The organism is Agrobacterium pusense, assembly GCF_900102105.1.
Taxonomy (GTDB): Bacteria; Pseudomonadota; Alphaproteobacteria; order Rhizobiales; family Rhizobiaceae; genus Agrobacterium; species Agrobacterium pusense.
Genome location: NZ_FNBB01000009.1, coordinates 1 through 220251, shown reverse-complemented (window position 1 = coordinate 220251; position 220251 = coordinate 1). Strand labels below are relative to the sequence as shown.

The 220251-nt window shown below is 59.7% G+C and carries 223 protein-coding genes, 1 tRNA gene and 1 pseudogene; 95 read left to right on the top strand and 130 right to left on the bottom strand.

Annotation, left to right across the window (positions count from 1 at the left end):
• Positions 1–444: 444 nt before the first annotated feature.
• From BLU28_RS19635 to BLU28_RS19625, 3 genes are all read right to left on the bottom strand, one after another.
• Positions 445–789, bottom strand: coding sequence for a hypothetical protein (locus BLU28_RS19635; RefSeq protein WP_077987330.1), 345 nt, complete (start codon positions 787–789; stop codon positions 445–447).
• On the bottom strand, positions 786–977 hold the full coding sequence (locus BLU28_RS26385) for a YajG family lipoprotein (protein ID WP_175477710.1): 192 nt from the start codon (positions 975–977) through the stop codon (positions 786–788). Before BLU28_RS26385 ends, BLU28_RS19635 begins: the two co-directional genes overlap by 4 nt.
• A 165-nt stretch (positions 978–1142) precedes the next feature.
• Positions 1143–2069 (bottom strand): glycoside hydrolase family protein, encoded by a 927-nt coding sequence (locus tag BLU28_RS19625; RefSeq protein WP_077987329.1) that lies wholly within the window; start codon positions 2067–2069, stop codon positions 1143–1145.
• Between the two features lie 245 nt (positions 2070–2314).
• Here BLU28_RS19625 and BLU28_RS19620 point away from each other — a divergent pair, with 245 nt between their 5' ends.
• The gene (locus BLU28_RS19620) at positions 2315–2623 is read left to right on the top strand and encodes a hypothetical protein (RefSeq protein ID WP_223215388.1); all 309 of its coding nucleotides are present in this window, start codon (positions 2315–2317) and stop codon (positions 2621–2623) included.
• A 25-nt stretch (positions 2624–2648) separates the two neighbouring features.
• Here BLU28_RS19620 and BLU28_RS19615 read toward each other — a convergent pair whose 3' ends face one another.
• The 8 genes from BLU28_RS19615 to BLU28_RS19580 are packed head-to-tail and all read right to left on the bottom strand — an operon-like array spanning position 2649 to position 11690.
• A complete protein-coding gene (locus BLU28_RS19615; protein ID WP_077987328.1) occupies positions 2649–3044 on the bottom strand; it encodes a hypothetical protein in 396 nt (131 codons plus the stop codon).
• A 1-nt stretch (position 3045) separates the two neighbouring features.
• A complete protein-coding gene (locus tag BLU28_RS19610) occupies positions 3046–4833 on the bottom strand; it encodes a hypothetical protein (RefSeq protein ID WP_077987327.1) in 1788 nt (595 codons plus the stop codon).
• Positions 4833–5060 carry a hypothetical protein gene (locus BLU28_RS19605; protein WP_077987326.1) on the bottom strand — a complete coding sequence of 76 codons (228 nt, stop codon included), beginning with the start codon at positions 5058–5060 and terminating at the stop codon, positions 4833–4835. The genes BLU28_RS19610 and BLU28_RS19605 overlap by 1 nt, the downstream gene beginning before the upstream one ends.
• 18 nt (positions 5061–5078) lie before the next feature.
• The gene (locus BLU28_RS19600) at positions 5079–7937 is read right to left on the bottom strand and encodes a phage tail protein (protein WP_077987325.1); all 2859 of its coding nucleotides are present in this window, start codon (positions 7935–7937) and stop codon (positions 5079–5081) included.
• Positions 7938–7995: 58 nt separating this feature from the next.
• Complete coding sequence (locus tag BLU28_RS19595) at positions 7996–8424, bottom strand: GNAT family N-acetyltransferase (protein WP_077987324.1); 429 nt, start codon at positions 8422–8424, stop codon at positions 7996–7998.
• Complete coding sequence (locus tag BLU28_RS19590; RefSeq protein WP_077987323.1) at positions 8424–9089, bottom strand: hypothetical protein; 666 nt, start codon at positions 9087–9089, stop codon at positions 8424–8426. Before BLU28_RS19590 ends, BLU28_RS19595 begins: the two co-directional genes overlap by 1 nt.
• A 9-nt stretch (positions 9090–9098) precedes the next feature.
• Positions 9099–9743 carry a hypothetical protein gene (locus tag BLU28_RS19585; RefSeq protein WP_077987322.1) on the bottom strand — a complete coding sequence of 215 codons (645 nt, stop codon included), beginning with the start codon at positions 9741–9743 and terminating at the stop codon, positions 9099–9101.
• 3 nt (positions 9744–9746) lie between these two features.
• Entirely contained in the window at positions 9747–11690 is a 1944-nt protein-coding gene (locus BLU28_RS19580; RefSeq protein WP_077987321.1) for a phage tail length tape measure family protein, read from the bottom strand.
• Between the two features lie 11 nt (positions 11691–11701).
• Here BLU28_RS19580 and BLU28_RS19575 point away from each other — a divergent pair, with 11 nt between their 5' ends.
• Positions 11702–11950, top strand: a complete 249-nt coding sequence (locus BLU28_RS19575) for a hypothetical protein (RefSeq protein WP_077987320.1) — start codon at positions 11702–11704, stop codon at positions 11948–11950.
• A gap of 187 nt (positions 11951–12137) precedes the next feature.
• Here the strand turns inward: BLU28_RS19575 and BLU28_RS19570 are convergent, their stop codons facing one another.
• From BLU28_RS19570 to BLU28_RS19510, 13 genes are all read right to left on the bottom strand, one after another.
• The gene (locus BLU28_RS19570; RefSeq protein ID WP_077987319.1) at positions 12138–12521 is read right to left on the bottom strand and encodes a gene transfer agent family protein; all 384 of its coding nucleotides are present in this window, start codon (positions 12519–12521) and stop codon (positions 12138–12140) included.
• Entirely contained in the window at positions 12521–12970 is a 450-nt protein-coding gene (locus BLU28_RS19565) for a phage tail tube protein (RefSeq protein WP_077987318.1), read from the bottom strand. Before BLU28_RS19565 ends, BLU28_RS19570 begins: the two co-directional genes overlap by 1 nt.
• Positions 12971–12991: 21 nt before the next feature.
• The gene (locus BLU28_RS19560; RefSeq protein WP_324615476.1) at positions 12992–13369 is read right to left on the bottom strand and encodes a DUF3168 domain-containing protein; all 378 of its coding nucleotides are present in this window, start codon (positions 13367–13369) and stop codon (positions 12992–12994) included.
• A 29-nt stretch (positions 13370–13398) separates the two neighbouring features.
• The gene (locus BLU28_RS19555) at positions 13399–13821 is read right to left on the bottom strand and encodes an HK97-gp10 family putative phage morphogenesis protein (RefSeq protein WP_077987316.1); all 423 of its coding nucleotides are present in this window, start codon (positions 13819–13821) and stop codon (positions 13399–13401) included.
• Positions 13818–14168 carry a phage head closure protein gene (locus BLU28_RS19550; protein WP_077987315.1) on the bottom strand — a complete coding sequence of 117 codons (351 nt, stop codon included), beginning with the start codon at positions 14166–14168 and terminating at the stop codon, positions 13818–13820. Before BLU28_RS19550 ends, BLU28_RS19555 begins: the two co-directional genes overlap by 4 nt.
• Positions 14143–14334: a hypothetical protein gene (locus BLU28_RS19545; protein WP_045534040.1), complete on the bottom strand. Its 192-nt coding sequence runs from the start codon at positions 14332–14334 to the stop codon at positions 14143–14145. The genes BLU28_RS19550 and BLU28_RS19545 overlap by 26 nt, the downstream gene beginning before the upstream one ends.
• A 9-nt stretch (positions 14335–14343) precedes the next feature.
• Positions 14344–14925 carry a head-tail connector protein gene (locus tag BLU28_RS19540; RefSeq protein ID WP_077987314.1) on the bottom strand — a complete coding sequence of 194 codons (582 nt, stop codon included), beginning with the start codon at positions 14923–14925 and terminating at the stop codon, positions 14344–14346.
• Between the two features lie 3 nt (positions 14926–14928).
• On the bottom strand, positions 14929–15120 hold the full coding sequence (locus BLU28_RS19535) for a hypothetical protein (RefSeq protein WP_077987313.1): 192 nt from the start codon (positions 15118–15120) through the stop codon (positions 14929–14931).
• A gap of 65 nt (positions 15121–15185) precedes the next feature.
• Positions 15186–16394 (bottom strand): phage major capsid protein, encoded by a 1209-nt coding sequence (locus BLU28_RS19530; protein ID WP_045534037.1) that lies wholly within the window; start codon positions 16392–16394, stop codon positions 15186–15188.
• 28 nt (positions 16395–16422) lie between these two features.
• On the bottom strand, positions 16423–17088 hold the full coding sequence (locus BLU28_RS19525) for an HK97 family phage prohead protease (protein WP_063950524.1): 666 nt from the start codon (positions 17086–17088) through the stop codon (positions 16423–16425).
• A 5-nt stretch (positions 17089–17093) separates the two neighbouring features.
• Entirely contained in the window at positions 17094–18323 is a 1230-nt protein-coding gene (locus tag BLU28_RS19520) for a phage portal protein (protein WP_077987312.1), read from the bottom strand.
• Positions 18320–20002, bottom strand: coding sequence for a terminase large subunit (locus BLU28_RS19515; protein ID WP_077987311.1), 1683 nt, complete (start codon positions 20000–20002; stop codon positions 18320–18322). The genes BLU28_RS19520 and BLU28_RS19515 overlap by 4 nt, the downstream gene beginning before the upstream one ends.
• Positions 20002–20406, bottom strand: coding sequence for a helix-turn-helix domain-containing protein (locus tag BLU28_RS19510; RefSeq protein ID WP_077987310.1), 405 nt, complete (start codon positions 20404–20406; stop codon positions 20002–20004). Before BLU28_RS19510 ends, BLU28_RS19515 begins: the two co-directional genes overlap by 1 nt.
• A gap of 540 nt (positions 20407–20946) precedes the next feature.
• Here BLU28_RS19510 and BLU28_RS19500 point away from each other — a divergent pair.
• Together BLU28_RS19500 and BLU28_RS19495 are read left to right on the top strand one after the other, a co-directional pair.
• A complete protein-coding gene (locus BLU28_RS19500; protein WP_077987308.1) occupies positions 20947–21807 on the top strand; it encodes a hypothetical protein in 861 nt (286 codons plus the stop codon).
• A gap of 35 nt (positions 21808–21842) precedes the next feature.
• Complete coding sequence (locus tag BLU28_RS19495; RefSeq protein WP_139190411.1) at positions 21843–22022, top strand: hypothetical protein; 180 nt, start codon at positions 21843–21845, stop codon at positions 22020–22022.
• A gap of 606 nt (positions 22023–22628) precedes the next feature.
• On the opposite strand, the gene BLU28_RS19490 is transcribed toward BLU28_RS19495, so the two are convergent.
• The 14 genes from BLU28_RS19490 to BLU28_RS19430 form a co-directional block, all read right to left on the bottom strand.
• A complete protein-coding gene (locus BLU28_RS19490) occupies positions 22629–23531 on the bottom strand; it encodes a hypothetical protein (RefSeq protein ID WP_077987306.1) in 903 nt (300 codons plus the stop codon).
• Between the two features lie 415 nt (positions 23532–23946).
• Entirely contained in the window at positions 23947–24564 is a 618-nt protein-coding gene (locus BLU28_RS19485) for a DUF6362 family protein (RefSeq protein ID WP_077987305.1), read from the bottom strand.
• Positions 24561–24989, bottom strand: a complete 429-nt coding sequence (locus BLU28_RS19480) for a hypothetical protein (RefSeq protein WP_077987304.1) — start codon at positions 24987–24989, stop codon at positions 24561–24563. The genes BLU28_RS19485 and BLU28_RS19480 overlap by 4 nt, the downstream gene beginning before the upstream one ends.
• A complete protein-coding gene (locus tag BLU28_RS19475; protein WP_175477714.1) occupies positions 24986–25864 on the bottom strand; it encodes a ribonuclease H family protein in 879 nt (292 codons plus the stop codon). Before BLU28_RS19475 ends, BLU28_RS19480 begins: the two co-directional genes overlap by 4 nt.
• A 61-nt stretch (positions 25865–25925) precedes the next feature.
• The gene (locus BLU28_RS19470) at positions 25926–26387 is read right to left on the bottom strand and encodes a hypothetical protein (protein ID WP_077987302.1); all 462 of its coding nucleotides are present in this window, start codon (positions 26385–26387) and stop codon (positions 25926–25928) included.
• On the bottom strand, positions 26384–26824 hold the full coding sequence (locus BLU28_RS19465) for a hypothetical protein (protein ID WP_077987301.1): 441 nt from the start codon (positions 26822–26824) through the stop codon (positions 26384–26386). Before BLU28_RS19465 ends, BLU28_RS19470 begins: the two co-directional genes overlap by 4 nt.
• The gene (locus BLU28_RS19460; protein ID WP_077987300.1) at positions 26821–27117 is read right to left on the bottom strand and encodes a hypothetical protein; all 297 of its coding nucleotides are present in this window, start codon (positions 27115–27117) and stop codon (positions 26821–26823) included. Before BLU28_RS19460 ends, BLU28_RS19465 begins: the two co-directional genes overlap by 4 nt.
• On the bottom strand, positions 27114–27389 hold the full coding sequence (locus BLU28_RS19455) for a DUF6074 family protein (protein ID WP_077987299.1): 276 nt from the start codon (positions 27387–27389) through the stop codon (positions 27114–27116). Before BLU28_RS19455 ends, BLU28_RS19460 begins: the two co-directional genes overlap by 4 nt.
• The gene (locus BLU28_RS19450) at positions 27389–28222 is read right to left on the bottom strand and encodes a hypothetical protein (RefSeq protein WP_077987298.1); all 834 of its coding nucleotides are present in this window, start codon (positions 28220–28222) and stop codon (positions 27389–27391) included. The genes BLU28_RS19455 and BLU28_RS19450 overlap by 1 nt, the downstream gene beginning before the upstream one ends.
• A complete protein-coding gene (locus tag BLU28_RS26380) occupies positions 28219–28386 on the bottom strand; it encodes a hypothetical protein (RefSeq protein WP_175477713.1) in 168 nt (55 codons plus the stop codon). The genes BLU28_RS19450 and BLU28_RS26380 overlap by 4 nt, the downstream gene beginning before the upstream one ends.
• Positions 28383–28661, bottom strand: a complete 279-nt coding sequence (locus BLU28_RS19445) for a hypothetical protein (RefSeq protein ID WP_139190410.1) — start codon at positions 28659–28661, stop codon at positions 28383–28385. Before BLU28_RS19445 ends, BLU28_RS26380 begins: the two co-directional genes overlap by 4 nt.
• Positions 28658–28870 (bottom strand): hypothetical protein, encoded by a 213-nt coding sequence (locus BLU28_RS19440; protein ID WP_077987297.1) that lies wholly within the window; start codon positions 28868–28870, stop codon positions 28658–28660. Before BLU28_RS19440 ends, BLU28_RS19445 begins: the two co-directional genes overlap by 4 nt.
• Positions 28867–29202, bottom strand: coding sequence for a hypothetical protein (locus BLU28_RS19435; RefSeq protein WP_077987296.1), 336 nt, complete (start codon positions 29200–29202; stop codon positions 28867–28869). Before BLU28_RS19435 ends, BLU28_RS19440 begins: the two co-directional genes overlap by 4 nt.
• Positions 29203–29294: 92 nt before the next feature.
• Positions 29295–29531, bottom strand: coding sequence for a hypothetical protein (locus BLU28_RS19430; protein ID WP_077987295.1), 237 nt, complete (start codon positions 29529–29531; stop codon positions 29295–29297).
• A gap of 119 nt (positions 29532–29650) precedes the next feature.
• Here BLU28_RS19430 and BLU28_RS19425 point away from each other — a divergent pair, with 119 nt between their 5' ends.
• Positions 29651–30112 (top strand): Arc family DNA-binding protein, encoded by a 462-nt coding sequence (locus tag BLU28_RS19425; protein ID WP_077987294.1) that lies wholly within the window; start codon positions 29651–29653, stop codon positions 30110–30112.
• On the opposite strand, the gene BLU28_RS19420 is transcribed toward BLU28_RS19425, so the two are convergent.
• The 3 genes from BLU28_RS19420 to uppW all read right to left on the bottom strand — a co-directional run bounded on the left by BLU28_RS19420 (position 30109) and on the right by uppW (position 35691).
• Positions 30109–31374: a tyrosine-type recombinase/integrase gene (locus tag BLU28_RS19420; protein WP_077987293.1), complete on the bottom strand. Its 1266-nt coding sequence runs from the start codon at positions 31372–31374 to the stop codon at positions 30109–30111. The two genes, BLU28_RS19425 and BLU28_RS19420, sit on opposite strands and share 4 nt — an antisense overlap.
• Positions 31375–31893: 519 nt before the next feature.
• A complete protein-coding gene (locus BLU28_RS19410; RefSeq protein ID WP_077987292.1) occupies positions 31894–33843 on the bottom strand; it encodes a methyl-accepting chemotaxis protein in 1950 nt (649 codons plus the stop codon).
• Positions 33844–34314: 471 nt separating this feature from the next.
• Entirely contained in the window at positions 34315–35691 is a 1377-nt protein-coding gene (gene uppW, locus BLU28_RS19405; RefSeq protein ID WP_004443210.1) for a Wzy-type polysaccharide biosynthesis protein UppW, read from the bottom strand.
• A gap of 534 nt (positions 35692–36225) precedes the next feature.
• Here uppW and BLU28_RS19400 point away from each other — a divergent pair.
• A complete protein-coding gene (locus tag BLU28_RS19400; protein ID WP_168247033.1) occupies positions 36226–37296 on the top strand; it encodes a GNAT family N-acetyltransferase in 1071 nt (356 codons plus the stop codon).
• A 36-nt stretch (positions 37297–37332) separates the two neighbouring features.
• On the opposite strand, the gene uppG is transcribed toward BLU28_RS19400, so the two are convergent.
• Both uppG and uppI read right to left on the bottom strand, forming a co-directional pair.
• Positions 37333–38412, bottom strand: coding sequence for a polysaccharide biosynthesis glycosyltransferase UppG (gene uppG / locus BLU28_RS19395; protein WP_168247058.1), 1080 nt, complete (start codon positions 38410–38412; stop codon positions 37333–37335).
• Positions 38413–38414: 2 nt separating this feature from the next.
• Positions 38415–39485: a polysaccharide biosynthesis UDP-hexose transferase UppI gene (gene uppI, locus BLU28_RS19390; protein ID WP_006699578.1), complete on the bottom strand. Its 1071-nt coding sequence runs from the start codon at positions 39483–39485 to the stop codon at positions 38415–38417.
• A gap of 275 nt (positions 39486–39760) precedes the next feature.
• On the opposite strand from uppI, the gene uppH reads away from it, so the two are divergent.
• Together uppH and uppJ are read left to right on the top strand one after the other, a co-directional pair.
• The gene (gene uppH, locus BLU28_RS19385) at positions 39761–40672 is read left to right on the top strand and encodes a polysaccharide biosynthesis endo-1,4-beta-xylanase UppH (protein WP_077987288.1); all 912 of its coding nucleotides are present in this window, start codon (positions 39761–39763) and stop codon (positions 40670–40672) included.
• An 8-nt stretch (positions 40673–40680) separates the two neighbouring features.
• A complete protein-coding gene (gene uppJ / locus BLU28_RS19380) occupies positions 40681–41625 on the top strand; it encodes a polysaccharide biosynthesis UDP-hexose transferase UppJ (protein WP_077987287.1) in 945 nt (314 codons plus the stop codon).
• 21 nt (positions 41626–41646) lie between these two features.
• On the opposite strand, the gene BLU28_RS26890 is transcribed toward uppJ, so the two are convergent.
• Both BLU28_RS26890 and uppL read right to left on the bottom strand, forming a co-directional pair.
• Positions 41647–41895, bottom strand: a complete 249-nt coding sequence (locus BLU28_RS26890) for a hypothetical protein (protein ID WP_004443233.1) — start codon at positions 41893–41895, stop codon at positions 41647–41649.
• A gap of 154 nt (positions 41896–42049) precedes the next feature.
• On the bottom strand, positions 42050–42850 hold the full coding sequence (uppL, locus tag BLU28_RS19370) for a polysaccharide biosynthesis UDP-hexose transferase UppL (protein ID WP_077987483.1): 801 nt from the start codon (positions 42848–42850) through the stop codon (positions 42050–42052).
• A 243-nt stretch (positions 42851–43093) separates the two neighbouring features.
• Here uppL and BLU28_RS19365 point away from each other — a divergent pair, with 243 nt between their 5' ends.
• On the top strand, positions 43094–43303 hold the full coding sequence (locus BLU28_RS19365) for a hypothetical protein (protein WP_003491679.1): 210 nt from the start codon (positions 43094–43096) through the stop codon (positions 43301–43303).
• Between the two features lie 20 nt (positions 43304–43323).
• Here the strand turns inward: BLU28_RS19365 and uppM are convergent, their stop codons facing one another.
• Positions 43324–44946 (bottom strand): polysaccharide biosynthesis protein UppM, encoded by a 1623-nt coding sequence (uppM, locus tag BLU28_RS19360; protein WP_045532332.1) that lies wholly within the window; start codon positions 44944–44946, stop codon positions 43324–43326.
• A 257-nt stretch (positions 44947–45203) separates the two neighbouring features.
• Between uppM and uppO the strand changes: the two genes are divergently transcribed.
• The 3 genes from uppO to BLU28_RS19345 all read left to right on the top strand — a co-directional run bounded on the left by uppO (position 45204) and on the right by BLU28_RS19345 (position 47545).
• The gene (uppO, locus tag BLU28_RS19355) at positions 45204–46619 is read left to right on the top strand and encodes a polysaccharide biosynthesis phosphomannomutase UppO (protein WP_077987285.1); all 1416 of its coding nucleotides are present in this window, start codon (positions 45204–45206) and stop codon (positions 46617–46619) included.
• 132 nt (positions 46620–46751) lie between these two features.
• On the top strand, positions 46752–47153 hold the full coding sequence (locus BLU28_RS19350; protein ID WP_072494755.1) for a group II truncated hemoglobin: 402 nt from the start codon (positions 46752–46754) through the stop codon (positions 47151–47153).
• Positions 47150–47545, top strand: a complete 396-nt coding sequence (locus tag BLU28_RS19345) for a DUF423 domain-containing protein (RefSeq protein WP_077987284.1) — start codon at positions 47150–47152, stop codon at positions 47543–47545. Before BLU28_RS19350 ends, BLU28_RS19345 begins: the two co-directional genes overlap by 4 nt.
• A gap of 91 nt (positions 47546–47636) precedes the next feature.
• Here the strand turns inward: BLU28_RS19345 and BLU28_RS19340 are convergent, their stop codons facing one another.
• From BLU28_RS19340 to rutR, 3 genes and pseudogenes are all read right to left on the bottom strand, one after another.
• The gene (locus tag BLU28_RS19340; RefSeq protein ID WP_077987283.1) at positions 47637–47924 is read right to left on the bottom strand and encodes a hypothetical protein; all 288 of its coding nucleotides are present in this window, start codon (positions 47922–47924) and stop codon (positions 47637–47639) included.
• Positions 47905–48228, bottom strand: a pseudogene (locus BLU28_RS19335) (DUF2325 domain-containing protein); the annotation flags it as partial. The gene BLU28_RS19340 and the pseudogene BLU28_RS19335, both read right to left, overlap by 20 nt.
• Before the next feature lie 265 nt (positions 48229–48493).
• Positions 48494–49135, bottom strand: a complete 642-nt coding sequence (gene rutR / locus BLU28_RS19330; RefSeq protein ID WP_004443251.1) for an HTH-type transcriptional regulator RutR — start codon at positions 49133–49135, stop codon at positions 48494–48496.
• Between the two features lie 259 nt (positions 49136–49394).
• On the opposite strand from rutR, the gene BLU28_RS19325 reads away from it, so the two are divergent.
• The 10 genes from BLU28_RS19325 to BLU28_RS19280 all read left to right on the top strand — a co-directional run bounded on the left by BLU28_RS19325 (position 49395) and on the right by BLU28_RS19280 (position 62515).
• Positions 49395–50642 (top strand): Zn-dependent hydrolase, encoded by a 1248-nt coding sequence (locus BLU28_RS19325; RefSeq protein ID WP_168247032.1) that lies wholly within the window; start codon positions 49395–49397, stop codon positions 50640–50642.
• Complete coding sequence (gene hydA / locus BLU28_RS19320; protein WP_077987282.1) at positions 50639–52096, top strand: dihydropyrimidinase; 1458 nt, start codon at positions 50639–50641, stop codon at positions 52094–52096. The genes BLU28_RS19325 and hydA overlap by 4 nt, the downstream gene beginning before the upstream one ends.
• Positions 52097–52098: 2 nt before the next feature.
• Positions 52099–52533, top strand: a complete 435-nt coding sequence (locus BLU28_RS19315; protein WP_022556793.1) for an NUDIX hydrolase — start codon at positions 52099–52101, stop codon at positions 52531–52533.
• Entirely contained in the window at positions 52530–53324 is a 795-nt protein-coding gene (locus tag BLU28_RS19310) for an ABC transporter ATP-binding protein (protein WP_037091764.1), read from the top strand. Before BLU28_RS19315 ends, BLU28_RS19310 begins: the two co-directional genes overlap by 4 nt.
• Before the next feature lie 246 nt (positions 53325–53570).
• Positions 53571–54446: an ABC transporter permease gene (locus tag BLU28_RS19305; protein WP_072494761.1), complete on the top strand. Its 876-nt coding sequence runs from the start codon at positions 53571–53573 to the stop codon at positions 54444–54446.
• On the top strand, positions 54443–55315 hold the full coding sequence (locus BLU28_RS19300; protein WP_077987281.1) for an ABC transporter permease: 873 nt from the start codon (positions 54443–54445) through the stop codon (positions 55313–55315). The genes BLU28_RS19305 and BLU28_RS19300 overlap by 4 nt, the downstream gene beginning before the upstream one ends.
• 20 nt (positions 55316–55335) lie before the next feature.
• On the top strand, positions 55336–56328 hold the full coding sequence (locus tag BLU28_RS19295) for an ABC transporter substrate-binding protein (protein WP_004443268.1): 993 nt from the start codon (positions 55336–55338) through the stop codon (positions 56326–56328).
• Between the two features lie 500 nt (positions 56329–56828).
• On the top strand, positions 56829–58025 hold the full coding sequence (locus tag BLU28_RS19290; RefSeq protein ID WP_006699561.1) for an efflux RND transporter periplasmic adaptor subunit: 1197 nt from the start codon (positions 56829–56831) through the stop codon (positions 58023–58025).
• 13 nt (positions 58026–58038) lie between these two features.
• Positions 58039–61359: an efflux RND transporter permease subunit gene (locus tag BLU28_RS19285; RefSeq protein ID WP_004443274.1), complete on the top strand. Its 3321-nt coding sequence runs from the start codon at positions 58039–58041 to the stop codon at positions 61357–61359.
• Between the two features lie 466 nt (positions 61360–61825).
• On the top strand, positions 61826–62515 hold the full coding sequence (locus tag BLU28_RS19280; RefSeq protein ID WP_077987280.1) for a Crp/Fnr family transcriptional regulator: 690 nt from the start codon (positions 61826–61828) through the stop codon (positions 62513–62515).
• 68 nt (positions 62516–62583) lie between these two features.
• Here the strand turns inward: BLU28_RS19280 and aidB are convergent, their stop codons facing one another.
• The 21 genes from aidB to BLU28_RS19170 form a co-directional block, all read right to left on the bottom strand.
• The gene (gene aidB / locus BLU28_RS19275; protein WP_077987279.1) at positions 62584–63408 is read right to left on the bottom strand and encodes an AidB family quorum-quenching N-acyl homoserine lactonase; all 825 of its coding nucleotides are present in this window, start codon (positions 63406–63408) and stop codon (positions 62584–62586) included.
• Positions 63409–63411: 3 nt separating this feature from the next.
• Entirely contained in the window at positions 63412–64023 is a 612-nt protein-coding gene (gene ureG / locus BLU28_RS19270) for an urease accessory protein UreG (RefSeq protein ID WP_004443279.1), read from the bottom strand.
• 245 nt (positions 64024–64268) lie between these two features.
• A complete protein-coding gene (locus BLU28_RS19265; protein WP_168247031.1) occupies positions 64269–64940 on the bottom strand; it encodes an urease accessory protein UreF in 672 nt (223 codons plus the stop codon).
• Positions 64941–64943: 3 nt separating this feature from the next.
• Positions 64944–65441: an urease accessory protein UreE gene (gene ureE, locus BLU28_RS19260; protein ID WP_004443285.1), complete on the bottom strand. Its 498-nt coding sequence runs from the start codon at positions 65439–65441 to the stop codon at positions 64944–64946.
• A 150-nt stretch (positions 65442–65591) separates the two neighbouring features.
• Positions 65592–66128 (bottom strand): peroxiredoxin, encoded by a 537-nt coding sequence (locus tag BLU28_RS19255; protein ID WP_006699556.1) that lies wholly within the window; start codon positions 66126–66128, stop codon positions 65592–65594.
• A 155-nt stretch (positions 66129–66283) separates the two neighbouring features.
• Positions 66284–66952: a TIGR02117 family protein gene (locus BLU28_RS19250; RefSeq protein WP_077987278.1), complete on the bottom strand. Its 669-nt coding sequence runs from the start codon at positions 66950–66952 to the stop codon at positions 66284–66286.
• 12 nt (positions 66953–66964) lie between these two features.
• A complete protein-coding gene (gene ureC / locus BLU28_RS19245) occupies positions 66965–68674 on the bottom strand; it encodes an urease subunit alpha (protein ID WP_022556803.1) in 1710 nt (569 codons plus the stop codon).
• Positions 68675–68678: 4 nt separating this feature from the next.
• Positions 68679–69323 carry a Urease operon accessory protein gene (locus BLU28_RS19240; protein ID WP_077987277.1) on the bottom strand — a complete coding sequence of 215 codons (645 nt, stop codon included), beginning with the start codon at positions 69321–69323 and terminating at the stop codon, positions 68679–68681.
• Between the two features lie 4 nt (positions 69324–69327).
• Positions 69328–69747, bottom strand: coding sequence for a lysozyme inhibitor LprI family protein (locus BLU28_RS19235; RefSeq protein ID WP_004443299.1), 420 nt, complete (start codon positions 69745–69747; stop codon positions 69328–69330).
• 3 nt (positions 69748–69750) lie between these two features.
• Entirely contained in the window at positions 69751–70107 is a 357-nt protein-coding gene (locus BLU28_RS19230; protein WP_045532183.1) for a GFA family protein, read from the bottom strand.
• Position 70108: 1 nt separating this feature from the next.
• Positions 70109–70414 carry an urease subunit beta gene (locus BLU28_RS19225; RefSeq protein ID WP_006699550.1) on the bottom strand — a complete coding sequence of 102 codons (306 nt, stop codon included), beginning with the start codon at positions 70412–70414 and terminating at the stop codon, positions 70109–70111.
• A 20-nt stretch (positions 70415–70434) separates the two neighbouring features.
• Positions 70435–70692: a DUF1272 domain-containing protein gene (locus tag BLU28_RS19220; RefSeq protein ID WP_042936546.1), complete on the bottom strand. Its 258-nt coding sequence runs from the start codon at positions 70690–70692 to the stop codon at positions 70435–70437.
• 8 nt (positions 70693–70700) lie between these two features.
• Entirely contained in the window at positions 70701–71003 is a 303-nt protein-coding gene (locus BLU28_RS19215; protein ID WP_004443305.1) for an urease subunit gamma, read from the bottom strand.
• A gap of 106 nt (positions 71004–71109) precedes the next feature.
• Positions 71110–71961 (bottom strand): urease accessory protein UreD, encoded by an 852-nt coding sequence (locus tag BLU28_RS19210; protein WP_162719334.1) that lies wholly within the window; start codon positions 71959–71961, stop codon positions 71110–71112.
• Positions 71868–73121, bottom strand: coding sequence for a CE1 family esterase (locus tag BLU28_RS19205; RefSeq protein WP_077987276.1), 1254 nt, complete (start codon positions 73119–73121; stop codon positions 71868–71870). The genes BLU28_RS19210 and BLU28_RS19205 overlap by 94 nt, the downstream gene beginning before the upstream one ends.
• A gap of 242 nt (positions 73122–73363) precedes the next feature.
• Positions 73364–74059, bottom strand: coding sequence for an urea ABC transporter ATP-binding subunit UrtE (gene urtE / locus BLU28_RS19200; RefSeq protein WP_077987275.1), 696 nt, complete (start codon positions 74057–74059; stop codon positions 73364–73366).
• A 217-nt stretch (positions 74060–74276) separates the two neighbouring features.
• On the bottom strand, positions 74277–75038 hold the full coding sequence (gene urtD, locus BLU28_RS19190) for an urea ABC transporter ATP-binding protein UrtD (protein ID WP_077987273.1): 762 nt from the start codon (positions 75036–75038) through the stop codon (positions 74277–74279).
• Between the two features lie 4 nt (positions 75039–75042).
• Positions 75043–76206 (bottom strand): urea ABC transporter permease subunit UrtC, encoded by a 1164-nt coding sequence (gene urtC, locus BLU28_RS19185; protein WP_006699546.1) that lies wholly within the window; start codon positions 76204–76206, stop codon positions 75043–75045.
• Entirely contained in the window at positions 76203–77816 is a 1614-nt protein-coding gene (urtB, locus tag BLU28_RS19180) for an urea ABC transporter permease subunit UrtB (protein WP_004443321.1), read from the bottom strand. Before urtB ends, urtC begins: the two co-directional genes overlap by 4 nt.
• A 275-nt stretch (positions 77817–78091) precedes the next feature.
• Positions 78092–79381 (bottom strand): urea ABC transporter substrate-binding protein, encoded by a 1290-nt coding sequence (urtA, locus tag BLU28_RS19175; RefSeq protein WP_004443324.1) that lies wholly within the window; start codon positions 79379–79381, stop codon positions 78092–78094.
• Between the two features lie 328 nt (positions 79382–79709).
• Positions 79710–79916, bottom strand: a complete 207-nt coding sequence (locus tag BLU28_RS19170) for a DUF2735 domain-containing protein (RefSeq protein ID WP_162719335.1) — start codon at positions 79914–79916, stop codon at positions 79710–79712.
• 481 nt (positions 79917–80397) lie between these two features.
• Here BLU28_RS19170 and BLU28_RS19165 point away from each other — a divergent pair, with 481 nt between their 5' ends.
• From BLU28_RS19165 to BLU28_RS19145, 5 genes are all read left to right on the top strand, one after another.
• Complete coding sequence (locus BLU28_RS19165; RefSeq protein WP_004443330.1) at positions 80398–81432, top strand: glutamine synthetase beta-grasp domain-containing protein; 1035 nt, start codon at positions 80398–80400, stop codon at positions 81430–81432.
• A gap of 223 nt (positions 81433–81655) precedes the next feature.
• On the top strand, positions 81656–82426 hold the full coding sequence (locus BLU28_RS19160) for an SDR family oxidoreductase (protein ID WP_004443332.1): 771 nt from the start codon (positions 81656–81658) through the stop codon (positions 82424–82426).
• Between the two features lie 31 nt (positions 82427–82457).
• Positions 82458–85853, top strand: a complete 3396-nt coding sequence (locus BLU28_RS19155) for a hybrid sensor histidine kinase/response regulator (RefSeq protein WP_077987272.1) — start codon at positions 82458–82460, stop codon at positions 85851–85853.
• Positions 85850–86776, top strand: a complete 927-nt coding sequence (locus tag BLU28_RS19150) for a response regulator transcription factor (protein ID WP_004443339.1) — start codon at positions 85850–85852, stop codon at positions 86774–86776. Before BLU28_RS19155 ends, BLU28_RS19150 begins: the two co-directional genes overlap by 4 nt.
• A 279-nt stretch (positions 86777–87055) precedes the next feature.
• Positions 87056–87643 carry an AAA family ATPase gene (locus tag BLU28_RS19145; protein WP_077987271.1) on the top strand — a complete coding sequence of 196 codons (588 nt, stop codon included), beginning with the start codon at positions 87056–87058 and terminating at the stop codon, positions 87641–87643.
• Here the strand turns inward: BLU28_RS19145 and BLU28_RS19140 are convergent.
• The 7 genes from BLU28_RS19140 to BLU28_RS19110 all read right to left on the bottom strand — a co-directional run bounded on the left by BLU28_RS19140 (position 87592) and on the right by BLU28_RS19110 (position 94116).
• Positions 87592–88308: a polysaccharide deacetylase family protein gene (locus BLU28_RS19140; protein WP_077987270.1), complete on the bottom strand. Its 717-nt coding sequence runs from the start codon at positions 88306–88308 to the stop codon at positions 87592–87594. The two genes, BLU28_RS19145 and BLU28_RS19140, sit on opposite strands and share 52 nt — an antisense overlap.
• Positions 88309–88433: 125 nt before the next feature.
• Entirely contained in the window at positions 88434–89552 is a 1119-nt protein-coding gene (locus BLU28_RS19135; protein WP_077987269.1) for a branched-chain amino acid ABC transporter substrate-binding protein, read from the bottom strand.
• Between the two features lie 119 nt (positions 89553–89671).
• Positions 89672–90025: a DUF6867 family protein gene (locus BLU28_RS19130; RefSeq protein WP_004443347.1), complete on the bottom strand. Its 354-nt coding sequence runs from the start codon at positions 90023–90025 to the stop codon at positions 89672–89674.
• A gap of 180 nt (positions 90026–90205) precedes the next feature.
• Positions 90206–90934 carry an ABC transporter ATP-binding protein gene (locus BLU28_RS19125; RefSeq protein WP_004443349.1) on the bottom strand — a complete coding sequence of 243 codons (729 nt, stop codon included), beginning with the start codon at positions 90932–90934 and terminating at the stop codon, positions 90206–90208.
• A complete protein-coding gene (locus tag BLU28_RS19120) occupies positions 90934–91812 on the bottom strand; it encodes an ABC transporter ATP-binding protein (RefSeq protein ID WP_034498713.1) in 879 nt (292 codons plus the stop codon). Before BLU28_RS19120 ends, BLU28_RS19125 begins: the two co-directional genes overlap by 1 nt.
• On the bottom strand, positions 91812–93164 hold the full coding sequence (gene livM / locus BLU28_RS19115) for a high-affinity branched-chain amino acid ABC transporter permease LivM (protein ID WP_373887383.1): 1353 nt from the start codon (positions 93162–93164) through the stop codon (positions 91812–91814). The genes BLU28_RS19120 and livM overlap by 1 nt, the downstream gene beginning before the upstream one ends.
• A gap of 49 nt (positions 93165–93213) precedes the next feature.
• Entirely contained in the window at positions 93214–94116 is a 903-nt protein-coding gene (locus BLU28_RS19110; RefSeq protein WP_004443357.1) for a branched-chain amino acid ABC transporter permease, read from the bottom strand.
• A 335-nt stretch (positions 94117–94451) separates the two neighbouring features.
• Between BLU28_RS19110 and cysQ the strand changes: the two genes are divergently transcribed.
• From cysQ to BLU28_RS19085, 4 genes are all read left to right on the top strand, one after another.
• Positions 94452–95240, top strand: coding sequence for a 3'(2'),5'-bisphosphate nucleotidase CysQ (gene cysQ, locus BLU28_RS19105; RefSeq protein ID WP_077987268.1), 789 nt, complete (start codon positions 94452–94454; stop codon positions 95238–95240).
• Between the two features lie 339 nt (positions 95241–95579).
• Complete coding sequence (locus BLU28_RS19095) at positions 95580–96620, top strand: DUF2793 domain-containing protein (protein ID WP_077987266.1); 1041 nt, start codon at positions 95580–95582, stop codon at positions 96618–96620.
• A 191-nt stretch (positions 96621–96811) separates the two neighbouring features.
• On the top strand, positions 96812–97087 hold the full coding sequence (sciP, locus tag BLU28_RS19090) for a CtrA inhibitor SciP (protein ID WP_003491799.1): 276 nt from the start codon (positions 96812–96814) through the stop codon (positions 97085–97087).
• A 228-nt stretch (positions 97088–97315) separates the two neighbouring features.
• Positions 97316–97597, top strand: coding sequence for a GNAT family N-acetyltransferase (locus tag BLU28_RS19085; RefSeq protein ID WP_077987265.1), 282 nt, complete (start codon positions 97316–97318; stop codon positions 97595–97597).
• Between the two features lie 237 nt (positions 97598–97834).
• Here the strand turns inward: BLU28_RS19085 and BLU28_RS19080 are convergent, their stop codons facing one another.
• Positions 97835–98038 (bottom strand): DUF1059 domain-containing protein, encoded by a 204-nt coding sequence (locus BLU28_RS19080; RefSeq protein WP_004443364.1) that lies wholly within the window; start codon positions 98036–98038, stop codon positions 97835–97837.
• A 283-nt stretch (positions 98039–98321) separates the two neighbouring features.
• Positions 98322–98672, bottom strand: a complete 351-nt coding sequence (locus tag BLU28_RS19075) for a flagellar export protein FliJ (RefSeq protein WP_003491821.1) — start codon at positions 98670–98672, stop codon at positions 98322–98324.
• A 482-nt stretch (positions 98673–99154) separates the two neighbouring features.
• Between BLU28_RS19075 and ctrA the strand changes: the two genes are divergently transcribed.
• Both ctrA and BLU28_RS19065 read left to right on the top strand, forming a co-directional pair.
• Positions 99155–99859, top strand: coding sequence for a response regulator transcription factor CtrA (gene ctrA, locus BLU28_RS19070; RefSeq protein ID WP_004443365.1), 705 nt, complete (start codon positions 99155–99157; stop codon positions 99857–99859).
• A gap of 121 nt (positions 99860–99980) precedes the next feature.
• Entirely contained in the window at positions 99981–100508 is a 528-nt protein-coding gene (locus BLU28_RS19065; protein ID WP_077987264.1) for a GNAT family N-acetyltransferase, read from the top strand.
• 30 nt (positions 100509–100538) lie between these two features.
• Here BLU28_RS19065 and BLU28_RS19060 read toward each other — a convergent pair whose 3' ends face one another.
• The 4 genes from BLU28_RS19060 to chpT all read right to left on the bottom strand — a co-directional run bounded on the left by BLU28_RS19060 (position 100539) and on the right by chpT (position 103130).
• The gene (locus BLU28_RS19060) at positions 100539–101585 is read right to left on the bottom strand and encodes an alpha/beta hydrolase family protein (RefSeq protein ID WP_077987263.1); all 1047 of its coding nucleotides are present in this window, start codon (positions 101583–101585) and stop codon (positions 100539–100541) included.
• A 132-nt stretch (positions 101586–101717) separates the two neighbouring features.
• Positions 101718–101780, bottom strand: a complete 63-nt coding sequence (locus tag BLU28_RS26835) for a hypothetical protein (RefSeq protein ID WP_312942747.1) — start codon at positions 101778–101780, stop codon at positions 101718–101720.
• Positions 101781–101870: 90 nt separating this feature from the next.
• Entirely contained in the window at positions 101871–102398 is a 528-nt protein-coding gene (locus BLU28_RS19055; protein ID WP_006700334.1) for a GNAT family N-acetyltransferase, read from the bottom strand.
• A gap of 84 nt (positions 102399–102482) precedes the next feature.
• Positions 102483–103130, bottom strand: coding sequence for a histidine phosphotransferase ChpT (gene chpT, locus BLU28_RS19050; RefSeq protein ID WP_004443377.1), 648 nt, complete (start codon positions 103128–103130; stop codon positions 102483–102485).
• Between the two features lie 252 nt (positions 103131–103382).
• On the opposite strand from chpT, the gene BLU28_RS19045 reads away from it, so the two are divergent.
• Together BLU28_RS19045 and BLU28_RS19040 are read left to right on the top strand one after the other, a co-directional pair.
• On the top strand, positions 103383–103979 hold the full coding sequence (locus BLU28_RS19045; protein WP_004443378.1) for a DUF1134 domain-containing protein: 597 nt from the start codon (positions 103383–103385) through the stop codon (positions 103977–103979).
• A gap of 287 nt (positions 103980–104266) precedes the next feature.
• Entirely contained in the window at positions 104267–105517 is a 1251-nt protein-coding gene (locus BLU28_RS19040) for a coiled-coil domain-containing protein (RefSeq protein ID WP_077987262.1), read from the top strand.
• 215 nt (positions 105518–105732) lie between these two features.
• On the opposite strand, the gene BLU28_RS19035 is transcribed toward BLU28_RS19040, so the two are convergent.
• Both BLU28_RS19035 and BLU28_RS19030 read right to left on the bottom strand, forming a co-directional pair.
• Positions 105733–106587 (bottom strand): TrmH family RNA methyltransferase, encoded by an 855-nt coding sequence (locus tag BLU28_RS19035; RefSeq protein WP_092651364.1) that lies wholly within the window; start codon positions 106585–106587, stop codon positions 105733–105735.
• The gene (locus BLU28_RS19030) at positions 106577–106969 is read right to left on the bottom strand and encodes a hypothetical protein (protein WP_004443384.1); all 393 of its coding nucleotides are present in this window, start codon (positions 106967–106969) and stop codon (positions 106577–106579) included. Before BLU28_RS19030 ends, BLU28_RS19035 begins: the two co-directional genes overlap by 11 nt.
• Positions 106970–107007: 38 nt before the next feature.
• On the opposite strand from BLU28_RS19030, the gene BLU28_RS19025 reads away from it, so the two are divergent.
• From BLU28_RS19025 to rpoH, 3 genes are all read left to right on the top strand, one after another.
• Complete coding sequence (locus BLU28_RS19025; RefSeq protein WP_077987261.1) at positions 107008–108030, top strand: RluA family pseudouridine synthase; 1023 nt, start codon at positions 107008–107010, stop codon at positions 108028–108030.
• Positions 108031–108252: 222 nt separating this feature from the next.
• Positions 108253–109077: a class I SAM-dependent methyltransferase gene (locus BLU28_RS19020; RefSeq protein WP_077987260.1), complete on the top strand. Its 825-nt coding sequence runs from the start codon at positions 108253–108255 to the stop codon at positions 109075–109077.
• A 166-nt stretch (positions 109078–109243) separates the two neighbouring features.
• Positions 109244–110146 (top strand): RNA polymerase sigma factor RpoH, encoded by a 903-nt coding sequence (gene rpoH / locus BLU28_RS19015; RefSeq protein ID WP_004443393.1) that lies wholly within the window; start codon positions 109244–109246, stop codon positions 110144–110146.
• A 428-nt stretch (positions 110147–110574) separates the two neighbouring features.
• Here the strand turns inward: rpoH and BLU28_RS19005 are convergent, their stop codons facing one another.
• Both BLU28_RS19005 and BLU28_RS19000 read right to left on the bottom strand, forming a co-directional pair.
• Complete coding sequence (locus BLU28_RS19005) at positions 110575–112881, bottom strand: hypothetical protein (RefSeq protein WP_175477712.1); 2307 nt, start codon at positions 112879–112881, stop codon at positions 110575–110577.
• Positions 112882–112951: 70 nt separating this feature from the next.
• Complete coding sequence (locus tag BLU28_RS19000) at positions 112952–114250, bottom strand: adenylosuccinate synthase (protein ID WP_004443399.1); 1299 nt, start codon at positions 114248–114250, stop codon at positions 112952–112954.
• Positions 114251–114492: 242 nt separating this feature from the next.
• On the opposite strand from BLU28_RS19000, the gene BLU28_RS18995 reads away from it, so the two are divergent.
• A complete protein-coding gene (locus tag BLU28_RS18995; protein WP_175477711.1) occupies positions 114493–115380 on the top strand; it encodes a DMT family transporter in 888 nt (295 codons plus the stop codon).
• A gap of 51 nt (positions 115381–115431) precedes the next feature.
• Here BLU28_RS18995 and BLU28_RS18990 read toward each other — a convergent pair whose 3' ends face one another.
• Complete coding sequence (locus BLU28_RS18990) at positions 115432–115965, bottom strand: transglutaminase-like cysteine peptidase (RefSeq protein WP_034498831.1); 534 nt, start codon at positions 115963–115965, stop codon at positions 115432–115434.
• 661 nt (positions 115966–116626) lie between these two features.
• Between BLU28_RS18990 and BLU28_RS18980 the strand changes: the two genes are divergently transcribed.
• Positions 116627–117211 (top strand): transglycosylase SLT domain-containing protein, encoded by a 585-nt coding sequence (locus BLU28_RS18980; RefSeq protein WP_004443407.1) that lies wholly within the window; start codon positions 116627–116629, stop codon positions 117209–117211.
• A gap of 245 nt (positions 117212–117456) precedes the next feature.
• Here the strand turns inward: BLU28_RS18980 and BLU28_RS18975 are convergent, their stop codons facing one another.
• The 5 genes from BLU28_RS18975 to BLU28_RS18955 all read right to left on the bottom strand — a co-directional run bounded on the left by BLU28_RS18975 (position 117457) and on the right by BLU28_RS18955 (position 121817).
• On the bottom strand, positions 117457–118071 hold the full coding sequence (locus BLU28_RS18975; protein WP_035211712.1) for an alpha/beta hydrolase: 615 nt from the start codon (positions 118069–118071) through the stop codon (positions 117457–117459).
• 250 nt (positions 118072–118321) lie between these two features.
• Positions 118322–119266 carry a VOC family protein gene (locus BLU28_RS18970; RefSeq protein WP_060942414.1) on the bottom strand — a complete coding sequence of 315 codons (945 nt, stop codon included), beginning with the start codon at positions 119264–119266 and terminating at the stop codon, positions 118322–118324.
• A gap of 160 nt (positions 119267–119426) precedes the next feature.
• Positions 119427–120503, bottom strand: a complete 1077-nt coding sequence (locus BLU28_RS18965) for a DUF2218 domain-containing protein (protein WP_035211714.1) — start codon at positions 120501–120503, stop codon at positions 119427–119429.
• Positions 120504–120710: 207 nt separating this feature from the next.
• A complete protein-coding gene (gene ung, locus BLU28_RS18960) occupies positions 120711–121403 on the bottom strand; it encodes a uracil-DNA glycosylase (RefSeq protein WP_035211722.1) in 693 nt (230 codons plus the stop codon).
• An 18-nt stretch (positions 121404–121421) separates the two neighbouring features.
• Positions 121422–121817 carry a VOC family protein gene (locus BLU28_RS18955; RefSeq protein ID WP_077987257.1) on the bottom strand — a complete coding sequence of 132 codons (396 nt, stop codon included), beginning with the start codon at positions 121815–121817 and terminating at the stop codon, positions 121422–121424.
• 247 nt (positions 121818–122064) lie between these two features.
• On the opposite strand from BLU28_RS18955, the gene BLU28_RS18950 reads away from it, so the two are divergent.
• Positions 122065–122421 (top strand): YbaN family protein, encoded by a 357-nt coding sequence (locus BLU28_RS18950; RefSeq protein WP_004443420.1) that lies wholly within the window; start codon positions 122065–122067, stop codon positions 122419–122421.
• A gap of 15 nt (positions 122422–122436) precedes the next feature.
• On the opposite strand, the gene BLU28_RS18945 is transcribed toward BLU28_RS18950, so the two are convergent.
• The 3 genes from BLU28_RS18945 to BLU28_RS18935 are packed head-to-tail and all read right to left on the bottom strand — an operon-like array spanning position 122437 to position 125194.
• Positions 122437–123219 (bottom strand): heme ABC transporter ATP-binding protein, encoded by a 783-nt coding sequence (locus BLU28_RS18945; RefSeq protein ID WP_077987256.1) that lies wholly within the window; start codon positions 123217–123219, stop codon positions 122437–122439.
• The gene (locus BLU28_RS18940; RefSeq protein ID WP_022556828.1) at positions 123216–124304 is read right to left on the bottom strand and encodes a FecCD family ABC transporter permease; all 1089 of its coding nucleotides are present in this window, start codon (positions 124302–124304) and stop codon (positions 123216–123218) included. The genes BLU28_RS18945 and BLU28_RS18940 overlap by 4 nt, the downstream gene beginning before the upstream one ends.
• Positions 124301–125194 (bottom strand): heme/hemin ABC transporter substrate-binding protein, encoded by an 894-nt coding sequence (locus tag BLU28_RS18935; protein ID WP_004443429.1) that lies wholly within the window; start codon positions 125192–125194, stop codon positions 124301–124303. The genes BLU28_RS18940 and BLU28_RS18935 overlap by 4 nt, the downstream gene beginning before the upstream one ends.
• 186 nt (positions 125195–125380) lie before the next feature.
• Here BLU28_RS18935 and BLU28_RS18930 point away from each other — a divergent pair, with 186 nt between their 5' ends.
• From BLU28_RS18930 to BLU28_RS18900, 5 genes are all read left to right on the top strand, one after another.
• The gene (locus BLU28_RS18930; protein ID WP_077987255.1) at positions 125381–125728 is read left to right on the top strand and encodes a heme-degrading protein HmuQ; all 348 of its coding nucleotides are present in this window, start codon (positions 125381–125383) and stop codon (positions 125726–125728) included.
• 9 nt (positions 125729–125737) lie between these two features.
• Complete coding sequence (gene hutX / locus BLU28_RS18925; protein ID WP_077987254.1) at positions 125738–126262, top strand: heme utilization cystosolic carrier protein HutX; 525 nt, start codon at positions 125738–125740, stop codon at positions 126260–126262.
• Positions 126263–126597: 335 nt separating this feature from the next.
• Complete coding sequence (locus BLU28_RS18915; RefSeq protein ID WP_077987252.1) at positions 126598–127374, top strand: YbaY family lipoprotein; 777 nt, start codon at positions 126598–126600, stop codon at positions 127372–127374.
• Positions 127375–127581: 207 nt separating this feature from the next.
• Complete coding sequence (gene purU, locus BLU28_RS18905) at positions 127582–128466, top strand: formyltetrahydrofolate deformylase (RefSeq protein WP_077987251.1); 885 nt, start codon at positions 127582–127584, stop codon at positions 128464–128466.
• 106 nt (positions 128467–128572) lie between these two features.
• Positions 128573–128905, top strand: coding sequence for a hypothetical protein (locus tag BLU28_RS18900; RefSeq protein ID WP_077987250.1), 333 nt, complete (start codon positions 128573–128575; stop codon positions 128903–128905).
• Between the two features lie 41 nt (positions 128906–128946).
• Here the strand turns inward: BLU28_RS18900 and BLU28_RS18895 are convergent, their stop codons facing one another.
• Both BLU28_RS18895 and BLU28_RS18890 read right to left on the bottom strand, forming a co-directional pair.
• Positions 128947–130323: a sensor histidine kinase gene (locus BLU28_RS18895; RefSeq protein WP_077987249.1), complete on the bottom strand. Its 1377-nt coding sequence runs from the start codon at positions 130321–130323 to the stop codon at positions 128947–128949.
• The gene (locus tag BLU28_RS18890; protein WP_004443444.1) at positions 130320–131000 is read right to left on the bottom strand and encodes a response regulator; all 681 of its coding nucleotides are present in this window, start codon (positions 130998–131000) and stop codon (positions 130320–130322) included. The genes BLU28_RS18895 and BLU28_RS18890 overlap by 4 nt, the downstream gene beginning before the upstream one ends.
• 81 nt (positions 131001–131081) lie before the next feature.
• On the opposite strand from BLU28_RS18890, the gene BLU28_RS18885 reads away from it, so the two are divergent.
• The 10 genes from BLU28_RS18885 (at position 131082) to dps (ending at position 140703) form a co-directional block, all read left to right on the top strand.
• Positions 131082–132149 carry an ABC transporter substrate-binding protein gene (locus tag BLU28_RS18885; RefSeq protein WP_006700422.1) on the top strand — a complete coding sequence of 356 codons (1068 nt, stop codon included), beginning with the start codon at positions 131082–131084 and terminating at the stop codon, positions 132147–132149.
• 385 nt (positions 132150–132534) lie between these two features.
• Positions 132535–133443, top strand: a complete 909-nt coding sequence (locus BLU28_RS18880) for a Bug family tripartite tricarboxylate transporter substrate binding protein (RefSeq protein ID WP_202048939.1) — start codon at positions 132535–132537, stop codon at positions 133441–133443.
• A complete protein-coding gene (locus BLU28_RS18875; protein ID WP_035210454.1) occupies positions 133440–133934 on the top strand; it encodes a tripartite tricarboxylate transporter TctB family protein in 495 nt (164 codons plus the stop codon). The genes BLU28_RS18880 and BLU28_RS18875 overlap by 4 nt, the downstream gene beginning before the upstream one ends.
• Before the next feature lie 94 nt (positions 133935–134028).
• Entirely contained in the window at positions 134029–135546 is a 1518-nt protein-coding gene (locus tag BLU28_RS18870) for a tripartite tricarboxylate transporter permease (RefSeq protein ID WP_004443452.1), read from the top strand.
• A gap of 129 nt (positions 135547–135675) precedes the next feature.
• A complete protein-coding gene (locus tag BLU28_RS18865; RefSeq protein WP_077987248.1) occupies positions 135676–135936 on the top strand; it encodes a hypothetical protein in 261 nt (86 codons plus the stop codon).
• Positions 135937–136278: 342 nt separating this feature from the next.
• On the top strand, positions 136279–137217 hold the full coding sequence (locus tag BLU28_RS18860; protein WP_022556835.1) for a siderophore ABC transporter substrate-binding protein: 939 nt from the start codon (positions 136279–136281) through the stop codon (positions 137215–137217).
• A 193-nt stretch (positions 137218–137410) separates the two neighbouring features.
• Positions 137411–138376: an ABC transporter permease gene (locus BLU28_RS18855; RefSeq protein ID WP_004443456.1), complete on the top strand. Its 966-nt coding sequence runs from the start codon at positions 137411–137413 to the stop codon at positions 138374–138376.
• Positions 138369–139337: an iron chelate uptake ABC transporter family permease subunit gene (locus tag BLU28_RS18850; RefSeq protein WP_077987247.1), complete on the top strand. Its 969-nt coding sequence runs from the start codon at positions 138369–138371 to the stop codon at positions 139335–139337. The genes BLU28_RS18855 and BLU28_RS18850 overlap by 8 nt, the downstream gene beginning before the upstream one ends.
• Positions 139334–140092 (top strand): iron ABC transporter ATP-binding protein, encoded by a 759-nt coding sequence (locus BLU28_RS18845; protein WP_006700416.1) that lies wholly within the window; start codon positions 139334–139336, stop codon positions 140090–140092. Before BLU28_RS18850 ends, BLU28_RS18845 begins: the two co-directional genes overlap by 4 nt.
• A 122-nt stretch (positions 140093–140214) precedes the next feature.
• Positions 140215–140703: a DNA starvation/stationary phase protection protein Dps gene (gene dps, locus BLU28_RS18840; RefSeq protein WP_077987246.1), complete on the top strand. Its 489-nt coding sequence runs from the start codon at positions 140215–140217 to the stop codon at positions 140701–140703.
• 66 nt (positions 140704–140769) lie between these two features.
• Here dps and BLU28_RS18835 read toward each other — a convergent pair whose 3' ends face one another.
• On the bottom strand, positions 140770–140991 hold the full coding sequence (locus BLU28_RS18835; RefSeq protein WP_004443464.1) for a hypothetical protein: 222 nt from the start codon (positions 140989–140991) through the stop codon (positions 140770–140772).
• 368 nt (positions 140992–141359) lie between these two features.
• Between BLU28_RS18835 and BLU28_RS18830 the strand changes: the two genes are divergently transcribed.
• Positions 141360–141434, top strand: a tRNA-Gly gene (locus BLU28_RS18830).
• 116 nt (positions 141435–141550) lie between these two features.
• On the opposite strand, the gene BLU28_RS18825 is transcribed toward BLU28_RS18830, so the two are convergent.
• Entirely contained in the window at positions 141551–142384 is an 834-nt protein-coding gene (locus BLU28_RS18825) for an aldo/keto reductase (RefSeq protein WP_037091866.1), read from the bottom strand.
• Between the two features lie 61 nt (positions 142385–142445).
• Positions 142446–143627 (bottom strand): MFS transporter, encoded by a 1182-nt coding sequence (locus tag BLU28_RS18820; RefSeq protein WP_004443466.1) that lies wholly within the window; start codon positions 143625–143627, stop codon positions 142446–142448.
• Positions 143628–143790: 163 nt separating this feature from the next.
• Here BLU28_RS18820 and BLU28_RS18815 point away from each other — a divergent pair, with 163 nt between their 5' ends.
• Positions 143791–144690 (top strand): LysR family transcriptional regulator, encoded by a 900-nt coding sequence (locus BLU28_RS18815; RefSeq protein ID WP_037091868.1) that lies wholly within the window; start codon positions 143791–143793, stop codon positions 144688–144690.
• Positions 144691–144693: 3 nt separating this feature from the next.
• On the opposite strand, the gene BLU28_RS18810 is transcribed toward BLU28_RS18815, so the two are convergent.
• Positions 144694–145593: a LysR family transcriptional regulator gene (locus BLU28_RS18810; protein WP_004443468.1), complete on the bottom strand. Its 900-nt coding sequence runs from the start codon at positions 145591–145593 to the stop codon at positions 144694–144696.
• Between the two features lie 135 nt (positions 145594–145728).
• Here BLU28_RS18810 and BLU28_RS18805 point away from each other — a divergent pair, with 135 nt between their 5' ends.
• The 4 genes from BLU28_RS18805 to BLU28_RS18790 all read left to right on the top strand — a co-directional run bounded on the left by BLU28_RS18805 (position 145729) and on the right by BLU28_RS18790 (position 151664).
• Entirely contained in the window at positions 145729–146538 is an 810-nt protein-coding gene (locus tag BLU28_RS18805; RefSeq protein ID WP_004443469.1) for an alpha/beta hydrolase fold domain-containing protein, read from the top strand.
• Positions 146539–146653: 115 nt separating this feature from the next.
• Positions 146654–147844 (top strand): efflux RND transporter periplasmic adaptor subunit, encoded by a 1191-nt coding sequence (locus tag BLU28_RS18800; RefSeq protein WP_004443470.1) that lies wholly within the window; start codon positions 146654–146656, stop codon positions 147842–147844.
• Between the two features lie 133 nt (positions 147845–147977).
• On the top strand, positions 147978–151172 hold the full coding sequence (locus BLU28_RS18795; RefSeq protein WP_022556841.1) for an efflux RND transporter permease subunit: 3195 nt from the start codon (positions 147978–147980) through the stop codon (positions 151170–151172).
• A gap of 288 nt (positions 151173–151460) precedes the next feature.
• Positions 151461–151664 (top strand): hypothetical protein, encoded by a 204-nt coding sequence (locus tag BLU28_RS18790; RefSeq protein WP_004443472.1) that lies wholly within the window; start codon positions 151461–151463, stop codon positions 151662–151664.
• A 52-nt stretch (positions 151665–151716) separates the two neighbouring features.
• On the opposite strand, the gene BLU28_RS18785 is transcribed toward BLU28_RS18790, so the two are convergent.
• Positions 151717–152562 carry an endonuclease/exonuclease/phosphatase family protein gene (locus BLU28_RS18785; RefSeq protein WP_004443473.1) on the bottom strand — a complete coding sequence of 282 codons (846 nt, stop codon included), beginning with the start codon at positions 152560–152562 and terminating at the stop codon, positions 151717–151719.
• A gap of 13 nt (positions 152563–152575) precedes the next feature.
• On the bottom strand, positions 152576–154036 hold the full coding sequence (locus BLU28_RS18780; protein ID WP_004443474.1) for a phospholipase D-like domain-containing protein: 1461 nt from the start codon (positions 154034–154036) through the stop codon (positions 152576–152578).
• Between the two features lie 264 nt (positions 154037–154300).
• Here BLU28_RS18780 and pdxY point away from each other — a divergent pair, with 264 nt between their 5' ends.
• Both pdxY and BLU28_RS18770 read left to right on the top strand, forming a co-directional pair.
• Positions 154301–155176 (top strand): pyridoxal kinase PdxY, encoded by an 876-nt coding sequence (gene pdxY / locus BLU28_RS18775; RefSeq protein ID WP_004443475.1) that lies wholly within the window; start codon positions 154301–154303, stop codon positions 155174–155176.
• Positions 155177–155350: 174 nt separating this feature from the next.
• Positions 155351–155992, top strand: a complete 642-nt coding sequence (locus BLU28_RS18770) for a carbonic anhydrase (RefSeq protein WP_004443476.1) — start codon at positions 155351–155353, stop codon at positions 155990–155992.
• Between the two features lie 177 nt (positions 155993–156169).
• On the opposite strand, the gene BLU28_RS18765 is transcribed toward BLU28_RS18770, so the two are convergent.
• Together BLU28_RS18765 and BLU28_RS18760 are read right to left on the bottom strand one after the other, a co-directional pair.
• Positions 156170–156985 (bottom strand): lytic murein transglycosylase, encoded by an 816-nt coding sequence (locus tag BLU28_RS18765; RefSeq protein WP_004443477.1) that lies wholly within the window; start codon positions 156983–156985, stop codon positions 156170–156172.
• Between the two features lie 221 nt (positions 156986–157206).
• A complete protein-coding gene (locus BLU28_RS18760; protein ID WP_003522626.1) occupies positions 157207–158241 on the bottom strand; it encodes an aspartate-semialdehyde dehydrogenase in 1035 nt (344 codons plus the stop codon).
• 511 nt (positions 158242–158752) lie between these two features.
• On the opposite strand from BLU28_RS18760, the gene BLU28_RS18750 reads away from it, so the two are divergent.
• The 3 genes from BLU28_RS18750 (at position 158753) to BLU28_RS18740 (ending at position 163870) form a co-directional block, all read left to right on the top strand.
• Positions 158753–160636 carry an MFS transporter gene (locus tag BLU28_RS18750; RefSeq protein WP_004443480.1) on the top strand — a complete coding sequence of 628 codons (1884 nt, stop codon included), beginning with the start codon at positions 158753–158755 and terminating at the stop codon, positions 160634–160636.
• Positions 160637–160828: 192 nt separating this feature from the next.
• Positions 160829–162403: a Re/Si-specific NAD(P)(+) transhydrogenase subunit alpha gene (locus BLU28_RS18745; protein WP_006697607.1), complete on the top strand. Its 1575-nt coding sequence runs from the start codon at positions 160829–160831 to the stop codon at positions 162401–162403.
• A gap of 21 nt (positions 162404–162424) precedes the next feature.
• Positions 162425–163870 (top strand): NAD(P)(+) transhydrogenase (Re/Si-specific) subunit beta, encoded by a 1446-nt coding sequence (locus BLU28_RS18740; protein ID WP_077987245.1) that lies wholly within the window; start codon positions 162425–162427, stop codon positions 163868–163870.
• Positions 163871–164117: 247 nt separating this feature from the next.
• On the opposite strand, the gene rutF is transcribed toward BLU28_RS18740, so the two are convergent.
• The 7 genes from rutF to BLU28_RS18705 form a co-directional block, all read right to left on the bottom strand.
• Positions 164118–164642 carry an NADH-dependent FMN reductase RutF gene (gene rutF / locus BLU28_RS18735; protein WP_077987244.1) on the bottom strand — a complete coding sequence of 175 codons (525 nt, stop codon included), beginning with the start codon at positions 164640–164642 and terminating at the stop codon, positions 164118–164120.
• A gap of 26 nt (positions 164643–164668) precedes the next feature.
• Positions 164669–165259: a malonic semialdehyde reductase gene (locus BLU28_RS18730; RefSeq protein WP_006697604.1), complete on the bottom strand. Its 591-nt coding sequence runs from the start codon at positions 165257–165259 to the stop codon at positions 164669–164671.
• 17 nt (positions 165260–165276) lie between these two features.
• A complete protein-coding gene (gene rutD, locus BLU28_RS18725; protein WP_168247028.1) occupies positions 165277–166068 on the bottom strand; it encodes a pyrimidine utilization protein D in 792 nt (263 codons plus the stop codon).
• 13 nt (positions 166069–166081) lie between these two features.
• Positions 166082–166468 (bottom strand): pyrimidine utilization protein C, encoded by a 387-nt coding sequence (gene rutC / locus BLU28_RS18720; protein WP_004443491.1) that lies wholly within the window; start codon positions 166466–166468, stop codon positions 166082–166084.
• Positions 166469–166494: 26 nt separating this feature from the next.
• Positions 166495–167235, bottom strand: coding sequence for a pyrimidine utilization protein B (rutB, locus tag BLU28_RS18715; RefSeq protein ID WP_022556852.1), 741 nt, complete (start codon positions 167233–167235; stop codon positions 166495–166497).
• Complete coding sequence (gene rutA / locus BLU28_RS18710; RefSeq protein ID WP_035210473.1) at positions 167232–168323, bottom strand: pyrimidine utilization protein A; 1092 nt, start codon at positions 168321–168323, stop codon at positions 167232–167234. Before rutA ends, rutB begins: the two co-directional genes overlap by 4 nt.
• 459 nt (positions 168324–168782) lie before the next feature.
• Positions 168783–169394, bottom strand: a complete 612-nt coding sequence (locus tag BLU28_RS18705; protein WP_077987243.1) for a biliverdin-producing heme oxygenase — start codon at positions 169392–169394, stop codon at positions 168783–168785.
• 294 nt (positions 169395–169688) lie between these two features.
• On the opposite strand from BLU28_RS18705, the gene BLU28_RS18700 reads away from it, so the two are divergent.
• The 9 genes from BLU28_RS18700 to BLU28_RS18660 all read left to right on the top strand — a co-directional run bounded on the left by BLU28_RS18700 (position 169689) and on the right by BLU28_RS18660 (position 178613).
• Positions 169689–170573: a dihydrodipicolinate synthase family protein gene (locus BLU28_RS18700; protein WP_035210475.1), complete on the top strand. Its 885-nt coding sequence runs from the start codon at positions 169689–169691 to the stop codon at positions 170571–170573.
• Between the two features lie 20 nt (positions 170574–170593).
• The gene (locus BLU28_RS18695; RefSeq protein ID WP_077987242.1) at positions 170594–171250 is read left to right on the top strand and encodes a GntR family transcriptional regulator; all 657 of its coding nucleotides are present in this window, start codon (positions 170594–170596) and stop codon (positions 171248–171250) included.
• A 100-nt stretch (positions 171251–171350) separates the two neighbouring features.
• Positions 171351–172679, top strand: a complete 1329-nt coding sequence (locus tag BLU28_RS18690; protein WP_004443500.1) for an ABC transporter substrate-binding protein — start codon at positions 171351–171353, stop codon at positions 172677–172679.
• A complete protein-coding gene (locus BLU28_RS18685; protein ID WP_035210476.1) occupies positions 172679–173617 on the top strand; it encodes a carbohydrate ABC transporter permease in 939 nt (312 codons plus the stop codon). Before BLU28_RS18690 ends, BLU28_RS18685 begins: the two co-directional genes overlap by 1 nt.
• Positions 173618–173631: 14 nt before the next feature.
• Positions 173632–174453, top strand: coding sequence for a carbohydrate ABC transporter permease (locus BLU28_RS18680; RefSeq protein WP_169538611.1), 822 nt, complete (start codon positions 173632–173634; stop codon positions 174451–174453).
• A 32-nt stretch (positions 174454–174485) separates the two neighbouring features.
• Complete coding sequence (locus BLU28_RS18675; RefSeq protein ID WP_077987241.1) at positions 174486–175544, top strand: ABC transporter ATP-binding protein; 1059 nt, start codon at positions 174486–174488, stop codon at positions 175542–175544.
• A gap of 20 nt (positions 175545–175564) precedes the next feature.
• The gene (locus BLU28_RS18670) at positions 175565–176524 is read left to right on the top strand and encodes a sugar kinase (protein ID WP_077987240.1); all 960 of its coding nucleotides are present in this window, start codon (positions 175565–175567) and stop codon (positions 176522–176524) included.
• A gap of 143 nt (positions 176525–176667) precedes the next feature.
• On the top strand, positions 176668–177726 hold the full coding sequence (locus BLU28_RS18665) for a DmpA family aminopeptidase (protein WP_077987239.1): 1059 nt from the start codon (positions 176668–176670) through the stop codon (positions 177724–177726).
• Positions 177727–177746: 20 nt separating this feature from the next.
• Positions 177747–178613: a D-amino-acid transaminase gene (locus BLU28_RS18660; protein ID WP_077987238.1), complete on the top strand. Its 867-nt coding sequence runs from the start codon at positions 177747–177749 to the stop codon at positions 178611–178613.
• 54 nt (positions 178614–178667) lie between these two features.
• Here the strand turns inward: BLU28_RS18660 and BLU28_RS18655 are convergent, their stop codons facing one another.
• From BLU28_RS18655 to BLU28_RS18625, 7 genes are all read right to left on the bottom strand, one after another.
• A complete protein-coding gene (locus tag BLU28_RS18655; protein ID WP_006697594.1) occupies positions 178668–179564 on the bottom strand; it encodes a LysR substrate-binding domain-containing protein in 897 nt (298 codons plus the stop codon).
• A gap of 204 nt (positions 179565–179768) precedes the next feature.
• Positions 179769–181280, bottom strand: coding sequence for a serine hydrolase domain-containing protein (locus BLU28_RS18650; RefSeq protein WP_077987236.1), 1512 nt, complete (start codon positions 181278–181280; stop codon positions 179769–179771).
• Positions 181281–181396: 116 nt separating this feature from the next.
• Positions 181397–182137 (bottom strand): ABC transporter ATP-binding protein, encoded by a 741-nt coding sequence (locus tag BLU28_RS18645; RefSeq protein ID WP_077987235.1) that lies wholly within the window; start codon positions 182135–182137, stop codon positions 181397–181399.
• A complete protein-coding gene (locus BLU28_RS18640) occupies positions 182134–182964 on the bottom strand; it encodes an ABC transporter ATP-binding protein (protein ID WP_004443518.1) in 831 nt (276 codons plus the stop codon). Before BLU28_RS18640 ends, BLU28_RS18645 begins: the two co-directional genes overlap by 4 nt.
• Before the next feature lie 3 nt (positions 182965–182967).
• Positions 182968–183870 carry a nickel transporter permease gene (gene nikC, locus BLU28_RS18635; protein WP_004443520.1) on the bottom strand — a complete coding sequence of 301 codons (903 nt, stop codon included), beginning with the start codon at positions 183868–183870 and terminating at the stop codon, positions 182968–182970.
• Positions 183867–184880 carry an ABC transporter permease gene (locus BLU28_RS18630; RefSeq protein WP_034498671.1) on the bottom strand — a complete coding sequence of 338 codons (1014 nt, stop codon included), beginning with the start codon at positions 184878–184880 and terminating at the stop codon, positions 183867–183869. The genes nikC and BLU28_RS18630 overlap by 4 nt, the downstream gene beginning before the upstream one ends.
• A gap of 2 nt (positions 184881–184882) precedes the next feature.
• A complete protein-coding gene (locus BLU28_RS18625) occupies positions 184883–186478 on the bottom strand; it encodes an ABC transporter substrate-binding protein (protein ID WP_004443523.1) in 1596 nt (531 codons plus the stop codon).
• Positions 186479–186709: 231 nt separating this feature from the next.
• Between BLU28_RS18625 and BLU28_RS18620 the strand changes: the two genes are divergently transcribed.
• Positions 186710–187750, top strand: coding sequence for a dipeptidase (locus tag BLU28_RS18620; RefSeq protein ID WP_077987234.1), 1041 nt, complete (start codon positions 186710–186712; stop codon positions 187748–187750).
• A gap of 58 nt (positions 187751–187808) precedes the next feature.
• Here the strand turns inward: BLU28_RS18620 and BLU28_RS18615 are convergent, their stop codons facing one another.
• Entirely contained in the window at positions 187809–188102 is a 294-nt protein-coding gene (locus BLU28_RS18615; protein WP_037091912.1) for a hypothetical protein, read from the bottom strand.
• A gap of 276 nt (positions 188103–188378) precedes the next feature.
• Between BLU28_RS18615 and mprF the strand changes: the two genes are divergently transcribed.
• The 5 genes from mprF (at position 188379) to BLU28_RS18590 (ending at position 197320) form a co-directional block, all read left to right on the top strand.
• The gene (mprF, locus tag BLU28_RS18610; RefSeq protein ID WP_077987233.1) at positions 188379–190979 is read left to right on the top strand and encodes a bifunctional lysylphosphatidylglycerol flippase/synthetase MprF; all 2601 of its coding nucleotides are present in this window, start codon (positions 188379–188381) and stop codon (positions 190977–190979) included.
• Positions 190976–192361, top strand: a complete 1386-nt coding sequence (locus BLU28_RS18605; RefSeq protein ID WP_168247027.1) for a virulence factor — start codon at positions 190976–190978, stop codon at positions 192359–192361. The genes mprF and BLU28_RS18605 overlap by 4 nt, the downstream gene beginning before the upstream one ends.
• 224 nt (positions 192362–192585) lie before the next feature.
• Positions 192586–193917, top strand: a complete 1332-nt coding sequence (telA, locus tag BLU28_RS18600) for a telomere resolvase TelA (protein WP_077987231.1) — start codon at positions 192586–192588, stop codon at positions 193915–193917.
• 331 nt (positions 193918–194248) lie between these two features.
• The gene (locus BLU28_RS18595; RefSeq protein ID WP_077987230.1) at positions 194249–196642 is read left to right on the top strand and encodes a DUF1217 domain-containing protein; all 2394 of its coding nucleotides are present in this window, start codon (positions 194249–194251) and stop codon (positions 196640–196642) included.
• A 288-nt stretch (positions 196643–196930) separates the two neighbouring features.
• Entirely contained in the window at positions 196931–197320 is a 390-nt protein-coding gene (locus tag BLU28_RS18590) for a hypothetical protein (protein ID WP_022556870.1), read from the top strand.
• 97 nt (positions 197321–197417) lie between these two features.
• On the opposite strand, the gene BLU28_RS18585 is transcribed toward BLU28_RS18590, so the two are convergent.
• From BLU28_RS18585 to BLU28_RS18570, 4 genes are all read right to left on the bottom strand, one after another.
• Entirely contained in the window at positions 197418–198038 is a 621-nt protein-coding gene (locus BLU28_RS18585; RefSeq protein ID WP_022556871.1) for an outer membrane protein, read from the bottom strand.
• A gap of 257 nt (positions 198039–198295) precedes the next feature.
• Positions 198296–199687 carry a sensor histidine kinase gene (locus BLU28_RS18580; protein ID WP_175477715.1) on the bottom strand — a complete coding sequence of 464 codons (1392 nt, stop codon included), beginning with the start codon at positions 199685–199687 and terminating at the stop codon, positions 198296–198298.
• 35 nt (positions 199688–199722) lie between these two features.
• Positions 199723–200397: a response regulator transcription factor gene (locus tag BLU28_RS18575; RefSeq protein WP_077987228.1), complete on the bottom strand. Its 675-nt coding sequence runs from the start codon at positions 200395–200397 to the stop codon at positions 199723–199725.
• Positions 200398–200591: 194 nt separating this feature from the next.
• Complete coding sequence (locus BLU28_RS18570) at positions 200592–201230, bottom strand: TetR/AcrR family transcriptional regulator (protein WP_006698730.1); 639 nt, start codon at positions 201228–201230, stop codon at positions 200592–200594.
• A 143-nt stretch (positions 201231–201373) separates the two neighbouring features.
• Between BLU28_RS18570 and BLU28_RS18565 the strand changes: the two genes are divergently transcribed.
• The 9 genes from BLU28_RS18565 to BLU28_RS18525 all read left to right on the top strand — a co-directional run bounded on the left by BLU28_RS18565 (position 201374) and on the right by BLU28_RS18525 (position 213016).
• Positions 201374–203410, top strand: a complete 2037-nt coding sequence (locus BLU28_RS18565) for an NADH:flavin oxidoreductase (RefSeq protein WP_077987227.1) — start codon at positions 201374–201376, stop codon at positions 203408–203410.
• A gap of 419 nt (positions 203411–203829) precedes the next feature.
• Positions 203830–205707, top strand: a complete 1878-nt coding sequence (locus BLU28_RS18560; protein WP_077987226.1) for a TRAP transporter large permease — start codon at positions 203830–203832, stop codon at positions 205705–205707.
• 65 nt (positions 205708–205772) lie between these two features.
• Positions 205773–206783, top strand: a complete 1011-nt coding sequence (locus BLU28_RS18555) for a TRAP transporter substrate-binding protein (protein ID WP_004443559.1) — start codon at positions 205773–205775, stop codon at positions 206781–206783.
• A gap of 75 nt (positions 206784–206858) precedes the next feature.
• Complete coding sequence (locus BLU28_RS18550) at positions 206859–207662, top strand: SDR family NAD(P)-dependent oxidoreductase (RefSeq protein WP_022556875.1); 804 nt, start codon at positions 206859–206861, stop codon at positions 207660–207662.
• Between the two features lies 1 nt (position 207663).
• Complete coding sequence (locus BLU28_RS18545; protein WP_004443561.1) at positions 207664–208521, top strand: IclR family transcriptional regulator; 858 nt, start codon at positions 207664–207666, stop codon at positions 208519–208521.
• Complete coding sequence (locus tag BLU28_RS18540) at positions 208518–209687, top strand: acetyl-CoA acetyltransferase (RefSeq protein ID WP_077987225.1); 1170 nt, start codon at positions 208518–208520, stop codon at positions 209685–209687. Before BLU28_RS18545 ends, BLU28_RS18540 begins: the two co-directional genes overlap by 4 nt.
• Complete coding sequence (locus tag BLU28_RS18535; RefSeq protein WP_077987224.1) at positions 209684–211324, top strand: acyl-CoA synthetase; 1641 nt, start codon at positions 209684–209686, stop codon at positions 211322–211324. Before BLU28_RS18540 ends, BLU28_RS18535 begins: the two co-directional genes overlap by 4 nt.
• A 31-nt stretch (positions 211325–211355) precedes the next feature.
• Positions 211356–212135: an SDR family NAD(P)-dependent oxidoreductase gene (locus BLU28_RS18530; RefSeq protein ID WP_037091939.1), complete on the top strand. Its 780-nt coding sequence runs from the start codon at positions 211356–211358 to the stop codon at positions 212133–212135.
• Positions 212132–213016, top strand: a complete 885-nt coding sequence (locus BLU28_RS18525; protein WP_077987223.1) for a PPC domain-containing DNA-binding protein — start codon at positions 212132–212134, stop codon at positions 213014–213016. Before BLU28_RS18530 ends, BLU28_RS18525 begins: the two co-directional genes overlap by 4 nt.
• A 50-nt stretch (positions 213017–213066) precedes the next feature.
• On the opposite strand, the gene BLU28_RS18520 is transcribed toward BLU28_RS18525, so the two are convergent.
• Positions 213067–213474 carry a PPC domain-containing DNA-binding protein gene (locus BLU28_RS18520; protein WP_004443574.1) on the bottom strand — a complete coding sequence of 136 codons (408 nt, stop codon included), beginning with the start codon at positions 213472–213474 and terminating at the stop codon, positions 213067–213069.
• Positions 213461–214027, bottom strand: a complete 567-nt coding sequence (locus BLU28_RS18515) for a PPC domain-containing DNA-binding protein (RefSeq protein ID WP_077987222.1) — start codon at positions 214025–214027, stop codon at positions 213461–213463. Before BLU28_RS18515 ends, BLU28_RS18520 begins: the two co-directional genes overlap by 14 nt.
• Before the next feature lie 161 nt (positions 214028–214188).
• Between BLU28_RS18515 and BLU28_RS18510 the strand changes: the two genes are divergently transcribed.
• Positions 214189–214680 carry an Lrp/AsnC family transcriptional regulator gene (locus BLU28_RS18510; protein WP_042936218.1) on the top strand — a complete coding sequence of 164 codons (492 nt, stop codon included), beginning with the start codon at positions 214189–214191 and terminating at the stop codon, positions 214678–214680.
• Positions 214681–214917: 237 nt separating this feature from the next.
• On the opposite strand, the gene BLU28_RS18505 is transcribed toward BLU28_RS18510, so the two are convergent.
• Positions 214918–215577, bottom strand: a complete 660-nt coding sequence (locus BLU28_RS18505) for a hydrolase (protein ID WP_004443583.1) — start codon at positions 215575–215577, stop codon at positions 214918–214920.
• Positions 215578–215728: 151 nt separating this feature from the next.
• Between BLU28_RS18505 and BLU28_RS18500 the strand changes: the two genes are divergently transcribed.
• Positions 215729–216613 (top strand): LysR family transcriptional regulator, encoded by an 885-nt coding sequence (locus BLU28_RS18500; RefSeq protein ID WP_077987221.1) that lies wholly within the window; start codon positions 215729–215731, stop codon positions 216611–216613.
• 24 nt (positions 216614–216637) lie between these two features.
• Here BLU28_RS18500 and BLU28_RS18495 read toward each other — a convergent pair whose 3' ends face one another.
• Together BLU28_RS18495 and BLU28_RS18490 are read right to left on the bottom strand one after the other, a co-directional pair.
• Entirely contained in the window at positions 216638–217594 is a 957-nt protein-coding gene (locus BLU28_RS18495; protein ID WP_077987220.1) for a quinone oxidoreductase family protein, read from the bottom strand.
• A gap of 163 nt (positions 217595–217757) precedes the next feature.
• The gene (locus tag BLU28_RS18490) at positions 217758–218498 is read right to left on the bottom strand and encodes an SDR family NAD(P)-dependent oxidoreductase (protein ID WP_077987219.1); all 741 of its coding nucleotides are present in this window, start codon (positions 218496–218498) and stop codon (positions 217758–217760) included.
• Positions 218499–218694: 196 nt separating this feature from the next.
• On the opposite strand from BLU28_RS18490, the gene BLU28_RS18485 reads away from it, so the two are divergent.
• Entirely contained in the window at positions 218695–219564 is an 870-nt protein-coding gene (locus BLU28_RS18485; protein ID WP_234794421.1) for an AraC family transcriptional regulator, read from the top strand.
• 228 nt (positions 219565–219792) lie between these two features.
• Positions 219793–220137 carry an ethanolamine utilization protein gene (locus tag BLU28_RS18480; RefSeq protein ID WP_004443592.1) on the top strand — a complete coding sequence of 115 codons (345 nt, stop codon included), beginning with the start codon at positions 219793–219795 and terminating at the stop codon, positions 220135–220137.
• Positions 220138–220251: the final 114 nt, after the last annotated feature.

Genomic DNA, 220251 nt, shown 5'->3' with positions numbered 1-220251 from the left:
GAAGGTTGCAGTTAACTACCTCGACGTCGACAACGTTGACGACGACGTAAACGGCTTCATCCGTCTGCAGCGTTCGTTCTAATCTGATCTGACATTGTCAGTGACGGAAGCCTCGGCAGAAATGCCGGGGCTTTTTTTTGCTTGAAGAATCTCCAAGACATACACATCAAAAGATTGTATTATCTTCCTCGATGTTCTGGCGAAGATCCACAGCCGAGAGGCTTTCGCTAGTGATCCCAGTCACCCTCCTCGGCCCGGCCCTGGGTCGAGGAGGACGGGCAACACCCTCCAACCAACGCAAGCTTAAAATAGCGTTCCGCCACCTTGATCTCGCGACAAGGTAGTGTTTGAATACATTCGCTCCTGTGGGAGGGGCTTAATCGGGCCTGCTTGCTACCTCCAGTGGTGGGCAGGCCTTTTACTTTGGCTCTTTGCGACGCTGTTTTATGGGTTTCGCGTCGTCCGCGGCTTCGACTGATTTTCAACGATCCTGTCGACGCGCATAGTCATTTTGTCGACCGCATCCTTCACGGCTCCAATCGCTCCCATGATCTGCTCCGTCTGCTCCCGAAGGCCGGACTTGGAAACATACGTTTCGGCCACGTGCAGCCTATGGGCAGCAAGCTCCTCTCGCGCCAGTGACGCCATCGCCGACGCAGCTGACGCCGCTGCAAATGCCTCCGTCTTTGCCGCGCCGATCTTCGCGTCAACGTACTTCCACAGGCCGAAGATAAAGCCGAACACCAGCACGAAGAAGCCAACGGCACCCATGATTTCGGCGCCGGTCATGGCTTCACCCCGCACAGCTTCTGCAGCTTCTCGTTTTCAGCGAGGATTTGCCGCTTCGTTTCCGGCGTCATCTGGTCATCGAGGGAGGGGCGCACCGGCCGGGCGATGTCGCAGTAGCTACCGCTTGTCGCGCATCCACTTGCCAAGAGCGTCATCAACGCCAGCGTCATCCAGATTCCTGATTTCATTTTCGACATCCCCGGCCTTCTTGATGGCCTTGGCGTTAGCTGCGGCCTGTTCGTCTTTTGCCGCGGAGCGCCCTGCCCTTTGGCCATACAAAAAGACGCCCGCGAGAATCGCGAGCGCCGTACCGATTGCGGCTAGGTAGCCTTTTAATTTCGCCCACAAGAGGATCAAACCACCACCTCCTTGCCGCGCCAACTGTTCCACCGGCGAGCGATGACATCGCGATTGCGATAAGCGACATAGGCAACAGCAGCGACAGCGACGCCGGCAACGATCCACCCCCAAGGAAGGCCGGCGACAAAGGCTAACAAGCCTGAGCTTGCAGCTGAGCCAACACCCTTCGTTACGGCTTCCCTTGCCGCAGATGCGTCACGGCGAAGTTGCGCGAGCGTGGCGGGGCCGATGATTCCATCGGCGATCAGGTGTGGATGCGCCTTCTGGTAAGCAATCACTGCGGCCTTGGTCTTCTCGCCCATCCAGCCGTCGATAGCGCCGGGATTGAGGCCAGCCGCCGTCAGCAGCTCCTGCGCTTCCTTCACAATTGGATCAGGCTGCTCAGGCGGCTCGGTGGTGGCTTCCTTCGTCGCGCTAGCTACGCCGGTGTAGATACCCTTCTCAAAAAGCAGGGCCTCTTCTTTGCGGCGGCGTACGAGCCCCGGCAGCTTCTTGCCTTTCGCCGTGTTGTAATTGGCCGCGAGATGAGCGGCGGCCTTTTTGATCTGGCCTTTGCGCCAGTATTCGGCCCATGTCCACTTCATGGCGCCGACGCCGAGATTGAAGGTGACAGAAGTAGCCGCGTCGAGCTCGTGCTGCTTGCGGTCGGCGGGAGAACCGGCAACAACAGCGGGCACGTATTCAACGGCAAGCACGGCATCGAGGATGGCATCGCTTTGCGCGGCCGTGATCTTGGTCTTGCCTGGCACGAGCTTGGTGATGCCGATTTTGGCAAGCTCGCGTCGCACGGAATCGCTGCGCATCGTAAAGCCGGTTCCGATCGTCGGCACCCCGACAGGATCGAGATAGGCGGTAAGCGGATTGCCCTCATGCAGGCGCACGAAAGCCCTCCCCTGCGTGGAGATTTTGGTGATTGGCATTTGGTTGTCCTAGTTTGGGTATTGTTGGGAACGTTCGGTCGGTCGGCGCGTTTAGACGGCGCCATGTCCCCAATTCATGGTTTAAAGACCCGCGCACACCCGTCCCCCTCGTTGCGCGGGTCTTTTTGATTCGTATCGCGGGCACCAGATCATTCACTGACGGTTCAGGTCTGACTAAGCATTCTCGTGTTCATGGAACCGAAGGCACCGACGCACGTTTGAGTGCCTCAATGGGAGATGACATCATGAAGCTTCTGACCGCAGCAGTTGCGCTCGTATCTGTCGGCATTCTCAGCGGATGCGTTGATGACAGCGGGTATCGCTCTGGCGGCTATTATTCGTCAGGCGTTTACTATCGCTCCTACGATAGGGATCGCTACTACAGGGACCGCTATTACCGTGACTATGATCGCAGGGATTGGCGGGATCGCCGTGAACACAGAGAGCGACGCGACGATCGTAGAGATTGGCGGGGCGAACAACCACGCCAGCCGGAATCCGGCGGCAATAATCGCGTGATACGTCCGCACATCTTGTATCGAAACGCTGATTGACCGCCGATGCTGGGACAGCGTCTGGTTAAGACAGCGGCCAAGCGATGGGAGCGATTTCCGTAAGGAACTGCTCGACGGTCGGCTGTGGCCGCTCGCCGGCTTGAACCTTGGCCAACTCGCCGTAAGCGTAGAACCAGACGTTATCCCGCCATGCGACGAAGGCCTGCGCCTCTGCCGCCCATTTCGGCTTTGTTGATCCGATGTAGGAGGCAAGTGTTACGCCGTCGCGGAACTGCTTCTCGCGGGCAGTTTCATCGACGAGGTTCTGGATGGCGTTTTCGTAGTCGGTGATGGTGACCGGGTTGAGGAAGGCGATGACTTCGGGGTCGCTATCATCCATTGGCTCTTCTGCAAAACCTTCCTGGAAGTTTGCATAAATACCGACGATAGCCCCTTCTGATATTTGGACGAAAATATTCATCTTATGTCCTTCCCCGAGTGTCTACCCATCCGACCGTTAAAACGTTGTTTTCAGTTACTGTTCCGGATACAGAAAGAGAATATCTGATTTGTCCGGATACGTTCGTGAATAGGCCTCTTATAAAGGGTATAGCGTTGCCGCCGGCATCAGATCTGCCAAGCACATTGTTTACGGTGGCATAGTCACCATCACCACCCTGCGCCAGCATGAACCCGCCAGAGCCCACCACGAATGAAATTCGCAACAAAGCTTGTACTGATATCCCCGTCGGAACAGATAGAGATAAAAGCACATTAGTAAGTGCTGTAACTCCAGTTTTATCGCCAACGGGCGTCACATACAGAAATTCATCTCCTCGCTGCTTTATTTGAGCCAGAGAACCGCCAACCCTAATCCATGACGCTACGCGTCTGTAATGTGTGAATCCCGCCGGATAGTTTGGCTGCGTGGTAGGATCGAGCGACTTGGAGAAACCGCGCGATACGGTTGTCCCGTTGCTGATAATAAAGCAGTGCCACGTGCCGTCCGAAATAGCAGTATCGAATCGGCCACCATTGCCCGAGCCGTAAGCCACGTCGAGCTGTGCAGTTCCAGCGGAGTGCGTCATCATGATTGGCGAAGCCGCAGAACTAGCGACTACGCAAGCCGGGAAGTCCAAGTCATTTGTGGCGTCAGCAACGTTATTGGCGAGGTTAGCCCCTGGCGAGATGTAACCGGCAATAGGGATGCCAGCCTCCGCAGGCGTGCTCGCCTTGATCAGTTTACCCGTGGTGTCTGCAAACGTGGCAATTGCGTTGTTAATTGCCCCAGCAGGCCCAACGACATCACCAGTCCCCGAGCCATCCGTCCCCTTACGAGCCAGCAGCCGCCAGTAGGCGTTGCTTTCGACCGGCAACACAGGCGGTGCGTTGCCGGTGGTCGGCTGGAGCGCAAGCCACGTCGAGCCATTATTGAGAACGACGTCGTTCGCCTCATATGCAGTTGCGCCGCTATATGTGCCGCGATCCACCACGCCAGCCGTGCCGGAGCGAGCGAACAGCAGCCATTGCGTGTTCTCAGTCGTCGGAAGCGTCGGCGGCGCGTTTCCAGTCGTGGCAATCTTGGCGATCCACGTTGACCCGCCATACTGCACGATATCGCGGATCGCATAGGCCGTGCCCGCGCTGTAGTTGCCGCGCTGATTGACGCCGGCAGGACCGACAGGACCAGTCACATAAGACGGCGCACTCCAGTCACCCGACGTTGCGGAGTTTTTGAAGTAGAGCGCCGACCGACCATCACCGATATCGATGACGAGAACGGAGAAGCCAGCGGCAGCGCCATTGTAAGCAGCCCTGCCCGCAAGGTTCGCCACCCAAGTGTCATACTGGACGCCTTGAACCAGCGCCGCCTTGTTGATCGTCCCGAAGACGCCCGGTCCAATACCAATCGGAATGTCATCCGTGCCGACCGAGATTTCAGACAGGCTGTCGAGATTGCCATTCGACAACGAAGCCAGCAGCCGACGCATAGCCTCGACTGCGGCAATCGTCGGCGAGGTCAGCTCGACCTTGTAAGGCCCATCAGTCTGCGCGGGCCCAGGCCAATCATCGGCAAGCAGCAGTTCCGTGTCGCTTATGATCTGCTCGATAACGATCGGGCGGCCAACGTGGATGCCGAACTTATCACCGACCTTGATCGGGGTCAGGCCAGCAACTTCCGTCAGCCAGCCGGTATCCGTTCCAGTCACAATGCGAGAGCCGACAGCGACGGTTGCCGTGCCGTCGCCATACCATGTGGTGTTAGCCATTATTCGGATGCTCCGTTACCGTTATCGACGGGATCGCCCTCACCTTTCGCGAGGCGAAGATCGGCTTCAAGGCCGTTGATCTTGTCGAGAAGGGTTTTGTTTTCCTGCTTCTGCATCACGAGATGCTGCCCGAGCAGCAAAGTCCGTTGCTTCAGGAACTCTTCGCGCACTTCTGCTTCCTGCAGCGCGACGAGAGCGTCGACCTGCATAGTGTTGCCGGTTGTCATCTTTCACCTGCTTTGATGTTAGCGCTTAAAGACCAGCGCCGTGATTTCGGAGATTCGGGTGCCGCTGGTCAGAGACCCCGACGGGCCGCCGATACTGTCCATGCTGAATGTCGTCTGCGTCCTTCCAGAGGGAGGACGGTAATTGACGCTCGAGTTAACATATGCCGTCGCGCCTCCCTGTACGGACGAACTGTGTGCAACATCGATGACGTTGCCGCTCTCTAGGAGCCGCATGGTAGCTGTTGCCAATCCGGGCGGGTCCACAGTTGTGCTCATTGTGCCTCTGGTTTTCCAGAGGAGTAGTATGTTAGGGGCGCCAGAACCGTGCGAGACAGTGAAGCTCTCGCCGGAGACTGTGAATGCTCCAGTTATCGCCCCTTCGGCAATATTCGACGTGCCGACTTGGAGATTGCCGATATAGGCTTCTTCAATGTTCACGTTACCCAAAACCGAGGTGAATGCCGAGAGCTTGTTGACCCTGATGTCATTCGCGTAGAGCACGCCATCCTGCACCGTGAAGGGCCGCTTGATAGTCGCCCCGTCGTCGCTCGCGACAACAAACTGGCCAGCCTGAACAATGACGCGCGTAGGCAAAGCCGGGTTGGCGGGGACATCCAACAGCAACGACGCGGCACGATATGCGCCATCATTCACTGCGGCCGTCACGCCATACCGCGCTGCGTATCCGGAAGGTGCAGCGATAGCAGCCCAAGCCACATTGACGAACGCCGAGCTGCCGCCCAGTGCTGCCGTTAGCGTTTCGACCTTGCCCGCGACGGCCATGGTTTCGTTGACAGCAAGCTGGATATCCTCACGATATTCAGCGCGGGCCGCGCCAAGCTCGACAGAAAGTTCTCTGGCAAGCTTCCGAGTGTCTTTGTACGCGACCGTCGCCAGTTCCATCTGGGCGGTGATGAGGCCGTCGATGGCATCCTGTGCTGTTCGGGTGCTGTTGCGCAGCCAGCCCAGCGCTTCCTCAACACCACTCAGATCGATGTCGACAAACACGTCCTTGTCAGAAAGCAGGATGTTCGGCGTGATGACGGGAATAAACCCCGACCACAACACCGGCCTGTCGCCTCCAGGGATGTATCGCCCGCGGACAACGTAGCTTTCGGCCGGAAGGAGGCTTTGCGAGATAAGCATCGAGCCAACCTGCGGCTGGTCTGTGCGGCCTTCGGAGACCTTATCCAGCGTGGCCTGTAGTCTCACCTCGTATTCGATGCCGATCACGTCATCGAGGCGCCCATCGCTGTTATCCCAGGTCAGCCGAATAGCCGGCCGTCGATCTTCGCCGGAGCTATCTTTGACCGTGGCCGGTTCCGCGAACCAATCCACAATAGGCTGTGGCGTTGGGCGGATGACGCCAAGCTGACCGTCAACGGGCGGCTTGAACTCGGTATCGCTGCTCCAGTCGTAATCGGACGGGTCAACCTCAGTGATGTCTATCATCACGTCGAGATTGGCGCGATCGGCAACGCCGTCGATCCGCATCAGTTTGGCAATGTAGCCGTTGCGCTCTGACGTCCACGAGAACACCGTTCCCGGTGTTGCGTAGGCCCAGAACTTTGGCGGCAGCACAATCGTATGCCTTCGGAAGCGTCGAGCCTCCTCCAGCGCCGACTTCATCAAGCGCTGAACCTGCTCCGGATAGGGAACGAAGTTCAGGTCGACGTCAGCCATCAGGCGGCGATTGCCGTCGATCGCTTCAAGGTCCGTCCGATAGAGTGGCGGTGCGGTCTTGGCGACCCAGCCATCGGCAGGCGACGGATAGTTAGCAGAAACGCCGTTGATCGTGTCAGCCAGCCCGAGGAACGGTGTAAATTCCTGCTCTTCCGTCGACAGGATATCATCGTCCGTGAAGGCGATAACGGGAGCGTCAGGTGCACCGGAGTGGAGATAGTAGACGCCACCGACTTCCGAAATCCTGCCTTGGCAAGCTGTAAGCAATGCCTCTACGGCGGAGGTCAGAGGCGCATCAACCTGAATTTCGCCGCCGCTGCGGTAGGTGTTTACCCATCCGGTTGATTCCAGCGTGCCGGCTCGATGCTTCTCGATCTGCGCAATCCACGCTGCGGCAGGCAGGCGTGAAGAGGAAAGGTTCTGCAGACCATAGAACCACTGACCGTTATAGGTGATGCCGCGCAGTAGATTGTAAATCTGCACTGCCGGCAGGAAATCACCGTCGCCGCCCCATGTCCCCGGATCTGCATAGCGCTGCGGACCAGCACCGCCTTGCGTGCTGTCGCGCGAGATATCGTAGAGGCGCAGGCCTTCCAGCACGAACTTGAAGGACGGCACGCCCGAAAACATGTTCTTCGAGACGCGAGCCGTGACGATCGCATAAGCAACGCCGCGCCCGATGCGATCCGGGTTCCACCACCTGTTGCCGTTCGAAACCGACGTAAACAGGAAGCTATCGGCCGTCGTCTGCGTGCCGTCGTAAAACTTGACCCAGAGGCTGTCCGGATACTGGTTGACCGCATAGCCGCGATCCGTCAGCCCTCCGAGCGTCACGAGCTCGCCATTAACCCAGACCTCAGCAAGGCCACGCACGGGCAAATCCGACAGAGCGATAACCTGCGTTAGATAGGCGTTCGGCGTATCGCCGTCCTGCCCCCAGGTATTGACGAACACGAGCGAACCAGCGGTAGCCGTGCGGCCCATGATGAACGAGCGAGCAACATCCCCGCCGCCCTGCAGTGTGCCGTTGATTGAGAACGTTGGGTCTTTGGGCTTGCCAGCGAGCGATTGCGCGAGAAGGCTGACGCCTAGGCCAACGGCAGTTTTCAAAAGGAACGCGCCGACTGCACCAAGGCCGCCAATAAAACTGCCCACAGCCGTAAAAACGGATGCAATAGCCGTGAAAATAGCCATCGATTTTCCTTGGGATGCGCGATGCGCGCGGGGCGCGGATGGCGCCGAAGGAATGCCGCTAGAGCGGCTTCATGAAATGTGTTTCGACAGCGCTGTAGCCGCGCCGCTCGTAGAGGCTGGAGACGTCATTGGTTGCCAGCGAAGCCATGCCGGCAGAGACACAGCCGACTGATCGCGCCCACGTCTCGTAAGCATCAAGCATCTTGATCGCTCCCCGACCGCGTGCCGATGGAGTGACGTACCAGACCGTTTCCTTGGCAATGTGCCCAGCGCCGAAGGGATGTTCAAACGCGCACGCCATCAGGACGCCTCGCGCGGGATCGCCTGCGACAAGAACGCAGGCCTTGTCCGACGCCAGATGCTGCTGAAACAGCCTGTCGGCATATGCCGCCTGGAATGGAAAGGTGAACCCTGCGGCCTCGTGGCTTTCCCGAAGAAGTGCCACAACGCGGTCACGGTCCTCGCGCTTTCCGAAGCGAACATCCATCAGAATATACCGAACAGCTTCTTGCGCTTCTTTTGAGTGGCAACCTTGCCCTTTTCGGATCCCCAGAAGAACTCCCACTCGGACGAGGTGTCCGCATCGGTGTAGAAAGCATCGCCAGCCTGTCGCAGCACTTGCGTGGCGTGACTGCGCGTCGAAGGATTGGATCGCGTCATCTCCTGCGTGTGGCTGGCGCAAACCATCGTCACACTGCCTTCCTCATTCTCGGAAGGAGTGTTGATCGTGATGGTGTCGACAAAGCCAACGAAGCGGCATTCAGCCGGCGCCACCATCTGGCGGCTATCCGGGTCGAACAGGCCTCGGTAGATCTCGACGCGGGCCTGACGGCAATCGTATTGCCGCACCAGCGTCTGAACGTGCTCACTGACCTGAGACAGGCGAATGTTGACGTTTTGGACAGAAAGGTTGGCAACGAGCGGAATGTCATCGATCTGCACCAGCGTGCCGGAGCCGTACCAGTCACGCGTGACAGGCAAGCCTGTGTCGGGGTGCACGATCGCCGCAGACACGTTGCCGACATCCGACCACATGCCGTCGGTAACCGGCGCACCGGTCGTTCGATCGCGCGCAACGAACCATAGGAAGTCACGCGCCACCAGTTGCCGCGCCTCAAGCGCAGCAAGGTTTTCTGCTGATATGTATCTCATTGATACCCCTTACCGGGCTTCAATCGCCTGAAACGTGACCGTGCCGCGACCGGTGGCCATGTCGGCTGTTGTCGAGATCGAGCCGGGCACGATCGCCATGATGCAGGAAGGCTTGACCAGCGTAGCGGCGACAGGCGCCGTAACGCCCGGCCATAGATGCGGGCGAACCTCGAACTGCGTTGTCACGCCACTGCCGTTAGCAGTCATGGGCTCCATGACCATGTGCAGGTCTTTGTCGCCAATCTGGATGTAATCGCCTACCGAGACCTTGTAGCCAGCAGGCAGGCCCGACATCGAAATTGCCTTGCGGTTACTCGCAATCGTCGCCACCTGCCCCACCCCGGCGAATGCGCCGCCGGTTGGCCAGCTGCCGTTCGGATGCGCCATAGGGAAACAGCGAGACTTCGGGAATGCGCGAAACGTCTTGAGGCCGTTTTCCAAGCTCGTCAGCCGCGCTCGCCAGTAATCCAGTTCGTTCGGCTTCATCGATCGCGATTGCGCCGTCATCTGCCAGAGCGGCGATCCCATGTCCTTAACGACGGTTCGGCCACCGGCCGTGCGCGATTGCTCCTGCCGCCAGAGCAGATTGAACTCCGTCGACCAGCCTGGGAACTCGTCGAAGAACGAAGTGGGGAGCGGGTATGTGATTGTCATGCCTTACCCCAACTTCACGTTTCGTTTCTGAGCCGATCGGACGGCGGCTTCGACGCGGCCTTGCATTTCTGCACCCTGCTTTGCGACAACCTTTTCAAGCCTGGCCACCGCGGCAGCATCGGCTCCACGCGCGTCGATGACGGGCGCATAAGTGACAGCGACTGGCGACGACTGAGAAGTCGTTCCGCTACGAGGAATGATGCGCTCGCCCTTTTGGAGGATTGCGGGCACCTCGTCGGGCTTGAGGCCAGCGATACCGCCATTGTGGTAGCGTGGCGCGCCAGCGAACACCGATGGCGACACGGATCTCCCATGGCCATAGCCATCCCGGCCCGCAATGCCGCCAGAATGGAGAATGCCGGGAATAAGCTTGCCCCCGAACAGACCACCTTTCCCGAGCCCGCCGCTGAATAGGCCATCGAAAGCAGAATCCAACAGGCGGGAAGCAACTCGATCGAGCGCATTGGCGAGTATATCGGCTCCATTTTTTCCGTCTCGAAGATCGGAGACGATACCCTGGAGGACATCGCGGCTGGCGTCCTGAAGTTCCAGCATCGCATCCTTGCTTGCGAGAATGGCTTCCCGTTCCGCATAGGTCTGCTCGACCAACTCCGCGATTTTCGCTCTCTGCTCCTCCGTTGCTACTGCTCCGGCTTGGCGGAGCGCATTTGCCTTCGCGCGCTCGACATCCGTCGCGCCGATCATATCCTGCTCGAATTGCAGCTGAGCTATCAGCTCTACGACGGCCTCTTTTTCGCGCTTGATCTTTTCGGCAGCTGCGTCGCGTGTCTTGCCACCCTTCCGGCCAGGCAGTCCCTCAAGTTCAATCAAGGGCCTGCGTTCTGGTGTCGGGCCATTGTCAGGGAGGGGGAACTGTGTCCCTTGGATAGTCCCGTCCGCCCCGAACTGGCCTTCCTGACCCGCACTTCTCCACGTCTTGGGGTCGTTCATCAAAGACTGGGCTTGCGCAATGGCCTTGTTGTTCGCATTGACGGCCTCTGAAGATCCGAGGGCCGACGCAGCCAATTCGTCAAACATCTTTCTGAACTCGGCAATAGCAGGGATGCCAACGCCCGATATCGCAGCGGCAAGAGAATCCTGGACCTCCTTAACATCACCCACTTTGACGGATCCATCATCAGCAGCGTCCGCGAATGTCTCGAAAGCCTCTTGGAGGCGGAGGATCGTGGAGCTCTCTTCGCCAGCCAACCGAAGTTGGTTAGCCAAATCATCAACCGCTATGCGCGCATCAACAATCTGCGTCTTGGTGTCGGCCAGTTCGCGCTCATTGACTATACTCCCGGCCTGCGCGAGTTCCGTCGCTTTTCTGGCCCTCTCAAGCTCGTCGGCATACTCCTTCAGGGCTGGGATGGCATCACCCCATTCTTTAGCAAGGCTTCTGATCAATTCTCCTTGCTTTTGCAAAGCCTCTTCAGATTTCTTGCCCTCAGAAAGAAGGCTTGAGAAATACTGGATTGCTTCGCCTCCGAGCCCGATGATCGCGATGGTCGCCAACGATACAGGGTTCAACAGAGAAGTGAATGCGCCGGCAAGAGCGGAAACAGCCCCTCTCGCACCGACGCCAGAGCCCAATGCCTGATTGATCTGTGTGCCCTGCTGAAGGGCGATGAGGAATGGAGACTGCCCCCCGGCAAGCTGAACACCGATATCATTTAACTGCGCTGCCAGGTTGGACGTCTGCACGGTCGAGGAACGCATGGCGTTCTGATAGCGGCGAGCACCTTGTTCCGCGGTCGTAAATGCCCGATTGGAATTCGCAGCCACATTATTGAATGCGCCGGATGCTGCTTTATCAATCCCACCAAAAGCGCTCTCGATCGCTTTGGTGTCGCGCTGGGTTTGGCCCACAAGACCTTTAAGCTGGCGCTGAATTTGTCGTACGTCCGCGCTGATGCTAAGAACAAGCTGTTCGTTATCAGTAGCCACCGGGAGACCTCATGAAGTACGCAATAGCAATAGCTGTCTTGATTGCCACCCAATCCCCATCGATGAGCCAGCAACGCACGCCTCCCCCAATCCCAGCCGCTGGCGACAGCGAGCAAAAGAAAGTGGAGGTATGCAAGGAATCGATCAGTGAAGAGATTGGCTGGCAGTTGGGCGAAGCGAAGAGGCTAAGAGACTGGTGCCGAGACAACGGTTACATCACTTATCAGCAACAGCTTGAGGCTGAGAAGATTGTGAAGTGACGTCAAGTCGACTGCAGCCACTCGAAAAGATCGTCTTTTTCAGCCTCAGAAAGTTTCTTGTCGCCTTCTGGGTCATTCATCTCAATGAACCCGTCCAAGGCTGCAAGATACTCAAAAATTGAGAGGGACATAACCTGTTGAGGTGACATGCCCATCGCTATGCCATTCGCGATGATGGCGGCAAACCTTATTTTCCCGTTTGGGAGCGGGGCTTCCGCTTTGCCCGATTTGCCGCCGCCGATTTTTTTCCGACATCCTCCTCCGGCGATCCTACCACGCCAGCGCCGAGTACCCTTTGGGCTATGACGAGGTTTTCCAGCGGGCGCCGTCCCTCGACCTCGGACGCGACGAGTTTAATGGCAGCCTGCTGGTCCATCCCTGCGCCAATTAGGCCCCACTTGATGACCTCGGAAATGTCCTGGAGGCGCCAGCGACCAGTTAGGAGCCGATCGAGGACTAGATAGGGGCCAGCGTCACAGGCTTCCTGGATTTTCATCAGTTCGCGCCATGAAAGCTTGAACGGCGTCATCTGGCCATTGAAGGCCAGTTCGCATGAACCGTCGCGGCTCATTATGGCGTAGCCGGCGTTACGGTGCGGACCATTTCACCATCGCTCTGCATCGAAACATTGAGAGTGGCGCGACCCGCATTCGCGGCTCCAGCTTCGAGGCTTTCGATCTGCATCGATCCGGTCCACGTCACAGTTTTGGCCGGGAACTCCCACTCGATCTTGACCGGGACGGATTCGAGATTTTCCCAGGCATCAAGCCATACTTCGACGCTTTCTTCGGCAAGCACCCCTTCGCCAGATACAGTCATCGAAAGTGACGTCGCATCACGGCCTACCCAATCGACCTTATCCGGATCGTCGCAGTCTGGGATGTTTACCTCTTCGAGGCCCTTGTTCAGCGTGATGGAACGCTGCGTGAAGCCGCAGGGCGCAGAATACACGATCGGGCTGGCATCATTGCCAATAAGGACGCGAAACTTGCCCCCTTTGATGGTGGTAGCTTTTGCCATGGTTGCTATCTCCTAAGGCGATTAGGGTTGTTCCGCGATGCCTTCGAAGGTCATCACGGCATGCGAGGTCAAGCCATCCTCGTCTCGGAAAGATCTGGTTTGACGGTGATTGAAGAGGACAAGAGCGTTTGTCGGCAACTCCAAGTCCGGAGACTTGAGTGCTTTGCGAACCGCGTCGCTTATAACCTTGCTCTGCATGAAGCCGGGATCACGAGACCAGACGTCGATGTCGATCGATAGTTCGAACGCATCGATGCAATCAGCATCATCACTGGTCTCGTCAGATGGGCCGATAGTTATGTAAGGGAACGCCGCACCATCTGGCACCTGATCGTAAATCCTGTTCCCGACCAACGCGGAAACAGCCGGTGTCGCCCTCAGGCGCGTGACAATAGCCACCTGAAGCTCATACGATGGGGAAGCCATGATTAGCCTTTTGCCTTGCGGACGGCTTTGCGGACAGCCGCTGCCATCTTGCGTTTTATCTTCGGTCGCTCTTGGCGATAGGTCGGGAAAATGTGCGGCCGCTTGGCCATTTTCACGGTGCCAAACTCAAGGAAACGCCAGATGAAGTCCGCAAACACGCCTGTCGCATTTGGGTCTTTTGTCTGGTTGTTCAGGCCATTTCCACCAATCGAGCGCTCTTTGGGCCTATTGGCCAAGAGATCAGCCTGGATGCTGGCCTGATATTTTCCAGTGCGAGGCCCCGGCGCGCGCGGCTTAATCTTCCCCGCGAGTGACTGCGCACTTTCGATCTGGGCCTTCGCCAGCTCCTTCTCCGCTTCCGGCACGATATCGTTGAGCAGCCGCATTGTCTTTTCGCGGCTGAGGAACTTCGCTTTGACCTTCATCCGCTTGCCACGCCACTCTGACAGAGGAAATCAAGCCACTGGCGGTCATTGGTGGGCGTCACGTCGCGGATGTTGAACTCGGTTCCCGTTCGAGCATCCCTCACCCGCCAGTCCGTATCCACTGCCCGTGTCTGCGAAGACGAGCGAACGAATATGACTTGTGTGTGCTGCCCTTGAAGGCGATCAGCCATGACGCTTTCGCCGCCGCGCAAATGCGCGAAGCCCGCCCGGACCTCAAACTGCTCGACCCACTGACCAACAAAGACGCCATCTCCCCGGTCTATTTCTTCGCGCTTGTCGAATGCGACACGGTGGAACAGATCACCGGCTGATCTCGGCTTCGCCATCCTGCTTTGCCTCCGCGTCTTTACCGGCCCACTCAGCCTTACCGGCGGCAACGGCTTCTTCCGCGCATTCGCGCCTTACAGTGCCCTCCCAGCCCGCCTTGTAGCCGATTGTGCTCTGGGGCGTGGGTTTGTAGTCGTAATCGTGCTTGAAGCGTACACGGGCCATCTGGGCCTCCTACAGCAACGGTCGGCGCCACTTGGCAATCAGGGCGCGTTCCATGTTGGCGATTGTCTGGCCGGCATCGGTCGCAGTCTGCTCATATCCGATCTGGACGCGGGCGATGATGGCGGTAAGGATGTCGGCCGGCACGGTTGGCTTGTCGCCTACGATAGGCCAACCAGCGCGATACTCGATCGAGATTGCGGAACGCGGCGCAAGATCACCTGGCATGGTGAAGCCATCCACGAACCGGACATGTGATCGGCCAGCGGCATCTGTCTCCACGGCATAGTCGGTCGACGGGATCTGCGTCTCGGTCCCGTCGTCGTCACGTGTCTTGACGCCGTCTACTGCGATCACGGGGCCGAGCGGAAGCCGCAGGCACTGGTCATAGCGATCATAGCTCTGCCGCCAGGTTTGCTCGACAAGGCAGATTCCCAGCATACCAGTCCAGCCCTCGTAGTGATCGACCGCCGACTGGATGAGGCTTGTCAACATTTCGTCATCATCCGCGCTGTCGACGCGCAGGGCCTTCTTCACCTCTTCGAGAGAGACTGGCAGCGCTTCTGGCGCAGTAACGCGGACGGGACGGTGCATGGATCAAGCGCTCTTGTTTTTCGGGGCGGCCTTCTCGGCCTTGTTCGACGGTGCGGGCTCAGCCTTGGCTTTCGTCTCACGCAGCACGCCGTTGTTGATCAGGTGCTGAACTTCGCCCTGCGCGGCTTCGCGGGTGTCTCCCGGCATATACATCTTGTCGCCGAAGTGCTGGCGAAGGACTTCATAGGTTTTCATGATGTTTCTCCTTCGGTTCATAGAGAGGGCAACCGAAGCTGCCCTCCTTGATGAGCCGAAGCCGTTCAGGTCACGCGACCGAAGTCGCCATAGATGAAGGCTTCAGGGCGGTAGACCGCCAGAGCGAGACGCTCTTCCGCAAGGATCGTGATCAGGTTGCGGATGAAGTCGTCATCGACGTAGGCCGCCTCGATCCGGGCATCCCAGCGGTCGAAGACCTGGGCACCGAGCTTGAACGCGCCGACGAGAACCTTGTCGACCGTCATCGCCTGGGTTGCCACGACGGGCAGGCCCCACAGCGTCGGGCTGATGGTGCCCTGTGGATTGCCGATGATGTAGCGGCCGGTGGTGTCCTTCAGTGTCTCGATCCACGCCCAATCGCTCGGGTGCATCACGATACCGGTGGAAGGATACTCGGCCAGCGCCGCCTGGAGCATCATCAGACGGATCATGTCGATGCTGGTCGGAGAAGCCAGAGTGATCGGCGCCGAGTAGGCGGTTGCCTGCGGGATGATACCGTTCAGGTTCTGGCCGGTGCCATCGCCGTTCAGCAGCTGGTTTTCTTCCACATAGGCGAGGCCGTAGAGGAGGCGTTGGTCGATCATCGAGCGAAGCTGCGAAATATCGTCCAGAACCTGCTTGGATGCCTTCATCCAGTGGGCGATCACCTTGGCCGACGTCGTCACCAGATCGAGCTTGAGATCGGACGAAGGCTTCAGAGCGCCTTCGGCGACACCAGCCGCGTTGTTGGTGAAGCCGGTTTCCTTCACGTATTCCAGGGTGTTGCCGTCCATCCGGCCCTGCGAAAGCAGGTCGCGAACGGTGAGACGGCGCTGGGGCAGCGGAAGGATGCCAGGCAAGCGAGTATTGGCGATTGCGTCACCAACGGAGCCGGCAGCATCAGTCGTCGCCGACGTCAGAGTTGCCTTCACCTTCAGGTCGGCGCCGCGCGCGCTCTTGGAGAACTTGCTGTCCTGGAAGGACTTGAAGCCTTCCGATTCAACGAACTGCTCACCGAGAGTTTTTGCGGGATCGTCACCGCCCTTGCCGCCGCGGGCCATCTTCTGCTCAAGCTCGGCCATCTGCTCGGTCAGGCCGTTCATCTTCAGAAGGGCTTCGTCGGCCTTTTCCTTGAGGGAAGCCGTCAGTTCTTCGCCGGACTTCGCTTTGCCAAGGGCTTCCTCGGCAATCGCCTTGACAGCGTCAACCGCCTGGCGCTGCTCGGCCTTGATCTCGGCGGCGAGATCGGCCACCGACTTGTTTTCGTTGCTCATGGTTTTCTCCTAAGAGCGATGTTGGGGATTAGCTGGCTCGCAGAGCTTTCAGGAACGCAGCCGTGTCATTCGCCTTATCGCCCTCGGAATCGCTCCGAATGGCCTTGGCATAGCCGTGCGAGGCGATCGCAACAGCCATGCTTTTCGGAACCCCTGCTTCACGCAGGATGTCCTCGAAATCCTTGATCGGCATGGGATCGCCGTCGCGCAGTCGACGGGCGAACTCATCCATGCGCTCTGATTTGACGCTCTCGATCCGGGCCCGGCGGTTGGCTGGGAATGTCACCGGAGAGATTTCGTACAGATTGAGCTTTTTCAGGAGCCGTACGGCGCCGTCTTGATCGGTATCTTCCTCACGATAGCCGATGGACAGACCGCCGATGGCCTTGTTTTTGGCAAGCGTGTGGACCTCGCGCGCCCGCTGGATATCAAGGAGGAACCGGCCCTTGCCCCACAGGCCCTTTGCGTCCTCGGCCAAATCCTCCCATACCCCGATCGGCTGGTGAGCATCATGGTTCCAGAGCATCAGGACGTTGGAGCCTTCACGCTTGTGCTTGGCCAGGCTCTCAACGAAAGCGCCGGGCATCACCTTTTCGCCGTAGCTGTCGATGTTCCCAAAGATGGAACCGTAGCCTTCAAAGGTGCCGTCTTCCGACAGGTCTTTGACCTGCAGGGCGAAATCCTTCGTTTTCATGTCGTTCATTCCTCGTTGGGAGGGGGCAGTTGGGTCTGCGTTCCGGCCTGAGTGATCGGAACGTTCTGCATCTGCATACGCGGCACATCGCCGCCATCGACGGCAGGCATGTTTTCAAGCGCTCTGACTTCGTTGATCGTCATCCAGCCATTGGTGAGGCCAGACTGATAAAAGCTCGCCCTTGCCGCGCTATCGCCTCGTAAGAGGCCTTCAAGGTTGAACTCGATTGTTATTCCGCTGGCTCGGTCTTCCGGCTTTAGCAGTTGCTTCTCCAGCGCCTGCTCGATGCGTTTCAGCCGGCGGCGAAGCGTGAACTTCTGGAACGCCAGGGTTTGCTGCTCAAGGCCCGTTCCCCAACTGGTGGACTTCTCAGTCCGGCCAACCATGTGAGGAGGCACGCCAAAGAACCGGCATATTTCCTCGACGGAGAAGCTGCGAGATTCCAGCATCTGCGCGTCTTCGGGGGATATTGTCAGCTGCTCCCATTTGGTGCCGCCTTCAAGGACCAGCGGCCTACCGGAATTAGCTGCCCCCAGGAACTTCTCTGTCAGCTTGCTTTCTGCCAGTTGCCTCTGCTCTGGAGAAAGCCACTCCGCAAACGTCAGCACGCCAGATGGACGTAGGCCATTCTTGAACATCCCGCCAGCGGAGCGATCAATGGCCCGCGCCAGACTGAAGGTGTTCCGGCCGAAGTGCAGCGTCGACATGCCCCCAAGCGGGTTGCCTCCGAAGCCGCGGATATGCATCATGGCACCGTCTGTCTCGACGTAGGACTTGCCGTCTTCCGTCCAGCGGTATTCGATCGACCCATTGCTCAGCCTGCGTACTGAAACAAGGTTCGGCGCGACGGGATGAAGGCCAGAGACTTGGCCGCCGCTGCGCTCGATGCGAGCATAGGCGTTGCCCCACAGTTCGAGCGAGGCACTGACGAACTCCCAGAAGTCGACCGCCGTCTGGTCATAGTTCGGGCTGTCGTGAAGCACACGATAGAGCCGATGGTCGCGCGCCACTGTGCGCTTTCCCTGCGCATCGGTGCGATAGACCATCAACGGCAGGCTGGCGATGGTGCCGGCAAGCAAGTTGACGCATGCCCAAACTGCCGAGAGCGACAGCGCGGTGCCGTCCGTCACCAGCTCGCCCGCATCGCCGCGCATCGCGTCTGGATACCAGCCATCCGGCTCGCGAACTGTCAGGCGCCTAACAATCGCGCTCTTGATCTTCTGGATTGCGTTCACGCTGCACCTGCCAGGCTCTTGAAATAATCGTCCATTCCTGCCCCCGGTGCTTCTGGGTTTCTGCTCATGACTGTGACGGCGTCAAAAAGCGACATGACAGGGTCAATCTTTGCATCGCCCGCATTCTGTTTCGTCGCCCGAATGGCCGTAGCCGTGGGCTCGATCTTCAGGTTGGACACGCACCAGTCCATCAGAGCGGACGGAGCATGCTTCAAGGTGCCGTTCGCAAGCTTGCGCTCAGCCGTCTTGATGCTGTTCATCATCGCATAGCCCTGTGGGGCGCCGACGAGATTGCCAGCCTCTTGCGTCACGTCGATTTCGGCCAGAGCTTCGATCATCTCACCAAGGCCAGCCGGGTCCACAGCGACCGAGGCCAGCAGCCCGCGGGCCTTGATGTCGGAGATAATCTCCACGATTTCGGAGATGTCCTTTAGCTCGTCATCAACGATTGTCAGCAGACCGTCCCGCTTGAAGTCGTTTAGCTTCGAGGCGATCGACTTTCGACGCTCCAGTACGCCCTTGTGGCACCACGCATGCGACCAGGACAGCCAATCACGGGGTCCGCGTTCGCGTCCAAGCACCGTCAGACCGAAAAGGTCATCGAGGCCGCCGCCGTCGATACCGACCACGACAACCTCCGACCTCTCCAGAATGCTCTCCAGATCGATCCCTGCGTCAGCTTTGTCTGCCCAGAAGTCAGCACCGGCCCAGCGGTTGGACCGGAGGTTCATTCCGATCTCTACGTTCAGGTGTTTGGCCAAGAACGTGTTGCGCGTCTCGCTGTCCTTGGCGACTTCCTTGACCAGCTCCTCCTCGATCCACTCGGCGCTAACGGAGCGGCCGAGGTTCGGGTTTGTGATGTAGAAGTTCTGCGGGTCGAGATACGATTCCGCCTCGATCATCGCCTTCGGAAACTCATAGATCACCCCAAGGCTCTTGCGATCGGCAATCTTGCCGTCCCGCACGTCTCGGAAGTAATCGAGCTTTGCCTTAAAGACGCCCGCTGGCGGCGCATCGCTCTGCGTCGACAGATAGATCACAAACCCCTCTGGACGCGACACAAGGCCGCCTGTGGCCTCCCTGAGCATGGCATCCGCATTGTTGCGCTTGCCGAAGATCCAGAGCTCGTCCACGAGTACAAAAGCAGCCTTCTTGCCGCCAACCGTATCGGTGTCAGCAGCGACCACCTTCAGCTTTGCGCCGGTCACGCGATGGGTGATCGTGCGAAAGTTATCCTGAATGTGCAGAAGGTCCGTCAGATCGGGATCAGCGCGCACCATGTCCGCGGCCGGTCCATATGAGTTGTTCGCAATCTCGATCGTCGGCGCCAGGATCAGGAGCTCTGCCGAGTGTCGCCAGTTGCGGATCAGAGCCGTCAGCATAATGCCGGCGGCGATGGTCGACTTCGAGTTCTTCTTCGAGATCAGCAGAAAGAACTCGCGGATATTCCGCTTGGCCGTCTCATGGTCATAAGCGCCGAAGATGGCCTTGACGAAATCGAACACCCACTCCTCGCAAGCCTTCCCGAACGTCGGGCTGCCAGGGGCATCCACGATCTTGAGAGACTTGAAGACGTCAAGCGCCGCGTCTGCTTCCTCAGGGAACAGGGGATCGAACGGGATGAGCGATTCACCGGCGACGATGCGCCGTTCCCAATCCTGACAGCTTGTGTCCCACATCAATCATTGCTCACGATCAGCTTTGGCGCAGACGGCGTTGCAAAGCGGCCGCCGACGCTATGGGCGGCCAGCTTTTGCTCTTGCTTCTTGCCAATCTTCTCCGGCTTTGGAGCGCGTTTCTCGTGCGCTTTAACGGCGCCAACCTGCTCCAGCATCTTGTTCTGAGCGGTCACATTGCCCTTCATGGCCTCGGAATAGCGCGCCATCAGGATATCAGCGGTCACCTTTGCGCTCGCAATTTCCATGTCAGCAGAAAAATGCACCACCAACGTCTTCACCGAAATGCCGATCGCCTCTGCAATTGCCTCCTGAGACATGCCGCTCGCCCGAAGAACTCGGACTTTGCTGCGATCATCATCAGAGGGCGCAAAAGGCAGCCGACCGCTGTTTTTGTTACCTGCCATGGCTCCAAATTCTCGCTTCGGTAAAAAAATTGTGCGCGTGAGTGGGTCGCGGGTCTAGAAAGACATGCCTTTTCAAGGTTTTGCCTACCCCCCCCGGTATTTGCTTTAGGGCTAGACCTATGCACGCCGCTCTTCGCGTTGCTTGTCGCTGTTATGACAGTGTGCGCACAGCGTCTGGAATGGACCAGACCAGAACCTGGCCTCATCTCCCCCATGTCTCTCCGTGTGATCGCAGTGCAGGCCGTTCTTGGAGACATCGACTCTGCCGCATCGCTGGCAGGTGAAATTATCCCTTACCAAGATCGACCATCTGAGCTTCTGCCATCTGCTGGTCTTGTACCATTGGCGCCATTGCTGCGAGGTATCGCGCTCACGGTGCCTTGCCTTCTCATCCCCTGTCGCTCTGCCTATCAGTGGTTTGATGGTGGCGATCTGTGGACGAAGGATTTTAACGACACTGTGGACGTTTAGCGCACTCTTGCGACCTCGCGTCAAATTTGATTTCCTCTAAGGAGATTCAACTTTAGGATTCTTAAGAGCATGGCAATTTCTCCGGAAGGAAAGCGTTTTTCCCACGTTTACCTTCAATACCCCGAGCTGCTTCAAGACAGCGTGCGGATGCGCCGTAGACTAGGTATTCTTATCAGCGGTCTAGGAAGCGGAGACTTTCTACAAAGGCTCGGACGCGACATCGAGCGCGAGCACGGCATTCAAATTGTGAATGCCTCCTTGAAGGAAAGCTGGCCCGGAATCATCACCAAATTTGAACTTCGCGATGTTCTTGATGTTGTGACTACGGCTCATAAAAACATTGTCGAACTTGATAGGCACAGGATGGAGCAGCGACGCAGCACATTTATTAGCGGATGCCGTCGCATTTTTGAGGAAGAACAGGTTCGGTACAAGATCGATGACAAGGGCGGAGTGCATTTCGCAGTTGATATAGCGTTCGAAGCCAACAGGGTCTCAACCATTCAAGCGGTCGCATCGGATCGCTATCAAAGCGTTCGTGGCCTCTACGAAGAGGCATTCGCATTTTTAGACAGAACACCACCGGACGGGAAAGCTGCGCTTCGTTCTGCATTCTTTGCTACAGAAGGTCTTTTCCGTTTAATGTTTGCGAACTCCCATCAATTGAGCTCGGCCGAGGTTTTGAAACATCTGGATCCATTGGTTGATCGTCTTTATGCTGGCCAAAAGCCCGCAATTAGCCTCGCCAAGAAACTCGTTGCTTCGTTACGCGACTGGATTGATGGCGCGCATTTCTACAGGCACGAACCGGGCAGTGAGGAGCCGGCTCAACCCCCTCTGGAGCTTGCCATTTATATGCTTAGTGAAGCCGGCGGTCATATCCGTTGGCTGGCTAAGCTTGATGAAATGAGCCGCCAGCAGCAGAACTGACGAATGTTGGCATGGTAACCTTGGGGGATTCGAGAATGTGGCTGAAGCTGACTTCTTTAACGGGCACCGAAGTAATGGTGAACTTCCATCATGTTGCGTCTATGTGGGCCAACATGCAGGGCACGAAAATATGTCCCATAGGGGACGCGGAAGGCTTTATGGTCACCCAGCAACTCACTTGGATTAAGGAAAAGCTGGGCTTTCCGGCCGCATAAGGGCATCCGTTCTACCCAAGGTATAGCATCCTGCGCCGCCTTCGTAGATCGCACTGTACGGGCCCCCTTTGGCCTGCCAGAGCCTTCTCGTTTGCCACCGCGCATGTTTGATTTCCGATTTGATTAATATTCAATCGATGTTTATCGTGACCTCACCTAGCGCCACTTCGGATCCGATCCTCATCGACAAGGGTGGTACCCTGACTTGGATAAACGCTAGGCCCGGCTGACGAGGTGTCAGGAGCTCTCTGGCGGCGATGCCGTTATAGCCAACCATAAGCTTCAGTCAGGTCGAACGGGAACCATCGAAAGCGTTCTGCAGGCGTGGACGTTGGGCCGGTGCACCTGTGAACAGCGGTAAATCTGTTCCGGCAGGCATGTCACACGAAACCTTTTGGTTCCGTGCGCACGGGATCGAGGGCTTGACCTATGTGGAAGAGAACCACGATCCGCGTCACAGTTAACATTAATCTTGCCTCTTGCCTGTTCGGGTTAGCGGCAATTTTGAGCGTTTTCTTCTGACGCAGGGCGTCGGCTTAGCGGCCGACGCCTTACTTCCTCTCCCGCTCTTGCTCGGTGGTGGTCATGGGGTCGCCTATAAGAGATCTAAGATTTGATGCGAACTAAGTGTATTTCCGAGGGCATAAAACTCAGTCCTGTCCTGCGAGACTTTAAAATGATATCCCCGACGACCTCGTCATTATCCCAAATCCTATCGGGCGTAACTCCGTCCAACAGTTTCATCGGAAGCCGTTTGTTGTGGAGGCCAATCGGAACTGCTGCCCATCCGCTTGTTTCTCTATCCAAGTCTTTTTGATGGATTTGCAGGAGAACGCCGTAATGTTTTTTTGATTTTTCGACCTTACTAGCTTCTTCATAAACATAGTCGGATTCGGTATCCTCCACGAACCGCGGCTCTATTCTGCGGTCGCCTATCAAAATCGGAGCATTGCCCTGATCTTTGCTAGGCTTGAAGAATTTTACAGACGCGTCAGCCAGTTGCTTGATCCGACCTTTTTTTCCATACCGCTCATCGAGAATCCGCCGTACCTCTGCCGGAGACTTTCCCGTCTGCGCGGCGATGTCAGCAATAAGATCACTTTTCCATTTATTGGTCAGAGAGTCATTACGGCCCTGAGCCACAACAGTCTTGATGAAATCAGCGCCGTAAACGATGGCGACGAGAACTAGAACCGTCAAAAGAGTGTGAGCACTCTCTGGAACCTCCACTCCCATGAACTCCTTGATAATCGCCGGAATATCTCTTTCAAGTTCTTCTTGGAAAGCGGCGAATATCCCTACGAGAAGTAGTTCCTTCAGGCTTCCGTGAGATATTTCCTGGACGCGAACATCCACCTTTTGGATCGCAAGACCAGGAATGAGGTTTCCAAGGTTTAGGGCGGCCTCTTCCAAAAGAAGCTGCAGGGATAAAAGGCTGTCAACGATTTCCGGTATAGGAACCGGGTGTTCGGTTCTGTACTCTGTCTTAAATGGTATTGATATTTGCATACTCGCCCCCTTAGGGCGAGGATGGAATCAATCAGAGCGAGAGTCGAGCAGCTTTTTTATACTAAGGTAAATCGCCGGCCTTTGCCTAAATAGCAACGATATGTCGCCGGAGCAGTGCCATCCGCTCCCGCAACCTATAGCAACGGGGCTTAGCGTTTACCCTGCCTGCTTGGTTCCTGCCGCTGTTTCCCCGGGCGTCCATGTGTCCCAGGCTGTGGCTTTAACCCGGCTTAGTCCCGTGAAGGGCGCCGGGCGCGGCTCTCCGTCTCCCCGAGAGGACAAGGCCCGAAGGCCACCTTGCGGCTACAACACTACTCTGGGCAGTGGCGTCTCCAGTCGGGGATTTTCGCGATATACGCCGCGCCCGGTGTCCCGGTGTTCGAATTCTCCGCAAGGGAGAAGGATCGATTGCGGCCTACCGCTCGGCACGCTCCAGAAGCTGCCGGCGGCGTTCGTTGCGCCATTGGGCGTAAGCGAGGTTATCCGCCCTCACCTTTTCCTTCTGGCCGGTAACTTCATTGTCTCGCCAGTCCGTGGCGCATTTCTTTGAATTTACCGTTGTTGATGCACGTTCTACGCCGGTTTCCGTCATGCCGTCCAGCGCCACTGTCAACCGGATTTGATGCTTTTGGTTGAGATTGTCCGCAATCTGTTGACAATACGATTGAATTCGGCGTTCAAAAGTACTTCTCGACATGTCGATTTCTCGCAAATAGGCTTCGATGTAGATGCCTTTTCGGGTTTTGATGAAGCTGTATTCGTAGACCATCTTGCGGGCGTCCTCATCGAGGTAGGCATTTATCCAGTCCCAGACCTGATACATTCGGCTTATCGCACCTGCTGATGGCGGCGCGCGACGAACGTTATGCTCGCTCTCACCAAAGGCACCCACCATCTCGTGCAACACCGATGCCATGGCGCCAGTCTTCAATCCCGGCCCAGCGTCGGACGGAGAGGCGCGCAGCGTGTGAGCCGCCTCAATGATCTGCGCCCGCACCTGATCATATGTCCACTCAGCAAATACCGTCATCATGCCGCTTCTCCTCGATATGGCCACAGGCCGAAATGCATTCTCAGTGCTCCAAGAATCTCGTCGTTTGCAGCCACTCCATATTTCCTTGCCGTCAATCGAGCGCCACGCCGAACGGCGCTCAAGTCAATTTGATTGAAGTCTGGCACCAGCGACGGCCGGCGCATTAGGTCTGGATTTGCGGCCAGCAGCCGGGACACCGCTTTGATGACATCGGCATAGAGCTCCCCAGAGTTCCGCGGGTTGCCGGTGATCAGCATCAGGACAAGGCGCAGATGATCCTCGCCATGGAGTTGGCCAATCTCGCGCACCGTCGGCTTGCAGAAGCATTCCCGCCCCTTCCGACTGGTCGGGCTGTGGTGCCGCCAGTCGCGAAGGATGACGCCGCATTCTCGGGCCACGTTGAAGATGTTGACGGTATGTCTCACACCGCCCCCATGATCTGACGAAACCGGGCGTCGAGCTCGTTCACGTCATCAAGCAAGCCAAGCTCAACCGATTGCCGTTCCAGAATCTGTTGCCTGCCTCGCTCTGCCAACTCGTCGGCGCGTTCATTGCCGGCTATGCCGTCGTGGCCCTTGACCCACTTTATATGCAGATCACAGCCATAACTCGGGACGTCCTTCAGTGCTTCGTCTATTGCCTTCCACAGATCGAGGTTGGCGATTCCCCCATCTTCACGCTTCGGGCTGTTCAATTTGCGCTTACTCCATCCGCGCGACTTCCATGTCTTCATCCAGACATTAACGCCTTCAACGCAATATTGGCTGTCGCACCAGATGGTCATCTCGACAGAGTCAGCCAGAATCTTCCAGGCTTCTTTGATGGCGTTCAGGAGGCCGGTTAACTCCATCTGGTTGTTTGTCGTGTCCGGATCTCCTCCGTAAACAGTCCAGAGTTCTTGGCCGTTCTCATAAACAACGACGCCCCAGCCGCCGACGCCCGGATTAGGAATGGAGGCTCCGTCACAGAAGATATGCACGCCTTCGGCAAAGACCTCCGGGCTGAAATTCGGCTTATCCCTCTTCAGGTTCGCGTATGGGGATTTGGCCTTCTTCTTTTTGCTCTTCATGGGTGAAGGTGTTGCCATGGTGGCAATACCTTTTTCCGTGACGGCCTTCTGGATCAGAAAGAGCGTCGATGTCATGTCGGCGCCCTTGTCGGGAAACTTTACGCGAGTTCCCAACAACTGTTGGGACATAAAGGCAGCCTGGCGAGCAGAGACGAAAGCGCGTGTATCTGCGCCTTGGCCTTTGAGATAGTCGCGCAGCGGGTACAGCGACGGTGGGAATGTGTATGTCATCGCGCGACCCTCCATTTACGGGCAATCAGTTGCAGCTTGATTTTGATGATTTCGAGCAGGATCATTTCAGGCGTCCTCGTTCGATGCGCCCTTCGAGAACGGCGCAAGATTCAATCGCGGCGTCCAAGGCGTTCATGGTTTTCAGGAGATTGGTTATCAGCGCCCGGCGCGTGCTCTCGAGGTGAGGAAGCGCAATCCAGTGGGCTTTACCGGAGACAAGCGCAGTGACCGCTGCCATCTCCGTCTTGATTTGCAGAGCCGCGACAGCGTGCCGGCCGTTGGGGAACTGCTGACCGCTGAAATGCATAGCCCAGGTCGTCTCAAGACCTGACTTGTGCCAGACGCCTAGCCATTTCGCATAGTACAAGACGATGCTGCCGAGGCTTTTCGCGCCTTGGACAAGGTGCTGCGTCGCTAACGCCTTGTTGCGGACAGACATCAGCATCGGCCGCAAGTCGGCGGCGGCGTTGCGGACGAGCGCTACATCAAATTGAGATGCGGGGTTGAGACTGGTCACGGTCATTGGCCGCCCCCGAAAAAGTAAGGAAGGCAGCGATGGACGCGCTTGATGCCTTTCGCCTCTTCTCTTGCTGAAAACTTCTCGATGCGGCGATACATTTCTTTTTCGATGCGGTCGCCAACGTCCTCGCCAATGCCGAACAGTTTATCGCGCAGGGCGATTCCAGCCTCTTTGGTTGAGAAGGCGGCGACGACGTTGAAACGATATAGGCGGTCGCCATCACTGACATAGCGACCATTTCCAGACACCGTGAAGGTGTTGGGCATTACCTTCTTCGCCTGCATAACGAGGAACATCTCCTCCGCGCTGGTGCCGTCCATCCAGTGCCGGAAGGCCATTTCTTCAAGGCGACTTTCCATCGTCTTGCCGTCGTACAGGCCATAGGGCTGGTGGAACGACAGAATCCACTGGCCGGGCTCGATAGGTACAAGGCTGCTCATCCGATGAGTTCTCCATAAACCCGGCATTTGAAGCCGGTGCGGTTTTCATCTGGTGCGAATTTGAAGAAGGACACGATGGCCCAGTCGTTAGCGGGCCAAAGGCAGATAAGAACGGCATTCTCGCCCATCAGATCGCCAAGCGTCTGGTCATAGGCGGCTCGTCTATGGCGCCAGCGTTTGGGGCGGGGATCGAGAGCCAATCCGTAAGCAAGGCCGTTAGATTCACCGAAGCCGGTAAACACGAAGCGACGGCCATCGGAATCCAAATAATCGCAGATCGGGCGCAGGATCATGCTGCACCTCTGGGATTGTGATGTTGGAGGGCATTCACACGGTCAATCTGCGCGAACACAGCTGCGGAAAAGCTTTTCACTTCCCTGTCGATGTCGGCATGCGCCATTCCCTGAACCTGAAGGCGAGCGTAAAGCCGCCGGCAGGTCATCTGCCAAAAGCGTTCAGCAGCAGCGCCCTGACGGATCATAAGAATGCGGGCCGTGTCCCTGATGAACAGAACTTCATGATCGACAGGGAAAGGTATGATTTGCGCGGTCTGAGTGACTTCCATCAGGCCGCCCTCCCATTCTGGAAACCGTCGCCGTTCCCATGGGGCACTGCCCCTTGGAGCCCCGCTGGGGGATGATCCCCCAGACCCGCAGACAACCCCGCTGCGCGAGCTTGTCCTGATCGAGATTGTTGTGCCGCCTGTTGATTTTCTGGCTTTGACGCAAGTGTGTCGCCAATCCATGTTTCTTCTATTCGCGATAGACTTGCGACACGCCTCCGTTCCCATGTTCGACGGGTAATGCCTTCTGCCAACCACGGTTGAAGCTTCGAGAGTGATGCCGCCTCGTAGGACTTGCGATCCGCTCGACCTTCAGCTCTGCGCTTCTGTTCCTGTCTGTTACGGTCGCGTTCTTGTTTGGTCGCCTTGGCAGTCCTGTTTCTCTCCTCGCGGTCCATATCGCAGGCGCCTATGGTCCGGAGCCCGAGCTTTGATCTTTCTTCCATGGTGACGAGAAGCATCTTTGCGACAGCATCGGCCTTGATCATCCACCGACGATTAAGACCGAGCGCCGACAGCGTTTGCAGCGTGACGGGATCGATCCAAGGCGCCCACTTTAAGCACCATGAAGCCACATCCTGCGAACGTGGCGTGAGAGCGACAGCCCGAAGATATGAGATGCACAGATCAAAATCGTCCGTCCCAACCGGATCTGGGATCATACCGCCGTGTCGGTGGCGGATAACCTTCTCAATTTCCCGCAAACGCTGAAATTCTTTCGAGTGTTGCCAATCCAGCCTGTGCGCCTTCTTGTGCGCCGGCTTCTCCTTCCAGATGACTTTACCGAGCATTACGCGCTCGGAGCCATCACGGTTCGACTTGTGGATTGCCTTCAACCGAACGCCCTCCGTTTCTGGCGGTACTGGTTCGCCAAGGTGAGTGCCTGGGCTGCTTGCGCCGCCGTCAGGCTGAAAATGTTCTGGAGCATGGCCAGCTTGTTCGGCAGGTCTTGCGGTTGCTCTGACAGCCACATGGCGGCTTTCTCGATGGGGGTGGTCATTGTTCCCAATCTCCCATACACCATCCGGCGGGCAGCGGGCTGTCACCGAAGCGGGGATTGGCCCACCCCATGCTGTGTTCGCTGTCGGCCGTGTCGTCTTCCAGGTCGTCTTCAACGCCGTCACGGCCAAGCCTGCCGCCAGTGCCGAGAGACGGTTCGGCGTCGTTGTTGTCTTCTAGGTCGCAGTCGCCATCGACCAGATCAAGAAGGGCAACCAGTTCCTCAATTTTCGCTTCGAGGCGGGCGCGGGTGATTTCTAGGGGCGACTGTCTCATGCCAGCACCTCCCGAACTGCATCGATCCGGTCGCCAAGGATTTCGATCCGATTGTTGATCTCATCGATGACGGAGTGAAGCGCGTTGATTTTCTCCATGTCCCCGACATCGGTGCATGCCATGAAAAGCGCGTTGTTGAGGTTCTTCACGACGGAGACCATGTTGGCGATGTCGAGAAGCTGACGCTGTGCGAGAGAAGGGGCGCTCATGCCATTTTCTCCCGTGCGCCAATAAGAACGAAGCGCTGCGCCAAGCTTTCATCTGGCGTGCGGAGCTCCCACCATTCTGTTGCGGACGGGTCCACGTCGCGAGCACACTTCTGATAGGATTCCGCAGCATATGCGAGACGAGCCTCGGGGCTTGCACCCACCTGGCGGAAGTAAACTCCCATTGCATGGCCGGACGGATGAACCATGCCCATGAATGTCCCGTTGTTCCATTCGGCCAGAGCTTCGGACAACTCGAATGCCAGTCGCTCCACGCGGTCACAGATCAATTCTTGTCCCACGGCCGGCGCCGTGCTATTCGTTGCCTCGTTCATTTCTTCTTTCCTCATGCAGGGGTGAGTGATTGAGCCACGGTCTGGGAGCGCGCCAACGCTCGCCGGGCCATTTTCGTTTGTACGGTTGACCATCACGCCGCCCTACCCGACGTCGATGAGACAGGGCCTGACAGGCGCTCTTCAGCCCACTTATCCAGATCGATGACATCGTAGAGCGGGATGCGGCCAGCGTATCTCATTGCAGGGCCGCCGCCGACTGTAGCCATCTTGTTGAGAGTATTGAGCGCGATCGGGATTCCGTGCTTCGCGAGCAGGTAGGCCGGGACTTCTGCGCGTCGAAGCCTCGGGCGTTCGGTCGTAACTGTCACTTAACCATCTCCTTAATTCGTCATAGCATTCTGTGCTATGATTGTATTAAGAGGTAAAACCGTGGTTAGGTCAAGCTCAACCTAGCACTATGTGATATGATTTCGGGAAGTGTTTGAAAATGAAGCGGGAAAAATCGAAGGTCAAAGACTATGACCAGTTCCAACTGCGCTTGCCGCCTGGAATGCGAGATCGAATCAAGGTGAAGGCGGAACAAGCTGGCATGTCTATGAACGAGGCTATAGTTTGGTGCCTCGAAAAACACTTCCCGGCTGAAGTGACGCTAGAAGAAAAGCTTCTTGAGCTAGCCAACATGGTCTCCATGCTGAAGGACTCAAAGGATACGCCTGCAGGCGTCGATTATCTTATTCAGGAAATTGAGGAGACCGTTCGCAACTTAGGTCACGGCGTTGACCCTAAGTTCAAATCCATGGTCGAGGAGCGTCTGCAGTATTGGCAAGAAATGGAGATGGACAATTGGCGTGAGCGCAACGAAAGTCCGTTTCTCGAAGAGCCGGCTTTCGAAGGCGACGGTGATCCGTTCGAATTGGATCAAGGGGTCACCGACAAAAACAAGGACTAAGCCCGTCTCGGCAATTCAATGACCTTGGCAGACTTGCCGGTCATCATCCGCTCGACCTCGCTTGAAACCTTGTTGGCCGCCGCGATCAGTACCGTGTCCAGATGATGCACATAGCGCTGTGTGACGTTGCCCGCAGCATGGCCGAGCAACGCCGATATCGTAATCTCTGTGAAACCTAGGTCGCCAGCCACAGAGGCGTAGCTGTGCCGCAAAGTGTGAGACGTGACGCCAGATATCCTCGCGGCTTCCGTAACGCGCACCATGGCCGTGTCCAGCGCCGTGTAATACCCTTCCTCCTTTCGAGGGGATGGCAAGACATGCGGATTTCCCGGAATGCGCTCAAGCGATTTCAGAACGTCGAAGACGGGTCTTCCCACTGGCCGAACGCTCTCGCCCGTCTTGCTGTCACCAAGCCTGAAGCAACTGCCAGCCTCGTCCACTTCTCTCCATTTTAGAGCCGCAATTTCCTGAAGACGGAAGCCGGTGAGTAAGAACAACTTGATACCGGCCACCGCTTGCCATGGCTCGCCCTGTGACGCGTCCAGCACCTTGCCGAGCGACAGATACTCGTCAGCGGTCAAACGTCGCGTGCGCCTTCCTACGGCGGGTTTCTGTATGCCGCGGGCAACATTGTGAGGAACGATGCCCTCGGACGCCGCATAGGTTAGGATTGCACTCATGAGCGTGACGGCTTGCGATGCGGTGCCGGCTCCACCTTGCACGATGGCCCTGCCCCGTAGCTTTTCGGTCTTCTCGTTCAGCGCCGTCTTCCCCACGGTGACATCTCGCATCATCTTGACGACATCAGCGGTGGTCAGATCCTGCACAAGTTTGTTGCCAAGAAGCGGGATTATGTGACGGTTCGCCCTTCCCCTATCCACATACAGCGTTGACGACTTCTTTGGCTTGCCGCGCTTCCCGAAGATCAGACCTTTGTCGGCCGCCGCGAAATAGGCGTCGCAGAGGTCTTTGACAGTAAGCGACTTCCGGCGTGTGGCTCGGTCCTGCTGCGGGTCTTCCCCGCGCGCCACATCGCCTAGGACAGTCTTGGCTTGCTTCCTGGCCTCCTCGACTGTGAGGGCGCCGTGGCTGCCGATCTTGAAGCGCCTCGTCTGCTTCCCTGCCCGGTACTGAGCGACATAGGTTTTCTTGCCTGTCGGCCATACGCGAACGCCGAAGCCAGCCAGTTCATCGTCCCATTCGAAATAGTCTTTGTCCCTCGGCTGGAGAGCGTCTATCATTCGTTTCGTGAGCTTTGACATACCGAAAACCTCACCGCAGCAGGAAGCGTATAGGAAGCAGCAGGAAGCAAATTGCGGTAAACTCGATCCCAACCGTTGTAATCGCAGAAAGCCATTACCTTCTGATATTGATAACAAAATCGCATTGAGGTAAACAAGAGGAAGCAACGGTAAATAGTTTACGGCTGCATTCCGATTCCAAAGGTCACAGGTTCGAATCCTGTCGGGTGCGCCATTTTACGCAGAACGTATCGCCCCGGATTGCCACGCACCGTTTTTTGACGGAAGCCTATGGAGGCGTTGCCGCATCCGCCAGGCAGCGTGCTTGACAATTGCGTGTCGCAACAGTCTTCCCCAAAACGCCGTTAGACTCCGTCCCGATCGATATTACTGAAGCATTGAAGGCGATGGCCGAAGGCTGGCGGCGGCGGATCAGTGGTGGTCTGAGATAAGCTATCGGGTCTTCGACAACCCCGACACAAAAAGCCGCCCGGTGGTCGAAGCACCGGGCGCTGGTTTCAGGCGAATGAAGTCGCAGGATCAAAACTCACGCCATTCATCTCTCGATCTGTCGAGGGCGGCATTGCCCGCGAAGGCGGCAGCGAGCTTGTGGCCGAGCGCACGCACGGGTGATGCTACCGGTCTTTCGCCGCCGGCGGCGGTGCGCACCGGCGCGGGCTGGCTCTGCGGCTGATAGGCGCTGTCGCCGAGGCGGAATTGCGACAGCAACTGGTTGAGAGAGGCCACCTCCTTGGCCAGGCTGTGGCTTGCGGCATTGGTTTCTTCGACCATCGCCGCGTTTTTCTGGGTGTCCTGATCCATCTGGTTGACCGCGGTGTTGATCTGCTGCAGTCCCGAGGACTGCTCCTGCGCCGCCTCCACGATGGAAACCACGTGGCGGTTGATTTCCTGCACTTCGGATACGATCGTCACCAGCGCCTTGCCGGTGTCACCCACCAGCTGCACGCCCTGCTGCACCTGATCGTTCGAGGTGGTGATCAGCGCCTTGATCTCCTTGGCAGCATGGGCGGAGCGTTGCGCAAGCTCGCGCACCTCCTGGGCCACGACGGCGAAGCCCTTGCCGGCCTCACCGGCGCGGGCGGCCTCCACGCCGGCATTCAGGGCAAGCAGGTTTGTCTGGAAGGCGATCTCATCGATCACCCCGATGATATTGCTGATTTCATTGGCAGAATTCGCGATCTGCTCCATGGCGACCACGGCGCGGCGCACCACTTCGCCAGATTGTTCCGCGCCCGCCTTGGCGCGACTGACGATCAGGCCCGCCTCCTGCGCGCGTTTGGTGGAATCCTGCACGGTCGTGGTTATCTCCTCCAGGGCCGCAGCGGTTTCCTCCACGGCCGCCGCTTGCTGTTCGGTACGTCTCGCCAGATCGTCAGCGGCCGATTTGATTTCGTTTGCCCCCGCGCCAATGCCGTTGGCGTTCTGCGCAACACGGGTCAGGGCTGCCTGCAGCTTTTCCGCCGATGTGTTGAAATCGTTGCGCACGGTATCGAGCGTTGTCGTGAACGGCTCGCGGATGCGGTAGGAGACATCGCCGTCGGAGAGTTTCGAGAGACCGGCAGCGAGGTTGTCGACGGCGAATTTGACGTCGGCCGCTTCCTTCGCCTTCTGCTGCTCACGGTCGATCCGGTCGTGTTCCGACAGGCTGCGGTTCGCTTCGGTTTCCCGCTCGAGACGAATGCGCTCGATGGCATTTTCACGGAAAACCTGAACCGCCTGCGCCATCTGGCCGACTTCGTCTTTGCGTGCCATTCCGTCGATTTCCGCCGTCGTTTCACCGGCGGCCAGCGAGACCATGCGCTCGCGCAGGCGGGCAATCGGCGTGGTGATGCCGCGCGAAGCCACGAAAAGCGCCAGAATAATGCCGGTCGCGAAAGCAACGCCGACAGCCATCAGCGAGGTGAGGATGGTCGAATTGGTCTGATCGGTCAGGTCGTCGCTTCCCTTGACGACACCCTTGGCAAGCTTGTCAAGAAGATTGGCGATGTCGGCGCCCGTAGCGCGCATGGCGACGTCAGCCTTCAGAAGCTCCGCAGCGGATTCCTGGTTGCGGTTGGCCGAACCGAATTCCACGGCCTTGTCCGTGATGGCGATAATGGCCTTGACGTCTTGCAACAGCCTGTCGAGTGCTGCTGTCTCTTCCGGAAAAATGGCTTTGACATCGTCCAGCCGCGTTACCACCTCTGCCCTGTCCCCCGCATATTCCTGCTTCACGATTTTAAAGTCGGGGCTATTGGCGTCATAAACCATGATCTGATACGCACCATAGGCCATGGACTGCAGGTTGCGGTTTGCCCGGGCAAGCTCCACCAGGGCGGCGTTGTCTTTGGCGATAAAATCGGAGTAGGCCGTGTCCGCGTGCTTGTAGCGGTCGGACATGAAGCCGGTGGCGCCAAGACCGACGATGCAGATCGGCAGAATGAGGGAAAGAATTTTGGTGCGGATGCTGGCGTTCTGGAGAAAGGACACGGAAACCTCACGTCATGAAAAAACCGCTCCTTCCCCGTGCCACAGGAGGTGTTCGGCAAGGCTGGCATGGCACGTCGAGGACCCCGGTCATCAGGGCTTCGATAGCCGCATCATCGGCTGGGATTGCCTCTGCATCATGCATACGCCGAAGAAAGTCCGGGCCTGTCCCCGCAATACGCACAGGTCGTCTCCCCCCGTGGCATGGCGCCCCTGAAAGGCCAGGCGCCAGGCCGCATCTTGAGGAAAAGCTGAGCAGAGCCGATCAATGGGCTGCTCGCGATTCCTTTTATCGCAAAATAATTATGATCAAAAACTTTATAATTTCTTCACGCCGAAAAATTGCAGGTGCCGACAGGGATTCGCGGTGCAGCTCCTGCCCGCGATATCAAATGATGGAACCGGTATGGAGCAGTGATCTTGCATCATTACCCGACCGCAGCGCGGCCGGCGGTGCCGGCGCATCTAGAACCATCACCGGGAATGCAGGACCTGCGGTTGTGCGGCAGGCGGGCCGCCCGGCTTCGCTACACTGCGCACGGGGCCGCCGGACTGGCCGGGTTCCCGCTCCGCCTCTTCCTCGACGAGGCTGGCATGGGCCTGCAGATGCAGGCCCATCATCGCGACGAGCAGGAAAAACCAGACGAAACCCGCGCTCAGAAGGAACAGGGTCTCCAGAAAGCCGTATAGCAGGACGTAAAGCCAGACGCCGACATAAAGCCGCGTCAAAGGACTGTTGCGCGTGGCGCTGTCCATTTTGCCGAGATTATGGAGCGGCAGCAGATAAATCCATATCAGCACCAGAACCAGCCCCGGCACGCCACCTTCCAGCAGCAGGTCGAAATAGCCGCTATGGGAGGCCGGCGCGGTGGTCGCCCAGCTATTGTCCTCGGTGAAGCTCGACATCAGCGTATCGCTGCGCCAGAAGGCCTGGTAACCATATCCGAGGATCGGGCTTTTGCGGATGTAATCGATGGCGACAGCCCAGATATCGGTTCGGCCCGTAAAGCTGGCGTCGATGCCCATTTTCGTCAGCATCTGTGAAAACACCGGGTCTACCGTGGTGCCCACGGTCACGGCCGCGCAGAACAAAAGAAGCAGGGTCACGACCATATAACGCCACCGGGGCCAGCGAACGATGAACCAGCCGGTTGCCACGATGATCGGCATCAGGCCAAGCACCGTCTTGCCACCTGTCTTGACCAGGAAGAAAACCGACAGCAGCAGCACCGAGAGGCCGCCGATGAAGGACCAGCGCCTGCAAAGATAAATCGACACGATGATCAGCACCGCCATGACCGATGCGGCCTCGTTCTTGTGCTGGAAGACCCCGCGCCAGTTGCCGGCCAGCAGCGGCTCCAGCGCATCGCTTGCCAGGTGAATGGACCGCGAAGGCAGGGCGACGACGCCGAAATAACACAGGAACAATATGATGAGGACGCAGGTGGCGAGCAGCGTGGTAAAATGCCGCTCGGTGCGCGGCAGCTGCAGGAACCCGCCGGCGAGCACGCAGATGATGGCGCACATGACAAGCCGACGTAGAGAAAACGATGGTGCTTCACCGAGAAGCGAGGTCAAGGCAAACCAGCCGAAAATTGCCGCTGTCAGCAGGCGCGGCGCAAGGATGATGGAGAACGAGCGCTCCCTGGCCATGAATGCCACAAAACTGCAGAGCAGGATGACTGCGGTGAGCTGGTTGAGCAGGTTGGACCCGGCCGCCATGGCGGACCCCAGATAGGTGGAGGAGAGCGAGATATAGGGCGAAAAACCGACTGTGAAGTACAGGAACGTCACATAAAACAATGCGTCCCGCCAGTAGCCACGCCCCTGTCCGTCATGCGGTGCATCCATAAGGGGTTTTTCTCTTCCTCTTTCCACCGCCTCGCCATCCCGTCCGATGCTTCATCCGGTTACCCGAATATCCTCCCAAAATCCTATTTTTTAGTTATATATAATGCACGGAAGAATAGTAATTCCGTCATTTCCGACCGCGCTTCCGGAACGAGGTCAAAGGGCTAGAAACGGAGAAGGACTGCCGGGAAAGAAGCTGCGCCCTGAAGAACGGCTCTCAGGCGTTAACTTCGCATCGAAAATTTAATGCGCTGATTTCCTTAATATTTACCACGAAATTCCTGGCCGGAAAGCCCGCCTCTACTTGCACGACAAGAGAACCGTCTTCGCATGCCGGAGGTATACTCACGCAGCCAGCAGATACTCTATTTAGCGTATATTAACAACTCAAGATATATCTTTGGGTTGATTTCGTAAATGCGCATAGGCTGGAGACCCAGGGTGGACGTTCCGAGGCAGACCAGGACGGACGATAGCGATAACGGTCAGTTGACGCGATGCCCGGCGCCGCAAAGCTCAACCGGCGTCCGCCCCATGCGCAGGGACGACGTGCCGGCTGTCGAGCGGGTGCTGAACAGCGCATTCAGGAAGACAGGGCCCACGACGAGCTTCGATTTTCGCTCCTATGTAGAGACGTTGTTCTTCAGCAGCCCCGTTTTTGATCCGGATTACGGCAGCGTGGTTTACGATGCGGGAGAGAATGGCGTGACAAGCGTCATTCTGGCCGTGCCCATGCGGTTTGTCGCCAATGGAAGAACCGTTACGGCACGCCTGCTCTGTGCTTTCGCGTCGGATGGAAAACTTGGCGCACTCGGGGCCGCGCGTCTGTCCCGCGGCATGCGGGCATCGAAACACGACATGCTGTTTTCGGATACAGCCTCGCCTGTCAGCGCCGACCATTGGGTTGCGACCGGCGGCAACATGCTGCCCATCGAAAGCCTGCAATGGCACAAGGCGCTGAAGCCCTTCTCAACCATCGCACTGCGCATGCCGCGCCGTTCGAAACTGGCCAAGACAACGCTTGCCCTGGCGGCGCTCGGCTTCGTGGACGGCGTCCTGCGCAAATGGAAAAAAGGCCTCCGGCCGCAGCAGGCTCCGGGCGCCAGGGTAAAAGAAGCGGATTTCGAAACCTTCCGCCGCGCAGCGCTGCCGATGATCGAGCGTTTTTCCGTCCGCCCGGAATGGTCCCATGACGAATTTCACTGGCTGATCGGCATGAGCAGGACGAATGAGAGCCTGGGCGAACTGAAAAGCCTGGCGATCGAGACGGCCGAAGGTCATGTCATGGGAGCCGCCCTGTTTTTCGGCCAGCCGGCGCGAACCGCCTATGTGCTCAATCTCGTCTGTGATGCCGGCCGCGAAAACGATGTCCTCAACACACTGTTCCACCATTTTGACGGTGAGAATTACGCCCATGTCACTGGCATGGCGCAGCCCTTTCTGATCAACGCGCTTTACCGCCAGAACCACATGAGCTTCCGCCATGACGGATATTTCTGCATGGCCACCCGGGACGATCTGCTGAGGGAAAGGGCGCTGGCCGGGGATATCTATATAGGCGGACTATGCTCGGAGAGCTGGAGCAAACTCATCACCGATTATTGAGGCCCCGCGCAGACCGGCACCAGCCGGGCCGCCGCCTCAAGCCTTGGTAAAACGCCCCACATTGGCCGATATCAGATGGCGCAGGGCCTTCGCGTAACGTTTGGAGCGTGTCTTGGCCGCCAGCGCGCTGGTCCAGTCCACCATCGATCCGTTGATATCGAAATCGCCGAGCTGACCTTCGGGTATATCGCCCTTTTCGATCCGCTCGACGATGGAAGCGAGCGCCGAATAGAATTCCGGCGAGCGATAAGGCGGGTGCAGTGAATACATGCCTTTACCCGTACCGAGAAAATCCAGCCTGTAGACGCCGCTGCGCATCATGTTGGTGCTCAACACCTCCTCAGCAGGCATCGAGACGGGCTGCTGATTATAGGCATAGGAGCGGATGCGCCGTTTGAAATCGGGCCTGAGCAGTTCCAGCGAACCGATCCGCTTGGCGAAGCGTTCCATGTCGATCATGAAAAGACGTGTGGAAACGGTGGCGAAGCGCCAGGTGGGAATACGCGACGGCAACTTGCGCGGCTCAGGAATGTTCTTCACGCCGGGCATGCCGACATGGCGGGAAATATCGAGATCGCCCCGCACTGTCGGCGGCCCGGAAAACGGCGTGATGCACAGCGCATCCGGATTGGCTTTCTGCAGCGCGATCGCCTCGGAAAACCAGCTCTGGCTGCCGCCGCCAAACATCATGTCGCTGTCCATGTGCAGCACGTAACGGGCGTTGGCCCGTTTAAGACCGTGGAAATAGACGTGGAAAGGACCGCCGTCGAAAGCCTTGGCGGGATAGGGAACCGCCGACCGGGAAAAGAAGGTCTCGGACACCGCCTTGCGCGCCTCATCACTGTAATCGACGATATCGACGACGAGATGCGGATAGTTGATCTGCATTTCCTCCAGCATGTCGAAAAGTCGTTTGCGCGACGCTTCGAAGCCTTTGCCCTTGTAGCGACCCGCCCCCACCTGGCCGGTATCGACCGTCAGTAGAATGCGGTCCACCTGTCCGCCCCAGACCCGTAGCTGATGCGGCAACGTCAATGCGGCATGCGGAGCGTCGAAGGGATGCAGATTGACCTGCAGCGCTTTCTGGACGGGAGGAAGCGGCATTTCAGCATTCATAGTCACGCACCACGGTTCCGGAATTCATTGATGATGGCCATCATGGGTTTTTCGTTGAAGCTCCAGTCGAGCGGCAACGGTCGGTTCGCCGTGCCGTCACGACGCGGATAGGCCCAGCGGATCCAGGTATACTGGTCCGAAATACCCCATGTGGTGATCGAGGAAAGCGGGCCGCCGGCCGAGGCCGCCTCAAGAAAATCCCGGACCTGACCGTTGATCAGTAAATCGCGTTCCGCTTCCGGACCGGGCAGCGTCTGGTCCATCACATCAAGCTCCGTCACCAGAACGGCAAGGCCGTAACCGCGCATTTCCGTCACGAAGGCGGCAAGCTCGTCCTTGGCGATCGGCCAGCCGCCGCGCAGGTGCCCCTGCAGACCGATGGCGTTGATAGGCGCCCCTTTTTCCAGAAGCTCGAGAATGAGATTGCGGAACGCCTCGCGCTTGGCCGGCGATTTTTCGACCGCGAATTCCACGTCATATTCATTGAGAACGAGCTGCGCTTTCGGATCGACCTGATGGGCGATATCGAAGGCCTTCTTGATGGCGTCCGGCCCGGCGCCGTAATACCAGGCGTCACGCCGGGCGCGCACATTGCCGGGAACATCCGGGATCGGTTCGTTCACCACGTCCCAGCTATGGACCACATCCCCGTAACGCTCCATCACCTTGACGATATGGGTTTCCATCAGCTTCTCGACCTTGCCGCTGCCACCGATGCCGGCAATCCAGGGGGCATTTGAGGCGTACCAGATCAGCGGATGGCCATGCATGGAAAGCTTGTGCTGGCGCGCGAAGTTGGCGAGTGCATCGGCGGGCGCAAAATCGAACACCGCTTCCGATGGCCGCATGACCTCCCATTTCATTTCAGTCACGGGGGTGATGCGCGAGCAATATTTCACGATCGCCTCGCCGATGCGGCTATCGGCGGTGAGGTCAGGCAGATAAATGGCCGCGCCGTAAGGGGCGGTTTTGGTCGAGGTTTTTTTCTGCGCGGCAGAGGCCGTGCCGGTCACGGCGTGCAAAAGGCCTGCGCTTGCCGCACCGCCCAGAAAATTCCGCCGCCCGATCCGCATTCATCCGCCTCCACAACCCCGGCGCATCGAGGGAAAACCGGGATCGATTTTCGCCAGCAACGATGCGCAGCCCAAAATGTCGGAGCGTTCCCGCACATCCGGATGGACCCGGCACGCTCCATTCTCAAAACATAACATTCTGATCATGCCAAAAGGATATTAAAGATTTGCAAGGTTAACCGCCGCTATACCACGTCATAATTGGCCAGCGCCGCTTAATCCGGTAGTAACTTCGCCGTGCGAATTCTTGGCCCATGCCTCACGGAGTTTAAAGCTTGATATCCGTTTCGATTGTCATCCCCGTTCGCAATGGCGAGCGTTACATCGTGGAAGCGATCGAAAGCGCATTGCTTCAGGGCAAAACCGTCTGCGAGGTGCTGGTGGTTGATGACGGTTCCACTGATAGCACGGCGCAAAAGGTGCAGGGTTTTTCCGATCCGCGCGTTAAACTGCTTGCCCGGCCGCAGGGACGACAGGGCGTTTCCGCGGTTCGCAATTTCGGTCTTTCGCAGGCACGTGGCGAGTGGACGATGTTTCTCGATGCCGATGACCGCCTGAAGCCTGGCGCCGTCGCGGCGCTTTGCGCCGGCGTCACCGGCCCGGATGTCGTTGCCGTTTATGGCGATTACGAGCGTATCGATGAAAACGGTGCAAAGATCGGCCGTCGCAACCTCATCCGTCGCCGCGAAAAGCCTGACGGGTTCATCCTTCGGCCGCTGCTCCGCGGAAACTTCATCGTCAATGGCGGCATCATGCTGGTCAAAACCCGAATCTTCCAGGATTTCGGCGGTTTCGACGAGACCCTGCGGTATGCGGAAGACTGGTACGGCTGGTGCAGGCTGGCCGCCGCGGGCCGCTTTGTTTATCTTCCCGGCCGCCACGTCCTCGATTATCGGGTTCACCGGACGAGCGTTATGATGAATCGGCTCTTGACCTTCCGCGATTGCGAACCGGCAATCGAAGCCGTGTTTTCCGATCCCGCCATCGTCGCAGCCATTCCCCCGCAGGAGCTCGGGCGGCTTCGCCGCAAATCCGAAAACCATATGAACGCCTATACCGTTGCCCAGGCGTTTCGTGCCCGCCGTTACCGGGAAGCCTTTTCGGCACTGGCCGACACCGTCATCCATCGCCCGCGCCAGAGCCTCCGGGCCGTCGTTTTTTCCGCCGCAGCACTTGCCGGAATTTAGGAGTTTCCATGTCCGAGATCATGCCGGAAGCGGTGGTGTGCATCCCCAGTTTCCGCCGGCCGGAAGGCCTGAAGAAGACACTTGCATCGCTTGCGGCCCAGAAGGCCGATTTTCCCTTCGCGGTCGTCGTGGTCGATAATGATGGTGCAGGCCAGCAGGGTCTCGCTGTTGCGCGCGCCTTTTTTGCCGAAAACGACATGGCCGGGCTGGCCCTGGTAGAACCGACACAGGGCAATTGTTACGCCATCAATACGGCGTTCCGCACCGCCCGGCAGAGCTATCCTTCGGCGCAATGGTTTCTGATGATCGATGACGACGAGGCCGCCTCCCCCGTCTGGCTTGGGCAAATGGTCTCGGCGGCGAAATCCTTCGACGCCGATATCGTCGGCGGACCCGTCAACCGCGAATTCGACGCCCCGGCTTCCAGGGCGGTTCTTTCGCATCCGCTGTTCGGTTCCATAGAAGCACCGACCGGCCCGGTCGACCAGATCCACGGCTCGGGCAATTGCCTGATTTCACGGCGAGTGTTCGAAACCTTGCCGAAGCCGGAATTCGACGTGCGGTTCAACTTCCTCGGCGGCGGCGACATGGATTTCTTCACACGCTGCCGCAAGGCCGGTTTCAAATTCGCCTGGAATGCGAACGCCCTCATCATCGAATACGTGCCGGAAAGCCGCATGGCGCCGCGCTGGATCATGGAGCGCTCGCTCCGGACCGGCATCATCAATTACAGCATCGATCGCGCCCGCCGCCCCGGCCTGAAGGGCGGACTGCTGCTCGCCGCCAAAAATGCCGTCAGCCTGTGCCTGTCGCTCTTCCGCGCCGTTTCCGCATTGCTGAAAACCGGTTCGCTGCTGCCCGCCACCCATCCGCCCCTCATGTCCGTGGGCCGGGTGATGGCGAGCCTCGGCATCACGCTCACCCCCTATAAGGCGCCGGCGAAGAAGAGCTGACGCCCGATCTTACCGTCACGTTTAACCCAGTGTCTTTTGCCTGCCGAACGACATCGGGTTCGCGGGCCGTTTCTGCAAACCGAAAGACGAAAAGGCCGTCGCAAGTACGAGAAGCGGTACGAGCACCGGCCAGAAAAAACAAAGGACAATGCCGGTTACCCGATAAAAATCCCAGCTCTTGTCGCGGCGGGCGCCTTCAATATAGGTCATGGCGAGAGAGGTAACGGTGCCAATTCCATATATGAAAAGAGAAATGGACGTAATCACCATTGGTGGCCTCGAAATATCTCTGATTCGAATAAATTTGTAATATTTGTGCAGTGTAGCGCACCCGTTCGCAGTTGCAACGGGTTTCGGCGCCGCAGCGCGCTGATTCAATAAGTTAGAAAAACCTTACATTTATCGGGCAAGACGGCGCAATGATCTAGCGGTTCTGCCCCGAAGCGCCAAAGCGATACTTCAGCAGCGAATATATGGCGATCGGATTGGTCAGCAGGTAACGTTTTCCAAGACGCTTCGGCTCAAGCATCGCCCGGTAGAGCCATTCCAGCCCCATATCCTGCATCCACTGCGGCGCCCGGCTGTTCTTGCCGGCAATGAAATCGAAAAGGCCGCCGCAGGTCTTGATCACGGCGACGCCGGAAAGCCTGTCCAGATTGCGCGAAACGAAGCGCTGCTCGAGCGGAATGCCGAAGCCGACCCAAAGAATATCGGTCTTCGAGGCGACAATATCGGCAATGATTTCGTCCCCGCGACCCGGGCTGAAATAACCATTATGGCGTCCCGAAAAGACGAGGCGCGGATAAAGCCTCTGCATTTCCTCGACCGCCGCACGGTTCACCTCTTCGGAACCGCCGAGGAAATAAAACCGGCTGCCCGTCTCTTCGGCGCGCTTGGCCACCGCATGGACGAGATCCGTCGTTGCAACCCGTTCTCTCAACGCCCGGGCACAGAACTTGCGGGAGAAGATCACCAGCGACATGCCATCGGCGTGAATCTGGTCCGCCTGCCGCAGCATGGCGTCGAATTCGCGGTCGTTGTGGCAGAGCGCGATGACCTGACCGTTTGCGGATGTCGAATAAAACGGCCTTGCACCCGGCGTACGCTCCGTCGTTGCACGCAGGATGAAATCCCGCGCGGTTTCATCGATGGTTGCGTCAGTAATGGGTAGGGACGCAAGAGAAATGACCGGCCAGGAATGACCAGTCTCCTCCGTCTGCGGCATCTCTCTCCCTGTCATAATCTGTCCGGCGTCCAAGATAGGCATCGTTTCATTGTTATGGGCACGCATATGCATAAAATAGAAGGCTTCAAACACTACGAAGAACTATCATTAATATTTTTATAAATCCTCCGCTTGAGGCAGGGAAATTGCACGCCCGCTGGTTGAATGACCTTCCCCTCGCCTATTCCCGTTTGGCGTCCGATGGTTTAATGGACGGAAACATCAATGACAAAGGTCTCGGCCATGGAAACCATTTCAATCGACAACCGCGGCGATTTCGGCCTCTGGGCAATAGAACGTGCGAAGGAAATCGTTGCCAACGAGGCGTCCGATCTCGCCGTTTCCGTCCGTGATGGCGACGAGGCAGGCATTCGCGATGCCGGCAATGCGCTGGGTGCGGCCATCGCCGCCGCTCTCCTTGAAGTTTATGATGGCCTGATCTCGGAAGAATAAGTCGGCGCGGGGTCCCAGATTTAACGCGCCGCGGCTTCCGCATGATCGTCCCGGCGCAGATAACCCCACAGCCCGAGTGCGATCGCAATGGCGAGGCCGAGAAACAGGCCGCCCGCGCCGCCAGCGACGAGGAAGACCAGCTTGCCCGGCGGCCAGCTTCTGGAGTTCGGCGCAACCGGCTGCGAAATAACGCGGACATTGGTGGAATCGATCGATTGCTGTTCGGCGAGCTGGCGTGACCGGGTAAGATAGGTCTCATAGATCGCCGCTGCCGAGCGGGCGTCGCGCTCAAGATCCCTCAGCCGCACCTGCGCTTCGTTATCGGTGAAGACATTGGCACGCTCCGCCACGGCTTTCAGTCGCAGCGCATCGAGCGAGGAGCGCGCTTCGGCGACATTTGTCTTTGCTGCCTGCAGAATGCGCCGCGCCTCGTCGGCCATGCCGCGTTCCAGCATGGCCCGTTCCGCACCTGCAGTCGCCAGCCGCGGATGACGCGCGCCGTAGGTCAGCGTCATGGCTCCGATCTGCTGCTGCAGGGTGCTGTATTGCGCCCGGATCGTGTTCATGGTCTGGCTATCGAAAATCGCATCGCTTTGCGTGCGGTTCTGCGCGATTGCCGCCTCCATCTGCTTCAGCCGGGATTCTTCCTGGATGACGCGCTGCTGGGCCGCGAGAACCTGTGCATTGAGCTCACCGGAGGCCAGGTTGCTGACAAGCTGGCCATTATTCTCCTGCAGGCCGTTTTCGCGACGGAAATCGGCCACCCGCTTTTCAGCCGCAGTAACATTCTCGCGCATTTCCTCAAGCCGCTTCCTGAGATCGTCGACGACACGCTGGCTGCTGTCGGAGGTCGTCTGGAACAGCTCGGTCTCAAACGCCTTCACGATGGCCTTTGAGACCGTCACGGATTTGTCGGCATCATTGGTCCAGACGGAAAGCGTCACCACGAAGGAGCGTGGGTCGCGTTCCGCTGCGACCCGGTCGCCGAGGGAGCGGAGTGCACCGAGCCGGTTGTCGCCATCTTCCGGCCTGGATGAAAACATCGCCTTCAGCCGGGCGAGCGGCGGCGGGCTGATGAATTCCGGATCCTGATCGAGCTTCAGTTCCTCCACCACCCGCGCCAGCACGTTGCGCGACGTGATCGTGCGCAGCTTGCTTTCGACTTCGAGAATCTGCGTGTCACGCTGCTGGTTCGGCGAGAACACGCCGTCGTTGACAACGTTGAGATTGGAGGGATTGACGACGATATCCGTATAAGCCGTGTAGCGTGGCGGCGTCATATACGCATAGCTGAGCGCAGCCGCGACGCAGAGAATGATAGCCAGAACGATCCAGACGATGCCCCTGCGAAGCCAGATGAGGACGTCGTCAACGCCGATCCTGTCGATATGGCTGAGGCCCGGCAATGCTGCGGCCAGACTTCCGCTGGGCGACGACGCCTTCACCGGTCTCGCGGCCGGAGCGGGCTCGACGGCAGCCGCGGCCGGTTTCGGCTCGAGATGCTCTTTCAGCACCGTGCGCTCGAAAACCTCGTCGTCATCCACCAGATCATCCAGCAGGGAACCATGAGTTTTCGCGGCCGGCGCCGTTTTTTCATCGAGCGGACGTACCTGCTTATGTCCCGCCTTTTGAAGCCTGTACATCAGCCAATCCAACTCGAACGAACCAAAAAAAGCCGGCAACCGATGATCCTCATCGTCGCCATAGCCGCTATCGACGGGCAAGTTTAAATATGACGGGTGAATTTTAGGTTACCCGCATCATTGCCGTCATCATCGCCTATTCGCGGCCTACAGGGAAGGGGAGGATTGACGTGAATGGATCGATACGGTTCTTTCAAGCGTTACATTTTTGAACTATCCATTTGGCCCTCAAGGATTTTACGGAAGCGGAGTTGAGAATGAGCCTGAAATTTGGAACGAGCGGCCTTCGTGGCCTCTCCGTCGATCTGAAAGGAAAAGCGTCGGCCGTTTATGCCACGGCATTTGCGAAGCACCTTCTCACATCGGGCCAGGCAAAGGCGGGCGACCCCATTCTCGTTGGCCGCGATTTCCGCGATTCGAGCCCCGATGTGTCCGCCACCTGCATCGCGGCATTGAAAAAGGCAGGCCTCACGCCGTTCGATTGCGGCACGGTGCCTACCCCGGCTCTGGCGCTTTATGCTCTGTCGCTGAAGGCGGGCGCGCTGATGATCACGGGCTCCCACATCCCGGCCGACCGCAACGGCATCAAGTTCTACCGCCCGGATGGCGAAATCGACAAGCAGGACGAGACGGCCATCGCAGCCCTCGCCGCCGAAATCGAAGCGGAAGGCATCAGCGACGAAACGGCGACTGCCGAAGACCATTCCGCCATCGCAGCAGAACTATTCTACGAGCGCAACATCGCGCTGCTGCCGGAAAAGGCTCTCTCCGGCCTCAAGATCGGTGTTTATCAGCATAGCACGGTGGCGCGCGATCTCTTTGTCGACGTTCTCGCCCATTACGGCGCCGATGTCGTTCCGCTCGGCCGCTCCGAAACCTTCATCCCCGTGGACACCGAGGCAGTCTCGCCGGAAACGCTGTCTCTTCTCAGGAAATGGTCGCCAGAGCACGGTCTCGATGCCATTGTTTCCGCCGACGGCGACGGCGACCGTCCGCTGCTGACCGATGAAAACGGCGTGCCGTTGCGCGGCGACCTCATCGGCCTCATCACCGCCAATTTCCTCGATGCCGGCGTGGTCGTCACCCCCGTCACCTCCAATTCCGGCATCGAGGCGAGCGGCTCCTTCGAAGTCATCCGCACCAAAGTCGGCTCGCCTTTCGTCATCGCCGGCATGGCAGAGGCGCTCGCCGCCGGCAAGAATGGCGTCATGGGCTTTGAAGCCAATGGCGGCCTGCTGACGGCATCGGCCTTCACGCTCAACGGCAGGCCGCTTTCACCGCTGCCGACGCGTGACAGCTTCCTCCCGATCCTCGCCGTACTGCTTCTCTCCGCAGAACAGAAAAAACCGCTGTCGCAGATCGCCGCCGCCTATAATCTGCCGGTGGCCGCGGCCGACCGCCTGGAAAATTTCGCCCAGGAAAAAAGCGCCGCCCTGATGACCCATCTGCGCGCCTCACGGACCAATCTCGAGGCCTTCCTCGCCCCGGTGGGCACCGTCAAAGCGCTGAGCGACATTGACGGCCTGCGCGTGGCACTGACCGATGGCAGCACCATCCACTTCCGCCCTTCCGGCAATGCTCCGGAAATGCGCTGCTACGTCGAGGCAGCCAACCAGGACGAGGCCGAAACGCTGCTGAACAAGGGGCTCGATCTCATCCGTAATTTCGGGTGATGTTCGCAGGATGCCGGGCTTGCCCGGCATCTTTCCTGTTTGACCTGTCCCAAATGTCGCACCCCGCCCGTGCCCTGTTGCTCTTCCGGCTCCACGGAGCGATAAGGACCGGAGGGCCACAAGAGGCGGATTATGAGCGGCGAGACCATTACCCTTTATGAAGCGATCGGTGGCGATGCGACCGTCAGGGCGCTCACCCGGCGCTTCTATCAACTGATGGATACCCTGCCGGAAGCAGCCCGCTGCCGCGCCATCCACCCGGCCGATCTTTCCGGCAGCGAAGCGAAGTTCTACGATTACCTGACCGGATATCTTGGCGGACCGCCGGTCTACGTCGAGAAGCACGGCCACCCGATGCTGCGCCGCCGCCATTTCGTCGCCCCAATCGGCCCTGCCGAGCGGGATGAATGGCTGCTCTGCTTCCGCCGCGCCATGGAGGAGACGATCGAAAATCCCAAGCTGCGCGACATCATATGGCCCCCGATCGAGAGGCTCGCCTTTCACATGCAGAACCGGGAGGCGGACAGCCAATGACCACGCAGAACGCGATCATAGCGACCGTGCCCGGGGCCAGATTACGGGCCTTCATTCTGTTGCTGGGCAGCCTGCTGGGTGCTGCCGGCGTCATGCTTGCCGCCGCGGCCACCCATACCGGCGAAACCTATATGCTCGGCAATGCCTCCGCCATGGCGCTGGCGCATGCGCCGGTTCTTATCGCGCTCAATATCGGTGCGGATCGCATCAGGACCGCCATTCCGGCGGGCTTGATCCTCGGTCTCGGCACGGCGATCTTCGCCGGCGATCTCGTTATCAGGCATTTTTCCGGCCATAGCCTGTTTCCATACGCTGCGCCGCTGGGCGGCATCGGCATGATCGCGGGTTGGCTGGTGTTGTGCGCGGGAGCGTTTCTGAAGCCGAAAGGCTGATTGTTTTAGGGCATCTGCATCGTGACCCGGAGTGCGAGCGGAGCTTCCCTCACACGTGGCGCCATCTTGCCCTCTCGGCAAGGATTTAACGCTAACCACGCGTCCAGCGAAACGGCAGAATGTTGCGGCCTTTTTCAGCCGCCACCCCTGTTTGAAAGGCCGTCGTTTCACCCGGCTGGCGGGCGCGCTGATGAGGAAAGGTCACCACATTGCCGCCGCTTCCGGCAGCGCGGCTGCGTCTTTCGCGTTCGCCGATGATGTCATAAAATTCCGTCGTGGCCGGATCGCTCGCCTGTTCGGCCATCTTGTGCAGTTCCACACCACACGGCCTGTCCGCCGTGCGGTGCTCGTCGGGAAAATTATTGCGCTCGTCGCTCATCGCTGGGGCTCCGTTCATTCATCGTCTGCAGCGCCCGCTCCAGACTGGATTTGCTGCCATTGCGCAGCGGAATGAACGTCTTGCCGAACTTCTTGCAACCCGACTTCACCCGCAGACACGCATCGTGGCTGATACAGTCGATCGGGCAGAAAACGCAGTCGACGGAAGGAAGCACGGTATCGATGCGCGACACCGCCTCACGCAGGCCGCCGTCGTGGTGGATCAGTTCGGCGCCGAAATTGCTGGCGATCTGGCGAAGATGGGCAACCTGACAGTCACGGCCGCCGACATAAAGAAAGCTTTTCGGACCGGAAAGCTGCTGTTCGGCCACGTCCCGCTCGGTCTGGGGAGCGCCTTTGCCCTGCTTGCCGCCACGTTCGGCCTTCTTCTTTTCCTTGCGTGCCATTCCCTCACCTGCCGGTTGGTTTTTGATACCCCGATATCGGGCCCCGACGTTCGGGATGCCGGCACCATAATAAAGATGAGTTTTGGAGTAAAGTATAAAGGTGATAAATTTCCTCATGTTTTTATGCGGAGGGCTTATCACATAATCGCGAGAAGCACGCCGATCAGCCGTTTATCCGCAACCCGCCCATGAAAAGCTGTTCCAGATGGCGGGCCGCGTCTTCGAAACGTCCCTCGCCGCCATTCTTGTCGCCCAGAACCGCCCGCACCTGTACATCGAAATCGGCATAGTGCTGCGTGGTCGACCAGATCGAGAAAATAAGGTGGTAAGGGTCACATTTGGCCATCCGCCCGGCCTTCACCCACGCGCGGATCACCTCGGCCTTCTCATCCACCAGCTGTTTCAACGGGCCCTTCAGTTCATCCTCGATATGCGGCGCGCCCTGCAGTATTTCGTTCGCAAACAGCCGGCTTTCGCGCGGGAAATCGCGCGACATTTCCAGCTTGCGACGAATATAGGAGCGGATCTCGCTTTCAGGATTACCCTCGGCATCGAAAGCGCGCAGCGGGTCGAGCCACGTGTCCAGCACCCGCTCGATCAGCGCACGATGCATCGCCTCCTTGGTGCGGAAGTAATAAAGCACATTCGGCTTGGACATGCCGGCCGCTTCCGCAATCTGGTCGATGGTGGAGCCGCGGAAACCATTCGTGGAAAAAACACTGAGCGCGGCTTCAAGAATCGCTTCCTGCTTTTCCTCCTGAATGCGGGTCCGCTTCTGTGTTTTCGCTGCGCGCGGTATGGCCATTCTCAGCTCTCTGTTTCTTTTCAATGCAATTGCCGCTACAGTATGCTTAAAAAATAATCGACGTTCATAGCTTAGGCAAAATTACTGCGTTTCGTCACAAATTCCCTTGCTGACGCCATCGCGAATTTGCAATGTTTACCAGCCGGTCAATTTATCCATCATCGCCGCCACAAGGCAATGGCTGTTATCTTAACCGGCAAAAAAGGGAACGGCACAAGCTTTGCTTTGATAAAAACAAAACGGGTGAGGACGACACTTCATGACGGCGGGTAAGAACTTGACGGTTAATGGCGACCGTCTGTGGGATAGTCTGATGGATATGGCGAAGATTGGCCCCGGCATTGCCGGCGGCAATAATCGCCGCACGTTGACGGATGAGGATGCGGAGGGCCGCAGCCTTTTTCAGCGCTGGTGCGAAGCGGCAGGCCTGACGATGGGCGTAGACCGCATGGGCACCATGTTCGCCACCCGCGCCGGCGAGGACCCGGACGCGCTCCCCGTTTATATCGGCAGCCATCTCGATACCCAGCCGACCGGCGGCAAATATGACGGCGTGCTTGGCGTGCTGGCTGGTCTGGAAGTCGTGCGCAGCCTGAACGACCTCAATATCCGCACGAAACACCCCATTGTCGTCACCAACTGGTCGAACGAGGAAGGCGCCCGCTTTGCGCCTGCCATGCTGGCGTCGGGGGTCTTCGCCGGCATTCACGATCTCGATTACGCCTATAGCCGCACGGATACCGACGGCAAAACCTATGGCGAGGAGCTGAAACGCATCGGCTGGCTGGGTGAGGAAGAGGTCGGCGCGCGCAAGATGCATGCCTATTTCGAATATCACATCGAACAGGGCCCGATCCTGGAGGCCGAAAACAAGCAGATCGGCGTCGTCACCCATTGCCAGGGCCTGTGGTGGCTGGAAGTGACGCTGACCGGCAGGGAAGCCCATACCGGCTCCACCCCGATGGCGATGCGCGTTAATGCCGGCCTTGCCGCGGCGCGAATCCTCGAAAAGGTGCAGGAAGTGGCGATGGCTCACCAGCCGGGAGCCGTCGCCGGCGTCGGCCAGATGATCTTCACGCCCAATTCCCGCAATGTGCTGCCCGGCAAGGTGGTCTTCACCATCGACCTCAGAACCCCCTCGCAGGCAAAGCTCGACAGCATGCGCGCCATCTTCGAACGCGAGGTGCCCGCCATCGCCGAAGAACTCGGCGTCGGCTGCTCGATCGAAGCCATCGGCCATTTCGACCCCGTCACCTTCGATCCTATCCTCGTCGGGCGCGTACGCTCCGCCGCCGAACGACTGGGCTACAGCCACATGGACATCATCTCCGGCGCCGGCCACGATGCCTGCTGGACGGCCAGAGTTGCCCCCTCCACCATGATCTTCTGCCCCTGCGTGGACGGGCTTTCCCACAATGAGGCCGAAGAAATTTCACCCGAATGGGCAAAGGCCGGCTGCGACGTGTTGCTGCATGCCGTGCTGGAGACTGCGGAGATCGTAGAATGACCGCTACCATCATCAAGAACGGCACCATCGTCACCGCCGACCTCACCTACAAGGCAGATGTGAAGATCGAGGATGGCAAAATCACCGAGATCGGCCCTGATCTCACCGGCGGCACCGTGCTGGATGCCACCGGATGTTACGTGATGCCCGGCGGCATCGATCCGCATGTGCATCTGGAAATGCCCTTCATGGGCACCTATTCCGCCGATGATTTCGAGAGCGGCACGCGGGCGGCGCTTTCCGGCGGCACGACCATGGTGGTGGATTTCTGCCTGCCGGAGCCGGGGCAGTCGCTTCTCGATGCCCTGCAACGCTGGGACAACAAGGCGACGCGCGCCAATTGCGATTACTCCTTCCACATGGCCGTCACCTGGTGGGGCGAACAGGTCTTCGATGAGATGAAGACGGTGGTTCAGGAAAAGGGCATCAACTCCTTCAAGCACTTCATGGCCTATAAAGGCGCGCTGATGGTGAATGACGACGAGATGTTCGCCTCCTTCTCGCGCTGCGCGGAGCTCGGCGCCATTCCCTTCGTGCATGCGGAAAACGGCGATATCGTCGCGCAGATGCAGGAAAAACTGATGGCGGAAGGCAATGTCGGGCCGGAGGCGCACGCCTATTCCCGCCCGCCCTCCGTGGAAGGCGAGGCCACCAACCGCGCCATCATCATCGCCGATATGGCCGGTGCGCCGCTTTACGTCGTCCACACCTCCTGCGAACAGGCCCATGAAGCCATCCGCCGCGCCCGGCAAAACGGCATGCGGGTTTATGGCGAGCCGCTGATCCAGCACCTGATCCTCGACGAAGGCGAATATGCCCATCCCGACTGGGACCATGCCGCCCGCCGGGTGATGTCACCGCCCTTCCGCAACCGTCAGCATCAGGACAGCCTCTGGGCGGGTCTCGCCTCCGGCTCGCTGCAATGTGTGGCGACCGACCATTGTGCCTTCACCACAGATCAGAAACGTTTCGGCCTCGGTGATTTCCGCAAGATACCGAACGGCACCGGCGGGCTCGAAGACCGCATGCCGCTGCTCTGGACCCACGGCGTGGCGACCGGCCGGCTGACGATGAACGAGTTCGTCGCCGTCACTTCCACCAACATCGCCAAGATCCTCAACATCTATCCGAGAAAAGGCGCGATCCTTGTCGGCAGCGACGCCGATATCGTTGTCTGGGACCCGGCGCTTACAAAGACCATCAGTGCCGCGAGCCAACAATCGGCCATCGATTACAACGTGTTCGAAGGACACAGGGTAAAAGGCCTGCCGCGCTACACGCTCTCGCGCGGGCTGGTGAGCGTCGAGGAAGGCACCATCGAGACACAGGCCGGCCACGGCCAGTTCATCGCCCGCGACCCCTATCCGGCCGTCAGCCAGGCGCTTTCCACCTGGAAGGAGCTCGTATCGCCACGCAAGGTGGAACGCACAGGCATTCCGGCATCGGGCGTGTGATCATGAGCGAGCCGAAACGCGAAATCCTCATCGCCGCCGCCATCCTGCTCAACGAGAAGCGGCAGATGCTCGTGGTGCGCAAGCGCGGCACCACGCAGTTCATGCAGCCGGGCGGCAAGATCGATCCGGGCGAAACGCCGGAACAGGCGCTTCACCGCGAGCTGGCCGAGGAAATCGGCCTGACGCTGCCCGAAAATGCCGCGCGTTATGAGGGCATCTTTCGCGAGGAAGCCGCCAACGAGCCGGGCGCCGATGTCGTCGCCCATGCCTTCACCGCCAGGCTTCGTACCGAGGTCACCCCGCAGGCGGAAATCGAGGAAGTCCGCTGGCTCGATCTAGACCGCACCCCCGGCGTCACCATCGCCAGACTGACGGAAACCCAGATGCTGCCGCTGGCGCGCGCCGCACTTACGGAAAGTGAAACCAAGTCGCGATGAACCAGGCCTCTTCCTATTCCGTCGTTTCCGCCAGAAAACTGGGCCTCACTTTCGAAACGGGGGACGGCCCGGTTCACGCTCTGTCCAATGTCGATCTCGACGTGAAAAAGGGCGACTTCGTCTCCTTCATCGGCCCTTCCGGCTGCGGCAAGACGACCTTTCTGCGGGTCATCGCCGATCTCGAAAAACACACGTCGGGTGAGATCACCGTCAACGGCACCACGCCGGAAAATGCCCGCAAGGACCGGTCCTACGGCTACGTCTTTCAGGCCGCCGCACTCTATCCATGGCGCAGCATCGAAAAGAATATCGCCCTGCCGCTCGAAATCATGGGTTACAGCAAGGCCGAACAGCGCGAGCGCATCGACCGCACCATGGACCTCGTCAACCTCAACGGCTTCGGCAAGAAATACCCCTGGCAGCTTTCCGGCGGCATGCAGCAGCGCGCCTCCATCGCCCGCGCGCTCGCCTTCGATGCCGACCTGCTTCTGATGGACGAACCCTTCGGCGCGCTGGACGAGATCGTACGCGATCATCTGAACGAACAGCTGCTGAAACTCTGGGATACGACCGGCAAGACCATCTGCTTCGTCACCCATTCCATTCCGGAAGCCGTTTATCTCTCGACCAAGATAGTCGTGATGTCGCCGCGGCCGGGCCGGGTGACCGATGTGATCGAATCCAGTTTGCCTCGGGAAAGGCCGCTGGAAATTCGCGAGACGCCGGAGTTTCTGGCGATTGCGCATCGGGTGCGTGAGGGGTTGAAGGCGGGGCATGGCTATGAGGGGTGAGGTCAGCGCCAGCGTTACCCCCCTCTGCCCTGCCGGGCATCTCCCCCTCAAGGGGGGAGATCGGCAAGAGGCGCGACCACCGCTTCATTCGCAAACGTTGAGACGGGCGAGACCCCACCACGAGTCGATCTCCCCCCTTGAGGGGGAGATGTCCGGCAGGACAGAGGGGGGTAAGCTCCACCCACAAGTTAGAGGTAAGCCCCACCCTCAACGCGCAAATAAACCTCACCCACTGAGGGCCAACCCATGACCCTCCTCCGCCACCGCGTCCTCCCCATCCTCGCCATCCTCCTCGCCATCCTCATTCTCTGGCACCTCGCCGTCATCTACCTCAACATGCCCTTCGCCCGCGACCAGGCCACCCGCGCTGGCCAGACGCCGGGCTTCCTCGAACTCCTGCCGCAAACCTTCGCGCAGGAGCGCCCGGTCCTCCCCGCGCCGCATCAGATCATCGCCGAACTCTGGGATACCACCGTCAACAAGGCCGTCACCTCCAAGCGCAGCCTCGTCTACCACGCCGGCGTCACGCTTTCGGCCACGCTGCTCGGTTTCGCCATCGGCGCGGTGCTGGGAATCCTGCTGGCGGTCGCGATCATCCATAACCGCGCCATGGACCGCTCCGTCATGCCGTGGATCATTGCCAGCCAGACGATCCCCATTCTCGCCATCGCGCCGATGATCATCGTTGTCCTGAACTCCATCGGCATTTCCGGACTGCTGCCGAAGGCGCTGATCTCGACCTATCTCTCTTTCTTCCCCATCGTCGTCGGCATGGTGAAGGGCTTAAGAAGCCCCGAAACCCTGCAGCTTGACCTGATGCACACCTATAATGCCTCACCAGCGCAGATCTTCTGGAAGCTGCGCTGGCCCGCCGCCCTGCCCTATCTCTTCACCTCGCTGAAGATCGCCATCGCCATCGCGCTCGTCGGCGCCATCGTCGGAGAACTACCGACAGGGGCCGTCGCCGGTCTCGGCGCGCGCCTGCTCTCCGGTTCCTATTATGGCCAGACGGTACAGATATGGGCGGCGCTGTTCATGGCAGCCGGTGTCGCCGCCATTCTGGTATCGATCATCGGCGTCGCCCATGCCGCCGTCCTCAAGCGAATGGGAGCACGGCCATGACCAACCCCGGCTGGTTTATCGGCGCTATCCTGTTCTGGCTTGCCGCCTGGGCGTTCAACGAATGGCTGGTGCGCCAGGCCTTTATTTCCGAGACAGCGAAACGCATAAGCCGCCTCGCCGTACCGCTCCTCTTTGGCCTCGCCATTATCGTGCTCTGGGAGGGGGTGGTGCGCGGATTTTCCGTGCCGCCCATCCTGCTGCCGGCGCCGAGCGCCATTCTCGCCCGTCTTCTCGGCTCTCTACCGATTCTCTGGGCGGATTTCCGCCAGACCTTCATCAAATCCGTACTGACGGGTTATGTCCTTGGCTGCGGCCTCGGGTTCCTCGTCGCCATCCTCATCGACCGCTCGCCTTTCCTGCAACGCGGGCTTCTGCCCATCGGCAACTTCGTCTCCGCCCTGCCGGTCGTCGGCGTCGCACCCATCATGGTGATGTGGTTCGGGTTCGACTGGCAGTCGAAAGTCGCCGTCGTCGTCATCATGACCTTCTTCCCGATGCTGGTGAACACGGTGCAGGGGCTTGCCGCCGCCAGCCACATGGAGCGCGACCTGATGCGCACCTATGCTGCCGGCTGGTGGCCGACACTGATAAAACTGCGCCTGCCCGCCGCCTGGCCCTTCATCTTCAACGCGCTGAAGATCAACTCCACGCTCGCCCTGATCGGCGCCATCGTCGCGGAATTCTTCGGCACGCCCATCGTCGGCATGGGGTTCCGCATCTCGGCGGAAATGGGCCGCAGCAATGTCGATATGGTCTGGGCCGAGATTGCCGTGGCGGCGCTCGCAGGTTCGGGCTTTTACGGTCTTGTGGCGCTCGCAGAACGGGCCGTCACCTTCTGGCATCCGTCCGTCCGTGGGGGACGAACGTAAATACGAAAAAGGGAACAGCGATGAAAATGAAACTTGCATCCATGCTTCTTGCCGGGGCGTCACTGCTGACCGCATTTAGCGCTCAGGCCGCCGACAAGATCACCCTGCAGCTGAAATGGGTCACCCAGGCGCAGTTCGCCGGATATTACGTCGCCAAGGACAAGGGCTTTTATGAAGCCGAAGGCCTGGATGTCGACATAAAGCCCGGCGGCCCGGATATTGCGCCCGCGCAGGTTCTGGCCGGCGGCGGGGCCGACGTCATCGTCGACTGGATGCCGTCTGCGCTTGCCACGCGTGAAAAGGGCGTGCCGCTGGTCAATATCGCCCAGCCATTCAAATCATCGGGCATGATGCTGACCTGCCTGAAAGAAACCGGCATCAAGAAGCCTGATGATTTCAAGGGCAAGACGCTGGGCGTCTGGTTCTTCGGCAATGAATATCCGTTCCTGTCGTGGATGGCGCACCTGAAAATTCCGACCACCGGCGGCGCCGATGGCGTTACCGTGCTGAAACAGGGCTTTAACGTCGATCCGCTTTTGCAGAAACAGGCCGCCTGCATTTCCACCATGACCTATAATGAATATGGACAGGTCCTCGATGCCGGCATCAAGCCTGATGACCTCGTCACCTTCAAATATGAAGACGAAGGCGTGGCGACGCTGGAAGACGGGCTCTACGTTCTCGAAGACAAGCTGAAGGACGCCAAGTTCAAGGAGGACATGGTCAAATTCGTCCGTGCCTCCATGAAGGGCTGGAAATGGGCCGAGGAAAACCCTGACGAGGCCGCCGATATCGTTCTCGAAAACGACGCCTCCGGCGCGCAGACCGAAAAGCACCAGAAGCGCATGATGGGCGAAGTGGCAAAGCTGACGGCCGGCTCGAAGGGCGCTCTCGACAAGGCGGATTACGAGCGAACAGTAAAGACCCTGCTCGGCGGCGGCTCCGACCCCGTCATCACCAAGGAGCCCTCGGGCGCATATACGACCGAAATTACCGACGCTGCGTTGAAGTAGGCGCAGGCGAAAAGATTGTATCGCGCGGCGATGACCGCGCGATTTTCTTGAATGACAACCTCTCTTCCGTCATCCTCAGGCTTGACCCGAGGATCTACCGACGTTTCGATTGCGGCGATGTGCCTGGATCCGGGTCAAGCCCGAGGATGACGGCGTATTAAGCGTTCTCAGAATTCCAGGCCGCGTCACGCAGTGGTAACCCATCAAATCAATTACAACACCTCGGCCTATACAAAAATGTATATCAACCCTCGTGGCTATGCGGATTGATTTGCACGACAACAAGAATTACAGTCCCGCCCACAAGACTGCCAAATTTGATCTTGTAGAAAAAGCACAGGGCAAAGGTGCTTGAGATTCGCGTTGAGGGGCGTTCGAATCGGGAGGATCGAAAAGGGAGTATTGTGATCCCTTGTTTCACATTCGCCATCGCATGACCTTTTAAGATACGGGCCGCAGCCTGCAGGACATGTGAGCGGATATTGCGCGAGCCAAGACATATGCAGCATAAAGTCACATTTAACCGCATTCTTTTCCTTCTTCTTCTGTCCGCAACGGCGCTTCCCCTTCCAGCAGCCGCGGAGGGAGAGGCGCAGGCGCCGGTGAAACAGCAGAACGTGCCCTCGATCATCGTCGCGCATGTCGCAAAGCGCGACCTCGTTGACCGTGTTATCGCGACAGGCACAATCCGCCCGGTGGACGAAATCTACGTCCAGCCCCTGGTCGACGGCCTGTCGATCGACACGTTGAACGCCGATATCGGCGACCGGGTGGCGGCGAATGCGGTTCTGGCCGTCCTGTCCTCCGATAGCCTCGTCCTGCAAAAGAGCCAGCTCGAAGCCAACAAGGCCAAGGCCGAAGCTTCCGTCACCCAGTCCAAGGCGCAGGTGCTGGAGGCGCAGGCCAATCTGGCCGACGCCCTTCGCCAGCGCGACCGCGCCGCCAAGCTCAGCCAGACCGGTTCAGGCTCCATTTCCGAAACGGAAAAGACCGAAGCCCTCGCGCAGGTGGCGCAGGCTCGCCTCGATGCGGCCAAGCAGGCCGTTTCCGCCGGCGAAGCCGACATCAAGGTGGTTGACGCCCAGATCGCCGATATCGATCTCAAGCTCACGCGCACCGGCGTGAAAACCCCGGTCGCCGGCATCGTTTCAGCCAAGAACGCCAAGGTGGGCGCGATTGCCAGCGGCGCCGGAAACCCGCTTTTCACCGTCATCAAGGACGGCGCCATCGAACTTGTTGCCGATCTTTCCGAAACCGACATTCAAAACGTGAAAGTCGGCCAGAAAGCCTATTTGACGGTTGCTGGCGGAAGAGCGAAAATAGAAGGCAAGGTGCGCCTCGTTTCGCCGACCGTCGATCCGACGACGCGCCTCGGTTCCGTGCATGTGGTGCTGCCGGAAAACAGCCCGGCGCGATCGGGCATGTATGCCAGCGCAGAGATCGTGATCGAGGAGACGAACGCGCTTGCCTTGCCGCTCTCGGCTGTCACTTCAGGACGTGAAGGCTCGACCACCCGCAAGGTGGAGGGCGACGTCGTCAAGCAGGTGAAGATCGAGACCGGCATAGAAGACGGTGGATTCATCGAGATCGTCAGCGGCCTTGCCGCTGGAGACAAGGTTGTCGAGAAAGCTGGAGCATTCGTGCGTGATGGTGACCGGATAAGACCGGTGGAAGCCCAGACGGCTGCGTCCAACTGACTGAGGGAATGAAATGAACTTCTCCGCATGGTCAATCCGTAACCCGATTGCGCCGCTTCTCGGCTTCGCGCTTTTGATGATGCTCGGCATGCAGGCGTTCAATACGCTGCCGATCACCCGTTTCCCGAATATCGACGTGCCCGTCGTCGCCGTCACCGTGACCCAGAGCGGGGCTTCGCCCTCCGAACTGGAGATGCAGGTAACGAAGGAGATCGAGGACGCCGTTGCCGCCATCAGTGGCGTCGACGAAATTCAGTCCACCGTTGTCGACGGCCAGTCGACGACAACGGTCGTGTTCCGCATCGAAAAACCGACGGAAGAAGCGGTTCAGGACACCAAGGACGCCATCGACAAGATCCGCAGCGATCTTCCCTCCGATATCGAAGTGCCCGTCGTCAGCAAGATCGACGTCGAGGGACAGGCGATCCAGACCTTCGCCGTCTCTTCGCCGAACATGACGCTGGAGGAACTGTCCTGGTTCGTGGATGACACGATCAAGCGCTCGCTGCAGGGCCAGTCCGGCATCGGCAAGGTCGACCGTTACGGCGGCGCGGACCGCGAGGTGCGCGTTTCGCTCAGCCCCGAAAAGCTCGATGCCTATGGCATCACCGCGACAGAAGTGAACAGCCAGCTGCGCGGCACCAATATCGACCTCGGCTCCGGCCGCGGCCAGGTGGGCGGCAACGAGCAGACCATCCGCACGCTGGGCGATACACGCGATGTAAGCCAGCTTGCCAACACCACGATTGCGCTTTCCAACGGCCGCTTCGTCAAGCTTTCCGAACTCGGCACGGTTACGGACACATATGAAGAGCAGAAGTCCTTCTCGCGCTTCAACGGCAATCCGGCCGTCACCTTTGCGGTGTTCCGCTCCAAGGGCGCGAGCGAGGTTTCGGTCGCCGAAACCGTCGCGCAAAGTCTCGATCAGGTCCGCAAGGACCACCCCGATGTCTCGATTGAGATGGTCGATGACGCCGTCTATTTCACCTATGGCAACTACAAGGCCGCACTGGACACGCTGATCGAAGGCGCGATCCTCGCCGTTATCGTGGTCCTTCTCTTCCTCCGGAACTGGCGCGCGACACTGATCGCCGCCGTGGCGCTGCCGCTTTCCGCGATCCCGACCTTCTGGATCATGGATATCATGGGCTTTTCGCTAAACCTCGTCAGCTTCCTCGCGCTTACGCTCGCCACGGGTATTCTCGTGGATGACGCCATCGTGGAAATCGAGAACATTGCCCGCCATATCAAGATGGGCAAGACGCCCTATCGCGCGGCCCTCGAAGCAGCCGATGAAATCGGGCTTGCCGTCATCGCGACCAGCTTCACCATCATCGCCGTCTTTGTGCCCGTCTCGTTCATGCCGGGTATTCCGGGCCAGTACTTCATCCAGTTCGGCCTCACTGTCGCCTTCTCGGTATTCTTCTCGCTGGCAGTGGCCCGTCTCATCACACCCCTGATGGCGGCCTATCTGATGCGCGCCGAAGACGCGATGGACGATCACCACGACAATGACGGCAGGCTGATGAAGGCCTATACGCGCATGGTGACCGCTACCACACGGAAATGGTGGGCGCGTTATCTCACACTATTGGGAGCGATTGCCTTCCTCATCGCCTCAGTGATGCTGTTGAGCCAGGTCCCCGGCAGCTTCCTGCCGCCTGATGACGCCTCGCGCGTCACCCTGTCCGTTGAACTGCCGCCCAATGCGACGCTGGATGAGACCGACCGCACGACAACGCAGATCTACCAGGCGATCCGTGACATCAACGGCGTGGAAAGCGTCTTCATCCTCGGTGGTGCTTCGCCCAAGGGGGACCTGGAGCTGCGCCGCGCCACCGTCAATGTCATCCTTGAGCATATCGATCACTCGCTGCTGAAAACCCTCGTCAACAAGGGGCTCGGCTCCATTCCGCTCATCGGCCAATATCTTCCCAAGCTGGAGGAGAAGGGCCGTACACGTCCGCAATGGGATGTCGAGCGGGATATTTTCGCGCAGGTGCGTGGCATTGCGGATGTCCGCATCATCAAGCTGAACGACCGCGCGGAACGCGAGCTTTCCTTCAACTTCCTCTCAACCAACGAGAAGGATCTGAACGACGCCGTGGGCATTCTCGAAAGCCGCCTGCGCGCTTCGCCCATCCTTGCCAATGTCAGCTCGGAAGGCGCTCTGCCCCGTCCCGAACTGCAGATCCGCCCGCGCAAGGACGAGATCGCCCGCCTGGGCATCACGCCGCAGCAGATTTCGCAGACCGTGCGCGTCGCCACCATCGGTGATATCGATGCGCAGCTGACGAAAATCTCGCTGGATGACCGGCAGATCCCGATCCGCGTGCAGGCTTCGCTCGATACCCGCCGCGATCTCGCCACCATCCGCGCCTTGAAGATCAAGACCGCCTCCGGTTCGCTGGTGCCGCTCTACAGCGTGGCCGATATCGATTATTCGGAAGGCCCGAGCTCGATCAAGCGCAACGACCGCAACCGCGTCGTCTCCATCGGCTCGGACGTGCCTTTCGGCACGGCGCTCGATACGTCGACGGCCGAGTTCAAGCGCATCGTTTCGGAAACCAACCTGCCGGCAAGCGTTCGGCTTGCCGAAAGCGGTGACGCCAAGGTGCAGGGCGAAATGCAGCAGGGCTTTGTCAACGCCATGCTGCTTGGCCTGATGCTGGTGCTGGTCGTGCTCATCCTGCTGTTCAAGGATGTCATCCAGCCCTTCACAATCCTGTTCTCGCTGCCGCTTGCCATCGGCGGCGTGGCAGTCGCGCTCATCATCACCCAGAATGCGCTCTCCATGCCGGTTCTCATCGGCATTCTGATGCTGATGGGCATCGTGACCAAGAACGCCATCCTGCTGGTGGATTTCGCTATCGAAATGCGCCGTCACGGCATGGAGCGGGTGCATGCCATGGTGGAGGCCGGCCGCAAGCGCGCCCGCCCGATCATCATGACCTCCATCGCCATGTCGGCAGGCATGTTGCCCTCCGCGCTCGGCGTCGGCGAAGGCGGTTCGTTCCGCGCACCGATGGCGATTGCGGTCATCGGCGGCATCATCGTTTCCACGGTGCTGTCGCTGATCGTGGTGCCGGCCTTCTTCCTGATCATGGACGACCTGTCGCGTCTGCTCGCCCACCTCTTCGGCCGTTTCGTCGGCAAGAAGGAAGAGGAGGAAGAGGCCCTTTCCAACGAGAAACTCTCGGAGATCGCCCGCGAAAACAGCCTGGCGCTTTCCTCGCTGGAGGCACGGGTGGCGAGTATGGAAAAGGGCAGCGGCGACAAGGCCGCGGACAAGGGCAGCAATATATTGCGACTGCCGCCGCTTGCCGCCGAGTGAGTGCTGCAGCTTGAAGATTGAGACGCCGGGTCATGTGCCCGGCGTTTCCATATACTTTGGGAGAGCACGACATCGCGGATCGTTTCTTCTCCCCGCCGGGGAGAAGGTGGTCCGAAGGGTCGGATGAGGGGGCAAGCTCTCCTGATATCTCGACCCTCGCCCCCTCATCCCGCTGCCGCGGACTTCTCCCCCTCGGGGAGAAGAAATATGCCGCACGCGCTCGCTCCATATTTCCCTTGTGATTGGAAGCATGAGCAGCCCCATCATTTCCTTCCTCACAACGGCCGCACCCCCGTTTGATCGAAATCAATTCGCTTTCCACCTGAACTGCTAGTCTCCCTCGCATCGGGAATTGCCGGTCGAGGAAAATGCGATGAGTTCAGTGCAGATGGGCGTGAGGGGCAAGGAACATCCCCGGTTTCGTATCGCTTCGGACAGCCCGGCAAAAGGTTTGAGCGGGAGCCGAATGGACGTGAACAAGACCGTGAAGCTGAGCAACAGGGACAGGAACATTCTGCTGCGTGCGCCCTTGATCGGGATCGCGGATGACGCGGTGGCGCTGAAGCTGATGGAGGCGGCGACCATCGCCAATGTGAATGCCCGCCATGTGCTTTTTAAGGAAGGCGAACTGGCCCAGCATTTCTATTGCGTGCTGTCGGGTTATGTCAGGCTCTACCGGCTGGACAGGCACGGCCGCGAGGCGGACGTGCGCGTCAGCGGCCCCGGCGATACCTTCAATGAATGCCTGATCTTCGGTAGCGACACCTATCGTTACAGCGCGCAGGCGGCGGAAAGCTGCACCGTGGCGCGTTTCGAACTCACCAGGCTGCGCAGCCTGATCGATCAGGAACCGGCCATCGCCAAGGCCGTCATGCGCTGCCTGTCAAACAGCCTGCTGGCCGCCATGGACTGCGTTGCCAATGACCGCCTGCAGACGGCAACGCAGCGTGTCGCCCATTACCTCATCAATCAGGGCCCGCGCGACGCGACATCCTTCTCGCTGCGGTTGCCGTTCCAGAAAAGCCTGCTCGCCGGTAAGCTCGGCCTTGCGCCGGAGGCCCTCTCCCGCGCTTTCTCCACCCTGAAAAAGTCCGGCGTCACGGTGCGCGGTCGCATCGTCCAGGTCAATGACGTGGCGGCGCTGAAACAGATCTGAAAATACGGGGAGAGGACGAAGGGCGGGAGGCCATCAGGCATTCCGCCCTTCGGGGTATTGCACGGAAGTCATCCAGGCTGCGGTATAAAACCGAAACTGTCGCCCCGCCGCTCGACCGTAAAAAAGCCGCCGAGATGGCCGCCGGACACCAGCCAACCATGGTCAGCCGCCGCCGACAACGCTTCGAGACGCGTCGCGTGGGCGAGTTCAGAATCGATATCATAGACAAAAGCAATTCCGGGATCGGCCGCCTGCATGTCCCCGACATGCAGCATATCGCCCCATAACATCAACCGCTTATCGTCTCTTCCTATGAGGTAAGCCATCTGTCCGGGCGTATGACCGGGCACCGCGATTGCCTCTATGTCCTCGGCAACCGTCCCCACCGAGATCGGCCGCAACATCGCGCCGCAAATATCGATCAGGCGGGCAGCCAGATCGAAACCGCCCTGCCGGGCGGGCGGCAATGTCTTTCGCGCCTCTGCATTGGTGAAAAAGGCAAGATCGGCCTCCGGCACCCATATCTCCGCCTTGGGAAAATAAGGCCGGTCGCCATCGATGAGGCCCAGCGCGTGATCACCGTGAATATGGGTGAGGATGACACGGCTGACATCATCAGGCTGAATACCGGCGGCAATCATAGCCGCGCGGGCATGGCCATAGGCCTCGCCCCAGGCCGTGCCGCAGCCGGCATCGATCAGCCAGATGCCCTCAGGTCCCGAAAGCGTGAAGCAGTTGACGTCCATATCCACTGTTTCGCCGTGATGGCCGGCAAGGGCCGCAGCCAGCGCTTCGGCACCCTGGCGGTGAATGAGATGGCTGACCGGTGCCTTGTAGACACCGTCGACAAAACGGGAAACTTCGTAAGCGCCGAAACGGCGGGGCATCGTCATTGTTCAGAGACCGCCCTGCTCTTTCAGGAAACCGACGATGCGGTCCACGCCATCGCCCCGTTTCATGTCGGTAAACACGAACGGCATGGCGTTGCGCATGCGGGTCGCATCGCTGTCCATGACGGTCAGATCGGCACCGACATAGGGCGCAAGGTCCTTCTTGTTGATGACGAGCAGGTCCGAACGGGTGATGCCCGGCCCGCCCTTGCGCGGAATTTCCTCGCCCTGGCAGACGGAAATCACATAGATGGTGATATCGGCAAGATCAGGCGAAAAGGTCGCCGCGAGGTTATCGCCACCGGATTCGATGAAGACCACGTCGAGATCGGGAAAGCGCTGGTTGAGCCCCGCAATCGCCTGCAGATTGATCGTGGCATCTTCGCGAATGGCCGTATGCGGGCAACCGCCCGTCTCCACCCCGACGATCCTTTCGGAAGGCAGAGCCTGCATGCGCACCAGTGCCTCGGCATCTTCCTTGGTGTAGATATCATTGGTGACGACGGCGACCGAATAATCGGCGCTCATCGCCTTGCAGAGCTTTTCCGTCAGCGCCGTCTTGCCGGAACCGACCGGCCCGCCAATCCCAACGCGCAGCGGACCATTACCCGATTTCATCACTCTGTTCCCTTCACTATGCTGTGGTCCAATCTTACGACAACCACTCAACAGCTCAAATATACGCAAGGATCGTGCCACTTGTTTCTTCTCCCCGCCGGGGAGAAGGTGGCCCGAAGGGTCGGATGAGGGGGCTAGCTCTCCGGATATCTCTACCGGAGCCCCCTCATCCCGCTGCCGCGACCTTCTCCCCGGCGGGGAGAAGAAACAAGTGGCACGCGCTCACCCATCGATTGCCGTCGCTTTCACGACCGGAAAAGCCGCGTCCCCTGAGTTTCATGACGCATTGCCGCCGTATCGGCGATGATCGTGGCGCTGCCGAGGTCATCAAGCGTGGACTGGACGGCCCGTGCCGCCACCTCGGCAATCCCCGCCTCGCTTGCGGCCAGAATGGCAACGCCATCTTTCTGGCCCGCGACGCCGAGACGGATAGCGGCAGAAACGATCTGTGAAACACCTGCATGCAGAAAGGCGGCAAGCGTCTCGTGCAGCGGCACGCCGTGGCCAGCGGCCACAGCGCCTATGGCGACGGGATAGGGAGCCTCTTTCGGCAACAGCTCCAGAACCGCATGCGGCCAGGCGCTGGCGGCGGAAACGAAGGCGTCCCCCAGAAGCACGGTCTCCCGATAACGCTCCGCCGAGCCGGCGAGCGCGCGGCCAAGATCAGCGGTTTCGCCGAGTGCTACGGCATCCTGCGAGCATCGCCAGGCATGCGCGAGAAACACCGCATCGTTCCACAGGCTGCCGTGGCGCAGCAGCGTTTCCACCCAGCCGCTCAACTCGGCGGCATTACGCACACGCCCGTCCTCCACCGTCTTTTCCAGCCCGCCCGAATAGGAAAAGCCACCGACAGGAAACGCCGGCGACATCCAGGCCATCAGGCGCAGCAGCGCGGCGACGCCGCGTTCCCCGCTCACGCCTCAGCCGTGATCATGATGGTGGTGGCCATGCCCGTGCCCGTGATCATGGCCATGCGAGTGGCCGCCATGGGCGTGATAAGCGCCGCGCGCCGGCTGAAACGGCTCTTCCACCTCGCGCACTGTGGCGCCCAGACCTTCCAGCATGGCGCGAATGACATGGTCACGCAGGATGAGAATACGCTCCTCCTCGATCTGCGCCGAAAGATGCCGGTTGCCCAGATGCCAGGCGAGCTCGATCAGGTGAAGGCGGTCCTTCGCCTTGATTTCGAACAGCTTTTCATCCGCCGCACGAACCTCGATCAGATCGCCGTTTTCGACCACCAAAAGGTCGCCATGGGCAAACAGCACGGCTTCCTTCAGGTCCAGCATCACCATCTCGTCATTCTGCAGGTGCAGAAGCTTGCGGCGCAGATGCCGCTGGTCATGCGCCAGCGTGACATAGCCGGAGGGCTCGTCGGCAGGGGTTCCGGCCGGGTGATAGGAGGTGACGCGCAGCATGGGATGATCCGTTTCAGAAACAGTCTTTGGGGGTCTGATTTTTGACGGATAGGCGGGGGGATTTCAAGGTGTGTTTTCAGGGCGGCAATGCCTCGGAAAACAAAAAGCCCGGCATCGCTGCCGGGCCTTTCTCAAACAACAAAACCAAAATCAGGCCGCAGCGCGGCTTTTCAGGTTTTCCAGAATGTTCTGCGGCGAGGAAACGCCGTAGGGGTCGCTATCGCAATTGTCCGAATAGCCTTCTTCCTCGAACCACTGCTCGACGACGCCATCGTTGATGACGGCGGCGTAACGCCAGGAGCGCATGCCGAAGCCGAGATTGTCCTTGGCGACCAGCATGCCCATCTTGCGGGTGAACTCGCCCGAACCGTCAGGGATGACCTTGACGTTTTCGAGGTTCTGACCCTTGGCCCAGGCGTTCATGACGAAAGCATCATTGACCGACAGGCAATAGATTTCATCGACGCCGAGCGCACGGAATTCCGGCGCCAGCTTTTCGAAATCAGGAAGCTGGTAGGTCGAGCATGTCGGCGTGAAAGCGCCGGGCAGCGAAAAGAGGACGACCTTCTTGCCCTTGAAATAATCGTCGGAGGTCATGTCCTGCCAACGGAAGGGGTTCGGGCCGCCAACGGCCTCATCGCGAACGCGCGTGCGGAAGGTTACGGCGGGCACTTTTTTGCCGAGCATGTCTTGTCTCCTGTTCTGGCGTTTTGCGAGGCATCGCTTGGGATCGATCCGCGCGGAATTCTTTTGCCGTTTCCATAGCGCAAGACGCGCTGCGGTGCAGCATAAAAATCGGATTCCAGCCACCAAATGCGCGAAATGCCGCACGGAATTGGGGATCAATTGTGCAGGTCTATCGACCAGCGCAACAGCGGCGGCGAGGGCGTCCACCAACCGGTTTGAACGCCCGCTTCCCGCAACATCGCGGCTGACCACGTGTTACAGCCGGCAAGTGCATTAAACTGGCCATTCGCCTCGAAAAAAGCGTCCGTCAGGCCGTAGCCAGCGCCGGATACCGGCCTGACACCGTCATCGTTTCCGGCAAAACTCGCCCGGATGCCCGCGACGAGACGCTGATAACCCGCTTCGGAAATTCGAAGCCGTTTCACTCCGGCGAGATCAGCGGGAAAATCACCTGTCACATCCACATGCATGACGGAGCTGTCCAGGGTGAAAGAGCGCAGAACCGGCATCGGTTTCAAATCGGCCCAGGTGGGCGTCTGAATGTAAAACGAGCGGCCGCCCCAGCCGAACACCAGATAGGCCGCAGCTGGATGATTGACCGCAATCCCACCCTCCTGCAACGCGGCAAAGACCCGCCGCAGATCGTCATCAACCGGCAGGGCGATATCGGTGTGGATCGGGTTGGATAAGAGCAGGATTTCCCTGCTCTTTTCGCCTTCGCCCACCTGCTCGGCAAAAAACGGGCGCGGCGCAACCGTGCCCAGCACAAGAAGCAGGAGGAGCAGCAGCAGGCCGCCGCCGATCCATCGTGTGAGGCGTCTCAAGAGCGCCTGCCGTCAGAACAGGAAATAACGCTGCGCCATCGGCAGCACGGTCGCCGGTTCACAGGTCAGAAGCTCGCCATCCGCACGTACTTCATAGGTCTCCGGATCAACCTCGATATGCGGCGTCAGCGAATTGTGGATCATCGAGGCCTTGGAAATGCCGCCGCGCACATTTTTCACCGGCAACAGCTTCTTGGCGACCCCGAGGCGCCCCGCAAGCCCCGCATCCAGCGACGCCTGCGACACGAAAGTGACCGACGAATTGGTGCGCAGCTTGCCATAGGCGGCAAACATCGGCCGATAATGCATCGGCTGCGGCGTGGGGATGGAGGCATTCGGATCGCCCATCGGCGCGGCAGCGATCGAGCCGCCGAGCAGCACCATTTCCGGCTTCACGCCGAAAAACGCCGGGTTCCAAAGAACCAGATCGGCACGCTTGCCGACTTCAATGGAGCCGATCTCGTGGCTGACACCCTGGGCGATGGCCGGGTTGATGGTATATTTGGCGATGTAACGACGAACACGGAAATTGTCGTTTTCGCCGGTCTCTTCCTTCAGGCGGCCACGCTGGCGCTTCATCTTGTCAGCGGTCTGCCAGGTGCGGATCGCCACCTCGCCGACACGGCCCATGGCCTGACTATCGGAGGAAATGATCGAAAACGCGCCGATATCGTGGAGAATATCTTCCGCCGCAATGGTTTCCTTGCGGATGCGGCTTTCGGCAAAGGCGATATCTTCGGGGATGGACGGCGACAGGTGGTGGCAAACCATCAGCATGTCGAGATGTTCCGCCAGCGTATTGACGGTGTAAGGCCGCGTCGGGTTGGTCGAGGACGGAATGACGTTGGGATTGCCGCAGACCTTGATGATGTCAGGCGCGTGGCCACCGCCCGCCCCTTCGGTGTGGAAAGCGTGGATGGTGCGGCCCCGGATAGCGGCGACCGTGTCTTCCACGAAACCGCTTTCATTCAGCGTGTCGGTATGGATCATCACCTGCACGTCATATTCGTCGGCCACCGTCAGGCAATTGTCGATGGCGGCGGGCGTCGTGCCCCAGTCCTCATGCAGCTTCAGCGAGGAGGCACCGGCGAGGATCATTTCTTCCAGCGGAGCCGGCAGAGAGGCATTGCCCTTGCCCGCAAGCGCGAGGTTCATCGGGAAAGCATCGAAGCTTTCGATCATCCGCTCGATATGCCATGCGCCGGTGCAGGTGGTGGCAAGCGTGCCGTGCGCCGGGCCGGAGCCGCCGCCAAGCATGCAGGTCACACCACTCATCAGTGCTTCCTCGATCTGCTGCGGGCAGATGTAGTGGATATGCGCATCCATGCCGCCGGCCGTCAGGATCTTGCCTTCGCCGGCAATCGCTTCCGTCGAGGGACCGACGATGATCGTGACACCCGGCTGCGTATCCGGGTTGCCCGCCTTGCCGATGGCGTGAATGCGGCCGTTCTTCAGGCCCACATCTGCCTTGTAGATGCCGCTATGGTCAACGATGACGGCATTGGTGATGACGGTATCGACAGCGCCCTCTGCCCGCGTCGCCTGGCTCTGGCCCATGCCGTCGCGAATGACCTTGCCACCGCCGAATTTCACTTCCTCGCCATAGGTCGTGTGGTCCTTCTCGATCTCGATGAAGAGTTCGGTATCGGCAAGACGCACCTTGTCGCCAACGGTCGGGCCGAACATGCCGGCATAGGCGGCGCGGGAAATCTTGTATGGCATGGGTTCAGGCTCCTTCGGACGCGGAGAAAATCGGTATGGGAGAAAATCGTGTCAGCCGGCCCGTTCCCGCAAGGGCATCGACCAGCTGTTGTTCGGCGGTAAAGGGATGGCCGCTCCAGCCCTGGTGGCTGAAACCGGCAATCGTCACCTCGTCATCATCGCCGCTGACATTTTCAAGAACATGGGCAATGGCAACGAGGCCGGTGCTGGGGCAGACGTATGGTGCGGGCTTATAGGCTTCGAGCGCCGTATCGAGCCTCTCATGCACACCGCGAGAAATAACGACATGGCTCTTGCCGCCAGCTCGTGCGATGGCCGCGAATTCGCCGGTATAATCGGCGCAGAAATCAGTGAGTTCCGGCCAGGCTGCGCGGATGCCGGGTTCCATTTCGGCAAATTTCGCAGGATCGCGCACCGACCAGATGGCGGCGACTTGGCGCACACCATGGCTCTCGCGCCATTCGCTTCCCTCGGTCATCTCACGGCCCGGCCGCCCGGTATTACACACGGCCACCACATCGGTGCGCGTACCGCCCAGCCCAAGAGACCGGCAATCATTAAAACGGACGACGATATCCGACCGGTCGATAAGCAGGGCCGCGCCTGGCGGCAGCTCCCCGTTTCCGACAATCGTGATCCGCCGCCCCATGGGTTCAGAAACCTTCCGAGAGTTGGCGCAGTTCTTCCGCCCGCTTGCCGCTCGTCTCGGCCAGGCAGGAAGAGATCAGCATCGGCTCCATTGAGCCGCCACGCGCCTGAAAACCGGCAAGTGCGCAATTGGCGTCACGGAACGCCACCCATGCGCGCTGAGCTGTCACCAGCGCGTCGGTTGCACCCTTTCCATCCGCATCCGCAGCCTTGTCACGTTCGATGAGCAGCTTGCGCAGCTTCTGATAAGCGACATTGAGCTCTTTGTCGGCCTTTTCGTAATCCTTGCCGGCGCAAATCGTCATGTCCGCCTGCGTCTGCGGTTCCTTGCAGTTTGGCTCAGTCTGCGCTGCGGCCGACGCCGAGAGACCTGCCGTCACGCAGAAGACGACGGCCGTGACGAGGTTGTTTTTGCTGATCGCCATCGCTCAGGCCGCCGCGCCGTCATAAGCCTGCGGCTTCAGCGCCCGCGGATCGACGCCATCGAGACAATTGGCATTGACCGCCACCATCGGCGTACCGTCAGGCCCATCGGCATAGGCAAAGCTTTCAATGCCGCAGGTGGAGCAGAAAAAATGATGGATCCTGTGTTTGTTGAAGAGATATTCACTCAGCGTGCCCTCGCCGGAAAGCAACGTGAACTTGTCACGCGGCGCGAAGGCGAGCGTGGAGCCCAGACGTTTGCACCGCGAACAATTGCAGACAACAGTGTGATCGAGATCGGCATCGACCTCGAAGCTGACGCTGCCGCACTGGCAGCTTCCATGATAATGCGCCGTCGCCATTTCATAACCTCCCCATGACCTGTTGACGGAAACCATAAACCTCCCGCTTGCCGGAAAGCGGCACCAGCGTCACTTCCCGCTTCTGGCCAGGCTCGAAACGCACCGCCGTGCCGGCCGGAATATCGAGACGCATGCCGCGCGCCTTTTCGCGATCGAAAATGAGACCCGCATTGGTCTCGAAGAAATGGTAGTGGCTGCCCACCTGCACCGGCCGGTCGCCCGAATTGGCCACTTCGATCGTCACGGTCGGCTGGCCGGCATTGAGTTCGATGGTGCCTTCGGCGGCAATGATTTCGCCTGGTTTCATCGGTGTTCCCCTTATCGTTCTTATGCGGCCGTGGCTGCCGCGCAGCCTTCCGCCTTCAGCACCCGTTTTGTCGATGCCGGGTTATTGATGAGCTTTCCCGCCGGGCGGACGGGCCTTCGCACCAGTTCGCCACCGCAATTCGGGCACGCGCCCTTGAGCACGCCGGTCACGCAATCGGCGCAGAAAGTGCATTCGAACGAGCAGATCATCGCGTCCCCGCTGTCGGGCGCTAGATCACGCTCACAGCATTCGCAATTGGGCCGAAGTTCCAGCGCCATACGTCACCTCACCGGATCGGTTCGTGAACGGTCACCAGCTTGGTGCCGTCAGGGAAGGTCGCTTCCACCTGCACATCGTGGATCATCTCGGCAATGCCGTCCATCACCTGATCACGGGAAATCACATGCGCGCCCGCCTCCATCAGGTCGGCCACGGCGCGGCCATCGCGTGCGCCCTCCACCACGAAATCGGTAATCAGCGCAATCGCTTCCGGATAGTTCAGCTTGACGCCGCGCTCCAGCCGGCGGCGCGCCACCATGGCGGCCATGGAAATCAGCAGCTTGTCTTTTTCTCTTGGGCTAAGGTTCATCGTCGTCCCACGGCTTGGCATCTGCTCCACAAACGAGGTTTGCTGGAGACCAGATCCGACATTTGACAGACCCCGAGAACGCCTGTCACGAGACGATCCGAGGGGTTTACAGATTCCAGACTTTCGGCACTGGCGCGCCGTTTCGCAAGAGCGAAATGATCGGAAAAAGCAATTTTCTCAAGGAGAAACCATCAGCGGCGGACACGCGCACGACGAGCTTGCCCTGCCACTCGCTGGCACCGCCGCTTTCCCCGGCAATCGCCCGGATTTTAGGCAGAAGCGCCTCGGCCAGAGGCCCGATGTAAAGCAGCGTGGCAAAGGCAACCTGCCCGGCCAGAACCGCAGGTTTCGCGGTCAGCGCCGCCACCTCGCCCGCAAGCAGAAGTTCTTCGGCATGCACCAGCTTGCCGCCGTGGCGAATGCGCCAGCGGTCGCGGAAAAGCCCGTGCGTCATCGCCTCGCCCATGGCCTGGCGGCCAAGCAGCACGGCTTCGACTGCGATGAATTCTGAGGACTGGTCAAGATCGGCTTCCAGCCTTCGCGTCAGCGACGCCCGGTCGAAGAGGATCGTTTCCTGCGGCAGCCAGTGCAGCTTCGCACCCGGCCCGGCGGAAACACGCGCGGTCACGGTGGCGGTGCCGGACGACGCCTTGTAGACCTTCTCACAGGCCTGCGTGGTGACCACAAGCGAGGTACCGGCGCCGGCGACTGCCTGCCATTCAAGTTCGTCTCCGCCGGTCAAACCGCCGGAGGAATTGATGAGAATGGCTTCTGCTTCGTTCGAGTAGGTTTCCGGCAGACGGATCTTGGCGCAACCCTCCTGAAACAGTTCCTCCAGCCGGCTGCGCCCTTCAACTGCCTTGGTTACAATGCGTCCTCTGCCACGGGCGCGCTGTTGCCGGACAGGTTGAGCGTCTTCGCAACCGGAAGGGCTGATGGCTTGCTGTTGCTGCTGCACGCGGTCTCCGAAGCGGTTGCGGAAGCGGGATTGGCCTTGGCGACGCAATCCTTCTTGACGACGGCGTCCACCACCATCTGCCCTTCCGTGTTACGGAAGAAATCCCACATTCTCTCGGCTGCATCAACCGTCCGCGTCACTTCGCCTGTCGGCATCTTGCGCTCCACGGCGGGCTCCGCTTTCGGCGTCTGCTCGCCGCCCGGCTTGCGGGTAACAACGGCGTTTGCGGCCAGAACCTCGGCCTTCATGGTGGCGCGCGGCCAGGCGTGGTCCCAGTCGTTGATGACATAGGACTGGATACGAGCGCCTGCCTTGCAGACATCGTAAGAATTGACCGTGAAGCTCTCGCCCACCTTGCTTTTGGCGGCGCCCTTGCAACCATCCATTTCGGCCCAGCGCTTCAGCGCCGTCTCGCCGCTATATTGCCAGTAGGATTTGCCGCCGCCCTGATAGGGGTTGGCTGGATCCTTCAGCCCGGCGAAGGCGATGATCGACATCGGCCGCGCCGGTGTGCAGCTTGCCACATCCGGTGCCCATTTGCCTTCGGTCTCCAGCGGATAACCCGCGCGCAACGACGCGACAAAACCGGCGGCATTAAAATCCTTGGCTCCGGTGCAGATGAATTGCGACAGCATGCGCCCGCCGCCGGAATAACCGGAACCGTAAAAACGTTCCTCATCGACGCAGAACTTGCCCTTCACCATGGCAATCGCTTCATGAATGAAGCTCACCTCATCCAGCCCGCCGGGGCGTGTTGTAACACCGGGAACATTCCAGGCATGGGTGCCCGGCAATTCGCCGTTTAAACTGCCCGCCAGCGCGACGACCACAAGACCATCACGCTCGGCAAGCTTGTCCCAGCCGCTGCGGTTCAGCTGGCCGTGCGGGTTGCTATTGGAGCCGTGGAAATCGAATACGACAGGCAGGGGCTTATTTCCATCATAGGCGGATGGAACAAAATAGACGCCGTCGCGTTTTTGCCCGTTAGAGAGAATGGAAAAATCATGCCGACCCGGTTCCATGCCGGGGCCAATACCCTGACCGCAGGTCGATGCCGACGCTGCGGCTCCTGCGCCTGCGCTGATCGCCAGCCCGAGAAGCAGGCTGCGTGCGGAACGAACCAACCGGGAGGCCCGGCCCACTGCAAAGTCTTGAATCATTGACACGCCTTTATTGGCACAGTTTCCCGACGATACGTCGGACGTGCGTGGAATGTAAGGGATCAACTGTCGCGGCGTGCGAATAGACTTTTCCTGTGTCTCGCATGCAGCATTTCATCCGCCCAATACCATAGGCTTTTACTTAATGAAACGCTAAAATTACGCATGAAAGCCATGCGCAGGCGCATAGACTTTCAAAATATTAATCGACCATTTTTATGCCGTGATCGGTGCGCGAAGCCTTACACCGTCAAATGCCGCCGCGCTTCCGGCGTATCCAGCGTTTCTGCCAGCCCCTCATGCACGATCTCGCCGCGGTCCATGATGTAGACGTAGTCGGCAAGTTCGCGGCAGAAATCCAGATATTGCTCAACCAGCAAAATCGCCATGCCGGTGGAATCGCGCAGATATTTGATCGCCCGGCCGATATCCTTGATGATCGACGGCTGGATGCCCTCGGTCGGCTCGTCGAGAACGAGGATTTTCGGCCGCGTCACCAGCGCCCGGCCGATGGCAAGCTGCTGCTGCTGACCGCCGGAGAGATCGCCGCCGCGGCGCGACAGCATGGTCTGCAGCACCGGAAACAGGCTGAAAATATCATCCGGGATGAACCGCTCCTTGCGCGGCAGCGGCGCATAACCGCTCTCCAGATTTTCCTGCACGCTGAGCAACGGAAAGATCTCGCGCCCCTGCGGCACGTAACCGACACCGCGCTTCGCCCGCTGGTAAGGCGCCAGCCCATCAAGCGCCGCATCACCGAAACGGATCGTGCCGGCGCTGGTGGCCTGCTGGCCGGTCACGGCCCGCAAAAGCGAGCTTTTGCCGACGCCGTTGCGGCCGAGAACGCAGGTGATCTTCCCCATCTCGGCCTTCAGCGACACGCCGCGGAGCGCCTGCGCTGCGCCGTAGTGGAGGTTGATGTTGTCGACTGTCAGCATGGTGAAACTCCAATGACGGTATGGTGGGCGGCGCTACCCCCCTCTGCCCTGCCGGGCATCTCCCCCTCAAGGGGGGAGATTGGCAAGTCGCGAACACTCTTCCCCATAGCATCGTGGCACAGGAACGAGCGAGGGCGGCATCTGATCTCCCCCCTTGAGGGGGAGATGCCCGGCAGGGCAGAGGGGGGTACGGTCACGGCAAACGCAAACACCACCATCACCGCCCCAGATAATTCTCGATCACCTTAGGATCGCTCGACACGAAGTCGATCGACCCCTCAGCCAGCACCGAACCTTCCGCAAGGCACGTCACCTTCACCCCCAGCTCGCGGATGAAGCCCATATCGTGCTCAACCACCACCACCGAACGCGTCTTGGCGATTTCCTTCAGGAGCACCGCGGTTTCAGCGGTCTCCGCATCCGTCATGCCCGCCACCGGCTCATCCACCAAGAGAAGCTTCGGCTCCTGCGCCAGCAGCATGCCAATCTCCAGCCACTGTTTCTGCCCATGCGAGAGATTGGCGGCAAGGTCACCCCGGCGGTGGCCAAGCCGCACGGTGGCGAGGATTTCCTCGATGCGCGCCTTGTCTTCCTCCGTCAGCCGGTAGAACAGGGTTGCGAACACGCCGCGCTTGCGGTTCAGCGCCAGTTCCAGATTGTCCCACACAGTATGGCTTTCAAACACCGTCGGTTTCTGGAATTTTCGGCCGATACCAAGCTGGGCGATGTCGGCCTCGTCCTTTTTGGTAAGGTCGATGCTGTCTTCAAAGAGTACCGTGCCGGTATCCGGCCGCGTCTTGCCGGTGATGATATCCATCATCGTCGTTTTGCCAGCACCATTCGGGCCGATGATGGCGCGAAGTTCGCCCGGCTCCACCACGAAGGAGAGGGAATTCAGCGCCCTGAACCCATCAAAGGAAACGGAAACGCCATCGAGATAAAGCAGGCTTTTCGTTCTGTTTTCGGAAACCGTGTTCATGGGCTTACTCCGCCGCCTGTTGCGCAACCGCGCTGTCGTTGCCAGCCTCACGCGCCGCGCTTGCAACCCGCTTTTCCCGCCGTCCGGCCAGATAATGCTGCACGGTACCAACGATGCCCTTGGGGAAGAACAGCGTGACAGCAATGAAGAGACCGCCGAGCGCGAACAGCCAGAACTCCGGGAACGCACCGGTGAAATAGCTCTTGCCACCATTGACCAGCACCGCCCCGATGATCGGCCCGATCAGCGTGCCGCGCCCGCCGACCGCCGTCCACACCACCACTTCGATGGAGTTGGCGGGCGAAAATTCGCCGGGATTGATGATGCCCACCTGCGGCACGAACAAGGCACCGGCAATGCCCGCCATCATCGCCGAAACGACGAAGGTAAAGAGCTTGATGTTTTCCACCCTAAAACCGAGGAACCGCACCCGGCTTTCAGCATCCCGCACACCCACCAGCACCTTGCCGAACTTGGAATTGACGATGCCCGATGCAATCAAAAGCGAGAGCGCCAGCATCACCGCCGTCATGGCAAACAGCACGGCGCGGGTGCCATCAGCCTGCACGGAATACCCAAGAATATCCTTGAAATCGGTGAGGCCATTATTGCCGCCGAAACCCATGTCGTTGCGGAAGAAGGCAAGCAGCAGCGCATAGGTCATCGCCTGGGTAATGATCGAGAGATAAACGCCATTGACGCGCGAGCGGAAGGCGAACCAGCCGAACACGAAGGCGAGCAGCCCCGGCACGACGAGCACCATCAGCGCCGCAAACCAGAACATGTCGAAGCCGTGCCAGAACCACGGCAGTTCCTTCCAGTTGAGGAACACCATGAAATCAGGCAGCACCGGATGCCCATAGACCCCGCGCGTGCCGATCTGCCGCATCAGATACATGCCCATGGCATAACCGCCGAGCGCAAAGAAGGCGGCGTGGCCAAGCGAGAGAATGCCGCAATAACCCCAGACCAGATCAAGCGCGAGCGCCAGCAGCGCATAGGCCAGATATTTGCCGAGCATCGACATGATATAGGTTGGGATGCGGAACGCGCTGTCGGCTGGCAGCAGCAGGTTGGAGGCGGGAACCAGCACGGCGATGGCAAGGATGATGCCGATGGCGATGGAAATGCGGCGATCGAGCGCGCGCAGGAGGAAGCCGGTAATCATGCTTCGATCGCCCTTCCCTTGAGTGCGAAGAGACCGCGCGGCCGCTTCTGGATGAACAGAATGATGAGAACGAGCACGAGGATCTTGCCGAGCACGGCGCCCACCGTCGGCTCAAGGAACTTGTTGAGCACACCGAGCGACAGGGCGCCGACCAGCGTTCCCCAGAGATTGCCGACCCCGCCGAACACCACCACCATGAAACTGTCGATAATGTAGCTCTGGCCGAGATTGGGAGAGACATTGTCGATCTGCGACAGCGCGACGCCCGCAAGCCCGGCGACACCGGAACCGAGCGCGAAGGTAAAGGCATCCACCCAAGGCGTGCGAATGCCCATGGAGGAAGCCATGCGGCGGTTCTGGGTGACGGCGCGCATCTGCAGGCCGAAGGCCGAGCGCTTCAGGAGAACCAGAAGCGCGAAGAAGACGGAGAGCGAGAAACAGACGATCCACACCCGGTTCCAGGTGAAATTGAGATAACCGACGCTGAAGGAGCCGGACATCCAGCTCGGGCTGCCGACCTCCCGATTGGTGGGGCCGAAGATGGAGCGCACGCCCTGTTGCAGGATCAGCGAGATGCCCCAAGTGGCGAGCAGCGTTTCCAGAGGTCGTCCATAGAGATAGCGGATGACACCGCGTTCCATGACGAGGCCGACGCAGGCCGTGACCAGAAAGGCGGCCGGCAGGGCAATCGCCAGTGACCAGTCGAACAGGCCGGGGAAATGGCTGCGGATCAACTCCTGCACCATGAAGGTGGAATAGGCGCCGATCATCACCATTTCACCATGCGCCATGTTGATAATGCCCATGACGCCGAAGGTGATGGCAAGGCCGATGGCGGCGAGCAGCAACACAGAGCCGAGCGACAGGCCGTACCAGACATTCTGCGCGTAATCCCAGAAGGCAAGGGAACTCTCGATGCTGGAAATCGCCTCGTCCACATCCGGTTTCAGGCTCGGATCGACCGATGGCGTCGCCGCCATCAGAATGCTGATCGCATCGCGCCCGCCAAGCGCCTTGATGGTGGCGATCGCTTCTTTCTTCACCTCAAGGGGGCGGTCGGAGGAGAGCAGCGAGACAGCCCGCGCCTCCTCCATCCGGGTCCGCACCTCATTATCGGTTTCCTTGGCGATGGCCGCTTCCAGCAATTCGAGATTTTCGGCGCTTGGCGCTTTCAGGACGGCGTCAGCCGCTGCAAGCCGCACGGATTTTTCCGGGCTGAGCAACGTCAGCCCGCCCATCGCGGCGCGGATGACGCGGCGAAGATTATTGTTGACCCTGATCTTAGTAACGGTCGCCTTCGGCGCCGAGCCGGCGCTTTCACCTGTCAGCGGGTCGATCAGCGTGAAATCGGAACCGGCAGGTTTGGTCATGAAGACGAGATTGTCTGACTTGCGCACGTAGAGATCACCCGCCGCAAATGCCTCCAGCGCCGGAACCACGCGCGCATCGCCAGTGGCGGCAATCTGCCCGATCAGCACTTCGGCCTGCTTGAAATCAGCCGTGCCGAGCTGGTCGATCAGCGCCTTTGGGTCGCTCTGCGCGAGGGACTGGGCGGCGATCCCCATGGTGAGCCAGAGGAGAATGGCTCCGAGAAAAGATCGGATCGTCATGTCGGGTTCCTTGGAGCGGCGGTGTATTTTTGGCGAGGAGTATGCGGCTTACCCCCCTCTGCCCTGCCGGGCATCTCCCCCACAAGGAGGGAGATCGGCAAGATGCGCTCGCATCGCCCCATCTCAACGGAGGAGAAATGCGGGGCCTCGCCGCTTGCCGATCTCCCCACCTGTGGGGGAGATGCCCGGCAGGGCAGAGGGGGGCATGCTTGTTCAGTTTCCAATGATAAAACCGCCCCCACTAAGGGAGCGGCCCATCACAGCGCCCCCACCAATCAGCTACCCTTGCCGCCGCACTTGCCCGTGGCCACGTTGAAGTTGCCGCAGGACATCGGCTTTCTCCAATCCGAGATCAGATCCTTCGAGTCCGGCAGGTAATCCGACCATTCGTCACCCACCACCTGCGGCGTCTGCTGCACGATTTCGAACTGGCCGTCAGCCTGGATTTCACCGATCAGCACCGGCTTGGTGATGTGGTGGTTCGGCATGACGGTGGAGTAACCGCCAGAGAGGTTCGGCACGGAAACGCCGATGATCGAGTCGAGAACCTTGTCCGTATCGGTCGTGCCGGCGGATTCCACGGCCTTAACCCAGGCGTTGAAACCGATATAGGCGGCTTCCATCGGGTCGTTGGTCACGCGCTTGTCGTTCTTGGTGAAGGCATGCCAGGTCTTGATGAACTCGGCATTGACTGGCGCATCGACGGACTGGAAGTAGTTCCAGGCGGCAAGGTGGCCGACCAGCGGCGCGGTATCGAGACCGGCAAGCTCTTCTTCGCCCACGGAGAAGGCGACGACCGGAATGTCTTCGGCCTTGATGCCCTGGTTGGCCAGTTCCTTGTAGAAGGGCACGTTGGCGTCACCATTGATCGTGGAAACAACGGCGGTCTTCTTGCCGGCCGAGCCGAATTTCTTGATATCGGACACGATCGTCTGCCAGTCGGAATGACCGAACGGCGTGTAGTTGATCATGATGTCCTCTTCCTTGACGCCCTTCGACATCAGGTAGGCCTTCAGGATCTTGTTGGTGGTCTGCGGATAGACATAGTCCGTGCCGGCCAGAACCCAGCGCTCGACGCCTTCGGTATTGGCGAGGTAATCGACGGCCGGAATGGCCTGCTGGTTGGGGGCGGCACCCGTGTAGAAGATGTTGCGCGAGGATTCTTCACCCTCATACTGAACCGGGTAGAACAGGATCGAGTTCAGCTCTTCGAAAACAGGCAGAACGGATTTACGCGAGGAGGACGTCCAGCAGCCGAAAACGGCGGCGACCTTGTCCTGCGAAATCAGCTGGCGGGCCTTTTCGGCGAAAAGCGGCCAGTCGGAGGCCGGATCGACCACGACGGCTTCGAGCTTCTTGCCGAGCACGCCGCCCTTCTTGTTCTGCTCATCGATGAGCATCAGCATGGCGTCTTTCAGCGTGGTTTCTGAAATGGCCATCGTACCGGAAAGAGAATGCAGCACACCGACCTTAATCGTGTCATCGGCAGCAAAGGCGCCGTGGAAGGCGGTGGTGGACAGGATTGCGCCAAGCAGCGCGGCACTGAGCGTCTTGCGGAACATCATCGGAAGGACCCCTCTCCTTGTTGGCCTCTCGTGGAGGCTCAGCGGCATCTTCGGCCGCTGCTGGAGGGACTATCGATCTCGTAAGCGCGAAACCGTATACGTCAATTGACGTAGGCGGGGTGGCGAAAGGTGCAGGAGACGGAACTACCGGACAGAGCGGCCTATGTAGACCGAGAGGTCTCGGCTTGTTTCTTCTCCCCGCCGGGAAGAAGTCCGCGCAGCGGATGAGCGGGTGAGGCCAGAGATATACGGAGAGCTAGCCCCCTCGTCCGACCCTTCGGCCACCTTCTCACCACCGGGGAGAAGAAAGGCGCGGCAACGTTTCACATCAAGAATGCGGCTTGCGGTCGCTCTCTTCGTCCCGGATCGCCTCGTCATGATACCAGGAGCCAAAATCCACATGCGGCTCTCTCGCCTCGCGTTCGAGGTCGCTCAAGCCATTGGTACGGAACTTGGACGCGCCAGCGCGCCCGCCAACAGGGAATTGGTAGATCGTTGCCGTCTCACGATGAAAGCCAGTCGCCATTTCGGTCATCCCACTCTGTTTGCATCGAAGCACTTGGTCATGGAATCAAACCCGTGAAAGCCGGATTCGCTCCCTTTGATTAAAAAAAAATCACGTTGCGGAAAATATAGGCATAGACAGTGCTTTCGACAAGAAAAACCATTCCGAAAGCGCTGGTTTTTAGGGCAAATGCCAATCCCTCGCGCGCAATTGAATTTCCTGCATCGCAGCATCGCATGGGACTGCCGGGCGCCAGCTATCTATCAGGATTCAATGATGAAACTTGAGGGGTGATTTACCCTGCTGCGTCGCAACAGAGGCCCCTTTGCAGGAAATCCAGAGGCCCTGCGCCAACGGACCCTGAAAGATTTTTCGAAAAAATCGCCGGATATCGCGAATCTGGCACGCGGCATGCATCTTAGGGGTCAGCCCTTGAACGCGAATGTGCTTCCGGTGGTGAAAGCCGCGGGAGGCCTCAAGGCTTCGCATTGTTACCTATGAGAGGTTCGTAATGACTAAGTTCAAACTCGAGTACATCTGGCTGGACGGATACAAGCCGGTCCCCAACCTGCGCGGCAAGACCCAGATCAAGGAATTCGATGAATTTCCGACACTCGAGCAGCTGCCGCTTTGGGGCTTTGATGGCTCCTCCACGCAGCAGGCCGAAGGCCACTCCTCCGATTGCGTGCTGAAGCCCGTCGCGATCTACCCGGATCCGGCCCGCTCCAACGGCGCGCTCGTCATGTGCGAAGTCATGATGCCCGATGGCGTCACCCCGCATCCGTCGAACAGCCGCGCAACCATCCTCGACGACGAAGATGCATGGTTCGGCTTCGAGCAGGAATATTTCTTCTACCAGGACGGCCGCCCGCTCGGCTTCCCGGAACAGGGCTACCCGGCTCCGCAGGGTCCTTACTACACGGGCGTCGGCTTCAAGAACGTCGGTTCGGTTGCCCGCGAAATCGTTGAAGAGCACCTTGATCTCTGCCTCGAAGCCGGCATCAACCACGAAGGCATCAACGCCGAAGTGGCCAAGGGCCAGTGGGAATTCCAGATTTTCGGCAAGGGCTCCAAGCGCGCCGCCGACCAGATCTGGATCGCTCGCTACCTGCTGCTGCGTCTTTGCGAACAGTACGGCATCGACGTCGAATTCCATTGCAAGCCGCTCGGCGACACCGACTGGAACGGTTCGGGCATGCACTGCAACTTCTCCACCAAGTACATGCGTGAAGTTGGCGGCAAGGACTATTTCGAAGCCCTCATGGCCGCTTTTGCCAAGAACTGGAAAGAGCACATCGACGTTTACGGTCCGGACAACCACCTTCGCCTGACCGGCAAGCACGAAACCGCTCCGTGGAACAAGTTCTCCTACGGCGTGGCAGACCGTGGCGCGTCGATCCGCGTTCCGCACTCTTTCGTCAACAACGGTTACAAGGGTTACCTTGAAGACCGTCGTCCGAACTCGCAGGGCTGCCCTTACCAGATCGCTTCCGTCGTTCTGAAGACGATCGCGGAAGTGCCGCTCGCAAAGTCGGCTGCTGCCTGATATCGAACTGATGGCGTCGCCCGAACCGGGCGACGCCATTTTTCTGTCCACCGAACGGCCAGGCGGACAGGTGACCTTTCGCCCGTCGCCACATGCGGCATAGTCATCCTGGCGCAGGCATCTGCGTGGTTTTGAGCGATGGCATCGCCGCTTCCTTGACCCGGACAGGGTTCGCCCCGGTGCCTCAAAGCAGGCCATGTGCTTTCGAGCAGAAAGGTGAACGATGGGCATTCTCGACAAATTTTCCCTCAAGAACCGCTCCGCCATCATCACCGGCAGCGGCCGCGGCCTCGGTTTTGAAATCGCCAAAGCCTTTGCCGAAGCTGGCGCCCACGTCTGGCTGACCGGCCGCAATGCCGAGACGTTGCAACAGGCGGTTGACACGCTGCGCGAAGCGGGCGGAAAGGCCGATTATGCCGCCTTCGATATTGCCGATACCAGAGCCGGGGCGGCGCTGGTCCACCGCATCATGAGCGAACTCGGCCACCTCGATATTCTCGTCAACAATGTCGGCGCGCGCGACCGCCGCCCGCTGTCCGAGTTCAGCGACGAGGACGTGCTGGAATTGATCCGCACAGACCTCACCTCCTCCATTTCCCTGTCGCGCGATGCGGCGGAAGCCATGGCGGCAAAGGCCCATGGCCGCATCATCACCATTACCTCCATTCTTGGCCACATCGTGCGGCCGGGCGATGCGATCTATCCCGTCGCCAAACAGGGGCTGACGGGCCTGATGCGGGCCATCGCCGTGGAATATGGCGCGCGCGGCATCACCAGCAACGCCATTGCGCCGGGCATGTTCGCCACCGAAACCAACGCCGCCCTTGCCGAAAATCCTGAGATGGTGGCCTTTGCCAAGCTTCGTGTACCGCTGGAGCGCTGGGGCAGACCGGACGAGATTGCCGGTGCGGCCCTGTTTCTGGCCAGCGACGCGGCCTCCTTCGTCAACGGCCATGTGCTGACGGTGGATGGCGGAATGTCGGTGCGCCTGTGAAAGGCCGCGGGCGGAAAGGCGCTCAGTAGGCATGGCGGCACGGCAACGCATCATCCCCGTCAGGCGCGAATATAACCGCTGGGTCGCCAACCAGACGCTGGAAGATTATGCGTTGCGTTTTACCGCCAAGAGCGCCCGGCAATTTTCCTCCAACCGCATTTCCCACACCGCCATCGGCGCGATTTCCTTTCTGGCGCTGGAAGCCATCGGCGGGGCAATCACGCTTTCCTACGGCACCACCAACGCTTTTTACGCCATCCTTGTCGCCGCCGTCGCCATGCTCGCCGTCGGCCTTCCGATCAGCCGTTATGCCATCCGCCACGGCGTCGATATCGATCTGCTGACACGCGGCGCAAGCTTCGGTTACATCGGCTCCACCATTACCTCGCTGATTTACGCCGCCTTCACCTTCATGCTCTTTGCCATCGAGGCGTCGATCATGTCCGGCGCGCTGGAACTGGCGCTCGGCATTCCGCTCTGGATCGGCTACATCATCTCCGCCGTCATGGTCATTCCGCTCGTCACCCATGGCGTGCGGCTTATCAGCCGTTTCCAGATCGTCACCCAGCCCTTCTGGATCGTCCTCAACATCCTGCCCTTCATCTTCATCGCCTTGATGGACTGGGAGAAATACGATCTCTGGCGCGCCTTTGCCGGCATTCACCATGCGTCCGGCCCGCCCGGCACCGTCGCGGATTTCAATCTCGTGGAATTCGGCGCAGCCTCGGCCGTCATTCTGGCTTTGATGTCGCAGATCGGCGAACAGGTGGACTTTCTCCGCTTCCTCCCCGCCGAAGGCCAAAGCCGCCTGCGCCACCGCCTCGCCGTCTTTCTGGCCGGTGCGGGCTGGGTTGTCGTCGGCGTACCGAAGCTCTTGGCCGGCTCGTTCCTTGTCGTGCTGACCTTCAGCTCCGGCGTTTCGGTCGACCGCGCCGCCGATCCTGCCCAAATGTATCTCACCGCCTTCGGTTATATGATCCCAAACCAGACGGCGGCAATGCTGCTGATGGTCGCCTTCGTGGTCGTCTCGCAGCTGAAGATCAACGTCATGAACGCCTATGCGGGGTCGCTCGCTTGGTCGAATTTTTTCTCCCGCCTCACCCACAGCCACCCCGGCCGCGTCGTCTGGCTGGTGTTCAATGTGGCGATTGCGCTGCTCTTGATGGAACTCGGCATCTACCGGCTGCTTGAGGAAACGCTCGGCATCTTCTCCATCATCGCCATGGCGTGGCTCTGCACCATCTCGGCCGATCTCTTCATCAACAAGCCGCTCGGCCTTGCCCCGCCGGGCATCGAGTTCAAGCGCGCCCATCTCTACGATATCAATCCCGTCGGCGTCGGCTCCATGGCGCTTTCCGCCACCATTGCGCTGATGGCGCATTTCGGCACCTTCGGCCCGCTCGCCGCCTCGCTCGCGCCCTATCTCACACTCATCGTCGCTTTCATCGCCTCGCCGCTGATTGCCTGGGGCACCAAGGGCAAATTCTACCTTGCCCGCAAGCCGCGCCAGCAATGGCGCGAAGAAAGCAGCATCACCTGCTCGATCTGCGAACACCCCTTCGAGCCTGAGGACATGGCCTGGTGCCCGGCCTATGCCGCGCCGATCTGTTCGCTCTGCTGCTCGCTGGACAGCCGCTGTCACGACATGTGCAAGCCGAAGGCGAAGCTGAACTATCAGGTCGCCACCGTCGCCAAGACCTTCCTGCCGAGACAGCTGGTAGCAAAACTCGCCACCCGCCTCGGGCGCTACGGCATGGCGGCGGCGATTGCCGTCACCACCATCGGCGGCATTCTCGCCATGATCGCGCATCAGGTCGGCACGGCCTCGCCGGAAACGGCAGATGTGGTGAACCGCACCATCCTCATCGTGTTTTTCGTCTTCGCCGTCATTGCCGGCATCGTCTGCTGGTTCCTCGTCCTTGCCCATGACAGCCGGGTGGTGGCGGAAGAGGAATCCTCCCGCCAGAACACGCTGCTCTTGAAGGAAATCGCCGCCCACAAGAAGACAGATGCGGCCCTCCAGGATGCCAAGGAAACGGCTGAGGCCGCCAACCGCGCCAAGAGCCGTTATGTCGTCGGCCTCAGCCACGAGCTGCGCACGCCGCTGAATGCCGTTCTCGGCTATGCCCAGATCCTCGAGCGCGACGAGACCATTCCCCCTCCCCGGCAATCGGCTATCAAGGTCATCCGCCGCTCGGCAGACCACCTCTCGGGCCTGATCGACGGACTGCTGGATATTTCCAAGATCGAGGCGGGCCGCCTGCAGGTCTATTCCAACGAGATCAACATTCAGGATTTCCTCGATCAGATCGTCGATATGTTCCGCCCGCAGGCGCAGGCCAAGGGGCTGGAATTCCGCCACGACCGCTCGCCCGCTCTGCCGCAATATGTGCGAACCGATGAAAAGCGGCTGCGCCAGATCCTCGTCAACCTGCTTTCAAACGCCATCAAGTTCACCGATCATGGCGCCGTCACCTTCGATGTCGGTTATCGCAGCCAGGTGGCGAGCTTCACCGTGTCCGATACCGGCCGCGGCATTGCCGAAAAAGACCTCGCCCGCATCTACGAACCCTTCCAGCGTGGCGAGGCCGAAAGCGTGCGGCCGATGCCAGGCCTCGGCCTCGGTCTGACGATTACAAGGCTTCTGACCAATACGCTCGGCGGCGAGATTTCTGTTTCCAGCGAAAAGGACAAAGGCTCCACCTTCCGCGTGCGCCTCATGCTATCCGCCGTCCACCGGCCAAACACGGCGCCGGCGCCGGAAAAGACCATCCGCTCCTATTCCGGTCCACGCCGCACCATCGTCGTGGTCGATGACAACGAGGATCATCGCGAGCTGATGCGGCAGGTGCTTTCGCCGCTCGATTTCGTCGTGCTGACGGCGCAATCCGGTCCCGAATGTCTCACACTCATCGAAGGCGTGAAGCCCGATCTTTTCCTCATCGATATTTCCATGCCCGGCATGACCGGCTGGCAGCTGGTGACGAAGCTGCGCGAGGCGGGTCAGACGGCCCCGCTCATCATGCTCTCAGCCAATATCGGCGACGGCACTGTCGCGGGTGCCGGCGATGACAATCACAACGACGCCATCGCCAAGCCGGTCGATATCCGCCACCTCTGCGACAGGCTCGCCGTGCATCTCGGGCTGAAATGGATTTACGATACCGACCTGCCGCCCGCGCCGGAGCCGCAGCCGCCTGCCGAGATCGTCCATCCGGGAGCCATCCACATCCAGGATTTGCAGCGGCTGGGCGAAATAGGCTACATACGCGGCATCGAAGCGAAACTCGCCGATCTTGCTCGCAACACGGAAAACCTGCCCTTCACGCAGGAGCTCGGCGCCTATGTGCAGGCTTTCGATCTGGCTGGCTACGCGCATTTTCTCAAGCGGTTCGAAGACAGTGACAGGGGAGACCTCAAGGCATGAGCGCTCAGGCGGCGGCCCCGAGAGACATTGTATTGCTGGTGGATGACAGCCCGGAAGCGCTCGGTTTCCTCACCGATGCGCTGGAACAGTCCGGCTTTTCCGCCCTCATCGCCACATCGGGACAGGCCGCGCTCAACATTGCCGAACGCATTACGCCCGATATCATCCTGCTCGACGCCGTCATGCCCACCATGGACGGTTTCGAAACCTGCCGCCGCCTGAAGGCCAATGCGGCGGTAGCGCAGGTGCCCGTCATTTTCATGACGGGACTGACCGAGACCGAACATGTGGTGCGGGCGCTGGACTCCGGCGGCGTCGATTATCTGACCAAGCCGATCAATATCGATGAGCTGCGCGCCCGCATCCGCGTGCATCTTTCCAATGCCCGTTCCGCGCAAAGCGCGCGCGTGGCGCTTGACGCCGCCGGCCGACACCTGCTTGCCGTGCGCGCCAATGGAGCTATCCACTGGTCTACGCCGCAGGCAACGCGGCTCGTCAATGCTGCGACCGGCCGGGATGACGGCATGGAAATCGTCGTCAGCCATATCGGCCGCTGGCTCGGCGAAAGGGCGGCCTCCGAAACCGGTCGCGATGCACCGCTGACGATCACCCAGGCCGGACGCCCGGCCTTGCAGCTCTCCTTCCTCGGCGCGATGGGCCCGGATGAGCATCTGTTTCGCCTGACCGCCGCCAACGAAAAGTCGGATGACCACCTTCTGAAAGAGCATTTCGCGCTGACCACGCGGGAATCGGAAGTGCTTTTGTGGATCGCCAAGGGCAAATCCAACCGCGATATCGGCGATATTCTCGGCCTGTCGGCCCGGACGGTGAACAAGCATCTCGAACAGATCTATGTGAAGCTCGGCGTGGAGAACCGCGCCTCTGCCGCGGTCAAGGCGGCGCATATTCTGCATCAGGGGTGACGGCTCGCCAAATTATGGTAGGCTCTTCCGACACATTCTCGCTCAAATACGCAAATTCTGCTTGTTGAACGAGCGGTAACCCCTTGTTTCTTCTCCCCGCCAGGGAGAAGTCCGCGGCAGCGGGATGAGGGGGCGAGGGTAGCGATAAGACCGAGAGCTTGCCCCCTCATCCGGCTCTTCGGGCCACCTTCTCCCCTGCGGGGAGAAGAGATACGCGGCACCCACCTCCCAAAAAATCACCACCCCCTGCCCTGAACCCCAATACAGGAACGCACCCCCATGAACCGTTTCATCATCCTCTCCGGTTGCTCCGGCGGCGGAAAATCCACACTTCTCGCCGAGCTCGCCCGGCGCGGTTTCGCCACCGTGGAGGAACCCGGCCGCCGCATCGTCATCGAAGAAACCCGCAACGGTGGCGCCGCCCTGCCATGGATAGACCTCGAAGCCTTTGCGCGCCGCGCCATTTCTGTGGCGCTTGAAGACCGTCAGCATGCGCCAGAGCACGGCACCGTCTTCTTCGATCGCGGCCTGATCGACGCCGCCTCGGCTCTACGCGAGGTCAGCGGTGACCCCGTCATCGAAACGCTGCAACGCGAACATCGCTATAACAGGCTGGTCTTCCTTACCCCGCCCTGGCCGGAAATCTATCGGGCAGACGCGGAGCGGCGGCATGATTTTGCCGCGGCCGTGGCAGAATACGACCGCCTCGTCAGGGATTATCAAGCTCTCGACTATGAAACCGTCGTCCTTCCGAAATCAGGCGTCGAAGAGCGTGCCGACTTCATTTTGGAGCGGCTGGACGGAGCGCAGCTGTCTCAGCGATTTTCCAGCAGCTGCGACACTGTCACGAACTCGAACCCGCGCTGACGCAGTCCATCGATGATCAGCGGCAAGGCCTGCCGTGAAGTCTCGCGGCTGCGATACATGACATGCATGATGATGATCGAGCCGTTTTCCGTGTGCTCGATAACGTGCTTCGCAAGAGCCGCTGCATCCTCGGCGATATCTAGATAGGATTCCGGTTCGACATCCCACATGATTGTTTTCCGCTCATGCCGGGAAAGATATAACGGCAAGGCGAACAGCTTCTTGCCATAGGGCGGGCGGAACATGATCTCACCTTTGTGACCCGCAGTCCGAATGGCCGCATCGGTGCGCTCGATCTCGTCCCCGACCCTGCCCAGTCCCATCAAGGCCATGTTGGAATGCGTATAGCTGTGGTTGCCGACCTGATGCCCCTCGCTGACGATCATGCGGGCCTGCGGCAGGTTTTCTTCAGTTTCCTTGCCCGTCAGGAAAAAGGTCGCTTTGATCCCGCGTTCCCTCAGGATCGCCAGGACCTCAGGCGTGAAACGCACCGAGGGCCCGTCGTCAAACGTCAGGGCCACCATCGGCTTCGGCGTCTCGACCCTCGGAATGATATCCCCGAACAATTGCGTCGTCCGGGATTTGCTGAAGAGATGAACGCCACCGAGCACAACCGCCAGCATGGCAAGACCAAGGATTGGAGACACCATCCGTTTCATCGCCATTGCCACCCCTCATTGCAGTTTTCGGGAGGTTTTGTCTCTCGCCTTATTGTCTCCAGTGTGGCGCCTGTCGCGCAAAAGAAAAGCCCGGCAGCGATGCCGGGCTTCGATAGGGTGTCGCAAAAGGCTTAGCTGCCCTGCTGGATGTAGGTGAACTTGCCGTCCGGACCCTTCTTCCACTCGTACATGACATAGCCAGGAAGCTTCGGGTCACCCTTCTCATCGAAGGAGATCTCGCCGAGCGCCGTCGGGAAGCTACCCTTCTTCAGCGCTTCGGCAACCCTTTCAGGCTCCACGGAACCGGCTGCCTTGGCAGCGCCGGCAATCGCCTGCAGGGCTGCATAGGAGTAGAGCGTATAGGCTTCCGGGTTGAAACCGGCGGCCTTGAACTTCTCTACCAGTTCCTTGTTTTCAGGGCGCAGTGTCGGATCAGGACCGAAGGTGTTGAGCGTGCCTTCGACGGCGTCGCCGGCGATGGAAGCCAGTTCGTTCGATACGATACCGTCGCCCGAGACGAGCTTGGCCTTCAGGCCCTGGTCAGCCGCCTGGCGGATGATGAGGCCGGCTTCGGTGTGCAGGCCGCCCCAGTAGATGATGGAAACGCCGGCTTCCTTCATCTTGGAGATCAGCGCCGAGAAGTCCTTGTCGCCGACATTCACGCCTTCGTACATGGCTTCCTTCACGCCGGCGGCATTGGCTGCCTTCTTGGTTTCATCGGCAAGGCCCTGACCGTAAGGCGTCTTGTCGTGAATGATGGCGATCTTGGCGTCCTTGAAATGATCGGCAAGATACTTGCCGGCGATGCCGCCCTGCTGGTCGTCACGGCCGCAGGTGCGGAACGTGTTCCACAGACCGCGCTCGGTGAACACGGGGTTGGTCGCGGCAGGCGTGATTTCGAGAATGCCGTTTTCGGCGTAAACTTCGGACGCCGGAATGGAAACGCCGGAGTTGAAGTGACCGACAACGAATTTCACGCCGTCAGCGACGAATTTATTGGCGACCGAAATACCCTGCTTGGGGTCGGATACGTCGTCGCCCAGCACGATCTTGATCTGCTCGCCATTAATGCCGCCGGCGGCATTGATGTCTTTCGCAGCCTGTTCGGCACCCTTCTGGATCTGAGCGCCGAAAGCAGCGTTCGGGCCAGTCAGCGGTGCGCCGACGGCGATCACGACATCGGCCCAGGCCGAACCGCCAAACGCGACCATGGCGGTCAGCGCGACAGCGGAAAGAAGAGACTTCTTCATTACTTTACTCCCAGTTCCTTTGGATGGGTTGTTTGCGAGGACCTGTTCAGTACCCACCTTAACCGAACAGGAAACGTTCCACTCTGCCGAGTATTAGTGACCCCGGAAAATACCGGCTGTCAATTTTTCTTTTTATAGGAAAATGCCGACGTGCGGTCGTAGAGCCAATAGTAATTATTGACCATCTGGCTCGTCCGGCGCATGCGGAAACCGATGCTGGAAAAAACCAGAAGAAGAACGACGTCAAACACGTAGTAGAAGCCGTTGATGAACGGCCCATCGAACAGCGCGTGATGCAAAAACCGCATCACCACGCCCAGCGCGAGCGTGTAGATCACCACCCGCGTATAACCACCCCAGCCGTCGGCAACGGATTTGCCGGTGCGCCAAGCCGTCCAGAAACCCAGAAGAACAACCAACGCGCGCAGAACATACCGCACGCCGTTATCCGTCTCGAAAAAAAGGCCCTGCATCTCTTTCCCCATCAGTGCCGGGCTGAATACCCAGGCCCTGCCTTGTCTGTCGTCCCGTCGTTTGCCGCCGGGCATTTTATTGTTTACGCCCCGCCATGGATCCTTAAGGTTTTGACCAAAGGACGACGGACCGCCGTTTGCAGTCTTGCGCCGCAAAATTTCCGGCGCAAGTAAAATCTTTCAGTGCCGTCCGCCTTCGAGATAGGCGGCGCGTACCTGCGGATCGGCGAGCAGTTCCTTGCCCGAACCGCTCATCGTCACCTTGCCGTTGACCATCACATAAGCACGGTCGGAAAGCTTGAGCGCGGCGAAGGCGTTCTGCTCCACGAGGAAGACGGTCAGACCCTCTTCCTGATTGAGTTTCTTGATCGCCTCGAAAATGCCCTTGACGATCAGCGGAGCGAGACCCAGCGAAGGCTCGTCCAGCAGCAGGAGCTTCGGACGCGCCATCAGCGCGCGGCCGATGGAGAGCATCTGCTGCTCGCCGCCGGAAAGCGTGCCGCCGCGCTGGCTCTGACGCTCCTTCAGGCGCGGAAACATCACGAAGATCTTCTCGACGTCTTCCTTGAAATATTTCAGGTTATCGAGATTGGCGCCCATCTGCAGGTTTTCCAGCACTGTCATGCGCGGGAAAATCCGGCGGCCTTCCGGTGATTGGGCGATGCGCTTGCGGGCGATCAGATGGGTCGGCAGCTGGGTAATGTCCTCGCCATCGAAGATCACCTGGCCGGCGCGCGCCTGCGGGCTGCCGCAGATTGTCATCATCAGCGTCGACTTGCCAGCGCCATTGGCGCCGATCAGGCTGACGATTTCGCCCCTCTTCACTTCGACATCGACACCGGCCAGAGCCCGGATATTGCCATAATAGGTTTCGACACCCTGGACTTTCAGAAGCGGTTCACCGGACATCAGGCCGCTCCTCCGTCGAGTTCTTCCGCAATCACGTCTTCCACTTCATCATCCTCGACACCCAGATAGGCGGCGATGACCTTCGGGTCGTTCTTCACATGGTCCGGCGTGCCGTCGGAAATCTTCTGACCGTATTCCAGAACCACCACGTGGTCGGAAATCTGCATCACCACGGACATGTCGTGCTCGATGAGGAGCAGCGACGTACCCTCGTCGCGGATGCCGCGCAGCAGCGTGTTGAGCGCCAGGGATTCCTTCGGATTGAGACCGGCGGCCGGCTCATCGAGGCAAAGCAGTTCCGGCCCCGTGCACATGGCGCGGGCGATTTCCAGGCGGCGCTGCGCGCCATAGGGCAGATCGCCCGCCGGATCGTCGGCGCGATCGATCAGATCGGCCTTTTCCAGCCAGTATTTGGCTTTTTCGATAGAGGCATCCACCGCCCGCCGGTATGCGGGCAGGCCGAGAAGGCCGAGGATCGTGTAACCCGAGGCCTTCATCAGCGCATTGTGCTGCGCCACCAGCAGGTTTTCCAGAACGGTCAGGCCCGAAAACAGGCGGATGTTCTGGAAGGTGCGCGCCACCTTTGCCTTCTTGGTGATTTCGAAATCCGGCAGGCGCTCGAGTAGATGCGTCTCGCCATCCTGCTGGCGCATGGTGATCATGCCCATGGTGGGCTTGTAGAAGCCGGTGATGCAGTTGAAGACCGTGGTCTTGCCCGCACCGTTCGGGCCGATCAACGCGGTGATCTCGCCGCGCTTCGCCTCGAAGGAGAAGTCGTTGATGGCCATAAGGCCGCCAAAGCGCATCGAGAGATGTTCGACCTTGAGGATCGTGTCGCCAGTGGTATTGGGTGTCATTGTTGTTGTTCCGGAAGCCATCAACCGTGACCTTCCTTGGTAAAGCTGCCGGAGACGGCCTTGCGTTCTTTAAGGAAAGCCGTGGGTTCACGCGAGCCGACGAAACCGCGCGGCTTGAACAGCATGACGATGACCATGGCAAGCCCGAACAGCAGCATACGATAGAGTTCCGGCGTGAAATCGGGCCCGAAGACATGCTTCAGGAACTCCATTTCGCGCAGAAGCTCGGTGCCGCCGACCATGACGAGCGCCGCAATGGCAATGCCGGTCAGCGAGCCCATGCCACCGAGAACGACGATGGCGAGAATGACGGCGGATTCGAGGAACACGAAGCTTTCCGGCGAAACGAACCCCTGACGGGCGGCGAAGAAGGAACCTGCAAAACCGCCGAACATTGCGCCCGTTGCAAAAGCGGTGAGCTTGGTGATGACCGTATCGATGCCGAGCGAACGGCAGGCGATCTCGTCCTCACGCAGCGCTTCCCACGCCCGGCCGATGGGCATGCGGCGCAGGCGGATGGTGACATAGGCCGTCAGCATGCACAGCAGCAGGATCACGTAGAACAGGAAGATCTTGTAATAGGCCGAGGACATCGACAGGCCGAACGCCTTGGCGAAATTGTTCGGCGCGCCGACATCGAACGACCAGATGCCGAAGATCGACGCCTTGGCGATGCCGGAAATACCGAAAGTGCCCTTGGTCACATCCGTCCAGTTGAGCAGCACGAGACGGATGATTTCACCGAAGGCGAGCGTGACGATTGCCAGATAGTCGCCGCGCAGGCGCAGCACCGGAAAGCCGAGGATGATGCCCCAGAAGCCTGCCAGAATGCCGGCAACGGGCAGCAGCACCCAAAACGAGAGGCCGAACTGGCTGGAGAGCAGCGCATAAGAATAGGCGCCCACCGCATAAAAGGCGACGTAGCCGAGATCGAGCAGACCGGCGAGGCCGACGACGATGTTCAACCCCCAGGCCAGCATCACATAGATCAGGATCTGGATGCCGAAATTGTCGACGAATTTCAGCGAGCCCTGGAAACCGAAGAGCTGCACCGCGATAACGGGATAAAGCAGCAGCAGAACCAGCGCCAGCTTCAGAAAGTGCTTGTGGAAAAAGCCCTTTTCCTCGGAAATCTCCAGAACGCCGCTCTTGGCCTTGGCCAGCTTGCGACGATCCAGCGACGGCTTGATAAAGCCGACCATAAGGAAGCGGCCGATGGCGGCAACGGCGACGAAGATCGCCAGAAGGCCCCAGCGCGTGCCCCAGATCAGCTGGTTGTTGATGTCCTGATAGGTGACGATGCCGACATAAAGAATGAACATGCCGAACGAGATGACGCCCGCAATCAGGCCCTCCTTCACGGCTGTCGCCATCAGGCTGGGGCCGGAAGAGGTGTTTTCGGAAGCGATATTGGCCATGGGATCACACCTTCTCGACTTCCGGGCGACCAAGGATGCCGGTCGGCTTGAAGATCAGCACGAAAGCCAGGATGCCGAAAGCCGCGACATCCTTGTAGGCGATGGAGAAATAGGCCGACCACAGCGATTCGATCAGGCCGATCAGGAGGCCACCGAGAACAGCGCCCGGCAGCGAGCCGATGCCGCCCAGAACGGCTGCCGTAAATGCCTTGACGCCGGGAATGAAGCCGTCGCTGAAAGAGGCAACACCATAATACATCAGATACATGGTGCCGGCGACCGCGGCGAGTGCTGCACCCATGATGAAGGTGATGGAGATGGTCTTGTCGACATCAACGCCGAGCAGCGCCGCCATCTTGCGATCCTGTTCGGTGGCGCGCTGCGCCCGGCCGAGCGGGGTCTTGTTGACGATGTACCAGAAGGCGAAGAGCAGCACCGAGGTGACGACCATGATGATCAGCTGCTTCAGCGACACGGTGATGGCGCCGAAATGATAGCTTTCGGTCACCAGCGACGGGATCGGCTTATTGCGTGGACCCTGCGTGACCTGGATGAAATTGGAAAGCGCGATCGACATGCCGATGGCAGTGATCAGCGGCGCAAGACGGAAGGAGCCTCTGAGCGGGCGGTAGGCGACGCGTTCGATCACCCAGTTCCACAGGCCAGTCATCAGCATGGCGACGACCATCATCAGAAGCAGAAGAAGCGCCACCGGAATGCCGGCGACAAAGGATGTCACGATCAGGAAAACGATCAGCGCGGCGAAGCCGCCGAGCATGAAAATATCGCCATGGGCGAAGTTGATCATGCCGATGATGCCGTAAACCATCGTATAGCCGATAGCGATGAGGCCGTAGATCGATCCAAGAGTCAGCCCGTTTATGAGCTGCTGGATAAAATACTCCATGTCTTTCCCCCGGGCACGACCTCAAATGGGCCACGCCTCGTTATGTTAATTATAGGGGCGCCCTTGCAGGCAGACCCCCACCCTCAAAATGCATATCGTGTTCGTTAAAAATGTGAAGTCAAAAACGGGCGATCCTGCACAAAATTTGGAATTTCCACACCAGCTGCCGCTTTCCCGATCAAAAGAGCCATGATTTTGGCAGGAAGTGCTGAAAAAATGACGGTCGAATGCTTATTTTAGCATTGTCCGACGCCATTATTTGACGGGCAGCGGGCAAAGGAGTAGCGAAGATCGGAACGGCGATATCCCGCAGACGGGATTCAATTGGCAAAGAGATGATCGACATATTGACGAAAGCGGCGCTGGACGCCGGGCAGGCCATCATGGCGGTCCACCGTGCCGGCCCGCATGTGTCGTACAAGGATGACTGCTCGCCGGTGACGGAAGCCGATCAGCGTGCCGAAGCGATCATTCTTGCGGCCCTGGCCGCCCATTTTTCCGATATACCGGTGGTCGCCGAAGAGGCCGTGTCGAGTGGCATCCTGCCGGAAACCGGAGCGGAGTTCTTTCTCGTCGATCCGCTGGATGGAACCAAGGAGTTCATTTCCGGCAAGGATGATTTCACCGTCAACATCGCGCTCATCCGCAACGGCGCTCCGGTGGTCGGTGTGGTTTACGCCCCCTGTCGCGGACAGGCGTGGACCGGCGAGGGCAACGCCGCCGAAAAACTCGCCATATCGGCCGAAGGCGTCATTCTGTCGCGCCACCCCATCCGGGCCCGCCAGCGCGGCGCTTCCCCCGTGGCGCTGATCAGCCGTTCGCACTGCACCGCACGAACGGAAGCCTTCGTGGCCGAACATGGACTGAAGGACTGTATTTCTGTCGGCTCGTCGCTGAAATTCTGCATGCTGGCGGAGGGTGCCGCCGATATCTACCCACGCTTCAGCCGCACCATGATGTGGGACACGGCGGCGGGCGACGCCGTGCTGCGCGCCGCCGGCGGCCGGACGCTGGACTGCTCGGGCCTTCCGCTAACCTATGCGGTGAAGGGCGATGGCGAGGATGCGCTGGCCAATCCGGATTTCATTGCCGAAGGGGCGATGGCGGTGGAACACGCGGGGTAACGGGCGCTCGGCGTTTGCTGCGGCTCTTGCGACGGGCGGCATTGGTGAGCTTCGGTGTGTGCGGCTTTACCCCCCTCTGCCCTGCCGGGCATCTCCCCCTCAAGGGGGGAGATCGACTCGCGGATAGGTCTCCCCCCATCTCAACGTTTGCGAATGAAGTGGCGGTAGCGCTTCCTGCTGATCTCCCCCCTTGAGGGGGAGATGCCCGGCAGGGCAGAGGGGGGTAAAGCCACACACACCAAGGCCCCCCAAAAAATAATCCACCCCCGCTCATCCCCGCCCCACGCCACCACCTCACAATGCCCCCGCAACGAAACACCGCAGCGCGGGAGGCACATCATGACCGAACAGACGGCGAGACTTCAGCTTCCCTATATCCTCCCCTCGCAGGCGCAGAAACACGTCACCCACAACGAGGCGCTGCAACGGCTCGACGCGATCGTGCAGCTGGTCGTCAAGGCTGTGGTTGCCGCACCGCCCGAAAACGCCGCCGAGGGAGATTGTTTCCTCCTCTCCGCCGACGCTGCCGGCGATTGGGCCGGCAAGGGCGGCAGGCTCGCCTTCCGGCAGGATGGCGCGTGGCTCTCTATCACACCGCAGCCCGGCTGGACGGCATGGTTTGCGGCCGAAAGCAGATACCGCGTCCTGCGCGACGGCGGCTGGCGTGACCTGCCACTGCCGGCCACCGGTCGGCTGGAAAGCATGGGAATCGGCACGGAGGCCGACGCCGTCAACCGGCTGGCGCTCGCCTCCCCCGCCAGCCTTTTCACCCACCCGCAGAATGACGGCAGCCACCGCATGACGATCAACAAGGCGGGCGGGGCCGATACAGCCTCATTGCTGTTCCAGTCCGGCTGGAGCGGCCGCGCGGAGATGGGCCTGGCGGGAAATGACGGGTTTTCGATCAAGGCCAGCACGGACGGAGCCTCATGGCACACCGCCATAGTCTGCAGCGGCAATGGTCGCGTCTCGATGCCCAACCGCCCGCTCGCCGTCGCTGGCCTGCCGGCGGGCACGACGAAGCCGGCCAATGGCTCTGCCGCCGGTTTTTCCGTGCTCTCCCTCGCTGAGGGCGGCTTTGCCCTCGGTGATGCGGCAAGTGGTGGTGGGCGCGACCTGGTGGTGCCAGCGAAAGGCCTCTATCTGGCCATATTGACGCTTGCCGTGGTCTCGTCTTCCGGCCACCGGGTGACGCTGTTGATCAACGGCACGGCGGCCGATTTCGACATCGCGGGCAATGTGTCGGACTCAGGCACGTCGCAGTCGGCAACCGCCTTCCTTCGCCTCGATGCCGGCGACCGCCTGCGGCTGCACCATGAGGGAACGGTGGAATTGACCCAGGGCAACGGCAAAACGTGCCTTTCGCTTGCGTGGATCTGATCTGGACAACCGATGAGAGAGAAAAATTGCGATTTTTGGAAAAATTTTTCCCCGACAAAATAAGGCGACTCGAACAAATCAGGCGAAACCGTTCAAATTCTTAATAAATTGTCACGAGCTGCTTAGGCAATTTTTAAAGGTACGGGGCTAAAGTTCCCGTCATATGGTCTTGAGTTTGTATAGAGTGTCCAATGACCGAAATGATACGCCCACGAGTTAAATATGTCATCGGCCCCGATGGCAGCCCTCTGACGATTGCGGATCTTCCGCCTGCCAATACCCGGCGCTGGGTCATTCGCAGAAAGGCAGAGGTTGTTGCCGCCGTGCGCGGTGGACTGTTGAGCCTCGAAGAGGCCTGCGAGCGTTATACGCTCACCGTTGAAGAATTCCTGTCCTGGCAGTCCTCGATTGCCGATCATGGCCTTGCCGGCCTGCGCACCACGCGCATTCAGCAATACCGCCACTGAGAAAGTGCGCCGGCGCGCCAAAGGCGCCCAACGCCGGATTTTCAAAACGCCCCGTCAGTTTATCGACGGGGCTTTCGGTTTGATTTCGGATTTTTCATTCAGAACCATGCCTGCTGACGGTGAGAGATTGTCGCCGGTTTGTGTCCGCTGCGTTCGCTATCCCGCTGTTTCAATTCGGGCGCAAGCCGCTACAGTGGAGATACGAACAGCAATGGGAAGGCAGAGATAATGGATATCAAGACAACCGAAACCGGATCGCGCGGCGAATATCTCGCAACCGTCGACGGCCATACGGCGGAAATGACCTATTCCCGCACCTCCCCTTCCCTCATCATCATCGATCATACCGGCGTGCCCGATGCGCTTCGCGGCAAAGGCGTCGGCCAGGCACTTGCCGCCTACGCCATCGATGAAGCCCGCAAGGGCGGCTGGAAGATCATTCCGCTCTGCCCCTTCTTCAAGGCCCAGACCCTGCGCCATCCAGACTGGGCCGATGTTATCCAGGGCTAAGGGCGCTTTATCATCTGTCTGAGGGCAGAAGTCGCAAGCGTCGCGGCATATTTCTTCTCCCCGCCGGGGAGTAGGTGGCCCGAAGGGTCGGATGAGAGGGCAACGCCAGTAGTATGCGGAGAACTTGCCCCCTCGTCCCGCTGCCGCGGACTTTTCCCCGGCGGGGAGAAAAAACAAGCGGCTTACGCTTAATCCCTCACAGCCGTTGCAAATATCGCGTCATTTCATAAATGCGTGTCACGCCACCTTCAACGGTGGGGTCCCGGCATGCATGCTCCGGCGGACCTCTTCCCGAAATTCGAGCGTATCCTTTGCGCCGTGCACGGCCACGGCATGCTGCACGGCCGCCTCCATCAGCTCCTCCTGGGAATCGGCCGAAATGGCAACGGTGCATCTGCTGTCACTGGGAAATTCACGGCAATCGATATATTGGCGGGCCATTTTTTCCTCCCTGCAATGGCCGCCCGCACCCGCACGGGTGCGTGCGCGTAAAAGCCTCCGGCTCACGGTCGGAACCCCTGTAAAATACGCCTTTCCGCATGTCCGGACAATCGAAATCGGGGCGGCCGCCCCGTCGTGGCGCGATGGCGAAGCAGCAAGACAAAAGGCCGCCCTGATGGAGCGGCCTTTCGAAAAAAAGCATGTCGTCCCGTCATTGAAAGCCGCCTCCTGATCCACCGGCAGCCGTCAATGAGGACGAGGTTCGTCAGTTCTGCGCCACCTGTCAGGCGCGGGCGCGGATGGCTCCGTCGCGGTTTTCCAGTGCGGCGGCCTTTTCATATTCGGCCTGCACCTCTTCCAGCGATGCCTCGGCGGCCTCCTGCTGGGCCTTCAGTTCCCGGATGGAAACCTGAAGATTATCCGCCCGCTGGCGCGCGGCCTTGGCGAAGGTCGGATAGGCGAAATGCGTCGGATCGGTAATGCCCGACTTGCTCTCTTCCAGAGAGATCTGATGCACCAGTTCCTTTGCCATCCGCTCGAATTCGGACATCATCTGCTGCAGCTGATTAAGCTGCCTGCGTTTTTCATTGACCTGAAATTCCTTCAGGCGAACCAGGCTGTCACGCGACTTCATACGCAATACTCCATGGATAGCGAGACCCGGATCAAAAAGGGCACTATGCCCCCTCGACCGGCCCGTTTAACCCGCCCTTTCAACCGGCCGGGTTAACCCGTTGTGCCGGAATGATTCCCGAAAGTTACCCGGCGTTAATAAAAAACCGCCGCCGTTAACCTTTCGTTTACGGGCATCGTTAATGATAAACACGATCATTTAAGGGTCGGTAAATGCCAGGTCCAAAAAAATGGGCCAGACGATGTAAGAGTCGATTGAATCACTTAGCGGGAAATACTCACGTTAAGCTTCAATTTTGGCGATGGTGGATTCACGTGCAAAAACAGCGAAATGCCTAGTTTGCTTAATAAATTCGATACACCTTGCCAAAGGCAATTAGAATTTGTTAACCATTTGGTGGCAGCCTGCAAATCAGGCAACGTCTGGATCCGCATCGCGCGAGGCAATGTTTTACCGGTTCGCGGGCGGCAAAGGGGATAATTATGCGGGTTCTACTGATTGAAGACGACAGCGCGACAGCGCAGAGCATTGAACTGATGCTGAAGTCGGAAAGCTTTAACGTTTACACGACCGACCTCGGTGAGGAAGGCGTGGACCTTGGCAAGCTTTACGACTACGACATTATTCTTCTCGACCTTAACCTCCCCGACATGTCGGGTTACGAGGTGCTGAGAACGCTTCGGCTTTCCAAGGTCAAGACGCCGATCCTCATCCTGTCCGGCATGGCCGGCATTGAGGACAAGGTTCGCGGCCTCGGCTTTGGCGCAGACGATTACATGACGAAGCCGTTCCACAAGGACGAGCTTGTTGCCCGCATTCACGCAATCGTCCGCCGTTCCAAGGGCCATGCGCAGTCGGTCATCTCCACCGGCGAGCTGATCGTCAATCTCGATGCCAAGACGGTTGAAGTGGGCGGCCAGCGCGTTCACCTGACCGGCAAGGAATATCAGATGCTTGAGCTGCTTTCGCTGCGCAAGGGCACGACGCTGACCAAGGAAATGTTCCTGAACCACCTTTATGGCGGCATGGACGAGCCGGAACTGAAGATCATCGACGTCTTCATCTGCAAGCTGCGCAAGAAGCTGGCAAACGCCGCCGGCGGCGCGAACTACATCGAAACCGTCTGGGGCCGCGGTTATGTTCTGCGCGAGCCGGATGGCTCGACGGAATATCTCGAAACCGCCTGATTCCTGCTGGAACAGGGCTGTTTTAAAAGACCCGCTGGAAACGGCGGGTTTTTTGTTGACTGCGGGTCGCGGCAGGTCGGCAACGGCGTCCCGCTCAGGCGGAGGGGCGAGAGGACAATAAATGACGGACACAATCCCCACCCTCGTGACAAATCGCCTTAACCTTCGCCCACCGCGACTGGACGATTTCCCGGCCTATCGTGATTTCATGGCGTCACCGCGCTCCACCGGCGTCGCCGGACCGCATGATCTCGCCGCCGCATGGGCCATGTTCTGTCAGGACAGGGCATTGTGGTCGTTCTTCGGTCACGGCGCGCTGATGATCGATCTCGCCGAGAGCGGCGAATGCATCGGTCAGGTCGGCATCAATCACGGCCCCCTCTATCCCGAGAAGGAACTGGGCTGGCTGCTTTACGACGGTCATGAAGGCAGGGGTTATGCGGCGGAAGCCGCAACGGCGCTGCGGGACTGGGCCTTCGATACGCTGAAGCTTCCAACCCTCGTCAGCTATGTCGGCGCAGGCAACCGCCAATCCGCCGCCGTTGCGGAGCGAATCGGCGGAGTGCTGGACCCTGTCGCGCCGCGCCCGCTGCCATCAGATCTGGTCTATCGCCATGATGTGCGAAGGGATCGGCATGCAAGGACGTGATCGATAGGGCCGCATTTATGCGGCCCGTCTTTATTTTAAAGCGTCACGCAGAAAGGTCGTGACTGCACCACGGATCTCCTGATGCAGTGCCGCCCTGTCTCTTCCGCCACCGCTGCGGCATATGAATGCTTCATCGGGCGATTCTTCCAGCAGGCGTTTTTCGCCATCTTCCTTGCATATCTGCATGAAACTCAAATGGGTGGCGTCCGGTATCACATGATAGGTGGTCGTCGCCTTTGGCAGAAGAGCGGCGACACGGTCTGAATCGGCTTTGATCGCCGCAATCTCCGGCGTTTCCACGCCAGCGGCCATCACCAGAACCGGAACGTCCACCTGTCGCAACGTCTCAGGCAGAAAGCCCGCCGCCGGGCCCAGATCAAGCGAAACGACAGCGCGAATACGGTTATCATACCTGCTCATTGAGAGGCGCGGATCGGCCTTTCCATCACCAATAATTCCCACCTTGCTTAAGAGCCGGTTGGCTTTGCATTGCGGCGGCAGCGGCGTCACATCGCAACCTTCAAGAGCCAGATCGGCACTATATCTTGCGCCTGCGAGTTCCATCGCGGTCCAGCCGCCGAGCGAATGGCCGATGACTGCGATGCGCCGACTGTCGATGCGCCCGGCAAGAGCCTCATCTTTGAGGAGCGCTGTCAGGACCGTACTGATGGCGCGTGGCCTTTCCCAAAGTGCCACCACCTCGTTTCCCTTCTGCGCCTCGAAATCTTCGCCAGCATGATCGGGTGCGGCGACGACATAACCATCATGCACCAGTTCACCCGCAAGCCAGTTGAGGTTGCGCCAGCTGCCGCCGTAACCATGAGACAGCAGCACAAGCGGGCGAGAACCCGGGGCACGGGAGGCGTCCCGGAGAACATCAAGCCCGAAAAATATGGCGTTCTCGCCGACAGTCTCCGCTTTCCCGGAAGACGTGGTTGGATACCACATTGAAACTGCGAGAGTTTTTCCGCCTTGATCAGCCGGCAACTCAATCTGTTTGAAACCTATGGCCTCTTTGGCGGTCACGCTTGCGGTCAGCGCGAAAAGGAGCATTGCAGCTAGTGTCAGTATGCGCATGTTTGTCTCTCCGTTGGTCTGGACGGAGAAAAGATTGGCTTATCCGATTGCCGGAGAGACCTTGAACGCGCTCGTCGTCGTACTCGATCGTGATCGAGGCCGTCGCGGCAACGGCCAGGTTCACGTGACGGATCAGATCGCTGCAAGCTGCTGGAGATGGCCTGTCATGCCGACACCCTCCCCGCCCGAATTCACCGTATCGAAGTAGTCGTGCCAGCCGCTCTCGGCGGTTGCCTCCACTACTATCAGTCAAAGCCCTTTGTCCGTGCTTTGGACATCGTGGAGTTAGGGTGTCCTGATCCGCTCGAAAAGCCGCACGGGGCTTTCCCGGAAGGTCGTCTCCCGGAAAGGGCGGAAGCCGAAGCGGGTGGCGATTGCGAGGGAGGGTACGTTGAGCGGATCGATCATGCACACGATCCGGTTCGATATGCCCTGCGTGTCGAACCAGCCAAGCGCGGCCTGCACGGCTTCGCTCGCCACGCCCTTGCCCGTCAGATCCCTGTCGATCTTCCACATGGCCTCCGGTGCGGTGTCGAAATCCGCGCCATGTCCGCGGCGCATATGGGCGAGACCCACCTCGCCGACGATTCGTCCCGTGGACAGTTCCTCGACCACGAAAGGCCCGAAACCGAAGACGGACCAGTGGCCGATGAAACGCAAAAGCCGCGCGAAAGCGAGTTCGGGGTCGAGCGGCGCTATTGAGTTCACCCCCGGAATGGGTTGAACGGCCGCGCTCCAGAAAGCGCAATAACGCGCTTCGTCCTCGATGGCATGCGGCCGAAGACAAAGACGCGCGGTTTCGACACGAATCATGAGACCTCCCCTGGAAACGAAAAAGGGCCGGGCGCTGGCAAAACCGGCCCGACCCCTGATGGCATCACTGTCGCATTGAAACGATCACGCCGCGATCGTCTTTGCCGTGAAGACGATACGATCGTCATGCACCTTGTATTCCACCGTCATATTGGCCTCCTCGGCCAGAAGCAGCGTGTAATAGGGCTGAACGGAATGGGCGTCGACCGCCTCTTCCAGCCTGCCCTCGTAGATTTCCACGAACTTGCCCGGCACGCGCATCATCCGGCCCTTGACGGTGATTTCGAACTTGGCGTCGCCATCGGGGTTTTCAAGCAGCACATCCACATTGCCACCGCGCGGTATCGCGCCATAGGCCACGAGGAAGAGGTTGAGCAGAAGCTTGACGCGGTTCTTGGCAACGATGGCGCGCGGGCCGTTCCAGCTGACTTCCGCCTTCTTTTCGGCCTCTGCAAAATCCTTGGCGGCCTTTTCGGCCTCGCCGGTATCGATCGACGCGCCGGCGGAACCGGAAGCACCGAAAGCAAGGCGGGCGAACTTCAGCCGCACGGATGCGTTAAGGGCTGACGTGCGGATGAGATCGAGCGCATCGTCATCCGTGCCGCCCTCGTCCAGCAGTTCGAGGCCGTTATTGATGGCGCCGACAGGAGAAATCACATCATGGCACACACGGCTGCACAGAAGGGCCGCCAGATCGGGACCGGACAGCGTGATATTGAGTTTGCTGGTCATAAAATTCTCTCCTGCGCAAGGGAGGCGCGGACGGTGTGGAAATTGTTAAGCCATAATGACACCATATTTGGTAAACCGATTGTTAATAGGATGGTTTCAAAATGCCAAATGCCTTAACAGGCCACACTGGAGCCCCGTGTATCCGCCAGGATGCGCGAAACATGCTGTAGAACTTTGACTCTGCGCGTCGGCCCTTTCGAAAAACCGATTCGGATTTTCGAACCGACGCGCTAACGAAACAGACGGACGGACATGACGATGCGCCTTAAGAAAACCCGCACCATTGCACGCCTCGGACTGGGAAAGATCGTCGCGCTCCTCGCGAGCCTGCTGATATGGGTCGCACCGGCCGCGGCCCAGAACAGCGATCAATATTCTTTCCAGGAAGTCGTGGATGCAGGCCACGGATTCTTCGGCGAAACCACCGGCGGCCTTGCCAAGGTGGTGGAGCGCGCCTTCCAGCAATACGGTCTTCCGAACGGTTACATTCTCGGCCAGGAGGGCTCCGGCGCCTTCGTTGCCGGCCTCACCTATGGCGAGGGCACGCTTTACACCAAGAATGCCGGCCAGCACCCCGTCTTCTGGCAGGGGCCGTCGCTCGGCCTCGATTACGGCGGCCAGGGCACCCGCGCCATGATGCTGGTCTACAATCTGCCCTCCGTTGATTCGCTCTATCGCCGTTACGGCGGCGTCAGCGGCTCCGCTTTCATCGTCGCCGGCGTCGGCATGACCTATCTGAAAAGCAGCGAAGTCACGCTCGCCCCCATCCGCACCGGCATCGGCGCACGCCTCGGCATCAATGTCGGTTACCTGAAGCTCACCCAGCAGCCGACTTGGAACCCCTTCTGATAAGACGGGTTGATAGGACGAGACGGTGCGGCGGATTTCTTCTCCCCGCCGGGGAGAAGGTGGCCCGAAGGGTCGAATGAGGGGGCAACCTTGCCGTATCTCATAACCCTCGCCCCTCATACCGCTGCCGCGGACTTCTCCCCCTCGGGGAGAAGAAACAAGCGGCGAGGTCTCGCCCACGAATTGCCAAAGGGAGACCCCTCCCCGCGGTTGCAATAATAGCGTAACGTGTTTTCGCGCCCCTCTTTCCGAATGCGCGCGTATCTGAGTTTCGGAGACTGTAAAGCGTGATCGAATATGCCATTCTCTTCGGATTGGGTTTTCTCACCGCAACCCTGCTGGCCCTGTTGATCGCACCCGCGATCCACCGCCGCATCGTCGCTTATACGGAAAACCGCATACGCGCGACAATGCCCATCAGCCCGCAGGAAGTCCGCGCCCAGAAGGACATGGCGCGTGCGCTCTACGCCGCCGAAAACGCCAAGGTCCGCCAGGAACTGGAAACGGAGCGGGAAAAGAACACCTCGCTCCGCCTCGCCAACGAGGCCGCTTCCAGCGATGCTTATCGCCTCGGCGAGCAGAACCGCAGCTTTTCCCTGAAGATCGAAGAGTTGACGCTGGAGATCGGCGAATTGCGCGCCGCACTTGACGCCAGCGAAGAGCGCGCCGGCATCATCCAGGCCAACCTCTTGCAACAGGAGCAGGCTGCCAATGAGCGCGCCAGCCAGATGTCCGATCTCACCGCCCGCCTCACCAACCTGACGCGCGAACTCGATGATTCGAAAATCCTCGCCGCCACCCGCGATCTCGAAGCCGAACAGGCCAAACAAAGCGCCACACGCTTCCGAAAGGAAGGCGAGACCGTCACCCGCGAGCTTCAGGATATCGCCAGCCGCAACCGGGAAGCGATGGAAGCCGTGGCGCGCGAAAGCCGCAAGGTAACGAGGCTTGAGGAGCAACTGGCCAGCACCATTGCCAAAAACGCCGACCTCGACACGATGCTGACCCTGCGCAACCAGGAGGTCGCGCGCCTCAAGGAACAGTTGGCCGCAACCGGCGGCCGCAGCAACGACATGATCATCCGCCTGCCGAACCCCGCTGTTCCCGCCGAAAAGCCGGTCGAGCGGCAGCAAGCCGCAGCGCCGACCCCTGCCGCCACGCTCGAAACCGCGCCCGCCATCGAGAAGGACGCACAACAGACGGCAGCCCCGGAGGATGCCACCCCCGCCTCCCCGCCGGAGGAGCCGAGCGCACAGCCGGGCGCATTGGCACCGGAAGGTTTGGAACAGGAAATCGAGGATATCCGCAATCAGGGCACCGCGCTCACCGAGCGCCTGTTGAATGTGCGTGGTACCGGTAATGACGAGCCCGTCCGCCGCGAAATCGCGAGGATCGCCGCCGAGATGATCGCGCTGACAGCCGCGCAGGAGGGTGAGGCATCGCCTATTCCGGGGCTGCTGGCCAAGGCGTCTGGTTCATCGGGGCGGGAGAGCCTTGCGAAGCGGGCGAAGGTGGTGATGGAGAAGCGGAAGCGTTAGGTACTCTGTGGTGTGGTTACGCCAACGTTGAGTGTGCAGCTTACCCCCCTCTGCCCTGCCGGGCATCTCCCCCTCAAGGGGGGAGATCGGCAGGAGGCCCTGACACCACTCCATTCGCAAGCGCTGAGATGGGCGATCTCCCCCTCGAGGGGGAGATGTCCGGCAGGACAGAGGGGGGTAAGCCGCAGACGCCGAAGGGGTAAAGCGGCTCTGATCTACACCCGCCCGATCACCCCCGCCATCTGATAAAGCGCCAGCCCCGAAGCCGTCCCCGCATTCAAGCTATCCAGCTGCGGCGACTGCGCAATCCGCGCCGTATGAAACCGCGACAGCACCGATTGCGGCAACCCCTCGCCTTCCGTGCCGATGACGAGCGCCATGCGTTCAGCGCGGGGAATATCGCGGATTTCGGTCTCGCCACCGGGCGAAAGGCTCCAGATCGCAAAACCGGCTGCCGCGAGCCGCTCCAGCATCTCCACTGCCCCGCCGCCGCGATGATAGGGGACCGACAGCACCGACCCCACGGAAACCCGCAGCGCCTTGCGATAGAGCGGGTCACAGCACGTCTCGTCCAGCAGCACCGCATCGGCATAAAAGGCTGCGGCGTTGCGAAACATCGCTCCGAGATTGTCGTGGTTGGAAATGCCGCAGCCAACGAGCACCAGAGACGACGCGGGAAGCGCTGCAATCATCTCTTCCAGGCCGTCATCGCGCACCCGCCGCCCGAGCGCCAGAATGCCACGATGCAAATGGAAACCGACGATACCATCCAGCACCGGCGCTTCGGCCACATAAACGGGCACATCTTCGGGGAAATCGGAGAGAATATCCGCAACGCCGGAAAGCCGGTTGCGCAGAATCAGGATGCTCTCCGCCGCAAAGGCCCCACCCGCCTTGTGAGCGGCGGCCAGCATGCGCAGCACCACCGTACCTTCGGCGATGAAACGCCCCTGCCGGCCGGTGAGATCACGCTCGCGAATATCGCGAAAGGCGGCAATGCGCGGATCGGCCGGGTCGTCGATCGAGATCAGCGCCCGGCCATCCAGCAGGTTATTGACCTCACTGACCATCAACAGTCACGTCGGCCAGGAACCGGCCGCTGGCGACGTTGAAGACCAGCGCCTTGCGCGTGCCGTTGGCCAGCCGGCCGTAAAACAGCATGTCACCGCCGGAATAGCTGACATTGTCGATCGTGAAGCCCTGCGGCAGGCTGGCGGTGACGGCCATCGGGCCACTACCAGTGGGAACGGCGAGGTTTGGCGCTTCCGTCTGCGTCTGAACGGCCTTCGACGGCCCCATCGCCTTGTAGACAACCGCACCGAAGACAGCCATAAGGCTGATAAACATCACGGAGCCCGACACGATCTGCAAACGGATCATCTTGCGGCGAACTTTTTCCATGGCCGGATCAAGCGGCTTGTCTTCCTGTTCGTCTTGCTCGATCTGCGTCATCGGGTTCCCTGAAATGCTGATGGATCGGAAAAATAAGAATGAACGACCCCTTTAAACAAGGCGGAGACGCAAGGAAAGTCCTGATTGCCGGGGAAGACGCCGAAGGCCGCCTCGATTCCTGGCTGGCGGGCGAACTGGGCAGCGACTTCTCCCGCAGCCGCCTGAAGGCGCTGATCGAACAGGGCGCGGTTTCCCTCAACGGCAAGCCGGTGACCGAGCCGAAAAAGAAGGTGCATCCCGGCGACCGTATCGAGATCGTCATGCCCGAGCCGGAAGACCCGGAACCCAAGGGCGAGGACATTCCCCTCAACGTGGAATATGAGGATGAAGACCTGATCGTGCTCGTCAAGCCCGCCGGCCTCGTCGTGCATCCCGGCGCCGGCAACTGGACGGGAACGCTGGTCAACGCCCTCATTCATCATTGCGGCGACAGCCTCTCCGGCATTGGCGGCGTCAAGCGCCCGGGCATCGTACACCGACTGGACAAGGAAACGTCAGGTGTCATGGTCGTTGCGAAGAACGACAACGCCCACCGGCATCTGGCCGCACAATTTGCCGACCATGGCCGCACCGGGCCGCTGGAACGCGCCTACAAGGCCATCGTCTGGGGCCGCCCGCGCACGCTGCGTGGCACCATCGACGCAGCGCTCGGCCGCAGCGTCGACCGCACCAAACGCGCCGTCAAGCACGAGGATTCGGATGATGCCCGCGAGGCAATCACCCATTACGAGGTAGTCGAGCGTTATCACGAGCGGCCGGACGCCACCTGTCTCGCCTCGATGGTGGAATGCCGTCTCGAAACGGGCCGCACCCACCAGATCCGCGTGCACATGGCCCATATCGGCCACCCGCTGATCGGCGATCCCGAATATGGCGCGGCTTTCCGTACCAAGGCGAACCTTCTGGAAGAACCGGCAAAGAGCATCGTCGGGCGCTTTCCGCGCCAGGCACTTCATGCCTATCTGCTCGCTTTCGAACACCCCCGCACCGGCGAGGTGATGGAGTTCGAAACCGAGCTTCCAGAAGACATGGAAGCCTTGGTCGCCGCATTGCGTGCCTGAAAACGCCTGGCGCAGTTCCAAAAAACTGCGCCGCACATTTCGCCGGAAGCTTCGGATAACAAAAAAAGATTAGCGGAACGCGATATTCTGCCAACGGTCCTCTTCATAGACCGCCCCAATTTCGCTTTAATCCTCGCACCTCCTTTGCCTCGCAAAGCCTTGAACCGCCGCACGTTCGAACTGCCTTGAACGGAGCCGGCACGATGACGGGATCGCGTGCGCATGACGATTAAAGACCGCCGGTTTATATTCCAGGAGCTGCGCAGCGTCGAAGGTTACATCGACCCGCCGGATGCGCTCGTCTTCAAGGCACTTCTGCAGGCGCAGACGAAAAGCGCCCTTAGTGGCGGCATCGCGGAAATCGGCGTCTATTACGGTCGCTCCTATTTCCTGCTGCGCAAATTCGCGCAGAGCCAGGAAAAGGTGCTGGGCGTCGATCTTTTCGATCTGGACCCGCCGCAAGACGGCAGCCTCGACCAGTATGAACGCCTGATGGAAAACGGCCGCCGGCTGGGTTTCACAATGGATCGGGACCTCATCATCAAGGGCGACAGCACGCGGCTGACACCAGACGACATCACGTCCCGAATTGGTCCGACACGGTTTTTCAGTATTGATGGTGGCCATCACCTGCATCACGTGCTGGCCGATGCGAAACTGGCCATGGAGGTGATCGCGCCGCACGGCATCATCGTTTTCGATGACACCTTCAACCCCGCCTGGCCGGAAGTGACGGTGGGTGTCGCCGATTTCCTGCGCACCCACGGCCACAGCCTCGTTTGCTTCGGCATGACGAAATACAAGACCTATGTGTGCCATCGCGAATTTCACTCAATCTATGCGCAGGCCATTGCCATCGATCCGGACCTGCAGGCGCTTGCTCATGTCGAGACGCAGTTCCTCGGCGCGAAGGTGGTGCGTCTGCACAATCCGATGCGCCGACGGGTGATGTATGAGCTGATGGTGCGCTCCGGCCTTGGCGGTTTTTCGGAACGAATTTACCGCTCGAAAGTTAAACAGGTCAAAGAAGGGGTCGCCTCGACATAACGCATGTGTGAACGCAGCGTTCGCTTGAAACGCGGCGTGAGCGTACATATCTGTCACATGGGTTCGTGCGGGGTCGGTAACGACCCGCAGCTTACGGCGCGCCTCCGGCGGGTTATTCGCCGATCAAAGAGGGTGCCGTTCCAGACCATAGATAAGGGGGTGCTTTATGGCCCGCAATAGTTTGCCTACGATTACAGCCGGCGAAGCCGGTCTCAATAGATATCTCGACGAAATCCGCAAATTCCCCATGCTGGAGCCGCAGGAAGAGTACATGCTTGGCAAGCGTTATGCCGAGCATGGCGACCGCGACGCCGCGCACAAGCTCGTCACCAGCCATCTGCGTCTCGTGGCCAAGATCGCCATGGGCTATCGTGGTTACGGCCTGCCGATCGGCGAGGTCGTTTCCGAAGGCAATGTCGGCCTGATGCAGGCGGTGAAGAAATTCGATCCGGAACGCGGTTTCCGTCTGGCCACCTATGCCATGTGGTGGATCAAGGCCTCGATCCAGGAATATATCCTGCGCTCGTGGTCGCTGGTGAAGATGGGCACAACCGCCAACCAGAAGCGTCTGTTCTTCAACCTGCGCCGTCTGAAGGGCCGCATCCAGGCCATCGACGATGGCGATCTGAAGCCGGAGCATGTCAAGGAAATCGCGACGAAGCTGCAGGTGTCTGAAGAAGAAGTCATCTCGATGAACCGCCGCCTGCATGGCGACGCATCGCTGAATGCGCCGATCAAGGCGTCCGAAGGCGAGTCCGGCCAATGGCAGGACTGGCTGGTGGATGACCATGACAGCCAGGAAGACGTGCTGATCGAGCAGGACGAACTGGAAACCCGCCGCCGCATGCTGGCGAAAGCCATGGGCGTGCTGAACGACCGCGAACGCCGCATCTTCGAGGCCCGCAGACTTGCCGAGGAGCCGGTGACGCTGGAAGAACTCTCGTCCGAGTTCGACATCAGCCGCGAGCGCGTGCGCCAGATCGAAGTCCGTGCCTTCGAGAAGGTGCAGGAAGCGGTGCAGAAGGAAGCGCTGGAAGCGGCGCGCGCCCTGCGCGTGGTGGATGCGTAAGACAGCCCGCTCATGACGCCAATGCGCTGACCATGAATCATCCTCGGCCTTCGGCCGGGGATTTTTTGTTGGTAAAAGGCGGGCGATAGGAAATGGTCTGCCTCTGAGACCGACGGTAGTGCTGGAGGAAAACCGGTAGGAAAAATATCGATGCTTCAGAGGATGCCGCTTACCCCCTCTGCCCTGCCGGACATCTCCCCCACAGGTGGGGAGATCGGCAAGACGCGCTACCGCCACTTCATCCTCGGCCGTTGAGTTGGTCGAGACCTCGCGGCATATCGATCTCCCTCCTTGTGGGGGAGATGCCCGGCAGGGCAGAGGGGGGTGAGCCGCACCCACCAACATCCCCGAAGCCCATCACCTGACACAGCAAAGACACCGCCGTAGCCATGTAACGAAAAGGGCGGCCTGAGCCGCCCTTTCAATCCTTATTGACCGCCCGTCGCCGGCGCTGATGCCGCCCATTCGCTGAGCGCCTTGTCGAAAGCGGCGATGCCGTCATTGCCCTTTTGCAGGGTCAGCAGCGCACGCCGGCCATTGCGGTAGGACACCGGAATATCGATCCAGTTGCGGCTCTTCAGAAGCTCCAGATTGGTCTTCATCGCATCCGGGAAGTCGTTGAGCGCGATCATGTGGAAATCGTCGGTGATTTTGGCCGGAACCGCGATCAGCGCGTTGCCGCGATCCTGCTCGGTGCTCTTCATCGCAATACGCTGGACGCTGTCGATCGCGCCGCCTTCAAAGCCGGGCGAAACCGAGAAGACGATTTCGATCAGATGGCTCGCCGGCAGCGACGGATCGGTGTTGCGCTTGAAGGTGATCAGCGCGCTGAGGCCACGGCCGGGAACGGTAATCTGCCCCTGCACGGTAGGCGAAGGCTTGCCTTCGGCATCATTTTCCTGCTGCAGCGACCAGGACACGCTGCCCTGAATGGCGGTCGGAACCGTCTGGCCCAGCACTTCCTCATAAAGGAACATGCGGTCGCCGGAAGCCGCGGCGGCAGGTTGCTGGCCGGCAGGTGCGCCAGTCGGTGTGCCGGCAGGTGCACCTGTATTGCCGGCCGGGCTTTCGCCTGCCGGCGGGGGCGCAACATTCTGCTCGTAGACCGACTGACCTTCCGCCGTGACGGGCTGGCCGTTCGCGCCCGGCGCCTGGCCCTCGTCACGCTCGGTGCCATCAGCCAGAAGCCGCTGGGTGAACTTTGTGCCGGTAACCGAACCATCATCGCCATGCGACTGGTTCGGGTGGTTGTTTGGTGTGGCCGTCGGTTGCTGCTGGCCAGCCGCAGGCGGCTGCTGGGTCGCGGGCGGCGTGGTGGGCTGCGTCTGCGCCGTCTCCGGCGAAGATGTCTGGGTACCACCGTTCTGGGCAGAATTGACCAGCCCGCCCACCATGTCGTTCAGCGCATCGCGGTTCAGCCAGAAGGCATAACCACCGCCGGCAAGCAGCGCCACGCCCACAAGTGCCAGCACCACGGAGGCATAGTTGCGGCGCGGCTTCTTCTTGACCATGTAGGCAGGCGTTGCCGCAGCCGCGCCGAGGCCGGGCGTTTCATCCGAAGACTGGCGGGTGGTGGACGACGCGCCGTCGTAACCGATCAGCTCGTCCAGATCATCCCAGGGCGTACGCTCCCTGTTGTCCTTCGCCTGCGCCTGATCGCCGAAGGGATCGTTATCGGCACGCGGCAGGACGGGGGCGTCTTTGGCGGGAATGGCGATATCCGCATCCTGAAAATAGGACGAGAAATCTTCCACGACGGCCTTTTTCGGAGCGGCCTCCTCGCTCTGCCGCTGCTCGGAAAACTCGTCGCGGGCGCCGAAAGCCGGAGTCTGGCCGAACCGCTGATCCGCATCGTCCCGCCTTTCGGGATCCAGCGTCACTTCCGGTTCCTGATAATGATGCGCGGGATAATCGGCAACGAGCGGATGCTCATCCGCCTCGGCGCGCCTGTCGGCATAATCGTCCGCCGCGCGCAGGTCCTCGTCCCGCGCCTCATCCAGCTTGCGCCAGTCATCTTCATCCACCGGCTGCGCCCAGTGGGCCGGAACGGACGCATCCTCTGCGAGCGGCGCGGTTTCGAATTCACGATCATGCTCGTCGGCCGAACGATAGGCCGGCTCTTCTTCCGCACGGGTGAAATAGGTTTGATGCACCTCGTCGGAAGCGACGGGCGATACCGGCGCCACGGGCGCGGGCGCCTCATAAAGCTCTTCCGGCTCGGCTTCGCCATGCTGTTCTACGCGCGGCTCTTCGTGTGGCTCAGCGTAAACCTGCTCATCCCGCTCGGCTACGGGCGTTTCACGGCCGGGTTCTTCTTCGGTGGCCTGCTCTTCGTAGACCGGCTCGCGCTCGTCGGCCTCGACGGGGGCGGGCTCTTCATAAACCTGCTCCTGCTCTTCGTGCGTAACAGGCTCGGCGGCATGCGCCGCGCGGTCGTCTTCTTCGATTTCGTGCTGGTGGTAAGGCGCAGCCGCGTCTTCCGCGACGGGGGAGAACGCGTCATCCTCCTCCAGCGCCGGAAGCGCCTCGGCATATTCGCTGTCCACTTCGGCAATGGCGGCGTCCAGCTTGGCGATCTGCCGGCGCAACAATTCTTCCGGCGGACGTGGCTTCATATTCTCGAGCTGGCGCACAACCGCACTGCGCGCCTTGTCGTAAACCTTCGCCCGGTTTTCGGGAGTATTGTTCGCCAAGCCATCCACGGCCTTGCGAATGACTGCTACAAAATCCGCCATAAGCACTTTCTCGTCGTGACCGGCGACGTACCGGCCCGATATGGTTTATGAATCTAGATCGCCGAGGACATTAATCCTCAAACGGATCAGTCACAAGTATGGTGTCGTCACGCTCGGGACTTGTCGACAGAAGCGCAACCGGCGCCCCGATCAGTTCCTCCACCTGCCGGACGTATTTGATTGCCTGAGCAGGCAAATCCGCCCATTTTCGGGCACCGACGGTAGATTCTTTCCAGCCTTCCAGCGTGATGTAGATCGGCTCGACACGCGCCTGCGCGCCCTGGCTGGCCGGAAGATGATCGATTTCCTGCCCGTCAAGCTTGTAGCCGACGCAGATTTTCAGCTCATCCAGACCGTCGAGAACGTCGAGCTTGGTGAGCGCAATGCCGGTAATGCCGTTGGTGGCGACCGACTGGCGCACCAGCGCGGCATCGAACCAGCCGCAACGGCGCTTGCGGCCCGTGACGGTGCCGAATTCATGACCCTTTTCACCCAGGAACTGACCGATTTCGTCATTGAGTTCGGTCGGGAACGGGCCTTCGCCAACGCGCGTGGTGTAAGCCTTGGTGATGCCGAGGATATAACCCAGCGAACCAGGACCCATGCCCGAACCGGCAGCGGCCTGGCCGGCAACCGTGTTGGAAGAGGTCACATAGGGATAGGTGCCGTGGTCGATATCGAGCAGCGAACCCTGCGCGCCTTCAAACAGGATGCGGGCACCGGCGCGGCGCTTCTTGTCGAGCAGCAGCCACACGGTTTCGCTGAACGGCAGGATGCGCTCGGCAATCGAGCCCAGCTCTTCCATGATCGTTTCATGCGAGACTTCGGCCGCACCGAAACCGCGACGAAGTGCGTTGTGATGCGTCAGGATGCGATCGACCTTGGCGGAAAGCGCCTCCATGTCGGCGAGATCCATGACGCGGATGGCGCGGCGGCCGACCTTGTCTTCGTAAGCCGGGCCGATGCCACGGCGTGTGGTGCCGATCTTGGTGCCGCTGTTGGAGGCGGCGTCTTCGCGCATGCCGTCCAGTTCACGGTGCAGAGAAAGAATGAGCGTGGCATTGTCGGCGATACGCAGGTTTTCCGGGGTAACCTTGACGCCCTGCGCTTCCAGACGGCCGATTTCGGCGATCAGCGCATGCGGGTCGACGACGACACCATTGCCGATGACGGCGAGCTTTCCGGGACGCACGACGCCGGACGGCAGAAGCGAAAGCTTGTAGCTGACACCATCAATGACAAGCGTGTGGCCGGCATTGTGACCGCCCTGGTACCGCACGACGACATCTGCCCGCTCGGACAGCCAGTCGACAATCTTGCCTTTACCCTCGTCGCCCCATTGCGAGCCGACCACCACAACATTCGTCATTTCTTGCTTTCCTGCTCATGGCGCCTGCGCGCCCGATAACCCGATGGGAAACCCAAACCCGCGAATGTATACTGTGTTGTTTTACGGAAAGCGACCCTGTTTCTTATGGAGAATTTTGCTTTTTCCGTGACAAGCCGCGGATTTCCCGCATTATCTCGCCCCGTGGGCGGCCAAGCGCGGGTGCAAGGCCGCCGCTCACCCCTCACCGTTTTCCCGCCCTTATGAAGAAGCGAAACATCAGCGTGCCTTCGAAAGCCTATATCGCCCTCATCATCGCCACGCTCTGCTGGGGCGGCAACACCGTTGCCGGCAAGCTCGCCGTCGGCCACATCAGCCCCATGGCCTTCACCTTCCTGCGCTGGGTCTTCGCCGTCGCCATCATATTTGCCATTTCAGTGCCGCAGTTGATCAAGGACTGGCCGGTGGTGAAAAAACGCCTGCCCTATTTTTTCGTGCTCGGCAGCGTCGGTTACACGGCCTTCAACGTATTTCTCTACACGGCCCTGCAGCACACCTCGGCCATCAATGCCGCCGTCATACAGGCCGGCATTCCCATGGTCATTTTTGTTCTGAACTTCATCCTGTTCCGTACCCGGGTGCTGTTCGGCCAGATCGCCGGTTTCTGCCTGACCATTGCAGGCGTGGCGCTGCTCGCCTCGCATGGCGATCCGGTCTCGCTGCTGCAACTGGAAATGAATGTCGGCGACGCCGTCATGCTGCTCGCCGTGCTGGTTTATGCCATCTACACGGTGATCCTGCGCTGGAAACCCACGGTCGACTGGCGGACACTCATGGCCATCCCCGCCTTTTTCGCACTGCTTACGTCTGTACCGCTGGTCTTCTGGGAAATGTCGCGCGACAGCGTCGTCTGGCCGGATCAGAAGGGCTGGGTGCTGGTGGTCTATGCCGCCATTTTTGCGTCGCTCATCGCACAGATCCTTTACATCAAGGGCGTGGAACAGATCGGCGCCAATCGCGCCGGCCTGTTCATCAATCTGGTGCCGGTTTCCGGCACGTTGCTGTCGGTCGTCGTGCTCAGTGAGACCCTGCACACCTACCAGATCGCAGCGCTCATCATGGCGCTGGCCGGCATTGCCGTGGCGGAACGAAAAAAATCGCCGGCTTCCTGAACCCACAGGGTCAGAAAACCGGCGCAGTCTGGCAGGCATGAAAGGATGGGTTTAAAGCGCGGTTTCGCGCTCGACCGGAGAAAGGGCGGCATTGCCAAGGACGATATCGCCCTTATCGGTGGTGACGATGAGCACTTTTTCGAGCGATCCGTCATTGTTCAGCGAAAAGGCAAGGCGCAACGCACTGGAAGACCAGCCAGCGCCGGCAAGGGCGGCGCGCTTGATCGCGGCGCAGTCACCGCAATCTCCAAGGTTTGCAGAAGGCGTTGCCGGAAGATCGGTCGCGAGACCGGAAAAATAATCGTCGAGCGCGCCCATGGTGGTGTTCACATCGCGGTTGACGCGCAACAGTTCCTCACGGCGCTCGGCCGTCAGCGGCGCCGCGATGGTCGAAACGCATTGACCGGCGGAAAGGACGCAGCCATCGAAACCATCAGGTGCGGAAACACCAATCTGCGTAACGGCGGACTTCTCGACGGCGGCAAAACCGCGGGCAAAACCGGCAGCGCCAGCCGCGTCGGCATGGTTGGACATGGAAGCAACGGCAATTCCGCAGATGGCGGCAGCAATAATCTTCTTCAGCATTTTCATACCCCGTTTTGCGATCCGCCGGCTTGTGCCGGTCTCGATTTAGTGGTGGAGCGTCTCTTCCAAGGGACGTTCTCCGTCTGTGATCCCACAATGGCACAACACTGTTTTCAGCCGCTTTAAGCCGATTGCTACAATTTTACCGGTTTTCATTTTTGTACAGCGGGCGCGATTTATGAACATGCGCCGGTATCGTCGCCGCGGATTCCGCGGCAACGTCGGGAAGAGAAAAAAAGGGGCCGCATCGCTGCGGGGTATCAAAGGGTGGTAGAGGGTTTTGCAAACGATGCAGCCCCTGCTTCAAACACATGGCCCGCCCGCCAAACCGGTTCCTGTTTGGAGGATGGGCATATGCCGGCCGCCTTGACCGTGACATCGGGAAACTCCCCGGTTTAGGCCGCCTGCCCCGCCCATCCTGCGCCGCGCGCACGCCTGATGACCGGTATGGGCAAAGTATAGTCTGGCTGGCAGCACCGGGGACGCGCGGGGATGACGCATTCTGAAAAAAGGCGCCGGGAGGCGGTTTCGCCCCATCCCGGCCACAGGAATTTTCAGCGGGTTAACGCCCGCCCGATCGGCGGCATTTGAATTAACCTTGTCTTAAAACCCGACGTTAATGGTTAGCAATTTAAGAATAACGGAACGAAAGGGTTCCGTTATGCGTGGCGTATTTGCCGTTGTTTTCCTGATGCTCGTTCTCGCCGGCTGCGCCACCGCACCGTCGCAGGTGACCAATGCCTGTGCGATTTTCGAGCAGCGCAACGGCATCTTCAACAATTGGCGGCGCGATGCGAAAGCGGCAGAACGAGAGTTCGGCGTGCCCGTGCCTGTCATGATGGCGACGATCTATACCGAATCCGCCTTCCGCCCTTATGCGCGGCCTCCGCGCACCAAGCTGCTGGGCTTCATTCCCTGGAAACGGCAATCGACGGCCTATGGCTACGCCCAGGCACTCGACGGCACATGGAGTGTTTACCAGCGAGAAACCGGCCGCTGGTCGGCAAGCCGCACCGATTTCACCGATGCCATCCACTTCGTCGGCTGGTATCACGCCAAGAGCCGCCGCGAAAACGGCATTGCACTGAACGATCCCTATAACCTCTACCTTGCCTATTATTCCGGCCATGCCGGGTATGCAAAGGGCAGCTGGCGCAACAATTCAGCCGTCCAGAAGGCTGCCCGCCGCTCCGCCAACATGGCGTTGCGTTACGAGGCGCAGTTGCAGCAGTGCGGGTATCGTTGAGGCTGGGCGGGACGAGGCTGGTCTAGGGATTACTTGACGGAGCAGTAAATCCCTCCTCCGTCATCCTCGGGCTTGACCCGAGGATGACCTTGAGTTTGGGCGAATGCACATCATCCGCGCCCCGTCACCCCGGACTAGATCCAGGGTCCAGTGCGATCAAGTCCTTGATCGCGAAAGACTCTTTTCACGGCACAGACGCGCCGTGGCTGGATGCCGGGTCAAGCCCGGCATGACGGAAGACAGCATCACTCCCCGTAAACCGAGAGAAATTCCCGCACGGCATCAATCTCGCTGGAGCGAATTTCATGCCCGCCCGGATGCCATACCGTCTCCACGGCTCCACCCTGCGCCTGAAGGTTCTGTTCCAGCGCCTTGGTCAGCGGCACCGGGCAGATCGGATCGCGCTCACCCGCCGTGATCAACACCCGGCGCGTGGCTTTGGCAGGGGAAATCTTCGGCTCGAACGGGATGAGCGGATGCATCAGCACTGCGGCATCGAAAAGCCCGGGCTGTTCGATCAGCACATTGGCGAGAATATTTGCGCCATTGGAAAAGCCGAGACCGATGACCGGACCGGCCTGATATTGCTCCCGGTTGGCCTTGACGAAATCCGCAAGCTTCCCGGTGGCCCGAGCAAGATCGGCCATGTCGTACACGCCCTCGCCGGTGCGGCGGAAAAACCGCGCCGCGCCGTGTTCGGAGACATCACCGACAGGCGAGAGGATGGTTGCCTGCGGCAGGAGACGCGAGCCGAAATCGAAGAACTGGTTTTCATCACCGCCAGTGCCGTGCAGCAGGACGAAAAGCGGTGCACCGACAGCACCGGCGCGGGACTTGTGGAAATAGCTGTCCTTGGTCATCGAAAAATCCTTTCTGGAAGGAGAGGTTCAGTGGCATCCACGCGGCTTTTTCAGCCGAACGGAGCATTCCCATGTGGAGCAAGTGCCGCTTGCTTCTTCTCCCCGAGGGGAGAAGTCCGCGGCAGCGGGATGAGGGGGCGAGGGTGCGGTCTATCGCTGGCGTTGCCCCCTCATCCGTCCCTTCGGGCCACCTTCTCCCCGCCGGGGAGAAGAAAGACGCGGCAACATCCTGCCAAAAGCCATCGCGCGATTACGCGACCTTCTCATCCCCCAGCGGCTCCAGATGCTCTTCCAGCACGGAGCGCAGATGCGCATGCTGGGTCGGCAGCTTCAGCGCCTCGCCGAGATGGGCGGTGTCCTCGTCGCGGTCGAAACCCGGCTCGTTGGTGGCAACTTCAAACAGCACGCCGCCCGGCGTGCGGAAATAGATCGCCCAGAAATAATCGCGGTCGATGACGGGTGTCACCTGATAACCGGTGTCCATCAGCGCCTTGCGCACCTCCAGCTGCTTTTCGCGGTTTTCGACCGCAAAGGCGATGTGGTGCACGGAGCCAGCACCCAGCCGCGCGCCTGATATATTCGGCATGGTTTCGATGTCGATGACATCGGCACCGTTGCCGCCGGGCATACCAAGGCGCAGCACGCCGTCCTGACGGTCGACCTCCTGATAACCCATGAATTTCAAAAGCTCGGCCGTCGCACCTTCATCGCGAAGTCGCAGCGACGCACCCTGAAAACCATGGATCGCCTGATCCTGACCGACGCCATTACCGATCCACTGCGCACGGTTGTCATCCCTGACCTCGACCAGCGCAAAACCGTCACCATCGGGGCCTGCGAAATGCAGGCGCTTGTTTCCAAAGGCTTCGTCGGCCTTCAGGCCATCCACGCCGGCCTTCGAAAGACGCTCCTTCCAGTAGCCGAGCGACCCGTCCGGTACGGAAAACAGCGTCGTGCCCACTTCGCCGGTGCCGGGACGGCCGCGGGCGATATGTGGAAACGGGAAATAGGTCATGACGGAGCCGGGCGTGCCGACTTCATCGCCATAATAGAGATGATAGACATCAGGCGCGTCGAAATTGACCGTCTTCTTTACCCGGCGCAGGCCGAGCGTATCGGTGAAAAAACTGTTGTTCTGGCGCGCGCTCGCCGCCATGGATGTGACGTGGTGCAGGCCCTTGATCTGGTTGAGCATGATAAACCCCTTCTTGCCTGGCGGGCCGCATGGTTGGGCCCGTCCTCTTCATGGCGTAAAGATGGGGTAACAGTGCTCTCGGGCATAGAGTGGACAACGGGAACGGATTGTTCCCGAATGGTGAACGATAAAACCGACTGTTCAACGACCGATGACCCAGTCAATGATCGTCGGCGACACCCAGGCTCCAGTAACCGACCGCGCGCAGAGCAGCTTTCGGCACGGAAATCTCGTCGGTAAGGAAGGATTTTGCCGCCCTCGCCTCGGATTTTTCGCAGGCGACAAAGACATGCAATCCTTCATGGTCCCCGCTCCAGGCATGGTCGCGCAGCGCTTTTTCAATAAGGCCGGCGGTGCCGGCGGCCTTGCCGCGACGATAGAGCCATGTCCACTCGACATTTGCCGCGCAAACGATTTCCTGCCGCTCGGCTTCGTCATCGATCTCGGCATAGACGCTGAGCTTCTTCCCGGCCGGCATTTCGGCCGCCATGCGCAGCATCACCGGCAGCGCCGTCTCATCGCCGGCAAAGACATAACGTTCGGCCTCCGGGCAGACACCGCTCGGGCCGATGATGCCGAGAACATCGCCGGGCTTGGCCGTTGCGCCGAATGTCGCGCCCGGCATGTGGTCACCCTCATGCATGACGAAGTCGATATGGACTTCACCGCGCGCGATATCGCCGGAACGGATGGTGTAGACGCGGCGCGTGAGAAGATCCTCGCCCGAGGGCCAGACGATGGCCCCGGTGGGCGCAAGATAAGGCCAGACCGGCGCTCGGGCCTGATCCGGGACCAGAAGCAGCCGCACATGCATGCCGCCCGTCATCAGCCTTTCAATGCCGCTTTCGACGGAAACCACCAGCCGGCGCATATGCGGCGTCAGATTATAGGCGCGGGCAATCTTGCCGACGAAAAGATTGGGCAGTTCGCGCTGCTGCGCGCCATGGCCGCTCCAGCGGAAATCCAGCCCCGTCTCCCCGGAAAACTCGACAATATGCTCGGCCACCATGGCCTTGACCGACATCAATATATGTTCGGAAATGCAGCTGACGCTTGCGGCGAAACGACCGCCTTCTGCGCTGAAGCGGCCATGGCCGTATTCGGTCTTGAACCGAACCGTCGCGCCTTCGCGCTCCATCTCCATATGCTCGGAAAAATGATCCTCGAAAGCATCGACGATCGACAGCGGATCGGGCAGCGAGACGGAGGTTTCGGCAGACAGGAGAGACACGGGCATAATCCTTCACTTCATAGTCTAGTATTCTTTAGACCGGAGGCTGCCGCGCGTAAAGACATTTTGGTTTTGAATCCCGTCATGCCGGACATGATCCGGCATCCAGCCAGCCCAAGTCTTTGGGCTGAAAGGACTCTTCTCGCCGCGCAGACGCGCGTCGGCTGGATTCCGGCTCACGGCCGGAATGACGGAAGTATATGCAGGGAGGGCTTACACCGTTTCCGGCAATTGCCAGTCGATCGGGTCGCGGCCATGGGAGATGAGAAAGGCATTCGCCTTGGAAAAATGGCCATTACCGAAAAAGCCGTTATGGGCGGAAAGCGGTGACGGGTGCGGCGAGCGCAACACTAGATGTTTGCGCTGGTTCACAAAGGCCGCCTTCTTCTGGGCATAGGAACCCCAGAGCAGGAAGACGACATGGTCGCACTCGTCGTTGACGGCGCGGATGACGGCGTCGGTGAATTTTTCCCAGCCCTGCCCCTGATGCGAGGCGGCGCGGGCCTCTTCCACCGTCAGCACGCTGTTGAGCAGTAGCACGCCCTGTTTCGCCCAGCTTTCCAGAAAACCGTGGCCGACCGGGCGAATGCCGAGATCGGCCTGCAATTCCTTGTAGATATTGACGAGCGAGGGCGGGATGCGCACGCCGGGCTGCACGGAAAAGCACAGTCCATGCGCCTGGCCGGCGCCGTGATAGGGGTCCTGCCCCAATATGACGACCTTCACCTCATCGAGCGGTGTCAGATCGAGAGCGCGGAAATAGTCCGCGCCCTTCGGGAAGATACGCTTGCCGGCTGTCTTTTCGGCAAGCAGGAACTCTTTCAGCTTTTGCATGTAGGGGCTGGCGAATTCTGCGGAAAGCACGCGCTTCCAGCTGTCTTCGAGTTTAACGCCTGCCTCTGCCATGCCTGCCTCCATCAGAGCTTATTTGAACCGGTTGCCGCGCTGCAGCACTTCGATCTTGTAACCATCGGGATCGCAAATGAAAAAATATTTTGCGAAAGGCTGGCCCTTGTAATCGGCCGCGATGATCTTGCCGGGGGAAAGCCCGATCTCGTTGAAGCGCTGATGCTCGGCGTCAACATCGGCAACGCTGACGGCGAGATGGCCATAACCGTCGCCCAGCGCATAGGGCACTTCGCGGCCACGGTTGACGGTCAGCTCCAGCTCGAAATCGCCCTCGGCATTGCTGAGATAGATCAGCGTGAAATTCTCGAACTCGGCGCGTTCCGCCACTTCAAGCCCGAAAGCCTGTTTGTAAAATTCCACCGAACGCTTTTCGTCCAGCACCCGGACCATCGAGTGGATCAGCTTGGCCATGGTGTTTTCCTTCTTCTTCCTGTTGACGGCCCGGTTATGCTCCGGGCATCGCGGCCAAGGGGATAAAGACAGTGTGCGGCGCTTTCAACCCTAAAGGCACGACACAGGGCCGGGGAGAACGCAGATCACGGCAAATGTGATGGCAAAAGCTGCCGGTTTCCGGTGCGGTGGAGCCTGCGGCAACGGGACCCATCCTTTTCGGCCCGCCGCTCTATCCTGAGTGGTAAAGTCATGATACCGGCTAGGCATGCGCCTTTTATACCTCTGTCTTGGCTGGCTTATGGTCGCGACCGGCATTGTCGGCGCGTTTCTTCCCGTTTTGCCCACCACGCCTTTTCTGCTTCTGGCGCTCTGGTGTTTTTCCCGCTCCTCGCCAAAACTCGAGGCGTGGCTTCTCGCCCATCCCAGATACGGCCCTTCCCTGCGGCGATGGCGCGAACGCGGCGCAATAGCCCGCAAAGCCAAGATCGCGGCGCTTTCGGCCATGTCCGTCAGCTACGCCGCTTTCTGGTTCCTGAGCGAGCCGCCGCCGTTGCGCGCAGCCGTCGTCGCCGCCGTCATGCTGGGCTCCGCGCTCTTCATCGCCACCCGCCCGGAAAATTGAGGCGGAGGACAGCCCCTATCGGTGGCGAGACTGCGGAAGTACGTAGGGAATATGCCGCGACGGCAGCCGGCCGACGACACCACCAATGCCATAGACCCTTGCAATGGTCTCATCGCTGATTGTTTCTAGCGATGGACCGCTGGCCGTCACCCGGCCGCCATGCATGACGATAAGTTGATCGGCAAATTCCGCCGCCAGATTGAGATCGTGCAGGATGGCGAGAACCAGCCCGCCGCCGCTTGCAAAATCCCGCGCCGTTTCCAGCACGGCGATCTGGTGGCCGATATCGAGACTTGCGGTGGGCTCGTCGAGGAAGAGAGCCCTTGCCTCGCCATTTTCAACCGGGTTCGGCACCTGCGCCAGCGCCCGCGCAAACTGCACCCGCTGCTGCTCGCCGCCTGAGAGCATATTGTAGGACCGCTGTTCGAAACCGCACAGCCCGGCCTTGGCAAGAGCCCGGCGGGCCTGCTCTTCCGGCGCACGCGACCCCTGCGCGACCGCCCCCATGCGGACGATTTCGAGCGCAGTGAAAGGGAAGGCGAGCTGGGTGCTCTGGGGCAGCACGGCGCGGAGCCGCGCAAGCTGGACCGCCGTGAACACCGGCAGGTCGACATCATTATAGGTCACCAAACCGGCCTCAGCGCGCATCTCGCCCGAGAGAACCTTCATCAGCGTGGATTTGCCGGCACCGTTGGGACCGATGATGACATTGACCTTGCCGGGTTTCAGATCGACGCTGACTTCATCAAGCAGCCGACGGCCGGAGCGGATGAGGGTAAGGTTTTCGGCCCGGATCATGACATGTTCCGCATGGAAAAACCGCCGCGTCCCAGCAGCAGGAACAGAAAGACCGGCGCACCGATGAGCGCCGTGACGACGCCGATCGGCAGTTCCGCCGGTGCGGCCACCGTGCGGGCGAAACTGTCGGCCAGCAGCAAAAGCGCCGCCCCGCCAAGGGCGGAGGCCGGCAGCAGGAAACGATGCGACGGGCCGATGGCGAGGCGAAGCAGATGCGGCACGACGATACCGACAAAGCCGATGGAACCCGCCGCCGCCACGCTCGCCCCGCAGGCGGCGGCAACGGCCAGAATGACGACCCGTTTCAGCCGCTGCACCGGTATCCCCATATGGAAGGCGGCCGCATCCCCGAGGATGAGCGCATCCAGCCCGCGCGCGACGAAGGGAATGATGGCGAGAACGACGATGATGAAAGGCAGGGTGGCCAGTACCTTGGCGGGCGTTGCCCCGCCGAGAGAACCGAGCGACCAGAAGGTGATGTCGCGCAGCGCCCGGTCATCGGCGACGAATATCATCAACCCGGTCATCGCACCGCTGATGGCCGCCACCGCAATGCCGGCCAGAATGAGTGTGGTGGTTGAGGTCGCGCCGTCCTTCGTGGCGATCAGATAGAGCACCCAGGTGTTCAGGAGCCCGCCGAAGAAGGCCATGATCGGCAGGAAGTGAGGGCCGAAAAAAAGCGCGACCGTGGCAAGCGCGCCTTCCCCGAGCGAAATGGCGGCAACAGCAAAGAGCGCAGCGCCCGAGGTGACGCCGACAATACCGGGATCGGCCAATGGATTGCGGAACAGGCCCTGCATCATCGCCCCTGAAACAGCGAGTCCCGCGCCGATCAACATGCCGAGCGCCGTGCGCGGCAGGCGCACCGCCTCGAGAATGATCCTGTCGCGCGCATCGAGCTGATCCGCGCCGCCGGTGAGATAGGCAAGGAGTTCGGAGATGCCGACGCCGGTGGGTCCGCTGATCAGCGATACGCCACAGGCAAACAGCAGGATGCCGACGAGCACGACAAGGGCAACAACGCCCTGACGGGATCTGTCGCCCGCAACGCTGCCCTCGGTCGAACTCAAGACGGCTAGGCTCACGGCTTCACCACATCAGGATAGAGCTTGTTTGCCAGCTCCCGGCCTGCAGCGGGCGTACGGGGGCCGAAACCGATAAGATAAAGCCCATCCATGCTGATGAGCGCCTTGCTGGCGGCGGCGGGTGTAGACTGGAACGCGGGAAGCGCGAAAGTCTCATCCGCCTTGGCGGCGTGGTCGCCGCGCGCCATTGTGAGTACCACGTCGGGCGCCGCGGCAATGACCGCCTCGTCCGTCAGCGGTTTGTAACCGGTAATGTCCTCCGCCGCGTTGATACCCCCAGCCATTTCGATGATCGCCGCCGCCTCTGTATCCTTGCCCGCCGCCATGACGCGGCCACCGGCAGTGGAAAGCACGAACAGAACGCGTTTCCGGCCCTGTTCCGGCACGGCGGAGACGTCCTTGGTGAGCGCATCAAGCCCCGCCCTGGTCTCGGCAGCCAGCGCCTTCGCCTTGTCCGAGAGCCCCACGGCCGCACCGACATCCTCGATCTTTTTAGGGATTGCATCGCCGCTCGGCGGCGTATCGACGGTGACGAAAGGCACCGCGCTGGCTTTCAGGATGGCGATGACGTCCGCAGGGCCTGAGCCGTCTTCGGAGAGAATGAGATCGGGTTTCTGCGACAGGATACCTTCTGAAGACAGTGCCCGCATATAACCGACGTCAGGCTTTGCAAGCGCATCGGCCGGATAGCTGCTGGTGCTGTCGCGCGCCACGATACGGTCTCCTGCACCCAGCGCATAAAGGATTTCCGTAACCGTACCGCCCAGGGCAACGATGCGTTTAGCCTCCGGATTACCCTTGTCCGAAGCCATGGCGGCCGGCGCGGCAAAGGCAATTGCGGCGGGCACGAGGGCGGCGAAAACAAAGGAACGAAGACGGGAATTCAACATGGCGTTATCCTGAAAAACGACCCGGCGCAGGTTCACCCGCGCCACTAATCTTGAGTTATTTACACATGTTTATACGCCGCGCAATCGATAAGTGGAGTATTTTTGTTCGCTTTGGCGTGAACCCCTTCCCAACCCCGTCCGCGGACGATATCCTGACTGAAACAGGAAACTTAAAGGGAGACTTTCATGTTTATCGCAATGAACCGCTTTCGCGTCTTGCCGGGTTACGAAGACACGTTCGAATCCATCTGGCGCGAGCGCAAATCGCATCTGAGCGAATTGCCGGGCTATATCGAATTTCACATGCTGAAGGGCCCGAAGGCGGACGATCACACGCTTTATGCTTCGCACACCGTCTGGGCCACCAAGGACGATTTCCTTGCCTGGACGAAATCCGAACAGTTCCGCGCCGCCCATGCCAAGGCCGGCGAAAACCGCGGCAAGGTGGAATATCTCTCCGGTCCGCATTTCGAAGGTTTCGACGTCATCATCCACGAAGACAAGAATGGCGAGCGCCGTTCGATTGCTGCCTGAGGCTAACCGATGAGCATTGCAGTCCAAAAGACGGACGACGACAGGCGGGCACGCGCCGCCGCCGCGCTCGCTGAAAAACCTGATGGCATCGTGGAGGCCATCGCCTCCAAGGCCGAGGTGACGCCGGCCGAGATTTTGGCGGTCCTGCCGGAAGGTGCGGCCGTTTCCGCTGCCGCCGACCGCTTCGATGCGATCTGGAACGAGATGCGCAGTTGGGGTGAAATCCTGATGATCGTGCAGACAGGCGATATCGTGCTGGAAGTGCCGGGCCATCTGCCTGAAGGCACGGAGAGTCACGGCTGGTTCAACATCCACGGCGACAGTCCCATCGGCGGTCACATCAAGAAGGACAATTGCGCCGGCATCACCTTCGTCGACCGCGGCTTTCACGGACGCCGCTCCTGTTCCGTCTGGTTCATGAATGCCGCCGGCGGCGCCATGTTCAAGGTGTTCGTCCGCCGCGACGAGAACAAGGAGTTGCTGGCCGAACAACTGGCGAAGTTCGAAGCGCTGCGGAACGGTTTCCGCGGCTGAGAGCTGAGCGGAGGCCGCCGGCAAGGAGTTGCTCCCTTGGACGATGCGGCCTCCCACCACCCTCATTCCTGTGCTCGTCACAGGAATCCAACCAGCCCAGGTCCTTCGGCTGAAAAGAATCTTCCCGCCACGCAGACGTGTGTCGACTGGTGTCCTGTGACAAGCACAGGAATGAGGGCGGAGGGGATGCAAATGGCATAGATCCTCCCGTCGGTCCCTTGCCATCCACACCAAATGTCCACCTGACCGGATTTGAAAATCCGGTTCATCGCACGTTCAGTGCCGTTTTTTATCATCCGGTTCAATTCCACCGGAACCAGCACGGAGCAAGCACCATGACCGACCACCAGCCCCTTCTTTCGCGCCGCAGTTTCGCCGGTCTTCTCGCGCTTGCCCCGCTCTTTGCGGCAGGCGGCGCGGCGGCGGCACCGGCGAGCCTGCGCGGCAGCGTCTCCTATCGCGAACGCATCGCCCTGCCGCCGGGCGCAACCGTTACCGTGCGCCTGATCGATGTGTCGCTGGCGGACGCGCCGTCACAGACGATTGCCGAAACCACCATTCGCCCGCGCGGCCAGGTGCCGGTGCCCTTCGTGCTGCGTTATGACGACCGCGACATCCGTGGCCGCCGCTCCTATGCGCTGAGCGCCGAAATCCGCGACCGCGACCGGCTGCTCTTTACCACCACCCGGCGCTATTCCGTCCTGACCGGTGGCCGCGACGATACCGATCTCGTGCTGGAGCGCGTCGGCGCCGGCCCGGGCCGCCCGGAGCCGGAAGCCGGTATCGATGGGAGCTGGCTGGTGCAGGAAATCCGCGGCGAGAGGGTTCGCGGCCGCCGGCAGGCGACGCTGGAAATCTCCCGCGAAGGCCGCGTTTCCGGAAATGCCGGCTGTAACGGCATTGGCGGTGAAGTGAAGATCAACCGTAACCGTGTCGATTTCGGCCGGATGATTTCCACCCAGATGGCCTGCGCGCCAGACATCATGCGCCAGGAGCGGCAGTTCATCGAAGCGCTGGAAGGCGCCCGCTCCTTCAGGCTGGAGCCGCGCCGCGGCGCGCTGGAACTGCTCGACGGCCGCGGCCGCACGGCAATGCGCCTGCGCCGCGCCTGAGATTGGCGACCGCCCCGGCAAAACACCCCGCGTCGCCGTGCTGGCCATGGAACATTCCATGTCGCTTCCGGCACGGCGCGCTTCCCTTTCCCGCCCTATGACTTTGACTGCGTTCGTCTTGACGCTTTGCTCCACCGCGGAGCTGCGCTATGGAACGCGCCGAACTGCGTCGGCTGATACCGGCGCGACGTCTCTGAGGGAAAACGAATGACATCCTATGTTCTGACCGTAGCCTGCAAATCGACCCGCGGCATCGTCGCCGCGATTTCCGGTTATCTGGCGGAGAAAGGCTGCAATATCGTCGACAGTTCGCAGTTCGACGACCTCGAGACCGGCAAGTTCTTCATGCGCGTCTCCTTCATCTCGGAAGAGGGCGCCTCCCTTGAAGCCATTACCGACGGGTTCCGGCCGGTGGCGGAAAAATTCGGCATGGAAGCGGATATCTACCCGGACGGCCAACGCATGAAGACGCTGCTGATGGTGTCGCGTTTCGGCCATTGCCTCAACGACCTGCTCTATCGCTGGAAGATCGGCGCGCTGCCGATCAACATCGTCGGTGTCGTGTCCAACCATTTCGATTACCAGAAAGTGGTCGTCAACCACGACATCCCCTTCCACCACATCAAGGTGACGAAGGAGAACAAGCCGAAGGCCGAAGCCCAGCTCATGGAGCTGGTCGAGACAACAGGCACGGAACTCGTCGTGCTCGCCCGCTACATGCAGGTGCTCTCCGATGACCTCTGCCGCAAGATGTCAGGCAAGATCATCAATATCCACCACTCCTTCCTGCCGAGCTTCAAGGGCGCGAACCCCTACAAGCAGGCCTATGAGCGCGGCGTGAAGCTGATCGGCGCGACAGCGCATTATGTAACAGCCGATCTCGACGAAGGCCCGATCATCGAGCAGGACACGGTGCGGATCACCCACGCGCAATCAGCCGATGACTATGTCTCGCTTGGTCGCGATGTGGAAAGCCAGGTGCTGGCCCGCGCCATCCACGCCCACATCCACCACCGCACCTTCATCAACGGCAACCGCACCGTGGTCTTCCCGCCAAGCCCGGGAAGCTATGCTTCCGAGCGGATGGGGTGAAATCGGGATACACCTGATAAAGCCGGCGGAATTATTTTCGCCGGCCAGCAACCCAGCATCTCCAGTAACCGTTTCTTCGCCGTAGCCTAACAGCGAGGTCATTCACATGAAAAAGCTCGTCATTACCGGCGTCGCGTTGCTCATCGCGGCGGGGTCCGGTTTCGCCCAGCAGCCGCCCCCACCGCCGCCGGGACCGGCGGATGCCAGTCAAAGCACCGATGCTCCACCACCGCCTCCTCCTCCCGGCCCTGGCGGCCCCAAGGAAGCAGGCTGGCGCGGCGGCCCGCATGGCAAGAGAATGCCGCCACCGCCCTCCAAGGCGGCGCATTTCAGGATCGAAGACGGCGAACGCAAGATCGACGTCAAATGTGCCGACGACGAGCCGATGAAGGCCTGCGCCGACATCATGATGCAGATCATCGACAAGATGAACGAATAGGGCCGGCAGGTCCTGCACTGAGGCGGCGCAGCAGCGCCGCTTCAGGGAAACACCACCCGCGCCTTCAACCCACGCCCACCCGCACCATCCTCCAGCATCAGCCGCCCGCCGAACAGCCCGGCGATCTCCTCGATGATCGCAAGGCCGAGACCCGCGCCGGGGGCCGCGTTTTCTTCGCCGCGGGCGAAGCGCTGGCGCACCATGGCGCGTTTTTCAGGCGGGATGCCTGGGCCGTTATCTTCCACTTCCAGCCAGACGACGCTCGTCTCCCTGCCCACGCGGACGGTGACTTCCGCGCCGCGACCGGCATAATTGATGGCGTTGGAAACGAGGTTGCCGATCAACTCGCCGATCAAGAGCGGTTCGGCGAGAATGGTCGCCTCGACCTCGCCTTCGAAACCGAGATCGATACCCGCCTCAGCGGCGCGCGGCACGAAATCGGCCGTCACGTTCTGCGCCACAGCCACGAGGTCTATCGCGGAAAAATCATGTTTCTCGCTGGAGCCGGCAGCATCGATATTGGCCATGCGCAGAAGCTGGGCAAGGATATGCTCGGCATGGGCGACCGATGCCCCACCCTTCAGCGCCGCCGCCTGCGCTTCCTCAAGGCTGGCGGCGCGGGCGGAAAGAGCCAGCTGGGTGCTGATGATGGCAAGCGGCGTGCGCAGCTGGTGGCTGGCATTTCCGGTGAAATGCCTGAGCGCATCAAGCGCCGATTGCAGCCGCACCATGAAGGAGTTGACCGTCTCCACCAGATTTTCCACCTCGACAGGCACGGATTGGCGGATGGGGTGGAGATCGTTCGGGCTGCGCTCGGCAATGGCTTCACTGAGCCGGTAAAGCGGGCGCAGCGAAATCGTCACCGCGATCCAGACGATGATCGCCGCCCCGACGATCATAAAAAGCAGGCGCAGCGCCGAGCGCAGGATGATTGCCTGCGCCAGCTGGCTGCGGGCAATGGTGGTTTCGGCAACCGTGACGGAAAAGGGCACGGAATTGATGCCGGTGGAAGCGAAACGCCTGATGGCAGCGATGCGGATCGGTTCATCGCGAAACACGGCATCGCGATAGGCGGGCGTATCACCCTTCGGGTTCTCCACCGTCGGCAGGTTCTGATAGCCGGTGAGGAATTGCCCGTTCGGCCCGTCGACACGGTAAAACACCCGATCCTGGGCAGCCGATGTCAGCATTTCCAGCGCCACATAGGGAATGTCCACTTCCAGCGAACCGTCCTCGGCCACCACAACCCGCTCGGCAATGGCGAGCGCGGAACCGGAAAGCACCCGGTCTGAAACCACATTGGCGGTGTTGACCGCCTCGCGCCATGTATCGGTCAGCGCAACGCAGCCGATGATGGCAGTGGAGATGAGGAGCCAGCCTAGAAGTCGCCGCCTGAGCGAATAGGCGGCCTGTATCATTCAGCCATCTCCGGCAGCTTTTCGAGATAATAACCGATGCCGCGCGCCGTCTTCACCGTCAGCCCGTGCGGCGCGAGCCGCTTTCGCAGGCGGCTGACATATTGCTCGATGGCATTTGCGGAAATATCGTCGTCGAAACCTGTCAGTGACTGCACGATCGCCTCTTTGGCGACAACCTTGCCCGCCCGCATGAACAGCACCTCCAGCAGAGCCACTTCGCGCGCCGGAATATCGAGCGGGCGACCGTCCGCCGAAAAGGTGCGGGAATTAAGATCGAACAGCACCTTGCCGAAACTCAGCGCCGAAGAGCGCAGCCCCGCATTGCGGCGCAGAAGCACCCGCACCCTCGCCTCGAATTCGGTGATATCGAAGGGCTTGATCATGTAATCGTCGGCACCGAGATCGAGCCCCTTGACCTTTTCTTCCGGCGTGCCGCGCGCCGTCAGGATCAGCACTGCCGCTTTGTCCTGACGCGATCGCATGGAGCGCAGCACCTCGATGCCATCCATTTCCGGCAGGTTGAGATCGAGAATGACCAGATCGAAACTTTCCGCTGTAATTGCCGCATCGGCGGAGGCGCCGTCGGAAACCACGTCCACCGCATAACCGCTGCCGCGCAGAAGCGCCGAAAGCCCTTCCGACAGCACCTGATTGTCCTCGACCAGCAAAATACGCAAATCTTCCTCCTGCAACATTGCCGAGTTTAACCAGACCCTTACCGCTTGTGAATGGCCCGCGCCTGCGGCATGATCTTTTCCATGCGTATCTGCCTTCTTCTCTGTCTCTGTCTCTGCATGGCCTCGCCTGCGCTTGCCCAGGCCGTCGTTTTTCCGGCTCCCTCCGGCAAGGCGGATGCGCAGACACTGGTGGTCTATTCCTCGCTCGACGAACCGCTGGCGACCCCGATGATCGAGGGTTTCCAGAAGGCCAATCCCGATATTGCCGTCCATTATGAGGATATGCTGACCGGCGAAATCTACGACCGCATCGTGAAAGAAACCGATGCTGGCAAGAAGACCGCCGATTTCGCCTTTTCCTCGGCCATGGACCTGCAGGTGAAGCTGAGCAATGACGGTTATGCCCAGCGGTCGGATCTCGCCATGAGCGCCCGCTGGCCCGCCTGGGCGAACTGGCGCAACACCGCCTATGCGCTGACCTTCGAGCCGGCGGTTTTTGTCTATCACAAGCCAAGCTTCACCACCGAAAAGCCGCCCGCCACCCGCGCCGAATTTGTCGATTATCTCGAACGTCACGCCAAAGAGGTGCATGGCCGTATCGCGACATATGACATCGAACGCTCCGGCGTCGGCTTCCTGTTCATGTCACGCGACCAGGAGCAGTTCGGCGATATATGGAGCGTCATCAAGGCCATGGGTGCCGCGGGTGTGAAGGTTTATTCCACCTCCTCGGCCATTCTGGAGCGCGTCTCCGACGGCCGCTTCGTGATGGGTTACAATATTCTCGGCTCCTACGCGGCAGACTGGGCCTCACGCCACCCGGATGTCGGCATCGTTCTGCCGAAGGATTATACCGTCGTGATGTCGCGCATCGGGCTGGTGCCGGAAGCCGCAGCCAATCCTGAACTCGGCCGCCGCTACCTCGAATTCTTCATGTCCAAGGAAGGTCAGACGATCATGGCCCGGCAATTGCAAATCCCCGCCGTCAGCCCGGAAGTGGCGGGCGAGAACACGGCGAACACCATGCAGGCCATCCACGGTGCACAATTGCGGCCGGTCCCGGTCAGCCCCGGCCTGATGGTCTATCTGGATCAGGTCAAGCGCACCCGCCTGATCGAGCGTTGGAACGAGGCTTTGCGGTCGCAGTAGGTTTGAGCGCCCCACCATCCCTCAGTCCTGTGCCTGTCACAGAAATGAGGGTGAAGCAGGCTTCAAAGGCGCAAAACAAAGCCATCCACACGCCACAGTGGACGTCCGGCACAAATTAATAGAGAGTAAATGCGCAAGGACTTGCGTTGCGTCAGTTAGATGACAGCTTTTTGTGATGCTCTGCAATCCTTCTTCATTCCGTGGAGGCGGAAGAAGATGCGGGAGGAAATCTTGAGGATTGCCAAGGCCCAGCGTTGAGTACTCAGCGTCGGCACAGATGCGCCCTGAAGCCCCTTCCGCATAAACGAAAAACGACGCCCAAAAGGGCATCCTGAGGAGGGTTTTCGACTTGAAACATTTTCTTATCGGTACATTTCTGGCGGGCATGATCGCGCTTCCGGCGGCTGCGGCAGATTACACCGTCATCGCACCGGCCAATCCCGGCGGCGGCTGGGACCAGACCGCGCGCTCGCTGCAGAGCGTGCTGCAGGAAGAAGGCATTTCCAAGAGCGTTCAGGTGCAGAACGTACCGGGCGCTGGCGGCACCATCGGTCTTGCGCAATTCGCCAGCCAGCAGAAGGGTAACCCGCACGCCCTCATCGTCGGCGGTTACGTCATGGTCGGCGCGATCCTCACCAACAATGCGCCCGTGACGCTGAAGGAAGTGACCCCGATCGCACGCCTGACCGGCGAATATGAAGCGATCGTCGTTCCGGCATCCTCGCCGCTGAAGACCATCGGCGATCTCATCGACCAGCTCAAGAAGGACCCGGGCAGCGTTTCCTGGGGCGGCGGCTCTGCCGGCGGCACCGACCATATCGCCGTTGGCCTGATTGCCAAGGCAGCCGGCGTCGATCCGACCAAGATCAACTACATCGCCTATTCCGGCGGCGGCGAAGCACTTGCCTCGATCCTCGGTTCCCAGGTCACCGCTGGCGTTTCCGGCTATGGCGAATTCGAAGGCCAGGTGAAGGCCGGCACGCTGCGCCTCCTCGCCGTCACCAGCGAAAAACGTCTTGAGGGCGTCGACGCGCCGACGCTGAAGGAAAGCGGTCTTGATGTCGTCGTGCAGAACTGGCGCATGGTTGCGGCAGCCCCCGGCATTTCCGCCGATCAGGAAAAGGCCATCAATGCCGACGTCGAGAAGCTGGTGAAATCCGCCAAGTGGCAGGAAACCCTGAAGACCAAGGGCTGGATGGATACCTATCTCGCCGGTGACGCCTTCAAGGAACAGCTTGCCAAGGACACCGCCGCCACCGAAACCATCCTCAAAGACATCGGACTGGTAAAATGAGCCAGGGTTCCAACCCTTCGCATGATCAAAAGCGTCGCCCCGACTGGGCGGCGCTGGTCATCGCCGTCGCCCTCGTCGCTGTTGCCAGCGTCATCTTCTGGGATAGCGCCCGCCTTGCCAGCGTCACCGGTTATTCCCCTGTCGGCCCGGCAACAGTACCCTACGCCATCGCCTTCTGTCTTGTCGGACTGGCGATCTGGACGGCCGTCGAGGCTTGGCGCGGTGATTTTCCCGAGCGCGACAGGCAGGAAATCGCTCCGGTCGTGTGGGTCATTGCCGGCCTTGCCGCCCAGATGCTGCTGCTGACAGTTGCCGGCTTTTCCATTGCCACCGGTCTGCTGTTCGCCTTCACGGCACGCGCTTTCGGCAAACGCAAGCTCTGGTTCTCGATACCGGTCGGCATTGTGCTGAGTTTTGCCATCTGGATCGTTTTTGCCCAGCTGCTGCAGCTTTCGCTGCCCGCCGGACCACTGGAGCGGCTGTTCTTCTGACAGCCATTCCAACCAAGTTTCGAGATCACAGGAAACCGCAGGCACGCGATGACGCAACCGCCGGCCGTTCCGCCCGACAGGGGGACATCTGTCCATGAGTACCTTTGAATTCCTGCTGCACGGTCTTGAGGTTGCCGCCCAACCCATGAACCTGCTCTATGCGCTGATCGGTGTGACGCTCGGCACCGCCGTTGGCGTTCTGCCCGGCATCGGCCCCGCCTTGACCGTCGCGCTGCTTCTGCCCGTCACTTACCGGCTCGATGCTGCCGGTTCGCTCATCATGTTCGCCGGCATCTATTATGGCGGCATGTATGGCGGTTCGACCACCTCCATCCTGCTCAACACGCCGGGCGAAAGCGCCTCGATCGTGACCGCGCTCGAAGGCAACAAGATGGCCCGCAAGGGCAGAGGCGGCCCGGCCCTCGCCACCGCCGCCATCGGCTCCTTCGTGGCCGGCCTCATCGCCACTATCGCGCTCGCCTTCGTCGCGCCCTACATCGTCAAGCTGGCGCTGGTCTTCGGTCCGCGCGAATATTTCGCGCTGATGGTGCTGGCTTTCGTCACCGTTTCCTCCGCCTTCGGCGATTCGGCGCTGCGTGGTCTCACCTCGCTGTTCATCGGCTTTGCGCTGGCCATCGTCGGCATCGACCAGCTGACCGGCCAGACCCGCATGAGCTTCGGCATTCCCGACCTGCTCGACGGCGTGGAAGTTACAACGCTTGCGGTCGCCATGTTCGCCATCGGCGAAACGCTGTTCATCGTGGCGCAGGGCCAGAGCGGCGACGACAAGGTCGAAGCCGTCAAGGGTTCGGTCTGGATGAGCGCGCAGGACTGGGCGCGTTCGTGGAAGGCTTGGCTGCGCGGCACCCTGATCGGCTTCCCGATTGGCGCGATGCCTGCCGGCGGCGCTGAAATCGGCACGTTCCTGTCCTATGCCACCGAAAAGAAGCTGACCAAATATCCGGAAGAATTCGGCAACGGCGCGATTGAAGGCGTTGCGGGTCCGGAAGCGGCGAACAACGCCTCGGCTGCCGGTACGCTGGTGCCGCTCCTGACGCTCGGCCTGCCGACGACGGCAACAGCGGCCATCATGCTCGCCGGTTTCCAGCAGTTCGGCCTGCAACCCGGGCCCCTGCTGTTTGCCACCAATCCGCAGCTGGTCTGGGGCCTGATCGCCAGCCTCTTCATCGCCAACCTGATGCTCTTGGTACTCAACCTGCCGCTCGTCGGTCTCTGGGTGAAGCTGCTGACCATTCCGAAGCCCTGGCTTTACGCCGGCATCCTGCTGTTCGCAACGCTCGGCACCATCGGCGCCAACCCGTCGGTGTTCGAACTCGGCATGCTGCTCGCCTTCGGCATCCTCGGCTACATCATGCGCATCTTCGGGTATCCGATTGCGCCTGCGGTTGTCGGCCTCATCCTTGGCCCGCTCGCCGAACAGCAGCTTCGCCGCGCACTGGCCATCGGCCAGGGCGACCCGACCGTGCTGTTCACCTCGCCGATTGCCGTTGGCCTGTTCATCGTCGCGGCAGCCGCCTTCATCATTCCGCTCATCATGCGTATCCGCGGCCGTGGCGAGGTGCTGACGCAGCTTGCCGCCAACGAGGATTGAGAACCAAAGAACCTCCCAAGGCAACTGGCCCCGTATCTCCGGATACGGGGCTTTTTTTGTGGAACGTTATGGATTGCGGCGAGGTTGGGGGCGGCATAGATTTTATGAAACCCTCTGAGGAACCCTGTCATGCGCAGCCTTGCAATCCTGACCATCCTTGCTTTAACCGGTTGCACTACCGCCGTCCCCGATGTGGAACCCATTCCCGGCAGTATCACCTATGGCGGGCAGCCCCGTACCAAACTGACAAAGTCCCCCGTCGGCAGTACGCTCAGCAACGAATTCGTGATGGGCGACGGAAGGCTGGCGATCGAGACTTACCGGGTGCAGCCGGACCGATCGTTGAAACTGGAGAGGCGCGAAATCGTCGGCGACTGGCCACCGGATTGACAGCGGCTGTCACGTTGGTCGTGATGGGTAAAACAGACGGGTAAAAGGCACCGACCAAAGTGACGCCGGCCTTTCCTTCCCCTCAACGTCACCTCGGACTTGATCCGAGGATCCATCACCACCACCGCAGTGGGATACTCGGGTCAAGCCCGAGCATGACGGGGAAGAGGTTCGAGCAGATGTTTCATCTGCCCCCGCATTTCCCGCTCACGGCAATTCAGAACCATTCTAAAACATAATTTTGATTTCCGCCCGCCTTGCCAATAAAGCTGATAACGGACATCAAGTTAACCCGACGGAAAGCTTTCCGCCGGTCCGGAACCATTCGCAAGGGACATATTCGTGGCCATCAACTTCACCTTCCCCGTTCGGCTGCTGGCGGCAGCGGCCTTCAGCCTTGGCGCGATGACCGCAAGCGCCGAGGAAATGACGATCAAGCACGCCCAGGGCGAGACCGTGCTGAAAGCCGCGCCGAAAAAGGTTCTGGTTCTTGATGTTCCCTCGCTCGACAATCTCGATGCACTCGGCGTCGAACCGACGGGCGTCGTCGGCTCCAACCTACCGACCTATCTGCAGAAATATGCCGACGGGAAATATCTGAAGGTCGGCACGCTGTTTGAGCCCGATTACGAGGCGATCAATGCGGCAGAGGCCGATCTCGTCATCGTTGGCGGCCGTTCGCGGGCAAAATATCCGGATGTTGCCAAGATCACACCGGCCATCGACATGTCGGTGGATTCCAAGGAATTCATCGGCAGCGTGAAAGCCAACATCGCCAAGCTTGGCGATATCTTCGGCAAGCAGGAAGAAGCCAAAAAGCTCGATGCCGCCATCGATGAAAAGGTGGCGAAGCTGAAAGAGATCGCCCCCAATTCCGGAACGGCGATGATCCTCGTCACCAATGCCGGCAAGGTCGGCGTTTATGGCCCAGGCTCGCGCACCGGCTGGCTGCACACCGAAATCGGCTTCAAGCCGGTCGCCGAAGACATTGATGACCGTTTCGACCGCGGCGACGTCGTCTCCTTCGAATATCTTGCCGAGGTCAATCCGGAATGGTTGTTCGTGATCGACCGCGATGCCGGCATCGGCCGCGCCACCGATCCCGGCAAGGCGGCCGCGCAGGTGCTGGATAACGAACTGGTCCACCAGACCAACGCCTGGAAGAAAAAGCAGATCGTTTACCTCGACCCGCAGGCGGCCTATATCGTCAGCAGCGGTTATACGGCGCTCACCACCCTGCTCGATCAGGTCTACAAGGCTGTCTCCGACAAGAAATCGTAAAAGCCTCTAGGCATGCGCTTCTGAAGGCTGCTCCATACTCGACGTCATCCTCGGGCTTGACCCGAGGATCCATCGCGCGTCAGGTTGTGGATCCTCGGGTCAAGCCAGAAGATGACCAAGGAGAGGTCGGACACCTGTTTCGGCAGCCTGCCAGGTTACGGGGAGCTTTTACCATTTACGAAAAACCGCCAACGTGAAATCCCTGTCTCTCATCCTTGTCCTGTTGCTAGCCCTGGTGCTCGCCATCACCAGCCTGTTCGTCGGCGTAAGCAACGTTTCGCTCGCAACGCTTTTCGCACCCGACACGAGTGCAGACGCGCTGCGGGTGCTGCTCGTCAGCCGTATTCCGCGCACGCTCGCGCTGATACTTGCGGGAAGCTCGATGGCGATTGCCGGCCTCATCATGCAGATGCTGGTGCGAAACCGCTTCGTGGAACCTTCCACGGCAGGCACGACGGAATCCGCCGGCCTCGGCCTGCTCGCCGTCACCCTTTTGGCACCGGATACACCGATCTTCGGCAAGATGCTGGTGGCAGCAGCTTTTGCCCTCGCCGGCACCGCGCTGTTCCTGCGCATCCTGCGGCAGGTGCCGCTGCGCGACGTGCTGCTGGTGCCGCTGATCGGCATCATGCTTGGCGGCGTCATTTCCGCCGTCACCACATTCTTCGCCTATCGCTTCGATCTGCTGCAATCGCTCGGGGCATGGATGACGGGGGATTTTTCCGGCGTACTGCGCGGCCGTTATGAGTTGCTGTGGATCGGTTTTCTCTTCGCCATCGCCGCCTATCTCGCCGCCGACCGCTTCACCGTGGCGGGCATGGGCCGGGACTTCACCACCAATCTCGGCCTCAATTATCGCCGGGTAATGGCGCTCGGCCTCACCATCGTTTCGCTGGTCAGCGCTGTCGTGGTGGTGACGGTGGGCATGATCCCCTTCCTGGGCCTCATCGTGCCGAATGTCGTGAGCCTGATGATCGGCGACAATATGCGCCGCTCGGTGCCATGGGTGGCGACGCTCGGCGCGGTCTTTGTGCTCTCCTGCGACATCATCGGCCGGACCGTGCGCGCGCCTTACGAAATACCCATCGGAACCGTGGTCGGCGTCATCGGCAGCGCGCTGTTCCTCTATCTCCTGCTGCGGAAACGCAACCATGCGTGAGAGAAACCCTGACAGGCGCGCAAAAATCGTTCTGCTTGTGCTTGCCGCACTGGCGCTCATTTCCATGATCGCCTTCATGACGCTCGGCGCCAGGGGAAGCTGGAGTTTCGTGCTGCCGTTTCGCGGCATCAAGCTCCTGTCGCTTTTGCTGGTGGCCTACGCCATCGCCGTTTCCACCGTGCTGTTCCAGACGGTTACCAACAACCGTATCCTCACCCCTTCGGTCATGGGTTTCGATTCACTCTACGTGCTGATGCAGACCGGGCTGATTTTCGTCTTCGGTTCGGCAACAGTCGTGATGATCGATCCTCAAGTGAAATTTCTGGTGGAAACCGGGCTGCTCGTCGCCTTTTCCGCCCTGCTCTATCGCTGGCTTTTTGTCGGAGCGGTACGCAGCCTGCATCTTCTCGTCTTGGTCGGTATCGTCTTCGGCGTGTTTTTCCGCAGCCTTTCGGGCTTCATGCAGCGGGTCCTCGATCCGAACGAATACACGGTGCTGCAGGATGTGCTTTTCGCCAGTTTCAATTCCATCGATCCGACGCTGCTCACTGTTTCCGCCATCATCATCGGCGTGGTGACCATTATCGGGCTGCGCCTGATGCACACGCTCGACGTGCTCTCGCTCGGCCGCGCGACGGCCATCAGCCTCGGGGTCGAATACAAGTACACCGTGACCATCATCCTCGTGCTGGTCTCCGTACTTGTCGCAGTCTCCACTGCGCTCGTCGGCCCGGTCATGTTCTTCGGCCTGCTGGTCGCGGCCCTCGCCCATTATCTCACCGGCAACGGCAAGCATGCCTATGTGCTGCCTGCGGCGATCCTCATCGCCGTGATCTGTCTCGTCGGCGGTCAGGTGGTGCTGGAGCGGGTTTTCGCCTTCGATACGGCGCTCTCCATCATCATCGAATTTCTGGGCGGCATCGTCTTTATCGGTCTCATTCTGAAACGAGGTGCGCGATGATCATCGCCAGTCAGATCAGCAAATCCTATGGTGACAGCGTCGTCATAGACGGCGTCTCGGTTTCCATCCCGGCAGGCGGCGTCACCTCCATCATCGGGCCGAACGGCGCGGGTAAATCCACGCTCCTGTCCATCGTCGCAAGGCTGATGTCCATGGATACGGGAACCGTCACGGTCGACGGGCTGGATGTCACGAAAACCCCCTCCGATACGCTGGCGAAGCGGCTCTCCATCCTGCGGCAGGACAACCACATCTCCTCGCGCCTGACCGTGCGCGACCTTGTCGGCTTCGGCCGCTACCCCTACTCCAAGGGCCGCCCCACCATCGAGGACAAGGCCCATATCGACCGGGCGCTTGAATATCTGCACCTTGAAAATCTGGCCGACCGGTTTCTGGACGAACTGTCCGGCGGTCAGCGCCAGCGCGCCTTCGTGGCCATGGTGCTTTGCCAGGATACGGATTATGTGCTGCTTGACGAGCCGCTCAACAACCTGGACATGAAACACGCCTCCAGCATGATGAAAATCATGCGCAAGGCGGCCGACGAGCTGAAGAAGACCGTGGTTCTGGTTCTGCACGACATCAACTTCGCCTCCTGGTATTCCGACACCATCATCGCCATGCGCGAGGGCCGCATCTGTCATCAGGGTCCTGCGGAAGAGATCATCCGTCCCGATATTCTCAAGGAAATCTATGACATGCCGATCAGCGTCAGTGAGATAGACGGCCGGCGCATCTGCCTGTTTTACGAATGACATGATGATTGTGCAGGATTTTTGCTGTCCCGTCGCCTAACATGGAACAGGGCCACAGGCCCGGACGTTAATCGACGGACTTTTCCAAAGCGGCATTCCGTCCGCAACTTCAGGAGACATCGATGAAGACGCACAAGACGAAGAACGACCTGCCTTCAAACGCCAAGTCGACCGTTATCGGCATTCTAAACGAATCGCTGGCTTCGGTGATCGACCTTGCGCTCATCACCAAACAGGCGCACTGGAACCTGAAAGGCCCGCAATTCATCGCCGTGCATGAACTTCTCGATACGTTCCGCACCCAGCTCGACAATCATGGCGACACGATTGCCGAACGTGTGGTCCAGCTTGGCGGCACGGCGCTCGGCAGCCTGCAATCGGTCTCCTCGACAACCAAGCTCAAGGCCTATCCGACCGACATCTACAAGATCCATGACCATTTGGACGCCCTGATCGAACGTTATGGCGATGTGGCCAACATGATCCGCAAGGCCATCGACCATTCCGATGAAGCGGGCGACCCCACGACGGCCGACATATTCACCGCCGCCTCGCGCGATCTCGACAAGGCGCTCTGGTTCCTCGAAGCGCATGTGCAGGAAAAGAGCTGAGCGGAAATCCGCCCACTTCAAAAACAAAGCGCCCGGATATCCGGGCGCTTTTTTTCTTCTCAGGCATCAGTGCCGCCGCAAAACGGCAAGCCCGATGTCCCGCAACATCTCATGGTCGAGAATGCCGCGCTGGGCGCTGCGGATAAGAACCGCCGCGCACTCGTTGGCAACGTGGCTGCTGCGATCTTGAAGGCACTCGAAACATACGCCATCGAAAATATTCTGCAGATCGGTGATCTGCTCCGGCGACAATTGTGCGCCAACCCGTTCAAAAGCTGCATACGACAAGGCTCATCCTCCTGATGATATGCCAAGTATCGTTTCTTTTTTTCGTGGACAGGAAATTTGTACACCCGAACGAATCACTTGTCGAATCAGATTTTAACCAAATGTAAATAGATTATTTCCTGGCACCGCATCTGGGCGCTCCATTGTGAGACGGCAATAAAAACCAGATGAAACAATATCTTCGCTCAAATATCCATGGCGTCCGAGCCCGCCGCTTCCCGGAAGGGCAGATAAATTCGCAGGCAGGCGGATTTCCACCGAAACCGCAAAAGAAACTGTTGCATTCCAAAAACGATTGAGCGATATAGCACCCGTCGCCGCTTCGGCGGCCCACGGTTCAGCATACTACCCCGGACCGGTGGATTTGAGCGGGTGTAGCTCAGGGGTAGAGCACAACCTTGCCAAGGTTGGGGTCGAGGGTTCAAATCCCTTCGCCCGCTCCAAATTTCCAGAACAGGCCGATAAATCTCTGGCATGCCCGATGCGAGACGCATCGCCATACGCGAAAATTTCTCGCGCAAAGAAACCGGGAAGAGAGTTCTCTCCCCGGCCCTCATCGTCAGGCGGCCTCGTCCCAGACGGGCGCAAGCCCTTCCGGCGAAACGATGCGGCCGTCCGGTCTTGCAAGCGCACGGATTGCCGCCATTTCATCTGCCGAAAGCTCGAAGTCGAAGATGGCGAGATTTTCCTCGACCCGGGCCTCACTCACCGTTTTCGACAGGGCGACGACGCCCTGCTGCTGCACGAGCCAGCGCAGAACCACCTGTGCTACCGACTTGCCACGGCCCGCGGCAATCTCCTTCAGCACCGGATCGTCAAACACTTTACCATCGGCCATCCCGTAATAACCCGTCACCAACATGCCCGCAGCTTTGGCGGCGGCGATAACCACATCCTGATCGATGTAGGGGTGGTATTCGATCTGGTTGGTCACGATCGGGGCATCGGACAGCTTCACCGCTTCGGCCATCAGCGCCGTGCTGAAGTTGGAAACGCCGATATGGCGCACCTTGCCGGCCTGCCTCACCGCGTTCAGCGCGCCGATCTGCTCGGCAAGCGAAACCGCCTCGTTCGGCCAGTGCAGCAGCAGCAGGTCCACATGGTCGGTCTTCAGCTTTTTCAGGCTATCATCGACAGAGGCGAGGAAGGCATCGTGCCTGTAGTTCTCGACCCAGACCTTGGTGGTGAGAAACACTTCGCCGCGCGTAACGCCCGAAGCAGCAATGGCTTCACCGACCTCGGCTTCATTGCCATAGATCTGGGCGGTATCGATATGGCGGAACCCGGCCTTCAGCGCATGGGGAACGATACGCAGCACATCGGGGCCGGGAATGCGAAACGTGCCGAAACCAAGCGCCGGGATTGACGCGCCGTTTGCAGTGACATCAAACATATATTTTCTCCTTTGAGGTGGCCCGGCCGACTTGGGAGCGGCCGGGTATTTCATGAAAAACTCAGGCAGTTTTCAGCGTCAGCGCGGCGCGGCGGTCGAGCGCGCTGCTCCAGATGGTCAGAAGCAGGGCAACCGCGACGAGGATGGCGCCAACCCAGGGTGTGGCTCCAAGACCCAACGGTGATTCCACCACCAGACCGCCGAGCCACGCGCCGATGGCGATGCCGAGGTTGAACGCGGCGATGTTGAGCGCCGAAGCGACATCGACGGCGCCGGGACGATGCTCCTTGGCAAGCTGCACCACATAAAGCTGCAGGCCGGGAACATTGGCGAAGGAGAGGAAACCAAGCGCGGCAAGCGTGATGAGCGTCAGCACTGGCGAAACCGCGGTGAAGGAAAAGACGAGCAGCACGATGGCCTGCGCCAGGAAGAGGCCAATCAGCGCCCTGGCCGGATTATGGTTGGCGATCCGGCCGCCACCGATGTTGCCGGCCGCGATGGCGATACCGTAAAGCACGAGGATAAGGCTGACGCTCTTTTCCGAAAATCCGGTCACATCCTGCAGGATTGGCGCAAGGAAGGTGAAGGCGACGAAGGTGCCGCCGTAACCAAGCGCGGTCATGGCGAAAACGATGAGCAGGCGGCCGGAACCGAGAACACGGACCTGATCGAGCAGGCTTGCCGGCGGCGCCTTCTTGAGTGTGTTCGGGAGAAGCGCTGCAATGCCGAGGAAGGCAATGACACCAAGGGCAGCAACGGCCCAGAAGGTGGCGCGCCAGCCGAAGACCTGGCCGATATAGGTGCCGAGCGGAACACCGGTGACGATGGCGACCGTAAGGCCCATGAACATCATGGCAATGGCCGAGGCGCGACGGTTTTCCGGCACGAGATCGGCCGCGATGGTGGAGCCGACCGAGAAAAAGACGCCATGGGCGAAGGCGGCAATGACGCGGGCTACCAGCAGCATCTCATAATTGGGTGAGAGGGCTGCAAGACTGTTACCGACGATGAACAGGGCCATCAGGCCGAGCAGCAGCGGCTTCCTTTCTATCTTGCCGGTCAATGCGGTCAGGATCGGCGCACCAAAGGTCACACCCAGTGCATAGACACTGACGATGAGACCGGCGAGCGGCAGGGTGATATGGAGATCGTTTGCGACGGTCGGCAGCAGACCGACAATGACGAATTCCGTTGTTCCGATCGCATAGGCCGCGATCGTCAGGGCAAATATGGCCAATGGCATGACGAATACCTCTTCGCCCGCAGCTGGATCACGGGCCTTCTGGACAGCTTGGGGCTGCCCGGTTGGATCAAATTGTATGAACGCAATATGGGCGAAGGGGACTTGCATGATAATCGGCAAAGCCGGATAAATACCTTTGAATTCATTTCATAGGTGATGCGCGATGGATAACAGGGCCGGAGAGATGGAAGTCTTCGTGGCGGCGGCGGAACTCGGCAGCTTTTCAGCCGCCGGGCGCAGGCTGAAGCTTTCGCCCTCGGCCGTCAGCAAACTTGTCACACGTATCGAAGACCGTCTCGGCACCAGGTTGGTGGCCCGCTCCACCCGGCTCGTAACGCTTACGCCGGAGGGCGAGGTCTATCTGGCGCGGGCCCGACGCATTCTCGCCGACATAGCCGAGACCGAGCAGATCGTGGCGAGCGGCGGCAAGGTGGTGCCGCGCGGGCTGCTACGGGTCAACGCGACGCTGGGCTTCGGTGAACGTTATCTCCTGCCGCTTGCACCGGAATTCCTGTCGCTTTATCCGGAAATCGAGCTGGATATTTCGCTGACTGACGGTGTCATCAGCCTGATCGAGGAACGCACGGACATTGCCATACGCTCCGGCGCCATGGGCGATTCATCGCTGAAGGCAAGAAAGCTAAAGGAAGTACGCCGCGTTATCGTCGCCTCCCCCACCTATATCGAACAATACGGCATGCCGGAAACGCCGCAGGATCTGGCGCGGCACAATTGCCTGAGCTTCAATTTCAGTCGCAATCTCAATGAATGGCCGTTCCGCGACCCCGGTTCTGCCGATGTCTATCGCCTGCCAGTCACGGGCAATGCCTCCGTCAATAGCGGCATGGCCATGCGCAGGCTTTGCCTATCGGGGCTTGGGCTCGGTCGGGTCGGTGAATTCCACGTCGAACCCGATATTAGGGCTGGCCTGCTCGTTCCCGTACTGGAAGACTATAGCGCCGAGGACATGGAGGTGATCCACGCGGTTTATGCCGGCCATGAGCATCTCGCAGCCCGCGTGCGCGCCTTCATAGATTTCCTTGCCGCAAGGGTCGGGCGCTGATTATCACACCAGCCCATGTACCAGCTTCGCAAGCCAGTCGACAAATACGCGGACCTTGTTGGTCACGTGCCGGGTCTGGGGATAGACGACATAGATCGGCATCGCCTCCCGTCGCCATTCGGAAAGCACCGGCACCAGCTCTCCGCGCGAAAGGGCGTCGCGCACCATGAAGATCGGCAGCTGCACGATGCCCATGCCGGCGAGCGCCGCATTCAAGTAGGTGCGGCTGTCATTGACGGAAACGACGTAGTTGGGCGTCAACTCGACGCTGCGTATGCCATTGTCGAAGGAGGCCGGCATGATCTGCCCGGTGGTGGCATTGAGGTAACCCACCGACAGATGATCCTTCTCCAGGTCCTCCGGTTCTCGGGGCATGCCAAAATTTTCGATATAGGACGGTGACGCAAATGTTTCGAACCGGAGTTCGCCTACTTTTCGGGCAATCAGCGACTGATCGCGCAAAACGCCGACGCGCAGTGCACAGTCGACATTTTCAGCGATATAATCGACCAGACGGTCGCCGACACCGAGATCGAGACGGATTTGCGGATAGCGCTGGTAAAATTCGCAAAGATGTGGGATAACCACAAGGTCCGCAAAGACACCGGCCATTTCCACGCGCAACCGGCCGGATGGCTGCACCTGCGCGCTGGACATGCTGCCGTCAAGTTCTTCTATTTCCGATAAAATCTGCGATGCACGCTCATAATAGAGAGCGCCGTCCGTTGTCAGCATCACTCGCCGCGTCGTGCGGTTGAGAAGCGTGGTCTGCAAATGCGCCTCGAGCGCCTGGACCATATTGGTGACCGTGGTTTTCGGCATGTTCAGCGCTGTCGCGGCGCGGCTGAAATTGCCGGTTTCCACGACACGCGTAAAAACCCGCATGGCGGAGAGCTGATCCATGATGAGATTATCCGTCGTTTTGGAATAGTGTTTTCATTTTGGCATACTTGATCGTTTTTCTCCGAACAATAATATGAATTTCAGATTTTGCAAATGTGATGCACTGCTCAAGGTGGTGCAACGGGACCGGATCAGATGAACGCGCACTGGGAGAATATCAAAAGCTGTGGGGGCTTCGCGTCCCAGCTTTCCGTGCGCCGATATGAAGGTTCGAGCCTGTGCAGCCAACCGCCCGTCGTACTTTATCTGCGCGGCGGTTCGTTTCTGGAACCCGGCCTGGAGCCGGGCGGCAATTGCCCGGAACTTCCGGTCGCGCGCGCGCTTGCAGAAAGCGGCGCGGTGGTCGTGGAGGCCGATTACAGCAGGCCGTCCGGCAACGAATTTCCGATGGTTATCGACTGCGCTTACGAAGCGCTCGATCGCCTGAGCCGGGATCGCAAGCATTATGGCGGCGCGAAATCGCTGCTGTTCGTGGCCGGCGAAGAGGCAGGCGGCAATGTGGCGGCGGGGCTTGCCTTGAAGGCCCGTGACCGCATGCCGGGCAAACTTGCCGGTCAGATACTTCTGTCGCCCATGATCGATCCGATGATGACGACGGAATCCTTCCGCGACGCGGACAGGATCGGCATGCGCCAGCGCTGGGCGGATGGCTGGAGCCATTACCTTGCCAAGGCGTGCGGGTTTTTTCACCCCTATGCCGCACCCTGCCAGTGCACGCGGCTGAACCGGGTGGCGCCGGCGCTGATCTTTACCGCCGAGGACGACCCTCTGCGCGACGAAACGGTCAATTACGGAGACCGCCTCATCGCCTCAGGCGTTAGCGTTAGGCAGCATGTTTTCCCCGCCGGCGTCGGCTGGACGGGGCTTTATCAAGGAGAGGGCGGCGGATGGGTCTCATCCGTCTGTTCGGAGTTCAAGACTTTCGTTGACCAGTTAAACCACTGAAATTTCGCATTTTGAGCATGTCCAGTAAAAGTGCGTAGCGGTTTTACGTCCGGATCATGCGACGAAGTAAAATAGATGAACGACCTGCTCCCGATCGGGGGCGAAGGAGATACCCATGACGCTGAACACAAAGCGCCGGGCCCTGACGGGCGCCGGTATCGGGCTTGCCATGTCCGTTGCAGCAGCAGCACTGTTTTTCGACCTCCCCACCAGTCGCGATGCAACGGCCGCTTCCACGCCTGCTGAAACACCAGCGATCCCTGTCACCGTTGCCAAGGTTGAAAGCCGCGACGTGATGCGCTGGGAGGAATTTTCCGGCCGTCTGGAAGCCGTTGACCGGGTGCAGATTCGCTCCCGCGTCGCCGGCCAGATCAAGGCTGTGCATTTTCGCGAAGGCGCGCTGGTGAAGGAAGGCGATCCCCTCTTCACCATCGATCCGGCCCCCTATCAGGCCGCTGTTGCCGGCGCTGAAGGACAGGTCGCCTCGGCCGAAGCCAAGGTCAGCCTTGCGAAAACGGAACTCGACCGTGGCCGCCGGCTTTCCGACAACCGCACCATCTCGCAGAGCGATCTCGACCAGCGCCAGAGCTCGTTTGCGGATGCCGAAGCCCAGCTTCGCGCCGCCCGCGCAGCACTCACCACGGCGCAACTCGATCTTGGTTACACCGAAATCCGCGCACCTGTTTCAGGCCGCGTCGGCCGCATCGAAATCACCGCCGGCAACCTCGTCGCCGCCGGTTCCACCTCGCCGGCACTGACGACCCTCGTGTCGGTCAACCCGATCTATGCGAGCTTCAACGCCAGCGAAGGCGTGGTGGCAAAGGCTCTTGCCGAGCTGCCGAAGACCGATGGCGCCCTGCCGGCTCTCGAACAGATCCCGGTGGAAATCGGCACGCTTTCGGATGAAGGCACGCCGATCAAGGGTACGCTGCACCTGATCGACAATCAGGTGGATTCGGCAAGCGGCACCATCGGTGTGCGCGCCGTCTTCGACAATCCCGATGGCAGGTTGATCCCCGGCCAGTTCGTGCGGGTGCGCATGGGCGAACCGAAGCCGGAAAACCGCATCGTCATCAGCGATCGCGCCATCGGCACGGATCAGGACAAGCGCTTCGTCTTCGTGGTCGATGCCGAAAACAAGGTGAGCTACCGCCAGATCAAGCCGGGCGCGCCGGCCGATGGCCAGCGCATCATCGAAAGCGGCCTTGCTGCCGGTGATACGATCGTCGTCAACGGCCTGCAGCGCATCCGTCCCGGCGCAACCATCGCACCTCAGGCGGAAGATAAGGTTGCTGCCTCGCAGTAATCCATCTCTTTGATCAGTAAGCGTCCCGCGCTTTCGCGAGACGCGCATTCAGACAGAACCGGCCTTCACCGGCGGCAGAATTGCCGCCGGAGCGGCCTTCGCATTCCAAAATATACCCGGAGAGGGACTGGATATGAATATTTCCAGATTTTTTGTCGACCGGCCGGTATTTGCCGGCGTCTTGTCGATCCTGATTGTGGTGGCAGGCCTTCTTGGCATGCGCGCCCTGCCGATTTCGGAATATCCCGAAGTCGTTCCGCCATCCGTCGTCGTGCGCGCCACCTATCCCGGTGCGAACCCGACCGTTATCGCTGAAACCGTCGCGACACCGCTCGAAGAACAGATCAACGGTGTCGAAGACATGCTCTACATGGGCAGCCAGGCGACGTCGGACGGCGTGCTGACGCTCACCGTCACCTTCAAGCTCGGCACCGATCCTGATAAGGCCCAGCAGCTTGTGCAGAACCGCGTCTCGCAGGCCGAACCGCGCCTGCCGGCGGAAGTGCGCGCGCTCGGCATCACCACGGTCAAGAGCTCGCCCGACTTCATCATGGTCGTGAACCTTGTCTCCAAGACCGACGCCTATGACATCACCTATCTGCGCAATTATGCGACGCTGAACGTCAAGGACCGTCTCGCCCGCATCGAAGGCGTGGGTCAGGTGCAGGTCTTCGGCGCGGGTGACTATTCCATGCGCGTCTGGCTCGATCCGCAGAAGGTGGCCGAGCATGATCTCGCCGCCAGCGACGTCTCCGACGCCATCCGCCAGCAGAACGTGCAGGCCGCGGCCGGCGTCATCGGCGCTTCACCAAGCCCGAACGGTGTCGACCTGCAGCTCAACGTCAATGCCCAGGGCCGTCTGACGACGCCGGAAGAATTCGGCAACATCATCGTCAAGAGCGGCGCAAACGGCGAAATCACCCGCCTGCGCGATGTCGCGCGCATCGAACTCGGAGCAGCCGATTACACGCTGCGTTCTCTGCTCGATGGTGAGCCGGCGGTGGCTGTTGCGGTCCTTCAGGCCCCCGGCTCCAACGCCATCGAAATCGCCGACAATGTCCGCGCCACCATGGATAATCTGCAATTGGCGATGCCCGATGGCGTGAAATACGAGATCGTCTACGATACGACGAAATTCGTGCGCTCCTCCATCGAGAAGGTTGTCGATACACTCCTCGAGGCCGTTGGCCTCGTGGTGCTTGTCGTCATCCTCTTCCTGCAGACGTGGCGCGCCTCGATCATTCCGCTGATCGCCGTTCCGGTCTCGATCATCGGCACCTTCGCCGTCATGTATGCCTTCGGCTTCTCCATCAACGCGTTGACGTTGTTCGGCCTTGTGCTCGCCATCGGCATCGTGGTGGATGACGCGATCGTGGTCGTCGAAAACGTCGAGCGAAATATCGAAAACGGGCTCTCACCGCGTGACGCCACCTATAAGGCGATGCGCGAAGTCTCCGGCCCGATCATCGCCATTGCGCTGGTACTGGTCGCCGTCTTCGTGCCGCTCGCCTTCATCTCCGGCCTTTCCGGCCAGTTCTACCGGCAGTTCGCGCTGACGATTGCCATCTCCACCGTCATTTCGGCCATCAACTCGCTGACGCTGTCACCCGCGCTTGCGGCCCTGCTGCTGAAGGAACATGGCGCACCGAAAGACTGGCTCACCCGCTTCATGGACAAGATCCTCGGCTGGTTCTTCCGCGGCTTCAACCGTGCCTTCGGCGCGGCCTCGAACGGCTACGGCAAGACCGTCGGCGGGCTGGTGACGCGCAAGAGCCTCGTCATGATCGTCTACATGGCGCTGGTGGCCGCCACCTATGGCATGTTTACGACAGTTCCGAGCGGCTTCGTGCCGGCGCAGGACAAGCAGTACCTCATCGGTTTCGCGCAGCTTCCTGATGGCGCAACGCTCGACCGTACCGAAAGCGTGATCAAGCGGATGAGCGAGATCGCCATGGAAACGCCCGGTGTCAGCCACGCCATCGCCTTCCCCGGCCTGTCGATCAACGGCTTCACCATCGGTTCCAATTCCGGCATCGTTTTTGCGGTTCTCGACGACTTCGAAAAGCGCAAGACACCGGAACTGTCAGGTGGCGCCATCGCCATGCAGCTGAACCAGAAATATGCCGGCATTCAGGATGCCTTCATCGCCATGTTCCCGCCGCCGCCGGTCAACGGTCTCGGCCAGACAGGCGGCTTCAAGCTGCAGATCGAAGACCGCGCCGGTTACGGCTACCAGACGCTGGACGAAGCGGCGAAGGCCGTCATCGCCAAGGCATATCAGACGCCGGAGCTGGCAGGCATTTTCTCCAGCTACCAGATCAACGTGCCGCAGCTCTTCGCCGATCTCGACCGCGCCAAGGCGGAACAGCTGGGCGTCTCCGTCAGCGACGTCTTCCAGACGCTGCAGATCTATCTCGGCTCGCTCTATGTCAATGACTTCAACGCCTTCGGTCGCACATACAGCGTCCGTGTGCAGGCGGATTCACAGTTCCGCGCCCATGCGGAAGACATTGGCCGCCTGAAGGTTCGCTCGGCAACGGGTCAGATGATCCCGCTGTCGACGCTCCTGAAGGTGAATGCGACGACCGGACCGGAGCGCACCAACCGTTATAACGGCTTCCTTGCGGCCGATATCAACGGCGGACCGGCACCGGGCTTCTCCTCGGGTCAGGCACAGGCCGCGATCGAAAAGATCCTTGCCGAAACCCTGCCCGCGGGCGTCGATTACGAATGGACGGATCTGACCTATCAGCAGATTCTCGCCGGCAATTCCAGCATCGTGGTTTTCCCGCTGGCGCTGCTGCTCGTCTATCTCGTGCTCGCTGCGCAATATGAAAGCCTGACCCTGCCGATCGCGATCATCCTGATCGTCCCGCTCGGCGTGCTCGCAGCCCTCACGGGCGTCTGGCTGACGGGAGGGGATAACAACATCTTTACGCAGATCGGCCTTGTCGTCCTTGTCGGTCTCTCAGCGAAAAACGCGATCCTGATCGTGGAATTCGCCCGGGAACTGGAATTCGAGGGACGAACGCCGCTTCAGGCGGCCATCGAGGCAAGCCGGCTTCGCCTGCGCCCGATCCTGATGACCTCGCTCGCCTTCATCATGGGCGTGGTGCCGCTGGTCGTCTCGACAGGTGCCGGTGCGGAAATGCGCGCCGCCATGGGTGTCGCGGTCTTCTCCGGCATGATCGGCGTGACGTTCTTCGGCATCTTCATGACTCCGGTCTTCTATGTGCTGGTGCGCAAGCTGGCGGGCAACCGTCCGCTCATCCAGCACAAGCAGGAAGAACCGGCCAATTCGGACTACAAGCTCGAAAAGGCCGGCTGATACCGACACCTATCCACCGCAACCTTCGACGCAAGCCCGCCGCGCATCCCGAGATGCGCGGCGTTTTATATGGAAAGATGTGTATGCGCCTCTTCTGAAATTGAATCAGTTTCAAGTGCTTAACGGTAATACAGGCTGCGTTCTGCGCCGCACCACAATTGGCAAAAGTCAATATAGATGTTGGCGACTGCGCGCAGAGGAAGAAACAATGATATTTTATGCTTTGTATTTTGTGTTACTTTCCAAGAACAGGGTGATTCGGACTAAATGATTTAGTTCAGGGGCGACATGATGGAGCAGGATTACGAGAACTGGGCGACGACCGTTGCCTATTCGATAGTGATGCATGAGGGTCTTGATCTCGCGCTTTCCGCGCAAAATCTCGATAGAGGCAAGACCAGAAACAATCGTGAGCGGTTGATGGAAGCCATTCGCACATCCTTGCTGGAAGCGCGCTCACGCAGCCACGTGACAGCGGCGCAACGGGTTTAAGCCGGCCTCCTGAGATTGTTGCGGCAGCTTTCCTGGGCACGCCGCTGCAGGATCAGGCCGGAAGCAGGTCGGTCCGCACCGCGGCTTTCAGCGGCAGATGATCCGAAGCGATACGCGCCAGTGCGCTGTCATGCGCTTCGACCTGCTCGATCAGCCCTTCACGATTGGCGATGATCCGGTCCAGAGCCAGCACCGGCAGGTTGGACGGAAAACTGGGTACGGCTGGCGGCAGAGCGCCGAAAGCATCGCGAAACGTATTGAGTGATGAACCATTGCCGAGGCGCCATTCATTCAGGTCTCCCATGAGAATGGTCGGGCATTCATCCCTCGCTTCAAGAAGGCCGATCAGAGCCTTCGCCTGCTGGGCACGGGAATGCCGCAGCAGCCCGAAGTGAGCGGCAATGACCCGCAGGGTGCCGCCGCGCTTCAGATCCAGTTCGACAACGAGCGCGCCACGCGGCTCAAGCCCGGGCAGCTTCAGGGTATGAACCTCCTTGACCGCGCCCTCCTTGAACAGGACGACATTGCCATGCCACCCATGCGCCTTCACCCCGACCTGCACGGGCACGGGGACAAGGCCGCTTTCCCTTTCCAGCCGGGCGAGATCGAGCAGCCCGGTGCGTTCGCCGAAGCGGCTGTCGGCCTCTTGCAGCGCAATGATATCCGCCCCGATTTCCTGAATCACGCGACTGGTGCGATCAGGATCGAATTTGCGGTCCCGGCCCACGCATTTATGCACGTTGTAGGAGGCGATAACGGGAAAATCATGCGCCTTTTCCGCAGGCTTGGCATTCTGCCGCTGACGGTGATTGCGCAGCGAGTCCATCACAAAGGCCGGCAGGCTGGTATTCCGCGCCAGTACCGCTTTTTCGTTTTCCAGCACGCCGTCTTTTTTCACACGTCATCTCCGCTCAAAGATAGGGCGAGGCCAGCCACAGTACCCGTTCCACAAAACGAACAACGAACGGACGCGCTTTCAGTTCGCTCAGTCTTACAGGTATTGCGGCGTCGCGCGCCGTCGAGATCGTCTGCGTGATGGCCTGTCCGAATGCTTCGTCCATAACCTCCAGATCGATCTCGAAATTCAGACGCAAAGAGCGGGGATCGAGATTGGACGAACCGATGTAGCTCCACCGTCCGTCGATCACCAGCATCTTCGAATGATTGAACGCTCCCGTCGCCCTCCATATCCGGCAATAGTTGCGCAACATCTGATCGAACTGCGCCGTCATCGCCCTGTCGACAAGCACCAGATTATTGCTTTTCGGCACGACGATATCAACGACGACGCCGCGTCGCGCCGCCGTAATCAGCGCCGAAATAAGCTCCCGATCCGGGAGAAAATAGGGCGACATGATGAGAATCGACGACCTTGCGATGGAAAAAGCGCCGGTCAGCATCTTGTGATTGGTCTCGATGCTTTTGTCCGGCCCGGAGGAGCAAACGCGGGCAACGATCTGCGAGCCCGGCACGCCTTCGGGAATGGCGATATCCCAGACCGGCGTATCCAGAAGTTCCTTTGTCGTGAAACGCCAGTCTTCCGCCGCAATGGAGAAAAAATCCGCTACCACCGGTCCGCTGATCTTGAAATGTGTGTCGTGCGATTGTCTTCCCTGGCCGAACTCCTCGGTAAAACCCTCGCGTATGTTCATGCCGCCACTAAAGGCGACACGCCCGTCTACCACGAGAATCTTGCGGTGGGTGCGCAGATTGGCGTAGGGCAGCCGCAGCCCCATGATGACGTTACCGTTGAAGACGTTGGCGACGATGCCCCTTTCCCGCAGCGTCGGCAGGATGCTCGGAACCGAATAACGCGCGCCCACGGCATCTATGAGCACCCTCACCTCCACGCCGCGCTGTTTTGCCCGCTGGAGGGCGGAAACGAAGCGGGCGCCGATCCGGTCATTATCGAAAATATATGTTTCGAGGATGATCGACCGTTTCGCCTGCTCGATCGCTTCAAGCATCGCCGCATAGGCGGCGTCACCCGTGGCGATGGGTTCGATGCTGTTGCCAGTCGTCAGTGCATGGCGGGTCACCCGGTCACCCAGTACCTTCATCGCCGCGAAACGGCGGCCGAACCGCTCGGCTACCAGCTCACCGCCAGCGTCGAAACGGGCCACGCGGTCCATGATCTCGTCCTGCATGAAGGACCGCTGCTGGGTGATGTTGGACCGGCGGATGCGGTTGATGCCGGCAATGGCATAGATGACCGCACCGACGATGGGCGACAGCACGATGACACCGACCCAGCCCAGTGCCGAGCGAACTTCTTCCTTCGTCATGGTGGCGTGCACGGCCGCCACGGTTCCCATCAAAACGGAGAGAACGGCAAGAATATGCGGCCAATAGGCGATGATGAGAGCGAGCATGAATACAACTATAGGGCATCAGGCGGAAAAGTGTAACGCGGTTTTCCGAAAGCCGCCGCCTTAACGAGAAATCGGTGCAGCGATCCCGCAACGAGAGGCGTTCCCTGACGGCGGCAAAACGACCGCTATGTTTTTGCGGGACAGACCCTTGCGGGATTAACGGTGGAAACTGGTCTTGCGATATGTCATGAGAGCGCATCTTGATCTTTGGGCGGGGGCAGCATTGGTGGGCTTTCTGCCGCGTTTGAACGCAAGAAGGCCGTGATGCAGGACAATACCCAAGGCGCCGTCATCGTCATTTCCAGCCATGTCATGCGGGGCTCCGTGGGCAACCGCGCGGCAGTCTTCGCGCTGGAGACACTCGGTTTTCCGGTCTGGGCAGTGCCCACCATCGTCATGCCCTGGCATCCCGGCCACGGACCATCCACCCGCATGCGCTTTCAGGACGAAGACTTCGACAAGGCGATGACCGACCTCGAAAACGCCAAATGGATCGGCGAGGTCAAGGCGGTTCTGACCGGTTATTTCGGCAGCGCCGCGCAGGTGCGTGCCGTCGCAAGGCTGATCCGAAATCTCAAGGAAAAGAACCCGGCGCTGATTTACGCCTGCGATCCTGTCATGGGTGATCTGGGCGGGCTTTATATTCCCCTTGAGACCGCCGAAGCCATCCGCGATCACCTCATTCCGCTTGCCACGGTCGCCACGCCCAACCGATATGAACTCGCCTGGATGAGCGGCGCCGCGCTTGAGACCAACAGCGCCATCATGGATGCAGCGCTTTCCCTCGGCCCGCCAAAAATGCTGGTCACCTCGGCGGTGCCGATGATGACGGGCGGCACCGGCAACCTTTACCTCAGCGGCCGCCACGCGCTGCTCGCCGAACATCGCGCCATTGAAAATGCGCCTAACGGCCTCGGCGACCTGATGTCGGCGCTGTTTCTTGCCCGCCTGCTGGAAGGTCTGGATGACGAAAAGGCGCTGCAGCTCGCAACCGCCAGCGTGTTCGAAATTCTGGCCCGCACAAAAAAACGCGACATGAACGAACTGACGCTGGAGACGGATTCTTCAAGCCTCTCCACACCCATGGCCATGGTGCAGATGCGTCATCTCTTGCATCCTTCGCGCAGCAAGCGCAAATAGCGGCTAGAGCATTTCCGTGAAACGTGGCCCTCGGTCTTCGTCCGGAAATGCGACAAGCAAGGAGTTGGAGCGGTTTCACGGCTCGAAGAAAAGCGAAAATGCTCCAAAGGATTGGTCTTCAACGCACCGAGTTCTTCCCTTGATCTCGGTCCAACCACAACGGTACTGCGATAGATGAAAGATTTTCCGGAAAACCTTCTCAACGGCTATAAGAACTTCATGAGCGGTCGTTATGCCGACGAGCGCGAAAGATACCGCGTTCTGGCCGATACCGGACAGAAACCGCAGACCCTGTTCATTGCCTGTTGTGACTCCCGCTCCGCGCCGGAAACCATTTTCGACTGCGGCCCGGGAGAGCTTTTTGTCGTCCGCAACGTTGCCAACATGGTGCCGCCCTTCGAGCCGGACGGGCAATATCACGCCACCTCGGCGGCCATCGAATATGCGGTTCAGGTGCTGAAGGTGAAGGATATCGTCGTCATGGGCCACGGTCGCTGCGGCGGCATTCAGGCAGCGCTCGATCCCAATCTGGAGCCGCTGTCGCCCGGTGATTTCATTGGCAAATGGATGAACATGGTCAAGTCGGCCGCCTCGCAAATCCAGAGCAACGACGTCATGACCGCCTCTGAGCGGCAGACGGCGCTGGAACGCGTTTCCATCCGCAACTCCATCGCCAATCTGCGCGGCTTCCCCTTCGTCAAGGCACAGGAAACCGCCGGCAAGGTGAAGCTGCACGGCGCATGGTTCGATATTTCGACCGGCGAATTGTGGGTGATGGACGGTAAGACCGGCGACTTCCGCCGCCCGGATCTGTGACTGGCAGGTAATAGCTACAGGCCAAACTCAACGCTCGTCACCCCGGACTGGATCCGGGGTCCAGCGCGATCAAGTCCTTGATCGCCAAAGACTCTTTCACGGCGCGGACGCGCCGTGACTGGATGCCGGATCAAGTCCGGCATAACGGAAGTGGGAATTCGCGCGTGGAAAGCGGCCTTATTGGCCGTCGATCGCCTTGCCGATGAAGGCGATCGCCTGCTGGTAGACACTTGCGGCGTTCCAGCCCTGAATTGCCGCGTAATTCGCCTGCCCCTGCTGGTAGCCTGCACCGCGCTGCCAGCCATGGCCGACGAGGAAGTTTGCGGTGGACGCCAGCGCGTCGGCGCGCGAACCGACGAGATCGATCCGACCGTCGCGGTCGAAATCCACGCCGTAGCGCACGACGTTCAGCGGCAGGAACTGCGTCTGGCCGATTTCACCATGGGCGGCACCCTTGGCGTTGACATTCAGCGAGCCGCTGCCGACGAGTTTCAGAGCCGCATAAAGCTGCTCGGTGAAATAGTCCGAACGGCGGCAGTCAAAAGCAAGCGTTGAAACGGCGGAAAGCGTGTGCTGGTTGCCCATGAAACCGCCAAAGCCTGTTTCCATGCCCCAGATGGCGAGCAGCGGACCAGCCGGCACGCCATAGGCACGCTCGATGGAGGCGAACAGTGCGGCGTTGTTCTTCTTCATGGTCTTGCCGCGCGAAATGATCGTCTGACCGCCGCGCTTCTGCATGAACTGCTCGAAGGACAGCTTGAAGCTGTGCTGACCGCGATCGGCGCGGATCGTCGCCTGGTTGTAGGAGACGCCGGAGAAAGCCCGGTCGAGCACCGAGGCGCTGACGCCGCGACCCGCCGCTTCCTGCTTGAAGGCGCTGACCCAGGCATCGAAGCCCGCCGAAGTGTTGCCGCATTGCGCGGCCATAACCGGCGTCGCTGCCAGAACCGAGACCATGGCCACACCAGCCAGAATTACCTTCATTGCCCGCATCAAAATCTGCCTTCGATATCCTTTGGGGAGTTTTTCCCGAGAACCAAACCGTCAATACTGTATGATTCAGGTGCCAAAACTGTCTTTTGGCGGCCTAAATTGCCTTTCGGCAGCAAGGCCTGCAAATAAACTGGCCGTGATCTCGCCAATTATAAAACCCGCCTGCCCCACACAGAACAGACGGGTTATACTTAACGAACCTTAAAAATTCGTATCTCGGATCAGGCGGCCGCCTTGCGCGGCTTGATGAAGCCACGATTGATCAGCAGTTCGGCGATCTGGACGGCGTTAAGGGCAGCACCCTTGCGCAGGTTGTCAGAAACAACCCACAGGTTGAGACCGTTTTCGACCGTCGCATCTTCGCGGATACGCGAGATGTAGGTCGCGTCTTCGCCAGCGGATTCAACCGGCGTGATGTAACCGCCGTTTTCGCGCTTGTCGATCACGAGGCAACCCGGTGCTTCGCGCAGGATGTCACGGGCCTGATCGGCGGTGATCTCGTTTTCGAACTCGATATTGACCGATTCCGAATGGCCGATGAAGACAGGAACGCGCACGGCCGTGCAGGTCACCTTGATCTTCGGATCAAGCATCTTCTTGGTTTCGGCCAGAACCTTCCATTCTTCCTTGGTGTAGCCGTCTTCCATGAAGACGTCGATGTGCGGAATGACGTTGAAGGCGATGCGCTTGGTGAACTTCTTGGCTTCGACCGGGTCAGCCACGAAAACGGCGCGGGTCTGCTGGAAAAGCTCGTCCATGCCTTCCTTGCCGGCGCCGGACACCGACTGATAGGTGGAGACGACGACGCGCTTGATCTTGGCGAAGTCATGCAGCGGCTTCAGCGCGACAACAAGCTGCGCCGTGGAGCAATTGGGGTTGGCGATGATGTTCTTCTTGGTGAAGCCTGCAACCGCATCGGCGTTGACTTCCGGAACGATCAGCGGAACGTCCTGATCGTAGCGCCATGCGGATGAGTTATCGATGACGACGCAGCCCTGCTGGCCGATCTTCGGCGACCACTTCTTGGAAACATCGCCGCCTGCAGACATCAGGCAGATATCCGTGTCGGAAAAATCGTAGTTCTCGAGGTTCGAGACCTTCAGCGTGCGGTCGCCATAGGAGACTTCCGTGCCCTGCGAACGGGCGGAAGCGAGCGGCACGACTTCATCGGCGGGAAAACCGCGTTCGGCCAGGATATTGAGCATTTCGCGACCGACGTTGCCGGTGGCGCCTGCAATTGCAACTTTGAAACCCATGATCAAGCTCTCTTTCTGTCTCTCCTCTTTTTGGTGAGGTGGGAACCCGCATCATCAGATCGCGGCTTCCTCGATCCCCAGCCAAACCGGGGAGAGAGCGGTGGCCAGAGACGTCAGACGGTTTTAATCGTCGTTTTGGCCGTAATTCGGATAGAATAAGAAAGGCGCGGATCATCGCCGGCGGATTGTGCCGGTCCTTCCATGACGAACATGTCTGCAACATGCATGCGCAAGGTGATGCTCCTTCTTCGCGAGAAGCTATTAGAAGGTTTCTCGGTTCTGTCAAGGAAAAAGGCGCGTCATGCAGCCGCTCGGACCAAAGCACAAATCGCCGCAGCGACATATTCGGGACGTTTAACATTAGACTAAAGTCATAATCCGAAAGCATCGCTCTTATTGGGGTTAATTTTCTGTCACTCTCATGATCCGCGCATTGCAGCCGCAAGGTGAGTCCAGAGGAGAGAGTTGGGCTCCGCAATGCGTCGATTGGGACATCTGTGGAGGACAGACAATGGCAAATGTTGCAGCCGTAAGCGGCGCCGCCCGTCCGATGACGGGTGAAGAGAAGAAGGTGATTTTCGCCTCTTCTCTCGGAACAGTCTTCGAATGGTACGATTTCTATCTCTATGGCTCGCTGGCGATTTACATCGGCGCGAACTTCTTCAGCCAGTATCCGGAAACGACGCGTAACATCTTCGCTCTGCTGGCCTTTGCCGCTGGCTTCCTCGTCCGCCCCTTCGGCGCGCTGGTCTTTGGCCGCCTCGGTGATATCGTCGGCCGCAAATATACCTTCCTCATCACCATCCTCATCATGGGTGTGTCCACCTTCCTCGTCGGCGTGCTGCCCAGCGCATCGCAGATCGGCATCGCCGCTCCGATCATCCTGATCGTCCTGCGCATGCTGCAGGGTCTTGCACTCGGCGGTGAATATGGCGGAGCTGCAACTTACGTGGCCGAACACGCACCGAACGGCCGCAGGGGCTATTACACCTCCTGGATCCAGACGACGGCAACGCTCGGCCTGTTCCTGTCGCTGGTGGTTATCCTCGGTGTGCAGTTCGCGCTCGGCAAGGAAGCTTTCGCTGCCTGGGGCTGGCGCATTCCCTTCCTCGTTTCCGTTCTGCTGCTTGGCGTATCCGTCTGGATCCGTCTGAAGATGAACGAATCCCCCGCCTTCAAGAAGATGAAGGAAGAGGGCAAGACGTCGAAGGCGCCGCTCAGCGAAGCCTTCGGCCAGTGGAAGAACGCCAAGATCGCGCTCATCGCGCTTGTCGGTGCCGTCATCGGCCAGGCCGTTGTCTGGTACACGGGCCAGTTCTACGCCCTTTTCTTCCTGCAGAGCATTCTGAAGGTCGACGGACAGTCGGCCAACATCATGGTGGCGGCAGCGCTCATTCTTGGCACCAGCTTCTTCGTTATCTTCGGCTGGCTTTCAGACAAGATCGGCCGCAAGCCGATCATCATGGCCGGCCTCATCCTTGCCATGCTGACCTACTTCCCGCTGTTCAAGGCACTGACCTGGGCAGGCAACCCGGCGCTTGCACAGGCACAGGCGAGCGTTCGCGCCACCGTGACCGCAGCCCCTGGCGACTGCAAGTTCCAGTTCAACCCGACGGGCACGGCGAAGTTCACCACGTCCTGCGATATCGCCACCTCGTTCCTGACACGCAACTCGGTGCCTTACGACGTGGTTGCGGGCGCAGCCGGCCAGCCGGCCACCGTGAAGATCGGCGACGCCACCATTACCAGCTACGACGCCGTCGCCGCCGGCGCGGACGCGGCAGCCAAGGACAAGGCGTTCCAGAAGCAGGTCAACACGGCGCTCCACGATGGCGGTTACCCGCTGGTGCGTGGCGCGGCACAGGTGCCGGACGCGAAACTGGACGCCTTCATTGCCGCAAACCCGGAACTGAACCTCAATGCAGACGCCGTTCGCGCTGCCGACAAGAAGATGGTTGCGACCGACAAGCTGGTGGCTGACAAGCTGCTGACCCCGGCCGAAACCGGTGGTGCAGCCGAAATGGCCGTTTACACCGTGGCCGGCGGCGGCGCCTTCTCCATGGTGGCCGATCCGGCTGCCGTGAACTGGGTTGTCATCATCGCGGTTCTCACCGTCCTCGTGATCTACGTGACGATGGTCTATGGCCCGATCGCAGCTTTGCTGGTCGAACTGTTCCCGACCCGCATCCGCTACTCCGGCATGTCGCTGCCATACCACATCGGCAACGGCTGGTTCGGCGGCCTTCTGCCCGCCACCGCCTTCGCCATGAGCGCGGCCAAGGGGGACATCTATTATGGCCTCTGGTATCCGATCATCTTTGCAGGCATCACGCTAGTCATCGGCATGCTGTTCCTGCCGGAAACCAAGGATCGTGATATCCACGCCATGGATTGAGTGGCAGTCGATGAAACGCAGCAATCACCCGGCGCTTCGGCGCCGGGTTTTTTGTTGCCGCCGTACCGCCATCGCCGAAAATGGGCTTTTCCAGCCTGTCAATCCGCCGCAGGTAGAAAAACAGCAAGAACAAGACAAAAACACTCGAAATGGGCTATGACGGCTTATCAGGACGGGAATGGGAGAGCAGTTTTGAGAATCGGGACACCTAAGGAATTATATGAGGGCGAAGCCCGCGTTGGCATGACGCCGGATAGCGCGCAGGCTTTGCAGAAACTGGGATATGATTGCGTCATCGAAGCCGGCGCCGGCAAGGCGGCCGGTTTTTCTGACGACGCCTATCGCGCCGCAGGCGTGACCGTGGTCGACAGCGCTGAGGCGCTTTACACCGGCTCCGACATCATCGCCAAGGTTCGTCCGCCTGAAACATCGGAGATTGATCGCCTGTCTTCTGACAAGACGCTGATCTCGTTTTTCTATCCCGCCCAGAACAAGGACCTTCTGGAGCAGGCGAAGGAAAAGGGCGCTAACGTCATCGCCATGGACATGGTGCCGCGCATTTCCCGCGCCCAGAAGATGGACGCGCTCTCCTCCATGGCCAATATCGCCGGTTATCGCGCGGTGATCGAGGCGGGCAATAATTTCGGCCGGTTCTTCACCGGGCAGGTCACCGCCGCCGGCAAGGTGCCCCCCGCCAAGGTGCTGGTCATCGGTGCCGGCGTTGCCGGTCTTGCCGCCATTGGCACGGCCACATCGCTCGGCGCGATCACCTATGCCTTCGACGTTCGCCCTGAAGTGGCCGAGCAGATCGAATCCATGGGCGCGGAATTCGTCTATCTCGATTTTGCCGACCAGCAGCAGGATGGCGCAGCGACCGGCGGTTATGCCGCTCCCTCCTCGCCGGAATTCCGCGAGAAGCAGCTGGAAAAATTCCGCGAACTTGCACCGCAGATCGACATCGTCATCACCACGGCGCTGATCCCGGGCCGCGACGCGCCGAAGCTGTGGCTTGCCGACATGGTGGCGATGATGAAGCCGGGTTCGGTCATCATCGACCTCGCCGCCGAGCGCGGCGGTAATTGCGATCTGACGGTTCCCGACCAGCGCGTCGTGTCCGACAACGGCGTCATCGTCATCGGCTACACCGATTTCCCAAGCCGCATGGCGACGCAGGCCTCGACCCTCTACGCCACCAATATCCGTCACATGATGACCGATCTGACGCCTGCCAAGGATGGCAAGGTCGTTCATAACATGGAAGATGACGTCATCCGCGGCGCGACGGTCACCTATCGGGGTGAAATCACATATCCTCCGCCGCCACCGAAAATTCAGGCCATTGCCGCGCAGAAACCGAAGGAAAAAGCAAAAGAGCTGACGCCGGAGGAGAAACATGCCAGGGAAAAGGCCGAGTTCAAGGCACAGACCAAGAACCAGGTCGGGCTTCTGGTCGCCGGCACGGCCGTCTTGCTGCTCGTTGGCCTCTACGCGCCGGCAAGCTTCATGAGCCACTTCATCGTCTTCGTGCTTGCCTGCTTCGTCGGCTTCCAGGTGATCTGGAATGTCAGTCACTCGCTGCACACGCCGCTGATGGCCGTGACCAACGCGATTTCCGGCATCGTCATCATCGGCGCGCTGCTGCAGATCGGTTCCGGCAACTGGCTGGTGGTGATCCTCGCCTCGCTTTCCGTCCTGATCGCGACGATCAACATCGTCGGCGGTTTCCTCGTGACACGGCGCATGCTCGCCATGTTCCAGAAGTCCTGAGCCAAGCGGGGAATCAAATAAATGACCATTGGTATTGTTTCCGCGGCCTACGTTGCCGCAGCCGTTCTTTTCATCCTCTCGCTCGGCGGTCTCTCCGGACAGGAAAGCGCCAAACGTGCCGTCTGGTACGGCATAACAGGCATGGGCCTCGCCATCATCGCCACCGTCTTCGGCCCTGAAATCAGCAAGGGCGTCGGGCAGTGGCTCGTCGTGCTCCTGATGCTGGCGGGCGGCTCCGTGCTCGGCTACTTCGTCGCAAGCCGTGTACAGATGACCGAGATGCCGCAGCTTGTGGCGGCGCTTCACTCCTTCGTTGGCCTTGCCGCCGTTTTCATCGGCTTCAACGCCCATATCGAGGAAGCGCATGTCGCCTCGCTCGATGAAAACGCGCGTTCCTTGCTGACGGGCTTTTCCGCCATCCTCGCCCACAAGACGCCGGTGGAACTGGCGATCATGAAGGTCGAGGTCTTCCTCGGCGTCTTCATCGGCGCGGTGACCTTCACCGGCTCTGTCGTTGCCTTCGGCAAGCTTGCCGGCAAGGTGGATGGCAAGGCGAAGAAGCTGCCGGGCGGGCATCTGCTGAACGCCGGTGCTGCGATCCTGTCGCTGGTGTTGCTCATCATGTATTGCAACGGCGCAGGCGCATGGACGCTCGTCCTGATGACACTTGCCGCCTTCTTCATCGGTTACCACCTGATCATGGGCATTGGCGGCGCCGACATGCCTGTCGTCGTCTCGATGTTGAACAGCTATTCCGGCTGGGCGGCAGCAGCCATCGGCTTCACGCTCGGCAACGATCTGCTGATCGTCACGGGCGCGCTGGTCGGCTCCTCGGGTGCGATTCTCTCCTACATCATGTGCAAGGCGATGAACCGCTCCTTCATCTCGGTCATCCTCGGCGGCTTCGGCGGCACGACGGGCCCGGCGATGGAAATCGAGGGCGAACAGGTCGCGATCGACGCCGAAGGCGTGGCCGCAGCGCTGAACGATGCCGACAGCGTCATCATCGTCCCCGGTTACGGCATGGCGGTGGCGCAGGCGCAATCGGCCGTATCGGAACTGACCCGCAAGCTGCGCGCCGACGGCAAGACCGTGCGCTTCGCCATCCATCCGGTGGCTGGCCGTCTTCCGGGCCACATGAACGTGCTGCTCGCCGAAGCGAAGGTGCCTTACGACATCGTGCTCGAAATGGACGAGATCAACGACGATTTCCCAAGCACCGACGTCGTCATCGTCATCGGCTCCAACGACATCGTCAACCCGGCAGCGCAGGACGACCCCAACTCGCCCATCGCGGGCATGCCGGTTCTGGAAGTGTGGAAGTCGAAACTCGTCATCGTCTCCAAGCGCGGCCAGGGCACGGGCTATTCCGGCATCGAGAACCCGCTGTTCTACAAGGACAATACGCGGATGTTCTATGGCGATGCGAAAAAGTCGATCAACGATCTTCTGCCGTTGATCAAGTAAATGAAAAAGGGCGTTTCCGGGAGACCGGGAGCGCCCTTCGAATTTCTGAGAAACGACGATACGTTTCGTCCGTCATGCCGGACTTGATCCGGCATCCAGCCATGGCGCGTCTGCGCCGTGAAAAGAGTCTTACGCGATCAAGGACTTGATCGCGCTGGACCCCGGATCAAGTCCGGGGTGACGGTGTGCGGATGCTATGGCCGCGCCAAACAGAATCGTCCCGCGGGATGTTGTCGATAGACCGCCTTCAAAGCACCCGGTAACGCCGGTTGAAATACATCAGCGCCTCATCACCCGCATTGATCTTCATATCCACGACCTCGCAGATGAGAATATCGTGCGTGCCGCCGTCATGGGCCTCGCGGATACGGCAATCGAATGAGACGAGCGCATCTTCGAGAACCGGCGCACCGGTTTCGAGCACGCCCCAGTTGCCCGCAGCGAAACGTTCCTCGGCAGGCGTCTTGCCGCCGAAAAGCGTGCTCAGCACCTCATGATGGGCGGCGAGCGTGTTGACGCAGACCACACCATTGGCCTTCACCACCCTGTAAGCGGAAGAATTGCGGTTGAGGCAGATGAGAAGCGTGGGCGGATTGTCGGAAACGCTGCAAACCGCCGTCGCGGCGAAGCCTGCCCGGCCTACGGCACCATCCGTCGTGACGATATTGACCGCCGCACCGAGCCGCGCCATGGCGTTTCTATAATCGAGGCTGCGTTGCTCTGCAGTCTTCGTCTCCATTGCCGCTTCCTTTTCAAGAGACATCATCTGCATCTAACCCATCCTTCCTTAACAGGCCATCAAGCCAGCACACAGGCGTCGTCAAAGCCAAGGCGCGGCAGGCGGCCAAAGAGCTTTGACGGATCGCCATAACCGAGATTGATCAGGAAATTGGATTTCCACGTCGTGCCGGCAAAAAACGCCGCATCCACCTTACCCTTATCGAATCCAGACATGGCCCCGGTATCCAGCCCCAGCGCGCGGGCGGCAAGGATCAGATATCCGGCCTGAAGCGTGGCGTTGCGAAAGGCAGTTTCTTCGGCCACGGCAGGGCTGGAGGTAAACCACGAACGCGCATCGGCGTGCGGAAACAGTTCCGGCAGTTTCTCGTAAAATTCGCTGTCGATGGCGGCGATGACCGTGACCGGCGCGGCCATGGTCTTTTCGAGATTGCCCGAGGAGAGTGCCGGCCGAAGCTTTTCCTTGGCTTCCGGGCTGCGCACAAAGACGAAACGTGCCGGCGAGCAATTGGCCGAAGTCGGTCCCATCTTCGTCAGGTCGTAAAGCGCGTGCAGCGTCTCGTCACTGATCGGCTTGTCCGTCCAGCCATTGTGGGTGCGTGCTTCGGTGAAAAGCGTTGCGAGTGCTGCATCATCCAGTGCTTTCGTCATCGTGCTCTAAAATCCTGTCAGAATGTTTGGCCAACCGGCAGCAGAAACTGCAAAAGCCGGGCGTTGAAAAGGTCGGGTTCGGTAATATTGACCGCGTGAGCCCCGAAATCGAGAAGGCAAAGCTCGCTTTGCGGCAAACCGTCGGCAAGACGCAACGAGCGGGTATAGGGCACCAGAAGATCGTCCTTCGTCGCCACCACCAGCACCGGATTGCCTATCTCGCCAAGCCGTGCGTCCATATCGAAGGCCCGCAGCGCCGCAATGCGGCGGAGCACATTGTCCTTGCCCTGAAAATGCGCCACGCCATGGGCATCGTCCCGTGCCAGCCGCTCCTGATTTTCAGACATCCACGCCGCCGGATAAAGGAACAGCGGCTGCGCCTTAACAAAACTCTCGACACCCGACTTTTCCAGAAGCTCGATCCGCACATCAAAGCAGCGCCCGGAATGTGGATCGGCCTTGCTCCACGCGTTGATAAGCGCCAGCCGGTCGATAAGGCCGGGCCGCCGCAGCGCGATATCAAGGCCGATCAGGCCACCGAGGGCATGTCCCATGAAGTGGAATTTTTCGAGGTTCAGGGCCGAAACGATCTCCAGCACATCATCCGCCATCGCCGATATGCCGCCATCTTCCGGCACCTTGCCGCCTGTCCTGCCTGTTCCGCGATGGTCATAGGTGACGACCCGGAAATGGCCGGAAAGAGCCTCGATCTGCGGCGTCCAGTAAGCACCCGATCCGCCCAGTCCCGAGGACAACAGGATAGTGGGGGCCTCAGGCTCGGTGCGACCATGAACCTCGAAATGCATCATCTGCCTTTTCGCCCTATTTGCCGATATGGGCGACGGTGGCGATTTCCACCAGCGCATCGGGCTTGACGAGGCCGCACTGGATGCAATAACGCGCCGGCTTGTCGCCGGGGAAATATTCCGCATAGACTGTGTTGACGGCCTGATAATTCGCCCAGTCGGTGATGAAGATGTGGTTCATCGTCACGTCTTCCATCGTGCCGCCGGCGGTCTCGATGACCGACTTGATGGTTTCGAGAACATGGCGGGTCTGCGCGCTGGCATCGCCCACATGCACGACATTGTTGTCCTTGTCGAAGGGCAGCGTGCCGGACACGTAAACCACGCCATCGGCGAGGGTTCCCGGCGAAAAGGGAGCGATGGGTTTGCTGGTGCCAACAGGTACGATGATCTTTTTCGGCATTTCGTTCTCCTCTTTGTGTTTCTCAATCAATCGGTGACAGGTGCTGCCTGCGAGATGACGCCGCAGAAATCATTGACGGTGGCGACCCAGCCGAAAAACTTCTCGACATTGTAGACCGTCGCCTGCTGAATAAAGTCCGGCCCCAGATGATGCGTGGCATCCTCCAGCATCACCCCGAAATATTCGAGGTGGAAAGCATCGCGCAGCGAGCTTTCCACGCAGACATTGGTGGCGATGCCGACAAAGACCAGATTGCGGATGCCGCGGGCGCGCAATACGCTGTCCATATTGGTGTTGAAGAAACCGCTATAACGCGTCTTCGGCACCAGAATATCGCCGGGCTGCGGTTGCAGCTCATCGACAATGGCGTAGTCCCATGTGCCCTTGGCCAGCAGCTGGCCCTGCAGTTCCGGCCTTTTGCGCATGGTCTTCAGCGCATTGGACTTGTGCCAGTTGGGCGAACCCGGCCCGCCCGCCTCGACATAGTCCTTGTCCCAGCCATTCTGGAAATAGATGACCTGGACACCGGCGGCCCGCGCCGCATCCAGCGTCTTCTTGATGTTGGCGATGGTGCCCTTTGCGCCTGAGATGTCGAAACCGGCCAGATCGACGTAACCGCCCTCGGTCGAATAGGCGTTCTGCATGTCGACCACGACAACGGCGGTCTCGCTGGGTTTCAGGGTAATCGGCTCCGGCCTTGCGGGAAGCGTGACACTTTCCGAACGGCTCTTCGGGCCCTTGTAACCTGCCACGACGGCTTCGCTCATTCCGCTGCCTCCAGTGCCGCTTGAACATGCGCGCGGCTCTTCATCAGCGGCTGCACGTATTTGCCGAATTTTTCGACCCCTTCGAGGAAATCATCGAAGGTCAGCATCACGCCCCCCGTTCCCGGCACCTCGCTCATTTCATCCAGCATGGCCGCCACTTCCCCATAGGAGCCGATTAAGGTTCCCATGTTGATATTGACCGCAGAGACGGGGTTGGACATATGCCGGACATTGGTGTCGGAGCCGGATTTGGTGTCAACGGCGCTCTGCAGGCCGAGCCACTTGATGGCGTCCTCGTCGGCACCTGCCTTGTAATGCTCCCACTTCGCCCAGGCATCTTCGGATTTTTCCTCGGCAAGAATCATGGTCAGCACCACGGATTTAACCTCGCGGCCGGACTTTTCCGTTGCCGCCAGAAGCCGCTCATTGGTGGGCGCAAAGGCCTTTGGCGTGTTGACGCCAACACCAAAGCAGAAGCTGTAGTCGGCGAATTTGGCCGAAAACGCCATGCCGGAATTGGACGACCCGGCGCAGATGAGCTTCACATCACCCTGCGGCACCGGCTTCATGCGGCAATCGTCCATCTGGAAGAACTTGCCCTTATAGTCCGACTGACCTTCCGTCAGCAGCTCTTTGAGCACAGTCGTATATTCGCCGAGATATTCGTAACGGTCTCCGAAATAATCATCGCCCGGCCAGAGCCCCATCTGGCTATATTCCGGCCGCTGCCAGCCGGTAATGAGGTTGATGCCGAAACGGCCACCGGAAATGGAATCGATCGTCGTCGCCATACGCGCGACGATGGCCGGCGGCATGACCAGCGTCGCGGCGGTGCCGAACAGCTTGATCTTGGAGGTGACGGCGGCCAGCCCCGCCATCAGCGTAAAGGATTCCAGATTGTAATCCCAGAATTCGGTCTTGCCGCCAAAGCCGCGCAACTTGATCATCGACAGCGCAAAGTCAAAACCATACTGCTCCGCTTTCAGCGTGATCGCCTTGTTCAGATCAAAGCTCGGTTTGTATTGCGGCGCGTTTTCGGAAAGAAGCCACCCATTGTTCCCGATCGGGATAAAAACACCAACTTCCATTTTGCTGTTCCCTTTTTTGCGTCAGGTGTCTCCTGACTTGAGAAAAGAGTAGCAGGTTCTGTGCCAGACCAAATACAATAATTTTATCAAATGGATAAAATTTTGGGCTGCGTAGAGCGTTGATCAAAAGACAAAATTTTTATCATTTGGTAAAAATATTTGCCTGTTTATTCGGCAAATATTGAGAGCGGCACATCAAAGGCGAGTGGCCCTTACCCAGTCGCAGACCGATTTAAGAAATCCGAAGGCCCTCCTCCGTCATGCCGGACCCGATCCGGCATCCATTCACGGCGCGTCTGCGCCGTGAATGGAATCTTTCGCGATCAAGGACTTGATCGCACCAGACCCCGGATCAAGTCCGGGGTGACGGCGGTAGGGAGTTAAGACTCAATCAAATGCGCACGCGCGAGGGGGCGTTCTGCGCGATGAGGACAACAACCGCGCAGTTATGCGAAACCCTCAGCCCATCCGCTGCTGCGCATAGGCATGGACCGCCCGAAACGCCTCTTCGGCGCCGGCAACAACACGCTCTTCTTCTTCCACCGTCAGCGAAATTTCATCGAGGGCCGCAGTAAACGTGCGCCAGTGCAGGCCGCGTCCTTCCGGTGCGCCGGCCAGATGGCGCGCGCCGAATTCTTCATCCAGACCGAGCTTGGCTGCATCCTTCAGCAGGAAGGCAGCGCCAAGATTGGAGCCCTCGACCACGTAAAGCCAGCCCATGGCCTCCGGCAGATCGAAGGGCGTTTCGGCGGTAAAGCGCGGTTCGGACGTTTCCGGAATGGCAAGACCGAGATCGGCAAGGTCCTGCTCGATCATGGGAAGACGACGACGGCCCTTGAGGTCGGGGAGCAGACCATCAAGCGTGTGATTGGAGAAAAAGGCATCGAGATCGCGGTGGAAGAGATATTGCGTTTCCACGAATTTGCCGAAGTTCTCCCGGCTCTCGAACGGCTTCGCCGCCATGATGAAGGCATCCAGATCGCCATGCGCACGGCGGGTTGCAGCTTTCAGGCGCTTGACGCGGCTCTGCTCGATCTCTGCTACAGGCGCTGCCGGCTCGGCGATGGTCATGATGATGATCCCTTTATCCCTATATTCAGACTGCCTGATAAAAATCTTTACTCCAACAGTCAAATTTATTTTCGCACTATCGACACGCCTTGGAAAGAGCATGGGGCCGCCATCTCCCTGGCAGGGCAGCCTACTCTAAACTTGCTTGACCTTTCATCTCAACACCTGACGGCGCGGCCTGAAACGAAGAGAAACCTCAAATCGCACTTCCGGACAATCATATTGCAATTAGCTCTTTACAACTAACATGTCAGCATGCCATCAATTCATAGTCACCTTGGAGGAGCATCTTAATTGACCCAGAAATTCGGCCTTTCGGCAGCCCTGACAACCCCTTTCAAAACGGACGGAACGGTCGATATCGATGCCATGATCGCCCATGCCCGCCGCTGCCTGTCCAATGGCTGCGACAGCGTGACGCTTTTCGGTACGACAGGCGAAGGATGCTCGGTCGGCAGCCGCGAGCGGCAGGTCATTCTCTCCCGCTTCATCGAGGCGGGTGTTGCGCCTGTCCGTCTGGTCACCGGCGTTCTGGTGGATTCCATCGAGGACGCGGCCGACCAGTCGGCTGAAGCGCTGAAAGCCGGCGCCCGCAATATTCTGCTCGCGCCACCCTCCTATTTCAAGAATGTCAGCGATGACGGCCTGTTTGCCTGGTTCTCGGCGGTGTTCGAAAAAATCGGCAAGGGTGCACGCGACATTCTCGTCTACAATATTCCTTCCGTAACCATGGTCACCTTGTCCGTGGAACTGGTCGGAAGGTTGAAAAAGGCATTTCCCGGCGTCGTCACGGGCGTGAAGGATTCCTCCGGCAACTGGAGCCACACCGAGCGCCTGCTGAAAGAGCACGGCGATCTCGCAATCCTGATCGGCGATGAGCGCGACTTGGCCAAGGGTGTTCGCCTCGGCGGTCAGGGTGCGATATCGGGCGTAGCCAATTTCCTGACACAGGAAGTGCGCGCCATGGCCGTCGACGGCAAGGATGACAAGCGCGTCGAGGATCTTGTTGTGGAACTTCTGAAATTCCCGGTTACACCAGCCGTCAAGGTGCTGGTATCACACACGACAGGGGAAAATATCTGGTCGGATGTGCGTGCACCGCTGGTGGCGATTTCACCTGAGGATCGGCGGCAGATCGAAGGCGCTTTCGACGCGCTGTTTCGCAGGCAGGCCGCCTGAACGGAGCTGAAAGGTTGAGCATGGACGATACCGGCGAACAGACATTGCGGGAACGGGCGTATGAGAGCTTTACGCATCACCTTCTCTCGCGTGATGTTCGCCCGGGGCAATTCATCTCGCAGCGCCGCCTTGTGGAACTGACGGGTCTGCCGCTCGGCGCAATCCGGGAGGCAATTTCGCGGCTGGAGGCGGAAGGGCTGATCAAGACCGTGCCGCAGCGGGGATTACAGGTCGCCCATATCGACATCAATCTCATCCGCGAAGCATTCCAGTTCCGTATCTTCCTCGAAAAGGAGGCCGTGGCGCTGTTTACCCGTTCTGCCTCAGACGCAGCTATTGCGAAACTGTTGAAACAGCATCGCGATATCGCCGAAGCGGCCGAAAATGGCGGGGAATCGCCGGAACTTGAGCAGCACGCGCAGCAGGTGGACTGGGGCATGCACGATGCCTTCATCGATGCGCTCGGCAATTCGATCATCTCGAATGCCTACCGGGTCAATTCCATCAAGATGCGCCTCATCAATCAGGAGCGCTTTCGCATCGCCGGCCATGTGAAGTCGGTCATGAAGGAACATCTCGCCATTCTCGAAGCCATCGAGAGGCGATCCGTGGAAGACGCCGTGGAACGGCTGACCGCCCATATCCGCAACGCAAGGGACAGGGCGCTGGCGGTTTAAGGCAAATCCGGCGGGACAAAGAGGGTCTGCGCCGGCCTTGCAGGGAATAAGCAACAAGCCGGGGTGAGGAGAATTTCCGGCTAACTGGAGGAGAACAGACATGACGCATTCATTGCTCAACCCCACGCGCCGCGCCTTTCTGGCAGGCACGGCGGCGCTTGGCGGCAGCGCGGTGCTCGGCATTCGCCCGGCATCGGCGGCGGTGAACTGGAAGAAACACGCGGGCACTACCCTTGAAGTCAATCTCGTCAAAAGCCCGCGCAGCGAAACGCTGATCAAATATCTCGGCGAGTTCGAAGAGCTGACCGGCATCAAGGTCAATGCCGAAGCGACACCGGAACAGCAGCAGCGCCAGAAGGTGGTTATCGAACTCTCCTCCGGCAAGCCGAGCTTCGACGTGGTGCATCTGAGCTACCATGTGCAGAAGCGCCAGTTCGAAAAGGGCAAGTGGCTGGCTGATATCAGCGGCTTCCTGAAAGACCCGTCACTCACCGATCCGTCGCTTACCGAAAAGGACTTTGCCGAGGCCGGCATGCTGTTTGCCAAGGATAGCGACGGCGTGCTGCGCTCGCTGCCCTTCTCGGTGGATTACTGGATCGTCTACTGGAACAAGGAGCTCTTCGAAGCCAAGGGCCTGAAATACCCCGAAACTTTCGAGGAGCTGGTAACGGCCGCGGAAAAAATCACCGATCCCGCAACCAATACCTATGGTTTCGTGGCGCGTGGCCTCAAGAACGCCAATACGCCGGTCTGGACCTCGCTGATGCTTGGCTACGGCGCAAAGCCGATTGTCGACGGCAAGGTCAACACCGAGTCCAAGGAGGCGGTTGAAGCGGCCAAGCTCTATCAGCGCCTGATGACCAAAGCCGCGCCTCCAGGCGTCTCCGGCTTCAACTGGGCGGAAGCGCAGTCTGCCTTCCTGCAGGGCAAGATCGGCATGTGGTTCGATGGCGTCGGTTTTGCGCCGCCGATCGAGAACCCGGAAAAATCCCGCGTCGTTGGCAAGGTCGGTTATGGCGTCATGCCGAAGGGCCCGGCAGCGCAGGCCGCTGGCACATTCGGTGATGGCCTCGGTGTTGTCGAAGCCAGCAGCAAGAAGGAAGCCGCTTACCTCTTCTGCCAGTGGGCGATTTCGCATGAAATGGGCGCTCGCCTGTTGCAGGCAGGTGCAGGTGTCCCGTTCCGCCAGTCCATCCTCGAAGACCAGAAGGTCCGCGAGGGCGTCAAGATGCCGGCCGCCTGGCTGGATGCCGTTGTCGGTTCCGGCAAGGTCTCGCAGCTTGCCCTTCCCGTTATCATTCCGGTGACGGAGTTCCGCGACATCTACGGCGTCGGCCTCACCAACATGATCGGCGGCGCCGACCCGGCGGCGGAACTCAAGAAGGCAACGGAACAGTTCACACCCGTTCTGGCGCGTAGCGAGGGATAATGGCCTCCGTGAGCATCGAAAACACCAAGACAGGCGTCAGTCGCAAAGAAGGGAGCAGGCCGGCAAGGCTTGCTCCCAACTACTGGCCCTTCGTCATACCGGCACTTGTCGTCATTTCGGCTGTCATCGTTTTTCCATGGGTCTTCACCCTCTGGATGAGCGCGCATCGCTGGACGCTCGGGCAGGAGCAGAGCTTTATCGGTTTCGAGAACTACGTAAGGCTCGCAAGCGACGCCAGGTTCTGGGAATCGCTCTGGCACACGCTCGTTTATACCGTGCTGTCAGTTGTCGCTCCGCTCTTCCTCGGAACATTGGCGGCGCTGGTTTTCGATGCGCAGTTTCCGCTGCGCGGTTTTCTGCGCGGCGTTTTCGTGATGCCGATGATGGCGACCCCGGTCGCCATCGCGCTCGTCTGGACCATGATGTTCCATCCGCAGCTCGGCGTCCTGAACTATCTCCTGTCCTTCATCCACATCGGCCCGCTGGAATGGATCTACAATCAGTCGACCGTCATTCCGTCGCTGGTACTGGTAGAAACCTGGCAATGGACGCCGCTCGTCATGCTGATCGTGCTCGGTGGGTTGGCGGCTGTTCCGCGCGAACCCTATGAAAGTGCGGAAATCGACGGCGCCAATGCCTGGCAGAAGTTCCGTTATCTCACCATGCCGATGATCGCGCCGTTCCTGATGATCGCCGTCATCATCCGCTCCATCGATGCCGTCAAGAGCTTCGACATCATCTATGCGATGACCCAGGGCGGGCCGGGCACGGCCTCCGAAACCATCAACATCTATCTCTACAATACGGCGTTTGCTTATTACGACATCGGTTACGGCTCGGCCATGGCCGTCGTCTTCTTCATCATCATCGTGGCGCTTTCCTTCGTGCTTCTGATGGTGCGCCAGCGCTCGCAATGGAACGAGATGGAGGAACGCTGATGTCCGCAAAAATCCTGAAACGCAGAAATCTCGACCGGCTCGGCCTGTTCTTCGTGGCGCTGGTGATGATTTCGCCTGTTATCCTGTTCTTCATCTGGATGATCTCGCTATCGCTGAAATATGAAATCGACAACGGCGCCTACCCGCCGATCCTGATCCCCGAACGGTTTGCCTGGTCGAATTATGTGAAGGTGTTCGAGGAGAATAATTTCTTCCTCTATTTCTGGAATTCGGTTCTCGTGACAGGGGCGGCCACCATTCTGGCGCTCGTCATCGGTGTGCCCGCCGGTTACGGCATCGCGAGGCTGAAGGCGGAAAAGTCGGCGGTCGTGATCATGATCGCCCGCATGACGCCCGGTCTCTCCTTCCTCATTCCGCTCTTCCTGCTGTTCCAATGGCTGAACCTGCTCGGCACGCTCTGGCCGCAGATCATCATCCATCTTGTCGTAACGGTGCCGATCGTCGTCTGGATCATGATCGGTTATTTCGAGACGACACCGAAAGAGCTGGAAGAGGCCGCAAGCATCGATGGCGCATCCTCCTGGCAGGTGTTTCGCCTCGTGGCGCTGCCGATCGCCAAGCCCGGCATCGTCGTCTCCTTCATTCTGGCGGTCATCTTCTCGTGGAACAACTTCGTCTTCGGCATCGTGCTGGCCAGCCGTGAAACCCGCACCCTGCCGGTCGCGGTCTACAACATGCTGTCCTTCGAACAGGTGAGCTGGGGTCCGCTGGCTGCAGCCGCGTTGATTGTGACGCTGCCAGTGCTGCTGCTCACCATGTTCGCACAGAAACAGATCGTGGCGGGCCTGACCGCCGGCGCCGTCAAGGGCGGCTGAACCATCAAACAAATAAATACGGGAACCTGCACATGGCACCGGTCAATATCCAAAACGTCCAGAAGCGCTTCGGCTCCGTCAACGTCATCCACGGCATCGATATCGACATCAAGGATGGCGAATTCGTCGTCCTCGTCGGTCCTTCGGGCTGCGGCAAATCCACCCTGCTGCGCATGATTGCAGGGCTGGAAGAGCTGAGCGATGGCGAAATCCATATCGGCCCGCGCGAGGTCAGCCACCTGCCCGCCCGCGACCGCGATATCGCCATGGTCTTCCAGAACTACGCGCTTTATCCACACATGACGGTCAAGGACAATATGGGCTTTGCGCTGAAACTGAAGAAGGTGAGCGCCGAGGAAACCAAGGCCAAGGTGGACCGGGCCGCCGCCATTCTGGGACTGGAAAAACTGCTCGACCGTTATCCGCGCCAGCTCTCGGGCGGCCAGCGCCAGCGTGTCGCCATGGGCCGCGCGCTGGTGCGCGATCCGCAGGTCTTCCTGTTCGATGAACCGCTTTCCAATCTCGATGCCAAGCTGCGCGTGCAGATGCGCGGCGAGATCAAGGCCATGCACCAGCGCATCGGCACGACGACCATCTACGTCACACACGACCAGGTGGAAGCCATGACCATGGCCGACAAGATCGTGGTGCTGCATGATGGCGTCATCGAGCAGATCGGCGCGCCGCTCGAACTTTACGACAATCCCGCCAACCTCTTCGTTGCCGGCTTCATCGGCTCACCCGCCATGAACTTCATTCGCGGCCGGGTAGAAGAAGGCGTCTTCCGCACTGCCAAGGGCCTTAGCCTGCCGTTGCCCGCCCATGCCGATATCGGCAAACTGGGCGGCCGAGACCTGGTCTACGGCGTGCGGCCCGAACATATCCGCGCCGCTGAGACCGGCATCGAAGGCCGCGTCGAACTGGTCGAAGGCACCGGCTCGGAAATCTATGCCAAACTCGATTGCAAGGGTGACGACATCGCCTGCCTGTTCCGCGAACGCCTCAATGTCCGCTTCGGCGATACGATCCACATTGCCATCGATCCGGCAACCGTGCATCTGTTCGACAGGGACAGCGGCAAGCGTCTCTGAATACGGCAGGAGTGAGCAGCATGGCAGACAATCAGGGCGGCAAGCATGTCCTCTGCGTGGGGGCAGCCGTGCTCGACACCCTGTTTCGCGTTCACGACATGCCAAAGGGCGAAGGCAAGGTCCTGCCCTATGAAATGCTGCAGATCGCCGAAGGCATGGCGTCCAGCGCTGCCTATGCCGTGCATCGCATGGGCGGCCGCGCCAGCCTGTGGGGAGCGGTGGGCGACGATGAGACCGGAAGCCGTATCCTGCGCGATCTTAGCGAAAGCGGCATCAACACGAGCGGTATGACGGTCGCGACCGGCGCACGCTCGGCCCTGTCAACGATCATCATCGATAACAGGGGAGAGCGGCTGATCGTGCCGTTCTACGATCACCGGCTGCACGAGAAGAAGCGGTCGTGCACGCCGCAAGACATCGCGCCTTTCGACGCCGTTCTGGTGGATGTGCGCTGGCCGGAACTGGCGCTTGATGTGCTCACGGTGGCGCGCACGCTTGGCAAACCCGCCATTCTCGATGGAGACGTTGCACCCGTCGAAATCCTTGAGAAGCTTGCACCAGCCGCGAGCCATATCGTCTTTTCCGAACCCGCTGCTGCCCGGCTGACGGGGCTTGAAACGGTGAAAGACATGCTGCCGGTGCTGCATGCGCGATATCCTGAGACCTTCATCGCCGTCACCGCCGGTCCGCAAGGCTGCTGGTGGACGGAAGCGGGTGATCCCACGGTGCATTTCCAGTCAACGATGCAGGTCGAAGCAGTCGACACGCTGGCGGCGGGCGATATTTTCCACGGCACGTTTGCGCTCGCAATGGCTGAGCGCATGGAAAGCCGCGCCGCCATCCGCCTCTCCTCCGTTGCTGCCGCGCTCAAATGCACGGTCTTCGGCGGCCGGGCCGGCGCACCGACGCGCGAAGAGACGGAAGACGCGATACGGCAATGGCAGGAGCGTGATGGCGAACCCGCGCTGCGCGCCTCCTGAGGGCATCCATTGCCCGCATAAAACTATTCCATTTTTGCGATGCCGTTTCCCGGCGAACTAGGCTAACGTCAAGTCAGAGCAAAGCTTTTCGCAAGATGCGCTCGCCTCGACCTCAGCCCGCATTCCGCAAAAGTGATCGCCCGATGCATCAGACGACCCGCCCGAGACTGCGCGATATCGGTTTCCGGCCCGGCCATTTCGAAACCGGCCGGCTCAACGCCATCACCGATGTCGAAGGGGTGGCCGTTGGCCATTCGACCGTTACCGAAGGTGAGACGATCCGCACCGGCGCAACCGCGATCCTGCCGCATGACGGCAACCTGTTTCAGGACAAGGTGCCCGCCGCCTTCGCCGTCTATAACGGCTTCGGTAAATTTGCCGGCTCGACCCAGATCGAGGAACTCGGCGAACTGGAGACACCGATCCTTCTCACCAATACGCTGGCAACCGGTCGTGCCATCGAGGCGATCAACCGCCATACGCTGGCGCAGCCGGGGAATGAAAAAGTCGTCTCGATCAATGCCGTCGTCGGCGAGACCAACGATTCCCGCCTGAACGACATCCGCGCCGGCCGCCCGACCGTTGAGGAAATCTCGTCCGCGTTGAAAAATGCGACCATCGGCCCCATCGCAGAGGGCGGGGTGGGCGCAGGAACCGGCACGGTCGCCTTCGGCATGAAGGGCGGCATCGGCACCGCCTCCCGCATCGTCACCATTGCCGGTGATGCTTACACCATCGGCGTTCTCGTACAATCCAACTATGGCGGCCATCTGCTGGTCTGCGGCAAACCCTATGTCAGCCCTGATCACCAGGACAAGGATGGCTCCATCGTCATCATTGTCGCCACCGACGCGCCGCTCTCTTCCCGCAATCTGAAGCGCTTGGCGGCCAGAAGCTTCGGCGGACTTGCCCGCACGGGTGCGGCACTCAGTAATGGCTCCGGTGATTATGCGCTGGCATTTTCCACCGATCAGCGCCTGCGCCGCACGCCTGCGCGCCGCAAGGCCGTTACGGACTACCCCGAGCTTTCCAACGACGCGATCTCGCCGCTCTTCGAAGCCACGATAGAGGCGACGGAGGAAGCGATCCTCAATTCGCTCTGCGCAGCAGAAACGACAACCGGCTTCAATGCCGGCACCGGCAAGACCTCCACGGTCGAAGCCATTTCCATCGACACCCTCAAAACCCTTCTTTCACCCTGACTTTTCCAGACGGAGTTTTCATGACTAGCCCATCCGGTCGCATCGTTTACGTCAACGGCGAGTTCCTGCCCGAAGCGGACGCCCGCCTTTCCATCTTCGACCGAGGATTCCTGTTTGGCGACGGCATCTACGAGGTCACCTCCGTTCTGGAAGGCAAATTGATCGACAGCGACCTGCATATGGCGCGGCTGGAACGCAGCGCCCGCGAGATCGATGTCGCCCTGCCGGTCACGACCGGCGAGATCGTCGAGGCCGAACGTCGCCTGGTCGCCGACAACAATCTCGTCGAAGGCATGATCTATCTGCAGCTGACGCGTGGTGCGGAAGATCGCAACTTCCTGTTCTCTGCCGATCTGAAGCCGACGCTGGTCATGTTCACCCAGGCGAAGAAGCTGATCGGCACTCCGGTCGAAGAGGTCGGGATCGCCGTCAAGTCGGTTCCCGACCAGCGCTGGGAACGTCGCGACATCAAGAGCGTCTGCCTGCTTCCGCAGGTCATGGCAAAGCGCATCGCGAAGGCCGAAGGCTGTGACGAGGCGTGGATGATCGAGAACGGTTTCGTCACTGAAGGCGCGTCCTCCACCGCCTATATCGTCACCGCCGATAAGAAGATCATCACCCGCGGCAACAGCAACAAGACCCTGCCCGGCTGCACCCGCCTCGCCGCCCTGCAACTGGCAAAGGAAGCAGGCTTCACGCTGGAGGAACGCCCCTTCACGCTGGAAGAGGCGCTGAATGCCGATGAAGCCTGCCTGACCAGCGCCTCCAACTTCGTGGTTTCGGTCACGAAGATCGACGGCAAGCCGGTAGGCAACGGAAAGCCTGGACCGATGGTAAGCCGCCTGCGCGCGCTCTACCTCGAAAACGCACGCCGCACGGCGATCTGATCGAACGCGTTTTGTTTATCGCATTCCGGTCGGAGAACCGCGGCCGGAAATGCTCTAGTCTTCGAGAACCGCCCAGATGCGCTCGACAACGGGCCGGCGGTTCTCCTTGGAGCGATAGAGCCTGATATCGACCGCGATATCGTAGGTCGGGTCTGCGGCCCGCACCAGAGCGCCGCTATCAAGCTCGTGCCGCATCAGGCTTTCCGGTACCCAGGCCACACCCCAGCCGGCCATCGCCATGGCCTTGAGCCCCACCGACATGCTGCCCTCATGCACCCGCTCGAATTGCGGCAACCGCGCGCTCAGGAGATCGCGCAACAAAGGCCCAAAGAACGACGCTTTTTCATAATCCAGATAGGCAAAGGGTTTTTTCGCATCTTGCTGAAGCGCGTGCAGCGGTGAACCGTCTTTCGCGGGCGCTGAAACGGGAATGATCTTTTCCGCACCCAGCACGCGAAACTCGAAAAGCTGCGAATCGAGCAGCATCGGCACTTCGTGATGGGCATAAGTCAGCAGGAAATCGCTCTGCCCGTCCACCAGCGAATTGAGGTTTTCCTCCATGCTGCCGGAATCGGGCCGCAGCACGGAAAACAGCGGGCCCGCCTTTTCGTTCACCCGTTTCAACCAGTCGGGAAAGAAAGTGAAGGATAAAGTATGCAGCGCCGTCAGCCGCACCGTCCTGGCATCCGCCCCCTCCTCCTGAAGAAGCGTGCGCCGTGCGTGGTAAAGCTGTTTCAGCGTTTCCTGGGCGACAGGCACGAATTTCGCCCCCGCCTCGGTCAGCCGGGAAGGATAGGACGCCCGGTCGACCAGCGTCGCGCCCACCCAGGCTTCCAGCTGCTTGATGCGCCGGCTGAAAGCCGATTGCGTCACATGCCGCTCATCCGCCGCCTTCGAAAAATTCAGCGTTCCGGCCAATGCCAGGAAATCCTCGAGCCATTTGACTTCCAAGGGTCTGTTCTCCCACAAAGATGCCATCCCGGCCTTCCGGGAACACGGCTCTTTATTAGGAGGAATAGGAGCTGATTGAAACCCGTTAGAAGGTTTCAGGCTGTTGAGGAAATAGCCCGAGCCCCATTCTCGTCATCCCTCGGCTTGCACATCCTCTGGACAGGTCCGAGCATGTGGCGCGCGGCGGAGTTGGCCTCGGTCTCGTTAGCGGCTCCGTGAATATTCAATCATCCGCGCCCGGCTGCAAACCAGCTCGATCCGGTCGTCCCCCAGACGATTGAGGCAGACACGCTTCGTCCATGGCCCATCAATCAGCGTGAAGAGGAAACGGCCATTGCCGAGCGCCTTCAAGGGCATGCTGCGGCGGACGGGGCCGATGCCCATCGTCAGTGAGGAGCCGTTGATCGAAAATTCAGCGCCCTCATCCGAACGCCACGACCCCGACAGATCATCCGGCACCGTATGCTCCCCGACAGGCAGGAAACGGCGCGGGGCATGACCGGCCTCGCCGACGATGGCATCGCCATCTAACCTGAGACGCATGGGCGACGATGCGGAGCGGGAAGAAACCCAGCCATCGACATCTTCATAGAGCGTGTCATCGCCATCGATGAAGGTGGATGTGCTGCCCTTGATCTCCAGCCACCACGGACCGCTTTCGGTGACATAGAGGCCTTCCGGCAGGTTGGCGGCCGGCTTGGGCAAAGGCAGGCCGGTCAAAGCCGCCATGCTTTCAAGCGCGATCTTGAAACCGTTGGTATCTTCGCGATTGGACACCACGACGAATCCCGTGCCGTTTTCGGGATCGAGCAGGAAGTAAGTTTTGTAGCCGGGATGAGAACCGCCGTGGCCGACAAACCGGCGGCCGCCCAAATGCGACCAGCGCAGACCGAGGCCATATTCGCTCATCCGCCCGTCGGCGAGCGGCCGCTCAGCCGAAAGCCTGTCGAGAACACCCGCAAAGCTGCCCTCGCCCCGCATCAGCCCCTGCAGCCAGCGAGCCAGCGCGTCGGCACTGCCTGCAAGGCTGCCGGATGCGGAGATATGCAGTCCGGCAGCAGAAAGCTGCCAGTTCTCTTCAGACTTCCAGTAACCCGGCACCAGGCCGTTGACCGGATCGTTCCAGACGTCAGGCGCTTTCAGAAACACGTCGAACGGCGCGGCAATATGCTGCTGCACGAAATCGTCAAAACGGAAACCATTGCGTTCCAGCGCCGCTTCCACCAGACGGTAACCGGTATTGGAATAGGAAACTTCGCTGCCGGCATCGAAATTCAGCCGGGTCAGCCGGGACAGGTATTCGAGAAGCGGTCCGGCCTTCGTTTCGGTATAGACGGAAAGCCCAAGCAAGGAGAGACACTCGCGCGTATCCGGCAGGCCGCCGCTCATATCCAGCGCCTGCCCGACCGTGACATCGCGGAGCGGCGATTGCAGCTCCGGCAGATGTTTGCCGAGCGGATCGTCGAGCCCGATCAGATCTGCATTGGCCAGCACCATGGCGCAGAAAACGTGTTTCGTGACGGAGGCATACCGCACCACGCTCTGCGGCGTGAAGGGCGCAAAGGTCGAGAGGCTCTCGACACCGCCGGCATGGGTAAAACGGATGCCATCGAGATCAAAACCGATGACCGCCCCGCCCGGCTCGTTGCCTGTCCACTGCGAGACGAAGGTCTCTGAAAGGGCTGACGCGGCGTTCCAGTCGAGTTGCTGTGGCATGGTTTGGTCTCTTATCTCGTCGTTTTTACAGAAAAGCCTCGGCACCGCCGCTTTTTTCTTCTTCCCGCCGGGGAGAAGAAGCGAGCGGCACCCGCTCGGTCCATGGTCGCGTGGACTCAGGCCGGCTCTTCCAGCCGGATGCTCAGGCTACGCAGCTCTTCCGTATGCGGATGTTTTGTCCGTCCCTCGCGCAGATCACCCGCGCTCAGCTGCTCCACCATCTCCCCATTCAACATCACGCCCACGTGCGGGCAAAGATGCGCAATGACAGCCAGATTGTGGCTGACGAGAATATAGGTGAGGTTGCGCGCGGCACGCAGGTCCTGCAACAGGTTGAGGATTTCCGCCTGCACCGACACATCGAGCGCCGACGTCGGCTCATCAAGCAGCAGCACCTGCGGATCGGCGATCAAGGCGCGGGCAATCGCCACGCGCTGGCGCTGGCCACCGGAAAGCTGATGCGGAAAACGGAACCGCACCGCCTGCGGCAGCGCCACATCCGAGAGCGCCTGCTGGATGCGCTTTTCGATATTGTCCATGCCGTGCACCAGCGGCAGTTCGCTGAGGATACGGTCGATGGTCTGGCGCGGATGCAGCGACCCGTAGGGGTCCTGAAACACCATCTGCACCTGCCGGAAGAATTCCGGCGTACGACGCAGAGGGGCATCCTTGCCGGCAAAGGCGATACGCCCTTCCCAGCTTTCATTGAGGCCGGCCATGGCGCGCAGGATGGTGGACTTGCCCGAGCCGCTTTCACCGACGATGCCGAAGCTGCCGCCCTTTTCCACCGAAAAGGAGACGCCCTTCACCACTTCGCGGTCACCGAACTTGATACGGAGATTATCGACGTCGATCATTGGCTGGACCACGCTGCATCACGGTTGAGAACGGGAAGACGCTCGCGCGGATGCGTCAGCGAGGGAATGCAGTTCAAAAGTCCCTGCGTATAAGGATGCTGGGCTTTCAGAAGCTCGGAAGCCTTCAGCTCCTCCATCACCCGGCCGGAATACATCACCGCAACACGATCGCAGAAATGCGAAACGAGCGGCAGGTCATGGCTGATGAGGATAAGACCCATGCCCCGCTCCGACACCAGCTCCTCGATCAGCCGCAGGATTTCCGCCTGCACCGTGGCGTCGAGCGCGCTGGTCGGTTCGTCGGCAATCAGCAGCTCCGGATCGGGGGCGAGCATCATGGCGATCATCACGCGCTGGCCCATACCGCCTGAAACCTCATGCGCATAGGACGAGGCGACCTGACGCGGATTGCGGATTTTCACCTGATCGAGCAGCGCGATTGCCGCTTCCATGGCGGCTCGCTTGCTGCCGCCCTTGTGGGTGCGCCATGCTTCGGCCACCTGCGCACCAATAGTCTTCACCGGGTTCAGCGAATATTTCGGGTCCTGCAGGATGAAGCCGGCCCGCTTGCCGCGGATCTGGCGCATCTGCCTTTCGCTGGCGGACAGCACGTCGATGCCGTCAAAAGCGAGCTTGTCTGCGCGGATATCGGCATTGGAGGGCAGGAGCTTCATCAGCGCACGGGCCGTCAGGCTCTTGCCGGAACCGGATTCGCCGACGATGCCGAGTTTTTCGGTTCCGAGTTTCATGGAGACACCACGCACCGCCTCGAAACGGCTGGTGCGGGTCTGGAAGGCGATCTTCAGATTTTCGATTTCGACCAGCATGGCTCAATGTCCCTTCGGGTCGAGAACGTCGCGCAGGCCATCGCCGAGGAAGTTGAAGGCGAGCGAAACGAGGAAGATGGCGATACCGGGAATGGTGGCGACCCACCATTGTTCGAAGATGAAGCGCTTGGCTGTCGCAATCATCGCGCCCCATTCCGGCGAAGGCGGCTGCGCGCCCATGCCGAGGAAGCCGAGGCTGGCGGCGGTGATGATGATGGAGCTCATGTCGAGCGTGATGCGCACGATAAGGCTCGGCACGCAGAGCGGCGCGATATGACGGGCGATGATGCGCCAGGCGGAAGCACCGGTGAGGCGATAGGCCGCGACGAAGTCGCTGCCGCGTACCGTCATGGTTTCGGCGCGGGCCAGACGCGCATAAGGCGGCCAGGCGGTGAGCGCGATGGCGAGAATGGCGCTCTCGACGCCCGGTTTTAGCGCCGCGACAAAGGCAAGCGCAAGGATGAGCCGCGGAAACGCTAGAAACACGTCCGTCACGCGCATCAGCACCGTATCGACGATGCCGCCGAAATAACCGGCGATGCAGCCGATGGCGAGACCGATGGGGGCGACGAGAACGACGACGGCAATGACCATGCCAAGCGTGACGCGACCACCGTAGAGAATACGCGAGAGAATGTCGCGGCCAAGCTCATCCGTGCCGAACCAGTGCTCGGCGCTCGGGAACGCCAGACGGTTGCCGAGGTTTTGCGTCGCCGGATCGTAGGGAGCGAGCAGCGGCGCCAGCAGCGACAGCGCGATGAAGAGGACGATGATCGTTAGACCGACCACCGCCAGCGGATTGGACTTGAGGTTGAGCCAGATGCGATACCGGTTGCCCCAGGCAGCCTGTGTTCGCGAATGCGGCGTCTCATCCAGCGCCCAGTTTCTGAAATTAGCTAACATCATCGAACGCGAGGATCCATAACTCTGTAAAGCACGTCTGCGAGCAGGTTGAGGGCGACATAGATGAAGCCGATCAACAGGGTTGCTCCGACGACGGGGTTCATGTCCGCGTTCATGAGCGAGACGGTGAGATATTGACCAAGGCCCGGCCAGCTGAAGACGGTTTCCGTCACCACGGCGCCTTCGAGAAGGCCGGCATAGGTGAGCGCGAGAACCGTGACGAGCTGCACGGCGACCGTCGGGAAGGCGTGTCCCCAGATCACGGTCATGGCAGAAAGCCCCTTGGCGCGGGCGGTGATGACATATTCGCCCTTCAGCGCGTCGATCATGAAGGCGCGCGTCATGCGGGTGATATAGGCCATGCTGAAATAGGCGAGAATGCAGACGGGCTGCACCATATGGGCGATGGCGTCGTAAAAGGCGTCCCAGTCGCCCGCAAGCAGCGTGTCGACCGTCATCAGGCCGGTAACCTGCGTGATCATGCCGTCATAGATGATGTCCTGACGCCCGGGCCCCGGTGCGACGCCAAGCGTGGCGTAAAAGACGAGCAGCGAAATAAGCGCCAGCATGAAGACCGGCACGGAGTGGCCGGCAAGGCAGACGACGCGGATGACCTGATCCGTCAGCTTGCCCTGCTTGACGGCGGCCCAGACACCAAGCGGAATGCCGATCAGCGCGGCAAGAATGAGCGCTGCGGTGGCAAGTTCGAAGGTGGCGGGGAAAACGCGCTTGATATCGATCCAGACCGGATTGCGGGTCAGGATCGAATTGCCGAAATCGCCATGCAGAACCTGCGTGACATAATGGAAAAACTGCACGACCAGCGGCTGGTCGAGACCCATTTCGGCCCGGACCCGCACGATGACGTCTTCGGGCGCATTGTCGCCGACCGCCGCGATGACGGGATCGACGGGCATGACGCGCCCGATCATGAAGGTGATGATCATCAAACCGAACAGCGTCAGGAGGACGCTGCTCAGTATCGACGATATGCTTTTAACGCGCTTGTTCAATGTCACGCTTTCTTCGCATCGTGGTAGGAATTGCCCTCGGAGAGAACGCCGAGTTCGAAACCGGAAACGCCCTTGCGGAAGGCTGCCGTCTTGGTGGTCTGGAACATGAACACGAAGGGGCTGTTTTCCATGTGCTCGCGCTGCAGGGCTTCATAAAGCTCCACGCGCTTTGCAGGATCCTTCTCGTCACGCGCGGCTTCCGCCTTGGCGGCAAAGTCGTCGTTCTTGAAGCGCGAACGCCACAGGAAGGGCTTCGACTTGGCGTCGTCGCCATTGTCCTTGTTGATGTTGAAGACATCGGCGTTGGAATGCGGATCGAAGTAATCCGTGCCCCAGGCCGACAGCGCCATCTGGTGTTCGCGGGCGCGCATCTTGGTCAGAACCTGGCGGTTCTCGGCAGATTGCAGGCGCACCTTGATGCCGATATCGGCAAGGTTTGCCTGGATGGCCTGCGCCAGATCCGGATAAGGCTGGGCGGAATAATGGTCCATGCTGATTTCGAAACCATCGGCAAGGCCGGCTTCGGCCATCAGTGCCTTGGCCTTTTCGACATCGCGCTGGAACGGAATGTCGTTGACGGCGCCGGGGAAGCCCTTCGGCTCGAAGCTCTGGTGGATTTCGTGCGTCAGCGGCACGATGTTTTCCTGCATGCCCTTGTAGTCCAGCGCCCACTTGATCGCTTGCCAGACCTGCGGCTTCGCAAGGTTCTCATTGCCCTGGTTGAGCGAGATCAGCACCAGCGAAGCGATGGACTTGCGCTCCAGCTCAATGTTGGCGTCGTCCTTGACGGTACGCAGCTGCTCCGAGGTCAGGTCACGGGCAATGTCGATATCGCCCTTCTGCAGCATCAGCAGCTGGGAAGACGGATCGGTAACGTGACGCAGGATGATACGCTTGATGTTGCCCTTGTAGGGACCGTTCGGGTTGACGTTGAGCGCGACGCTTTCGCTGGGTTTCCAGGCCTGCAGCACGAAATCGCCGGAACCGGCGCTGTTCTTCTGCAGCCAGCCATTGCCGAGGTCTTCACCGGAAGCATTGGCAAGAACCACCTTCTTTTCGACGATCGCGCCAATATTGGCCGAGAGGCAATAAAGCAGGAAGGAGATGGCGGTCGGCCTCGCCGTCGTCAGCTTCACCGTCTTCTCGTCGGCGGCAACAATGGTCGTCTCGACATTGTCAGGCGCAAAGCCGAACTGGCTGATGATGAAGGCCGGGCTCTTGTTCATCTTGATGGCGCGCTGCAGCGAGAAGGCAACGTCTTCCGCCGTGACCTTGGCGCCGCTCGAGAAGGTCGCGTCGTCGCCGATGGTGAAGGTGAAGACCTTGCTGTCCGCATCGGCTTCCCACGACTTGGCGATGACGGGATCGACCTTGGTGGAATCCTCGCGGTTGGCGCGCACCAGCTTCTGATACATGTTGGAGATGATTTCACCGCCGACAGCCTCGAAACCTTCATGTGGGTCAAGGCTCGTCATGTTGTCCAGCTGCTGCGCAACGACCAGAATATCCTTCGGCGTGGCGGCAAAGGCCGGGATGCGCGCATAGGACAGGAACGGAACGGCGGCGCCGGCAATCAACAGGTTGCGTCTTGAAATCATCGAAAATCCCCTTTCGGACCTTATTTTTCGGAAAATGGTGGGTTTGCCCCAATCCAGTCGTTTTTTTTATGTTTTCCCGCGATTACCACGAGCAAACGAGGCCCGACCAATTCCAAATTTGGCAGAGCCTATGCACGGATTGCATTTGCTCCCGCCTTGACCTTTCCTCTACCAATTCCGAAAACTTGTCCGCAGGCGCGTCCGCGCAATCCCATTTCCGAAGGTGAGACCATGACCGATCAAAAAACCGTACCCGTCTTCGACGGCCACAATGACGTGCTTCTGCGGTTATGGCGATCGGGCAACGCTTCTCCCGAAACACTTCTGATCGAAGGCGATACCGTCGGCCATATCGATCTGCCTCGTGCAAAAAAAGGCGGCCTCGCCGGTGGCCTCTGCGCCGTCTATGTACCTTCGCCCGGCATGGATAAGGACGCCAACGGCGACTACCCGACGCCCACCGAGGCGGATGCGCTGAAGGCGACGCTTGCCATGGCGGGCCTTTTGTTCCGGGCCGAGAAGCAGTCAAAGGACGCGCTGAAGGTCTGCCGCACGGCCGCCGATATCCGCAAGGCCATGGCCGAGGGCGCCTTCGCCTCCGTCTTCCATATCGAAGGCGCAGAAGCGATCGGTGCTGATCTGGATGCCCTCCACGTTCTTCACGAGGCGGGCCTGCGCACACTCGGACCTGTCTGGAGCCGCCCGAACATCTTCGCCTACGGCGTTCCCTTCCGTTTCCCCTCAACACCGGATATCGGCCCGGGCCTGACGGATTCCGGCAAGCGGCTGATAAAGACCTGCAACGAACTGAAGATCATGGTCGACCTGTCGCATATGAACGAACAGGGTTTCTGGGACATCGCCAGGATATCGGATGCACCGCTGGTGGCATCACACTCCAACGCTTACGCAATCTGCAACCACAGCCGCAACCTGACGGATCGTCAGCTGGACGCCATCCGCGATACGGGTGGCCTCGCTGGCATCAACTTTGGTGTCTTGTTCCTGCGTCAGGACGGCGTGAAGAACCCGGATACCGATCTCAACGAACTCGTCCGCCATGTGGACTACATCGTGAACCGCATCGGCATCGATCACGTGGCGCTCGGTTCGGATTTCGACGGCACCACCATACCCGCCGCCATGAAGGATGCGGCCGATCTGCAATTGCTGGTCGAAGCGATGCGCAAGAGCGGTTATGACGACGTGGCGCTTGCCAAAATCTGCCACGGCAACTGGATTCGGGTGCTGGAAAAGACCTGGGGCGCGTGAGGCAGAAATAAAGTTTCATCCCCGGCGCAAAGCGCCGGAGACAGAAAGCGGCGGGCCTTCAGGCCTTTGCCGCTTTTTTCCTGCCGGTCGCACGGAAGGTGAGAAGCCCGGCCACCAGCCCGATCATGGCCCATTTCATCGGCAGCACGTCCGCCGTCTCGCTGCGGATCGGCAGCACGGTTACGGTTCCCGGCTGCGATTCGTAACCCATCTGGCCCTTTGCCTTAGCCTCGGCAATCTGCTGCGGCGAAACGACCCATTCGGCACCGCGCATCTTGTCCACCGCCATATATCCGGCGCCCGCCACGAGCGCGACGACGAGTGAAACGACTATTCTTGTGGGCATGTTCATTGGTATCTCCTTCAATCCAAAGGAGCGTGTAGTTGCATCAAATGCCGCCACCAAGCAACCGGCGCGATCAATTTCGTCGCGTTTTCATCAAACTCGGAAATCGCACATTTCGTGGTTGCATTCATCGGAATATAATTGGCAAAATCATCCGGAAACCTGTCCAAACTTCACATCGACACGTCACGCATTTCTGCTAAGCAAATTTCCGCAACTGAAACGAATTAGCGACACAATCCTGTGGTTCGCCAACCGACGGGACGGCGCTGGAAAAGATAAATGGCAGACAAGAGCGAAATTACAGAGACCGATATTGCCGACTCCGCGGTTGAAAGCTTTTTTGCCAGGAACCGTGCCTACCTGACGGCCGCGGCCATAACGCTCATCTTCGTGATGATGACGTTTGCAATTTATCGTCTCACCTCGGAAGTAAGATACGACGATGTGATTGCGGCCCTTCTCGACACGTCCTTTTCCTCGGTTCTTCTTGCTATCCTCTTTACCGCGCTGAGCTTCCTGTCACTGATTTTTTATGACGCCAATGCCATCGAATATGTCGGCAAGAAAGTGCGGTTTCCGTCAATGGCGGTCACGGCCTTCGCGGCCTATGCCATCGGCAACACCGCTGGCTTCGGGCCGCTGAGCGGCGGCGCCATCCGCTTCCGCGCCTATTCCCGGCTGGGGCTTTCCCCGGGAGACATCGCACGGGTCATCGCCTTCGTCACGCTGTCGTTCGGCCTTGGGCTTTTGTCGGTGAGCGCGCTTTCAACCTTCATCGTCGCGCCCCGCATCGCCGCAATCATCGGTTTCGACCCGCTCGTGCTGAGAGGCGCGGCGCTCGCCGTCATCGCCATTCTCGTGGCCACGGCCTATATCGGGCGCAATGGCAGAGCGATACGCCTCGGCAAATGGCGGCTGCGCCTTCCAGACAGCCGTACGTCTTCGCGTCAGTTCCTGGTGTCTGCATTCGACATCGCCGCTTCGGCATCCGTTCTTTACGTGCTCTTGCCGGAAACGCATCTCGGCTGGCCGACCTTCTTCGCGATCTATGCCACGGCCGTGGGGCTTGGCGTTCTCAGCCACGTGCCCGCCGGCCTCGGGGTCTTCGAAACCGTGATGGTCGCCGGTCTCGGCAATGCGATCAGCGTTGATCAGCTGCTCGGAAGCCTCGTTCTCTATCGCGTCATTTACCACGTGCTGCCGCTGGTGGTCGCCATTCTGGTGATGATCGTTTCGGAAATGAAGCAGTTTGCGGCAAAGCCCGTTGTATCCGATATCAGCCAGCTTGCCGTGCGGCTGGCGCCACCGCTGCTGTCCACATTCGCGATCATTCTCGGCACCATGCTGATTTTCTCGAGCGTGACACCGACGCCGGGCAGCAACCTGGATTTCCTCTCGAACTTCGTCCCGTTGCCTATCATCGAGGCCGCTCACTTTCTGACCAGCATTCTCGGCCTTGGCCTCGTCGTCGCCTCCCGCGGCTTGGGGCAGAGACTGGATGGCGCATGGTGGATCGCCCTCGTTGCGGCATCTCTGGCGCTCATTCTCTCGCTTCTCAAGGCGATCGCGGTTTTCGAAGCGATCTTTCTCGGCTTGTTCATCGTCGCGCTCGCCGCCAACATGCGCAGCTTCAACCGTCACGCCTCTCTGGTCAAACAGGCGCTCGGGCCAAGCTGGCTCGCGGCCATGGCCGTCATCGTCGCCGGCGCGGCCACCATCCTTCTCTTCGTCTATCGCGATACCGATTACAGCCATACGCTCTGGTGGCAGTTCGAATTCTCCGAGGAAGCGCCACGCGGACTGCGCGCCCTTTTAGGCCTCGTGCTTGCCTCCTCCACCATCGCCATCTTCAGCCTCATGAGGCCGGTGGCCTTCCGCCCGGATGCCATCAAGGCCGAAGATATCGCAAGTGCTACAGACATTGTCATGAAGCAGGATGCGGCCGATGCCAATCTGGTGCGCATGGGCGACAAGCACGTGATGTTTTCCGAAAGCGGCAATGCCTTCATCATGTACGGCATTCAGGGCCGCTCATGGATCGCGTTTGCCGATCCGGTCGGCGATGAAGATGATTTCCCTGATCTCGTGTGGCAATTCGTCGAAGGAGCCCGTGCGGCTGGCGCACGTGCCGCCTTCTATCAGATTTCGCCCTTCCTGCTGTCCCATTGCGCCGACGCGGGTCTGCGCGCCTTCAAGCTGGGCGAACTGGCCCTGGTCGATCTCACCGCATTCGAACTCAAAGGTGGCAAGCTTGCCAATCTTCGCCAGTCGCTGAGCCGCGGCGCGCGCGACGGGCTGACCTTCGAGGTCATCGAAAAGACCCAGGTGCAGGATGTTCTGGAAGAGCTGAAACAGGTTTCCGACGGCTGGCTCGCCCACCATAACACCCGCGAAAAACGCTTTTCGCTCGGTGCTTTCGAGCCGGACTACATTCTGTCGCAACCCGTTGCCGTGCTGCGCAAGGGTGGAAAGATCACCGCCTTCGCCAATCTGATGGTGACGGATACGAAAAAGGAAGCCACCGTCGATCTCATGCGCTTTTCGCCTGATGCGCCGCGCGGCTCGATGGACTTTCTCTTCGTCAGCATCATGCAATATCTGCGCGAGGCCGGTTACGAGAGCTTCAATCTCGGCATGGCGCCCATGTCCGGCATGTCTAAACGCGACGCGGCGCCCGTCTGGGACCGGATCGGCAGCACACTGTTCGAACACGGTGAACGATTCTACAACTTCAAGGGGCTTCGCGCCTTCAAGGCCAAGTTCCACCCGAAATGGGAACCGCGTTACCTCGCCGTACAGAACGGTGCAGATGCCGCTCTGGCGCTGATGGATGCGACGGTTCTGATCAGCGGCGGTGTCAGAGGAGTGATCGGAAAATGAGAAGATTCAGCATGCTCAAAGCAGTTCTGGCCGCCTCCGCCCTGTTTGCATCCCCCTTGTTCGTTTCTAGCGCCGTTTTTGCTGAGGACAAGCCCGCATACGAAACCGGCATGATCCCCGCCGGGCACATCATGGTGCCTGATGGCGACATCCTCGCCAGCGTCTTCCTGATTTCCGATGCGGACGGATGGTCGGCGGCCGATGAGACCCGTGCCAAGGCGCTGGTAGAAAAGGGCGCCGCCGTGGTCGGCATCGACTTCAAGGAATATCTGAAGGCGCTCGAGGCCGACGATGACGAGTGCATCTATATGATCTCGGACATCGAGTCACTCTCGCAGCAGATCCAGCGCACCGCTGGCACCAGCAGCTATCGCCAGCCCATCCTTTCCGGCATCGGCAAGGGCGGAACGCTGGCGCTGGCGATGATTGCGCAGAGCCCTGTCTCCACCGTGCGGGAGGCCATCACCGTGGACCCCAAGGCCGGCCTGCCTCTCGAGAAGATCCTCTGTACCCCCGCCACCAAGGATAAAGTGGATGGCGAAACCGTTTATGGTCTGACCGACGGTCCCCTTCCTGCCCCCGTCAGCGTGCTGTTCACCTCTGCTGCGGATCAGAAGGGCCGCGACCACGTCAACGCGCTCGTGAAGCTGCATCCCGATATCGACGTGACGGATGTGGATGATAAGGCGGACGAGGTTCTGACCCAGACCCTCTCCGACCAGGTCGACGCCGCAGGCGACACCGACAGTCCGCTCGGCCTGCCGATCAAGGTTCTGGAAACCAGCCCTGTCATGGACACCATGGCGGTGATCTATTCCGGCGACGGCGGCTGGCGCGATCTTGACGAAGAAGTGGGCGGCGCCTTCCAGAAGGAAGGCATACCCGTCATCGGCGTCGATTCACTCCGCTATTTCTGGAAGGAAAAGAAACCACAGGAGGTCGCAAGCGATCTCGGCCGCATCATCGATACCTATCGCAAGGAATGGAAAGTCCGCAATGTGGTGTTGATCGGCTATTCCTTCGGTGCCGATATTATCCCCGCCACCTATAATCTGCTGCCCGACCGCGACAAATCGCATGTCGTGCAGCTGACCCTGATGGGTCTTTCCACCGAAGTGGATTTCGAAATTTCCGTCGAAGGCTGGCTTGGCGTGGCCGGCGAAGGCAAGGGCGGCAAAACGGTGGATGACATCGCCAAGATCGATCCGAAGCTGGTGCAATGCATATATGGCACGGAAGAAGAAGACGAAGACCCCTGCCCCGGCCTGAAAGCCAAGGGCGTGGAGGCGGTCGGCATCGAGGGCGGCCACCACTTTGACGAGGATTATGAGGGGTTGGCCAAGCGTATCGTGACATCGCTGAAGACCCGGCTGCCAAAATAACGGCGTCTCACTCACCACCTTGACCCGGGCTACGACAGGAGCCCTCGACAATCCTTGGCGGCGAATGGGCCGCCGACGCTTTTCCGCATCGCGCTTGCGGAATCGCCTAAACTATTATTCAAAAGAACCGGACTGCAGTGGATGTTGATCTATTTCTGCAACCCTGCTGCTGTTGATCGCAAACCATCGATTTATATATCCGGACCGGTTCAGGGAGCCGCCGCATGCTTTCCTCAAAACGAAAAACAAAAACGCCGGTCCTGGTGGAACGCATCGACCACTTTGTCGCACAGGTCAAAGAGGCGATGAAAAACGACGACGCCTCGCGCAACAGAAAGATCCGCGATCTGTGGGACGCCGAGGTCCGCTACCATTTCGACAATGGGCGCACCGAAAAGACTCTCGAACTTTACATCATGAAGTACCGTAACGCCTTGAAGGCCGAATTCGGTCCCAAGAGCACGCCGCTTGCCATTTGCAACATGAAAAAACTGCGCGAGCGGCTGAAAACCTACATCGAACGTGCCGACTATCCGAAAACGGGCGTAGCAACCTCGATCGTCGAGAAAATCGAACGCGCGGAATTTAATACAGCCGGCCGCAAACCCACCGTTCTTCTGCGCATCGCGGATTTCATTTCTGCGATGAACGGCATCGGCACGAAAGAAGAGATGCAGACCCTGTGGAATGCTGAAATCAGCACCATGAAGGGCAGAGCCCAGACAACGATCATCTCCTACATCACCAAATATCGCAACGCCATCCGCGAGGCGTTTGGCGACGATCACCCGATGCTGAAAATCGCCACCGGCGACGCTGCGATGTATGACGATGCGCGACGGGTGAAGATGGAGAAGATCGCCAGAAAGCACGGCGCGCTGATCACCTTCGAGAATTACCGCCAGGTTCTGAAGATCTGTGCCGACAAACTCCTGTCAGCCGATCCCCTTATGATCGGCATCGGCCTGATCGGCATGACCGGACGCCGACCCTACGAAGTCTTTACCCAGGCGGAATTTTCGCCTGCTCCCTATGGCAAGGGCGTTTCCAAATGGAGCATCCTGTTCAACGGCCAGGCCAAGACAAAACAGGGCGAGGGAACGAAATACGGTGTGACCTATGAGATCCCGGTGCTTGCGCGCTCGGAAACCATTCTTGCCGCCTACAAGCGCCTGCGCGAAAGCGGGCAGGGAAAATTGTGGCACGGCATGTCGATCGATGATTTTTCATCGGAGACGCGCCTGCTGCTCAGGGACACGGTTTTTAACCTGTTCGAAGATCTCTGGCCGAAGGAGGAGCTTCCCAAGCCCTATGGTCTTCGGCATCTCTATGCGGAGGTGGCTTATCATAATTTCGCACCTCCCCACGTGACCAAGAACAGCTATTTCGCCGCCATTCTCGGGCATAACAACAACGATCTCGAAACCTCCCTCTCCTATATGACCTACACGCTGCCGGAGGATCGAGACGATGCGCTTGCACGGGCAAAGCGCACGAACGAGCGGGCATTGCAGCAAATGGCCGCCATTGCACCGGTTTCCCGCAGCAATCCATAGCGCAGCCGCTCCTGCCTTGCGGCCAAGCACGCGATGGATAACCCAACGCGCAGGACTGTCCCCGCGGAGATTTCGACATGCCGTTGCGCCCCGATCCGGGCGCGCGCTCCCGTTCCCCTGCTTTGGATAAACCGCCGATTTTTCTGCCACTTCCAGCCACGATGTATTGTACCGACACCGCTGCGAACAAAATAATTAAATGAATCAATATTTTATAAATTAAACACTAACGAATTATATGAAGTATAAATTAAATAATACAGCCACATGCAAGTTATATCCGAGACAATATTGACAGTTTTCACGAATGAATATTGTCCGGAGGCTTGGGGTGCTGCCCGTATATACAACTTACACCCTCTATAATCGCGACCTGGCATCGTCACTGAAACGCGTCGCAAACGATCCGATCGTATCGCGCGACGCCAAATATTACGCCGACAATATTGGCAAGATCAAAAATCTCGATGAGTTTCTGAAGGACCACAGGCTATATTCCTACGCCATGAAGGCCTATGGCCTGGGCGAGATGACCTACGCCGCCGCCTTCATGAAGAAGGTGCTGGAAAGCAATCTCAACGACCCGAACAGTTTCGCCAACAAGCTGAAGGACACCCGCTACCGCGACTTCGCGGCGGCGTTTGATTTCGGCACTATCAAATCGGAAAAAACGGTTCAAACGCAAACCCAGCAGGACCGACTGGTTGCCGCCTATCACGATGCACACAAACAACGAGACGACGAACTGAAGGAGGAAACGCGGTATTACAACATCGTCATCGACACGGTCGGCCATGTGGATGACATCTTCAAAAACACGCGGTTGCGGAACTATGTTTTCAAATCCTTCGGCATCGACGCCGAAGCCTTCAACTACAAACATCTGCGGGATGTTCTGACCAGCGATATCAGCAGCGCCGACAGTTACGTCAACAGAACCTACAAACCTCTGGTCGAAGAATGGCAGGCAAAGACCGCCGATCTGCGCATCGAACGCGCAAAAGTCCCCTCCGCCGATAAGGCGTCGCTCGCCAAAATCGATTATCTGCTCGGCCAGTACAACAAGCGCATCGCCAATGCACACAAGCTCTTCGAAATGGCGGCAGCGTTTAATTTCCGCGATGACGGTTTCGTGGCTGACGGCACGAAAGCGCAGACGGCAACCCAGAAGCGGCTGATCAACGAAACCTATGTTTTATCGTATCCTCGCCTGACGCAGACCGGCGCAGTTCTCAATCGCGACTTCTTCGCGCAAAAGATGAACGAGATTACCGATGCCCAACAACTCATATCCAATTCCCGTCTTAGAACGATGTTGATCGTCGCCTTCAACCTCAGGGACGACACCGATACCGACAAGAAAATCCAGTGGGCGCTTCGCGAAAATCCCGACGATCCGCAAAGCGCGCTTCACGCCGAAAAGGACAAAGGCTTCATCGATCTTGCGAGAGCGTTCAATTTCGACGGGGAAGGCAAGATCGCTGCCGGAAAGACGATCCAGACCGCCGCCCAGCTCAGTACGATGATGACACTTTATTTTAGCCGCTACGACGACGCACAGGAGGCGGCGGACCAAAAGACGATCAAGGACTACAGACGCTATATCGGCCTGACGAAAAACCTGGAGGACTTCCTCTCCGCTGCACCGGCAGCCGTTACCATTCGCAATTTCGCGCTGAAGGCATTCAACATCAGCCCCGAAGAGGTTTCCACGTTCAAGTTGAAGAAGGTCTTCACCAGTGACCTGTCGGACCCGAAAAGTTATGTCCGCAACCTCAAAGACGACAGGTTCGTTCGACTGGCGAAAGCCTATAATTTTGATACCGAAGGCAGGATCGGCTCGCCACGGCTGGCCCAGGCCGAAAACGAGATTACCCGCATCTCCCGGAACTACGTTCTCGAAATGACCCGATGGAACACGGCCTCGAAGAGCAGGGAGACGACAGGCAAGCAGGATGAGGAACTCGCCGCCTATCGCCAGAAAAACAGCAAAGACAAGATAAAGGAAAAGGCAAAGACGGAGGCCGCCTATTACCGCCAGCAGATGGAGACGTTGGAAACCGTTGATCAGTTGCTTGCCGACCGCCGTCTGGTGGATTTCATGCTTGTTGCCGAACGCATCGACCCCAAATCGGTCAGCACCGATTATCTGAAAAAGATCTTCAAATCCGACCTTAAAGACCCGAAAAGCTTCGCCAACGCCGAAAAGGATCCCCGCTTTCGCGCGCTTGCCGGTTCCTTCAACTTCGACACCAAGGGGAATATTCGCGCGACAGCCAGCCAGCATGTCCAGAACAACCGCGGCCTGATGGAAACGCGTGACAAATACGTTCGGCAGACGCTGGAGGAAAGGGCGGGAGAAGAAAACGCCGGTGTTCGTCTTGCTCTCTATTTCAAGCGGATGGCCGGCGGCATTTCCAATGCCTACGACATACTGGCTGACAATGCGCTTTCGGAATTCACCCGCACCGCCCTTGGAATTCCCGCGGAAACCACAAATTCCAAGGTCGAGATGCAGGCAAAGATGATCGAAAAGAAACTGAAGATGAGGGACCTGCAGGAAGCCGGCAAGGTCGACAAGCTGATTGACCGCTTTTTGCTGAGGTATGAAATGAACAATTCGCCTTCCGATCCCCGTCTCGACTTGTTCGGCAATGGCAAAATGTCCATCAGCGGCAATACGCTGGCAACCCTCGCCCAGCTTCGGAACGCCCGCAGCCGCTAACTCGTCTGCCTGAAAAGGCTGGCTGGCTCTCGGATGGAAGCTGATACTGGCTCCGGTGGCCAGTGTCAGGGCGGTCAATCCCGCCCGTAGCCCTGGTGCTGTAGAGCAGTATCATCACAGTCAACAACAGCCTGTCAGCGCACCAAAGCCGAAATTCCGTTCAGGTGCGCCCCGCTGAAGCACGGGCCCGTCGAGACGACCGTCCATCGCGCCGTCTGCTAGTGTAATGTACCTGCAATGACCTGTTCCTATCCCTGCTGAAATTTACCGCAGCTGAAAGGAATTCCCATGTCCGACAGGTCATCACTTGCAGTCCCGCCGGCAATCACCCTCATCGCCGCCACATCGCTCTTGCTCACAGCCTGCGCATCAACCGTGATGAAAACTTATGTCGGCGCACCCATCACCAGCGTGATGCTGGACTATGGGCCGCCTGACAATGTCTATAGCCTCGGCCCCGGCCAGCAGGCCTATCAGTGGCGCAAGAACAAGACGCAGGTTGTGGCCGGATCATCAAGCGGCGAGGTCCGCTCGACGCGGCATGGCGAGCGTTACGAAGTGTCCGAAACGCCTGGTTATGTCGAGCGCATCGATTGCTACTACACCTTCTACACCCGCAGTTCCGGTAACGACTGGTATGTAACGAGCTTCCGGCAACCCTCACTCGAATGCGAATGAACCTCTTACGGCCCCCTCGCCGTTCGAGCCATTTCCCCTTACCGCCGCTTCGACCCGAAAGCGGCGGTCTTATGCTTCTGGGGCACATGTCAGCGGATCAGAAACGATAGTTCAGGCCCGCCTTGACGACGTGATCGCTGACATCCGTCTTCGCTCTGCCGCTGGAGGTCGTCGTCGATACATTTCCCGTGTTCACGTAGTTATATTCGAACTTGGCCGACAGGCCGCCGCCGAAACTCTGTTCGACACCCGCTCCCACGAGATAGCCCCGCTTCCAGTCGTCCGGTCCGGTAACGCCGTTTCCATCCTTGAATTTCGTCGTGGTCAGACCTGCGGTGCCGTAAAGAAGGGTACGATCAAGCGCCACACCGGCCTTCAGCTTGGCGGCGCCACGAAAACGCTCTCTCAGGCGGCCATTCGGCACCCGCGCCTCGTTGCCGAGATACGAGCCCTCCAGCTCCGCCCCGACGACACCGGAGCCGAACTGGAAATTGTAACCGGCCTGTACGCCACCCGTCAGACCACGGCCACTGGCCAGAGGATTGACTTTTGGTGAGGCGACGCCGCCATGTGCGCCGATATAAGCCCCATTCCAGGAAAAGGCTGGCGGACTGGTATAATCGAATTGCTGCGCATTGTAGTTGGCAAGATCAGCGGAATAGGCGCTCGGTGCCGCCATAATACTGATGGCAACAAGCGATTTTGCAATGAACGACATGAATGACTCCAGACGAAACCAGGGGCGTCTCAATCTGAGGCGCCAGGATTTCCGTTCGCGTTGAAGAACCGGAAACCGGCTCCTATGGTCTCCTGTGCGAATGAGCGCAGCAGATACGGGCATTTTCCGCGCGAGAATTGCGCCTGGATTACACGCGGCTGTTTTATTTAAATATAATTGTTATTTTTCATGTGATTATACTTACTTCTTTAATCTTATTTTAAGAACTTCAGGAGTCCGGACTTCCCGGAGGCGATTCATGGCCCCGCACCGCTCCCTGGCGTGACGGAGCGGATCTCCAGCCGAACGCAGAAGCCGGGATCAAGGTCGAGGAACAGCACCCTGCCCCCATGCAACTCAGCTGCTTTCTGCACGAGATTGAGGCCAAGGCCGGCACCGGAGGAGCTGGTGTTGATGCGATGGAACGGTTCGAACACCTGCTCGCGTTCGTCAACGGGTATGCCCGGACCTTCATCGCAGACATCTATGGTTCCTGCTGCACCCACCCGGACGACAATGGCGCCCCTGCCGCCGCCGTGATCGATGGCATTGCGGATGAGGTTGACGACCGCCATCTCAATGATCGACGTCTGGACCGTCAGCAGGGCTTCTTTTTCGCTCGGCTCGAAATCGAACTCGTAACCGGCATCCATCGCAATCGGGGCAAGATCGGTCGCGATGCGTTCGACGAGAACATTCAAATCCTGCTCTTCCGCAGGCAGGTCTACCGCGCCCACCGCCTGCATTTCGAGAAGCTGGTGTGCGACGCGGGTAAGCCGGTCGATATCCGTCCGCAGCTGCCGGCTCAGCGCGTCATCGGGAAGAAGATCGGCGCGGACGCGCACGATCGCAATCGGCGTCCTCAGTTCATGGGCGGCGTCGGCCAGGAAGCGGTTGCGGCGATTATAGCCCTCGTCCAGTTTCGAGAGGGCAACATTGAAGGCATCCACCAGCGGAATGATTTCACTCGGCACCTTCGAGCGAGCGATACGGGCGGACCGGTTCTCGAAATTGATCGACTGCGCTTGGGTGACCGTTTCCATGAGGCCACTCAGTGAACGGCCGACCGCACGTGGGGTCACCAGCAATGTCGCAATACCCGTCAGCAGCAACATGGGCACCACGGCCACAAGAATGATGAACCCAATTCCCGGCAGCACGGTCAACCAGCGAATGGCACCATCCGCATCCTTTTCCAGATCCAGCTGTATGTTGATCCAGATATTCACGCCATCATTCGCGAGACCTTTTTCCGTCCCGGCAATAAACTGCAGCCGTCCGGCGGGCGTATCGCGGTTCTCCATCGTGGCCCGGACTGTTTCCCCAGCCTCCAGACGCGCCCTTTCGATGCCCAAAGGAAATGCCCCCGTCACGACGGAAGTGGGGATATCTCCATATCGAAGGTCGATTCCTTCCGCGTCCCGCACCATGAACCAGAGATTGCGATAGCGCTGTTTCAGCGCCTCCAGATCGGGTGTAGCCGACACCTGTGTCCGCCCCTGCCCATCCTTTGTCACGCTTTCCGCAATGATGCGCACAGCCTCTTCATTGGCGCCTTCCAGCCTTGGATCGATGATCCAGATCCAGCCAACGAGAAGAACGACGAAGAGAACGAGCAAGAAAGCCTGCAGGACGAGAAGGCGCTTCATCAGCCCCCAACGCAGGGATTGGTTGTGCTGCGAACTCATGACTTTGCCCGAATGAGATAACCGATATTGCGCACAGCTCTAATCTCCACCGTGGCTCCCGCCTGCGCCAGCTTCTTCCTGATACGGGAGATGTGGGCATCGAGCGCATTGGACTCGATCTCGTCGTCGAACGTATAAACCGCCTCGATCAGGTTGGACCGCGTCACGATACGGTTCGGGCGCCGCATCAGGGCTTCGAGCGCCAGATATTCCCGACGCCGCAACTCGAGGATGGAGCCGGCAACGCTGACTTCATTGCTTCTTTGATCAATGCTCAGATTTCCGAAAATCGCATATCTGTCGGAAATGGAAGGGCCGCGCCTGTGAAGGGCCCTGAGGCGGGCGAGCAGTTCCTCTATCGCAAAAGGCTTGGCGAGATAGTCATCCGCGCCGGCATCCAGCCCGTCAACGCGGTGATCGACACTTCCAAGCGCCGTCAGGACAAGGATCGGTACGGAATGTTTGCTGCGGCGAAGCGCCGATACAAGATTCAGCCCCTCACCATCGGGCAGGCGGCGATCCAGGACAAGCACATCGTAGGAGCCGTCACGCGCAAGGACATCGGCATCGCTGATGGTACTGACATGATCGGCAAGCACATCGCGCCGGCGCAAGGCTTCGAGCAGCGCACGCGCCATTTCGGGTTCGTCCTCGAGAAGCAGGATTCGCAATGACTTTCCCCCAAAGATGAGCTCTTGCCATCCCCACCACTGATTGATGAATGTTGCAGATAGATTGCAGCCCGGCCGCCCCTTCTTCTTGTACCATCCCAACGGCGTAATCCGACTGGCATCGAAGGCGTTGGCCGCGCCACTTATCGCTGTCCCGAGGGTTGTCCGCGCCTGTCGACATCCGCACGCAGGCGTCAGGCCCCGGGGCCTGGCCTGTATCCGTGCCTCGCATAAAATCGATCAAGCTCCCGTTGTTGCGGCACCTCGCCGGTATAGATGGCGATATAATCCGCAATTCTCTTCATCCGCACTGCCACATCTTCCTCGGCCTGCATGGAAATGTAGCCGATCTGCACGAGATAAGTGGTGCGGGCGCGCACATCCGCAGTATTTTCGGGATGGCCGAAACGGACGAACATGCGCGAAAGCGCCTCCATTCTCACAGCATCCGCCTTGCGAACCTCGGCAAGAATATCATCGGACTGCAGCGCCCAGCTGCGCACCGCGAATTCGAATTTGCTGTCAAAAAGCGAGGGATCCAGCCAGCAATCGAAGACGTTCAGCATCGCCTCGGCCAAGGTTTCCGCGTAGGCCTCCGATTGCCTGAGGATGCTTCCCGTGTTCTTGTCGCGCCAGCGGGACAAAAGCGCCGCCAGCAACTCCTCCCGATCCTTGAAGAACCAGTAAAAGCTGGTGCGCGAGAGATTGAGCTTCTTCGCCAACGGCAAAATCTTGACGGAATCCACCCCCGATTCCAGCAGGGACTCGTAGGCGGCCTCAAGCCAACCCTCCTGCGATCCACGCCAACCGGTTTCGTTCAATGTCGCGTCCATGACAGTTGAGTACCAAATCAGTCCCTGCGCGACAAGGCGAGGCGTACACTCTTGTCTAACTTATAGACACTGGTGTTTTGTTAATTGACACATATGTACATTTCCTCTTAGCCTCGCACCATAACCCCCCTTGGAGCAGGCCCATGTCGAACGATCCCCTTCTTCAACCCTATCAGCTGAAGCACCTGACGCTGCGCAACCGTATCATCGTGACGTCGCATGAGCCCGCTTATCCGGAAGACGGCATGCCGAAAGGGCGTTATCGCGCCTATACCGTCGAGCGTGCGAAAGGCGGCGTGGCGTTGACGATGACCGCAGGCTCAGCCGCCGTTTCGAAAGACAGCCCTCCCGTCTTCAACAATTTGCTCGCGTACAAGGATGAAATCGTTCCGTGGATCAGGGAAATGACCGACGCCGTCCACGAGGCGGGGTCGGCAATCATGATCCAGCTCACTCATCTTGGCCGGCGCACCCGGTGGGACAAGGGTGACTGGCTGCCGGTGCTCGCACCTTCACACCAGCGGGAAGCCGCTCATCGCGCCTTTCCGAAGAAAATCGAGGATTGGGATATTGAGCGTGTCATCAAGGATTTCGCCGACGCCGCCGAGCGTATGAAGGCTGGCGGCATGGACGGGGTGGAGCTGGAGGCCTATGGTCATCTCATCGATCAGTTCGTCTCCCCGCTGACCAACGAGCTGGATGGCCCCTATGGTGGCTCGCTCGAAAACCGCATGCGTTTCTGCCTCGACGTTTTCCGGGCGATACGCAGGCGCGTGGGCGAGGACTTCATCCTCGGTGTTCGTTACACCGCCGATGAATGTCTGGAGGGTGGCACCGGAAAGGCAGAAGGCCTCGAAATCTCCAGACTGCTGAAAGAAAGCGGTCTGATCGATTATCTCAACGTCATCAGGGGGCATATCGACACCGATGCCGGCCTGACCGACGTTATCCCGATTCAGGGCATGGCAAGTGCGCCACACCTCGATTTTGCCGGGGAAATCCGTGCAGCGACACGTTTCCCGACCTTCCATGCCGCCAAAATTCAGGACGTTGCCACAGCCCGGCATGCCATCGCCACCGGCAAGGTGGACATGGTCGGCATGACCCGCGCGCACATGACCGATCCGCATATCGTGCGCAAGATCGTGGAAAAGCGGGAGGACGATATCCGCCCCTGCGTCGGCGCTAATTACTGTCTCGACCGCATCTATCAGGGCGGCCTTGCCTTCTGCATTCACAATCCGGCAACCGGCCGCGAGGAAACCATGCCGCACGCCATCACCAAGGCTGCGAAAAGCGTGAAGGTGGTTATCGTCGGCGCCGGGCCGGGAGGCCTCGAAGCCGCAAGGGTCTGTGCCGAACGCGGCCATACGGTCGTGGTCTTCGAGGCAGCGAGCCATCCGGGCGGGCAGATTCGCCTCACCGCGCAGAGCGAACGCCGCCGGGAAATGACCGGCATCATCGACTGGCGCATGAGCCAGTGCGAAAAGCTCGGTGTCGTCTTCCACTTCAACAGCTGGGCGGAAGCGGACACGGTTCTCTCGCAAAAACCCGATGTGGTGATCATCGCCTCAGGCGGGCTGCCGCATACCGAGGTGCTGTCTAAGGGCAACGAACTGGTCGTCTCCGCGTGGGATATTATTTCCGGAGACGTCAGGCCGGGTGCCAATGTTCTCGTCTATGACGACGCGGGAGACCATGCCGGCCTTCAGGCGGCCGAGCTCATCGCCAAGGCTGGCGGCAAGGTGGAAATCATGACACCGGATCGCTCCTTCGCCCCTGAAGTTATGGCCATGAATCTCGTTCCCTATATGCGCTCGCTGCAAAAGCTCGACGCCACATTTACCGTCACTTACCGGCTGGAAGCAGCCGAAAGAAGCGGCAACCAGATCGTCGCCCACGTCGGCAGCGACTATGGCGGCATTTCCAGACAGCGCACCGTCGACCAGATCGTCGTCAATCACGGTACAGTCCCGCTGGAAGAACTGTATTTCGAACTCAAGCCCGGCTCGACAAATCTCGGGGAGGTTTCCTATGACGCCCTGCTCGCCGGAGAGGCTCAGACCGTCGCGCGCAATCCGACAGGCACATATCGGTTGTTCCGCATCGGCGATGCCGTCGCGGCGCGCAACACCCATGCGGCGATCTACGACGCCCTGCGCCTCGCAAAGGACATTTGAGGCGCGGGTCGCGTTGCGGCCCGGCCCCAGGGCGCATCGAGGGGATCATTCGATGCCGACGATGTTCACTTTTCAGGCAGGATGGCGGCTGTCGCCCGGATCATCGTACAGGCACAAGCTCGAATGGGCCAAAGTAAGATCCACTATATGGACCTCTATACGCGAGTCTAAAACTGCGTAATTGCGGCCTTTTACTATTGATTTTATCATTCTTCCTGTGTATCCCGAACGTATGGTTTTGTAACGGTCCATATCGTGGAGGCGATATACCGATACGCTCAGACTTTTGGAGGGGTCTGGCCGGTCTTGCGATGACAGATATATCCTGATGCCGGCCATGATCGTGGCTGGGGCCCGGACATTCTGCCTTGCTGACCACCATCCATTGCGAAGGTTGTTCTGCGGGAGAGGAGGCCCCAATGACCATGACCGCAAACGCGAATGACGACGTCTTTGTGCTCGACGGCGAGCTACTGCACACGGAGCCGGTAACAGGCTCCTGGTTCATGCGGCCGGTCGAGGCCATGGCAGCCATTCTTTTGGCGCTGATGATCGGCCTGCTTCTGCTCGGCGTGACATCACGTTATGCCTTGCATCTGCCGATTGTCTGGATCGATGAAACGGCGTCGTTGTGCTTCCTGTGGTTTGCCATGCTGGGTGCGGCCATTGCCATCGACCGTAGCGAGCACCTGCGCCTGACGCTGTTCCTCAACATGTTTCCGCAGCGTTTTCTGGGTTACATCAATTCTTTGGCGCTGGTGCTGGTGGCGACATTTCTTGCGGCTATCATCAAGCCCGCAATCGAATACGCCATCGAGGAATGGGTCGTCACATCGGCGGCGCTGAACATTCCCATGACTTTCCGCGCCGCAGCCCTGCCATTCGGCGCCTCCCTGATGTTGCTCCTGGTCATGAACAACCTCCTCCGGAGGGAAAGGCTGCGGGACATCGTCGCCGCTATCGTCACGGTTGCGGTGGCGGCCGGCCTGCTGTTTCTGGCGTCGCCCACACTGGAATCCTTTGGCAATTTTAACCTGGCGATCTTCCTCGGCCTGTTCGTGGCGGTGTTTTTGGCGCTCGGCGTGCCCATTGCCTTCTGTTTCGGCCTTGGAACATTGTCCTATCTAACTTTCACCACCTGGGTTCCGATGATCGTTATGGTCGGGCGCATGGATGAAGGAATGTCGGGCATCATTCTGCTGTCGGTGCCGGTATTCGTGCTGCTGGGCTGCGTCCTTGACGCAACCGGCATGGGCAAGGCGATCGTCGAACTGCTGTCCTCAATGTTCGGCCACATCCGCGCGGGCATGTCCTATGTTCTGCTCGGTTCGCTGTTTCTGGTCTCGGGCATTTCCGGCTCCAAGGTTTCAGATATGGCAACGGTCGCACCTGCGCTGTTTCCGGAAATGAAGCGACGCGGCCACAAGCCCAAGGAAATGATCGCACTGCTGGCCACCGGCGCCGCCATGGCCGATACCGTTCCGCCGTCCATCGTTCTCATCGTCCTCGGTTCGGCAGCGGGCGTATCGATTGCCGGCCTGTTTACCTCCGGCTTCATGATCGCCATGGTGCTGCTTCTGGTGCTGGCGGTATTGGCCCGGTGGAAAGCACGCAACGAAAACATGGATGGCGCCAGACGCACCCCTTGGCCGCTGGTCGGCAAGGCGGCACTGGTTGCCGCCCCCGCTCTGGTTCTGCCTTTCCTCATCCGCAGCCTTGTGGGCGGCGGTGTGGCAACGGCGACCGAAGTATCCACCATTGCAGTGCTCTATGCCATGATTATCGGCGCGGTGCTTTATGGCGGGATCAGCCTGAAAAAACTCTACTCCATGCTGGTGGAGACAGCGGCGCTCTCGGGCGCGATCCTGCTGATCCTCGGCTGCGCCTCCGCCATGGCCTGGGGTTTGACGCAAAGCGGTTTCGCCTTCGAATTGACCGCCATGATAACCGACCTGCCGGGCGGCTGGATGACCTACATGATCGTGTCGATCCTGATCTTCATGATCCTCGGCTGCGTGCTGGAAGGACTGCCTGCAATCGTTCTGCTCGCGCCGATCATGTTCCCCATTGCCCGCACGCTCGGCATCAACGACATCCATTATTCGATGGTCGTGGTGGTCGCCATGAATATCGGCCTGATGGCGCCGCCCATCGGCATCGGCTTCTACATTGCCTGCAAGATCGGCAATGTCTCGCCCGATGAAGCCATGGGTGCCATCTGGCCCTATCTCGCAGCCATGGTCATCGGCCTGCTGCTGATTGCCGGAATTCCGGGTCTATCCACAATTCTGCTCTGACACCGTGGCGGGTCCGCCCGCCATGCCGACGAACGACACATGCTTTTATTTGGGAGGAGAAAGCAATGATCATCAACAGACGTACCATGCTCGCGGGCGCCGGTTCTGCCGTTCTTGCCACCGCGTTCGTATCGCGCGCACGCGCCGCGGAATTCAGCTACAAATATGCCAATAACCTGCCGGCTGCGCACCCCATGAACGTGCGCGCCAAGGAAGCGGCCGATCGTATCGAGAAAGAAACCGACGGGCGGGTCAATATCAAGATATTCCCCAGCAGCCAGTTGGGGGCCGATACCGACATGCTGAGCCAGGTGCGTTCCGGCGGCGTTGAATTCTTCACGCTCTCGCCGCTGATCCTGTCCACGCTGGTACCAAACGCGTCCATCAGCGGCATCGGCTTTGCCTTCCCGGATTATGATTCCGTATGGGCGGCCATGGACGGCGATCTCGGCAAATATGTACGCGGTGAAATTGCCAAACAGAATCTCGTCGCCATGGATACGATCTGGGACAACGGTTTCCGCCAGATCACCAGCGCGTCGAAACCCATCACCACGCCTGCCGATCTCGAAAGTTTCAAGATCCGCGTGCCGGTGAGCCCTCTCTGGACCTCGATGTTCAAGGCCTTCAAGTCGGCTCCCGCTTCCATCAACTTCGCGGAAGTCTACACCGCGTTGCAGACCGGCGTCGTCGACGGCCAGGAAAACCCTCTGGCCATCATTTCCACCGCGAAGCTCTTCGAAGTGCAGAAGTTCTGCTCGGTTACCAATCACATGTGGGATGGTTTCTGGTTCCTCGCCAACAAGCGCGCGTGGGAGCGGCTGCCGGACGACCTGCGCACCATCGTTGCCAAGAACCTCAATCAGGCCGGCAAGGATGAACGCGCCGACGTGGCGAAGCTCAACGCCTCGGTGAAGGAAGACTTGATCAGCAAGGGCATGGCCTTCAACGATACTGACGCATCGCTCTTCCGTGCAGCCCTCAAGGAAGCCGGATTCTATTCGGAGTGGAAAAGCAAATATGGCGACGAAGCCTGGGCCATTCTCGAAAAGGCCGTTGGCGCCAGCCTGACCTGACCGGTCAGCAAATAATCGGTCCCGCCGCAAGCGGGGCCGATCCGATCACTTCTGGCTGTTTTAATGGAGACTGTTTTGACAGGTCGCCTGACGGGAAAACGCGCGCTTGTATTTGGCGCAGGATCATCGGGGCCGGGCTTTGGCAATGGCAAGGCTGCGGCCGTGCAATTTGCCCGTGAGGGCGCGCGCGTGGCCTGTGTCGACCTCTCCGCCGGCGCGGCTGAAGAAACCGCGCAGATCATCCGCGAAGAAGGTTTTGAGGCAATCGCCGTTGCCGCCGATGTCACGAAGCTGGAATCCGTATCAGCGGCAGTTGCACGAACCTGCGATGCCTTTGATGGCATCGACATTCTGCACAATAATGTCGGCGTGACGCATATGGGCGGGCCGGTGGAGCTGGATGAGGAGCGCTTTCGCGCCTCCGTCGATCTCAACATCGGCTCTGTCTATCGCACCGCCAAGGCTGTTCTGCCGGTGATGCTGAGGCAGGGCGGCGGCGCCATCGTCAATATTTCCTCACTCGCCTCGATCCGCTGGACCGGCTATCCTTATTTCGCCTATTACGCCATGAAGGCCGCGGTCAACCAGGCCACCGTGGCGCTGGCGATGCAATACGCACGGCAAGGTATTCGCGCCAATTGCGTTCTGCCGGGCATGATCGATACGCCGCTGATCTACAAGCAGATCAGCAGCCAGTACGCCTCCGTCGAGGAAATGGTGGCGGCGCGTAATGCCGCGGTGCCCGTGGGGCGCATGGGTGATGCCTTCGATATCGCCCGCGCCGCCGTTTTTCTGGCATCCGATGAAGCAAAATTTATCACGGGCATCTGCCTGCCGGTCGACGGCGGCCAAAGTTGCGCAGTGGGGGCGTTTACCTGATATGGCCACGGTGGTTGCGGCGGAAAACGATCTGACAGGGGCACGTGCCGTGGACCGGGCGCTGGCGCTGCTGTCCATGGTGGGGCGGCACGCCGAACGCGGTGTGTCGCTTTCCGGCATCGTCGCCGAAAGCGGGTTGAACAAGCCAACGGCCCGCCGCCTGCTGCTGGCGTTGATCCGGGCAGGCCTCGTGGAACAGGACGAAGAGACACGCCGATATTATCTCGGCGAGGAAGCCTACGTGCTGGGCAGCCTGTCGTCACGCCGTTTCGGATTGTTACAGATGGCACAGGACGGACTGACGCGTATTTCCCGCCGTACCGAGGATTCGAGCTTCCTTTCGGTACGCCGCGATACGTTTTCTCTCTGCCTCTATCGCGAGGAAGGCACCTGGCCCGTGCGTACCCATGCGCTCCAGGCCGGTTTCGAGCACCCGCTGGGTATCGGCGCCGGATCTCTCGCCATGCTGGCCGCCCTGCCCGATGCCGAAGTGGATAGCGTCATTGCCGCCAATAGCGGCCTCATCGCCGCGAATTATCCCGGCATCACGCTCGACGGGCTACGCCGTGATGTCGAATTGACCCGGGCGAACGGCTACTCGCTCAATCCAGGCCTCATCCTTTCCAATTCATGGGGTATCGGTGTCGCAATCCGCACGCCGGATGGAGCGGTGGCGGGAGCGTTGAGCATCGCCGCCGTCGATAGCCGCATGCGGCCGGAGCGTCAGCCAGAACTGGCGGCGCTGCTGCGCGAAGAGGTGACACGTATCGAAACACGCATCGCAGAAATGATGGCCAGCCGCGCACGCACGCGCGGCGACGGCGAACCGAAGCGACAGGCAAGGAGAACGAGCAAATGAGCAAAGCGCAGATCGTCGGCTGGGCGCATTCGCCTTTCGGCAAATCGACCCTTGAAAATACCGAACAGCTGATGGCGTCAGTAGTCGCGCCGGCCATAGACCATGCGGGCATCGACGTTGGCGATATCGACGGCATTTTTGTCGGTGTGATGAACAATGGTTTCTCGAAACAGGATTTTCAGGGCGCCCTGGTGGCAATGGGTGATGAAAGACTGGCCTATACGCCCGCCGTGCGCTTCGAAAATGCCTGCGCGACGGGATCGGCCGCCCTGTACAGCGCGATGGATTTCATCGAGGCGGGGCGGGGCCGCATTGCGCTCGTCGTGGGCGCCGAAAAAATGACGGCGCTTCCCACCGCCGAGGTAGGCGACATTCTGCTCTCTGCTTGCTACCGCGCAGAAGAGGCCAATATCCCCGGCGGTTTTGCCGGCCAGTTCGGTCGCATCGCCCAGGCCTATTTCCAGCGTTATGGCGATCGCTCGGAGGAGCTTGCGATGATCGCCGCCAAGAACCACGCCAACGGCGCGGTCAATCCCTATGCCCATATGCGCAAGGATTTCGGCTTCGAATTCTGCAACACCGTGTCCGATAAGAACCCGTATGTCGCAGGCCCGCTACGCCGTACCGACTGCTCGCTGATTTCCGACGGCGCGGCGGCCATCGTTTTGGCCGACGAAGAAACCGCAGCCAGCCTCCACCGGGCGATCGGCTTTCGGGGCAGAAAACAGATCAATGACATTCTGGCGCTGAGCCGCCGCGACCCGCTGGCCTTCGAGGGCGCCCGCCGCGCATGGGCGGGCTCGCTGGAACTTGCGGGCGCTACGCTCGACGACCTTTCCTTCGTTGAAACGCACGACTGCTTCACCATAGCTGAACTTATCGAATATGAGGCCATGGGGCTCGCAAAACCAGGCGAAGGGCACCGGGTCGTGCACGAAGGCACCGCGCTGAAGACCGGCCGTTTGCCAATCAACCCTTCAGGGGGACTGAAATCGAAAGGCCACCCGGTCGGAGCGACCGGCGTTTCCATGCATGTAATGGCAGCGATGCAGTTGATGGACGAGGCTGGAGACATGCAGATCCCCGGCGCCTCGCTTGCCGGCGTTTTCAACATGGGCGGCACCGCGGTTGCCAACTATGTTTCGATCATGGAGCGCGTGAAATGAGGACACCTGGCCCCGTGCAGCATCCTCCGGGCGGTGTCACACCATCAACCACGCGGGTGATGAACCTTTCGCATTTTCTGACGCAGGCCGCGCGCCGCAACCCGCATCATATCGGCTTCGTCTGGGGTGAAAAGACCTGGAGCTGGGCGCAAATGGAAGCCCGCGTCGACGCCATGGCGCATGCGCTGGTCAGTGAATTCGGTGTCGTCAAGGGTGACCGTATTCTGGTGCAGTCTTCCAACAACAACCAGATGTTCGAATCGATGTTCGCCTGCTTCCGGGTGGGCGCGGTGTGGGTGCCGACCAATTACCGCCAATCGCCAGATGAAGTCGGCTACCTGGCAAAGGCCAGCGGCGCACGCGGCATGATCTGCGCCAGCGCTTTTCCCGAACATGCGAAAGCAAGCCGTGAAGCCGCAGCGATCGATTTCACCATCGCCATCGGTCAGGCGGAATTCGGTGAGGATTATGATGCGATTGTCGCCCGTCATCTGGGTCAGAAGGTCAAGGGCGAGGCGGTGGATCGCGACGATCCCTGCTGGTTCTTCTTCACGTCGGGCACCACCGGGCGCCCCAAGGCGGCGGTGCTGACCCACGGGCAGATGGCCTTTGTCATCACCAACCATCTCTGCGATCTGATGCCCGGCACGGGAACAGGCGACGCATCCATCGTTGTCGCTCCGCTTTCGCACGGCGCGGGCATTCACCAGCTGGTGCAGGTGGCGCACGGGGCAAAGACCGTGCTGCCGGCAGCGGAAAAACTCGATGTCCCAGCCGTTTGGGCGTTGATCGAGAAATGGCGTGTCACCAATGCCTTCACCGTGCCGACCATTCTGAAAATGCTGGTCGAAGACCCGTCCGTGGATCGTTTCGATCATTCCTCGCTGCGCTATGTCATCTATGCCGGCGCGCCGATGTATCGCGCTGACCAGAAACGGGCATTGGCAAAGCTCGGTCCGGTGCTGGTGCAGTATTTCGGCCTCGGCGAAGTGACCGGTAATATCACCGTGCTTCCCCCTTCTTTTCATAGCGCAGAAGACGGTCCGGAAGCGCGGGTCGGCACCTGCGGGTTCGACCGGACAGGCATGGAGGTGCAGATCCAGAACGACGCAGGCGAAGAGGTGGAGGCGGGAGAAACCGGCGAGATCTGCGTGATCGGTCCCGCCGTCTTCGCCGGTTATTACAACAACCCCGACGCCAATGCCAAAGCCTTCCGCAACGGCTGGTTCCGCACCGGCGATCTCGGCCACCGCGATGAAAACGGCTTCGTTTACATCACCGGGCGCGCCTCCGACATGTATATTTCCGGCGGCTCGAACATCTATCCGCGCGAGATCGAAGAAAAAATTCTCATGCATCCCGATATCAGCGAGACGGCGGTTCTGGGTGTGCCAGATGCGGTGTGGGGCGAAGTGGGCGTGGCGGTCTGCGTGGCGAGAGAAGGCGCTGACATCGCCGGCATCGACCTCAAGACCTATCTGGAAGGCAAGATGGCCCGTTACAAGCTGCCGAAAACAGTCGTGTTCTGGGATGCCATGCCGAAATCCGCCTATGGCAAGATCACAAAGAAAATGATCCGCGAAGAGCTGGAAAGGCGCGGCCAGATGCCGGTTTTCGAGGAAAAGCGGACAGGCTGACGCGCGCGGCATTCAACCGGGAGGAGAGGGTATGACACAACGGACGGCAGGGACAAAAGGGGCTGTCGCGATCACCGGCGGAGCATCCGGCATCGGTTTTTCCACCGCGCAGCTGCTGATGGCGCGCGGATGGCAACCCTGGCTGCTGGATCTCAAGCGCGAAGCGCTGGACGCGGCCTGCGAGAAGCTCGGTATCGACGCCTCGCGTGGCATCGTCTGCAACGTGGCGGATGAAGCGTCGATAGAGGAGGCGTTCGCCGCGTTGACGGTAAATGGCGTTGAACAGGCGGTTGAGCTGGTGGCCGTCGTCAACAGCGCCGGCATCGGCATCGACAAGCTTTCCGTCGAGACCAGCGTCGAAGAATTTCGCCGCATCGTCGACGTCAATCTCGTCGGCAGCTTCGCGGTGGCTCGCGCGGCGGCGCGTTACTGGCTGGACCGTGAGATTCCCGGCTCCATCGTCAACATCAGCTCGGTTTCCGGCATGTGTGGCAACCGGGGCCGCAGCGCCTATGGTGCCTCGAAAGGCGGCGTCAATCTCCTGACGATGGTGATGGCGAACGAGCTCGGACAATCCGGCATCCGCGTCAATGCAATTGCACCCGGCCCGGTCGATACACCGCTGACCCAGGCGGTCCATACCGAGAATGTTCGCAACCAGTGGCATAGCCGTGTTCCCATGCACCGCTATGGCAGAACCGATGAAATCGCCTCTGCCGTGGCGTTTCTGGTGTCGGATGATGCGAGCTACGTCAATGGTCAGGTTCTTGCCGTGGATGGCGGCTTCATCACCGCGGGGCTGGCGGTATGACGCCGATGGCACAGGCAGCGCTTCCGCGCAGCATCGTCCACCCCGGGCCGGAGACACCCGAGCGCTTTCGCGCCATCGGCTGCCGTGCCCATCCCGTCACGTTAACCGTCCGGGCCGGCATGTGCGTCAACGATGCGATTGCCGCTGCCTTTGCGGAACGGGGTTTCGAAGGTGGCTACATCAGGCTGAAAAACGTGCCGATGAAGCGGCTGGAATACGTTATGCCCGCGGCCGCTCCTGATGCCTCCCATGCGGCCTGGTACAGCGAAACCTTTTCCATGCCTGAGGGCACGATCATCGATGCCGGCCTTCATATGGGACGGCGCGATGGCCAGCCGTTTCTGCACTGCCATGGTTCGTGGAAAAATGCTCAGGGCGTCGTCTCCATGGGACATCTGCTTCCCTTCGAAGCCGAATTTGCCCAAGAAATACAATTTGAGGCGCTGGCGCTTGACGGAGCGATCCTCGACGCTCGGCAGGATGAGGAAACGAATTTTCCGCTTTTCACACCCATCCCCCGGCCGCGTAGGCATCAGGATGCGGGACTGAGGGCGCTTTTATGCACTGTCCGGCCTAACACCGACGTCTGCCTCGCCCTCGAAGCGGCCTGCACGGAATTCGGCCTGCCGGAAGCCGATGTCAATGGCATTGGAAGCCTTATTGGCGCGGACTACGATGACGGAACGACCATTACCGCCTACGCCAGCGAAATCCTTATCCGCGCAGGTCATATCAGCTCCGACAGTGAACGCACGGCGCTGGATATTGCGATGGTCGATCTCACCCGCCACATCAGCGGCGGGCGGTTGGTGCGCGGCAAAAACCCCGTTTGCGTCACCTTCGAACTTCTTCTGACGGAGAAACGTGAGGCCGCAGCTTGAGCGGCGCAGGGACGTTTGGCGACACGGCGCCCCTGCTCGTCCCATTTTGTTCACGCCGCTTGCGATTTTTCCGTCGGCAGCCATTCCTCCAGCGTCACCTCGAAAGTCATGCAGACAGGGTTGGCGCCTGCGATGAAGGGGCCGCCGTAAACCGCACCCTCCGTATCGGCCACAACGCCGGTCAGCGCAGCGCGCAACGAGCCATCAGGCTGGGCGCGTACTTCGCCGGCTATCGAAACGATTTCAACGGCGGGGCCGCTTATCTGCAGAAAATCGCCGCTGCGGGTGCCGAGGCACGCATCCACCAGGCTGCCCAGCGCACCGCGCACGAAGGCATTGCGGAAGCCCTCGGCCAGGCACAGTTTCTCGACGCCGAGCACAAGATCTTCATTGGGGGCTATGCGGGCATAGGCCACGCGTCCCATGGAACCGGATTCGACAATATCATGCATGTTCATCGGCGCGCTCCATGCGATTTTTCGGTTGAAGAAGGGGAATATTCGTTTCTGGATCGAAAGACTGTTGCAACAGAAAACTGTCGAGCGAGGTCACAAGCGCGGAAATGCCACCCTCGCCGACAATGCAGGATTCTGTCAGCAAATGACCGCCCCTGACCAAACCCGCCGCCGTTCGCATGGCGGCATGGCAATGCACGATCGGCTCGCCCTTCATGCTGCGCCCGAGCGTGGCGTTGCCGAAGATGAGCCACGCCGCACCGGCGTCGATGGGCTTCGTATAAGCGATGACGGCGTTGCCGGATGGATCAGGCGGAGCAACGCAATAGGACAATCCATCGAAGTTCCCTCCGAGTATGGTCAGGGAGGCGCTTTCAATGCCTTCCCCCGCAAGCGGCTGAACGATGCCGTCGTAAAGGCTGCGCCCCGGCTTGATGAACAGCCGGACATGGCGCGCCGAGGGCGAGCGCAGGCTGTTGATGCGCACAGGCGCGGAAATACCGGGATGGATCAACGTCCTGGGTCTTGGAAAATGCTGCTGCGATATCGGTGCCATGCCCGCTCCTCCCTGCTGCCTGTACCATGCAGTACGGTACTAAAAAACCAGCCGAAGGTGCTTTCGAATGGCGCAGCCAAAGCATCGAAACCAAAACACTTCTTTCGCACGCCGACGGATCGGCGGCAGATTTTTTTGCTGCATGTTTGGGAGAGACCGGCATGACGAAGCCGCTCGACAGGATCGACCGCAAAATACTCCGCGCCCTGCTGGAAAACGGCAGGCTGAGCAATACGGAACTATCCGAGAAGGTGGGACTTTCACCCAGCCCCTGCTGGCAGCGAGTCAAGCGGCTGGAAGAGGAAGGTGTTATCCGCGGCTATACGGCAATTCTCGATCAGGCGCAGCTAGGCTTGACCGAGACGGTAATCATCGAGGTCATGCTGGAGCGCCACGATGATGAGGTTCTGGAACGTTTCGGCGAAGCCATGGCGGCTCTTCCAGAGGTGCTGGAAGCTTATCTGACCACCGGCGAATATGATTATCTCATCAAGGTCGCGGTGGCGGGAACCGCAGGTTACGAGCAATTTCTGCGCCGCAAGCTCTACAAGATCGAGGGCGTGCGCCATTCGCGCTCCTGCTTTGCACTCAAATGTCTCAAGCACACCTTGTCGGTCGTGCCAGATACCGAGCCTCCGTCTCGTCCGACCTGAAAACACTTGTAGGTCGGATAAGCGCCCGTTGCGCCACCCGTGATGCAACGGGCACCTTTTAAGCTCCTGCCCGCGGCCCCGCACCATGGGTAAGCGTCCCTTTCGGTAACAGCTTCATGACGAAACTCGCCACGGACGGATTTCTCGTGCAATGCGGATGCAGGGCTGGGATGAAGAAGCTTGCGACGGTGGGCCTTCCGCAGCTCTCCGTCCCCCACCCCAACATCCCGCTCTATGTTAGTGGCCGCCCTTGGTGGACGGCGCCGGCGTGTTGAGCAACTGCTGCTCCCAGAGATAGGCGATGCCGCTGCCGCCGAAGTGCTGGATGAGAATTTCGGTCAGCTCCTCAACATGCTCGGTGCGGGCCCAATCGCGTTGCCATTCACCCGCAAGCGCCATTACCGTCATCACATTTGCGCCCGCCGCGATCATACGCTGGATGGCAACTTCATGAGATTCCTTCGAAATCCCGCCGGATGCGTCGGTAATCACGGTCACGTCCCAGCCTTCGCCGGCGGCCTGGATCACGGGCATTGCAACGCAGACTTCGGTCCACAGTCCGGCAATGATCAGCTGCTTGCGGCCGGTCGCCTTGACAACGTTCACTACATTCTCGTCCTGCCAGGTGTTCACCCAGGTGCGATCGATGACTTGCTGATCAGGAAACACGTCGGTGATCTGCTTGAAGAGAAGTCCGCCGCGTGCCGCAATTACGCTGGTGAGGACAGTCGGAACATCGAAGGCTTTGGCCAGCTTCGCCAGCGCCGTCGTGAGATTGACCACAGCCTGCGGATCGTGGCTGTTCAGGTTTGCGAGCTGATAGGGCTGATGATCAATCAGAACGAGGACGGAATCTTCGGGGCGGAGAAGTGAATCAAGGCCGTTACGAAAGGTCATGGGTTCATCCTGTGTTGGCGGTTTATCGAGGCGCTTGCGCAAGGGACCTGCATCCCTTCGGGCGTTGCCGCGGGAGGAAACTTGTCATTCCTGTTTATGATGCGGTAGTCCTTGTCAGCGTTGAGCTGTGTTGCAGAATGGGGAACGCAGAGTGGATATCGAAAACATCAGGACATTTGTCGAAGTTGCAGATGCGGGAGGTGTCTCTTCGGCCGCAGTGCGGCTCGGCATATCCAAGTCCATGGTCAGCAGGCGGCTGGCGCGGCTTGAGGCTGAACTTGGCGTTCAGCTTCTGGCCAGGTCCACACGCGGCGCTTCCCTGACGGAGGCGGGCGCCACCTTCCGGGACTATGCCGCTAGGATTTCAGCCGACATCGATATGGCGCGGGAGACGATTCTTCCGGCTGGTGAGCTTCGCGGGCGTCTGCGGATTGCAGCGCCGCTCTCTTTCGGCCCAACGCATTTCGCGCTCGTGATTGCGCAAATGGCGCGCCGCTATCCCCAGCTTCAGATCCAGACCTGCTACACTGATCGTTTCGTGGATCTGATCGCCGAAGGATATGATTGCGCGATCCGGGTCGGGAACCTTCCGGATTCAAGCCTCGTCGCCAGACGCGTCGGTCCGCTCTATGGAATTTTTGTTGCCAGCCCGGATTACATCAAGGTCCACGGCTCGCCGCAAACACCCGAAGAACTTGTGGCTCATCAGGCTCTCATGCAAGGCACGGAAACCTGGCAGGTGATGGACGGAGACAGGGTGATAACCGTTCGTCCGCAGGGACAGTTCAAGGCCGATAACGGAGTTGCTCTTGCTGTCGCCGCGGCGGCCGGATTGGGAGTCGCCGTGCTGCCTTACGACCTCGTCAAAAATTATCTGGCTGCGGGCGAACTGGTGGAAGTGATGAAAGGTCATCCTCCACCCCCGGCCGGGATATATGTCGTCCGGCCGCCGGGTCAGCATCCCGCAAGAAAAGTCCGGGTGCTGACCGAAATGCTGATCGAGTGCTTCGGCAGTGGGAAGGGCTCAAGCGCCTGACCGCATGAATGGGTGGCAGCAACCTCAAGGTGTCATCACGACGCGGCCAAGCGGCTTGGCTCTCTCCGCATATTCATGTGCCATCGAGGCGTCGCTCAACGGAAACACGCGGTCGATCACGACCTCCATGCGTCCCTCGGCCACGGCCTTGAGAAGCTGGATGACAGTTCCGTATACCGCCGGCCTCTCGAAGAGCGGCCCCATGAAGACACCGTGCAGCGTTTGATTGTTCTGCATCGGCGGCCAGAGATCGGCATGGAGGCTGCCGCCACCTGCATTCCCGACGAACACGAGGCGACCCTCGGGCGCGAGAGCGGATAAGGACGCTTGCAAAGTCGAACCGACAGGATCGATGACGAGGTCAGCCCCCATGCCACCGGTCAGCCGGAGAACCTCCTCAACGACATCCTTTTCCAGCCGATCGATGACATGTGATGCGCCGAGGCCGCGCAGGCGTGCCTGTCTTTCACTACCGCCCGCCGCAGCAATGACGGTCGCGCCCGCGTCACGCGCCAATTGGACGGCAGCCAGACCCACGCCGCCGGCGGCAGCCTGTATCAGAACTGTCTCTGCCTTTTGCAAGCCGCCTTTGGTGATCAGACAATGCTGAGCCGTGCCGAACGAAATCGGCAGGGCCGCGGCCTGTGCCATTCCGACGCCTTCCGGCAAAAGCCACGTGCGCGAGGCCGGGACGGACCAGAGTTCCGCATGGGACCCCTGCATATCGAATGCAGCCACCCTTTCGCCGACCGCCCGGTCGCGGACATTTTTACCAACGGAAATCACGGTCCCTGCAGCGGCATAGCCGACAATCCACGGGGATTGCTGTGGTGTCGACCGGCGATTGATCAGATCGCCGCCTTCAATGGAAATCGCCTCGACGGCAATAAGCACATCATCCGGCCCGCAAACCGGATCGGGCACATCAGCATATCTCAAAACTGTCGGAGGACCGGGGTTGTCGTAAACTGCGGCTTTCATGTATTTTTCCTTGGCTGGCAGGGAGCATGATGCGACGCTATTTTTTCGCTTCGCGGTTCGAACGAATGGATGTGCAGACTGCGCCGATTTTTCAACAGAGATCGGTTACCGATCGGTGCCCCGTCCGATTTTCATCGAGCGAAGCACCGGCTGCAGTGCGCTTTCACGCAAGCGCGCCGCCGTCGACGGTAAGGATCGTCCCTGTGATCTGCCGGGCGGCAGGCGTTGCGAGAAAAGCGACGGCGGCCGCGACATCTTCCGGCTGATTGAAGCGGCCAAGCGCGCTCAGGCTGCGCTGGTAGTCCGCTGATTCTCCCGTCTCGGGATTCGAATCGGTGTTCGTCGATCCCGGCTGAACGAGATTGACCGTTATGTCCCGAGCACCCAATTCTCGCGCAAGTCCGCGATTGAATGCCTGAAGCGCACTCTTGGTCATATAATAGACCGTACCGGGGACGCCGACGATGCGATCCGCGCCCGCTGAGCCGATATTTATGATCCGGCCACCTTCCTTGAGGTGTGGAATGGCTGCCTTCGACGCCAGAACAGGCCCGCGGACGTTAACCGCCAGCAACGCGTCGAGATCCTCGACTGCGAAATCGGCAATATTATTGTATCGTCCTATCGCGGCATTGTTGACGAGAATGTCGAGGCCGCCCAGAGCCCGGACCGTCTCGTCCACGGCGTGTTGTATTGCGGCCGGATCGGCGCTGTCAGCCTGGATCGCGACGGCCGTGCCCCCCGCGGCCTGAATTGCCCGAACGAGTTGCGCGGCGCTCTCGGCTGACCGCTCATAGGTTATTGCTACATTCGCTCCCTTCCCAGAAAGAGCGCGCGCAATTGCTGCACCTATGCCACGCGAACCACCCGTTACCAGAGCGTTCTTTCCAGCCAGTTCCTGCATAATCCGGACCCTTTCAATCTCATGTCGCCCCGATGCGCGGTCTCGAGGTATGTTCCACCTGATTACCGGGGATCGTGGCAGCTCAATTCGTTAAGCCTGAAGATAGGCGGGCACGGCGAAAGCTACATGCCCGATCTTCCCAGAGACTTGCCTGATCCTTCCAAATCACTACATGCCTGAGATGATGGCCGGCTCTGTGAAACCAATCACCCAACTGCTGAAGGACGTTGCTCCCTTTGTTGAGCGTCAGGGGGGAACCGTTGCCATTCCGACCCCTGTCCCGCGCCTGACGCTATGGACAAGTACACGCACCACGCCACCCACACCGGCGGTGTTCGAGCCGATGTTCTACGCCGTTCTACGGGGCACGAAGGTTTTGACCATGGGCGCCAATCGTTTCGAACTGCTGGCGGGCGACTGCGCGACATCGTCCTTCGGCCTGCCCTATATCCACCAGCTGACTGACGCGACGCCAGAGCTTCCCTACATCGGCATGAGCCTTCATCTCGATATCGGAATGCTCACGCGTGTCGTGCTCGACATGCCCAAGCATGAGGATCGCTGGACATGTGCGGTCGCATCAGACAATCTGAACGGACCTGTCGGCGATGCATTTGTTCGCCTTGTCGGACTTCTGGCCACGCCCGATGACGTCGGCGCGCTCGCGCCACACTACGAGTTCGAGCTCTATTATCGTTTGCTGCAAAGCTCGATGGGCGATACGCTTCGGCAGGTCGGACGGCGAAACGACCGGTTCCAGCAACTCAAGACGGCGGCCGACTGGCTTGCCACCAATCACAACGAACCGATTGTCATTCCCGAGCTGGCGGCCTCGTCCGGCATGAGCGTCACCTCTTTTCACCGGCACTTCAAGGCTGTCACGGGATTTAGCCCCCTGGCCTTCCAGCGTCATATACGCCTGCTGGAAGCCCGAAAGCTTCTCGCCTCTGGAAGCACCAATGTCTCCCGCGTGGCGTATGACGTGGGCTACGCAAGCCCTTCGCAATTCAGTCGGGAGTATAAGAGCATGTTTGGCACGGCGCCCGTCGCCGACCTGCAGCGCTGAACTCTTCCGGGAACGGCAGGCCAAAGCCTTCCGCAAGCAATAATCGTAAAACGGAACACTGAAGACCTATTCCGGTTATTCCCTCGGCGTGTTGATGATCAACGCTGCCATCCTGAATGAAGATTTTCGGCGTTATCGCCAGACAAGAAGCTTCTCGGCGGAGTTCACAAGCACGTGCTGCGGTTCAAACCGGCTCCACACACGGCAAAACCTTTAAGGAGACAATGTATGGTCATTCATAAATTCGCCATTGCTGATGCAGCATTTGAACGCTCGCCAGGACAAGACGGTGACATTTTCACCGCCAACCTCCTCGATCAGCGCCATGGCGGGCCAGTCACTATCGGATTCGGGCGTTATGGACCAAACCAGATTCTCGAAGAAACAATGGCCGTACACGACACGATGGTCATCCTGGAAGGAAGTATTACCGTTTCCGATAGCCACAAGACGGTGATGGCAGGTCCGGGAGAGATCATCGCCATGCAGAAAGGCGACAGGGTTACGATCCGCTCTCACGAAGAAGGAGCGTTGACTGCTTATGTGACCTATCCTCATTGGCAGCAGCCGTAGACGTGATCGGCACAGGCAAGCACGGCTTCGGGCCACGGTCGCATCCGGGACTTTGTGAAGCCGGGTTGTTTTCGGAGTGCTCGACTGTGTTTGGGTGCATCCACTTGCCGCGCG

Excerpts from the sequence above, each read along its gene's own strand:
- BLU28_RS19225 (WP_006699550.1), bottom strand. The coding sequence starts at position 70,414 with ATGAAACCAGGCGAAATCATTGCCGCCGAAGGCACCATCGAACTCAAT.
- BLU28_RS19465 (WP_077987301.1), bottom strand. The coding sequence starts at position 26,824 with ATGAGCAGCCTTGTACCTATCGAGCCCGGCCAGTGGATTCTGTCGTTC.
- BLU28_RS19280 (WP_077987280.1), top strand. The coding sequence starts at position 61,826 with ATGGACGTGAACAAGACCGTGAAGCTGAGCAACAGGGACAGGAACATT.
- BLU28_RS19025 (WP_077987261.1), top strand. The coding sequence starts at position 107,008 with ATGAACGACCCCTTTAAACAAGGCGGAGACGCAAGGAAAGTCCTGATT.
- BLU28_RS18665 (WP_077987239.1), top strand. The coding sequence starts at position 176,668 with ATGCATCAGACGACCCGCCCGAGACTGCGCGATATCGGTTTCCGGCCC.
- BLU28_RS19170 (WP_162719335.1), bottom strand. The coding sequence starts at position 79,916 with ATGACCGAAATGGCGACTGGCTTTCATCGTGAGACGGCAACGATCTAC.
- BLU28_RS18650 (WP_077987236.1), bottom strand. The coding sequence starts at position 181,280 with ATGCCACAGCAACTCGACTGGAACGCCGCGTCAGCCCTTTCAGAGACC.
- BLU28_RS19295 (WP_004443268.1), top strand. The coding sequence starts at position 55,336 with ATGAAAATGAAACTTGCATCCATGCTTCTTGCCGGGGCGTCACTGCTG.
- BLU28_RS18770 (WP_004443476.1), top strand. The coding sequence starts at position 155,351 with ATGAAAGATTTTCCGGAAAACCTTCTCAACGGCTATAAGAACTTCATG.
- BLU28_RS19235 (WP_004443299.1), bottom strand. The coding sequence starts at position 69,747 with ATGGCGATCAGCAAAAACAACCTCGTCACGGCCGTCGTCTTCTGCGTG.
- mprF (WP_077987233.1), top strand. The coding sequence starts at position 188,379 with ATGGCAGACAAGAGCGAAATTACAGAGACCGATATTGCCGACTCCGCG.
- BLU28_RS18545 (WP_004443561.1), top strand. The coding sequence starts at position 207,664 with ATGGCCACGGTGGTTGCGGCGGAAAACGATCTGACAGGGGCACGTGCC.
- BLU28_RS18875 (WP_035210454.1), top strand. The coding sequence starts at position 133,440 with ATGAGCCAGGGTTCCAACCCTTCGCATGATCAAAAGCGTCGCCCCGAC.
- BLU28_RS26385 (WP_175477710.1), bottom strand. The coding sequence starts at position 977 with ATGAAATCAGGAATCTGGATGACGCTGGCGTTGATGACGCTCTTGGCA.
- urtC (WP_006699546.1), bottom strand. The coding sequence starts at position 76,206 with ATGATTACCGGCTTCCTCCTGCGCGCGCTCGATCGCCGCATTTCCATC.
- BLU28_RS18530 (WP_037091939.1), top strand. The coding sequence starts at position 211,356 with ATGACACAACGGACGGCAGGGACAAAAGGGGCTGTCGCGATCACCGGC.
- BLU28_RS18670 (WP_077987240.1), top strand. The coding sequence starts at position 175,565 with ATGGCAGACAATCAGGGCGGCAAGCATGTCCTCTGCGTGGGGGCAGCC.
- rutF (WP_077987244.1), bottom strand. The coding sequence starts at position 164,642 with ATGCAGATGATGTCTCTTGAAAAGGAAGCGGCAATGGAGACGAAGACT.
- BLU28_RS18620 (WP_077987234.1), top strand. The coding sequence starts at position 186,710 with ATGACCGATCAAAAAACCGTACCCGTCTTCGACGGCCACAATGACGTG.
- BLU28_RS19205 (WP_077987276.1), bottom strand. The coding sequence starts at position 73,121 with ATGATTCAAGACTTTGCAGTGGGCCGGGCCTCCCGGTTGGTTCGTTCC.
- BLU28_RS19325 (WP_168247032.1), top strand. The coding sequence starts at position 49,395 with ATGACGGCGGGTAAGAACTTGACGGTTAATGGCGACCGTCTGTGGGAT.
- BLU28_RS18615 (WP_037091912.1), bottom strand. The coding sequence starts at position 188,102 with ATGAACATGCCCACAAGAATAGTCGTTTCACTCGTCGTCGCGCTCGTG.
- BLU28_RS19085 (WP_077987265.1), top strand. The coding sequence starts at position 97,316 with ATGGATATCAAGACAACCGAAACCGGATCGCGCGGCGAATATCTCGCA.
- BLU28_RS19570 (WP_077987319.1), bottom strand. The coding sequence starts at position 12,521 with ATGAGCCGCGACGGTTCATGCGAACTGGCCTTCAATGGCCAGATGACG.
- BLU28_RS18515 (WP_077987222.1), bottom strand. The coding sequence starts at position 214,027 with ATGGCACCGATATCGCAGCAGCATTTTCCAAGACCCAGGACGTTGATC.
- urtE (WP_077987275.1), bottom strand. The coding sequence starts at position 74,059 with ATGCTGACAGTCGACAACATCAACCTCCACTACGGCGCAGCGCAGGCG.
- BLU28_RS19565 (WP_077987318.1), bottom strand. The coding sequence starts at position 12,970 with ATGGCAAAAGCTACCACCATCAAAGGGGGCAAGTTTCGCGTCCTTATT.
- BLU28_RS18815 (WP_037091868.1), top strand. The coding sequence starts at position 143,791 with ATGGATAACAGGGCCGGAGAGATGGAAGTCTTCGTGGCGGCGGCGGAA.
- BLU28_RS19165 (WP_004443330.1), top strand. The coding sequence starts at position 80,398 with ATGACTAAGTTCAAACTCGAGTACATCTGGCTGGACGGATACAAGCCG.
- uppL (WP_077987483.1), bottom strand. The coding sequence starts at position 42,850 with ATGCCGCAGACGGAGGAGACTGGTCATTCCTGGCCGGTCATTTCTCTT.
- BLU28_RS19475 (WP_175477714.1), bottom strand. The coding sequence starts at position 25,864 with ATGACATACACATTCCCACCGTCGCTGTACCCGCTGCGCGACTATCTC.
- BLU28_RS18685 (WP_035210476.1), top strand. The coding sequence starts at position 172,679 with ATGGCCTCCGTGAGCATCGAAAACACCAAGACAGGCGTCAGTCGCAAA.
- BLU28_RS19230 (WP_045532183.1), bottom strand. The coding sequence starts at position 70,107 with ATGGCGACGGCGCATTATCATGGAAGCTGCCAGTGCGGCAGCGTCAGC.
- BLU28_RS19605 (WP_077987326.1), bottom strand. The coding sequence starts at position 5,060 with ATGACAACCGGCAACACTATGCAGGTCGACGCTCTCGTCGCGCTGCAG.
- BLU28_RS18990 (WP_034498831.1), bottom strand. The coding sequence starts at position 115,965 with ATGCTGAAGAAGATTATTGCTGCCGCCATCTGCGGAATTGCCGTTGCT.
- BLU28_RS19425 (WP_077987294.1), top strand. The coding sequence starts at position 29,651 with ATGAAGCGGGAAAAATCGAAGGTCAAAGACTATGACCAGTTCCAACTG.
- BLU28_RS19620 (WP_223215388.1), top strand. The coding sequence starts at position 2,315 with ATGAAGCTTCTGACCGCAGCAGTTGCGCTCGTATCTGTCGGCATTCTC.
- BLU28_RS18510 (WP_042936218.1), top strand. The coding sequence starts at position 214,189 with ATGACGAAGCCGCTCGACAGGATCGACCGCAAAATACTCCGCGCCCTG.
- urtD (WP_077987273.1), bottom strand. The coding sequence starts at position 75,038 with ATGAACACGGTTTCCGAAAACAGAACGAAAAGCCTGCTTTATCTCGAT.
- BLU28_RS19470 (WP_077987302.1), bottom strand. The coding sequence starts at position 26,387 with ATGACCGTGACCAGTCTCAACCCCGCATCTCAATTTGATGTAGCGCTC.
- BLU28_RS18520 (WP_004443574.1), bottom strand. The coding sequence starts at position 213,474 with ATGAACATGCATGATATTGTCGAATCCGGTTCCATGGGACGCGTGGCC.
- cysQ (WP_077987268.1), top strand. The coding sequence starts at position 94,452 with ATGATCGACATATTGACGAAAGCGGCGCTGGACGCCGGGCAGGCCATC.
- BLU28_RS18740 (WP_077987245.1), top strand. The coding sequence starts at position 162,425 with ATGACCATTGGTATTGTTTCCGCGGCCTACGTTGCCGCAGCCGTTCTT.
- BLU28_RS19575 (WP_077987320.1), top strand. The coding sequence starts at position 11,702 with ATGAAGTACGCAATAGCAATAGCTGTCTTGATTGCCACCCAATCCCCA.
- BLU28_RS18580 (WP_175477715.1), bottom strand. The coding sequence starts at position 199,687 with ATGAAGCGCCTTCTCGTCCTGCAGGCTTTCTTGCTCGTTCTCTTCGTC.
- BLU28_RS18565 (WP_077987227.1), top strand. The coding sequence starts at position 201,374 with ATGTCGAACGATCCCCTTCTTCAACCCTATCAGCTGAAGCACCTGACG.
- BLU28_RS19625 (WP_077987329.1), bottom strand. The coding sequence starts at position 2,069 with ATGCCAATCACCAAAATCTCCACGCAGGGGAGGGCTTTCGTGCGCCTG.
- BLU28_RS19315 (WP_022556793.1), top strand. The coding sequence starts at position 52,099 with ATGAGCGAGCCGAAACGCGAAATCCTCATCGCCGCCGCCATCCTGCTC.
- BLU28_RS18570 (WP_006698730.1), bottom strand. The coding sequence starts at position 201,230 with ATGGACGCGACATTGAACGAAACCGGTTGGCGTGGATCGCAGGAGGGT.
- BLU28_RS19160 (WP_004443332.1), top strand. The coding sequence starts at position 81,656 with ATGGGCATTCTCGACAAATTTTCCCTCAAGAACCGCTCCGCCATCATC.
- BLU28_RS18820 (WP_004443466.1), bottom strand. The coding sequence starts at position 143,627 with ATGCCATTGGCCATATTTGCCCTGACGATCGCGGCCTATGCGATCGGA.
- BLU28_RS19130 (WP_004443347.1), bottom strand. The coding sequence starts at position 90,025 with ATGCAGGGCCTTTTTTTCGAGACGGATAACGGCGTGCGGTATGTTCTG.
- rutD (WP_168247028.1), bottom strand. The coding sequence starts at position 166,068 with ATGATGCATTTCGAGGTTCATGGTCGCACCGAGCCTGAGGCCCCCACT.
- BLU28_RS18970 (WP_060942414.1), bottom strand. The coding sequence starts at position 119,266 with ATGCTCAACCAGATCAAGGGCCTGCACCACGTCACATCCATGGCGGCG.
- BLU28_RS19535 (WP_077987313.1), bottom strand. The coding sequence starts at position 15,120 with ATGAAAACCTATGAAGTCCTTCGCCAGCACTTCGGCGACAAGATGTAT.
- nikC (WP_004443520.1), bottom strand. The coding sequence starts at position 183,870 with ATGATGTTAGCTAATTTCAGAAACTGGGCGCTGGATGAGACGCCGCAT.
- BLU28_RS18865 (WP_077987248.1), top strand. The coding sequence starts at position 135,676 with ATGCGCAGCCTTGCAATCCTGACCATCCTTGCTTTAACCGGTTGCACT.
- BLU28_RS19135 (WP_077987269.1), bottom strand. The coding sequence starts at position 89,552 with ATGAAGAAGTCTCTTCTTTCCGCTGTCGCGCTGACCGCCATGGTCGCG.
- BLU28_RS18560 (WP_077987226.1), top strand. The coding sequence starts at position 203,830 with ATGACCATGACCGCAAACGCGAATGACGACGTCTTTGTGCTCGACGGC.
- rpoH (WP_004443393.1), top strand. The coding sequence starts at position 109,244 with ATGGCCCGCAATAGTTTGCCTACGATTACAGCCGGCGAAGCCGGTCTC.
- BLU28_RS18885 (WP_006700422.1), top strand. The coding sequence starts at position 131,082 with ATGCGTATCTGCCTTCTTCTCTGTCTCTGTCTCTGCATGGCCTCGCCT.
- BLU28_RS18730 (WP_006697604.1), bottom strand. The coding sequence starts at position 165,259 with ATGACGAAAGCACTGGATGATGCAGCACTCGCAACGCTTTTCACCGAA.
- BLU28_RS19485 (WP_077987305.1), bottom strand. The coding sequence starts at position 24,564 with ATGATGACGGTATTTGCTGAGTGGACATATGATCAGGTGCGGGCGCAG.
- BLU28_RS19400 (WP_168247033.1), top strand. The coding sequence starts at position 36,226 with ATGCGCAGGGACGACGTGCCGGCTGTCGAGCGGGTGCTGAACAGCGCA.
- BLU28_RS18930 (WP_077987255.1), top strand. The coding sequence starts at position 125,381 with ATGTTTATCGCAATGAACCGCTTTCGCGTCTTGCCGGGTTACGAAGAC.
- BLU28_RS18965 (WP_035211714.1), bottom strand. The coding sequence starts at position 120,503 with ATGCCCGTGTCTCTCCTGTCTGCCGAAACCTCCGTCTCGCTGCCCGAT.
- ung (WP_035211722.1), bottom strand. The coding sequence starts at position 121,403 with ATGGCAGAGGCAGGCGTTAAACTCGAAGACAGCTGGAAGCGCGTGCTT.
- BLU28_RS19290 (WP_006699561.1), top strand. The coding sequence starts at position 56,829 with ATGCAGCATAAAGTCACATTTAACCGCATTCTTTTCCTTCTTCTTCTG.
- BLU28_RS19095 (WP_077987266.1), top strand. The coding sequence starts at position 95,580 with ATGACCGAACAGACGGCGAGACTTCAGCTTCCCTATATCCTCCCCTCG.
- BLU28_RS18895 (WP_077987249.1), bottom strand. The coding sequence starts at position 130,323 with ATGATACAGGCCGCCTATTCGCTCAGGCGGCGACTTCTAGGCTGGCTC.
- uppG (WP_168247058.1), bottom strand. The coding sequence starts at position 38,412 with ATGAATGCTGAAATGCCGCTTCCTCCCGTCCAGAAAGCGCTGCAGGTC.
- BLU28_RS18790 (WP_004443472.1), top strand. The coding sequence starts at position 151,461 with ATGATGGAGCAGGATTACGAGAACTGGGCGACGACCGTTGCCTATTCG.
- BLU28_RS19445 (WP_139190410.1), bottom strand. The coding sequence starts at position 28,661 with ATGAGACAGTCGCCCCTAGAAATCACCCGCGCCCGCCTCGAAGCGAAA.
- pdxY (WP_004443475.1), top strand. The coding sequence starts at position 154,301 with ATGCAGGACAATACCCAAGGCGCCGTCATCGTCATTTCCAGCCATGTC.
- ureE (WP_004443285.1), bottom strand. The coding sequence starts at position 65,441 with ATGCTGCGCGTCACCTCCTATCACCCGGCCGGAACCCCTGCCGACGAG.
- BLU28_RS19510 (WP_077987310.1), bottom strand. The coding sequence starts at position 20,406 with ATGGCAGGTAACAAAAACAGCGGTCGGCTGCCTTTTGCGCCCTCTGAT.
- dps (WP_077987246.1), top strand. The coding sequence starts at position 140,215 with ATGAAGACGCACAAGACGAAGAACGACCTGCCTTCAAACGCCAAGTCG.
- chpT (WP_004443377.1), bottom strand. The coding sequence starts at position 103,130 with ATGACCAGCAAACTCAATATCACGCTGTCCGGTCCCGATCTGGCGGCC.
- ctrA (WP_004443365.1), top strand. The coding sequence starts at position 99,155 with ATGCGGGTTCTACTGATTGAAGACGACAGCGCGACAGCGCAGAGCATT.
- BLU28_RS18975 (WP_035211712.1), bottom strand. The coding sequence starts at position 118,071 with ATGACCAAGGACAGCTATTTCCACAAGTCCCGCGCCGGTGCTGTCGGT.
- BLU28_RS18825 (WP_037091866.1), bottom strand. The coding sequence starts at position 142,384 with ATGTTTGATGTCACTGCAAACGGCGCGTCAATCCCGGCGCTTGGTTTC.
- BLU28_RS18690 (WP_004443500.1), top strand. The coding sequence starts at position 171,351 with ATGACGCATTCATTGCTCAACCCCACGCGCCGCGCCTTTCTGGCAGGC.
- BLU28_RS18850 (WP_077987247.1), top strand. The coding sequence starts at position 138,369 with ATGCGTGAGAGAAACCCTGACAGGCGCGCAAAAATCGTTCTGCTTGTG.
- BLU28_RS18915 (WP_077987252.1), top strand. The coding sequence starts at position 126,598 with ATGACCGACCACCAGCCCCTTCTTTCGCGCCGCAGTTTCGCCGGTCTT.
- BLU28_RS19305 (WP_072494761.1), top strand. The coding sequence starts at position 53,571 with ATGACCCTCCTCCGCCACCGCGTCCTCCCCATCCTCGCCATCCTCCTC.
- BLU28_RS18540 (WP_077987225.1), top strand. The coding sequence starts at position 208,518 with ATGAGCAAAGCGCAGATCGTCGGCTGGGCGCATTCGCCTTTCGGCAAA.
- BLU28_RS18945 (WP_077987256.1), bottom strand. The coding sequence starts at position 123,219 with ATGATCCGGGCCGAAAACCTTACCCTCATCCGCTCCGGCCGTCGGCTG.
- uppI (WP_006699578.1), bottom strand. The coding sequence starts at position 39,485 with ATGCGGATCGGGCGGCGGAATTTTCTGGGCGGTGCGGCAAGCGCAGGC.
- BLU28_RS18625 (WP_004443523.1), bottom strand. The coding sequence starts at position 186,478 with ATGATTTCAAGACGCAACCTGTTGATTGCCGGCGCCGCCGTTCCGTTC.
- BLU28_RS19255 (WP_006699556.1), bottom strand. The coding sequence starts at position 66,128 with ATGCTCGGCAAAAAAGTGCCCGCCGTAACCTTCCGCACGCGCGTTCGC.
- BLU28_RS18935 (WP_004443429.1), bottom strand. The coding sequence starts at position 125,194 with ATGTTGAATTCCCGTCTTCGTTCCTTTGTTTTCGCCGCCCTCGTGCCC.
- uppO (WP_077987285.1), top strand. The coding sequence starts at position 45,204 with ATGAGCCTGAAATTTGGAACGAGCGGCCTTCGTGGCCTCTCCGTCGAT.
- sciP (WP_003491799.1), top strand. The coding sequence starts at position 96,812 with ATGACCGAAATGATACGCCCACGAGTTAAATATGTCATCGGCCCCGAT.
- BLU28_RS18765 (WP_004443477.1), bottom strand. The coding sequence starts at position 156,985 with ATGCGGGCAATGAAGGTAATTCTGGCTGGTGTGGCCATGGTCTCGGTT.
- BLU28_RS18490 (WP_077987219.1), bottom strand. The coding sequence starts at position 218,498 with ATGCAGGAACTGGCTGGAAAGAACGCTCTGGTAACGGGTGGTTCGCGT.
- BLU28_RS18605 (WP_168247027.1), top strand. The coding sequence starts at position 190,976 with ATGAGAAGATTCAGCATGCTCAAAGCAGTTCTGGCCGCCTCCGCCCTG.
- BLU28_RS19060 (WP_077987263.1), bottom strand. The coding sequence starts at position 101,585 with ATGCGCATACTGACACTAGCTGCAATGCTCCTTTTCGCGCTGACCGCA.
- uppW (WP_004443210.1), bottom strand. The coding sequence starts at position 35,691 with ATGGATGCACCGCATGACGGACAGGGGCGTGGCTACTGGCGGGACGCA.
- BLU28_RS19150 (WP_004443339.1), top strand. The coding sequence starts at position 85,850 with ATGAGCGCTCAGGCGGCGGCCCCGAGAGACATTGTATTGCTGGTGGAT.
- BLU28_RS19140 (WP_077987270.1), bottom strand. The coding sequence starts at position 88,308 with ATGGCGATGAAACGGATGGTGTCTCCAATCCTTGGTCTTGCCATGCTG.
- BLU28_RS18845 (WP_006700416.1), top strand. The coding sequence starts at position 139,334 with ATGATCATCGCCAGTCAGATCAGCAAATCCTATGGTGACAGCGTCGTC.
- BLU28_RS18780 (WP_004443474.1), bottom strand. The coding sequence starts at position 154,036 with ATGCTCGCTCTCATCATCGCCTATTGGCCGCATATTCTTGCCGTTCTC.
- BLU28_RS18495 (WP_077987220.1), bottom strand. The coding sequence starts at position 217,594 with ATGAAAGCCGCAGTTTACGACAACCCCGGTCCTCCGACAGTTTTGAGA.
- BLU28_RS19555 (WP_077987316.1), bottom strand. The coding sequence starts at position 13,821 with ATGAAGGTCAAAGCGAAGTTCCTCAGCCGCGAAAAGACAATGCGGCTG.
- BLU28_RS19220 (WP_042936546.1), bottom strand. The coding sequence starts at position 70,692 with ATGGCGCTGGAACTTCGGCCCAATTGCGAATGCTGTGAGCGTGATCTA.
- BLU28_RS19495 (WP_139190411.1), top strand. The coding sequence starts at position 21,843 with ATGTGGCTGAAGCTGACTTCTTTAACGGGCACCGAAGTAATGGTGAAC.
- BLU28_RS18870 (WP_004443452.1), top strand. The coding sequence starts at position 134,029 with ATGAGTACCTTTGAATTCCTGCTGCACGGTCTTGAGGTTGCCGCCCAA.
- BLU28_RS18800 (WP_004443470.1), top strand. The coding sequence starts at position 146,654 with ATGACGCTGAACACAAAGCGCCGGGCCCTGACGGGCGCCGGTATCGGG.
- rutB (WP_022556852.1), bottom strand. The coding sequence starts at position 167,235 with ATGAGCGAAGCCGTCGTGGCAGGTTACAAGGGCCCGAAGAGCCGTTCG.
- BLU28_RS19540 (WP_077987314.1), bottom strand. The coding sequence starts at position 14,925 with ATGCACCGTCCCGTCCGCGTTACTGCGCCAGAAGCGCTGCCAGTCTCT.
- BLU28_RS26890 (WP_004443233.1), bottom strand. The coding sequence starts at position 41,895 with ATGGTGATTACGTCCATTTCTCTTTTCATATATGGAATTGGCACCGTT.
- BLU28_RS19020 (WP_077987260.1), top strand. The coding sequence starts at position 108,253 with ATGACGATTAAAGACCGCCGGTTTATATTCCAGGAGCTGCGCAGCGTC.
- telA (WP_077987231.1), top strand. The coding sequence starts at position 192,586 with ATGCTTTCCTCAAAACGAAAAACAAAAACGCCGGTCCTGGTGGAACGC.
- livM (WP_373887383.1), bottom strand. The coding sequence starts at position 93,164 with ATGGCGACAGCCGTGAAGGAGGGCCTGATTGCGGGCGTCATCTCGTTC.
- BLU28_RS18760 (WP_003522626.1), bottom strand. The coding sequence starts at position 158,241 with ATGGGTTTCAAAGTTGCAATTGCAGGCGCCACCGGCAACGTCGGTCGC.
- BLU28_RS18505 (WP_004443583.1), bottom strand. The coding sequence starts at position 215,577 with ATGACCTTTCGTAACGGCCTTGATTCACTTCTCCGCCCCGAAGATTCC.
- BLU28_RS18880 (WP_202048939.1), top strand. The coding sequence starts at position 132,535 with ATGATCGCGCTTCCGGCGGCTGCGGCAGATTACACCGTCATCGCACCG.
- BLU28_RS19350 (WP_072494755.1), top strand. The coding sequence starts at position 46,752 with ATGAGCGGCGAGACCATTACCCTTTATGAAGCGATCGGTGGCGATGCG.
- BLU28_RS18555 (WP_004443559.1), top strand. The coding sequence starts at position 205,773 with ATGATCATCAACAGACGTACCATGCTCGCGGGCGCCGGTTCTGCCGTT.
- BLU28_RS18660 (WP_077987238.1), top strand. The coding sequence starts at position 177,747 with ATGACTAGCCCATCCGGTCGCATCGTTTACGTCAACGGCGAGTTCCTG.
- BLU28_RS19045 (WP_004443378.1), top strand. The coding sequence starts at position 103,383 with ATGACGATGCGCCTTAAGAAAACCCGCACCATTGCACGCCTCGGACTG.
- BLU28_RS18750 (WP_004443480.1), top strand. The coding sequence starts at position 158,753 with ATGGCAAATGTTGCAGCCGTAAGCGGCGCCGCCCGTCCGATGACGGGT.
- BLU28_RS19615 (WP_077987328.1), bottom strand. The coding sequence starts at position 3,044 with ATGAATATTTTCGTCCAAATATCAGAAGGGGCTATCGTCGGTATTTAT.
- BLU28_RS19515 (WP_077987311.1), bottom strand. The coding sequence starts at position 20,002 with ATGTGGGACACAAGCTGTCAGGATTGGGAACGGCGCATCGTCGCCGGT.
- BLU28_RS19030 (WP_004443384.1), bottom strand. The coding sequence starts at position 106,969 with ATGACGCAGATCGAGCAAGACGAACAGGAAGACAAGCCGCTTGATCCG.
- hydA (WP_077987282.1), top strand. The coding sequence starts at position 50,639 with ATGACCGCTACCATCATCAAGAACGGCACCATCGTCACCGCCGACCTC.
- BLU28_RS19145 (WP_077987271.1), top strand. The coding sequence starts at position 87,056 with ATGAACCGTTTCATCATCCTCTCCGGTTGCTCCGGCGGCGGAAAATCC.
- BLU28_RS19545 (WP_045534040.1), bottom strand. The coding sequence starts at position 14,334 with ATGGCCCGTGTACGCTTCAAGCACGATTACGACTACAAACCCACGCCC.
- BLU28_RS19075 (WP_003491821.1), bottom strand. The coding sequence starts at position 98,672 with ATGAAGTCGCGTGACAGCCTGGTTCGCCTGAAGGAATTTCAGGTCAAT.
- BLU28_RS19215 (WP_004443305.1), bottom strand. The coding sequence starts at position 71,003 with ATGAACCTTAGCCCAAGAGAAAAAGACAAGCTGCTGATTTCCATGGCC.
- ureG (WP_004443279.1), bottom strand. The coding sequence starts at position 64,023 with ATGAAATCGGGTAATGGTCCGCTGCGCGTTGGGATTGGCGGGCCGGTC.
- BLU28_RS19340 (WP_077987283.1), bottom strand. The coding sequence starts at position 47,924 with ATGAGCGACGAGCGCAATAATTTTCCCGACGAGCACCGCACGGCGGAC.
- BLU28_RS19595 (WP_077987324.1), bottom strand. The coding sequence starts at position 8,424 with ATGGATGTTCGCTTCGGAAAGCGCGAGGACCGTGACCGCGTTGTGGCA.
- hutX (WP_077987254.1), top strand. The coding sequence starts at position 125,738 with ATGAGCATTGCAGTCCAAAAGACGGACGACGACAGGCGGGCACGCGCC.
- BLU28_RS19240 (WP_077987277.1), bottom strand. The coding sequence starts at position 69,323 with ATGGGGCGGCGGATCACGATTGTCGGAAACGGGGAGCTGCCGCCAGGC.
- BLU28_RS19310 (WP_037091764.1), top strand. The coding sequence starts at position 52,530 with ATGAACCAGGCCTCTTCCTATTCCGTCGTTTCCGCCAGAAAACTGGGC.
- urtA (WP_004443324.1), bottom strand. The coding sequence starts at position 79,381 with ATGATGTTCCGCAAGACGCTCAGTGCCGCGCTGCTTGGCGCAATCCTG.
- BLU28_RS18675 (WP_077987241.1), top strand. The coding sequence starts at position 174,486 with ATGGCACCGGTCAATATCCAAAACGTCCAGAAGCGCTTCGGCTCCGTC.
- rutA (WP_035210473.1), bottom strand. The coding sequence starts at position 168,323 with ATGGAAGTTGGTGTTTTTATCCCGATCGGGAACAATGGGTGGCTTCTT.
- BLU28_RS19285 (WP_004443274.1), top strand. The coding sequence starts at position 58,039 with ATGAACTTCTCCGCATGGTCAATCCGTAACCCGATTGCGCCGCTTCTC.
- BLU28_RS19590 (WP_077987323.1), bottom strand. The coding sequence starts at position 9,089 with ATGAGATACATATCAGCAGAAAACCTTGCTGCGCTTGAGGCGCGGCAA.
- BLU28_RS18695 (WP_077987242.1), top strand. The coding sequence starts at position 170,594 with ATGGACGATACCGGCGAACAGACATTGCGGGAACGGGCGTATGAGAGC.
- BLU28_RS19110 (WP_004443357.1), bottom strand. The coding sequence starts at position 94,116 with ATGGAGTATTTTATCCAGCAGCTCATAAACGGGCTGACTCTTGGATCG.
- BLU28_RS18535 (WP_077987224.1), top strand. The coding sequence starts at position 209,684 with ATGAGGACACCTGGCCCCGTGCAGCATCCTCCGGGCGGTGTCACACCA.
- BLU28_RS18955 (WP_077987257.1), bottom strand. The coding sequence starts at position 121,817 with ATGGCCAAGCTGATCCACTCGATGGTCCGGGTGCTGGACGAAAAGCGT.
- BLU28_RS19035 (WP_092651364.1), bottom strand. The coding sequence starts at position 106,587 with ATGGTCAGTGAGGTCAATAACCTGCTGGATGGCCGGGCGCTGATCTCG.
- BLU28_RS19065 (WP_077987264.1), top strand. The coding sequence starts at position 99,981 with ATGACGGACACAATCCCCACCCTCGTGACAAATCGCCTTAACCTTCGC.
- BLU28_RS19300 (WP_077987281.1), top strand. The coding sequence starts at position 54,443 with ATGACCAACCCCGGCTGGTTTATCGGCGCTATCCTGTTCTGGCTTGCC.
- BLU28_RS19460 (WP_077987300.1), bottom strand. The coding sequence starts at position 27,117 with ATGATCCTGCGCCCGATCTGCGATTATTTGGATTCCGATGGCCGTCGC.
- BLU28_RS19435 (WP_077987296.1), bottom strand. The coding sequence starts at position 29,202 with ATGAACGAGGCAACGAATAGCACGGCGCCGGCCGTGGGACAAGAATTG.
- BLU28_RS19610 (WP_077987327.1), bottom strand. The coding sequence starts at position 4,833 with ATGGCTAACACCACATGGTATGGCGACGGCACGGCAACCGTCGCTGTC.
- BLU28_RS18480 (WP_004443592.1), top strand. The coding sequence starts at position 219,793 with ATGGTCATTCATAAATTCGCCATTGCTGATGCAGCATTTGAACGCTCG.
- BLU28_RS18590 (WP_022556870.1), top strand. The coding sequence starts at position 196,931 with ATGTCCGACAGGTCATCACTTGCAGTCCCGCCGGCAATCACCCTCATC.
- BLU28_RS19345 (WP_077987284.1), top strand. The coding sequence starts at position 47,150 with ATGACCACGCAGAACGCGATCATAGCGACCGTGCCCGGGGCCAGATTA.
- aidB (WP_077987279.1), bottom strand. The coding sequence starts at position 63,408 with ATGACGATGCCCCGCCGTTTCGGCGCTTACGAAGTTTCCCGTTTTGTC.
- BLU28_RS18525 (WP_077987223.1), top strand. The coding sequence starts at position 212,132 with ATGACGCCGATGGCACAGGCAGCGCTTCCGCGCAGCATCGTCCACCCC.
- BLU28_RS18705 (WP_077987243.1), bottom strand. The coding sequence starts at position 169,394 with ATGACCATCGCCGAGCCGGCAGCGCCTGTAGCAGAGATCGAGCAGAGC.
- BLU28_RS18980 (WP_004443407.1), top strand. The coding sequence starts at position 116,627 with ATGCGTGGCGTATTTGCCGTTGTTTTCCTGATGCTCGTTCTCGCCGGC.
- BLU28_RS18805 (WP_004443469.1), top strand. The coding sequence starts at position 145,729 with ATGAACGCGCACTGGGAGAATATCAAAAGCTGTGGGGGCTTCGCGTCC.
- urtB (WP_004443321.1), bottom strand. The coding sequence starts at position 77,816 with ATGACGATCCGATCTTTTCTCGGAGCCATTCTCCTCTGGCTCACCATG.
- BLU28_RS19055 (WP_006700334.1), bottom strand. The coding sequence starts at position 102,398 with ATGATTCGTGTCGAAACCGCGCGTCTTTGTCTTCGGCCGCATGCCATC.
- BLU28_RS19440 (WP_077987297.1), bottom strand. The coding sequence starts at position 28,870 with ATGAGCGCCCCTTCTCTCGCACAGCGTCAGCTTCTCGACATCGCCAAC.
- BLU28_RS19635 (WP_077987330.1), bottom strand. The coding sequence starts at position 789 with ATGACCGGCGCCGAAATCATGGGTGCCGTTGGCTTCTTCGTGCTGGTG.
- BLU28_RS18585 (WP_022556871.1), bottom strand. The coding sequence starts at position 198,038 with ATGTCGTTCATTGCAAAATCGCTTGTTGCCATCAGTATTATGGCGGCA.
- BLU28_RS18810 (WP_004443468.1), bottom strand. The coding sequence starts at position 145,593 with ATGGATCAGCTCTCCGCCATGCGGGTTTTTACGCGTGTCGTGGAAACC.
- BLU28_RS19585 (WP_077987322.1), bottom strand. The coding sequence starts at position 9,743 with ATGACAATCACATACCCGCTCCCCACTTCGTTCTTCGACGAGTTCCCA.
- BLU28_RS19550 (WP_077987315.1), bottom strand. The coding sequence starts at position 14,168 with ATGGCGAAGCCGAGATCAGCCGGTGATCTGTTCCACCGTGTCGCATTC.
- BLU28_RS19125 (WP_004443349.1), bottom strand. The coding sequence starts at position 90,934 with ATGTCCGGTGAACCGCTTCTGAAAGTCCAGGGTGTCGAAACCTATTAT.
- BLU28_RS18640 (WP_004443518.1), bottom strand. The coding sequence starts at position 182,964 with ATGCTGGTCGAAATCGAAAATCTGAAGATCGCCTTCCAGACCCGCACC.
- rutC (WP_004443491.1), bottom strand. The coding sequence starts at position 166,468 with ATGCCGAAAAAGATCATCGTACCTGTTGGCACCAGCAAACCCATCGCT.
- BLU28_RS19000 (WP_004443399.1), bottom strand. The coding sequence starts at position 114,250 with ATGACGAATGTTGTGGTGGTCGGCTCGCAATGGGGCGACGAGGGTAAA.
- BLU28_RS18645 (WP_077987235.1), bottom strand. The coding sequence starts at position 182,137 with ATGATCGACGTCGATAATCTCCGTATCAAGTTCGGTGACCGCGAAGTG.
- purU (WP_077987251.1), top strand. The coding sequence starts at position 127,582 with ATGACATCCTATGTTCTGACCGTAGCCTGCAAATCGACCCGCGGCATC.
- BLU28_RS19005 (WP_175477712.1), bottom strand. The coding sequence starts at position 112,881 with ATGGCGGATTTTGTAGCAGTCATTCGCAAGGCCGTGGATGGCTTGGCG.
- BLU28_RS19530 (WP_045534037.1), bottom strand. The coding sequence starts at position 16,394 with ATGAGCAACGAAAACAAGTCGGTGGCCGATCTCGCCGCCGAGATCAAG.
- BLU28_RS19600 (WP_077987325.1), bottom strand. The coding sequence starts at position 7,937 with ATGGCTATTTTCACGGCTATTGCATCCGTTTTTACGGCTGTGGGCAGT.
- BLU28_RS19155 (WP_077987272.1), top strand. The coding sequence starts at position 82,458 with ATGGCGGCACGGCAACGCATCATCCCCGTCAGGCGCGAATATAACCGC.
- BLU28_RS26380 (WP_175477713.1), bottom strand. The coding sequence starts at position 28,386 with ATGACCACCCCCATCGAGAAAGCCGCCATGTGGCTGTCAGAGCAACCG.
- BLU28_RS19455 (WP_077987299.1), bottom strand. The coding sequence starts at position 27,389 with ATGGAAGTCACTCAGACCGCGCAAATCATACCTTTCCCTGTCGATCAT.
- rutR (WP_004443251.1), bottom strand. The coding sequence starts at position 49,135 with ATGGCCATACCGCGCGCAGCGAAAACACAGAAGCGGACCCGCATTCAG.
- BLU28_RS18950 (WP_004443420.1), top strand. The coding sequence starts at position 122,065 with ATGCGCCTTTTATACCTCTGTCTTGGCTGGCTTATGGTCGCGACCGGC.
- BLU28_RS19500 (WP_077987308.1), top strand. The coding sequence starts at position 20,947 with ATGGCAATTTCTCCGGAAGGAAAGCGTTTTTCCCACGTTTACCTTCAA.
- BLU28_RS19420 (WP_077987293.1), bottom strand. The coding sequence starts at position 31,374 with ATGTCAAAGCTCACGAAACGAATGATAGACGCTCTCCAGCCGAGGGAC.
- ureC (WP_022556803.1), bottom strand. The coding sequence starts at position 68,674 with ATGCCATACAAGATTTCCCGCGCCGCCTATGCCGGCATGTTCGGCCCG.
- BLU28_RS18900 (WP_077987250.1), top strand. The coding sequence starts at position 128,573 with ATGAAAAAGCTCGTCATTACCGGCGTCGCGTTGCTCATCGCGGCGGGG.
- BLU28_RS19490 (WP_077987306.1), bottom strand. The coding sequence starts at position 23,531 with ATGCAAATATCAATACCATTTAAGACAGAGTACAGAACCGAACACCCG.
- BLU28_RS19525 (WP_063950524.1), bottom strand. The coding sequence starts at position 17,088 with ATGAAAACGAAGGATTTCGCCCTGCAGGTCAAAGACCTGTCGGAAGAC.
- BLU28_RS19365 (WP_003491679.1), top strand. The coding sequence starts at position 43,094 with ATGGAAACCATTTCAATCGACAACCGCGGCGATTTCGGCCTCTGGGCA.
- uppJ (WP_077987287.1), top strand. The coding sequence starts at position 40,681 with ATGTCCGAGATCATGCCGGAAGCGGTGGTGTGCATCCCCAGTTTCCGC.
- BLU28_RS18795 (WP_022556841.1), top strand. The coding sequence starts at position 147,978 with ATGAATATTTCCAGATTTTTTGTCGACCGGCCGGTATTTGCCGGCGTC.
- BLU28_RS19080 (WP_004443364.1), bottom strand. The coding sequence starts at position 98,038 with ATGGCCCGCCAATATATCGATTGCCGTGAATTTCCCAGTGACAGCAGA.
- BLU28_RS19120 (WP_034498713.1), bottom strand. The coding sequence starts at position 91,812 with ATGGCTTCCGGAACAACAACAATGACACCCAATACCACTGGCGACACG.
- uppM (WP_045532332.1), bottom strand. The coding sequence starts at position 44,946 with ATGTACAGGCTTCAAAAGGCGGGACATAAGCAGGTACGTCCGCTCGAT.